Origin of the sequence: Streptomyces sp. NPDC001513, from assembly GCF_042894695.1 — a bacterium.
Classification (GTDB): domain Bacteria; phylum Actinomycetota; class Actinomycetes; order Streptomycetales; family Streptomycetaceae; genus Streptomyces.
Window position 1 is genome coordinate 55,566 of record NZ_JBIAVU010000009.1, and the last position, 224,495, is coordinate 280,060.

At 71.6% G+C, this 224,495-nt stretch carries 207 protein-coding genes, 2 tRNA genes and 1 riboswitch (2 of these 210 cut by a window edge); of the genes, 79 read left to right on the top strand and 130 right to left on the bottom strand.

Features of this window, described 5'->3' with window-relative positions; all coding sequences use genetic code 11:
* On the bottom strand, window positions 1–492 hold the 5' portion of the coding sequence (locus ACFYZ4_RS20890; protein WP_351291639.1) for a TetR/AcrR family transcriptional regulator. 105 nt of this gene lie to the left of the window's left edge; only the first 492 of its 597 coding nucleotides appear in the window; the start codon lies at window positions 490–492; its stop codon lies beyond the left edge, outside the window.
* Between the two features lie 83 nt (window positions 493–575).
* Between ACFYZ4_RS20890 and ACFYZ4_RS20895 the strand changes: the two genes are divergently transcribed.
* Window positions 576–1,337, top strand: a complete 762-nt coding sequence (locus ACFYZ4_RS20895; protein ID WP_390784537.1) for an SDR family oxidoreductase — start codon at window positions 576–578, stop codon at window positions 1,335–1,337.
* 162 nt (window positions 1,338–1,499) lie between these two features.
* On the top strand, window positions 1,500–2,285 hold the full coding sequence (nagB, locus tag ACFYZ4_RS20900; protein ID WP_384345246.1) for a glucosamine-6-phosphate deaminase: 786 nt from the start codon (window positions 1,500–1,502) through the stop codon (window positions 2,283–2,285).
* Between the two features lie 78 nt (window positions 2,286–2,363).
* On the opposite strand, the gene ACFYZ4_RS20905 is transcribed toward nagB, so the two are convergent.
* The 4 genes from ACFYZ4_RS20905 to ACFYZ4_RS20920 form a co-directional block, all read right to left on the bottom strand.
* Entirely contained in the window at window positions 2,364–3,845 is a 1,482-nt protein-coding gene (locus ACFYZ4_RS20905; protein WP_390784538.1) for a glycoside hydrolase family 3 protein, read from the bottom strand.
* An 8-nt stretch (window positions 3,846–3,853) separates the two neighbouring features.
* Window positions 3,854–4,729, bottom strand: coding sequence for a carbohydrate ABC transporter permease (locus ACFYZ4_RS20910; protein WP_351291631.1), 876 nt, complete (start codon window positions 4,727–4,729; stop codon window positions 3,854–3,856).
* Window positions 4,726–5,745 (bottom strand): sugar ABC transporter permease, encoded by a 1,020-nt coding sequence (locus ACFYZ4_RS20915; protein ID WP_351583352.1) that lies wholly within the window; start codon window positions 5,743–5,745, stop codon window positions 4,726–4,728. Before ACFYZ4_RS20915 ends, ACFYZ4_RS20910 begins: the two co-directional genes overlap by 4 nt.
* 125 nt (window positions 5,746–5,870) lie before the next feature.
* Window positions 5,871–7,154, bottom strand: a complete 1,284-nt coding sequence (locus tag ACFYZ4_RS20920; RefSeq protein ID WP_030709886.1) for an extracellular solute-binding protein — start codon at window positions 7,152–7,154, stop codon at window positions 5,871–5,873.
* A gap of 289 nt (window positions 7,155–7,443) precedes the next feature.
* Between ACFYZ4_RS20920 and ACFYZ4_RS20925 the strand changes: the two genes are divergently transcribed.
* The 6 genes from ACFYZ4_RS20925 to ACFYZ4_RS20950 all read left to right on the top strand — a co-directional run bounded on the left by ACFYZ4_RS20925 (window position 7,444) and on the right by ACFYZ4_RS20950 (window position 15,075).
* Window positions 7,444–8,208, top strand: coding sequence for a GntR family transcriptional regulator (locus ACFYZ4_RS20925; RefSeq protein WP_030709888.1), 765 nt, complete (start codon window positions 7,444–7,446; stop codon window positions 8,206–8,208).
* Window positions 8,209–8,372: 164 nt separating this feature from the next.
* The gene (locus ACFYZ4_RS20930) at window positions 8,373–10,592 is read left to right on the top strand and encodes a carbon starvation CstA family protein (protein ID WP_351291626.1); all 2,220 of its coding nucleotides are present in this window, start codon (window positions 8,373–8,375) and stop codon (window positions 10,590–10,592) included.
* Window positions 10,589–10,786: a YbdD/YjiX family protein gene (locus tag ACFYZ4_RS20935; RefSeq protein WP_351291624.1), complete on the top strand. Its 198-nt coding sequence runs from the start codon at window positions 10,589–10,591 to the stop codon at window positions 10,784–10,786. Before ACFYZ4_RS20930 ends, ACFYZ4_RS20935 begins: the two co-directional genes overlap by 4 nt.
* A gap of 66 nt (window positions 10,787–10,852) precedes the next feature.
* A complete protein-coding gene (locus ACFYZ4_RS20940; RefSeq protein ID WP_390784539.1) occupies window positions 10,853–11,350 on the top strand; it encodes a GNAT family N-acetyltransferase in 498 nt (165 codons plus the stop codon).
* Between the two features lie 41 nt (window positions 11,351–11,391).
* Window positions 11,392–11,524, top strand: a riboswitch (cobalamin riboswitch).
* 144 nt (window positions 11,525–11,668) lie between these two features.
* Entirely contained in the window at window positions 11,669–14,062 is a 2,394-nt protein-coding gene (locus ACFYZ4_RS20945) for a ribonucleoside-diphosphate reductase subunit alpha (RefSeq protein WP_351291620.1), read from the top strand.
* A complete protein-coding gene (locus tag ACFYZ4_RS20950; protein ID WP_351291618.1) occupies window positions 14,062–15,075 on the top strand; it encodes a ribonucleotide-diphosphate reductase subunit beta in 1,014 nt (337 codons plus the stop codon). The genes ACFYZ4_RS20945 and ACFYZ4_RS20950 overlap by 1 nt, the downstream gene beginning before the upstream one ends.
* 137 nt (window positions 15,076–15,212) lie before the next feature.
* Here the strand turns inward: ACFYZ4_RS20950 and ACFYZ4_RS20955 are convergent, their stop codons facing one another.
* Window positions 15,213–15,437 carry a hypothetical protein gene (locus tag ACFYZ4_RS20955; RefSeq protein WP_351291616.1) on the bottom strand — a complete coding sequence of 75 codons (225 nt, stop codon included), beginning with the start codon at window positions 15,435–15,437 and terminating at the stop codon, window positions 15,213–15,215.
* Between the two features lie 81 nt (window positions 15,438–15,518).
* Here ACFYZ4_RS20955 and ACFYZ4_RS20960 point away from each other — a divergent pair, with 81 nt between their 5' ends.
* Window positions 15,519–16,484, top strand: coding sequence for a helix-turn-helix domain-containing protein (locus tag ACFYZ4_RS20960; protein ID WP_351291614.1), 966 nt, complete (start codon window positions 15,519–15,521; stop codon window positions 16,482–16,484).
* Window positions 16,485–16,487: 3 nt separating this feature from the next.
* Here ACFYZ4_RS20960 and def read toward each other — a convergent pair whose 3' ends face one another.
* The 8 genes from def to ACFYZ4_RS21000 form a co-directional block, all read right to left on the bottom strand.
* Window positions 16,488–17,129, bottom strand: a complete 642-nt coding sequence (def, locus tag ACFYZ4_RS20965; protein ID WP_351291612.1) for a peptide deformylase — start codon at window positions 17,127–17,129, stop codon at window positions 16,488–16,490.
* 82 nt (window positions 17,130–17,211) lie between these two features.
* On the bottom strand, window positions 17,212–18,213 hold the full coding sequence (locus tag ACFYZ4_RS20970; protein ID WP_351291610.1) for a hypothetical protein: 1,002 nt from the start codon (window positions 18,211–18,213) through the stop codon (window positions 17,212–17,214).
* Window positions 18,214–18,333: 120 nt separating this feature from the next.
* A complete protein-coding gene (locus ACFYZ4_RS20975) occupies window positions 18,334–19,608 on the bottom strand; it encodes an HD-GYP domain-containing protein (protein ID WP_390784540.1) in 1,275 nt (424 codons plus the stop codon).
* The gene (locus tag ACFYZ4_RS20980) at window positions 19,605–21,248 is read right to left on the bottom strand and encodes an HD-GYP domain-containing protein (RefSeq protein WP_390784541.1); all 1,644 of its coding nucleotides are present in this window, start codon (window positions 21,246–21,248) and stop codon (window positions 19,605–19,607) included. The genes ACFYZ4_RS20975 and ACFYZ4_RS20980 overlap by 4 nt, the downstream gene beginning before the upstream one ends.
* Window positions 21,249–21,442: 194 nt before the next feature.
* On the bottom strand, window positions 21,443–21,748 hold the full coding sequence (gene rsrA, locus ACFYZ4_RS20985) for a mycothiol system anti-sigma-R factor (RefSeq protein WP_351291604.1): 306 nt from the start codon (window positions 21,746–21,748) through the stop codon (window positions 21,443–21,445).
* Complete coding sequence (locus ACFYZ4_RS20990; protein WP_030709911.1) at window positions 21,745–22,389, bottom strand: sigma-70 family RNA polymerase sigma factor; 645 nt, start codon at window positions 22,387–22,389, stop codon at window positions 21,745–21,747. The genes rsrA and ACFYZ4_RS20990 overlap by 4 nt, the downstream gene beginning before the upstream one ends.
* 286 nt (window positions 22,390–22,675) lie before the next feature.
* Entirely contained in the window at window positions 22,676–23,320 is a 645-nt protein-coding gene (locus ACFYZ4_RS20995; protein ID WP_351291602.1) for an alpha/beta family hydrolase, read from the bottom strand.
* A gap of 26 nt (window positions 23,321–23,346) precedes the next feature.
* The gene (locus tag ACFYZ4_RS21000) at window positions 23,347–24,165 is read right to left on the bottom strand and encodes an SOS response-associated peptidase (RefSeq protein WP_390784542.1); all 819 of its coding nucleotides are present in this window, start codon (window positions 24,163–24,165) and stop codon (window positions 23,347–23,349) included.
* 79 nt (window positions 24,166–24,244) lie between these two features.
* Here ACFYZ4_RS21000 and ACFYZ4_RS21005 point away from each other — a divergent pair, with 79 nt between their 5' ends.
* From ACFYZ4_RS21005 to ACFYZ4_RS21020, 4 genes are all read left to right on the top strand, one after another.
* Window positions 24,245–24,958 (top strand): M50 family metallopeptidase, encoded by a 714-nt coding sequence (locus ACFYZ4_RS21005; RefSeq protein WP_351291598.1) that lies wholly within the window; start codon window positions 24,245–24,247, stop codon window positions 24,956–24,958.
* A 64-nt stretch (window positions 24,959–25,022) separates the two neighbouring features.
* Window positions 25,023–26,405 carry a 3-phosphoshikimate 1-carboxyvinyltransferase gene (gene aroA / locus ACFYZ4_RS21010; RefSeq protein WP_351291596.1) on the top strand — a complete coding sequence of 461 codons (1,383 nt, stop codon included), beginning with the start codon at window positions 25,023–25,025 and terminating at the stop codon, window positions 26,403–26,405.
* Between the two features lie 8 nt (window positions 26,406–26,413).
* Complete coding sequence (rsgA, locus tag ACFYZ4_RS21015) at window positions 26,414–27,424, top strand: ribosome small subunit-dependent GTPase A (RefSeq protein WP_351153885.1); 1,011 nt, start codon at window positions 26,414–26,416, stop codon at window positions 27,422–27,424.
* Window positions 27,425–27,525: 101 nt separating this feature from the next.
* Window positions 27,526–27,849: a multidrug efflux SMR transporter gene (locus ACFYZ4_RS21020; protein ID WP_030011402.1), complete on the top strand. Its 324-nt coding sequence runs from the start codon at window positions 27,526–27,528 to the stop codon at window positions 27,847–27,849.
* Here the strand turns inward: ACFYZ4_RS21020 and ACFYZ4_RS21025 are convergent.
* Window positions 27,815–28,366 (bottom strand): TetR/AcrR family transcriptional regulator, encoded by a 552-nt coding sequence (locus ACFYZ4_RS21025; protein WP_390784543.1) that lies wholly within the window; start codon window positions 28,364–28,366, stop codon window positions 27,815–27,817. The genes ACFYZ4_RS21020 and ACFYZ4_RS21025 overlap by 35 nt on opposite strands.
* Before the next feature lie 123 nt (window positions 28,367–28,489).
* On the opposite strand from ACFYZ4_RS21025, the gene hisN reads away from it, so the two are divergent.
* Both hisN and ACFYZ4_RS21035 read left to right on the top strand, forming a co-directional pair.
* A complete protein-coding gene (gene hisN, locus ACFYZ4_RS21030) occupies window positions 28,490–29,293 on the top strand; it encodes a histidinol-phosphatase (RefSeq protein WP_390784544.1) in 804 nt (267 codons plus the stop codon).
* Window positions 29,294–29,462: 169 nt separating this feature from the next.
* Window positions 29,463–29,858 (top strand): CBS domain-containing protein, encoded by a 396-nt coding sequence (locus ACFYZ4_RS21035; protein WP_351291590.1) that lies wholly within the window; start codon window positions 29,463–29,465, stop codon window positions 29,856–29,858.
* A gap of 83 nt (window positions 29,859–29,941) precedes the next feature.
* Here ACFYZ4_RS21035 and ACFYZ4_RS21040 read toward each other — a convergent pair whose 3' ends face one another.
* On the bottom strand, window positions 29,942–31,411 hold the full coding sequence (locus ACFYZ4_RS21040) for a catalase (protein ID WP_384347192.1): 1,470 nt from the start codon (window positions 31,409–31,411) through the stop codon (window positions 29,942–29,944).
* A 129-nt stretch (window positions 31,412–31,540) separates the two neighbouring features.
* Between ACFYZ4_RS21040 and ACFYZ4_RS21045 the strand changes: the two genes are divergently transcribed.
* Complete coding sequence (locus ACFYZ4_RS21045) at window positions 31,541–31,957, top strand: Fur family transcriptional regulator (RefSeq protein WP_030709927.1); 417 nt, start codon at window positions 31,541–31,543, stop codon at window positions 31,955–31,957.
* A 117-nt stretch (window positions 31,958–32,074) separates the two neighbouring features.
* Here the strand turns inward: ACFYZ4_RS21045 and ACFYZ4_RS21050 are convergent.
* The 4 genes from ACFYZ4_RS21050 to ACFYZ4_RS21065 all read right to left on the bottom strand — a co-directional run bounded on the left by ACFYZ4_RS21050 (window position 32,075) and on the right by ACFYZ4_RS21065 (window position 37,283).
* Window positions 32,075–32,148 (bottom strand) — tRNA-Met (locus ACFYZ4_RS21050).
* Window positions 32,149–32,228: 80 nt separating this feature from the next.
* Window positions 32,229–34,085 (bottom strand): tetratricopeptide repeat protein, encoded by a 1,857-nt coding sequence (locus ACFYZ4_RS21055; protein ID WP_351295212.1) that lies wholly within the window; start codon window positions 34,083–34,085, stop codon window positions 32,229–32,231.
* Between the two features lie 192 nt (window positions 34,086–34,277).
* A tRNA-Met gene (locus ACFYZ4_RS21060) sits at window positions 34,278–34,351 on the bottom strand.
* A 52-nt stretch (window positions 34,352–34,403) separates the two neighbouring features.
* Window positions 34,404–37,283 carry a UPF0182 family protein gene (locus ACFYZ4_RS21065; RefSeq protein WP_351594272.1) on the bottom strand — a complete coding sequence of 960 codons (2,880 nt, stop codon included), beginning with the start codon at window positions 37,281–37,283 and terminating at the stop codon, window positions 34,404–34,406.
* Window positions 37,284–37,413: 130 nt separating this feature from the next.
* Between ACFYZ4_RS21065 and ACFYZ4_RS21070 the strand changes: the two genes are divergently transcribed.
* A complete protein-coding gene (locus ACFYZ4_RS21070; protein ID WP_351295215.1) occupies window positions 37,414–37,983 on the top strand; it encodes a PPA1309 family protein in 570 nt (189 codons plus the stop codon).
* Window positions 37,984–38,005: 22 nt separating this feature from the next.
* On the opposite strand, the gene ACFYZ4_RS21075 is transcribed toward ACFYZ4_RS21070, so the two are convergent.
* From ACFYZ4_RS21075 to ACFYZ4_RS21090, 4 genes are all read right to left on the bottom strand, one after another.
* A complete protein-coding gene (locus ACFYZ4_RS21075; protein WP_351295217.1) occupies window positions 38,006–39,097 on the bottom strand; it encodes a PDZ domain-containing protein in 1,092 nt (363 codons plus the stop codon).
* Between the two features lie 99 nt (window positions 39,098–39,196).
* The gene (locus tag ACFYZ4_RS21080; protein WP_319723032.1) at window positions 39,197–39,394 is read right to left on the bottom strand and encodes a hypothetical protein; all 198 of its coding nucleotides are present in this window, start codon (window positions 39,392–39,394) and stop codon (window positions 39,197–39,199) included.
* A gap of 144 nt (window positions 39,395–39,538) precedes the next feature.
* Entirely contained in the window at window positions 39,539–40,000 is a 462-nt protein-coding gene (locus ACFYZ4_RS21085; protein ID WP_351295219.1) for a molybdenum cofactor biosynthesis protein MoaE, read from the bottom strand.
* A gap of 159 nt (window positions 40,001–40,159) precedes the next feature.
* Window positions 40,160–41,317: an SDR family oxidoreductase gene (locus tag ACFYZ4_RS21090; RefSeq protein WP_351295222.1), complete on the bottom strand. Its 1,158-nt coding sequence runs from the start codon at window positions 41,315–41,317 to the stop codon at window positions 40,160–40,162.
* A gap of 192 nt (window positions 41,318–41,509) precedes the next feature.
* Between ACFYZ4_RS21090 and ACFYZ4_RS21095 the strand changes: the two genes are divergently transcribed.
* Window positions 41,510–42,934 (top strand): zinc-dependent metalloprotease, encoded by a 1,425-nt coding sequence (locus tag ACFYZ4_RS21095; RefSeq protein ID WP_390784545.1) that lies wholly within the window; start codon window positions 41,510–41,512, stop codon window positions 42,932–42,934.
* Complete coding sequence (locus ACFYZ4_RS21100) at window positions 42,931–43,461, top strand: NUDIX hydrolase (RefSeq protein ID WP_390784546.1); 531 nt, start codon at window positions 42,931–42,933, stop codon at window positions 43,459–43,461. Before ACFYZ4_RS21095 ends, ACFYZ4_RS21100 begins: the two co-directional genes overlap by 4 nt.
* A 76-nt stretch (window positions 43,462–43,537) precedes the next feature.
* Here ACFYZ4_RS21100 and ACFYZ4_RS21105 read toward each other — a convergent pair whose 3' ends face one another.
* From ACFYZ4_RS21105 to ACFYZ4_RS21120, 4 genes are all read right to left on the bottom strand, one after another.
* Window positions 43,538–44,293 (bottom strand): AIM24 family protein, encoded by a 756-nt coding sequence (locus ACFYZ4_RS21105; protein ID WP_351295231.1) that lies wholly within the window; start codon window positions 44,291–44,293, stop codon window positions 43,538–43,540.
* 17 nt (window positions 44,294–44,310) lie between these two features.
* A complete protein-coding gene (locus ACFYZ4_RS21110; protein ID WP_351295279.1) occupies window positions 44,311–44,991 on the bottom strand; it encodes an AIM24 family protein in 681 nt (226 codons plus the stop codon).
* 20 nt (window positions 44,992–45,011) lie between these two features.
* Window positions 45,012–46,658, bottom strand: coding sequence for a TerD family protein (locus ACFYZ4_RS21115; RefSeq protein ID WP_390784547.1), 1,647 nt, complete (start codon window positions 46,656–46,658; stop codon window positions 45,012–45,014).
* Between the two features lie 139 nt (window positions 46,659–46,797).
* On the bottom strand, window positions 46,798–47,436 hold the full coding sequence (locus ACFYZ4_RS21120) for a M48 family metallopeptidase (protein WP_384347174.1): 639 nt from the start codon (window positions 47,434–47,436) through the stop codon (window positions 46,798–46,800).
* A 127-nt stretch (window positions 47,437–47,563) separates the two neighbouring features.
* On the opposite strand from ACFYZ4_RS21120, the gene ACFYZ4_RS21125 reads away from it, so the two are divergent.
* Both ACFYZ4_RS21125 and ACFYZ4_RS21130 read left to right on the top strand, forming a co-directional pair.
* The gene (locus ACFYZ4_RS21125; RefSeq protein WP_384347172.1) at window positions 47,564–48,706 is read left to right on the top strand and encodes a ThiF family adenylyltransferase; all 1,143 of its coding nucleotides are present in this window, start codon (window positions 47,564–47,566) and stop codon (window positions 48,704–48,706) included.
* A 55-nt stretch (window positions 48,707–48,761) separates the two neighbouring features.
* On the top strand, window positions 48,762–50,090 hold the full coding sequence (locus tag ACFYZ4_RS21130) for an ABC1 kinase family protein (RefSeq protein ID WP_390784548.1): 1,329 nt from the start codon (window positions 48,762–48,764) through the stop codon (window positions 50,088–50,090).
* A 25-nt stretch (window positions 50,091–50,115) separates the two neighbouring features.
* On the opposite strand, the gene ACFYZ4_RS21135 is transcribed toward ACFYZ4_RS21130, so the two are convergent.
* The 5 genes from ACFYZ4_RS21135 to ACFYZ4_RS21155 form a co-directional block, all read right to left on the bottom strand.
* Window positions 50,116–50,322: a hypothetical protein gene (locus tag ACFYZ4_RS21135; RefSeq protein WP_351295246.1), complete on the bottom strand. Its 207-nt coding sequence runs from the start codon at window positions 50,320–50,322 to the stop codon at window positions 50,116–50,118.
* 100 nt (window positions 50,323–50,422) lie between these two features.
* Window positions 50,423–50,752 carry a hypothetical protein gene (locus tag ACFYZ4_RS21140; RefSeq protein ID WP_351295249.1) on the bottom strand — a complete coding sequence of 110 codons (330 nt, stop codon included), beginning with the start codon at window positions 50,750–50,752 and terminating at the stop codon, window positions 50,423–50,425.
* Window positions 50,749–51,120: a WhiB family transcriptional regulator gene (locus tag ACFYZ4_RS21145; RefSeq protein WP_351295252.1), complete on the bottom strand. Its 372-nt coding sequence runs from the start codon at window positions 51,118–51,120 to the stop codon at window positions 50,749–50,751. The genes ACFYZ4_RS21140 and ACFYZ4_RS21145 overlap by 4 nt, the downstream gene beginning before the upstream one ends.
* 186 nt (window positions 51,121–51,306) lie before the next feature.
* A complete protein-coding gene (locus ACFYZ4_RS21150; protein ID WP_384347168.1) occupies window positions 51,307–51,633 on the bottom strand; it encodes a hypothetical protein in 327 nt (108 codons plus the stop codon).
* Between the two features lie 167 nt (window positions 51,634–51,800).
* A complete protein-coding gene (locus ACFYZ4_RS21155; protein ID WP_390784549.1) occupies window positions 51,801–53,975 on the bottom strand; it encodes an ATP-dependent DNA helicase UvrD2 in 2,175 nt (724 codons plus the stop codon).
* Between the two features lie 170 nt (window positions 53,976–54,145).
* On the opposite strand from ACFYZ4_RS21155, the gene ACFYZ4_RS21160 reads away from it, so the two are divergent.
* Window positions 54,146–54,406, top strand: coding sequence for a mycoredoxin (locus tag ACFYZ4_RS21160; RefSeq protein ID WP_031151539.1), 261 nt, complete (start codon window positions 54,146–54,148; stop codon window positions 54,404–54,406).
* Between the two features lie 105 nt (window positions 54,407–54,511).
* On the opposite strand, the gene nudC is transcribed toward ACFYZ4_RS21160, so the two are convergent.
* The 5 genes from nudC to ACFYZ4_RS21185 form a co-directional block, all read right to left on the bottom strand.
* Entirely contained in the window at window positions 54,512–55,468 is a 957-nt protein-coding gene (gene nudC / locus ACFYZ4_RS21165) for an NAD(+) diphosphatase (protein ID WP_390784550.1), read from the bottom strand.
* A gap of 43 nt (window positions 55,469–55,511) precedes the next feature.
* A complete protein-coding gene (locus tag ACFYZ4_RS21170) occupies window positions 55,512–56,918 on the bottom strand; it encodes a dipeptidase (protein WP_390784551.1) in 1,407 nt (468 codons plus the stop codon).
* 10 nt (window positions 56,919–56,928) lie between these two features.
* Window positions 56,929–60,792, bottom strand: coding sequence for a UvrD-helicase domain-containing protein (locus tag ACFYZ4_RS21175; RefSeq protein WP_390784552.1), 3,864 nt, complete (start codon window positions 60,790–60,792; stop codon window positions 56,929–56,931).
* 44 nt (window positions 60,793–60,836) lie between these two features.
* The gene (locus tag ACFYZ4_RS21180) at window positions 60,837–64,184 is read right to left on the bottom strand and encodes an ATP-dependent helicase (RefSeq protein ID WP_390784553.1); all 3,348 of its coding nucleotides are present in this window, start codon (window positions 64,182–64,184) and stop codon (window positions 60,837–60,839) included.
* A 171-nt stretch (window positions 64,185–64,355) separates the two neighbouring features.
* On the bottom strand, window positions 64,356–64,715 hold the full coding sequence (locus tag ACFYZ4_RS21185; protein WP_351295270.1) for an MGMT family protein: 360 nt from the start codon (window positions 64,713–64,715) through the stop codon (window positions 64,356–64,358).
* Window positions 64,716–64,882: 167 nt separating this feature from the next.
* On the opposite strand from ACFYZ4_RS21185, the gene ACFYZ4_RS21190 reads away from it, so the two are divergent.
* The gene (locus tag ACFYZ4_RS21190; RefSeq protein WP_390784554.1) at window positions 64,883–67,732 is read left to right on the top strand and encodes a lysylphosphatidylglycerol synthase domain-containing protein; all 2,850 of its coding nucleotides are present in this window, start codon (window positions 64,883–64,885) and stop codon (window positions 67,730–67,732) included.
* Window positions 67,733–67,898: 166 nt separating this feature from the next.
* Window positions 67,899–69,494 (top strand): alpha/beta hydrolase, encoded by a 1,596-nt coding sequence (locus ACFYZ4_RS21195; protein WP_390784555.1) that lies wholly within the window; start codon window positions 67,899–67,901, stop codon window positions 69,492–69,494.
* A 72-nt stretch (window positions 69,495–69,566) separates the two neighbouring features.
* Here ACFYZ4_RS21195 and moeZ read toward each other — a convergent pair whose 3' ends face one another.
* The 12 genes from moeZ to ACFYZ4_RS21255 all read right to left on the bottom strand — a co-directional run bounded on the left by moeZ (window position 69,567) and on the right by ACFYZ4_RS21255 (window position 83,830).
* A complete protein-coding gene (gene moeZ, locus ACFYZ4_RS21200; RefSeq protein WP_030709977.1) occupies window positions 69,567–70,745 on the bottom strand; it encodes an adenylyltransferase/sulfurtransferase MoeZ in 1,179 nt (392 codons plus the stop codon).
* A gap of 63 nt (window positions 70,746–70,808) precedes the next feature.
* Window positions 70,809–71,564 (bottom strand): spherulation-specific family 4 protein, encoded by a 756-nt coding sequence (locus tag ACFYZ4_RS21205; protein ID WP_384347150.1) that lies wholly within the window; start codon window positions 71,562–71,564, stop codon window positions 70,809–70,811.
* Entirely contained in the window at window positions 71,552–72,559 is a 1,008-nt protein-coding gene (locus tag ACFYZ4_RS21210) for an NAD-dependent epimerase/dehydratase family protein (RefSeq protein ID WP_351301205.1), read from the bottom strand. The genes ACFYZ4_RS21205 and ACFYZ4_RS21210 overlap by 13 nt, the downstream gene beginning before the upstream one ends.
* A 132-nt stretch (window positions 72,560–72,691) precedes the next feature.
* Entirely contained in the window at window positions 72,692–73,651 is a 960-nt protein-coding gene (locus tag ACFYZ4_RS21215) for a hypothetical protein (protein WP_390784556.1), read from the bottom strand.
* A 308-nt stretch (window positions 73,652–73,959) separates the two neighbouring features.
* The gene (locus ACFYZ4_RS21220) at window positions 73,960–75,570 is read right to left on the bottom strand and encodes a DUF3492 domain-containing protein (RefSeq protein WP_384352423.1); all 1,611 of its coding nucleotides are present in this window, start codon (window positions 75,568–75,570) and stop codon (window positions 73,960–73,962) included.
* A gap of 185 nt (window positions 75,571–75,755) precedes the next feature.
* Entirely contained in the window at window positions 75,756–77,405 is a 1,650-nt protein-coding gene (locus ACFYZ4_RS21225) for a dipeptide ABC transporter ATP-binding protein (protein ID WP_390784557.1), read from the bottom strand.
* Window positions 77,402–78,394, bottom strand: a complete 993-nt coding sequence (locus ACFYZ4_RS21230; RefSeq protein WP_390784558.1) for an ABC transporter permease — start codon at window positions 78,392–78,394, stop codon at window positions 77,402–77,404. The genes ACFYZ4_RS21225 and ACFYZ4_RS21230 overlap by 4 nt, the downstream gene beginning before the upstream one ends.
* On the bottom strand, window positions 78,391–79,374 hold the full coding sequence (locus tag ACFYZ4_RS21235; protein WP_384352429.1) for an ABC transporter permease: 984 nt from the start codon (window positions 79,372–79,374) through the stop codon (window positions 78,391–78,393). The genes ACFYZ4_RS21230 and ACFYZ4_RS21235 overlap by 4 nt, the downstream gene beginning before the upstream one ends.
* A complete protein-coding gene (locus ACFYZ4_RS21240) occupies window positions 79,371–81,110 on the bottom strand; it encodes an ABC transporter substrate-binding protein (protein ID WP_390784559.1) in 1,740 nt (579 codons plus the stop codon). The genes ACFYZ4_RS21235 and ACFYZ4_RS21240 overlap by 4 nt, the downstream gene beginning before the upstream one ends.
* A gap of 170 nt (window positions 81,111–81,280) precedes the next feature.
* The gene (locus tag ACFYZ4_RS21245) at window positions 81,281–81,376 is read right to left on the bottom strand and encodes an Ms4533A family Cys-rich leader peptide (protein ID WP_351301183.1); all 96 of its coding nucleotides are present in this window, start codon (window positions 81,374–81,376) and stop codon (window positions 81,281–81,283) included.
* A 70-nt stretch (window positions 81,377–81,446) separates the two neighbouring features.
* Window positions 81,447–82,823, bottom strand: a complete 1,377-nt coding sequence (locus ACFYZ4_RS21250) for a DUF3152 domain-containing protein (RefSeq protein WP_390784560.1) — start codon at window positions 82,821–82,823, stop codon at window positions 81,447–81,449.
* 5 nt (window positions 82,824–82,828) lie between these two features.
* Window positions 82,829–83,830: an alpha/beta hydrolase gene (locus ACFYZ4_RS21255; protein WP_351301177.1), complete on the bottom strand. Its 1,002-nt coding sequence runs from the start codon at window positions 83,828–83,830 to the stop codon at window positions 82,829–82,831.
* A gap of 138 nt (window positions 83,831–83,968) precedes the next feature.
* Here ACFYZ4_RS21255 and ACFYZ4_RS21260 point away from each other — a divergent pair, with 138 nt between their 5' ends.
* The 4 genes from ACFYZ4_RS21260 (at window position 83,969) to ACFYZ4_RS21275 (ending at window position 85,771) form a co-directional block, all read left to right on the top strand.
* Window positions 83,969–84,184, top strand: a complete 216-nt coding sequence (locus ACFYZ4_RS21260) for a hypothetical protein (protein ID WP_351301174.1) — start codon at window positions 83,969–83,971, stop codon at window positions 84,182–84,184.
* A 149-nt stretch (window positions 84,185–84,333) separates the two neighbouring features.
* Entirely contained in the window at window positions 84,334–84,987 is a 654-nt protein-coding gene (locus ACFYZ4_RS21265) for a TetR/AcrR family transcriptional regulator (protein ID WP_351301171.1), read from the top strand.
* Window positions 84,988–85,131: 144 nt separating this feature from the next.
* Entirely contained in the window at window positions 85,132–85,359 is a 228-nt protein-coding gene (locus tag ACFYZ4_RS21270) for a DUF3107 domain-containing protein (RefSeq protein ID WP_030709995.1), read from the top strand.
* Between the two features lie 109 nt (window positions 85,360–85,468).
* Entirely contained in the window at window positions 85,469–85,771 is a 303-nt protein-coding gene (locus ACFYZ4_RS21275; RefSeq protein WP_351301168.1) for a hypothetical protein, read from the top strand.
* A 124-nt stretch (window positions 85,772–85,895) separates the two neighbouring features.
* On the opposite strand, the gene ACFYZ4_RS21280 is transcribed toward ACFYZ4_RS21275, so the two are convergent.
* A complete protein-coding gene (locus ACFYZ4_RS21280) occupies window positions 85,896–86,654 on the bottom strand; it encodes a ferritin-like fold-containing protein (RefSeq protein WP_351304838.1) in 759 nt (252 codons plus the stop codon).
* A 448-nt stretch (window positions 86,655–87,102) separates the two neighbouring features.
* On the opposite strand from ACFYZ4_RS21280, the gene ACFYZ4_RS21285 reads away from it, so the two are divergent.
* From ACFYZ4_RS21285 to ACFYZ4_RS21295, 3 genes are all read left to right on the top strand, one after another.
* The gene (locus ACFYZ4_RS21285) at window positions 87,103–89,148 is read left to right on the top strand and encodes a DEAD/DEAH box helicase (protein ID WP_390784561.1); all 2,046 of its coding nucleotides are present in this window, start codon (window positions 87,103–87,105) and stop codon (window positions 89,146–89,148) included.
* A gap of 135 nt (window positions 89,149–89,283) precedes the next feature.
* Window positions 89,284–90,138, top strand: coding sequence for an alpha/beta fold hydrolase (locus ACFYZ4_RS21290; protein WP_390784562.1), 855 nt, complete (start codon window positions 89,284–89,286; stop codon window positions 90,136–90,138).
* Window positions 90,139–90,238: 100 nt separating this feature from the next.
* Window positions 90,239–90,391, top strand: coding sequence for a hypothetical protein (locus ACFYZ4_RS21295; RefSeq protein WP_199808063.1), 153 nt, complete (start codon window positions 90,239–90,241; stop codon window positions 90,389–90,391).
* Between the two features lie 72 nt (window positions 90,392–90,463).
* Here ACFYZ4_RS21295 and ACFYZ4_RS21300 read toward each other — a convergent pair whose 3' ends face one another.
* From ACFYZ4_RS21300 to ACFYZ4_RS21315, 4 genes are all read right to left on the bottom strand, one after another.
* Window positions 90,464–91,069, bottom strand: a complete 606-nt coding sequence (locus tag ACFYZ4_RS21300; protein ID WP_351294222.1) for a MarC family protein — start codon at window positions 91,067–91,069, stop codon at window positions 90,464–90,466.
* A gap of 72 nt (window positions 91,070–91,141) precedes the next feature.
* Complete coding sequence (locus ACFYZ4_RS21305; protein ID WP_390784563.1) at window positions 91,142–92,005, bottom strand: PHP domain-containing protein; 864 nt, start codon at window positions 92,003–92,005, stop codon at window positions 91,142–91,144.
* A gap of 89 nt (window positions 92,006–92,094) precedes the next feature.
* Entirely contained in the window at window positions 92,095–92,739 is a 645-nt protein-coding gene (locus tag ACFYZ4_RS21310) for a DUF6758 family protein (protein ID WP_351294216.1), read from the bottom strand.
* 60 nt (window positions 92,740–92,799) lie between these two features.
* Window positions 92,800–93,384, bottom strand: coding sequence for a suppressor of fused domain protein (locus tag ACFYZ4_RS21315; protein WP_351294213.1), 585 nt, complete (start codon window positions 93,382–93,384; stop codon window positions 92,800–92,802).
* Window positions 93,385–93,757: 373 nt separating this feature from the next.
* Here ACFYZ4_RS21315 and ACFYZ4_RS21320 point away from each other — a divergent pair, with 373 nt between their 5' ends.
* Together ACFYZ4_RS21320 and ACFYZ4_RS21325 are read left to right on the top strand one after the other, a co-directional pair.
* A complete protein-coding gene (locus ACFYZ4_RS21320; RefSeq protein ID WP_351294210.1) occupies window positions 93,758–94,873 on the top strand; it encodes a magnesium and cobalt transport protein CorA in 1,116 nt (371 codons plus the stop codon).
* A 31-nt stretch (window positions 94,874–94,904) separates the two neighbouring features.
* On the top strand, window positions 94,905–95,420 hold the full coding sequence (locus tag ACFYZ4_RS21325; protein WP_351294207.1) for a hypothetical protein: 516 nt from the start codon (window positions 94,905–94,907) through the stop codon (window positions 95,418–95,420).
* A gap of 95 nt (window positions 95,421–95,515) precedes the next feature.
* On the opposite strand, the gene ACFYZ4_RS21330 is transcribed toward ACFYZ4_RS21325, so the two are convergent.
* Window positions 95,516–96,307, bottom strand: coding sequence for a hypothetical protein (locus ACFYZ4_RS21330; RefSeq protein ID WP_351294204.1), 792 nt, complete (start codon window positions 96,305–96,307; stop codon window positions 95,516–95,518).
* A 199-nt stretch (window positions 96,308–96,506) separates the two neighbouring features.
* On the opposite strand from ACFYZ4_RS21330, the gene ACFYZ4_RS21335 reads away from it, so the two are divergent.
* From ACFYZ4_RS21335 to ACFYZ4_RS21345, 3 genes are all read left to right on the top strand, one after another.
* The gene (locus ACFYZ4_RS21335) at window positions 96,507–97,778 is read left to right on the top strand and encodes a magnesium transporter MgtE N-terminal domain-containing protein (RefSeq protein ID WP_351294202.1); all 1,272 of its coding nucleotides are present in this window, start codon (window positions 96,507–96,509) and stop codon (window positions 97,776–97,778) included.
* A 106-nt stretch (window positions 97,779–97,884) separates the two neighbouring features.
* Window positions 97,885–98,457 carry a DUF1003 domain-containing protein gene (locus ACFYZ4_RS21340; RefSeq protein WP_384350362.1) on the top strand — a complete coding sequence of 191 codons (573 nt, stop codon included), beginning with the start codon at window positions 97,885–97,887 and terminating at the stop codon, window positions 98,455–98,457.
* A 43-nt stretch (window positions 98,458–98,500) separates the two neighbouring features.
* Window positions 98,501–99,661 carry an Mrp/NBP35 family ATP-binding protein gene (locus tag ACFYZ4_RS21345; protein WP_351596451.1) on the top strand — a complete coding sequence of 387 codons (1,161 nt, stop codon included), beginning with the start codon at window positions 98,501–98,503 and terminating at the stop codon, window positions 99,659–99,661.
* A gap of 77 nt (window positions 99,662–99,738) precedes the next feature.
* On the opposite strand, the gene ACFYZ4_RS21350 is transcribed toward ACFYZ4_RS21345, so the two are convergent.
* The 5 genes from ACFYZ4_RS21350 to sigE all read right to left on the bottom strand — a co-directional run bounded on the left by ACFYZ4_RS21350 (window position 99,739) and on the right by sigE (window position 104,028).
* Window positions 99,739–100,470 (bottom strand): hypothetical protein, encoded by a 732-nt coding sequence (locus ACFYZ4_RS21350; RefSeq protein WP_351294197.1) that lies wholly within the window; start codon window positions 100,468–100,470, stop codon window positions 99,739–99,741.
* 141 nt (window positions 100,471–100,611) lie between these two features.
* Window positions 100,612–101,058, bottom strand: coding sequence for a sec-independent translocase (locus ACFYZ4_RS21355; RefSeq protein ID WP_351294194.1), 447 nt, complete (start codon window positions 101,056–101,058; stop codon window positions 100,612–100,614).
* 118 nt (window positions 101,059–101,176) lie between these two features.
* A complete protein-coding gene (locus ACFYZ4_RS21360; protein ID WP_390784564.1) occupies window positions 101,177–102,538 on the bottom strand; it encodes a trypsin-like peptidase domain-containing protein in 1,362 nt (453 codons plus the stop codon).
* Between the two features lie 54 nt (window positions 102,539–102,592).
* Entirely contained in the window at window positions 102,593–103,252 is a 660-nt protein-coding gene (locus tag ACFYZ4_RS21365; RefSeq protein ID WP_351294188.1) for a zf-HC2 domain-containing protein, read from the bottom strand.
* Entirely contained in the window at window positions 103,249–104,028 is a 780-nt protein-coding gene (sigE, locus tag ACFYZ4_RS21370; protein WP_351294185.1) for an RNA polymerase sigma factor SigE, read from the bottom strand. Before sigE ends, ACFYZ4_RS21365 begins: the two co-directional genes overlap by 4 nt.
* Window positions 104,029–104,206: 178 nt before the next feature.
* On the opposite strand from sigE, the gene ACFYZ4_RS21375 reads away from it, so the two are divergent.
* Window positions 104,207–104,869, top strand: coding sequence for an O-methyltransferase (locus tag ACFYZ4_RS21375; protein ID WP_030710037.1), 663 nt, complete (start codon window positions 104,207–104,209; stop codon window positions 104,867–104,869).
* 26 nt (window positions 104,870–104,895) lie between these two features.
* Here ACFYZ4_RS21375 and ACFYZ4_RS21380 read toward each other — a convergent pair whose 3' ends face one another.
* Together ACFYZ4_RS21380 and ACFYZ4_RS21385 are read right to left on the bottom strand one after the other, a co-directional pair.
* Entirely contained in the window at window positions 104,896–105,513 is a 618-nt protein-coding gene (locus ACFYZ4_RS21380) for a hypothetical protein (protein ID WP_351294181.1), read from the bottom strand.
* Window positions 105,514–105,633: 120 nt separating this feature from the next.
* Window positions 105,634–105,801 (bottom strand): DUF3117 domain-containing protein, encoded by a 168-nt coding sequence (locus ACFYZ4_RS21385; protein ID WP_003966491.1) that lies wholly within the window; start codon window positions 105,799–105,801, stop codon window positions 105,634–105,636.
* Window positions 105,802–106,134: 333 nt separating this feature from the next.
* On the opposite strand from ACFYZ4_RS21385, the gene ACFYZ4_RS21390 reads away from it, so the two are divergent.
* The gene (locus ACFYZ4_RS21390) at window positions 106,135–106,938 is read left to right on the top strand and encodes an enoyl-CoA hydratase-related protein (protein WP_351294178.1); all 804 of its coding nucleotides are present in this window, start codon (window positions 106,135–106,137) and stop codon (window positions 106,936–106,938) included.
* 399 nt (window positions 106,939–107,337) lie between these two features.
* On the opposite strand, the gene ACFYZ4_RS21395 is transcribed toward ACFYZ4_RS21390, so the two are convergent.
* Window positions 107,338–107,916: a DNA-3-methyladenine glycosylase I gene (locus ACFYZ4_RS21395; RefSeq protein WP_351294175.1), complete on the bottom strand. Its 579-nt coding sequence runs from the start codon at window positions 107,914–107,916 to the stop codon at window positions 107,338–107,340.
* The gene (locus tag ACFYZ4_RS21400) at window positions 107,913–108,269 is read right to left on the bottom strand and encodes a DivIVA domain-containing protein (protein WP_351589923.1); all 357 of its coding nucleotides are present in this window, start codon (window positions 108,267–108,269) and stop codon (window positions 107,913–107,915) included. Before ACFYZ4_RS21400 ends, ACFYZ4_RS21395 begins: the two co-directional genes overlap by 4 nt.
* A 76-nt stretch (window positions 108,270–108,345) precedes the next feature.
* Between ACFYZ4_RS21400 and folP the strand changes: the two genes are divergently transcribed.
* Window positions 108,346–109,206 (top strand): dihydropteroate synthase, encoded by an 861-nt coding sequence (gene folP / locus ACFYZ4_RS21405; protein WP_390784565.1) that lies wholly within the window; start codon window positions 108,346–108,348, stop codon window positions 109,204–109,206.
* Window positions 109,207–109,418: 212 nt separating this feature from the next.
* Here folP and ACFYZ4_RS21410 read toward each other — a convergent pair whose 3' ends face one another.
* The gene (locus tag ACFYZ4_RS21410) at window positions 109,419–110,177 is read right to left on the bottom strand and encodes a TIGR00730 family Rossman fold protein (RefSeq protein WP_351294167.1); all 759 of its coding nucleotides are present in this window, start codon (window positions 110,175–110,177) and stop codon (window positions 109,419–109,421) included.
* Between the two features lie 64 nt (window positions 110,178–110,241).
* Window positions 110,242–111,321 carry a succinyl-diaminopimelate desuccinylase gene (gene dapE / locus ACFYZ4_RS21415; RefSeq protein WP_351589918.1) on the bottom strand — a complete coding sequence of 360 codons (1,080 nt, stop codon included), beginning with the start codon at window positions 111,319–111,321 and terminating at the stop codon, window positions 110,242–110,244.
* Window positions 111,322–111,407: 86 nt separating this feature from the next.
* Here dapE and ACFYZ4_RS21420 point away from each other — a divergent pair, with 86 nt between their 5' ends.
* Window positions 111,408–112,403 carry a hypothetical protein gene (locus tag ACFYZ4_RS21420; RefSeq protein WP_384352379.1) on the top strand — a complete coding sequence of 332 codons (996 nt, stop codon included), beginning with the start codon at window positions 111,408–111,410 and terminating at the stop codon, window positions 112,401–112,403.
* Between the two features lie 248 nt (window positions 112,404–112,651).
* Window positions 112,652–113,056, top strand: coding sequence for an ATP-binding protein (locus tag ACFYZ4_RS21425; protein ID WP_351294158.1), 405 nt, complete (start codon window positions 112,652–112,654; stop codon window positions 113,054–113,056).
* Between the two features lie 75 nt (window positions 113,057–113,131).
* Here the strand turns inward: ACFYZ4_RS21425 and dapC are convergent, their stop codons facing one another.
* Complete coding sequence (gene dapC, locus ACFYZ4_RS21430; protein WP_351294155.1) at window positions 113,132–114,250, bottom strand: succinyldiaminopimelate transaminase; 1,119 nt, start codon at window positions 114,248–114,250, stop codon at window positions 113,132–113,134.
* Between the two features lie 108 nt (window positions 114,251–114,358).
* Complete coding sequence (fdxA, locus tag ACFYZ4_RS21435) at window positions 114,359–114,688, bottom strand: ferredoxin (protein WP_030011906.1); 330 nt, start codon at window positions 114,686–114,688, stop codon at window positions 114,359–114,361.
* Between the two features lie 117 nt (window positions 114,689–114,805).
* Here fdxA and ACFYZ4_RS21440 point away from each other — a divergent pair, with 117 nt between their 5' ends.
* A complete protein-coding gene (locus ACFYZ4_RS21440) occupies window positions 114,806–115,792 on the top strand; it encodes a GNAT family N-acetyltransferase (protein ID WP_390784566.1) in 987 nt (328 codons plus the stop codon).
* The gene (locus ACFYZ4_RS21445) at window positions 115,789–116,583 is read left to right on the top strand and encodes a transglutaminase-like domain-containing protein (protein ID WP_390784567.1); all 795 of its coding nucleotides are present in this window, start codon (window positions 115,789–115,791) and stop codon (window positions 116,581–116,583) included. Before ACFYZ4_RS21440 ends, ACFYZ4_RS21445 begins: the two co-directional genes overlap by 4 nt.
* A 185-nt stretch (window positions 116,584–116,768) precedes the next feature.
* On the opposite strand, the gene ACFYZ4_RS21450 is transcribed toward ACFYZ4_RS21445, so the two are convergent.
* The 21 genes from ACFYZ4_RS21450 to ACFYZ4_RS21550 all read right to left on the bottom strand — a co-directional run bounded on the left by ACFYZ4_RS21450 (window position 116,769) and on the right by ACFYZ4_RS21550 (window position 142,357).
* Window positions 116,769–117,386: a response regulator transcription factor gene (locus ACFYZ4_RS21450; RefSeq protein WP_351294147.1), complete on the bottom strand. Its 618-nt coding sequence runs from the start codon at window positions 117,384–117,386 to the stop codon at window positions 116,769–116,771.
* Window positions 117,383–118,513 (bottom strand): histidine kinase, encoded by a 1,131-nt coding sequence (locus ACFYZ4_RS21455; RefSeq protein ID WP_351294231.1) that lies wholly within the window; start codon window positions 118,511–118,513, stop codon window positions 117,383–117,385. Before ACFYZ4_RS21455 ends, ACFYZ4_RS21450 begins: the two co-directional genes overlap by 4 nt.
* 79 nt (window positions 118,514–118,592) lie before the next feature.
* Entirely contained in the window at window positions 118,593–119,333 is a 741-nt protein-coding gene (locus tag ACFYZ4_RS21460) for an ABC transporter permease (RefSeq protein WP_351294145.1), read from the bottom strand.
* Window positions 119,330–120,274, bottom strand: coding sequence for an ABC transporter ATP-binding protein (locus ACFYZ4_RS21465; RefSeq protein ID WP_351294142.1), 945 nt, complete (start codon window positions 120,272–120,274; stop codon window positions 119,330–119,332). The genes ACFYZ4_RS21460 and ACFYZ4_RS21465 overlap by 4 nt, the downstream gene beginning before the upstream one ends.
* A 143-nt stretch (window positions 120,275–120,417) precedes the next feature.
* Entirely contained in the window at window positions 120,418–122,277 is a 1,860-nt protein-coding gene (locus ACFYZ4_RS21470) for a hypothetical protein (RefSeq protein WP_390784568.1), read from the bottom strand.
* A gap of 358 nt (window positions 122,278–122,635) precedes the next feature.
* Window positions 122,636–123,019 (bottom strand): DUF6113 family protein, encoded by a 384-nt coding sequence (locus ACFYZ4_RS21475; protein ID WP_390784569.1) that lies wholly within the window; start codon window positions 123,017–123,019, stop codon window positions 122,636–122,638.
* On the bottom strand, window positions 123,016–123,912 hold the full coding sequence (gene mshB / locus ACFYZ4_RS21480) for an N-acetyl-1-D-myo-inositol-2-amino-2-deoxy-alpha-D-glucopyranoside deacetylase (RefSeq protein WP_351294134.1): 897 nt from the start codon (window positions 123,910–123,912) through the stop codon (window positions 123,016–123,018). The genes ACFYZ4_RS21475 and mshB overlap by 4 nt, the downstream gene beginning before the upstream one ends.
* A gap of 23 nt (window positions 123,913–123,935) precedes the next feature.
* The gene (locus ACFYZ4_RS21485) at window positions 123,936–124,130 is read right to left on the bottom strand and encodes a hypothetical protein (protein ID WP_030012369.1); all 195 of its coding nucleotides are present in this window, start codon (window positions 124,128–124,130) and stop codon (window positions 123,936–123,938) included.
* A 402-nt stretch (window positions 124,131–124,532) separates the two neighbouring features.
* Window positions 124,533–125,576, bottom strand: a complete 1,044-nt coding sequence (locus tag ACFYZ4_RS21490) for a dipeptide ABC transporter ATP-binding protein (protein ID WP_351294131.1) — start codon at window positions 125,574–125,576, stop codon at window positions 124,533–124,535.
* Window positions 125,569–126,543, bottom strand: a complete 975-nt coding sequence (locus ACFYZ4_RS21495; protein WP_351294128.1) for an ABC transporter ATP-binding protein — start codon at window positions 126,541–126,543, stop codon at window positions 125,569–125,571. The genes ACFYZ4_RS21490 and ACFYZ4_RS21495 overlap by 8 nt, the downstream gene beginning before the upstream one ends.
* Before the next feature lie 12 nt (window positions 126,544–126,555).
* Window positions 126,556–127,587, bottom strand: a complete 1,032-nt coding sequence (locus ACFYZ4_RS21500; RefSeq protein WP_384348714.1) for an ABC transporter permease — start codon at window positions 127,585–127,587, stop codon at window positions 126,556–126,558.
* Window positions 127,580–128,503, bottom strand: a complete 924-nt coding sequence (locus tag ACFYZ4_RS21505) for an ABC transporter permease (protein ID WP_351589878.1) — start codon at window positions 128,501–128,503, stop codon at window positions 127,580–127,582. Before ACFYZ4_RS21505 ends, ACFYZ4_RS21500 begins: the two co-directional genes overlap by 8 nt.
* Before the next feature lie 31 nt (window positions 128,504–128,534).
* Window positions 128,535–130,166: an ABC transporter substrate-binding protein gene (locus ACFYZ4_RS21510; RefSeq protein ID WP_351294122.1), complete on the bottom strand. Its 1,632-nt coding sequence runs from the start codon at window positions 130,164–130,166 to the stop codon at window positions 128,535–128,537.
* Between the two features lie 106 nt (window positions 130,167–130,272).
* Window positions 130,273–131,199, bottom strand: a complete 927-nt coding sequence (locus tag ACFYZ4_RS21515; protein ID WP_390784570.1) for a GNAT family N-acetyltransferase — start codon at window positions 131,197–131,199, stop codon at window positions 130,273–130,275.
* 125 nt (window positions 131,200–131,324) lie between these two features.
* On the bottom strand, window positions 131,325–132,377 hold the full coding sequence (locus ACFYZ4_RS21520; protein WP_351297812.1) for a dipeptide ABC transporter ATP-binding protein: 1,053 nt from the start codon (window positions 132,375–132,377) through the stop codon (window positions 131,325–131,327).
* Entirely contained in the window at window positions 132,370–133,419 is a 1,050-nt protein-coding gene (locus tag ACFYZ4_RS21525) for an ABC transporter ATP-binding protein (protein ID WP_390784571.1), read from the bottom strand. Before ACFYZ4_RS21525 ends, ACFYZ4_RS21520 begins: the two co-directional genes overlap by 8 nt.
* Window positions 133,420–133,470: 51 nt before the next feature.
* Complete coding sequence (locus ACFYZ4_RS21530; protein ID WP_351297817.1) at window positions 133,471–134,394, bottom strand: ABC transporter permease; 924 nt, start codon at window positions 134,392–134,394, stop codon at window positions 133,471–133,473.
* 23 nt (window positions 134,395–134,417) lie between these two features.
* Window positions 134,418–135,284, bottom strand: a complete 867-nt coding sequence (locus ACFYZ4_RS21535; protein WP_384348722.1) for an ABC transporter permease — start codon at window positions 135,282–135,284, stop codon at window positions 134,418–134,420.
* 257 nt (window positions 135,285–135,541) lie between these two features.
* Window positions 135,542–137,197 carry an ABC transporter substrate-binding protein gene (locus tag ACFYZ4_RS21540; protein ID WP_351297823.1) on the bottom strand — a complete coding sequence of 552 codons (1,656 nt, stop codon included), beginning with the start codon at window positions 137,195–137,197 and terminating at the stop codon, window positions 135,542–135,544.
* 491 nt (window positions 137,198–137,688) lie between these two features.
* Entirely contained in the window at window positions 137,689–139,593 is a 1,905-nt protein-coding gene (gene typA / locus ACFYZ4_RS21545) for a translational GTPase TypA (RefSeq protein WP_384348725.1), read from the bottom strand.
* Between the two features lie 346 nt (window positions 139,594–139,939).
* Window positions 139,940–142,357, bottom strand: coding sequence for an ABC transporter family substrate-binding protein (locus ACFYZ4_RS21550; protein WP_390784572.1), 2,418 nt, complete (start codon window positions 142,355–142,357; stop codon window positions 139,940–139,942).
* 348 nt (window positions 142,358–142,705) lie between these two features.
* On the opposite strand from ACFYZ4_RS21550, the gene ACFYZ4_RS21555 reads away from it, so the two are divergent.
* The 4 genes from ACFYZ4_RS21555 to ACFYZ4_RS21570 all read left to right on the top strand — a co-directional run bounded on the left by ACFYZ4_RS21555 (window position 142,706) and on the right by ACFYZ4_RS21570 (window position 146,537).
* On the top strand, window positions 142,706–142,936 hold the full coding sequence (locus ACFYZ4_RS21555) for a hypothetical protein (protein WP_351297831.1): 231 nt from the start codon (window positions 142,706–142,708) through the stop codon (window positions 142,934–142,936).
* 103 nt (window positions 142,937–143,039) lie between these two features.
* A complete protein-coding gene (locus ACFYZ4_RS21560; protein WP_390784573.1) occupies window positions 143,040–143,864 on the top strand; it encodes a hypothetical protein in 825 nt (274 codons plus the stop codon).
* 1 nt (window position 143,865) lies between these two features.
* Window positions 143,866–145,770 (top strand): fumarate reductase/succinate dehydrogenase flavoprotein subunit, encoded by a 1,905-nt coding sequence (locus ACFYZ4_RS21565; protein WP_384348733.1) that lies wholly within the window; start codon window positions 143,866–143,868, stop codon window positions 145,768–145,770.
* Entirely contained in the window at window positions 145,767–146,537 is a 771-nt protein-coding gene (locus ACFYZ4_RS21570; RefSeq protein WP_390784574.1) for a succinate dehydrogenase/fumarate reductase iron-sulfur subunit, read from the top strand. Before ACFYZ4_RS21565 ends, ACFYZ4_RS21570 begins: the two co-directional genes overlap by 4 nt.
* A 55-nt stretch (window positions 146,538–146,592) precedes the next feature.
* Here the strand turns inward: ACFYZ4_RS21570 and ACFYZ4_RS21575 are convergent, their stop codons facing one another.
* Entirely contained in the window at window positions 146,593–146,832 is a 240-nt protein-coding gene (locus tag ACFYZ4_RS21575; RefSeq protein ID WP_351297842.1) for a hypothetical protein, read from the bottom strand.
* Between the two features lie 84 nt (window positions 146,833–146,916).
* Here ACFYZ4_RS21575 and ACFYZ4_RS21580 point away from each other — a divergent pair, with 84 nt between their 5' ends.
* From ACFYZ4_RS21580 to ACFYZ4_RS21590, 3 genes are all read left to right on the top strand, one after another.
* Window positions 146,917–149,052, top strand: coding sequence for a TPM domain-containing protein (locus ACFYZ4_RS21580; protein ID WP_390784575.1), 2,136 nt, complete (start codon window positions 146,917–146,919; stop codon window positions 149,050–149,052).
* 97 nt (window positions 149,053–149,149) lie between these two features.
* On the top strand, window positions 149,150–149,869 hold the full coding sequence (locus tag ACFYZ4_RS21585; protein ID WP_351297844.1) for a PspA/IM30 family protein: 720 nt from the start codon (window positions 149,150–149,152) through the stop codon (window positions 149,867–149,869).
* 132 nt (window positions 149,870–150,001) lie between these two features.
* Entirely contained in the window at window positions 150,002–150,610 is a 609-nt protein-coding gene (locus ACFYZ4_RS21590; protein WP_390784576.1) for a GNAT family N-acetyltransferase, read from the top strand.
* Between the two features lie 72 nt (window positions 150,611–150,682).
* Here ACFYZ4_RS21590 and ACFYZ4_RS21595 read toward each other — a convergent pair whose 3' ends face one another.
* From ACFYZ4_RS21595 to ACFYZ4_RS21630, 8 genes are all read right to left on the bottom strand, one after another.
* On the bottom strand, window positions 150,683–153,301 hold the full coding sequence (locus ACFYZ4_RS21595) for a SpoIIE family protein phosphatase (RefSeq protein WP_390784577.1): 2,619 nt from the start codon (window positions 153,299–153,301) through the stop codon (window positions 150,683–150,685).
* Window positions 153,302–153,500: 199 nt separating this feature from the next.
* Window positions 153,501–153,929 carry an ATP-binding protein gene (locus tag ACFYZ4_RS21600; protein WP_351297850.1) on the bottom strand — a complete coding sequence of 143 codons (429 nt, stop codon included), beginning with the start codon at window positions 153,927–153,929 and terminating at the stop codon, window positions 153,501–153,503.
* Between the two features lie 154 nt (window positions 153,930–154,083).
* The gene (locus tag ACFYZ4_RS21605) at window positions 154,084–154,482 is read right to left on the bottom strand and encodes a (deoxy)nucleoside triphosphate pyrophosphohydrolase (protein WP_351297853.1); all 399 of its coding nucleotides are present in this window, start codon (window positions 154,480–154,482) and stop codon (window positions 154,084–154,086) included.
* A 28-nt stretch (window positions 154,483–154,510) separates the two neighbouring features.
* The gene (locus tag ACFYZ4_RS21610; protein WP_030029543.1) at window positions 154,511–154,696 is read right to left on the bottom strand and encodes an SPOR domain-containing protein; all 186 of its coding nucleotides are present in this window, start codon (window positions 154,694–154,696) and stop codon (window positions 154,511–154,513) included.
* Window positions 154,697–154,856: 160 nt separating this feature from the next.
* A complete protein-coding gene (locus ACFYZ4_RS21615) occupies window positions 154,857–156,530 on the bottom strand; it encodes a hypothetical protein (RefSeq protein ID WP_351297857.1) in 1,674 nt (557 codons plus the stop codon).
* Window positions 156,531–156,842: 312 nt separating this feature from the next.
* Window positions 156,843–157,595, bottom strand: a complete 753-nt coding sequence (locus ACFYZ4_RS21620) for a GntR family transcriptional regulator (protein ID WP_351297175.1) — start codon at window positions 157,593–157,595, stop codon at window positions 156,843–156,845.
* 137 nt (window positions 157,596–157,732) lie between these two features.
* Window positions 157,733–158,938: a DUF4190 domain-containing protein gene (locus ACFYZ4_RS21625; RefSeq protein WP_390784578.1), complete on the bottom strand. Its 1,206-nt coding sequence runs from the start codon at window positions 158,936–158,938 to the stop codon at window positions 157,733–157,735.
* A 157-nt stretch (window positions 158,939–159,095) separates the two neighbouring features.
* Window positions 159,096–160,667, bottom strand: coding sequence for a S8 family peptidase (locus ACFYZ4_RS21630; RefSeq protein WP_351297181.1), 1,572 nt, complete (start codon window positions 160,665–160,667; stop codon window positions 159,096–159,098).
* Window positions 160,668–160,865: 198 nt separating this feature from the next.
* On the opposite strand from ACFYZ4_RS21630, the gene ACFYZ4_RS21635 reads away from it, so the two are divergent.
* From ACFYZ4_RS21635 to ACFYZ4_RS21645, 3 genes are all read left to right on the top strand, one after another.
* A complete protein-coding gene (locus tag ACFYZ4_RS21635; protein WP_390784579.1) occupies window positions 160,866–161,978 on the top strand; it encodes a pyridoxal-phosphate dependent enzyme in 1,113 nt (370 codons plus the stop codon).
* 322 nt (window positions 161,979–162,300) lie between these two features.
* Complete coding sequence (locus ACFYZ4_RS21640; RefSeq protein WP_390784580.1) at window positions 162,301–163,122, top strand: isocitrate lyase/phosphoenolpyruvate mutase family protein; 822 nt, start codon at window positions 162,301–162,303, stop codon at window positions 163,120–163,122.
* A 44-nt stretch (window positions 163,123–163,166) separates the two neighbouring features.
* Window positions 163,167–164,105 carry an EamA family transporter gene (locus ACFYZ4_RS21645; RefSeq protein ID WP_351297190.1) on the top strand — a complete coding sequence of 313 codons (939 nt, stop codon included), beginning with the start codon at window positions 163,167–163,169 and terminating at the stop codon, window positions 164,103–164,105.
* A 23-nt stretch (window positions 164,106–164,128) separates the two neighbouring features.
* Here the strand turns inward: ACFYZ4_RS21645 and ACFYZ4_RS21650 are convergent, their stop codons facing one another.
* From ACFYZ4_RS21650 to ACFYZ4_RS21665, 4 genes are all read right to left on the bottom strand, one after another.
* Window positions 164,129–164,920, bottom strand: coding sequence for a trypsin-like serine peptidase (locus ACFYZ4_RS21650; RefSeq protein ID WP_390784581.1), 792 nt, complete (start codon window positions 164,918–164,920; stop codon window positions 164,129–164,131).
* Window positions 164,917–165,999, bottom strand: a complete 1,083-nt coding sequence (locus ACFYZ4_RS21655) for an alpha/beta hydrolase-fold protein (protein WP_351297196.1) — start codon at window positions 165,997–165,999, stop codon at window positions 164,917–164,919. Before ACFYZ4_RS21655 ends, ACFYZ4_RS21650 begins: the two co-directional genes overlap by 4 nt.
* Before the next feature lie 212 nt (window positions 166,000–166,211).
* On the bottom strand, window positions 166,212–167,366 hold the full coding sequence (locus ACFYZ4_RS21660) for an alpha/beta hydrolase (RefSeq protein WP_390784582.1): 1,155 nt from the start codon (window positions 167,364–167,366) through the stop codon (window positions 166,212–166,214).
* A gap of 148 nt (window positions 167,367–167,514) precedes the next feature.
* Window positions 167,515–167,952 (bottom strand): MarR family transcriptional regulator, encoded by a 438-nt coding sequence (locus tag ACFYZ4_RS21665; RefSeq protein ID WP_351297199.1) that lies wholly within the window; start codon window positions 167,950–167,952, stop codon window positions 167,515–167,517.
* A gap of 80 nt (window positions 167,953–168,032) precedes the next feature.
* Here ACFYZ4_RS21665 and ACFYZ4_RS21670 point away from each other — a divergent pair, with 80 nt between their 5' ends.
* Window positions 168,033–169,028 carry an SMP-30/gluconolactonase/LRE family protein gene (locus ACFYZ4_RS21670; protein ID WP_390784583.1) on the top strand — a complete coding sequence of 332 codons (996 nt, stop codon included), beginning with the start codon at window positions 168,033–168,035 and terminating at the stop codon, window positions 169,026–169,028.
* A gap of 64 nt (window positions 169,029–169,092) precedes the next feature.
* Here the strand turns inward: ACFYZ4_RS21670 and ACFYZ4_RS21675 are convergent, their stop codons facing one another.
* Entirely contained in the window at window positions 169,093–169,680 is a 588-nt protein-coding gene (locus tag ACFYZ4_RS21675) for a hypothetical protein (RefSeq protein WP_390784584.1), read from the bottom strand.
* Window positions 169,677–170,054 (bottom strand): PadR family transcriptional regulator, encoded by a 378-nt coding sequence (locus tag ACFYZ4_RS21680; RefSeq protein WP_390784585.1) that lies wholly within the window; start codon window positions 170,052–170,054, stop codon window positions 169,677–169,679. The genes ACFYZ4_RS21675 and ACFYZ4_RS21680 overlap by 4 nt, the downstream gene beginning before the upstream one ends.
* A gap of 175 nt (window positions 170,055–170,229) precedes the next feature.
* Between ACFYZ4_RS21680 and ACFYZ4_RS21685 the strand changes: the two genes are divergently transcribed.
* Window positions 170,230–170,421, top strand: a complete 192-nt coding sequence (locus ACFYZ4_RS21685) for a hypothetical protein (RefSeq protein ID WP_351297210.1) — start codon at window positions 170,230–170,232, stop codon at window positions 170,419–170,421.
* Window positions 170,418–170,792 carry a HEAT repeat domain-containing protein gene (locus ACFYZ4_RS21690; RefSeq protein ID WP_390784586.1) on the top strand — a complete coding sequence of 125 codons (375 nt, stop codon included), beginning with the start codon at window positions 170,418–170,420 and terminating at the stop codon, window positions 170,790–170,792. The genes ACFYZ4_RS21685 and ACFYZ4_RS21690 overlap by 4 nt, the downstream gene beginning before the upstream one ends.
* 358 nt (window positions 170,793–171,150) lie before the next feature.
* Here ACFYZ4_RS21690 and ACFYZ4_RS21695 read toward each other — a convergent pair whose 3' ends face one another.
* The 5 genes from ACFYZ4_RS21695 to ychF all read right to left on the bottom strand — a co-directional run bounded on the left by ACFYZ4_RS21695 (window position 171,151) and on the right by ychF (window position 180,364).
* The gene (locus ACFYZ4_RS21695) at window positions 171,151–176,487 is read right to left on the bottom strand and encodes a caspase family protein (RefSeq protein WP_390784587.1); all 5,337 of its coding nucleotides are present in this window, start codon (window positions 176,485–176,487) and stop codon (window positions 171,151–171,153) included.
* A complete protein-coding gene (locus tag ACFYZ4_RS21700; protein WP_384347010.1) occupies window positions 176,484–176,843 on the bottom strand; it encodes a hypothetical protein in 360 nt (119 codons plus the stop codon). Before ACFYZ4_RS21700 ends, ACFYZ4_RS21695 begins: the two co-directional genes overlap by 4 nt.
* A gap of 127 nt (window positions 176,844–176,970) precedes the next feature.
* A complete protein-coding gene (locus ACFYZ4_RS21705; RefSeq protein WP_390784588.1) occupies window positions 176,971–177,426 on the bottom strand; it encodes a hypothetical protein in 456 nt (151 codons plus the stop codon).
* A 14-nt stretch (window positions 177,427–177,440) separates the two neighbouring features.
* Entirely contained in the window at window positions 177,441–179,081 is a 1,641-nt protein-coding gene (locus tag ACFYZ4_RS21710; RefSeq protein ID WP_390784589.1) for a restriction endonuclease fold toxin-2 domain-containing protein, read from the bottom strand.
* 194 nt (window positions 179,082–179,275) lie between these two features.
* Window positions 179,276–180,364, bottom strand: coding sequence for a redox-regulated ATPase YchF (gene ychF / locus ACFYZ4_RS21715; protein WP_351297224.1), 1,089 nt, complete (start codon window positions 180,362–180,364; stop codon window positions 179,276–179,278).
* A 135-nt stretch (window positions 180,365–180,499) separates the two neighbouring features.
* Between ychF and ACFYZ4_RS21720 the strand changes: the two genes are divergently transcribed.
* On the top strand, window positions 180,500–181,018 hold the full coding sequence (locus tag ACFYZ4_RS21720; protein WP_390784590.1) for a DUF6542 domain-containing protein: 519 nt from the start codon (window positions 180,500–180,502) through the stop codon (window positions 181,016–181,018).
* Between the two features lie 25 nt (window positions 181,019–181,043).
* On the opposite strand, the gene ppgK is transcribed toward ACFYZ4_RS21720, so the two are convergent.
* Together ppgK and ACFYZ4_RS21730 are read right to left on the bottom strand one after the other, a co-directional pair.
* A complete protein-coding gene (gene ppgK, locus ACFYZ4_RS21725) occupies window positions 181,044–181,784 on the bottom strand; it encodes a polyphosphate--glucose phosphotransferase (RefSeq protein WP_351297227.1) in 741 nt (246 codons plus the stop codon).
* Between the two features lie 21 nt (window positions 181,785–181,805).
* Window positions 181,806–182,798, bottom strand: coding sequence for a 4-hydroxy-3-methylbut-2-enyl diphosphate reductase (locus tag ACFYZ4_RS21730; RefSeq protein WP_351297230.1), 993 nt, complete (start codon window positions 182,796–182,798; stop codon window positions 181,806–181,808).
* 86 nt (window positions 182,799–182,884) lie between these two features.
* Between ACFYZ4_RS21730 and ACFYZ4_RS21735 the strand changes: the two genes are divergently transcribed.
* From ACFYZ4_RS21735 to ACFYZ4_RS21750, 4 genes are all read left to right on the top strand, one after another.
* Window positions 182,885–184,378, top strand: coding sequence for an amino acid permease (locus ACFYZ4_RS21735; RefSeq protein WP_390784591.1), 1,494 nt, complete (start codon window positions 182,885–182,887; stop codon window positions 184,376–184,378).
* A gap of 33 nt (window positions 184,379–184,411) precedes the next feature.
* Window positions 184,412–185,626 (top strand): exodeoxyribonuclease VII large subunit, encoded by a 1,215-nt coding sequence (gene xseA / locus ACFYZ4_RS21740; RefSeq protein ID WP_351297233.1) that lies wholly within the window; start codon window positions 184,412–184,414, stop codon window positions 185,624–185,626.
* Window positions 185,627–185,689: 63 nt separating this feature from the next.
* A complete protein-coding gene (locus ACFYZ4_RS21745) occupies window positions 185,690–185,908 on the top strand; it encodes an exodeoxyribonuclease VII small subunit (RefSeq protein ID WP_319723379.1) in 219 nt (72 codons plus the stop codon).
* Between the two features lie 97 nt (window positions 185,909–186,005).
* Window positions 186,006–186,596: a malonic semialdehyde reductase gene (locus ACFYZ4_RS21750; protein WP_384347025.1), complete on the top strand. Its 591-nt coding sequence runs from the start codon at window positions 186,006–186,008 to the stop codon at window positions 186,594–186,596.
* Window positions 186,597–187,146: 550 nt separating this feature from the next.
* Here ACFYZ4_RS21750 and ACFYZ4_RS21755 read toward each other — a convergent pair.
* The gene (locus ACFYZ4_RS21755) at window positions 187,147–187,665 is read right to left on the bottom strand and encodes a DUF4245 domain-containing protein (protein ID WP_390784649.1); all 519 of its coding nucleotides are present in this window, start codon (window positions 187,663–187,665) and stop codon (window positions 187,147–187,149) included.
* 238 nt (window positions 187,666–187,903) lie between these two features.
* Between ACFYZ4_RS21755 and glpX the strand changes: the two genes are divergently transcribed.
* Window positions 187,904–188,935 carry a class II fructose-bisphosphatase gene (gene glpX / locus ACFYZ4_RS21760; protein ID WP_351299156.1) on the top strand — a complete coding sequence of 344 codons (1,032 nt, stop codon included), beginning with the start codon at window positions 187,904–187,906 and terminating at the stop codon, window positions 188,933–188,935.
* 143 nt (window positions 188,936–189,078) lie between these two features.
* On the opposite strand, the gene ACFYZ4_RS21765 is transcribed toward glpX, so the two are convergent.
* Both ACFYZ4_RS21765 and ACFYZ4_RS21770 read right to left on the bottom strand, forming a co-directional pair.
* Window positions 189,079–189,447 (bottom strand): WhiB family transcriptional regulator, encoded by a 369-nt coding sequence (locus tag ACFYZ4_RS21765; RefSeq protein ID WP_351299153.1) that lies wholly within the window; start codon window positions 189,445–189,447, stop codon window positions 189,079–189,081.
* Between the two features lie 135 nt (window positions 189,448–189,582).
* The gene (locus ACFYZ4_RS21770) at window positions 189,583–190,254 is read right to left on the bottom strand and encodes a DUF1707 domain-containing protein (RefSeq protein ID WP_351583968.1); all 672 of its coding nucleotides are present in this window, start codon (window positions 190,252–190,254) and stop codon (window positions 189,583–189,585) included.
* A 149-nt stretch (window positions 190,255–190,403) separates the two neighbouring features.
* On the opposite strand from ACFYZ4_RS21770, the gene ACFYZ4_RS21775 reads away from it, so the two are divergent.
* On the top strand, window positions 190,404–192,068 hold the full coding sequence (locus ACFYZ4_RS21775) for a fumarate hydratase (RefSeq protein ID WP_384347030.1): 1,665 nt from the start codon (window positions 190,404–190,406) through the stop codon (window positions 192,066–192,068).
* Window positions 192,069–192,206: 138 nt separating this feature from the next.
* A complete protein-coding gene (locus ACFYZ4_RS21780) occupies window positions 192,207–192,836 on the top strand; it encodes a hypothetical protein (RefSeq protein WP_351299144.1) in 630 nt (209 codons plus the stop codon).
* On the opposite strand, the gene ACFYZ4_RS21785 is transcribed toward ACFYZ4_RS21780, so the two are convergent.
* The gene (locus ACFYZ4_RS21785; RefSeq protein ID WP_351299141.1) at window positions 192,837–193,193 is read right to left on the bottom strand and encodes a hypothetical protein; all 357 of its coding nucleotides are present in this window, start codon (window positions 193,191–193,193) and stop codon (window positions 192,837–192,839) included.
* 53 nt (window positions 193,194–193,246) lie between these two features.
* On the opposite strand from ACFYZ4_RS21785, the gene ACFYZ4_RS21790 reads away from it, so the two are divergent.
* Window positions 193,247–194,020 carry a glycerophosphodiester phosphodiesterase family protein gene (locus ACFYZ4_RS21790; protein WP_351299138.1) on the top strand — a complete coding sequence of 258 codons (774 nt, stop codon included), beginning with the start codon at window positions 193,247–193,249 and terminating at the stop codon, window positions 194,018–194,020.
* A gap of 94 nt (window positions 194,021–194,114) precedes the next feature.
* Here the strand turns inward: ACFYZ4_RS21790 and ACFYZ4_RS21795 are convergent, their stop codons facing one another.
* The 3 genes from ACFYZ4_RS21795 to ACFYZ4_RS21805 form a co-directional block, all read right to left on the bottom strand.
* Window positions 194,115–195,083, bottom strand: a complete 969-nt coding sequence (locus ACFYZ4_RS21795) for a hypothetical protein (protein WP_390784592.1) — start codon at window positions 195,081–195,083, stop codon at window positions 194,115–194,117.
* Window positions 195,084–195,106: 23 nt separating this feature from the next.
* A complete protein-coding gene (locus ACFYZ4_RS21800; RefSeq protein ID WP_351299132.1) occupies window positions 195,107–195,523 on the bottom strand; it encodes a hypothetical protein in 417 nt (138 codons plus the stop codon).
* 255 nt (window positions 195,524–195,778) lie between these two features.
* Window positions 195,779–197,305: a ricin-type beta-trefoil lectin domain protein gene (locus ACFYZ4_RS21805; RefSeq protein WP_390784593.1), complete on the bottom strand. Its 1,527-nt coding sequence runs from the start codon at window positions 197,303–197,305 to the stop codon at window positions 195,779–195,781.
* A 108-nt stretch (window positions 197,306–197,413) separates the two neighbouring features.
* Here ACFYZ4_RS21805 and ACFYZ4_RS21810 point away from each other — a divergent pair, with 108 nt between their 5' ends.
* From ACFYZ4_RS21810 to ACFYZ4_RS21820, 3 genes are all read left to right on the top strand, one after another.
* On the top strand, window positions 197,414–198,817 hold the full coding sequence (locus tag ACFYZ4_RS21810) for a class II fumarate hydratase (protein WP_390784594.1): 1,404 nt from the start codon (window positions 197,414–197,416) through the stop codon (window positions 198,815–198,817).
* 112 nt (window positions 198,818–198,929) lie between these two features.
* On the top strand, window positions 198,930–199,649 hold the full coding sequence (locus ACFYZ4_RS21815; RefSeq protein ID WP_351299124.1) for a DUF402 domain-containing protein: 720 nt from the start codon (window positions 198,930–198,932) through the stop codon (window positions 199,647–199,649).
* A gap of 248 nt (window positions 199,650–199,897) precedes the next feature.
* Entirely contained in the window at window positions 199,898–202,252 is a 2,355-nt protein-coding gene (locus tag ACFYZ4_RS21820; protein WP_390784595.1) for a SpoIIE family protein phosphatase, read from the top strand.
* 77 nt (window positions 202,253–202,329) lie between these two features.
* Here ACFYZ4_RS21820 and ACFYZ4_RS21825 read toward each other — a convergent pair whose 3' ends face one another.
* Window positions 202,330–204,612: a transglycosylase domain-containing protein gene (locus tag ACFYZ4_RS21825; RefSeq protein ID WP_351299118.1), complete on the bottom strand. Its 2,283-nt coding sequence runs from the start codon at window positions 204,610–204,612 to the stop codon at window positions 202,330–202,332.
* Between the two features lie 232 nt (window positions 204,613–204,844).
* Here ACFYZ4_RS21825 and ACFYZ4_RS21830 point away from each other — a divergent pair, with 232 nt between their 5' ends.
* From ACFYZ4_RS21830 to ACFYZ4_RS21850, 5 genes are all read left to right on the top strand, one after another.
* Window positions 204,845–205,753 (top strand): SPFH domain-containing protein, encoded by a 909-nt coding sequence (locus ACFYZ4_RS21830; RefSeq protein WP_390784596.1) that lies wholly within the window; start codon window positions 204,845–204,847, stop codon window positions 205,751–205,753.
* Entirely contained in the window at window positions 205,750–205,983 is a 234-nt protein-coding gene (locus tag ACFYZ4_RS21835) for a hypothetical protein (RefSeq protein WP_351299112.1), read from the top strand. Before ACFYZ4_RS21830 ends, ACFYZ4_RS21835 begins: the two co-directional genes overlap by 4 nt.
* A gap of 96 nt (window positions 205,984–206,079) precedes the next feature.
* Window positions 206,080–206,604 carry a PadR family transcriptional regulator gene (locus ACFYZ4_RS21840; RefSeq protein WP_266380636.1) on the top strand — a complete coding sequence of 175 codons (525 nt, stop codon included), beginning with the start codon at window positions 206,080–206,082 and terminating at the stop codon, window positions 206,602–206,604.
* On the top strand, window positions 206,604–207,290 hold the full coding sequence (locus tag ACFYZ4_RS21845; protein WP_384342323.1) for an ABC transporter ATP-binding protein: 687 nt from the start codon (window positions 206,604–206,606) through the stop codon (window positions 207,288–207,290). Before ACFYZ4_RS21840 ends, ACFYZ4_RS21845 begins: the two co-directional genes overlap by 1 nt.
* On the top strand, window positions 207,287–209,641 hold the full coding sequence (locus tag ACFYZ4_RS21850; protein ID WP_390784597.1) for an FtsX-like permease family protein: 2,355 nt from the start codon (window positions 207,287–207,289) through the stop codon (window positions 209,639–209,641). The genes ACFYZ4_RS21845 and ACFYZ4_RS21850 overlap by 4 nt, the downstream gene beginning before the upstream one ends.
* A gap of 218 nt (window positions 209,642–209,859) precedes the next feature.
* On the opposite strand, the gene ACFYZ4_RS21855 is transcribed toward ACFYZ4_RS21850, so the two are convergent.
* Window positions 209,860–210,807 (bottom strand): hydrogen peroxide-inducible genes activator, encoded by a 948-nt coding sequence (locus ACFYZ4_RS21855; RefSeq protein WP_384342226.1) that lies wholly within the window; start codon window positions 210,805–210,807, stop codon window positions 209,860–209,862.
* A 136-nt stretch (window positions 210,808–210,943) separates the two neighbouring features.
* Between ACFYZ4_RS21855 and ACFYZ4_RS21860 the strand changes: the two genes are divergently transcribed.
* Both ACFYZ4_RS21860 and ACFYZ4_RS21865 read left to right on the top strand, forming a co-directional pair.
* Window positions 210,944–211,498, top strand: coding sequence for a peroxiredoxin (locus ACFYZ4_RS21860; RefSeq protein ID WP_351301829.1), 555 nt, complete (start codon window positions 210,944–210,946; stop codon window positions 211,496–211,498).
* A 3-nt stretch (window positions 211,499–211,501) separates the two neighbouring features.
* Window positions 211,502–212,056, top strand: a complete 555-nt coding sequence (locus tag ACFYZ4_RS21865; RefSeq protein WP_351301826.1) for an alkyl hydroperoxide reductase — start codon at window positions 211,502–211,504, stop codon at window positions 212,054–212,056.
* Between the two features lie 59 nt (window positions 212,057–212,115).
* Here ACFYZ4_RS21865 and ACFYZ4_RS21870 read toward each other — a convergent pair whose 3' ends face one another.
* From ACFYZ4_RS21870 to ACFYZ4_RS21895, 6 genes are all read right to left on the bottom strand, one after another.
* Window positions 212,116–212,820, bottom strand: a complete 705-nt coding sequence (locus ACFYZ4_RS21870) for a hypothetical protein (protein ID WP_390784598.1) — start codon at window positions 212,818–212,820, stop codon at window positions 212,116–212,118.
* Between the two features lie 9 nt (window positions 212,821–212,829).
* Entirely contained in the window at window positions 212,830–213,513 is a 684-nt protein-coding gene (locus ACFYZ4_RS21875; RefSeq protein WP_351301820.1) for a hypothetical protein, read from the bottom strand.
* Between the two features lie 84 nt (window positions 213,514–213,597).
* Entirely contained in the window at window positions 213,598–214,986 is a 1,389-nt protein-coding gene (locus ACFYZ4_RS21880; protein ID WP_351301817.1) for an AI-2E family transporter, read from the bottom strand.
* 114 nt (window positions 214,987–215,100) lie between these two features.
* Window positions 215,101–215,796: a transglycosylase SLT domain-containing protein gene (locus ACFYZ4_RS21885; protein WP_351583913.1), complete on the bottom strand. Its 696-nt coding sequence runs from the start codon at window positions 215,794–215,796 to the stop codon at window positions 215,101–215,103.
* A gap of 436 nt (window positions 215,797–216,232) precedes the next feature.
* Complete coding sequence (locus tag ACFYZ4_RS21890; RefSeq protein WP_351301811.1) at window positions 216,233–217,549, bottom strand: PhoH family protein; 1,317 nt, start codon at window positions 217,547–217,549, stop codon at window positions 216,233–216,235.
* Window positions 217,550–217,874: 325 nt separating this feature from the next.
* Window positions 217,875–218,636, bottom strand: a complete 762-nt coding sequence (locus tag ACFYZ4_RS21895; RefSeq protein WP_351301808.1) for an isoprenyl transferase — start codon at window positions 218,634–218,636, stop codon at window positions 217,875–217,877.
* Window positions 218,637–218,763: 127 nt separating this feature from the next.
* Between ACFYZ4_RS21895 and mgrA the strand changes: the two genes are divergently transcribed.
* Entirely contained in the window at window positions 218,764–219,801 is a 1,038-nt protein-coding gene (gene mgrA, locus ACFYZ4_RS21900) for an L-glyceraldehyde 3-phosphate reductase (protein WP_390784599.1), read from the top strand.
* A 142-nt stretch (window positions 219,802–219,943) separates the two neighbouring features.
* Here the strand turns inward: mgrA and ACFYZ4_RS21905 are convergent, their stop codons facing one another.
* Window positions 219,944–220,717: a prepilin peptidase gene (locus ACFYZ4_RS21905; RefSeq protein ID WP_384342235.1), complete on the bottom strand. Its 774-nt coding sequence runs from the start codon at window positions 220,715–220,717 to the stop codon at window positions 219,944–219,946.
* Between the two features lie 157 nt (window positions 220,718–220,874).
* Here ACFYZ4_RS21905 and ACFYZ4_RS21910 point away from each other — a divergent pair, with 157 nt between their 5' ends.
* The 3 genes from ACFYZ4_RS21910 to ACFYZ4_RS21920 all read left to right on the top strand — a co-directional run bounded on the left by ACFYZ4_RS21910 (window position 220,875) and on the right by ACFYZ4_RS21920 (window position 223,520).
* Complete coding sequence (locus tag ACFYZ4_RS21910) at window positions 220,875–221,243, top strand: DUF192 domain-containing protein (RefSeq protein ID WP_390784600.1); 369 nt, start codon at window positions 220,875–220,877, stop codon at window positions 221,241–221,243.
* A 59-nt stretch (window positions 221,244–221,302) separates the two neighbouring features.
* The gene (locus ACFYZ4_RS21915) at window positions 221,303–221,920 is read left to right on the top strand and encodes an SMI1/KNR4 family protein (RefSeq protein WP_351301796.1); all 618 of its coding nucleotides are present in this window, start codon (window positions 221,303–221,305) and stop codon (window positions 221,918–221,920) included.
* A gap of 313 nt (window positions 221,921–222,233) precedes the next feature.
* Window positions 222,234–223,520 (top strand): extracellular solute-binding protein, encoded by a 1,287-nt coding sequence (locus tag ACFYZ4_RS21920; protein WP_384342239.1) that lies wholly within the window; start codon window positions 222,234–222,236, stop codon window positions 223,518–223,520.
* A gap of 142 nt (window positions 223,521–223,662) precedes the next feature.
* Here the strand turns inward: ACFYZ4_RS21920 and ACFYZ4_RS21925 are convergent, their stop codons facing one another.
* Together ACFYZ4_RS21925 and ACFYZ4_RS21930 are read right to left on the bottom strand one after the other, a co-directional pair.
* Complete coding sequence (locus tag ACFYZ4_RS21925; RefSeq protein WP_351301790.1) at window positions 223,663–224,286, bottom strand: hypothetical protein; 624 nt, start codon at window positions 224,284–224,286, stop codon at window positions 223,663–223,665.
* A gap of 107 nt (window positions 224,287–224,393) precedes the next feature.
* Window positions 224,394–224,495: the end of a nuclear transport factor 2 family protein gene (locus tag ACFYZ4_RS21930; protein ID WP_351301787.1), read on the bottom strand. It continues 228 nt past the right edge of the window; the window shows 102 of its 330 coding nt (coding positions 229–330); its start codon lies beyond the right edge, outside the window; it ends in the stop codon at window positions 224,394–224,396.

Below are 224,495 nucleotides of genomic sequence, written 5' to 3' on the forward strand. Positions count from 1 at the left end.
GGCGTACCGGGCCAGCGCCCGCGCGTCCGTGTCCGCGGGCAGCGCACCGGTGGCCATGTCGGCCCGGATCCGGCTCTCGAACATCTCCAGGTTGGCATTGCGCCGCTCGCGCAGGGCCGCCGCCACCTCGTCCGAGGTGGTGTTGATCGCGGCGCTGATCACCAGGCAGCCGCGCGGGTGGGCCGGATCGGTGTACACCTCGGCCGCCTCGCGCAGGATGCGATCGACGGCGGCCCGGGCGGTGGGCTCCTCGGCGAGCGCCACGCTCGCGAAGTCCCCGTACCGGCCCCCGTACACGGTCACGACCTCGTCGAAGAGCCTGCGCTTGTCGCCGAAGGCGGCGTAGAGGCTGGGCGCGCTGATGCCGAGCAGGGCGGTCAGATCGGAGATGGAGGTCGCCTCGTAGCCGCGCTCCCAGAAGGCGGTCATCGCCTTGTCGAGGGCTGCGTCGCGGTCGAAGGAACGGGGCCTGCCGCGCTGTCCGGTCACCATGCCCACATTCTATAGCGGGCGCTAGGGAATCTGGTACGGTCCTTTCTGTAGCGACCACTATCGATTACGGAGGGGGGCGCGTCATGGGCGTGCTCAAGGGAAAGACGGCACTGGTCACGGGCGGCAGCCGGGGCATCGGGCGGGCCGTGGCCGAGCGGCTGGCCAGGGACGGGGCGCTGGTCGCGGTGCACTACGGGCGCAACGAGGCTGCGGCGAAGGAGACGGTGGCGGGCATCGAGGCGGCCGGCGGGCGCGCCTTCGCCATCGGGGCCGAGCTGGGGGTCCCCGGAGACGCACAGTCGCTCTGGGCGGCGTACGAGGCCCATCCCGCGCACACCGCGGGCGTGGACATCCTGGTCAACAACGCGGGCGGGGCGACCTTCGCGGGGATCGAGGGGACGGACGAGGAGACGTACGACCGGGCGCACGCCCTCAACGCCAAGGCGCCGTTCTTCGTGATCAAGCACGGGCTGGCGCGGCTGCGGGACGGGGGCCGGATCGTGAACGTGACCGGCACCCCGGAGATCGCCCTGCCGGCGATCCTGGCGACGGTCATGGCGAAGGGCGCGGCGAACGCGATGACCCGCTCCCTCGCCGCCGAGCTCGCCCCGCGCGGGATCACCGTGAACTCGGTGGGCCCCGGAATCATCGAGACGGACCTGAACGCGGGCCTGCTCGCGGACCCGGCGACCCGGGCCCACCTGGCGGCCCGCTCGGTCTTCCACCGGGTGGGCACGGCGGAGGAGGTCGCGGACGTGGTGGCGTTCCTGGCCTCGGCGGACTCCCGCTGGGTCACGGGCCAGCACCTGGACGCGACGGGCGGGCTCCAGCTCGCGCTGATCTAGCCCATCCGGGGGGTCTCGCCGACGGGCCCGGCGCCCGGATCCGGATCACCATGGAGAACGGCATGGATATCGAAATGGATCACGACGAGACCCCCGCCACGGGCGCCGGCCTCTGCTAGATTGGTCTATACCACACCACCACTCCAGATCGGCAGGCCCCGCGTGGAAGTTGTCATCGTCCCGGACGCCAAGGCAGGCGGCGAGCTCATCGCGGAGGCCATGGCCGCCCTGGTGCGCCGCAAGCCCGACGCCCTGCTCGGCGTGGCGACCGGCTCTACCCCGCTGCCCATCTACGAAGCCCTCGCCGCCAAGGTCCGGGCCGGTCAGGTCGACGCCTCCCGGGCCCGCATCTGCCAGCTCGACGAGTACGTCGGCCTGCCGGCCGGGCACCCCGAGTCCTACCGCGCGGTCGTGCTCCGCGAGGTCGTCGAACCGCTCGGCCTGTCCGAGGCCTCCTTCATGGGGCCCGACGGCTCGGCGCAGGACATAGTCGGCGCGTGCGAGGCGTACGACCGCGCCCTCGCCGAGGCCGGCGGCGTCGACCTCCAGCTGCTCGGCATCGGCACGGACGGCCACATCGGCTTCAACGAGCCGTGCTCCTCGCTCGCCTCCCGCACCCGCATCAAGACGCTGACGGAGCAGACCCGCGTGGACAACGCGCGGTTCTTCGACAACGACCTGGACCAGGTGCCGCACCACGTCATCACCCAGGGCATCGGCACCATCCTCGACGCCCGCCACCTGGTCCTGCTGGCCACGGGCGAGGGCAAGGCCGAGGCGGTCGCGCAGACCGTCGAAGGCCCGCTGTCCGCGCTGGTCCCGGCGTCCGCGCTGCAGCTGCACCGGCACGCGACCGTCGTCGTGGACGAGGCCGCCGCGTCGAAGCTGAAGCTGGCGGACTACTTCCGGCACACGTACGCCAACAAGCCCGCCTGGCAGGGCCTGTAGCCGCACCGCACGACACGAAGGGCCTGGTACCCCCCTGGGGAGCCAGGCCCTTCGACGTGTGCGGTGCGGGGCGCTGGGCTACGCGCCCGCGATGACTTCCGCCGCGGCTCGGCCGCAGACGCGGGACGCGCCGTGCGTGGCGATGTACACCGCACCCCGCGGCGCAGCCATCGGGAGCCCCATCTCGACCACGACCGTGTCCGGCCGCGCAGCGACCAGCGCGTCGAGGGCCTCCGTCATCCACGGGTGCCGGTGCGCGTCGCGGACCACCGCGACGACCGTACGGTCCCCCGCCGCCGCGAGGATGTCCGCGGCGCGGGCCCCCTCCGGGTAGCGGCCCGAGGTGGTCGCGGGTACCAGTGCGGTCAGTTCGTCGGCCACGCCCCACGGGGTCTCGTCGCCCACCGCGATGTTCGCGACCGGGGTCAGCGTCGCCACGTACGGGGCGGCGAGCGGCCGCGGCGAGCCGGTGACGGCGAGGGCGCGGCGGGCCGCCGTCAGCCCGATGCCGGACGCGCGGCTCCCCTCCGGCCGCGCGTCCGGCCGGGCCCGGAGGGTCCACGCGGCGAGCTCGCGGACGCGGGCGGCGGCGTCGGCGAGGCGCTCCTCGGGCAGTGCCCCCTCGCGGACGGCCGCGACCAGCGCGTCGCGCAGCCGCAGGACCGTGGCCTCGTCGGCGAGTCCGCCGCCGACACAGATGGCGTCGGCGCCCGCCGCGATGGCGAGGACCGAGCCGCGCTCGATCCCGTACGTCCCGGCGATGGCGTTCATCTCCATGCCGTCGGTGACGATGAGGCCCTCGTAGCCGAGCTCCTTGCGCAGCAGGGCGGTCAGGATCTGCGGGCTGAGCGTGGCCGGGCGGGTCGGGTCGAGGGCGGGCACCAGGATGTGCGCGCTCATCACGGCCTTGGTGCCGGCTTCGATGGCCGCCTTGAAGGGGATCAGCTCGCGGGCCTGGAGGGTGTCCAGGTCCGCGTCGATGCGCGGCAGGGCGTGGTGCGAGTCGACGCTGGTGTCGCCGTGGCCCGGGAAGTGCTTGGTACAGGCGGCGACGCCGGCGGCCTGGAGGCCCTCGACGTAGGCGGCGGTGTGCCGGGCGGCGAGGTGGGTGTCGGCGCCGAAGGACCGTACGCCGATGACGGGGTTGTCCGGGTTGGAGTTGACGTCCGCGGACGGGGCCCAGTTGAGGTTGACCCCGCACTCGGCGAGGCGGCGGCCCAGCTCGCGGGCGACGTCCCGGGTGAGGCCGGTGTCGTCGACGGCGCCGAGGGCCAGGTTGCCGGGGAAGGACGAGCCGCCGCGGACCTCCAGGCGGGTGACGTCGCCGCCCTCCTCGTCGATGGCGACCAGGACGTCGTCCCGCTCGGCGCGCAGCTGCGCGGTCAGCGCGGCGAGCTGGTCGGGCGAGGTGATGTTGCGGCCGAACAGGCCGACGGCGGTGAGGCCTTCGCCGACCCGGCGGAGCAGCCAGGCGGGGGCGGTGGTGCCCTCGAAGCCGGGCTGGAGGACGGCGAGTGCGTCCCGGGTGAGCGTGTCGGTCTGGTGCGCAAGGACTGTCATGGCGGCCGTTATCCCTTCACGGCGCCGGCGGTCATCCCGCCGACGGCCTTGCGCTGGAGGAAGATGAAGATGAGCAGGACCGGGACCGCGAAGAGCGAGGACGCGGCCATGGTGGCGCCCCAGTCGTTGCCGAAGGCCGACATGAACTCGGTCAGCCACAGCGGCAGGGTCTGCGCGCTCTTGTCCTTGTTGAGGATCAGGACCATGGCGAACTCGTTCCAGGCGGTGATGAAGCCGAAGAGCGAGGTGGACATCAGGCCGGGGGCCAGCAGCGGGAAGATCACCTTGCGGAAGGCCTGGCCGCGGGTGCAGCCGTCGATCTGGGCCGCCTCCTCCAGGGTCACCGGGACGGCGGCGATGAAGCCGCGCAGGGTCCAGATGGTGAAGGGGAGGATCATCACGAAGTAGATCGCGGTGAGCAGCGGGAGGCTGTTCAGCATCTCGCCGTCGCGGGCGATCATGTACATCGCGATGACCATGACCTCCCAGGGGGCCATCTGGGCCATCATCACGGTGAGGACGAGGCCCTTGCGGCCCTTGAACCTCATCCGGGCGATGGCGAAGCTCGCGGCGAGGGCGACGAGCAGGGCCAGCGCGACGGCGCCGACGGTGACCAGGACGCTGTTGGTGACGTACGTCCAGAAGTTGGAGACCCCGGTGGCCTTGCTGAAGTTGTCGAGCGTCGGGGTGAAGACGAAGACCGGGTCCTTCGTGAGCATCTGGCTCGACGGCTTGAGGGCCGAGGAGAACATCCAGTACACGGGGAAGACGAAGACCAGGGCGAGGAGGAGCGCGCCGAGGTTCTTGGCGACGGCGGCGGGGCGGACCGGCCGGCGCTTGCGGAGCTGCTGCGCGGGCTTCGGCGCGGTGGTGGGGCTGCTCACTGCTCCTCCTCCTGCTTCAGGATCAGGCGGAAGTAGAAGGACATGACGACCACGAGGATCAGGATCGTCAGGACGGAGATCGCGGCGGCGAGGCCGTAGTGGGCCTGGCTCTGGCCCTCGACGTAGGCGAAGACCGGGAGGATCTCGGAGCCGCGGTCGGGGCCGCCCTTGTTCATCGCGTAGACCTGGGTGAAGGCCTTGAACACCCAGATCACCTCAAGGAACGTGGTGATGAGGAAGAACGGCTTGAGGTTCGGGAAGACGATCTTCCAGAAGGTCTGCCAGCCGTTGGCGCCGTCCATCCGGGCGGCCTCGTACAGCTCGGCCCCGACCGTGGTCAGTCCGGCGTACATGTTGAGGGCGACGAAGGGGATGGAGCCCCAGACCACCAGGACGGTGACGATCGTCAGGGTCGAGAGGCCCGTCTGCATCCAGTTGTGCTGCTCGTAGCCGGCGAAGCCGGCGGTGCGCATGACCCAGTTCATGACGCCGAACTGCTCGTCGAACAGCCACTTGAAGACCTGCACGGAGGCCACGATGGGCATGGCCCAGGCCATCACCAGCGCCATCGAGAGGACCAGGCGCATCTTCTTGCCGAGCCGGTTCAGCAGGATGCCGATGAGGCTGCCGAGCACCATGATCAGCGCGACGTTGGCGGCGGTGAAGGCGAAGCTGCGGACGACCACGGTCCAGAAGTCCGCGTCACCGATCAGCTCGGTGTAGTTGGAGAATCCCGCGAAGGGGTACTTCCGCTGGATGAACTCGATCTTGTTGATGTCCTGGAAGGACAGGATCACGTTCTTGATCAGCGGGTACAGCAGCAGTGTCGCGAGGGCGAGCACCGCGGGCCCGACCAGCAGGTAGGGCAGCCACCCCGACGGGAGCGACTTTCTGCCCCCGCGAGGAGACGTGGGACCGGAACCGGTCGGGGACGCGGACTTCTCGGGCCGTCCGGCGGACTTCTGTGGTGCGTCCTGTGGAGCGGCGGTCATCGCTCCCTGGGAGTGCACGGTCATGGCGTGGCTTCCTCGCGGTTGACTGTGGAGTCAAATGCGCGACGGGGGGCACGGCGGCGGCCTGGCGCCTGCCGTGCCCCCAGTGCGCTCACACTGCTGGGTGGTGCGGGAACTGCGGGGTGGGACTACTTGTTGATGCGGTTCGCGATTTCCTTGTCCGCGTCCGCGCCCGCCTTGGCGGCGTCCTCACCGTTCAGGACCTTGGTCATGAACTCCTTGATGGGGTTCGGCTCGGTCTCGACGTTCGCCCAGCCCGCGGTGACCGGAGTGATCTTGCCGTTGACGCCGGCCTTGCCCATGGCCTCGGCGAAGGAGCCGGCGGCCGGGGTGAAGTTCGCACCGGCCTGGTTCGGCAGCAGCGCGCCCTTGGTCTCGGCGGCGTACTTGGTCATCTGGTCCTTGCCTGCGGCGAGGGCCAGCCACTCCTTGGCGAGCTCCTTGTTCTTGGAGCGCTCGGCGATCGCGAGGTTCGAGCCGCCGAGGAAGACGGTGCTGGTCTTGTCCGCGGTCTTGCCCGGGATCGGGAAGTAGCCGAAGTCGGCTTCCTTGCCCGCGTCCTTCAGGGCCTTCTCGGCACCGCCGGCCTCCCAGCCGAGACCGATCCAGGAGGCGACGCCACCCTTGGGAACGATGTCGGTGGACTGCTGCGGGTTGGCCTCGTCCTTGTCCTTGGGGGCGGTGGAGAAGGACTGGAGCTTCTTGTAGAACTCCACGGCGGAAGCGGCCTGCGGGGTGCCGAGTCCGCCCTTCCACTTGGCGCCGTCCTTGACGGCGAGGTCGCCGCCCTCGTCCCAGACGAAGCCCGCGAGGACGTACCAGCTCTGGCCGGGCAGGTAGATCGGCTGCGAGGCCGGGTCGGCCGCCTTCAGCTTCTCCAGACCGGCGATCCACTCGTCGCGGGTCTTCGGCGGGGTGACGCCGGCCTTCTCGTAGGCCTTCTTGTCGTAGATGACGACGCGGTTGGCGGCGTACCAGGGGGCGGAGTAGAGCTTGCCGTCGATCTCGGCCGAGGCGAGCATGCTCTTCTGCCAGGCGTCGGCGCCGAGCTTGGCCTTGTCCTTCGTCAGGTCGGCGAGGCCGCCGGTGACCGCGTAGCCAGCGGTCTGGGTGTTGCCGAGCTCCAGGACGTCCGGCGGGTTGTTCTCGGAGAGGGCCGTGGTGACCTTCTCCTGGATGCCGGTCCACTTCTGCTCTTCGACCTTGACCGTGACACCGGGGTGCTTGGCCGAGAACTCCTTGTTGACCTCGTCGATCCAGGCCTTGGGAGCGGAGCCGTCCATCACCCAGACGGTGATCTCCTTGGCGCCACCCGCGTCGGTCTTGGCCTTGTCGTCGCCGCCGTCGCCGCACGCCGCGACTCCGACCATCATGCCCGCGACACTGACCGCCGCGATGAGCTTGCGCTTCACGCCACCCTCCTCAGGGATGCCTGCCTGCACTTCCCTCGCCCGCCGCGGTGACATACGCGAAGTACTGCCGTGGGGCCGGGATCTGATCCATATTGGTTTAGACCAGTAGCTGGAGCTTGGCCTAGACCTTTAGGGGTGTCAAGGGTCTAATGAGCGGGTGCCCGGTCCGTTATCGGACCGACACCTGGGGAGAGAGAAGGCCTGTCCCCCCTTACGTGTCACCATGTGACCGCACATATCGGAGGAGCCGGTGACGGCAGCGAAACTGGAGTCGGGAAGGCGGGCGGCGATGGCCACCGAAGGGGCGACCACGGAGCCGGACGGCGGGGCAGCAACCCGCACGGCACGCGTTCCCAAGTACTACCGACTCAAGCGGCACTTGCTCGACATGACCGAGACACTGCCGCCCGGCACCCCGGTCCCGCCGGAGCGCACGCTCGCGGCCGAATTCGACACCTCGCGGACCACCGTCCGGCAGGCCCTCCAGGAACTGGTCGTAGAGGGACGACTGGAGCGGATCCAGGGCAAAGGCACCTTCGTCGCCAAGCCCAAGGTCTCCCAGGCACTGCAACTGACCTCGTACACCGAGGACATGCGGGCCCAGGGTCTCGAACCGACCTCCCAGCTCCTCGACATCGGCTACGTGACGGCCGACGACACCCTCGCCGGACTGCTCAAGATCACCACCGGCGGACGGGTGCTGCGCATCGAGCGGCTGCGCCTGGCCAGCGGCGAGCCGATGGCCATCGAGACCACGCACCTGTCGGCGAAGCGCTTCCCCGCGCTGCGCCGCTCGCTCGCCAAGTACACCTCCCTCTACACCGCCCTCGCCGAGGTGTACGACGTCCACCTGGCCGAGGCCGAGGAGACGATCGAGACCTCGCTGGCCACGCCGCGCGAGGCCGGCCTGCTCGGCACCGACGTCGGCCTGCCGATGCTGATGCTGTCGCGGCACTCGCTGGACGCCGACGGGGAACCGGTGGAGTGGGTGCGCTCGGTGTACCGCGGGGACCGGTACAAGTTCGTCGCCCGCCTCAAGCGCCCCGCCGTCTGACCTCGTACGTTCGGCCTCCGTCCGAGACCGTCCGGCCCCGCCCGCCGGACCCCGGCCTACCGAATTCCTTCACATACCGGAATGCGGACGGACCCTTACGCTCACCGGGCAATCCCCCGTAGATTCCCTGCCCTTACGCAGATGATCGACGAGGGGACGAGGTCATGCCTGAACCGGAAGCAACAGGGACAGAACGGGACACGGCGGGCCCGGACACCACACCGGGCTCGCCCTCTCCGAAGTCCATCGCCGTGTGGGTGCTCGTCGGACTCGTCGGCGCCCTCGGCTGGGGCGTGCTGGCGCTCTCGCGCGGTGAGGAGATCTCGGCCGCGTGGCTGCTCGCCGCCGCGCTGGGCTCGTACGCCATCGGCTACCGCTTCTACGCGCGCTTCATCTCGGACCGCGTGCTCAAGGTGGACAAGACGCGGGCCACCCCCGCCGAACGCCTCGACAACGGTGTCGACTTCCATCCCACCGACCGCCGGGTGCTCTTCGGCCACCACTTCGCCGCCGTCGCCGGCGCCGGCCCGCTCGTCGGACCGGTGCTCGCCGCGCAGATGGGCTACCTGCCCGGGACCATCTGGATCGTCGCGGGCGTCATCTTCGCCGGCGCCGTGCAGGACATGATCACGCTGTTCTTCTCCACCCGGCGCGACGGCCGCTCGCTCGGCCAGATGGCCCGGGACGAGATCGGCCCCGTCGGCGGAGCCGCCGCCCTGGTCGCCGTGTTCGCCATCATGATCATCCTGCTGGCCGTGCTCGCGCTGGTCATCGTCAACGCCCTGGCGCACTCCCCCTGGGGCGTGTTCTCCATCGGCATGACCATCCCGATCGCCCTCTTCATGGGCTTCTACCTGCGCGTGCTGCGGCCGGGCCGGGTCACCGAGGTCTCCACCATCGGTGTCGCCCTGCTCCTGGTCGCCATCATCGCGGGCGGCTGGGTCGCCGAGTCCTCCTTCGCGGGCACCTTCACGCTGGAGAAGGAGACGCTGGTCATCTGGATGGTCGCGTACGGCTTCATCGCGTCGGTGCTGCCGGTGTGGATGCTGCTCGCGCCCCGCGACTACCTCTCCACCTTCATGAAGATCGGCACGATCGCGCTGCTCGCGCTGGGCGTGGTCATCGCGATGCCGATGCTGAAGATGCCCTCGGTCACGGACTTCGCCGCGCGCGGCGACGGCCCGGTCTTCGCCGGCTCGATGTTCCCCTTCGTCTTCATCACCATCGCCTGCGGCGCCCTGTCCGGCTTCCACTCGCTGGTCGCCTCGGGCACCACCCCGAAGATGATCCAGAAGGAGACCCAGGTCCGGGTCATCGGCTACGGCGCGATGCTGACCGAGTCCTTCGTCGCCGTCATGGCGATCATCGCGGCCTGCATCATCGAGCCCGGCCTGTTCTTCGCGGTCAACTCCCCCGGCGGGGTCATCGGCACCACCGTCGAGTCCGCCTCGCAGGCGGTCACCAACCTCGGCTTCGCCATCTCCCCCGAGGCGCTGACCCAGGCAGCGAAGGACGTGGAGGAGGCCAGCCTGCTGTCCCGTACGGGCGGCGCACCGACCTTCGCACTCGGAATGTCGGAGATCTTCTCGTCGGTGATCGGCGGGGCCGGCATGAAGGCCTTCTGGTACCACTTCGCCATCATGTTCGAGGCACTGTTCATCCTCACCACCCTCGACGCGGGCACCCGCGTCGGCCGGTTCATGCTCCAGGACACCCTCGGCAACCTGCACAAGCCGTTCAAGGACGTCAGCTGGAAGCCCGGAGTCTGGCTGGCGAGCGCCATCGTCGTCGGGGCCTGGGGCTACTTCCTGTGGGTGGGCATCAAGGACCCGCTGGGCGGCATCAACCAGCTGTTCCCGCTGTTCGGCATCGCGAACCAGCTGCTCGCCGCGGTCGCCCTGGCCGTCTGCACCACCCTGCTGGTCAAGTCCGGTCGCCTCAAGTGGGCCTGGGTGACGGCCGTCCCGCTGGTCTGGGACGTGGCCGTGACGCTCACCGCCAGCTACCAGAAGATCTTCTCCGACAACCCGAAGATCGGCTTCTTCGCGCAGCGCAGCACCTACCAGGAGGGCATCGACGCCGGGAAGGTGCTCAAGCCCGCGAAGAACATGGACGAGATGCACACCGTGGTCACCAATGCCACGGTGGACGGCGTGCTGTCGGCCCTCTTCGCGGCGCTGATCGTCATCGTGCTCCTGGACGCGGCCCGGACCTGCCTGAAGGCCGTCCGCAAGCCGGAGTCGGTGACCCTCACCGAGGTCCCGTGGACCGAGTCGAAGATCGTCGCCCCGGCCGGGCTGATCCCGACGCCCGAGGAGCGGGCGGAGCTCGCCGCGGCGGGCCTCGACTCGGGCGGCGGACACGTCAAGGAGCCGGTGGCGTGAGCACCGTACGGAGCGTGCTGGCCCGGGCCCGGTTCTACGTACGGGAGTTCTCGGGGGAGGCGGCGTACGACCGGTACGTCGCCCACGCCCGCTCCCACGACCCGGACGCGGAGGTCCTCACCCGCCGCGCCTTCGAACGCGCCCGCACGGACGCCCGCGAGGCCGACCCCCGCAAGGGCTTCGGCTGCTGCTGAGTCACACCGGAGGGCCCCGCCGAAATCCGGCGGGGCCCTTCGCGCGCCTCCGGCACACTCGAACGCATGGACATCACGATCAGACCGGTACGGCCCGCCGAGTACGCGGAGCTGGGCGGGATCACGGCGCAGGCCTACCTCGCCGACGGGCATCTGGACTTCAACGAGGACGACGCCTACCTGAACGTGCTGCGCGACGTGGCCGGCCGGGCGGCCCTGGCCGAGGTGCTCGTCGCCGAGCGCGACGGGCGGATCCTGGGCGGGGTGACCTTCGCCGCACCCGGGAGTCCGCTCGCCGACATCGCCGGCCCGGACGAGGCCGAGTTCCGGATGCTCGCCGTGGCCCACGAGGGGCGCGGCCAGGGCGCCGGCGAGGCTCTGGTGCGGGCGTGCGTCGAGCGGGCGCGGGCGATCGAGGGCGTGTCGGCCGTGGTGCTCTCCACCCAGCGCAGCATGGCCGGCGCCCACCGGATCTACGCGCGCCTGGGCTTCGTACGCGTCCCGGAGCGGGACTGGGCGCCCATCCCGGGCCTGACACTTCTGGCGTATCGGCTCAAGCTGTAGCCACGCCGACACTACATGTGGGGGTTGCCTCATAGGGGCGCCCCCACATGTATGCTCAAGGCTGCTGTCGCCGCAGGGGAATCCGGTGTGAATCCGGAACTGTCCCGCAACGGTATGAAGTGTCCGGCTACCGGACACCAAGTCCGATGACCTGCCGGCAGCGCGCCCGGCTCGACCGAACCGGGTGCCGACACGTCCGGGCCTCGCGGTTGGGCCGGTGGACGCCATGCGGTGTGAACGCGTTCCTGCCACGCCCGCATGCGCCCGCTCGCGCCCCGCTCCGCCGATGACCGGGCCGAGCGAGGGAGAGCTCCCGCCGTGACCATCGCGCCTTCCGCACCGCGCGCCGAGTCCATTTCTGGCGACAACACCGAGGGCCCGGGGGCCACGCTGCTGCGTACCCTCACCGAACTTACGGCGGACCTCCCCGACACCGACCCCGGCCGCGTCGCCGCCGCCGCGCTCCGCGGCCGCAGCTCCGCCGCCGACGAGGCCGAACTGCGGGGGCTCGCCACCGAGGCCGCCGCCGGTCTGATCTCCGAGGACCCCGCGTACTCGAAGCTCGCGGCCCGGCTGCTGACGCTGGCCGTGCGCGACGAGGCCGCGAGCCAGGGCTCCACCTCCTTCTCGGCCTCGGTCGAGGTCGGCCACCGCGAGGGCCTCATCGCCGACCGCACGGCCGAGTTCGTGCGGACCCACGCGAACCGCCTGGACGCGCTGGTCGAGCACACCCTCGCCGAGGGCGCCGACGACCGCTTCGGTTTCTTCGGCCTGCGCACCCTGCACAGCCGCTACCTGCTGCGCCACCCGATCACCCGTCAGGTCATCGAGACCCCGCAGCACTTCATGCTGCGCGTGGCCTGTGGCCTCGCCGCGGACGAGAGCGTCCAGGCCCTCGAGGAAGTGGCCTCGCTGTACCGGCTGATGAGCCGCCTCGACTACCTGCCCTCCTCCCCCACCCTCTTCAACTCCGGCACCCGGCACCCGCAGATGTCCTCCTGCTACCTGCTGGACTCCCCGCTGGACGAGCTCGACTCGATCTACGACCGCTACCACCAGGTGGCGCGCCTGTCGAAGCACGCGGGCGGCATCGGCCTGTCGTACTCCCGCATCCGCGCCCGCGGTTCCCTGATCCGCGGCACCAACGGCCACTCCAACGGCATCGTGCCGTTCCTGAAGACCCTCGACGCCTCCGTCGCCGCGGTGAACCAGGGCGGCCGCCGCAAGGGCGCCGCCGCCGTCTACCTGGAGACCTGGCACGCGGACATCGAGGAGTTCCTGGAGCTCCGCGACAACACCGGTGAGGACCAGCGCCGTACGCACAACCTGAACCTCGCCCACTGGGTCCCGGACGAGTTCATGCGCCGCGTGAACGCGGACGCCCAGTGGTCGCTGTTCTCCCCGGCCGACGTGCCCGAGCTGGTCGACCTGTGGGGCGACGACTTCGACGCCGCCTACCGCAAGGCCGAGGCGGAGGGCCTGGCCCGCAAGACCATGCCCGCCCGCGACCTGTACGGCCGGATGATGCGCACCCTCGCGCAGACCGGCCAGGGCTGGATGACCTTCAAGGACGCCTCCAACCGCACGGCGAACCAGACCGCCGAGCCGGGCACGGTCGTCCACTCCTCGAACCTCTGCACCGAGATCATCGAGGTCACCAACGACGGCGAGACGGCCGTCTGCAACCTCGGCTCGGTCAACCTCGGCGCGTTCGTGCTGACGGAGACGGGCGAGATCGACTGGGAGCGGCTGGACGAGACCGTCCGCACCGCCGTGACCTTCCTCGACCGCGTGGTGGACATCAACTTCTACCCGACCGAGCAGGCCGGCCGTTCCAACGCCCGCTGGCGCCCGGTGGGCCTGGGCGCGATGGGCCTCCAGGACGTCTTCTTCAAGCTGAAGCTGCCCTTCGACTCCCCCGAGGCGAAGGCCCTCTCCACCAGGCTCTCCGAGCGCATCATGCTCGCGGCGTACGAGGCCTCGTGCGACCTGGCCGAGCGCAGCGGCCCGCTGCCGGCCTGGGAGCAGACCCGCACCGCGCGCGGCGTCCTGCACCCGGACCACTACGAGACCGAGCTGAACTGGCCGGAGCGCTGGGAGGCGCTGCGCGCCCGCGTCGCGACGTCCGGCATGCGCAACTCGCTGCTCCTCGCCATCGCCCCGACGGCCACGATCGCCTCGATCGCGGGCGTGTACGAGTGCATCGAGCCGCAGGTCTCCAACCTCTTCAAGCGCGAGACGCTCAGTGGTGAGTTCCTCCAGGTGAACGGCTACCTGGTGGAGGAGCTGAAGGCGCTCGGCGTGTGGGACGCCCAGTCCCGCGAGGCGCTGCGCGAGGCCTCCGGCTCGGTGCAGGGCTTCGGCTGGATCCCGGCGGAGGTCCGCGAGCTGTACCGCACGGCGTGGGAGATCCCGCAGCGCGGTCTGATCGACATGGCGGCGGCCCGTACGCCGTTCCTGGACCAGTCGCAGTCGCTGAACCTGTTCCTGGAGACGCCCACCATCGGCAAGCTCAGCTCGATGTACGCGTACGCCTGGAAGCAGGGCCTGAAGACCACCTACTACCTGCGCTCGCGCCCGGCCACGAAGATCGCCCGCGCCGCGTCCGCGTCCGCCGTCCCGGCGGCCGCCACTCCGCTCCCGCAGGCCGTCGACGCCGACGCCCTGGCCTGCTCCCTTGAGAACCCCGAGTCCTGCGAGGCCTGCCAGTAATGAGCTCCAACAACAAGAACCTCCTGGACCCGGGCTTCGAGCTCACGCTCCGCCCGATGCGCTACCCGGACTTCTACGAGCGCTACCGGGACGCGATCAAGAACACCTGGACCGTCGAGGAGGTCGACCTCCACTCGGACGTCGCGGACCTCGCGAAGCTGACGCCGGCCGAGCAGCACATGATCGGCCGTCTGGTCGCGTTCTTCGCGACGGGCGACTCGATCGTCTCGAACAACCTGGTGCTGACGCTCTACAAGCACATCAACTCCCCGGAGGCGCGCCTGTACCTGTCGCGCCAGCTGTTCGAGGAGGCCGTGCACGTCCAGTTCTACCTGACGCTGCTCGACACCTACCTGCCCGACCCGGACGACCGGGCGGCCGCGTTCGACGCGGTCGAGGAGATCCCCTCCATCCGCGAGAAGGCGCAGTTCTGCTTCAAGTGGATCAACGAGGTCGAGAAGCTGGACCGGCTGGAGACGCAGGCCGACCGCCGCCGCTTCCTGCTGAACCTGATCTGCTTCGCCGCGTGCATCGAGGGCCTGTTCTTCTACGGCGCCTTCGCGTACGTGTACTGGTTCCGCTCGCGCGGCCTGCTGCACGGCCTGGCCACCGGCACCAACTGGGTGTTCCGTGACGAGACCATGCACATGAACTTCGCGTTCGAGGTCGTGGACACGGTCCGCAAGGAGGAGCCGGAGCTCTTCGACGACGCCCTCCAGCAGGAGGTCACCGACATGCTGAAGGAGGCCGTGGAGGCGGAGCTGCAGTTCGGCCGCGACCTGTGCGGCGACGGCCTGCCGGGCATGAACACCGAGTCGATGCGCGAGTACCTGGAGTGCGTCGCGGACCAGCGTCTGGTCCGCCTCGGCTTCGCGCCGGTGTACGGCTCGCAGAACCCGTTCTCCTTCATGGAGCTGCAGGGTGTCCAGGAGCTGACGAACTTCTTCGAGCGCCGTCCGTCGGCCTACCAGGTCGCGGTCGAGGGCACGGTCGACCTGGACGAGGACTTCTAGGGTCCCCGGTCCTCCAGGGTCCCCCGTCGGGACGCGGTGAACGCCGCGAAGCCGGGATGCGGTTCACCACCGCGTCCCGGCTTCTCGCGTTTCCGGCGCCCGATCGTCCGGCTTCCCGTGTGCACGGTCGCCCCGGCTCAGTGGGCGACGGGGCCCCAGTGCATCCGGGTGTGCCGGGCGCGGTACCCGCGGACGGTGGGGGGCATGCCGCCCGCCTTCTGGCGCGGCAGCCACACGAGCCGGGTCTCGACGGCTCGCAGCTGCCGGTCGATCCGGCGGTCGCGCAGGACCCCGTACAGGCTGGGGGCGAGCACCAGCGTGGCGACGGCAAGGACGGTGAGGTAGCTCAGGAACGTGTTCATGTCTCCACTCTCCTCCCGTGGGGAAAACTCGCACAGTGGCAGGACTGTCATGAAAGAGCGAATTACTGCCACACTGGATCCATGCTGACCAACGTGGCCGTGGCCCTCCTCGACGAGATCGCCCCCTTCGAGTTCGGGATCTTCTGCGAAGTCTTCGGAATCGACCGCAGCGATCACGGACTGCCGGTGTACGACTTCGCCGTCTGCGCGGCGGAGGAAGGCCCCCTGACCATGTCCGGCACCGGTTTCACGGTCACCCCCGAACACGGGCTGGACCGGCTGGAGAGTGCCGACCTGATCTGCGTGCCCGCCTTCCGGGACGCGGGCACCCGCGTGTACCCGGAAGCGCTCCTGGAGGCGCTGCGCCGCGGGGTGGAGCGGGGAGCGCGGGTGCTCAGCGTGTGCAGCGGCGCGTACGCGCTCGGGGCGGCGGGGCTGCTGGACGGCCGGCACTGCACCACGCACTGGATGCACGCCGCGACGCTGGCCCGGCGCTTCCCGCGGGCTCTGGTCGACCCGGACGTGCTGTACGTCGACGCGGGCCCGGTGATCACCTCCGCCGGCACCGCCTCCGGCATCGACGCCTGCCTGCACCTGGTCCGCCAGGAGCACGGGGCCGAGGTGGCCAACACCATCGCGCGGCGGATGGTCGTACCGCCCCACCGGGACGGCGGGCAGGCCCAGTACATCGAGCGGCCGCTGCCGCGCACGTCCTGCGACACCGTGGGCGAGGTGATCGAGTGGATGGCCCGCCACCTGGAGGACGAGATCACCGTCGAGCAGCTCGCGGAGCGCGCGCACATGTCACCGCGCACCTTCGCCCGCCGCTTCCTCCAGGAGACCGGCACCACCCCGTACAAGTGGGTGCTGCGCCAGCGGGTCCTGCTCGCGCAGGAGCTGCTGGAGTCGACCGGCGAGACGGTGGACGCGATCGCCGGCCGCTGCGGCTTCGGCAACGCGGCCGCGCTGCGCCACCACTTCCTGCGGACCCTGGGCACCACGCCGAATTCCTTCCGGCGCGCCTTCCGGGGCCCGCAGGCGGCCTAGGGGTTAGGCGTTCGGGACGGTCTCGTAGCGCGGGGTGCCCTCTTCCATCTGCCGCAGGGCGTCCTTGCGGTCCCGCTTCGAGAGGCGGTCGATGTAGAGGTAGCCGTACAGGTGGTCGGTCTCGTGCTGGAGGCAGCGGGCGAAGTAGCCGGTGCCGCGCACCTTGATCGGGTTGCCCTGGGCGTCCTGGCCCTCGACCTCGGCGTAGTCCGGGCGGGCCAGCGAGGCGTAGGCGGTCGGGACCGACAGGCAGCCCTCGTTCGAGTCGTCCAGCACCCGGGTGCCGGCGGGCAGCTCGACGAGCTTCGGGTTGACCACGACACCGGTGTGCCGCGCGCCGTCGTCGTCCGGGCAGTCGTAGACGAAGACCTTGGCGTCCACGCCGATCTGGTTCGCGGCCAGGCCCACGCCCTCGGCGGCCTTCTGGCTGGCGAACATGTCGTCGATCAGCTGCGCCAGCTCGTCGCCGAACTCGGTGACGTCCTTGCACTCGCTGTGCAGGACCGGGTTGCCGACGACGGTGATCGGGCGGGCGGTGCCGCGCTCACGGTGGGCGAGCTCGCGCTCGGCACAGTCCTCCGTGTCCACGACGTACCCGTCGTTCACGACCTCGACGCCGACTACCTCGTTCTCCTGCTGTGACATGTCCGCCGTACGCCTTCCGTAAGTCCAAGTCACCGGTGGTCGCCAATGGCCACCGATGTGCCCGTACAGCCTACGGCCCTGCTCAGCAGACTTCTTCGAGATCCCGCCACTCACGGGTGCCCGGGCTGTCCGCGACCCAGCCGTCGAGCAGTCCGCGCACCAGACCGGCCGGCGCCGCGATCCCGCATTCCCGCTCGGGCACCCACAGGGAGCCGGAGCCGGCCGTGCGGTGCCCCAGCGGTCCGGGATGCCCCGGCTCGCTGTGGTCGTGCGGATCCAGGTGCTCGCCGTCGCCCTCGTCGCTGGGCATCTCGCTCTCCGAGCAGGTCCGGCACAGCAGCCGCACCGACGAGGACCAGTCCTCGGCGGCGAAGCCCGCGTCCGACGCCAGCTGCTCCAGCGCGTCACGGTCCGCCTCGGTGGCCGCCTCCAGCAGCACCACCCAGGTCGGCACCGGCGACGGCGCCCACAGCTCGATCTCGTCGAAGACCGGGTACGAGGGGCCGGCCGCGGTGATCCGCTCGCCGTGCGGGACCCCGTCGTGGAGGACGACCTCGCCCCAGCGCCGCCCCGAGGAGGGCAGCGGGATCGACAGGACCTCCAGCCGGGCCGGGTCCAGCCGGCGGCCCCAGACCACCTCGGCCTCGCCCTCGGGCGAGAGCCGTACGGCCGCGCTGCCGAGCTCCATGCCGACCGGTTCGCCGCTGCCCTTGCCGCCCGCGCCGTGCGCGTCGCCGGGCACCTTCAGCCCGTACGCCTGCCAGGCCCGCCGGGCCAGTGGCCAGTCCTGGAGCGCGGTCGCGGCGATGCCCACGTTCCACCAGTCCGGGGCGCCCGTCTCGCGGTCCAGCAGGGCCACGGCGCGCAGTCCCGCGGACCGCGCCTGCTCCCAGTCGTGCCGGAACTTGTGCAGCAGGGCCAGATTGAACCAGGACTCGGACAGCCAGGGCTCCAGGTCCGCCGCTCTGGTCAGGAGCGCGCCCGCGTCCTCGTACCGCCCGTCGCCGATCAGCGTGAACGCGCGGTCGGTGGCCTGCCGCCACGAGGCGGAGGGCCGATGCCGTACCTTCCCGAAGATCCTCACGATTCCCGCCTGCCTGGGGGCACCCTCCCGGCGGTAGCCGGGGGACAACGGTGCAGCCTTGCGGACACTCTTACTGGCATCCAACCATGCCCACTCGGACGGCCGCTCATTACCCATGGGTTACCCAGGTCGGACGGGAACAACTCTGTCACGTCCACCCCTGGCCAGAACCCTCGCCAGGCACTCCACGACCTCCGGCTGGTAATCGTGCCCGGTGCCCAGCCGGAGCTGTTCCAGGGCGGCCAGTGAGCCGCCCGGGTGACGGCTCCCGCCGGCGGCGCCGGTGAGGTCCTCGTACGCGTTCACCGTGCGCACGATGCGGGCCAGGACGGGCTGCTCCCGGTACGGGTCCGCCTGCCGCTCCACCACCACGGCGACCTCCGCGGGCACCCCGGTCTGCCGGGCCACCTCCCCGCCCAGCCCAGCGATCCGGCGGGCCTCGGCGGCCGGCAGTTCGGCGGTGGCCCCGTCCGGGACCGGGTCGACGAGGGACAGCTGGCCGATGTCGTGCATCAGGGCGGCGTACTCCAGCACCGTGATCTCCCGCTCCGACAGGCCCAGCTCCCGGCCCACGGCGCAGCTCAGGGCGGCGACCCGGCGGGCGTGGCCGGGCCGGGTGTAGCCGGCGATCTCGGTGGCGCGGGCCAGGGAGGTGATGGTCTGGCGGTAGGTGGTGCGGATCGCGGTGATCCGGTGGAAGGACAGCTGGGTCAGCAGCAGGGGCACGCTGAAGACGGGTATCGCCCACAGGCCCGCCACGGCCGCGCCGAGCGCCATCACGACCCCGGTGGCGCAGATCGCCGCGCCGATGCCGAGCTGGGCGCGCAGCTCGTCGCGCAGCAGCGGACCGTACGGCCAGCCGGTGGCGGCTCCGGCCAGTGCTGCGGCGAGCACGGCGTCGCACAGGGCGGTGAGGCCGAGCAGGCAGAGCAGGAAGAGGACGAGCCACGGGCCCTGGCCCACCCGTTCCTCCAGCCGGCCGGAGTTGTAGAGCGGCTGGAAACACACGGCGGCGAAGGCGACGGTGAGCACCCGGCGGGAGAGGTGGTCGAGGGCGGGGCCGCGGCCCCGGGCGATGTGCGGGACGATCCCGGCGAGGGCCGCCGCGACGACGACGGCGACGATCTGGAGCGCCCCGTGCCGGGTGGGCTGGCCGGCGTTCTCGCCGAGCAGCGCGTAGGCGAGGGCGCCGGCGGAGGCCAGCGGTGCGGGCAGCCGGTCGACGGAGTCGTCCTGCCGCCGGTCCCGGCGGGCGAGCTCGCCGACGGCGATCAGCGCGCCGAAGGCCAGTGCGGTACCGGGCTCGACGACACCGTTCCACAGGGTGTGCCCGAGGGCGACGAGGGTGAGCACGGCCGCGGCCCCCCGCACCGTCCACACGGCCGCGGTCCTCATCCGCCCGCCCCGGCGCCGTCCGCGCCGCGGCCGGGCCGTCCGCCGGTGGCCGGAGCGTCGCTCCCCGGGCGGTCGGCCCCGGCGGGCGGCGCGTCCTGGGCGGGCAGGGCGCGCAGGGCCGTCCGCGCGGCCGATCGGGTCGTGCGGGCACGCTCGGGCAGGGCGCCGCCGTTCCTGTCGGCCGCGCCGGGAGCCGCCCGGACCCGATCGGCAGGCGGAGCCGGCGCGGCCGGTTCCGGGATCTGGCCGGGCGGTACGGACGGCCAGATCCCGGGCACCCCGGTACCCGCCACCCCGGCGGGAGCGTTTCCGCTGATCACCTGGAGGTCCTCGTCGGAGGTGACCACCGGATGCCAGCCGTGCCGGCCGATGGCGCCCGTCAGGGCCCGCACCATCGCCGGGTCGAACTGGGCGCCCGCGCACCGGTCCAGCTCGGCCAGGGCCACCGGCACCGGCCGGGCCCGGCTGTAGGAGCGGGTCGAGGTCATCGCGTCGAAGGCGTCGGCCACCGCCACCACGCGGGCCAGTACCGGGATCTGCTCGCCGGTCAGCCCGTACGGGTAGCCGGAGCCGTCGACCCGCTCGTGGTGGTGCAGGATCGCGGACCGGGCCTCGCCGAGGAAACCGATGCCGCGCACCATCTCGTGCCCGTACTCGGGGTGCAGCTCGATGATCCGGCGTTCCGCCGGGGTGAGCGGCCCGTCCTTGCGCAGCAGCCGGGTGGGGACGCCCAGTTTGCCGACGTCGTGGAGGATCCCGGCGATCCGCACGACTTCCATCCGGTCGTCGGCCATGCCCAGCTCGCGGGCGATCATCGCGGAGGCCTGGCCGACCCGCTCGCTGTGCCCGCGGGTGTAGCGGTCCTTGATGTCGACGGCCTGGACGAGGGCGCGGATGGTGGCCCGGTGGGCGGAGCGCTCGCGGTGGTACTGGGCGAAGACCCAGCAGGAGATGTACATCGGCAGCAGGACGAGGAGTGCGGCCGGGAGCCCGTACGGGCTGCGCCACATGACGGCCATCATCAGTCCGGCGAGGCCGTGGACGCAGTGCGGGACGAGGGAGAGGGTGAGCAGTCCGCGCCAGGCGGTGGCGGCGGGCCGGCGTTCGGCGGTGGCCAGGATGCCGCCGTCGAGGGCGGTGAGCACCAGGCAGAAGACGACGGCCGCGGCGGCCGCGGGGAGCATCGCGTAGGGGAAGTCGGCCACCCACCCGGGAGGCCCGGATCCGGCGGAGGGCCCTCCGCCGAGGGAGTCCGGACCGCGCAGCAGCCCGTACGCCCGGCCGGCGGCCCACGCGGCCATGGCCTGCTGGGCGCCGTGCCACACCCGGCGCACCCGGGCGGGCCGCTCGGCCACGGTTCCCGCGCAGCCGCCGGGCAGTGCCACGAGCGCGGCGGCGGCGGGCGGCAGCAGGAAGACCGCGGCGAGCACCACGGGGAAGAAGGAACCGATGCCCTCGGGCACCCGGCTGCCCAGCAGCGGGCAGACCTTGACGAGTTCGCAGCCGAGGTAGAGCACGGCGAGGAGGGCGACGGCCGCCCAGGGCGTACCGGAATCCGTGAGGGCCGGGGTGACGCACGCCGCGGCGGCGAGGACGGCGCACAGGATGTATCCGCGCGCCGCCGGCGGAAGTACCCGCATGGCGCTCTCCTCCCCTGTGCCGTTCGGGCGGCCGGGTACCGGTGCGGACCGGTACCGAATGGGGAGAATAAGTGGGGCCCGGAGCGACGTGGGCCACATTTTCGTATTGCGCCATGCGGACGCCCCCGGATTAGCACATTCGGGTGAACGAAGTGCCCTTCCGGGGGCGGATGTTCAATGCACTGCCGATCCGGTCAGCCGGGAGTCGGATTGTCGGCGGTGACATCGTGATCGGGCACCGCCTGCCCGGAGCGGATCAGCTCGATCCGGCCCATGACCTTCGACCGCAGGTCGGTCGGCACGTCGTCCGACCCGCAGCAGCGCTTCACCAGCTTCTTCACGGCCTGCTCCAGGCCGTACTTCTCCAGACAGGGATTGCACTCGCCGAAGTGGGTCTCGAACTTCGTGCAGTCGCTGTCGGGCATTTCCTGATCAAGGAACTCGTACAGGTGGTCCAGGACCTCAGAGCACTCTGTCTCGTGCGGCTCTCCGCAACTCATGAGCCCGAGCCTTTCCGGTCGTTCGACTCTCCCGCGCCCGCGGGAACCAGCCCGCGCTCACGGGCATAGTCCTCCAGCATTCCGCGGAGTTGACGGCGGCCACGGTGCAGTCGCGACATGACCGTACCGATGGGTGTACCCATGATGTCCGCGATCTCCTTGTACGCAAAGCCCTCTACGTCGGCAAGGTAGACCGCGATGCGGAACTCTTCCGGAATGGCCTGCAGGGCTTCCTTCACGTCCGAATCGGGCAGGTGGTCGAGCGCCTGCGACTCGGCGGAGCGCAGTCCGGTCGACATGTGCGACTCGGCGCGCGCCAGCTGCCAGTCCTCGATCTCCTCCGCGGCGCTGCGCTGGGGCTCGCGCTGCTTCTTGCGGTAGGAGTTGATGAACGTGTTGGTCAGGATGCGGTACAGCCACGCCTTCAGGTTGGTGCCCTCGCGGAACTGGTGGAAGGACGCGTATGCCTTCGCGTACGTCTCCTGGACCAGGTCCTCAGCGTCGGCCGGGTTGCGCGTCATGCGCAGCGCGGCCGAGTACATCTGGTCGAGGTAGCCGAGGGCGTCCCGCTCGAAGCGCGCGTTGCGCTCCGGGGTCGTCTCCTCCGCGTGGCCTTCGTCGGTCCCAGCGACAGGACCCACCTCCTCCGACTGCGTGGCGGCTCCGAAAGCGGACCCGCTCGAATCGGAGAATAGTCGACCATCCCGGTCCTCCGCCGCCCGAAGCGTGCTGCGCTTGGGGGCAGGAAGAACCGTCCAGTCCAGGTCAGCGGCCTGCCGACGGTTCTGACTGATGACCTGGGTCATGCGCTCCCTCTCCTCCGACAAGTTCCCGTACGTACCGACATCCGAGACAACAGAAGGGCCGGGCGGCGCATTCCCGCGTACCGGAAGGGTTTTCGGGCCTTCCGCTTCCGCCCCGCTCCCGCTACTTCCCGGCCGGGAGCGCCAGGAGCCATCGCCCGACCGCGTCGGTGATCTTCCCGAGGGCCTCGTCCTGGGTGAGGTCCGCCTTCTTCGGCACGGCGAAACCGTGATCGCCGTACGGGATCTCCACCAGCTCGTGCTCTCCCGCAGGGAACTCCTCGGGGCGCCCGAAGGGGTCCCGGCCGCCCTGGACCACGAGCGTGGGCCGGCCGGCCCCGGTGAGCTCCGCGGCGCGGGACTTCTCCGGCCGGCCCGGCGGGTGCAGCGGGAACGCCAGCGCCAGCACCCCGGCGGCGCCCAGCTCGACGGCGGTCCGGCAGGCCACCCGGGCCCCGGCGCTGCGCCCGCCCGCGACCACCGGCAGTCCGGGCTTCGCGAGCGCGGGCCACAGCGCGCGCCATCCCTCGTCCAGCACCTTGGGCGCGGCGGCGACCTTCTTCCCGGCGACCCGCCAGGGCTGTTCGACCAGCGCGACCGTGATCCCGCGGGCGGGCAGGGCGGCGGCCAGGGCCTGGAGGTCGCGGGCCTCGATGCCGCCGCCGGCGCCGTGGCTCACGGCGAGCACGAGCTGCGCCGCGCGGGCGGTGTGCCAGGTGATGCGGGCCTCGCCCGCCGGGGTGTCGACGCTCTCGGTACGCGTGGTCATGCACCCCATCCTGCCCGGGGCCGGGCCTAGAACAGGGTTGCCTCCTCGGGGGCGGCGAGCTCTTCGAGCAGCTCCGGCCCGTTGTTGCGGACGTTGCTGACGGCCGTGGACACCGGGTAGGCCCGCATCAGGCCGCCCGGCGGCGGCGCCAGCAGCTCCCGCAGGGAGCCCTCGGTGTCGGTGTTCGCCGGGTCCAGCCAGGCGTCCCAGCGGTCCGGGGTCAGCATCAGCGGCATCCGCGGGTGGATCTCGGAGAGCGAGCGCGGCCCCTCGGCCGGGGGCACGCCCAGGGGGGTGGTCTCGGCCTCGGTGGTGATCACCGAGCAGGTGACCCACCAGGCGAGCGGGTGCTCGTCGGGCAGGGTCCGGTCGCGCCAGAACTCGTATATCCCGGCCATGGCGAAGACGGAGCCGTCGGAGGGGAGCACGAAGTAGGGCTGCTTGCGGGCCCGTTTCTTCTTCCCCTCCACCTCCAGCTGCCGCTCGTCGTGGGCGGTGACCCACTCGTAGTAGCCGTCGGCGGGGACGATGCAGCGGCGCTGCGCGAAGGGGCGACGGAAGGACGGCTTCTCGTGCAGGGTCTCGGACCGGGCGTTGATCATCCGGGCGGCCCCGTCGGGGTTCTGCGCCCAGGAGGGGACCAGGCCCCACTTCAGGGTGCGCAGCTGGCGAACCGGACGCGGGTGCGAAGCGTCTTTGAGGGGACGGTCGAGGACCACGTGGACCTCCTTCGTCGGCGCCACGTTGAAATCGGGGGCCAGGGCCTCCTCGGGCTCCCACTTCTCGATGCCGAAGGCCTCCACGAGGTCCTCGGGCCTACGACTCGCCGCATACCGTCCGCACATGCCTGTCACACTGCCATGCCGCCCCCAGCTACCGCTGGGTGGTTCCCCCGGAACACCACCGCAAGGAGTCCGCCACCTTATGGACAGCAGCACGACGGCCGGTCTGTGGGACCGGCTCACGGGCATACAGGCCGCGCCCGACCGGTGGCTGGTGATCGCGACGGGGCTGGTCGCGCTGGCCGCGGTGGGGCCCCGTCCGCTCTGGCGGCTGTCGCGCAACGCGATCACCATCGCGCACGAGGGCGGGCACGGTCTGCTGGCGCTGCTGACCGGGCGGCGCCTGAGCGGGATACGTCTGCACTCCGACACCAGCGGGGTCACCGTCAGCCGGGGCAAGCCGACCGGGCTCGGGATGATCCTGACCGCAGCCGGCGGGTACACGGCGCCCTCGCTGCTCGGGCTCGGCGGGGCGGCGCTGCTGTCCGCGCACCGGATCACGCTGCTGCTGTGGGCGGCCACCGCCCTGCTGGTGGCGATGCTGGTGATGATCCGGAACGCGTACGGGGCGCTGACCGTGGTGCTGACCGGCGGGGCCTTCCTGCTGGTGTCCTGGCTGACCCCGGCCGAGGTGCAGGCCGGCTTCGCCTACCTGGTGGTGTGGTTCCTGCTGCTCGGCGGGGTGCGGCCGGTCTTCGAGCTGGGGGCCAAGCGCAGGAACGGCGGAGCCCCGGATTCCGATGCCGATCAGCTGGGCCGGCTCACCCACCTGCATCCGGTGGTGTGGCTGCTGTTCTTCCACATCGTCGCGCTGTGCTCGCTGATCGGCGGCGGGCGCTGGCTGCTCGCCCTGTGACCACCCCCTGAGACCGGACGGCGATCAAGATCTGGGGCCGGAGGAAGCCACTAAAGTGGGGGCCATGACCGAGACCCCCGCGCTCCCTGCCCTCTGGCCCGCTCCGCTCGCCGATGGGACCGTCCACGCCACCGTCACGGTGCCGGGGTCCAAATCGGTCACCAACCGCGCCCTCGTGCTCGCCGCGCTCGCCGCCGAACCCGGCTGGGTGCGCCGGCCGCTGCGCTCGCGCGACTCCCAGCTGATGTCCGACGCGCTGCGCGCGCTGGGCGTCGGCATCGAGGAGACGGTCTCCTCCAGCTCCGCGAGTGCCACCAACGGCGCAGTGGGCGGCGAGGCCTGGCGGATCATCCCGGCGGCCCTGCACGGCCCGACGACCGTGGACGTCGGCAACGCCGGCACCGTCATGCGCTTCCTGCCGCCCGTCGCCACCCTCGCCGACGGGGACATCCGCTTCGACGGCGACCCGCGCTCCTACGAGCGCCCGCTCGGCCAGGTCATCAGCGCCCTGCGCACGCTCGGCGCCCGCATCGACGACGACGGCCGGGGCGCGCTGCCCATGACCGTGCAGGGCGGCGGGGCCCTGGAGGGCGGCACGGTCGAGATCGACGCCAGCAACTCCTCCCAGTTCGTCTCCGCGCTGCTGCTCTCCGCCCCGCGCTTCAACCAGGGCGTCGAGGTCCGGCACGTGGGCACCACCCTGCCGTCGATGCCGCACATCCGGATGACCGTGGAGATGCTGCGCGCGGCGGGCGCCCAGGTCGACACCCCCGAGGCCGGCGGCGAGAAGAACGTGTGGCGGGTCTCCCCCGGCGCGCTGCTCGGCCGCGACATGGTCGTGGAGCCGGACCTGTCCAACGCCCAGCCCTTCCTGGCCGCGGCCCTGATCACCGGCGGCACGGTCACCGTCCCGGACTGGCCGCGCCGCACCACCCAGCCCGGTGACGCGCTGCGCCGGATCTTCACGGAGATGGGCGGCTCCTGCGAGCTGACCGACGCGGGCCTGGTCTTCACCGGCACGGGCAAGATCCACGGCATCGACGTGGACCTGAGCGAGGTCGGCGAGCTCACCCCGGGCATCGCGGCGGTGGCGGCCCTGGCCGACTCCGAGTCCGTGCTGCGCGGGGTCGCGCACCTGCGGCTGCACGAGACGGACCGGCTGGCGGCGCTGACCAAGGAGATCAACGCGCTCGGCGGCGACGTCACCGAGACCGCGGACGGCCTGCGCATCCGGCCGCGCCGGATGCACGGCGGCGTGTTCCACACGTACGACGACCACCGGATGGCCACCGCGGGCGCGGTGATCGGCCTGGCGGTGGAGGGCGTACAGATCGAGAACGTGGCGACGACCGCGAAGACCCTGCCGGACTTCCCGAAGATGTGGACGGACATGCTCGCCGGGGACGCCGGTGGTTCCGGGACGCCCGGAGCGGGTGCGGGAGCGTAGGGCCCGTCATGCGCAGGTACGGCAAGCACACCGACGAGGACGACATCCGCCAGCGCCCGAACCCCAAGGGCAACCGGCCGCGGACGAGCATCCGGCCCAAGCACGAGGACGCGGCCGAGGGCTTCGTCCTGACCGTCGACCGCGGTCGGCTGACCTGCCTGGTCGAGGGCCGCTCCGTGCACGCGATGAAGGCCCGCGAGCTGGGCCGCAAGGCCGCGGTGGTCGGGGACCGGGTCTGGATCGTCGGTGACCTGTCCGGCAAGAAGGACACCCTGGCCCGCATCGTGCGGATCGAGGAGCGCAAGTCCGTCCTGCGGCGCACCGCCGACGACGACGACCCGTACGAGCGGGTGGTCGTCGCCAATGCCGACCAGCTGGCCATCGTCACAGCCCTGGCCGACCCGGAGCCGCGGCCCCGGATGATCGACCGCTGCCTGGTCGCGGCGTACGACGCCGGGCTGGAGCCGCTGCTGGTGCTCACCAAGTCCGATCTGACCTCCGCGGACAAGATCCTGGAGATCTACTCGACCTTCGGGCTGAAGTACGTGGTGACCAACCGCGAGGAGCTGGCGGCGGGCGACGCGGCGGACCGGGTGCGCGAGCACCTCAACGGCCGGATCACCGCCTTCGTCGGCCACTCGGGCGTCGGGAAGACCACGCTGGTGAACTCGCTGGTCGCCGAGGGCCGCCAGCGCGCCACCGGAGTGGTCAACGCGGTGACCGGCCGCGGCCGGCACACCACCACCTCGGCACTCGCGCTGCCCCTGCCGGGCGGCGACGGCTGGGTCATCGACACCCCGGGCGTGCGCTCCTTCGGCCTGCACCACGTGGACCCGTCCCGGGTGATCCTGGCCTTCCCCGAACTGGTGCCGGGGACGGAGGGGTGTCCGCGCGCGTGCAGCCACGACGAGCCGGACTGCGCGCTCGACAAGTGGGTGGAGGACGGCCACGCGGACCCGGCGCGGCTGTATTCGCTGAGGCGGCTGCTGGAGACGCGGGAGCGGCGCGAGGGCGACTGAGTGTTCGGCGGGGCGTGCCGTGTTTGTCGAGGGCCTTGTCTGGATAAATGCATAATCCCACCAAGTGACGTGATGTCATGTGACGCGGGGAGGCATTCGACATGGCGTGGCTGCTGGTCGTGGTCGCGGGACTCCTGGAGACCGGGTTCGCGGTCTGCCTCAAGCTCTCCCACGGATTCACCCGGCTGTGGCCGACCGTCGCCTTCGCGTGCTTCGCGCTCGGCAGCTTCGGTCTGCTGACGCTGGCCCTCAAGAAACTGGACGTGGGACCGGCGTACGCGGTGTGGACGGGCATCGGCGCGGCCGGGACCGCGATCTACGGCATGGTCTTCCTCGGCGACCTGGTCTCCACCCTCAAGCTCGTCTCGATCTCGCTGGTCATCCTGGGGGTCATCGGGCTCCAGCTGTCCGGGTCGGCGCACTGAGCTGCCGGAGCAGCCCGAGCAGCTCGGCCGCCCCCGGCTCCTCCCCCGGGGCGACCACGTAGGAGAGGGCGAGGCGCACGGCGAGCTCGCACCGCTGCGGCTCCTCCCCCGGCGTGAGCGCGGCGGCCGCCCGGTCGCGGACGGCCCGCGCCAGCTCCCCGGGCCCGGGCGTCCGGCGCCCCGCAGCCGGCAGGCCCGCGTCCCAGCTCCCGGTGAGCAGGGCCCGTACGAGGGGATGGGCGCGGGCCGCCCGTACGGTCCACTCGGCGACGGCGGCGAGCCGTTCGGCGGCCTGGGCCGGGGCGGACAGGGCCCGGTCCACGCCGTCGAGGTAGCGGTCGGCCTCGCGCCGGACCAGGGCGCTGCCCAGTCCCGCCTTGCCGCCGAACTCGTTGTAGAGGGTCTGCCGGGACACCCCGGCGGCGGCGGCCACGTCGACCATCCGCACGGCCGGCCAGGGGCGCGCCGAGAGGGCCGCTCCCGCCGCCTCCAGTAAGGACTCCCGGGCTGCCGGCATCCTCGCCTCCCCGATCGGCTCTCCGGCCAGACTTGACGGGTCGACAGATCCTGTCAAGGGTGCGTCGGGGCCGCACCGTGGACGCCGTTCGCCCGGGTCCGGGAGTCTCGATACTGTTCGGGCATGCCCGAGTATGACGATGACCTGCGCCTTGCCCTCGAACTCGCCGACGCGGCGGACGCCGCCACGATGGAGCGGTTCCGCGCCCTCGATCTGAAGGTCGAGACGAAGCCGGACATGACCCCGGTGAGCGAGGCCGACCAGGCCGCCGAGGAGATCATCCGGGCGGGCATCGCGGCCGCGCGGCCCGGCGACGCGATCCTGGGCGAGGAGTACGGCCTGCAGGGCAGCGGCCCGCGCCGCTGGGTCGTGGACCCGATCGACGGCACGAAGAACTACGTGCGCGGGGTGCCCGTCTGGGCGACGCTGATCTCCCTGATGGCCGAGGGCGCCGACGGCGTCTTCCGGCCGGTGGTCGGTGTGGTGTCCGCACCGGCGCTGGGCCGCCGCTGGTGGGCGGCCGAGGGACAGGGGGCGTACGCGGGCGGCGCGCTCGGCGAGACCAGCCCGATCGGCGTGTCGAAGGTGAGCGGGCTGAGTGACGCCTCGTTCGCGTACTCCTCGCTGAGCGGGTGGGAGGAGCAGGGCCGGCTCGCCGGGTTCCTGGACCTGACCCGCGCGTGCTGGCGTACCCGCGGCTACGGCGACTTCTGGCCGTACATGATGGTCGCGGAGGGCTCGCTGGACCTGTGCGCCGAGCCCGAGTTGAACCTCTGGGACATGGCGGCCATCGCGGTCGTGGTCCAGGAGGCGGGCGGCCGCTTCACCAGCCTCGACGGGGTGGACGGCGTGCACGGCGGGAACGCCGCCGCCTCGAACGGGCTGCTGCACGAGGAGATGCTCGGCCTGCTGCGCCCGCGCGCCTGAGGCAGGCGCGCGCTGCCCGTGCTCCGTTGCGCGCCTTCTTGTCGGCCCTCCGGGTCCGTGGGAATCTGATACTCCCCACGCTTGTGCGCTTGTGAAGCCGTTCTCTAAAGGCGGCTTCACCGGCACACCCACCCAAGCGGGGGGCTCACCCCAGGAGGTGGCTCTCTTCATGCTCGTCCGTGACGCAATGAGCACCGTGATCCTCACCCTCGGACCCGCGCACACCCTCCGGCAGGCGGCCTGTCTGATGTCCGGCCGGCGCGTCGGCGCGGCCGTCGTCCTCGACCCCGACCACAGCGGAATCGGCATCCTGACCGAGCGCGACATCCTCAACTCGATCGGCGCGGGCCACGATCCCGACCGGGAGTCCGTGGGTGCGCACACCACGAACAACGTGGTGTTCTGCACCCCCGAGGCCACCGTGCAGGAAGCCGCCGAGGCCATGGCCCACGGCGGCTTCCGGCATCTGATCGTGCTGGAGAACGGCGGTCCGGTGGGCATCGTGTCCGTACGGGACGTCATCCGCTGCTGGGCACCGGCGCGGCGGCGCGCGGTACCGGCGTAGGCCCCTCTCCACGAACGACGCCGGGCCGCAGCCCTCCGAGGAGGGCTGCGGCCCGGCGTCCTGCTACGACAAGCGATCCGGGATCAGGCGCGGAGGGCCTGGACCGCGGCCTCCAGCCGCTTGCCGAAGTCGCCGTCCGCCTGGCGGAAGTTGTCGATCGCGCGCTCGACGATGTCGTCGCGCGAGACCTTGGCGATGAAGCCGGACAGGTTCTCGATCAGACGGGCCTTCTCGTCCTCCGAGTACAGGCGGTAGAGGTTGCCGGCCTGGACGAAGTCGGTGTCCTCGCCGTGCACGGCGGCGGCGTGGTTGCCGGTGCCGCCCGTCACGTCGATGGGCTGCCACAGCGGGCGGTCGGTCTGGTGCGGGCCGCCGAAGCTGTTGGGCTCGTAGTTCTTCGCACCCTTGTGGCGGCCGTCGTACAGGTGGCCGTCGCGGGAGTTGGTGCGCGCCTCGGTGGCGTGCGGACGGTTCACCGGCAGGTGGTCGGCGTTGATGCCGACGCGGTAGCGGTGGGCGTCGCCGTAGCCGAAGAGCCGGCCCTGGAGCATCTTGTCCGGGGAGGGACCGATGCCGGGGACGAAGTGCGCCGGGGAGAAGATCGACTGCTCGACCTCGGCGAAGACGTTCTCCGGGTTGCGGTTGAGCTCCAGCTTGCCGATCTCGATCGGCGGGTAGTCCTCGTGCGGCCACACCTTGGTGAGGTCGAACGGGTTGAAGCGGTACTCGGCCGCCTCGGCCGCCGGCATGATCTGGACCTGCACGGTCCAGGACGGGAACTCGCCGCGCTCGATGGACTCGCGCAGGTCGCGCTGGTGCGAGTCGGGGTCCTCACCGGCGAGCAGGTTGGCCTCGGCCTGGGTGAGGTTCTTGATGCCCTGGTCGGTCTTGAAGTGGTACTTGACCCAGAAGACCTCGCCGGCCTCGTTGTTCCACTGGAACGTGTGCGAGCCGTAGCCGTTCATGTGGCGGTAGGACGCGGGGATGCCGCGGTCGCCGAACAGCCAGGTCACCTGGTGGGTCGACTCGGGCGACAGACCCCAGAAGTCCCAGACGTTGTCCGCCTCCTGCGAGCCCGTGTACGGGTCGCGCTTCTGGGTGTGGATGAAGTCGGGGAACTTGATGGCGTCCTTGATGAAGAACACCGGGGTGTTGTTGCCGACGAGGTCGTAGTTGCCCTCTTCGGTGTAGAACTTCAGCGCCCAGCCGCGGGGGTCGCGCACCGCGTCGGCGCTGCCGAGGTTGCCCGCGACGGTGGAGAAGCGCAGGAAGGTCTCGGTCTCCTTGCCGACCTCGGAGAGGAACTTGGCACGGGTCCACTGGGAGACGTCGCGGGTCAGCGTGAAGGTGCCGTAGGCACCGGCGCCGCGGGCGTGCACCACGCGCTCCGGGATGCGCTCGCGGTTGAAGTGCGCGAGCTTCTCCAGCAGCAGCTGGTCCTGGACCAGGACGGGACCTCCGACGCCGGCGGTCTCGCTGTTCTGGTTGTCGGCGACCGGAGCCCCGGCCTCCGTGGTGAGCGGTCCCTGCGTCACGTGCGCCTCCTGCGTCATTCCTGCGTGTCCTGTCCTTGGCGTCTGCCGTACCCGATCCTACGATGGACTTTGTCTAAGTCAAGTAAGCATCCAAGTCCGCACTGGTTCGGGAGTTACACCGAATCCCTCGCTGTTAGGCTGATGTCCATGAGTGACCTGCTGGAACGACTCCGCGGACGCGGCTGGCGCATGACGGCGCAGCGGCGTGTCGTGGCCGAGGTGCTCGACGGTGACCACGTGCACCTGACGGCCGACGAGGTGCACGCGCGCGCTGTGGCCAAATTGCCCGAGATCTCCCGGGCGACCGTCTACAACACCCTGGGCGAGCTCGTCACCCTCGGCGAGGTCCTGGAGGTTTCCACGGACCGGCGCGCCAAGCGGTACGACCCGAACGCCCACAAGCCCCACCAGCACCTGGTCTGCGCCCAGTGCGGCGCGATCCGCGACGTCCACCCGGCGGGCAACCCGCTGGCCGACCTGCCGGACACGGAACGCTTCGGCTTCGTCGTGTCCGCGGTCGAGGTGACCTACCGCGGCGTCTGCCCGAACTGCGCCGCCGCCTGACCCGGGACACGAGAAGGGCCCGGACCCCACGGAGGTCCGGGCCCTTCTGCCTTCCGGCTTCACTCCCGGAAACGACTCAGGGCCCGGATCCATTGGATCCGGGCCCTGGGCCTTCAGTAGCGGGGACAGGATTTGAACCTGCGACCTCTGGGTTATGAGCCCAGCGAGCTACCGAGCTGCTCCACCCCGCGTCGGTAAACACGACTGTACGTGAAGCCTTCCAACAGATGCAAATCGCTTAACTTCCAGCCTCGCCGGCGTCCGTCCACGCTCAGGCGGACAGCTCCTCCGCGAGCGCGTCGCGCAGCCGCGCCGCCCGCTCCGAGACCTCGGCCGGCCCCAGCTCCATGGCGCGAACGCACCACTTCTGCCCCTCCGCGAGGTCCCCGTGCCGGGCCGCCAGCAGCCCCAGCCGCAGCGCCGCACGGCCGTGGCCCGCCACCGCGGCCCGCGTCCACCACAGCGCGGCCTCCGGCTCGCTCCCCTCGCGGGCGAGCAGCAGCCCCAGGTTGAACGCCCCGTTGCGGGAGCCGGCCTCGGCCGCCTCCCGGTACCAGCGCGCGGCGACGGCCAGGTCGCCGCGGGCGGCGGCCAGCATGCCGACCCGCACCTGGGCGCGGCGGTGCCCCAGCTCGGCGGCCCGCTCGTACCACTCCTCGCTCTCCGTCTTCGGGGCGCCGCCCACCGGCTCGCCCAGGGCGACCGGCTCCGGCGGCGGGGCCAGCGACTCCAGCAGCGCGGCCAGCCGGAAGGCGGCCTCCGCGCTGCCGCCGCCCGCCGCGCACCGCAGGTGGCGCTCGGCGGCGCGCTCCTCCCCGTCGCGGACCAGCGCGATGCCGACCTGGAGCGCCGCGTCGGTGTGTCCGGCCGACGCGGCCCGCTCGTACCACTTCAGCGCCGTACGGTCCTCGTCGCGGCTGGCGAAGAGGATGCCGAGGTTGAACGCGGCGTCGACGCTGCCCGCCTCGGCCGCCTTCGAGAACCACGGCTCCGCGCCCGCCGCGTCCCCGACCTGCAGCAGCATGATGGCCAGCGCGTTGGCCGCCTCGCGGTGCCCGGCGTAGGCCGCGCGCCGGTACCACTGCTCGGCCTGCGCGGTGCGGTCCTGCGCGGCGCACAGCAGGGCGAGGTTGTACGCCCCGTTCTGGTCGCCCGCGTCCATGGCGGTCCGGTACCAGCGCTCCGCGGTCTGGGTCTCCCCGCGCGCGGCGTGCAGGGCGCCCAGCGCGTTCGCGGCGTTGCCGTCGCCGTCCTGCGCGGCCCGGTGCCACCAGGTGGCCGCGCTCTCCTCGTCCCCGGCGTCGCGCAGCAGGAAGCCGAGCGCGCACGCCGCGCGTGCCTCGCCCTGCTTGGCGGAGGTCAGGTACCAGCGCCCGGCCTCCTTGAGCTCCCCGCGCGCCTCCAGCAGCGCGCCCAGGTGCAGGGCCGCGCGCCGGTGCCCGCGCGCGGCGGCCTGCCGGTACCACTGCTCGGCCTCGGTGGGGTCGCCCTTGCGCAGGTGCCGCGCCAGCCGGTACGCGGCTTCGCGGTGCCCCTGTTCGGCGGCAGCGCGGAACCACCGCTCGACACCCTTGTCCCCGCGGTGCTCCAGCAGGTCGGCCAGCCCGTACGCGCCCAGCGCATGGCCGGATTCCGCCGCCTGCCGCATCCAGTACTCGGCCGCCGGCTCGTCCCCGCGCTCGCGGAAGTGGCGGCCCAGGGCGTGCGCGGCCGGCGCCGATCCGGCCACGGCGGCGACCCGCCACCAGCCGGCGGCCTCTTCGGGGTAGCCGCGCTGGTGCAGCAGGACGCCGAGGTTGTTCGCGGCGGCCCGGTCCCCCTCGCCGGTGGCCCCCCGCAGGTACGGCTCGGCCCCGTCGAGGTCACCACGGCGCAGCAGCAGCGCACCGAGCACGCTCATGGCACCGGGGTCGCCCTTGTCGGCGGCCACCCGGTGCCGGGCCTCCAGCTCGGCGTCGCTCGCCGCGTCGGTCTCGGCGAACAGCTCCTGCGCGAAATCCGCATCGGTCAGCGCGGTCTGCGCGTCGGCTACCGGAACCGCCCCCTGGGCCTCTGCGCCCGTTTCGGTCTCCGCCCTCACAAACCGCCCTGTCTCCAGCAGAGTTGACCTGTCCCCCATAAATCCCATCGTCGCATCACCTGCTACCCGCGTACACCTGGTATGTCGCAGTCAGTGAGGTCACTACAGCGTTTTGTCGACATGCCCACAGTGAGGTAAGTCAAACACGCTCCCACCCCAACTCACCCGCCCCAGCTAACGCGTGTCCGCCCCGGACATGACGAAGGCCCGGATCCCATGGATCCGGGCCTTCATCTTCAGTAGCGGGGACAGGATTTGAACCTGCGACCTCTGGGTTATGAGCCCAGCGAGCTACCGAGCTGCTCCACCCCGCGTCGGTGAAACCACAGTATCACGACACGGGACGGAGCCATTACCGATTGATCATCAGCCGCCCGGACTGGGCGCCGCCGGCTTCGCCTCCGCCTCGATCGCACGCTTCAGCGCGGCCTTGATCTCGTCCTGGGCCTTGCCGAAGGCCGCCCAGTCACCGGCCTGACGGGCCTTCTCGGCGTCCTCGACGGCCTTCTGCGCGTCGGCGAGGGCCGCCTTGACCGTCGGGTCCTGGTTGACCGGGGGCGTGACGGTGCCCTCGCCCGGCGGCTGGACCGGGGGCACCGGCGTGGTCGGGGCCTCGGCCCCGAAGACCACGTTCAGCGCCTTCTCCAGCGTGTCCTCGAAGGCCGTCTGGCCGCCGTAGGTCACCAGCACCTTGCGCAGCAGCGGGTACTTCAGCCCGGAGCTGCGGACGTACACCGGCTCCACGTAGAGCATTCCGCCGTCGAGCGGCACCGCGAGCAGGTTGCCGTACTCGATCTCCGAGTCACCACCGCGCAGCAGGCGGATCGACTCGGCGATCTTCGGCTCGGACTGGAACTTGCTCTGCACCTGACCGGGGCCGTCCGGCGGCTTGCTGGTCGGCATCTTCAGGATTCTGATCTTGCCGTAGTCCGGGGTGCCCGGATCGGCGTTGACCGCCATGAAGGCACTCAGGTTGGGCCGCTCGTTCGGCGTGAACGTCGTGGTGAGCGAGAAGACCTGGTCCTTCTCCTTCTGGCCCGGCATCTTCATCGACAGGTAGTACGGCGGAACCGCCGTGCCGGCCTTGGTCGTCGGGTCGTCCGGGACCGCCCAGGCCTCACTGCCGCTGAGGAAGGTCTGCGGGTCCGTGACGTGGTACCGGGTCAGCAGCTCGCGCTGGACCTTGAAGAGGTCCTGCGGGTAGCGGAGGTGGTCCATGAGCGGCTTGGCGATGTCGCTCTTGGGCTTCACCGTGCCGGGGAACGCCTTCATCCAGGTCTTCAGGACCGGGTCCTCGGTGTCCCACTGGTACAGGTTGACCGAGCCGTCGTACGCGTCGACGGTGGCCTTCACCGAGTTGCGGATGTAGTTGACCTGGTTCTCCTGGGCCACCACCGCGCGCTGGCTGTTGGTCAGCGAGTCGGCGGTGCTCTGGCCCAGCGTGGTGCGCGAGGCGTACGGGTACCCGTTGGTCGTCGTGTAGGCGTCGACGATCCACACGACCCGCTTGCCGATCACGGCCGGGTACGGCGCGCCGTCGATGGTCAGCCACGGGGCGACGGCCTCGACGCGCTGCTTGGGCGTGCGGTTGTAGAGGATCCGCGAGCCCTCGCCGATGGCGCCCGAGTAGAGGATCTGCGGCTCGCTGAAGGAGAGCGCGTAGGCGGCGCGGTTGACCGGGTTGTCGAGGTTGACGCCGGAGTCGCCCTTGTAGCTCGTCTCCTTCTCGCCCTTGTCGTCCGAGTAGTCGAGCTCCTTCTGCGGCCCGCCGACGATCGAGTACTGCTTCGTCTGCTCGCCGTAGTAGATGCGCTGCTCGAAGTCCGTGCCGAACATCCCCTTGGAGGGCAGGTCGGACTGGGTGAAGTCCGGGGCCCCCTGGTCACCGACGGTGGTGCCCTTGGCCGCGACCACGCCGTAGCCGTGCGTGTACTTGAAGTGGTCGTTGATCCAGTTGTTCTTCGGGATGCCGCCGATGTTCAGCTCGCGCAGCCCGATGACCGTGTCCTGGCCGCTGTACCGGTCCACGGCGAGCGTGGACGGGAAGGCGTAGTAGCCCTTGACCTGCTGGAGCTGCTGGAAGGCCGGCGAGACGATGTTCGGGTCCAGGATCCGGATGCTGGCCGTGGTGTCGGCCTGCGGCCGCAGCTTGCTCCGGTCCGCCGTCTGCGGGGAGCCCGGGTAGTCCGTGACCTCGGAGCCCGCGATCCCGTAGGCGTCGCGCGTGGCCTTGATGTTCTTCTGGACGTACGGGGATTCCTTGGCCTGCTCGTTCGGCTGGACCTGGAACTTCTGGACGATCGCCGGGTACAGCCCGCCGATCAGGATCGCCGAGAGCACCATCAGGCCGAAGCCGATCACGGGCAGCTGCCAGGTGCGGCGCCACAGCGTCGCGAAGAACAGCACGGCGCAGATCGCGGCGATGGCGACGAGGATCGTCTTCGCCGGCAGGTAGGCGTTGGCGTCGACGTACCGCAGGCCCGTCCAGTTGTCCGCGGCCTTGAAGTCGCTGGACTTCACGGCGAGGCCGTACCGGTCGAGCCAGTACGCGATCGCCTTGAGCGTGACGAAGAGGCCGAGCAGCACCGACAGGTGCCCGGTCGCGGCGGCGGTGGCCCGGGCGCCCGGGCTGGTCACGCGCAGTCCGCCGTACAGGTAGTGCACGACGGCCGCGGCGATCACCGACAGCACGACCGCGGCGAAGCCGAAGCCGAGCAGGAAGCGGTACCAGGGCAGGTCGAAGGTGTAGAAGGAGACATCCATGTGGAACTGCGGGTCCTTCGTACCGAAGGTCACGCCGTTCACGTACATGAGCCAGGTCTTCCACTGGCCGGCCGCCGAGGCGCCCGCGATCAGGCCGACGAGCACCGCGATGCCCAGCAGCAGCCACTTCTTGTAAGGGGCGATGCTCATCCGGTAACGGTCGAGGCTCTGCTGCTCCATCGACATCGCGCTGAGCGGCGGCCGCAGCCGGTGGGCCAGCCAGATGTTGAATCCGACGGCACCGGCCATCAGCAGACCGAAGACGGCGAAGAGCCCGATCTTGGTCCACAGCGTGGTGGTGAAGACGGTGGAGTACTTCACGGAGCGGAACCAGAGCCAGTCCGTCCAGAAGCCCGCGAACATGATGAAGAGCATGGCCAGGACGGCCAGCACGCCCAAGGTCATCAGGAGAGTGCGGGCTCGCCGGGAGGGGCGGCCGACTCTCATCCGTGGCCCGGACGGGCCTCCGCCGCGGTCCGGCATCTGGAAAGCCAAGGTGCGCACCTCGAAAGTCGCTGGGTCTGGTAATCAACGGGCCCCCGATCGTAGAGCCCACTCATGCAACTTACTGAGGCTTTGCTCAGTTCCCGGTATCCGGTGGAAAGGAGGCAGGATGTTGCCCATGTCCAACGTTTCGCCTTCCCCCGGCACCCCCATGGCGGCCTCGCCGCTGACCCGCGCCTGCCTCGAGATCGACGAGTACGCGGCCGGCCTCGGCTGGGACCGGCCGGCCCGGCTGTTCGCCCTCGTCGACACCGCCCGGCTCAAGAAGCAGGAGCCGCGGCTCGCGAGCCAGCTCGGCCTCGACCAGGACGACGCCGGCAAGGCCTCCCTCACCCCGATCGAGCAGGACGAGGTCCCGAAGGGGACCCCCCTCGACAAGTTCCTCGGCACCATCGCCTGGCCCGACGCCGTCGTCGGCTGCGCGCTGACGGTGGAGCGGCTGATGCTGCCGCCGTCCGCGGAGGCCTCCGTACCGGAGGGGCTCAACGACAAGCAGCTGTCGAAGTGGGTCGCCGGTCACCCGGAGCGGCAGGAGGTCCGCCTCACCGTGGCCGTGCTGCGCGACGGCTCCCGCGAGTCGGCCGTACGGCTGCGCGAGAAGGACTCCTCGACCGAGGTGCTCACCGGCGGGGGTCTGGTGCCCGGGCTGGCGGAGGCCCTGGCCGCGACCTTCTCGTAGGACCGCAGGGGGGGAGGACCGGTCAGGGCTTGGCGCTGCACTGCGTCAGCCCGGCCGTGTCCCCCTTGCTGATCTTCTCCAGTGCCTTGGTGGCGTCGCCGATCGTGGAGACCTTCACCAGGGTCAGGCCGTCGGGCACGTTCGTGGCCGCGGAGGCGCAGTTCTCGGCGGGCGTCAGGAAGTACTCGGCGCCGGCCTGGCGGGCGCCGATGGTCTTCATCTGGATACCGCCGATCGGACCGACCTTGCCCGCGTCGTCGATGGTGCCGGTGCCCGCGACGAACTTGCCGCCGGTCAGGTCCTCCGGGGTCAGCTTGTCCACGATGCCGAGCGCGAACATCAGGCCGGCGCTCGGGCCGCCGACGTCCGCGAGCTTGATGTCGATCGTGAACGGGAAGGTGTGGTCGGATCCGGCCCGGATGCCGACGATGGCGTGGCCGTCGCCCTCCGCCTTGCCCGCGGTGATCGTCACCTTCGAGGAACCGGTGGGCTCGTGGTTCGCCTTCGCCGCCTCGGCCGCCTCCGCGGCGGGCACGATGGTGAACTCGACCGGCTCGCCGGGCTTGTGCTTGGTGACGAGCTTGGCCACGTCCTCGGGGGCGGTCACGGGGGCGCCGTCCACGGCCTTGATCACGTCACCGGCGTGCAGCTTGCCCTCGGCGGGGCTGTCCTTGACCACGGACGCGACGATCACGCGGGGGGTGACGGGGATGCCGAGCTGCTTCAGGGCCGCCACCTTGGCGCTCTGCTGCGACTGGCTGAACTCCTCGGCGTTCTCCTGGGTGGATTCCGCGTCCGTCTTGCCGTCCGGGTAGAGGTTCTCGTGCGGCACGACGATGTTGTCGTCGGACAGCCACCCGTACACCGCTTCCACCAGGCTCATGTCGTAGTCCGCGCCGGTGACGCGGACGGTCGTCATGTTGAGGTGGCCGCTGGTCGGGTACGTCTTGCGCCCCGCGATGTTCAGGACGGGCGCACCGTGCGAGTCGCCGAGCGTGTTCACGGTCGGGCCGGGGCTCATCTCGGAGTACGGGACCTTGATGAGCAGCCCTGCGCAGAGCAGCGCGAACAGCACGAGGGTGGAAGCGAGCATCGTCGCAGTGCGGCGTGGCATGGTTCCGACAGTACGGGACGGCCCCGGCGGGCAGCCCTCGGGGCCGGTCCGTACGGGGTCCGCGCGCGAAACTCTCAGGGGATTCTCAGCGGGGTCCCGTCAGACGGCGTCGGAACCCGAGTGGGCCTCTGCCTTCGCCCTGGCCTGATCGGCGTTGCCCATGGCCTCGCGGAACCGCGCGTAGCCGGCGAGCTCGGATATGTCACCTTGCGTGCGGTCGCGTGCCGCCCAGCTGCCCCATATCGCCGCACCTATCGCGGCGAACAGCGGAATCAGCAACCACGCCAAAGACGCCATGGGCCTGCCTCCCTACCCCGAACTACGTTTCGTTGGTGGCTTCAACGCTCGTGCCCGTGGGGGGGTTACGCAAATCGAGGGCGTGTTGCGCGGCCGAACGGGTGCGAGGCTACCCCCCTGCGGGGACCGCTCCGCGCCCGGGGCTCAGCAGGCGCCGACCCACTCCTCGGTGCCGTCGGCGAAGGTCTGGTGCTTCCAGATCGGGACCTCGTGCTTGAGGTCGTCTATGAGCATCCGGCAGGCCTCGAAGGCCTCGCCGCGGTGCGGGCAGGAGACGGCGACGACGACGGCCAGGTCGCCGACGGCGAGGTCGCCCACGCGGTGCACGGCGGCCAGCGCGCGGACGGGGAACTTGGCCACGACGCGCTCGGCGACCCGGCGCATCTCGGCCTCGGCCGTCGGGTGGCAGGAGTAGCCGAGCGAGTCGACGTCCGCGCCGCTGTCGTGGTTGCGCACCGTGCCGACGAAGAGCGTCGTCCCTCCCGTCGCGTCGTCGCCGACGGCCTGGAAGACCTCGTCGATCGAGAGCGGGGTGTCACGGATCTCGAGCAGCCGGATCGGGTCCTGAGCGGCCTGCTCGCCGGGGTGGTCGAAGTGCGGTGCCATGCCTTCATCGTGCCCTAGTGGCTGACGAGGCGAAATAGCAGTTTCGCCCGTGCCGAACCCGCCCCCTTGGGAGCCTCCTACCAATCCGGTCCGGCCACGCCGGCGTTTGGGGCGCGGGGTGCGGGGTGCGGGGCGGAGCCCCGGTCCTTGACCCGCGGGTCAGATCCCGCGCCGCTTGCGCGCCAGGCGGACCGCGGCGGCCGCACCCAGCAGCGCCACCGTCGCACCCGCCGCACCCGCGGCCGTGGCGGCGTCCCTGCGGCCCAGCCGGCGGCCCGCGACCGTGTGGCGCCCCGAGACCTCCTGGAGGAGCTCGGCGAGCACCTCCTCGTTGGTCCAGCGCGGCCGCCACCCCGCCGCGTGCAGCCCGCTGACGCTGACCACCCACGGGTGCATCGTGTACGCGAGGTCACCGGCCGGGGACGGGGTCAGGCCGATCCGGTGCAACCGGGCCGCCGCCCCCAGCGCGACCGCCGAGGGGAGCTCCATGCGGCGGATGCCGCTCAGCTCCTCGACCTCCTCCTGCTCCAGCCACCCCTCGCAGCCCACGGCCAGCTCGCCCTCGACCTTTTCCAGGGCCGCGTACTCCAGGGCGCTGACCAGGTCCTCGACGTGGCAGAACTGCCACGTGGGACGGGATCCCGCCACCACGAGCAGCCGCGGGGACTCGAAGTACCGGGTCAGGGCGGTGTCGGTGCCGCCGACCAGGACCGCCGGGCGGATCACGGTGACGTTCAGGCCCGGGTGCGCGCGCGGGGCCCGGCGGCCGAGGCGCTCGATCTCCAGCAGGTCGCCGACGCCGGTGGCCTCGGCGGTGGCCCGCAGCTCGGAGTCCTCCGAAAGCGGGATGTCGTTGTCCGGGAGGGCCCCGTAGACCATGGCCGAGGTGCAGAGCACGACCCGGTGCACGCCGGCCGCGGCGGCCGCCGTGAGGACGGTCTGGGTCCCGCGCACGTTGTACGCCGTACGGGCCGCCGGGTCCGTCTCCAGGTCCAGGTCGAGGGCGAGGTGGACGACGACGTCCGCGCCGCGCAGCTTCTCGGCGATCGCGGGGTCCCGTACGTCCAGGATGTGCCACTGCGCGGCCGCGCAGTCGCCCCGCCGCTCGTCGATGGCGACGACCTGCTTGACCTCGTCGGAGGCGGCCAGCCGGCTCACCAGGGCCGCCCCGACACCCGACGCGGCGCCGGTCACGGCGATCACGGGGCCGCGCACGGCCGGGTTTCGCGGCTGGCGAACGCCCTGGGCGCTGTCGCCGTGCTCAGGGCGGTTTTCGTCGTCGTTCATCGCGCGAAACTGCGGATCTGGGGAACTCACCGGGCGTCTCCAGCGGTTGTCTTCAGTAGGGACGCGCCGTGACGCGTACCCACCAGGTGATGTCCATCCTGCCGCAGCCCAGGAGTCGGCGGAGCACCGAGCCCGTATGCGGGCCGGGTGTCTACGCTGGGTGGTGTTGTCGGACCATTGCCCGTCGGCACCCGCCGGCGGCCCTACGAGCCGAGGAAACCCGTGAGCGACACCCCATTCGGATTCGGCCTTCCGCCGGAGGAGCCGGACAACGGCGACGAGGGCAAGAAGAAGGGCAATCAGGGCGGTCAGGGCGGCCCGAATCCGTTCGGGTTCCCCGGCATGGGCCTGCCGGGCGGCGCGGGCGGTCCCGGCGGCGCGGACAATCCGTTCGCCGCGATGTTCGGTTCCATGAACCCGAACGACCTCGGTGCGGCCTTCCAGCAGCTCGGCCAGATGCTGAGCTACGAGGGCGGTCCCGTGAACTGGGACATGGCCAAGGACATCGCCCGCCAGACCGTCGCGCAGGGCACGGCGGACGGCGTGAAGGACACGAGCGTCGGCATCGCCGAGAAGTCGGCCGTCGAGGAGGCCGTGCGCCTGGCCGACCACTGGCTGGACGGCGTGACCTCGCTGCCGTCGGGCGCCACCACCTCCGTCGCGTGGAGCCGCGCCGAGTGGGTCGAGGCGACCCTTCCGGTGTGGAAGGAGCTCGTGGACCCGGTCGCCGAGCGCGTGGGCGCGGCCATGGGCAGTGTGCTGCCCGAGGAGATGCAGGCCATGGCGGGCCCGCTGCTCGGGATGATGCGCTCCATGGGCGGGGCCATGTTCGGCCAGCAGATCGGCCAGGCCGTGGGCACGCTCGCGGGCGAGGTCGTCGGCTCGACGGACATCGGGCTGCCGCTCGGCCCGGCCGGCAAGGCCGCGCTGCTGCCGCTGAACATCGAGGCCTTCGGCAAGGACCTGAGCGTCCCCGCGGACGAGGTGCGGCTGTACCTGGCCCTGCGCGAGGCCGCGCACGCCCGGCTCTTCGCGCACGTGCCGTGGCTGCGCTCGCACCTGTTCGGCACGGTCGAGGGCTACGCCCGCGGCATCAAGGTCGACACCTCGAAGCTGGAGGAAGTGGTCGGCCAGCTCGACCCGTCGAACCCGGAGCAGCTGCAGGAAGCGCTGCAGGGCGGCATGTTCCAGCCGCAGGACACCCCCGAGCAGAAGGCCGCCCTGGCCCGCCTGGAGACGGCGCTCGCGCTGGTCGAGGGCTGGGTCGACGCGGTGGTGCACGAGGCCGCCAAGCCCCGGCTGACCTCGGCGGACGCGATGCGCGAGACCATGCGCCGGCGGCGCGCCTCGGGCGGCCCGGCGGAGCAGACCTTCGCGACGCTGATCGGCCTGGAGCTGCGCCCGCGCCGGCTGCGCGACGCCTCCCGGCTGTGGGCCTCGCTCACGGACGCGCGCGGTGTGGACGGCCGCGACGGGCTGTGGGAGCACCCGGACATGCTGCCGACGGCCTCCGACCTGGACGACCCGGACGGCTTCGTGCACCGCGAGCAGCTGGACTTCTCCGAGATCGACAAGATGCTCGGCGAGGCCGCCGAGCAGCGCGAGCAGCGCGACCGGCACGACGAGGACGGCGACGAGAAGAAGTGAGCCTGCACGAAGACGCGGTCCTGGTCCTGAAGGGCTACGAGGGCCAGCCCGAGCTGCGCGATGTCTACCTGGAGCACCTGGCCGCCCATCCGGACGGGGTCTACAAGCCGTGCACGGCCGGGCACATCACCGGCAGCGCGCTGGTGATCGACCCGGCGCGGAGGCGCGTACTGCTGACCCTGCACAAGAAGCTGGGCATGTGGCTGCAGATGGGCGGCCACTGCGAGCCCGGCGACGACACCCTTGAGGCGACGGCGCTGCGCGAGGCCTGCGAGGAGTCGGGCATCGCGTCCGGGCTGAGCCTGCTGCCCGGCGGTCCGGTGCGCCTGGACCGGCATCCGATCCCGGGGCCGTGTCACTGGCACCTGGACGTGCAGTACGCGGCGCTGGCTCCGGCCGGCGCGGAGGCGGAGATCAGCGAGGAGTCGCTGGACCTGCGCTGGTTCCCGTACGAGGAGGTGGCGGCGGTGGCCGATGCCTCGGTGGTGCGGCTGCTGGAGGCGACCTTGGCACGGCTCGGGGGGTGATCCCGGGTACGCACGACGAAGGGGCGGTCCCTCGCGGGACCGCCCCTTTCGCCTGCCTGCGATCAGTCGCCCGGGATCAGTTCCAGGCGTTGTTCTGGTTCTGCGCGTGGGAGCCGTGCTGGCCCATGCCGAACTGGGCGGCGGCGCCCTGGCCGAGCTGGGCGTTCTGCGGCGGCAGCACCTCGCTGGGCTGCACCAGCGCGAAGCCGGTGCCGAGGAAGCTGAGCTCCCAGCCCTCGCCGGTGTTGCCGCGCCGCCGCCAGACTCCGCTGGAGTGCGTCTGGGCCTGCATCTGCACGCGCAGCGAGGTCGACCAGGCGACGATGGCGTCCGCGTCGGCGTTGACGTACTTGTCGGGCGTGACCTGCATCATCAGCGGCTGCCCGGAGGTCATCAGCGCGACCTTGCCGCGGCCGGTGATGTTGAGCTGGTACTTGCCGGAACCGGAGATCCCGTACTGGCTGTCCACCGCGATGACCTCGGTGTGCAGGGTGGAGTCCAGGGCCAGCACGTAGCTGCTGTCGACCGTGAGGCCTTCCTGGTCCACGTCCACGACGTGCACGTACTGGGCCAGGTTGGCCAGGTAGACCGTGCCCTGCCCGGAGCAGCGCATGAGGTCCAGGCCCTCGCCGGTGCGGCTGCGGGCATTGCGCTGGCCGGTGCTCTGGTACTCGCCGTCGAAGTCGATGAGGCCCTGGTAGGCGACCATCGCGCCCTTGCGGGCGAGGACGTCGTCGGAGCCGGTCAGCGAGACCCGCAGCAGCTGCGGGTTCTGGATCGCGTACCGGTCCTGGGACTGGGCCTCGGCGTGGGCGAAAAGTGAGCTCTGCATGATGTGTCCGCTCCCCCTCAGCCCCGGACCCGGAGCCGGTCGGTGCTGTCCTCGCTGGGCTGTACGACGACGATGCCCTGGCCGGAGAAGGCCATCTGGTAGGCCTCCCCGCTGCCCCGGCCGATCATCGACGAGGCCTTGAAGCTGCGCTTGCCCTTGACCTTGAGATTCGGCGACCAGGCGACGAGCGCGTCCGGGTCGACGTACGTCTCGTCCTCGCCGCGGCCGCAGTCGACCACGATCGGGGTGCCGCGGGAGGTCAGGGCGACCCAGCCGGTTCCCGCGACCTGCACGTTGAACAGGCCCTGGCCGGCGAACTTGGCGAGACCCTTGACCCGCTCGACGCCCCACTGGAGGTGCGCGTCGAAGGCGAGCAGGTTGGTGCCGTTGACCGAGAGCGAGTCGTTCTGGAGGTTGATGACGACGACGTCGGCGCCGTAGTCGGCGAGGTAGAGCAGGCCGTCGCCGGTGCACTTCATCAGGGGTGCGCTCTCGCCGGTGATCCACTGCGAGGCCATCTGGCGGACGGCCGGCGGGTTGGGCTCGTACTGCACGAAGCCCTCGTAGGCGACCATCGAGCCGGTGCGGGCGAAGAGGTCCTGGCCGCTCTGCATGGCGACCTTGAGCATGGCCCGGCCGTGGTTCTCCATGCGGGCCGTGACGGGCGTCGGGGCGAAGCCCGCGAGCTGTTGGTTCATTGCGTTCATGTCGGGCTCCCTCAGACCTCGTACGGCTGGACGACGATGAAGTTGCCGGGAGCGCCGCGGAACTGGAGGTTCACGGTCTCCCCGCTGTGGCCGGGGTAGGCGTTGCGCCGCAGCCGGACCTGGCTGGACAGGATCACCTGCGAGGCGGCGGACCACGCCACGATGGCGTTGCTGTCCGCGAAGGTGGTCGGGGTGACGGGCAGGACCACCGGGACGCCGTGCGTCTTGACGATGACCGTGCCCGTGCCCTGGAACTGCATGGTGAACAGGGCGCCGCCGGGGATGCCGTGGCCCTCGATGCGGCGGACCTCGTGCTGGAGCGTCTCGTCGAAGGCGAGGACGGCCTCGGCGGAGACGCAGATCCCGTCGCCCTGGAGCTCGATGGCGTGCAGGTGGGAGCCGTCCTCGGCGAGGAAGACCTGGCCGCGGCCGGTGCAGCGCATGAGCTGCATCTCCTGGCCGGTGGCGTTGCCGACGATGCGGCCGGCGAAGCCCGCGCCCTTGTAGCTGAAGTCCACCTTGCCCTGGTACAGGACCATGCTGCCCTGGCGGGCGAGGACGGCCTGGCCGCCCATCGCCAGGTCGACGCGCATGAGCTGCGCGTTCTGCGGGGTCCAGCGGGCGCCCGTGGGGGCTTCCTTGTACGGCTGGAGCGCGGCGGCGAGCCCGGCGCCGGCGGGGGCGGCCTGGGGGGCGTAGCCCGGCTGCTGCTGGCCCGGAACCTGCCCGGGGACCTGGCCCGGGACCTGGCCGTAGCCCGGCTGCTGCCCGTAGGGCGCGGGGGCCGGGGCGGGCGGCGGGACCTGGCCCGGGTAGCCGGGGACCTGTCCGGGGACCTGGCCGTACGAGGGCTGCTGCGGCTGCGGCTGCCCGTACGGGGCGGGGGCCGGCGGGGCGAGCGGCGCGGCCATGGTGGGCGCGGCGTGCACCGGGGCCGGGGCGGCGGGCTGCTGGTACTGCGGCTGCGGGACCGCGGCGGGCGCGGGCGCGGGGGCGCCGAAGGACGGCGCGGGCCCGGGTGCCTGGGCGGGCGCCGGGGCGCCGAAGGACGGCGCCGGGGCGGCCGCCTGCGGCGGCGGGGCGAACCCGGGCGCGGCCGCGGCGGGTGCCTGCTGCGCCGGCTGCGCCTCCTCGGCGACCTCGCCGCCGAAGTTCCTCAGCAGCGCGTCGAGCCCGCCGTCGAAGCCCTGGCCGACGGCGGCGAAGCGCCACACGTCCTTGAGGTAGAAGTCGCCGAGCATCACGGCCCGCTCGGTCGTGAACTCCGAGCCGGTGAAGGCGTACCGGACGACCTCTTCGCCGCCGGCCACGATCCGGATGTAGCCCGGACCGATCTGCGACATCTGTCCGGCGCCGTCGAGCGTGGCGGTGAAGGACAGCTTGTGGATGGACGCCGGAATGCGGTCCAGGGTCACCCGGAAGGATTCGGTGTCACCGGACTGCGTGCCGAGTTGCTGAATGGACTCTTCCGGCGACTTCGGCTGGTTGAAGAACACGAAGTAGCGGTCGTCCGACAGCTGCTCATTGACGTCGAGCCCGAAACAGCTGATGTCGAAGGTGAGTCCGGGCCCGGCGATCTGGACGCCTACGTACAGATCGGTGCCCGCCGTGAGATCACTGATCTTGGCCTTGTGGCCGCGTTGGAATTCCCTGGCCATACGTAACGACCGTCCCCCATCCCGACTGTGAATACGTGCCGCTCAGGCTAACGGCAACTGCCGACATCCGGCCAAGTCGGTACCGACCCGGTACATATCACGCTGTGTGACATGACGGGTGGGTACAGGACCTTCCGGTTCATTCGTCGCGGGCGCCGGGAACCGTCGGAAGGCGCTCGGCCGCCACCACTCCCTCCAGGTACCCGCGGGCCCGCTCGGTGCGCGGGTACGCCTCCAGCAGCTCCCAGAAACGGGGCCCGTGGCCGGGCACGAGCAGGTGGGCGAGCTCGTGCAGGAGCACGTAGTCGACGACGTACTCCGGCATGCCCTGGATGCGGTGCGAGAGCCTGATGCTGCCTTCGGCCGGGGTGCAGGAGCCCCAGCGGGTGTTCTGGTTGGTGACCCAGCGGACCGATTGGGGGCGTGCGCGTCCGCCGAAGTACTGCTCGGACAGGCGCGCGGCGCGCTCGGTGAGTTCCGCGTCCCCGAGGGTGCGTTTGCTCTCCTGGGCGGCCAGCTTGTCGAGCATGACACCCACCCAGCGCTGCTCCTCCGCCTCGGACATCCGGGCAGGGATGAGGACGACCGTACGGTCACCCTCGCGATAGGCGGATACGGTCCTGCGGCGGCGCGCGCTCCGGCGGACTTCGACGGCTCGCTGCGGTGGATCGGCGGACACGCCACGACGGTACCCGGTGGCGGCGGCCGAAGTCCCGCCCGTCCGGGGTTCGAACGTGAGCGATGCCGAGCCGATATCGGGAACGGCATTTCCCTTCATCTCATATGCCTAATACCCCTCGCCTGTGGACAAATTCGCGCATGGATTCCGGGGGACGGGCAGTGTTGCGGGAGAGCCGTAAAAAGGGGCGGCTCGAGTCCGCAGGGGAAATCGAGGGGGATCGGTCATGTATCCGAAGGTGAAGCCCGCGCTGGCGCGGGCCTGGCGGGACCGGGAGACGGTGCAGTTCGGGGTGACCCCCGCCCATGCGGTGGCGCTCGGCCCGGTGGACACGGCGACGGGTGCGCTCATCGACCGGATCGACGGGACGCGGGGGATGGAGCTGCTGCGGGCCGAGGCCACGGGCATGGGGCTGCCGGACGGCCAGGCCGACGCGCTCGTCAGGCGGCTGGCGGGAGCCGGCCTGCTCGACGACGCGACGGCGGGCGGCCCGCGGGCCCAGGCCGTGCGCGGTCATCCGGAGGCCCTGGAGCGGCTGGGGCCCGATCTGGCCTCCCTCTCCCTGGTCCACCGGGAGCCGGGCGGGGACTTGCGGGGTGTCGCCGCGCGCCGGGCGATACGAGTGCGGGTGCGCGGGAGCGGACGGGTGGGCGCCGTGATCGCCGCGGTCCTGGCGGGTGCCGGCGTGGGCCGGGTCGAGGTGCTCGACGGGGGCCGGGTGGAGCCGGCCGATGTGGCGCCGGGCGGGCTGGATCCCGGGAGCGTGGGCCGGCTGCGGGCCGAGGCCGCGGGGAAGCTGGTGCGCGGGTCCGCCCCCGGGCGCGCCCCGCGGGCCGGGGAGGAGGAGGGGGCGGAGCCGCGGCTGGCCCTGGTGGTGGTCGCGCCCCGGGACGGGCTGCACGCCTGGGCGCCCGATCCGGACACCGCGGCCGACTGGGTCGCCACCGGCATCCCGCACCTGTACGCGGGGGTGTTGGAGGGGACGGGGCTGGTGGGGCCGCTGGTCCTGCCGGGGGTGACGGCCTGCGCGGGGTGCATGGAGCGCGACCGCGTGGACCGGGACGCGGCCTGGCCGCGGATGCTGGTCCAGTGGCGTTCGGCCCACCGCCGCCGTGCGGGCGCCGCCTGCGACCTGGGGCTGTCCACGGCGGTGGCCGGCCTGGCCGCGGCCCACGCGCTCTCCTTCCTCGACGGTGAACTGCCCGCGTCCACCGCCACCCGCTGGGAGGCCGCCCTCCCCTCCCTCCACTGGGAGCCCACCCCGGTCCACCCCCGCCCCGACTGCCCCTGCGGGGCGCACGCGGAGCGCACGGACACCGCGCGGGAACCCGGGGAAGGTGCCCTCCTCCGAGCCGCGAGGTGGCCATGACAGGATGCGGAGAACCGCTGTTCGCGGCCCAGCTGTCTGGGAAATGGAGGGGCGTATGTCTGATCTTCCCCGGAAGGCGGTCACCCGCACCGTCAAGCTGGCCGCGCTGCCGCTCGGCATTGCGGGACGGGCCACCTGGGGGCTGGGCAAGCGGATCGGGGGCAAGTCCGCGGAGATCGTGGCGAGCGAGCTCCAGAAGCGCACCGCCGAGCAGTTGTTCCGCACCCTCGGGGAGCTGAAGGGCGGTGCCATGAAGTTCGGGCAGGCCCTGTCGGTCTTCGAGTCGGCGCTGCCCGAGGAGGTCGCGGGGCCCTACCGGGCGGCGCTGACCAAGCTCCAGGAGGCGGCTCCGCCCCTGCCCGCGGCGACGGTGCACCAGGTGCTGGCGGACCGTCTCGGCGCGGACTGGCGGGAGCTGTTCAAGGAGTTCGAGGACAAGCCGGCCGCGGCGGCCTCGATCGGGCAGGTGCACCGGGCGGTGTGGCACGACGGCCGGCAGGTCGCGGTCAAGGTCCAGTACCCGGGGGCCGGTGAGGCGCTGCTGTCGGACCTGAAGCAGCTGGGCCGGTTCGCGGGGCTGTTGGGGCCGCTGATCCCCGGCATGGAGATCAAGCCGCTGATCAAGGAGTTGCGCAACCGGGTCGCCGAGGAGCTCGACTACGAGCTGGAGGCCGAGGCCCAGCGGACCCACGCGGACGCCTTCGAGGACGATCCGGACGTGGTCGTGCCGGATGTCGTGCACCAGGGCGACCAGGTGCTGGTGACCGAGTGGATGGAGGGGACCCCGCTGTCGGAGGTGATAGCGGACGGCACCGAGGAGGAGCGCGACCGCGCCGGACAGCTGCTGGCCCGGTTCCTCTTCTCCGGTCCCGCGCGCACCGGTCTGCTGCACGCGGATCCGCACCCGGGCAACTTCCGGCTGATACCGGGGGCGGACGGCCGGATGCGGCTGGGCGTGCTGGACTTCGGCACGGTCGACCGGCTGCCGGGTGGCTGGCCCAAGTCCATCGGCAGGTCGCTGCGGATGACCCTGGACGGTGACGCCGAGGGGGTCTACGGGCACCTGCGCGCCGAGGGGTTCGTGAAGGAGTCCATCGAGCTGGACCCCGACGCGGTGCTGGACTACCTCAAGCCGATCATCGAGCCGGCCGAGGCCGATGAGTTCACCTTCACCCGGCCGTGGCTGCGCGGCCAGGCGGCGCGGATCGCCGATCCTCGTTCCCCCGCGCACCAGTTGGGCCGGCAGATCAACCTGCCGCCTTCGTACCTGCTGATCCACCGGGTGACGCTGAGCACGATCGGGGTGCTGTGCCAGCTGGGCGCGACGGTGCGGCTGCGGGACGAACTGGACGCCTGGCTGCCGGGGTTCGCCTCCGCCGAGTGACTCCGTAGGGTCCGGGACCCCGGGGTCACCACCAGGAGGAGTCGAGCCTGCCTTCGATCGCCCGGAGGTTGGCGCGCGCGCAGTCGACGCAGAAGTACTGTCTGGTCCCGTTCTCCACCGAGCAGGTCCAGGTGGGCGGGGCGCCGTCGGGGGACTCTGTGCCACAGCGCGCGCAGACGACGGGCTGGGCCTCGGATTCCGACGGGGTGGGGTGGGGAGTCGGCTGGTCCACCTCCAGACGATATCCCCGTGAGGGGTGGACTGCCGTCCGCAACGCACCGGGGGGACCGGTCCGTTCGGACCGGTCCCCCCGGGGACGCTGTTTTCAGCTCTTAGTGCATGACGGCCATGGCCAGCGCACGGCGGGCGCGCAGCGAGACGCGCTCGGCACGCCGCTGCATGCGGCGGGCGGCGACCAGGCGTACGGCGTGACGTTCGACGTCCACCTCACGCATGAGCTCGTCCATATGGGCACGAGCCAGGGCTTCTGGGATGAGTTGCATTTCGCGGGTCCTGTTCTGACGCGAGGTGTTCGCGCCGGCGGTGATGAAGTCTGCGTGGGCGGCGCCGTGGGGCTGCTCGCTCGTGATGTGGGCGGTCATGAGGGCCTGCTTCAGGGGGTCGTGCGTCAGGGGGCGGTCGATGGTTCCGATGGCGGTCATGCCGCGACAACCGGGTTCTTGCGCGGACGGCCACGGGGCCGCTTGCGGGCGACGACGACACCCTGGACGAAGAGCTCGCCACCCCAGACACCCCAGGGCTCGCGGCGCTCGACCGCTCCGGCGAGGCAGGCCTCGACCAGCGGGCAGGTGCGGCAGAGCGACTTGGCGTACTCGACGTCGGCCGGGGACTCGGCGAAGAAGACCTCGGGGTCGAAGGTGCGGCAGGGAACGGGTACGCCGAGGTTCTCGATGGCGTCGTCGAGCGCGGTCAGCGCGGTGAGCGGGGTCAAGGTGTGGTCCTCCGGGACTGCGGGCGGGGAGATCGTGTGGGTCTGCGTTACGGACGGGGCGTGCGCTTCGAGTTGCACGGTGGTTTCTTCCTCGTCGTCTTGGTCGGCTAGTCGTTCCGGCCGGTCGGCCGGGTTCGGCTGTCACCTGGTTCTGCCAGTCCCGAGGCCCCTTCACTGCGTCGCCCCCTGTTCGGGGACAAACAGAAGGGCCGCGGATCCCGGGTGGGGTTCCGCGGCCCTGAAGGCGCCGGCCTGATCATGCGATCAGACTGGATCACTCCAGGGTTCGAGCCCGCGGAAGGCCCACATCAGGTGGTGCTGCTGCTTCTTCGTCTGCTTCGTCTTGGCTCCGGCACCGGCTGCGGCCGCGAAGCCATAGGCGCCGTGCGCCTGAGCTTCTGCTGCCAGTACTGCCACCGGTGCCAGGGTCGGTCGCTCGTTGCGCTCACTGACCGGAAGGGTCGCCAGCAGGGCGGGGCGGTCGGCGGAAATCGCGGACACACCGGTACCCGGAAGGGAGACGGAACCGAGCAGGCAGGAAGCGTCGACCGAGCGATCGGTCATTTTGGTGAAGGTCATGAAGCTGGTCACTGGTCTCGCCTCCTCTCGGCGTCTCGGGGACGGGGCCCGGGGGCCTGTCCCATGCGTATTCGGATAAGTACAGCACGGATCCAGGGCTTCGGAGAAGCCACCGTTTCCGTTGCTAAGAACCTATGGGTCTTCGCTGGGCATGTGCAAACTATTTTTCCGACGAGTTTCTACGCGTCGGCAGGATCCTCGGGCTCGGGCTCCTGACCTGCACATATGGCCAGGACCTCGGCTCCGTAGCGGTCAAGCTTACGGCCACCCACTCCGGAGATCATGGAGAGCTCGCCCGGCTCGGTGGGCGCGGCCTCCGCGATCGCCATCAGCGTCTTGTCCGTGAAGACGCAGTAGGGGGGCAGCCCCTGCTCCCTCGACTGGCCCGCACGCCACTCCCGCAGCCGCTCGTAGAGCCCTTCGTCCATGTCGGACGGGCAGTCCTCGCAGCGCATCAGTTTGAGCTCGCCGGCCTCGGTCAGGGTCTTGCCGCAGACCCGGCACAGCACCGGGCCGCGGCGGCCCCGCTTGCGCGGCGCGCTCTCGGCCGCGGAGCCCGGCCCGCTGCGAGGCACCGCGGAGCCCGGCCGCAGGCCGTTCAGGAAGCGGCTGGGGCGACGGGAGGCCCGGCCGCCCGGAGCCCGGGAGAGGCCCCAGGAGAGCGTCAGGTGCAGCCTCGCCCGGGTGACGCCGACATAGAGCAGCCGGCGTTCCTCCTCGACCTGCTCGTCGGTCTTCGCGTACGTGATCGGCAGCATGCCGTCGGTGAGCCCGACGAGGAACACGGCGTCCCACTCCAGGCCCTTCGCCGCGTGCAGGGAGGCCAGGGTGACGCCCTGGACGGTCGGGGCGTGCTGGGCGGCCTTGCGCTCGTCCAGCTCGATCGTGAGGTCCGCCAGGGTGGCTCCCGGCCGGTTCCGGGCGAAGTCCTCGGCGAGCCGGACCAGCGCGGCCACGGATTCCCACTGGTCGCGCACGGCGCCGGAGCCGGCGGGCGGTTCGTTCGTCCAGCCGGTGGAGCTGAGCACCGCCCGGACCTGGGAGCCCAGTTCCACGACGTCGTCGAGCAGCGGGTCGTTCCCGCCGGAGCGGGCGGCTCCGCGCAGCGCGAGGATCGCCTTCTGGACCTCGGCGCGCTCGAAGAACCGCTCGGCCCCGCGCAGCTGGTAGGGGACCCCGGCGTCGGCGAGGGCCTGTTCGTAGACCTCGGACTGGGCGTTGATGCGGTAGAGGACGGCGATCTCGCCGGCCGGGACGCCCGCGGCGATCAGGTCCCGGATCCGGTGGGCGACGCCCTCGGCCTCGGCGGGCTCGTCGGCGTACTCGGCGTAGACCGGGTCGGGGCCGGTCTCGCGCTGGGAGATCAGCTCCAGCCGGTGCTCGGCGGCGCGTCCCCTGGCCTGGTTCAGCAGCCCGTTGGCGAGGTGCACCACCTGGGGGGTGGAGCGGTAGTCGCGGACCAGCTTGACCACGGTGGCCTGCGGGTACTTGGTGCGGAAGTTCAGCAGGTGGTCGGGGGTGGCGCCGGTGAAGGAGTAGATCGTCTGGCTGGCGTCGCCGACGACGCAGAGGCTGTCGCGGTCGCCGAGCCAGAGGTCCAGGAGCCGCTGCTGGAGGGGGCTGACGTCCTGGTACTCGTCGACCACGAAGTGCTGGTACTGGGCGCGGATCTGCTCGGCGATGTCGTGGCGGTCCTGGAGGATGCCGACGGTCAGGAGCAGCACGTCCTCGAAGTCGATCATGCCGCGGTCGCGCTTGAGCTGTTCGTACGTCCCGTAGATCTGGGCGATCTCGGCCATGTCCCGGGGTGCCTCGCGGCCCGACTTGAGGGCGGCGGCCGGATAGTCGGCGGGCACCGTCTGCGTGACCTTGGCCCATTCGATCTCGCCGGTGACGTCGCGCAGCTCGCCCCGGTCGAGCCGGATGCGGCAGCGCGCGCCGGCCTCGGCGACGAGCTGGATCTTGCGCTCCAGGAGCCGCGGCACGTCCCCGCCGACCGCCTTGGGCCAGAAGTAGTGGAGCTGGCGCAGGGCGGCGGAGTGGAAGGTCCGGGCCTGCACCCCGCCCGCGCCGAGGGCGCGCAGGCGTCCGCGCATCTCCCCGGCGGCGCGGTTGGTGAAGGTGACGGCCAGCACACTGGCCGGCATGAGCTGGCCGGAGCGGACGCCGTAGGCGATGCGGTGGGTGATCGCGCGGGTCTTGCCGGTGCCGGCGCCCGCCAGCACGCACACCGGCCCGCGCAGGGTCGTCGCGACCTCGCGCTGCTCCGGGTCCAGGCCCAGGAGCACCGCGTCGGCCGAGTCGGCGGAGCCGGGGCCACCCGGGAACGATGGGGAGTGCGTTGCTGATGTCACCCCGCCATGCTGCCAGGTCTCGTGGGGCGGGCGGGAAAACCGTCCACAGGCGGCACGTATCCGTCGTATCAGTCACACCGGCCGCGCGGGGGCGCCCGTACGGGAATGGCGGCGGGGTCCCGTACGTTCGAGTACTCGGACCACCGAGCCCTCACGAAGGAGAGCGCAGCATGCAGGACACGGGCACCGTCACGATGTACAGCACGACCTGGTGCGGCTACTGCCGTCGGCTGAAGACCCAGCTGGACCGGGAAGGCATCGCGTACAACGAGATCAACATCGAGCTCGACCCGGAGTCCGCCGCGTTCGTGGAGAAGGCCAACGGCGGCAACCAGACGGTTCCCACCGTGCTCGTGAAGTCCTCCGCCGGCAACGAGTCCGTCATGACGAACCCGAGCCTGGCCCAGGTCAAGCAGGCCCTCGCCGTCTGAGGCAGCCTCACCCACGAGCACCTGTGAGCATTCGCGGCACCCGCGCGTGCTCGCGCGCACCAGAAAGGCCCCCGCCGAGGCGGGGGCCTTCTGCTGTGACGAACGTTACGCCGCCATCTTCGGCAGCGGCTCGCCGTACCAGAGCTCGACCAGCCGGGCGGCGATGGAGATCCCCGACGGGGGCAGCACCTCGCCCGTCTCGAACGCCGCGCGCAGCTCCTCGCGGGAGAACCAGCGGGCCTCCTGGATCTCCTCGCCGTCCACGGTGATCTCGGAAGTGGTGGCGCGGGCCGTGAAGCCCAGCATCAGGCTGTACGGGAAGGGCCACGGCTGGCTGGCCACGTACTCGACCTCGCCGACCCGGACGCCCGCCTCCTCCCACACCTCGCGCACGACGGACTGCTCGATCGACTCGCCCGGCTCCACGAACCCGGCGAGCGTCGAGAAGCGGCCCTCCGGCCAGTGCACCTGGCGGCCCAGCAGCGCGCGGTCGTGCTCGTCGGTGACCAGCATGATCACGGCCGGGTCGGTGCGCGGGTAGTGCTCGGCGCCGCAGCCCGGGCAGCGGCGGATGTGCCCGGCGGCCGCGACCACCGTGCGCTCGCCGCAGCGGGAGCAGAAGCGGTGCATCCGCTGCCAGTTCTCCAGCGCGACGGCGTGCACCATCAGCCCGGCGTCGCGCGGGGAGAGCAGCAGCCCGGCCTCGCGCAGGCCGGCCGGGCGGGCCGACTGGTCCATGCGGCCGGGCAGCGCGTCCTTCTGCAGCGCGAAGTACCGTACGCCGTCCTCGTCGGTGCCCAGGAAGTACCGGTGGGTCTCGGTGACCGGGGCCTCGAAGGCCGGGGTCATCACGATGCCGGTGCCCCCGTCGGGGGTGTCGTCGATCAGGACCTGGCCGCCGGAGACGACGAAGACGCGGGTCGTGGGGTGGCTCCAGGCGGCGGCGAGCCACGCCTCGTCGAGACGGTGGTGCGCGGCGCGGTCGATTCCGCTGGGCGCCGCGAGCGAGAGAGGGCGCTCGGCGAGAGGGCTCTCGATATGGGTGCTCACAGGTACTTCCAACTCCCCCGGTGGTGGGACAAGGCAGGCGTGCGTGCGTCGGGTGTCAGGCGGTTGCGCGGTGGGTGGCGGCCAGGTCTCCCCAGAGGTAGGCGGTCGTCTCGACGCCCTTGAGGAGCAGATCCAGTTCGACCTTCTCGTTCGGCGAGTGCCAGCCGTCGGACGGCACCGAGATGCCGAGGAAGAGGACGGGCACGTCCAGGACGTCCTGGAGGTCCGCGGCGGGTCCGGAGCCGCCCTCACGGGTGAAGCGGATCTTCTGGCCGAAGGCGCGGCCCATGGCCCGTACGACGGACTGCAGGGCCGGGTGGTCGAGCGGGGTCAGGCACGGCCGGGTCGGGGCGCCGAAGGTGATGGCGTGCCGGATCCCGTCCGGGATCCGGGCCGCGACCCAGTCCCTGACGGCGGCCTCGACCACGTACGGGTCTTGGCCGGAAACCAGGCGGAACGACAGCTTCAGGTGGGCGGAGGCGGGCACGATGGTCTTGCCGCCGGGGCCCTGATAGCCGCCGCCGATGCCGTTGACCTCGGCCGTCGGGCGGGCCCAGACCCGCTCCAGGGTGGAGTAGCCGGCCTCGCCTGAGGCCGCGTGGGACCTGGCCGTACGGAGCCACTCGGGCTCGTCGAAGGGCAGCTCGGCGATGAGCGCGCGCTCCGCCTCGGTGAGCTCGGCGATGCCGTCGTAGAAGCCGGGGATCGTCACGCGCCCGTCGTCGTCGTGCAGGGCGGCGACCAGGCGGGCGGCGACGGCGGCCGGATTGGGCACGGCCCCGCCGAAGGCGCCGGAGTGGATGTCCTGGTCCGGGCCGTGGAAGTCGATCTCGCAGTCGGCGACGCCGCGCATGCCGGTGCAGACGGTGGGCGTGGTCTCGGACCACATGCCGGTGTCGGAGACGATCACGACGTCGGCGGCGAGTTCGGCGGCGCGGGCCTCGACGAGCTCGCGGAAGTGGATGGAGCCGGACTCCTCCTCGCCCTCGACGATCAGCTTGAGGTTCACGGCGGGGGCGGCGGCGCCGGTGGCCGCGAGGTGCGCGCGCACCCCGAGGGTGTGGAAGAACACCTGACCCTTGTCGTCGGCGGCGCCGCGCCCGTACATGCGGCCGTCGCGGACCACCGGCTCGAAGGGGTCGGTGTGCCAGCCGTCGGCGAGGGCGGCGGGCTGCACGTCGTGGTGCCCGTACACCAGGACGGTGGGGGCCTGCGGGTCCTCGCTCGGCCAGTGCGCGAAGACGGCGGGGGCGCCGGGGGTCTCCCAGACCTCGGCCACCGGGAAGCCGGTCTCCTTGAGCTTCGACGCCAGCCATTCGGCGCTGCGGCGTACGTCACCCGCGTGCTCGGGCTGGGCCGAGACGGAGGGAATGCGGAGCCACTCGGCGAGGTCGTCGAGGAAGGCGGCGCGGTGGGTGTCGATGTACGTGCGGACGACGTTGTCCGGCGGGGTGTCGCTCATGCCCACGAGCCTAGCCGTCCGCCTGATGGTCACCGCCGGTGTCCGATTTGCCTTGGAGGATCCGCTCAAGGCGGGCCCGGTCGGGGAGGTTGCGGGGGCGGATCACGCGGCCGCTGCGGACGTGCAGGAAGGCTGCGGTGACCTGGTCGAGCGGGGTGTTCGTGGCTTCGGACCAGGCCAGGCGGTAGACGGCGAGCTGGAGGGGGTCGGCCTCGGTGGTGCGGCCGGTCTTCCAGTCGACGATCTCGTACGAGCCGTCGTCGTTCCGGTAGACGGCGTCGATCCGGCCGCGGATGACGCGGCCGGCGAGGGTGAGCTGGACCGGGGCCTCCATGCGGTGGGGCGGCCGGTCCGCGTACGGGCTGCGCTCGAAGGCGGCCTTGAGGGAGTCGAGGTCGGCCTCGTCGGCGATCTCCTGGTCGGAGCCGGCGCCGGGGAGGTCGGCGACGGGGTCGAGGACGTCGAGGAAGGGCAGCGGGAGCTCGTCGAAGCGGGACTCGACCCAGGCGTGGAAGCGGGTGCCCTGGCGGGCCGCGGGCTGCGGGGGCTTGGGCATGGGGCGGGCGAGGTCGCGTACGAAGCCCTGCTCGTCGGCGGCGAGCCGGAGCAGCTGGCTCGCGGAGAGGGCGGCGGGCAGCTCGACGTCGCGGACGGCGGCGCGGGCGCGGCGGAGCTCGCCCTCAAGGGCGTCGAGGTCGCGGTCCCAGGAGGCGATGGCGCGCGCGTCCTCCGGCGCGAGTCGGGCCGCGCCGCCGCCGGGTCGGGCCGCGCCGGGTCGGGCCGCGCCGGCCCAGGCCTCGCCGGCCCAGGGGTCGTCGCCCTCCGGGGCGGCGGTACCGGTGCGCGGCTCCGCCGTGCGGCGGGCTCCGCCCGGGCCCTCGGCGACGGCCCAGTGGGCCGCCTCCGGCCAAAGGTCGTCGTCGAGCGGGCCGGTGGGCCGGGCCGGGTCCGCGGGCGCGGCTGCGCCGCCGGGCGCGGACCAGGCTTCGGCCTCCGGCCAGAGCTCGTCGTCGAGCGGCGCGGCGGGGGCTTCGGGGGCGGAGTCCTCCCCCATCCCGCCCCTTCCCGAAACCGGGGCGCCGCCCCGGACCCCGCCGGGGGTCGGACCTGCCGCCCGTGGCCCGGGCACGCGGCCTGCGGCCTCCGGCCAGGGGCCGAGGCGGGGCTCCGCCGCACCCGGGCCCCCGTCCGGGGTCGGGACGGCCGCGCCGGGCGCGGGCGCGCCGGCGGGATCCGGCCAGGGGGCGGGCAGGGGCTCGGTCGGCCAGGGGTCTTCGGCGAGGGGGGGTTCCCAGGGGTCTTCGGCCGGCCACGGCTCCTCGCAGTCCGGGGGCCAGAGGTAGGACTCGTCCTCCGGCGGGGGCGGGGTCGCCAGGTAGGACTCCACCAGGGCCGCCGCCGCACGGCGCAGGGTGAGGGAGTGCGGGTCGAGCGGGAGGGGCCAGGAGTGGTCCGGGGTGGAGTCGTCGGCGAGGGACGGGTTCTCGGCGGCCGGCTCCGGCTCGTCCGCCCAGGCATCGATCTCGCCGAAGCCCGCCGCGCAGTGGTCGTAGAGGGCCCGGAGGAAGGCCGAGGGGCCGCGGCGCTTCTTCTGGGTCGGGCCCCACCAGTGGCCCGAGGCCAGCAGGAGGGAGCGGGGGCGGGTGAAGGTGACGTAGCCGAGGCGGAGCTCTTCCGTCTCCTTGTGGGATTTCAGGGCCGCCTTGAAGGACTTCAGGCCGGCCGAGGTCCACTCCGGGTCCCCCGGCAGGGTGGGGGCGTCGCCGCGCAGCGCGTACGGGAGCACCTTCGCGTACGAGGTCCAGGCCTCCGGCGCCTTCTCCTTCGGGAAGGAGCCCGCGCACAGGTCCGGGACGACGACCACGTCCCACTCCAGGCCCTTCGACTTGTGGGCGGTCAGCACCTTGACGGTGTTCTCCCCGCCCGGCAGGGCGTGGTCCAGGCCCTTCTCGTACTGGGCGGCCGTGCGCAGGAACGCCAGGAAGGCCAGCAGCGAGGCCTCGCCGTCGAGCGCGGCGAAACCGGCCGCGACGTCCATGAAGTTCGACAGCGTCTCGCGGCGGCGGGCCGCCAGCGCGTGCGGGGAGGCGGACAGCTCCACCTCCAGGCCGGTCGCGGACAGCACGCGGTGCAGGACGTCCATAAGGGGGTCCGCCAGGGAGCGGCGCAGGTCGCGCAGTTCCTGCGCGAGGTGCGCGAAGCGGACCCGGGCCTCCGCCGAGAAGGGGAGGTCGTCCGGGGCCTGTCCGGCGCCGTCGAGGAAGGTCTCCAACGCGTCGGCCAGCGACACGATCTCCGCCGGGTCCACGCCCTCCACGGCCGCCGCGAGCCGTTCGTCCGGGTCCGCCCCGGCCGGCGCACGGCCCACCATGAGCCGGGCCCGGCGGCCCAGCAGGGCCAGGTCGCGCGCGCCGATCCGCCAGCGCGGGCCGATGAGGAGCCGGACGAGGGAGGCGTTGGCGCCCGGGTCCTGGAGGACCTCGCAGACCGCGACGAGGTCCGCGACCTCGGGGAGGTGCAGCAGTCCGGAGAGGCCGACGACCTCCACCGGGACGTCCCGGTCCACCAGGACGGCCTGGATCCGCGCGAAGTCCCCGGCCGAGCGGCACAGGACGGCGATCTCGCGCGGCTCCGTGCCCGTGCGGACCAGGTGGGCGACGGAGTCGGCGAGCCAGTCGAGCTCCTGGGCGTGGGTCTCCAGCAGGGCGCAGCGGACCTGCCCCGCGCCCTCGGCCCCCGGGCCGGGGCGCAGCGCCTCCACGCCCTCGTGCAGGGCGCGCAGCGGGGCGGCGAGCCCGTTGGCCAGGTCGAGGAGCCGGCCGCCGCTGCGCCGGTTCTCGCTGAGGGAGAGCCGGGCGGCGGGGCTCCCGTCGGCGTGCGGGAAGTGCTCGGGGAAGTCGTCGAGGTTGGCCACGGAGGCACCGCGCCAGCCGTAGATGGCCTGGCAGGGGTCGCCGACGGCGGTCACGGCGTGGCCGGAGCCCGCGCCGAAGAGCCCGGAGAGCAGGAGCCGCTGGGCGACCGAGGTGTCCTGGTACTCGTCCAGCAGCACGACCCTGAACTCCTCGCGCAGCAGCGCGCCGACCTCGGGGCGGGTGGTGGCGAGCTGCGCGGAGAGGGCTATCTGGTCACTGAAGTCGAAGAGGTCGCGGGCGCGCTTGGCGGCGCGGTAGCGGACGACGAGCTCCAGCAGTTCGAGGCGGCCGCGCACGGCCTCGGGGACCTTGCGCAGGTCCTCGTTGGTGAGCTTCGTGCCGGCGAGCACGTCCAGCAGTGCGGTGTCGTGGGCGCGCAGCCGCTCCGGCTCGACCAGGTGCTCGGAGAGCTCGGCGTCGAGCGCGAGGAGGTCGCCGACCAGGTCGGGGACGGACTTGGTGAGCGAGGGGTACGGGCCGGGGGCCTCGCGCAGCACCTTCGCGGCGAGCTGGAAGCGGGTGGCGTCGGCGAGGAGGCGGGAGCTGGGCTCCAGGCCGATGCGCAGGCCGTGGTCCTTCAGGAGCTGGCCGGCGAAGGCGTGGTACGTGGAGATGCGCGGCTCGCCGCCGGCCGCGTCGGCGTCCGCCCCGGCCGGGGAAGGGTCCGGGTCGGTGATGCCGGCCCGCGCGAGGGCCTTCCGTACGCGCTCGGACAGCTCGCCGGCGGCCTTGTTGGTGAAGGTCAGGCCGAGGACCTGCTCGGGTGCGACCGCTCCGGTGCCCACCAGCCAGACCACGCGGGCGGCCATGACGGTGGTCTTGCCGGAGCCGGCGCCGGCGACGATGACCTGTGGGGCGGGCGGGGCGGTGACGCAGGCCATCTGTTCGGGCGTGAAGGGGATCCCGAGGAGCTCTTTGAGCTGCTCGGGATCGGAGAGGACGGACGCACGCGCGGACACGTAAAAAGGCTAGCCGCCCCCACCGACAGCCCCGACCGTCCCGCTCACTCGACGGTCTGGCGGCCCTCGGGGCGGGCGCTGCACGCGTTGCGGAAGGAGCAGTGGTCGCAGTGCTTGCCGGTGGCGGGCGCGAACCGCTCGTCCAGCACCCGGCCGGCGGCGGTCGCCAGCAGGTCGCCGACCCACTCCCCGTCGAGGGGCTGCTGGGCCTGGATCCTGGGGACGGTGTCGCCGCCGTCGCGCTGGGCCGCGCCCTGGCGGAGCTGGACGAGCTCGGCGCCGCCGGGGGCGGGGCGCAGGCCGTCGAAGACCTCGTCGACGGCGCCCTCGCGGACGGCGAGCTGGTAGACGGCGAGCTGGGGGTGGCGGGCGACCTCGTCGCGGGTGGGCGCGGACTTGCCGGTCTTGAAGTCGACGACGTACGCACGCCCCTGCGGGTCCGATTCGACCCGGTCCATGGAACCCCGGATGCGGACGGCGACCTCACCGGCTTCGAGTGTGACGTCGAACTCGTGCTCCGTGGCCACGGCCGCCCGGCCCCCGCGGTCGGTGGTGTGCCAGCGCAGGAAGCGCTCCAGGGCGGCGCGGGCGTTGTCCTTCTCCTGGCGGGACTTCCAGGGCGCGTCGAAGGCGAGGGCGTCCCACACCGAGTCGAGGCGTTCCATGAGGACGGCCAGGTCGGCGGGGGTGCGGCCGGAGGCGACCTCGTCGGCGAGGACGTGGACGACGTTGCCGAAGCCCTGGGCGGCGGTGGAGGGGGTGTCGGCCTTGACCTCGCGGCCCAGGAACCACTGGAGGGAGCAGGTGTTGGCGAGCTGCTCCAGGGCGCTGCCGGACAGGGCGACGGGCCGGTCCCGGTCGCGGAGCGGGACGCTGCTGCGGGTGGGCTCGTACAGCCCCCACCAGCGCTGCGGGTGCGCGGCGGGGACCAGCGGGCGGTCGTCGTCGTCGGTGAGCGCGGCGAGGCGGGCGAGGCGGCGGGCGGCGGCGTCGCGCAGGGCGGGCGAGGCGTCGGGGTCGACGGTGGTGGCGCGCAGCTCGGCGACGAGCGCGGGCACGGCGAGGGGGCGGCGGGGGCGGCCGGTGACGTCCTTGGGGGTGACCCCGAGCTCGGTGAGGAAGCGGGAGGGCTGGTCGCCGTCGTCGGCGGGGGCCTTGACGGCGGTGACGACGAGGCGGTCGCGGGCGCGGGTGGCGGCGACGTAGAAGAGCCGGCGCTCCTCGGCGAGGAGGGCGCCGGGGGTGAGGGGCTCGGCGAGGCCGTCGCGGCCGATGCGGTCGGCCTCCAGGAGGGAGCCGCGGCGGCGGAGGTCGGGCCACAGGCCCTCCTGGACGCCGGCGACGACAACGAGGGACCACTCCAGGCCCTTGGAACGGTGGGCGGTCATCAGGCGGACGGCTTCGGAGCGGGTGGCGCGGGCCGTCAACGTGTCGGCGGCGATGTCCTCTGCCTCCAGTTGTTCGAGGAAGTTGAGCGCGCCGCGGCCGCCGGTGCGTTCCTCGGCGCGGGCGGCGGTGTCGAAGAGGGCGCAGACGGCGTCGAGGTCGCGGTCGGCGTTGCGGCCGGCGGCGCCGCCGCGGCGGGCGTTGCGCTCCAGCCGCTGGGGCCAGGGGGTGCCGTCCCAGAGGATCCACAGGGCCTCTTCGGCGGTGCCGCCGCCCTGGAGCAGCTCGCGGGCCTTGCGCAGGAGCAGGCCGAGGCGCTGCGCTCCGCGGGCGTAGACGGGGTCGTGCGCGGTGAGCCGCTCCGGCTCGGCGAGGGCGCGCGCGAGCAGCACGTCGGAGGGTGCGGGCACCTTGACGCCGGCGGCGCGCTCCTCGTCCCGCAGGGCCCGGCCGAGCCGCCGCAGGTCGGCGGCGTCCATGCCGCCGAGGGGGGAGGTGAGCAGCGCAATGGCCGCCTCCACGCCTCCGGCGGGGTCGGCGGTGTCGGGGCCCGGCCCCGGTTCGGCGGCGCCGGGGGCGGCCATCTCGGGCTCCGGTCCGGCCTCGTCCGCGGCGGCGGCCGTGGCCGCGTCGGTGGGGTCCGCGGCCTCCGGTTCGGCGGCCGTGGCGGTCAGGCGGAGGGCGGTCAGGAGGGGGGTGATGGCGGGTTCGTGGCGGAGGGGGGTGTCCGTGCCGTCGGTCTCGGTGGGGACGCCGGCCGCGATCAGGGCGCGGCGCATCGCCGGGAGGGTGCGGCCGCCGGCGCGGACGAGGACGGCCATGTCCTGCCACGGGACGCCGTCCGCCAGGTGGGCCCGGCGCAGGATGTCCGCGATGTTGTCCAGCTCGGCGCCGGCCGTCGGGTACGTGAAGACCTCCACCCGGCCGCCCTCCCGAACGGGTGCGAGAGCCCGGTGGGCGCGTACCGCCGCGGCCGGCAGCCGCGGGACCGGCATCCGGGTGGTGAGCAGACGGGTCGCCGTCAGCAGGGCCGCGCCGGAGCGGCGGCCGACGGTCAGGGCCTTGACCCGCGCGCCCGGGAAGGCGGACTCGAAGTCGAGGATGTTGTTGATGTCCGCGCCGCGGAAGGCGTAGATCGACTGGTCGGGGTCGCCGAAGGCGACCAGCGTGCCGCCCCGGCCGGTCAGGGCCCGCAGCAGCCGCAGCTGCGAGGCGTCCGTGTCCTGGTACTCGTCCACGAAGATCGCGTCGTAGGCGGAGGCCAGGGCGGGGGTGCCCTCCGCCAGGAGGACCGCGCGGTGGAGGAGTTCCGCGTAGTCCAGCGTGCCCTGGAGGTCGAGGACGTCCAGGTACTCGGAGAGGAAGGCCGCCGCCGCCTTCCAGTCGGGGCGGCCGATGCGGTCGGCGAAGGAGGAGAGGGCCTGCGGGCCGAGGCCCAGTTCGCGGGCGCGGGCGAGCACCGCGCGGACCTCGTCGGCGAAGCCGCGCGTGGTCAGCGCCGCCCGCAGGTCGTCGGGCCAGCGGATGGAGCGGATCCGGCGCTGGCCTTCCAGCAGGGTGCGGACCATCACGTCCTGCTCCGGGCCGGACAGCAGCCGCAGCGGGTCGGCGAAGAGGTCGGTGTCCTGGTGGGCGCGGACCAGCCCGTAGCAGAAGGAGTGGAAGGTGGTGGCCTGCGGAGCCCGCGCACCGCCCAGCCGCAGGGCGGCCCTGTCGCGCAGTTCCACCGCCGCCTTGCGGCTGAAGGTGAGGATGAGGATGCGGGCGGGGTCCGCCCCCGCCTCCGCCCGGGCGGTCACCGCCTCGACCAGCGTGGTCGTCTTCCCGGTGCCCGGCCCGGCGAGGACCAGGAGTGGTCCGCCGGTGTGGTCAACCACCGCCCGTTGCGCTGCGTCCAGCACAGGGGGATCCACCCGTTCCGGCCCGGTGCGCACGAGGCGGTACGCGTCGGGGGTCCGCGTACGCCGCCGCTCGGCGCGGTGGCTTTCGGAGGAAGAGGTGATCACGTGGGGTGCCGGTCCTGGTGGGTCTGCGGGTGGTGCCGTGACGGCTCGCGGAGAAGCCGAAGGGGCAACGCTACGGCAACCGGCCGACGCCGCGCAGTCCCCCCGGGTACCCCGGACGGACGTTCGCACCGTCGCCCGATCGCCCGTCCGGGCCGCGCATGGCCGAAGCTGTCAGGTGTGAGCCTCGTCGCGTGTGCCGTCCCGTCCGGGGTCTCCGGGGACCCCGTCCCAGCGCGCCCGTCGCATGTCCAGCCGCGGCTCGCCACCCGCCGTCAGACGCAGCGGGGTGGCCTCCGCCCGGTAGTGCTCCAGGGCGCGCAGCTCGTGACCGGGCAGGGGTACGCCGTCCGCCCGCACCACGCGCCACCAGGGCACGGCTCCCCCGTACAGGGCCATGACGCGCCCGACTTGGCGCGGACCTCCCTCGCCGAGCCATTCGGCGACGTCCCCGTATGTCATCACCCGGCCGGGCGGAATACGCTCGGCCACCTCAAGCACGTGCTCCGCGTACGCGGGAAGCTCCTCACTCATTCAGCACATGGTGCAGTACGCCGGAGTCCTGCCGGCGGAAGTCGGGGTTCCGGACCGGCGCGCACCCTGATGCCCCGCTGGCCCGTCGGTCCGTGCCACCATCTTCCGGGCGGTGACTGGTGATACGTGATCAAGAAGAGACGGATGTGACGACGAAGGAGCAGGGTGTGAGCCCTCCGAACGGCGCGGCGTCGGACGACGGCGCGCGCCCAGACGACGGCGCCGCCTCCCGCCCCGACCCCGTTCCGGCGACCTTCCCGGAGGCCACACCGGAGACCCCGCCGGAGACCGTGCCGAAGGCCACGCCGGAGATCCCGTCGAAGACCCCGCGCGCCGAGGGTGCCCCCGGCACCGTCGAAGGCGGCGGTACGGACGACGACGGCGACGACGGCGACGCGGAGGGGCCGCACGGCCACGCCCCCACGGCCGCCGACCGCGTCGAGGTCGACGAGCCGCTGCTCGCCGCCCGCGTGCACCGGCCGTCCGACCTCGTACGCCTCCTCGTCGGCGTCCTCGGCATCGCCGTCCTGCTCGCCATCGCCGCCTTCGCCCACGGCACCACGGTCGGTCTCGAGGAGGACATCAACAAGGGCACCGGCCAGGCCCCGGACCTGCTGATCAAGGTCGCGGCGCTGGTGTCCAGCATCGCGGTGCTGCTGCTGCCCGTCGCCTTCGCCATCGAGCGGCTGATCAAACGCGACGGGCTGCGCATCGCCGACGGCGTGCTCGCCGCCGTCCTCGCGCACGGCGTCACCCTCGCCACCGACCTGTGGGTCTCCCAGGCCGCCCCCGACACCATCCAGGACGCCCTGACCCGCTCGGCGGGCGGCGGGGCCCTGACCGACCCGGTGCACGGCTACCTCGCGCCCGTCATCGCGTACATGACCGCCGTCGGCATGACCCGCAGACCCCACTGGCGCGTGGCGCTGTGGGTGGTCCTGCTGCTCAACGCCCTCACGATGCTGGTCAACGGGTACACCACCCCCTTCTCGATCATCCTCACCGTGCTGATCGGCTGGAGCGTCGCCTACGGCACCCTGTACGCCGTCGGCTCGCCCAACGTGCGCCCCACCGGGCAGAACCTCCTCGCCGGACTGCGCAGGGTCGGCTTCCAGCCGGTCAGCGCGATGCGCGCCGAGATGCCCGAGGGCCCCGAGGCGTCCGAGGTGGGCGACCGCGGCCGGCGCTACCACGTCACCCTGGAGGACGGCCCGCCGCTCGACGTGACCGTCGTCGACCGCGAGCAGCAGGCCCAGGGCTTCTTCTACCGGGTCTGGCGCCGGCTCACGCTGCGCGGCATCACCACGGGACGCAGCCTGCTGTCGCTGCGCCAGGCACTGGAGCAGGAGGCGCTCCTCGCGTACGCGGCCATCGCGGCCGGGGCCAACGCGCAGAAGCTGATCGCCACCTCGGAGCTCGGCCCGGACGCCGTGATGCTCGTGTACGAGCACCTGGGCGGCCGGAGCATGGACTCCGTCCCCGACGAGGAGATCACCGACGAGCTGATCACCAACGCGTGGGAGCAGGTACGGGCCCTCCAGTCGCGGCGGATCGCGCACCGGCGCCTGACCGGGGACGCCCTGGTGGTGGATCGTTCCGGCAACGTCATCCTCACCGACCTGCGGGGCGGCGAGATCGCCGCGGGCGATCTGGTGCTCCGGATGGACATCGCCCAGATGCTCACCACGCTCGGCCTGCGGGTCGGCGCGGAGCGGGCGGTGGCCTCGGCGGTGTCGGTGCTCGGCCCGGACGCGGTGGCGGACTGCCTGCCGCTGCTCCAGCCGATCGCGCTGAGCCGTTCCACCCGGGCGACGCTGCGCAAGCTGGCCCGGGAGCGGGCGGAGCGGCAGCGGGAGGCCGTACTGGAGTCCTCGCGGGCGGCGAAGGCGGCGCGCGAGGCGGAGTCCGCGGCCGCGGCCGGCCCGGCCGCCACGCCCGCCTCGACCTCGGCGGCCGCCGAGCGGAAGGCCGAGAAGAAGGCCCTGGACGACGCGCTGGACGGGGCCCGCGAGGAGGATCTGCTGAGCCAGATCCGCCAGCAGGTGCTGCTGATCCGCCCGCAGGCGCCGGTGGAACCGGCCCGGCTGGAGCGGATCCGGCCGCGCACGCTCGTGTCGTTCATCGCGGGCGCGTTCGGTGCGTACTACCTGCTCACGCAGCTCGCCCACGTGGACTTCGCGACCATCGTCGGCGACGCGCAGTGGGGCTGGGTCGGTGCGGCCCTCGCCTTCTCGGCGCTGACGTACTTCGCGGCGGCGATGAGCCTGCTGGGCTTCGTACCGGAGCGGGTGCCCTTCCTGCGGACGGTGATCGCGCAGGTGGCCGGCTCGTTCGTGAAGCTGGTGGCTCCGGCGGCGGTCGGCGGCGTCGCGCTGAACACCCGCTTCCTGCAGCGGGCGGGGGTCCGGCCCGGGCTCGCGGTCGCGAGCGTGGGCGCCTCGCAGCTCTTCGGGCTGGCCAGCCACATCCTGCTGCTGCTGTCCTTCGGCTACCTGACCGGGACCGAGAAGACCCCCGAGATGACCCCGTCCCGGGCGGTCATCGCGGGGCTGCTGACGGTGGCGGTGCTGGTGCTGGTGGTGACGGCGGTCCCGTTCATGCGGAAGTTCGTCGTGACGCGGGTACGGGCGCTGTTCGCGGGTGTGGTGCCGCGCATGCTGGACGTGTTGCAGCGGCCGAAGAAACTGGTGACGGGCATCGGCGGGATGCTGCTGCTGACGGGCTGCTTCGTGATGTGCCTGGACGCGTCGATCCGCGCGTTCGGGGGCGGCGAGGCCATCAGCTACGCGAGCATCGCGGTGGTCTTCCTGGCGGGCAACGCACTGGGTTCGGCGGCGCCGACGCCGGGCGGCATGGGCGCGGTGGAGACCACGCTGACGCTGGGCCTGATCGCGGCGGGGCTGGAGAAGGAGGTCGCGATCTCGGCGGTGCTGTTGTTCCGCCTGATGACCTTCTGGTTGCCCGTGCTGCCGGGCTGGATCTCGTTCAACTTCCTGACCCGCAAAGAGGCCATCTAGCCGGCCGGGCTGAAAGATCGCCTCAAACGCCGGCGGGGCTGGATTTTCCAGCCCCGCCGGCGTTTGGGGCGCGGGGTCTGGGATGGGCGCGGCGCAGCCGAGGGGTGGGGGACCCGTTTGGGTCAGCGCGGGGGCGGGGGTGGCGGAGGGCGCACAGGATGGAGGCATGCCGAGAAACGCCTGGCGGGTCACCGCCGCCGCCGCACTCGCCGCCGCTCTGCTCTCCACGGCGGCGTGCTCCGACGACGGCGAGGGGAGCCAGCCGCAGGCCGACGGCACGAAGCCGGCCAAGCCCCTCAAGTGGGGCGACTGCGACGCCCCCACCCCGGCCCAGGGCGGCGGCCCGGTCCCGCCCAAGGACTGGCAGTGCGCCACCCTCGACGTCCCCCTCGACTACGCCGACCCGGGCGGCGAGACGATCCCGATCGCCCTGATCCGCGCCAAGGCCCGCGACCAGAAGAATCGTCTCGGCTCCCTGGTCTTCAACTTCGGCGGCCCCGGCGGCTCCGGCGTCGCCACCCTCCCCGGCGCCGCCAAGGAGTACGAGGCCCTGCGCGCCCGCTACGACCTGGTCAGCTTCGACCCCCGCGGGGTGGGCGCCAGCGCCCCCGTCCTCTGCGAGAACGACAAGCAGCTGGACGCGTACTACGCCCAGGACTCCTCGCCGGACACCCCGCAGGAGGAGAAGACCTACGTAGACAACATCAAGAAGTACCAGAAGGCCTGCAAGGACAGGTCCGGCAAGCTCCTCCCCCACGTCGGCACCCAGGACGCCGCCCGCGACCTGGACCGCATCCGCCAGGCCCTCGGCGACGAGAAGCTGAACTACTTCGGTGTCTCCTACGGCACCGAGCTCGGCGGGGTCTACGCCCACCTCTTCCCCAAGAACGTCGGTCGGGCCGTCTTCGACGCCGTCGTGGACCCGACCCAGAACTCCGAGCAAGGGTCGATGGGCCAGGCCAAGGGCTTCCAGCTCGCCCTCGACAACTTCGCCCAGGACTGTGTGGACCGCGGCGACGAGTGCCGGCTCCAGGGCAGCACGCCCAAGGAGATCGAGGCCAACATCATCAAGCTCCAGAAGGACCTGGCCGCGAAGCCCATCCCGGGCATCGGGGCCCGGCAGCTCACCGAGACGTCCGCCACCAACGGCATCGCGCAGGCCCTGTACTCCAAGGAGCTGTGGCCGCTGCTGGAGCAGGGTCTCGACGAGGCCGAGGGCGGGCAGGGGCAGCTGCTGATGGCCCTGTCCGACGCGCTCAACGGCCGTGATCAGCAAGGGCGTTACAGCAACCTCGGCGCCGCGAACACCGCCATCAACTGTGTGGATTCCAAGGACCGTTACACCCTGGAGGAGACCAAGGCCGGGCTGCCGGCGTTCCGTTCGGCCTCGCCCGTCTTCGGGGACTTCCTCGGCTGGGCGATGATGAGCTGCACCGACTGGCCCGTGCCCGGCACCTGGGAGACCCCGGACGTGTCCGCCCCCGGCTCCGCCCCGATCGTGGTGATCGGCAACACCGGTGACCCGGCCACCCCGTACGAGGGCGCCCGCAAGATGGTGGAGCGGCTCGGCCCCGGCGTGGGCGTGGAGCTCACGTACAAGGGCGAGGGCCACGGCGCGTACAACAGCGGTGACCCCTGCGTGCAGGAGGCCGTCAACACGTACCTGCTGGACGGGAAGACGCCGGCGGCGGGCACCGTCTGTACCGCGAGCCCGGACGCCACGGGGACGCCCGTCGCGCCGGAGGATCCGGCGGGCGCCTGACCGAACGGAACGCCGGAACGCCGGAGGGGCCGTACCGTGCGACGCGCGCGGTACGGCCCCTCCGGGTGACTGCTAGTAGACCGGCTTCTCGGGCTCGATCTGGTGGACCCAGCCGATGACGCCGCCGCCGACGTGCACCGCGTCCGCGAAGCCCGCGGACTTCAGGACCGCGAGGACTTCCGCACTGCGGACACCCGTCTTGCAGTGCAAGACGATGCGCTTGTCCTGCGGCAGGTCCTGGAGGGCGGTGCCCATCAGGAACTCGCCCTTGGGGATCAGCTTCGCGCCGGGGATCGAGACGATCTCGTACTCGTTGATCTCGCGGACGTCGATGATCTCGATGGGCTCGTCGTTGTCGATCCACTCCTTGAGCTGCTTGGGAGTGATCGTCGAACCGAGCGCGGCCTCCTGGGCCTCCTCCGACACGACGCCGCAGAAGGCCTCGTAGTCGATGAGCTCGGTGACCGTCGCGTTCGGACCGCAGACCGCGCAGTCGGGGTCCTTGCGGACCTTGACCTGGCGGTACTGCATCTCCAGGGCGTCGTAGATCATCAGGCGGCCGACCAGCGGCTCGCCGACACCCGTGAGGACCTTGATGGCCTCGGTGACCTGGATGGACCCGATGGACGCGCAGAGCACGCCCAGCACGCCGCCCTCGGCGCAGCTCGGGACCATGCCCGGCGGCGGCGGCTCCGGGTAGAGGCAGCGGTAGCACGGGCCGTGCTCGGACCAGAAGACCGAGGCCTGGCCGTCGAAGCGGTAGATCGAGCCCCACACGTACGGCTTGTTCAGCAGCACGCAGGCGTCGTTGACCAGGTAGCGCGTGGCGAAGTTGTCCGTGCCGTCGACGATGAGGTCGTACTGGCTGAAGATCTCCATCACGTTCTCGGCTTCGAGCCGCTCTTCGTGCAGGACCACGTTCACGTACGGGTTGATGCCCAGCACGCTGTCGCGGGCCGACTCGGCCTTGGAACGGCCGATGTCCGCCTGGCTGTGGATGATCTGGCGCTGCAGGTTCGACTCGTCGACCTCGTCGAACTCCACGATGCCCAGCGTGCCGACGCCGGCCGCGGCCAGGTACATGAGGGCGGGCGAGCCGAGGCCGCCCGCGCCCACGGCCAGCACCTTGGCGTTCTTCAGGCGCTTCTGGCCGTCCATCCCGACATCGGGGATGATCAGGTGGCGGGAGTACCGACGGACCTCGTCAACGGTGAGCTCAGCAGCTGGCTCGACCAGGGGTGGCAGCGACACGGGGACTCCGTAGATGGTGACGTCTTAACGGTGGTTCTCTCCGTAACACTGCCACGCCCGTCTTCATTCCAAGACACCTGTCCCAATTCTTGAGACGATTTCGTCCCAGTACCCGGGCATCGAGGCCCACGGGTCGCGGTCGCCGACCGCGCGCCGGTCCGTGAACCAGATCGTGCCCGCACCCTGCCAGCGGGCGATCCGCATGGCCTCCTCCAGGTGCGTGCGCGGCACCCCGTGGACCAGGTGGCAGAACCGCTCCGGCGGATGGTCCGCGGTCCACTCCGCCACCTGCGACCACCGGTAGTCGGCCCACGGCCCGGAGAAGGTGACCAGCTGGTCGGCGGCTTCCGCGTAGCCCTCGTACGGGTGCGTGCCGTGCCCGAGCACGATCCGCAGGTCCTCCCCCAGACCGCGCAGGGTCTCGACGACCCGGCACACCGAGGCCAGGTCCTCCTTGTCTGCCGGGGTCTCGGCGAGGTAGAAACCGCCGACCCCGTACCAGTCGCGGAAGCGGTGGGCGTCGGAGACCAGCTCCCCGAACGACCTCGATCCGTCCCGCATCGCGAGATGGCCGAGGACCGTGCCGCCCGCGCCGTGCAGCTTCGCCGCCGCTTCCGTGCAGTGCGGGTCGGGCCGCCCGCCGGGGCCGTCCGTGACGTTCAGTACGGCCCAGTGCAGCGGAGTGCCGGGGCGGGTCAGCTCGGCCCATTCGACCGGGGCGAGCAGGGGGTGCGCGTAGCCGGGGATGCCGAGGCCGAGGCGGCCGGCCTCGGCCGCGGCGGCGGTCACCGATCCCGGCGGCGAGGTCAGATGCGGCACGCCGCCTCCATCCAGATGTCCGCGAGGGATTCCTCCAGGTTGATCCGGGGCCGCCAGCCGAGCCGGTCGCGGGCGGTACGGACGTCCGCCTGCTGCCAGGCCCCGCACCCGTCGGGGTACGGGTACGGCTGGGGGGCCGCGCCGGAGAGCTGCTCCGCGGTGGCCTCGGAACGGGGGGCTCCGATGGAGGCGAGCCCGGCCGGCCGGCCCGGGTGGTGGCCCTGCTGGGATCCGCCGTGCGGGAGGTCCAGCTCGTGCAGGGCGCCTCCGTACCCGGCGACCCGGGCCAGGACGGCGGCCGCGTCGCGCAGCCGGACCGCGCGGCCGGTGCCGATGTTCACGACGCCCTGGGCGGCGGACAGGGAGGCGGCGTGCACGGCCCGCGCCACGTCCCGTACGTCCACGAAGTCGCGCTGCACGCCGAGCCCGCTGAGCTTGAGCTCGCCGTCGCCCGCCTGCATCGCGCGGCGCATGGCCTCGGCGAGCCGGCCGAGCGGGGATCCGGCGGGGGTGCCGGGGCCGACGGGCGAGAAGATCCGCAGGACGACGGCGTCGAGGCCGGAGCCGAGCACCAGCTCGGTGGCGGCCAGTTTGCTGACGCCGTACGGCCCGCCGGGTCTCGGCACGGCGTCCTCGGCCGTGGAGGATCCGGGCTGGCTGGGCCCGTACTCGGCCGCGCAGCCGAGCTGGACGAGCCGCGCCCCGCAGCCGCTGCGGCGCAGCGACTCGCAGATCGTGGCGACGGCGACGGTGTTGTGCCGGGTGAGTTCCCGGGCCCCGCCCCGGGTGGCGCCGGCGCAGTTGATGACGACGCCCGGGTGGACGGCGTCCAGGAAGCGGGTGAGCGCGCCGGGGCTGCCGGTGGCGAGGTCGAAGCGGACGTCGGCGTCGTCGCCGCGGCCGAGCGCGGTGAGCTGGACGGCGGGGTCGGCGAGCAGCCGGTCGGCGACGTAGCGGCCGAGGTATCCGTTGGCTCCGATCAGCAGCACCCTCATCGCGTGACCCCTTGGTTGGTTGGCTGGCCGGTCATGTCTGTTTCTCCTTGCGGACGGGTGGGTGGATGGGGCGGGGGTACGGGTACAGCGCCTCGGCGTCGGCTCCGAAGGTCGGTGGTCGTCCCTGCCCCGTCAGGGCCGCGCATGCGCGGATGCACGGGACAGGGCGAGGACGGCGTGTACGAGGAGTCCGGCCGCGGCGGCGACGGCCGCCGCCGGGACCGGGATCAGGGCCAGGGCGAGGGCGGCGCCGACGGGGCCGCGGTGGGCACCGTGCCGGAGCAGGAGCCGGGTCAGGAACAGCAGCAGGGCGAGCGGCACGGCCACCGGGAACGCGGCGCCGGCGAGCGCGGCCGCCCCCGCGGCGGCCGCGGTGAACACGGCGACGGCCGCGATGAGCAGGGGCCGGGCCCGGTCCGCGAAGTCCTCCAGGGCGCGGCTCCCGCCGAGCCGGGCCCGGGCCCCCGCGGCGAATCCGGCGGCGACCAGGTGCCCAGGGGCGACGGCCAGCGCGAGGCCGACCGCGAGGGCGGCGCCGTGCCGGTGCGCGGCCCAGCCCACGAGGGCCGCGGCCAGCAGGTGCGCGGCGTACGGGAACCGGCCCCGGGCGGCCCGCCCCGGCCACACCAGAGCGGCGACGGTGACGGCCGCGGCGACGGGCCCGGCCCACGCCGGCCCGACGGCGGCCGCGCCGAACGCGACGGCGCCGGGCAGCAGCGCGTAGCCGAAGCCCCGGAAGGCCGGGGCCCCTGCGGGGGCTCGGCCGGGCCGGGCGGCGGGGTGCTCCCCGCGCGGACTCCGGGCGTACAGCTCCTCGGCGAGGGAGAAGACGTCGCGGTGGCGGAAGCGGGCGGCGGTGCGGTCGGTGATGCCATGGGCCTCCAGGCCGGCGGCGATCTCCAGCGGGTCCACGGCCCGCTCGCACAGCTCCCGGTGCCGGTGCAGCAGCGCCTTGACCGGATCCCCACCGGCCCGCCGCCGCACGGGCCTCCCGGCCGCCTCCGCCGCGCGCAGCCCTGCCCCGCCTCCAGCCTGGCCGGCGGCCAACTCGGCCTCGCCCCTTCCAGCCTCGCCGGGGGCAAGTCCAGCCACGCGGACGGCGCCGTCAGCCTCGCCGGCGGCAAATCCAGCCTCGCCGGCGTTTGAGGCGCTGGGGTCCGGGGGCAGCGCCCCCGGCAACGGCGCCGCGCCGGACCGTGCACCAGAGGACGGCATCACACCTGCGGCGCCGCTGCCGGGGCTCCGCCCCAGCCCCCGCGCCTCAAACGCCGGCGAGGCTGGAGTGTGCGGCGGGGCTGGAAGGGGCAGGGGTCCGAGAGGCCAGGCCTCAGGTGCCGCCGGTGGAGCCGGAACCGGCGGAGCCGGATGGGCCGGGGCTGCGATCTCCGGGTCGACGGTGGTCATACGGCGGCCTCCGAGCTCGGGTCCGGGAAGGGCTCGGCCCAGGTGGGGCTGGTCCAGTGGCCCGGGACATGCGCCTCCGGGGGCCGGGCGAAGGGGACCTCCCCGGCCGGCCGGGCGGAGCCCTTCGCCAGCAGCCGCAGGTAGATCTCCTGGAAGGCCGCCACGTTCTGCTCGACGGTGAAGAGCTCCACGGCCCGCGCCCGCGCGGCGGCGCCGAGCCGCTGCGCCCGCTCGGGATCCCGCAGCAGCGACAGGCAGGCGTCGGCCAGCGCCCGCGGATTGCGCGGCGGCACGACGAGCCCGGTGCCGCCGATGACCTCGAACACCGCGCCCACGTCGGTGGAGACGGTGGCCCGGCCGCAGAACATCGCCTCGGCCAGGGTCACCGGGAAGCCCTCGATCACGGAGGACAGCACGACAACGCGCCCGGCGCCGTACGCCTCGGCCGGCGACGGCGCGTCGGGCCCGCCGATCTCCTCGAAGGTGACGGGGTTCTCCCCGGCCGTGACCGCGTCGGCGGCCTCGTCGGGGAAGAGCTGCGCGGCCAGCGAGCGGCAGTCGGCGAGGTAGCCGGGGGCCGCGGCCGTGGCGAAGATCCGCAGCCGGGTGTCGGGCGCGGCCCGGCGGACCTCGGCGAAGGCGTGCAGCAGCGCGATGAGGTCCTTGGCGGGCTCTATCCGGCCGACCCACACGAGCGTGTCGGGGTCACCGCAGTCCGCGGCCTCCCCGACGGAGGCGAATCGGTCCGCCTCCATCCCCGGGTAGACGGTGCGCAGCCGCTCGCGGGTGGCCCCGCACTTCTCCTGCCAGCGCCGGGCGTGCGCGTTGCCGGGGGTCAGGAAGTCGGCCCGGGCGTAGATCTCGACGGCCAGCCGCAGGTGGAAGGCGGCGAGCAGGGCCCGTACGGCCGGGCGGTCGGCCGGCTCGCGCCGTGCGTCGAGCTGGGCGAGGTAGTGGGCCCGGAGCTGGACCCCGTACTCGGTCACCAGCAGCGGGACTCCGCAGAAGCGTTTGGCCAGCAGGCCCGGGAGGGCCGCGACCCCGCCCGCCGCCGCGTGGCAGATGTCGGCCGCGCCGAGACCGCCCGGGTCCTCGTACCAGTCGAGGGACAACGGCCGCAGCAGCCGCTCCAGTTCGTCCACGAACTCCAGCAGGTCGGTCACCTGCGCCGCCCGTACGGTGCCGCTCGCGCCCGGCGCCCGGCAGGCGGACTCCAGCGCGCGCACCGCGGACTCGGAGCGCAGGGCTGCGTACAGCCCGCCCTGTTCGCGGGCGAGTTCGGCGAGTCCGTACAGCCCGGAGGCGAAGGGGTCGGGTGCGCCGGCGCAGATCCCCTGGACCAGCTCCCGGAAGCACTCGCCGAACCGCCGGCGCTCGCGCCGGGAGTAGCTCCGCCCGTCGTCGGCGGGGGCCCACAGGGGGGCCGTCCGGACGCTGATGACGTGCTCGGGCAGCGGCACCCGTGCGCGTTCCTGCTCGGCGGTGCGGCTCAGTGCGTAGAGCTCGAACTCGTGCTGCGGGAGCCCGCGCACGAGCCGGTCGCACCACAGCCTGGCCTCTCCCGTCGCATACGGATAACCACCTTCCGTGACCAGTCCGATCCGCACGAGTGGCACCCCCGATCTCCCGTTCAGGCGGTCGCCGTCGGTCAGGCGACCCGCCGCGGGAGAACTCAAGCGGATATGCCGAAGGCGCGACGGACGGTTGTCCGTCGCGCCACCGGAAGGGGTGAAGAGTCGTAACTTTCCCGTACGGTTCGCGTTCGAGCACGCTAGAAGTAACGACCTGACTGCTAGGCGAAGGCCTCCTGCCGGGAGGTGCGGCGCTCGGCGGCCAGTACGGGGTCCAGTGCCGGGACGGCGGCCAGCAGGCGGCGCGTGTACGCGTGGGCCGGACGGTCGTAGACCTCGTCCACGGGGCCCTCCTCCACGATCTCGCCGGCCCGCATGACGGCCACCCGGTCGCTGACCTGCCGGACCACCGCCAGGTCGTGCGCGATGAAGACGAGGGCGATGCCGAGCTCCCGCTGGAGCTCCGCCAGCAGGGCGGTGACCTGCGCCTGCGTGGTCACGTCGAGGGCGGAGACCGGCTCGTCGCAGACGATCAGCCGGGGGCGGGGCGCCAGGGCCCGGGCGATGCCGACCCGCTGGCGCTGGCCGCCGCTGAACTCGTGCGGGTAGCGGTCGTAGTGCCCCGGCTCCAGCCCGACGCGCAGCAGCAGCTCCCCGACCCGGGCCCGCACGGCCGCCTCGTCCCGCTCCCCGGCCGCGCGCAGCGGGTCGGCGATGGACTCGCCGACGGAACGGCGCGGGTTGAGGGAGGACACCGGGTCCTGGAAGACCATCTGCACGCCGTCCGTGATCCCGACGGCCTCGGCGCCGTCCCGGCGCACCTGCCCGGAACTGGGTTCCAGCAGCCCGACGAGCATCCGCCCGAGCGTGCTCTTGCCGCTGCCGCTCTCCCCCACGATCCCCAGCGTCTCCCCGGCCCGGACGGCGAGCGACACCCCGTCCACGGCCACGACCCGCCGCTTCCCCCGCCCGAACTCCCGCCGCAACCCGAACACTTCGACGACGGGCTCATCGAGCCCCGCCGGCGATTGAGGCGCGGGGTCCGGGGCGGAGCCCCGATCGTGAACGCGCGGCCCGTCCAGCCTCGGCACCGCCGCCAGCAAGGCCTTGGTGTACGGGTCGGCGGGCGCGGAGAGCACCGCCGCCACCGCCCCCCGCTCCACGGCGTGACCACCCCGCATGACCAGCAGCTCGTCCACGCTCTCCGCCGCCACCCCCACGTCGTGGGTGACCAGCAGCAGCCCGAGCCCCCGCTCCTCCCGCAGCCCGTGCAGCAGGTCCAGGATCTGCGCCTGGACGGTGACGTCGAGCGCGGTGGTCGGCTCGTCGGCGATCAGCAGCCGCGGCTCGCACGCCAGCGCCATCGCGATGAGGGCCCGCTGCCGCATGCCGCCGCTGAACTCGTGCGGCCGCGCGCGGGAGCGGCGTACCGCGTCCGGGATGCCGACCCGGTCCAGCACCTCGACGGCGCGCGCCCGCGCGGCCCGCCGGGAGACGTCCGCGTGGACCCGGTACACCTCGGCGATCTGGTCGCCGACGGCGTAGTACGGGTCGAGGGAGCTCAGCGGGTCCTGGAAGACCATGGCGGCGGTCCCGCCCCGCAGCCGGCGCAGCTCGGCGGGCGGGGCCGCGGCCACGTCGGTGCCGCCCACCCGGACGGTGCCGACCAGCCGTGCGCCCGTGCCGCGGTGCAGTCCCAGCAGGGCCGCGGCCACGGTGGACTTGCCGCTGCCGGATTCGCCGACGATGCCCAGGGCGCGTCCCGCGTCCAGGGTGAAGGAGAGCGCGTCCACGGCCCGTACGTACTCCCCCGCGCCGCCGACCGGGAAGTCGACCACGAGGCCGTCGACCTCCACCAGTGGTTCCGTCATGCGAGGGTCACCCTTCGGTCCGCGGCGGCGTACAGCAGGTCGGCGATCGCGCCGGCGAGGACCACGGCCGTGCCGATGGCCAGGACGACGCCGACGACGACGGGCAGGTCCACGACCCGCACCCCGTCGATGAGGGTCTTGCCGAGTCCGGGGATCCCGAACAGCGACTCGGTCAGCACGGCGCCGCCGATCATCGTGCCGAAGTCCACGGCGCTGAGCGCGATCACGGGGGCCACGGCGCCGCGCACCGCGTGCCGGGTGACGACGGCCCGCTCGCCCACCCCGTAGGCGCGGAAGGTACGGATGTGGTCCTCGGCGAGTGTCTCCAGGGTCGAACTGCGCGTGAGTCGGGCGTACTTGGCGCTTTCGAAGAGGCCGAGCGTCACCCACGGCAGGAGCAGGTTCCAGGCCCACTGCTCGGGGTCCTCGGTCAGCGGCACGTACGTCGGGAAGGGCAGCCACTGGAGGTAGGCGCAGACGGTCATGAGCAGGAGCAGGCCCAGGATGAAGACGGGGGTGCCGGTTCCGGCGAGGGTGAGGACGGTCAGGGCCCGTTCGGTGATGCCGCCGCGGCGCAGCGCGGACAGCAGTCCGGTGCCGACGCCGACCACCAGCCAGATCACCAGCGCGCCCAGCGCGAGGGAGAGGGTGGCGGGCAGCCGCTCCAGGATGAGCTCGGTGACCTGCTGGTCGTTCTGGTACGAGAATCCCAGGCAGGGTGCGTCGCAGTGCAGGACGAGCCCGGCGCCGCCGGAGTAGTCCCGGCCCACCAGCAGCCCCTGGAGGAAGTGCAGGTACTGCGTGAGCGCCGACTCGTTCAGTCCGAGCTGTTCGCGCACCTGGGCGATCTGCGCCGGGTTGCAGCGCTCCCCGCAGGCGAGCCGGGCGGGGTCGCCGGGGGCGAGGTAGAAGAGGGCGTAGATGAGGACGGACAGGGCGAGCAGCACGAGCAGTGCGCCGCCGGTCCGTTTGAGGACGAAGCGTGTCACTGCTTGCGCTCCTTTCTGGTGCCGACCCGCAGGCGGGAGCCTTCGCGCGGGTCGAGGGCCGTGCGGACGGCGTCGCCGAGCACGGTGAAGGCGAGCACGGTGACGAAGAGCAGCCCGGCGGGGAGCAGGACGTAGGTGGGGTCGGCGCGGAACCAGGTCTGGGCGCTGGACAGCATCTGCCCCCAGGAGGGGGTGGGCGGTTTCACGCCGACGCCGAGGAAGGACAGGGAGGCCTCGGCCACCATGGCGGTGGGGACCTTGATCGCGGCGTAGGTGATGACGGGTGCGGCCAGCGAGGGCAGCAGTTCGCGGCGGGCGATCCGCAGCGTGCTGTTGCCGGAGAGCCGGGCGGCGTCCACGAAGTCCAGGCCGCGCAGGGCGAGGGTCTGGGCGCGCACCATCCGGGCGATGCCGCCCCAGTCGAGCAGTCCGATGATCAGGATCAGCAGCAGCGGCCGCGGGAAGTCGGGCGGGACCACGGCGGTGAGGGCGATGCCGAGCACCAGCATGGGCAGGGCGATCATCACGTCGGTGAACCGGCCGATGAGCTGTCCCACGAAACGGTTGCCGAGGGCGGCGGCGAGCCCGGCGGCCACCCCGACGGCGGTCTGTACGGCGGTGGCGCCGAGGGCGACGAGCAGGGAGACCCGGGCGCCGTAGGCGAGCCGGGTGAACAGGTCGCGGCCGGTGCCCGGTTCGACGCCGAGCCAGTGGTCGGCGGAGATCCCGCCGAAGGAGCCGTACGGGACGCCGCCGCGCGCGGAGTCGACGAGGTCGTCGTGGTACGCGTTCGGGTCCTGGCCGGTGAGCTGGGCGAGCAGGGGCGCGGTGAGGGCGACCACGACGAGCAGGGCGAGGACGCCGGCGGCCGCGAGGGCCGCGGGGCGGCGGCGCAGGCGCCGCCCGATCTGGCGGGCGGTGCCCGCGCCCGGGGTGACGACCCCGGGTGCGGGCACCGATCGTTCGGCGGTGACGGTCACTTGACGGAGACCTGCGAGATGTCGAGGACGCCCGTCCAGTCGCTGATCACGACGTTCTTGACGTCCTTGCCGACGAGGCGCTTGTAGACCGGGTGGAAGAGCGGCACGTCGAGGGCCTGCTCGCCGATCTTCTTGTCGAGGGCGCCCCAGCGCTTGCCGGCCGCGGCGAGGTCGGTCAGCTTGGCGATCTCGTCGATCTCGGTGTTGACGGCCGGGTCGTCGAGCTGCGCGTGGTTGTAGTTGGAGCCGTTGGTCACGATCTGCCGGCCGTCGAAGATCGGGGCGAGGAAGGGGCCGCCGGACGGCCAGTCGGCGCCCCAGCGGGAGAGGAAGAAGCCGGGGGTGTTCTTGGCGTCCCAGCGCTTCTCGTTGAAGGCGTTGTTCTCCAGTCCCTCCAGCTTGACGGTGATGCCGGCGGCGGCGAGCGACTGCTGGACGGCGGTGGCGACCTCGGGGCTGGTCTGGCGGTTCTGCGCGGTGGAGTGGGTCAGGGTGACGGTGACGCCGTCGGGGAAGCCCGCCTCCGCCAGCAGCTGCTTGGCCTTGGCCGGGTCGCCGGTCTTGCCCGCCGGGAAGTGGTCGTACGGGGTGAAGCCGAAGGCCTCGCGCTCGGGCAGGAAGGTGGTGGCGGGCTCGGCCAGCGCGGAGCCGCCGGCCGCGTTGACGACGCTGGTGCGGTTGATGGCGTAGGAGACGGCCTGGCGGACCTTCGGGTTGTCGAAGGGGGCGACCTTCGGGTTGAAGGCCAGGTAGTTGACGTAGCCGAAGTGGCCGGTGCCGACGCGCCCCTCCAGCTCCTTGTTGCTGCCGATCTGCGCGAGTTCGGCGGGCCCGAGGTTGGTGTCGGTGGTGATGGCCGCCGCGTCGGGGCCGGAGCTGGTGGACAGGCGCTGGTTGATGACGGCGGAGTCCAGCCCGGAGCGGACGTCGATCTTGTCCGGGTAGGCCTTGCGCTCCTCGTCGGTCTTCTCGTCCCAGTGCTCGTTGCGCTCCAGGGTGAGGTGCTCGCCGTCGTTGTCGTTCTTGACGACCTTGTACGGGCCGGAGGAGACGGGGTGCTCCTCGTACTTGACCCCGGTGTCCTTGGCCTTGGGAACGGGCGCGAACTGGGTCTGGGTGGCGACGAAGGGGAACTCGCCCTCGGGCTTGCGCAGTTTGAAGACGATCGTCTTCGCGTCGGGCACGACGATCGAGTCGAGGCCCTTGCCGCCGTCCTTGTAGGGGCCCTCGTACGTCTCGCCGCCGATCAGCCAGTCGCGCAGGTAGGGGGCGCCGCCCGAGAGCTCGCCGGCGAAGGACCGCTCGATGCCGTACTTGATGTCGGCGGTGGTGATCGGGGTGCCGTCCTCGTACTTCAGCCCGTCCTTGAGCGTGTACGTCCACTCGGTGGCGTCGGCGTTGGGCTTGCCGGTGTCGGTGGCCAGGTCGGGCACGACCTTGGTGCCGGCCGCCCCGGCTTCGCGGTTGCGGGTGGTCAGCGTGCGGAAGACCAGCGAGGGAACGTTTCCGCCGCCCGAGGTGTAGAGGCGGGCCGGGTCGAAGTCGCTCTGCGGCTCGGAGTTGAGGACGGTCAGGGTGCCGCCCTTCTGCGGCGCACCCCCGGCGGCGCCCGGCTTGTCGCCCGAACCGGCCTTGTCCGCGCCGCCCTTGGGCCCGCAGGCGGCGGCGCCCCCGGCCAGTACGAGGCTGACGGCGACCGCGGCCACGCGGCGCGATATGTGGGACTGACGCAACATCGGAGAAGGACCTCTCGGCGTGAAGGAGGAAAAGCAGGAGAAGGCCACGCCAGGGGCAGCGATCAGCGCCGGAAAAGGGGTCACCGATGACGAAAGAGCCGCGCCTGCGGGCATGCGTACACCCGGGCGCGGCGAAATGTGGAAAAGGGTCGCGGCGCTTCAGGCAGGCGTCAGCGACAGAGGATGTCGGCCACGCTGTGCGCGGTCACACCAAGCAGCGCCAGCTCAATGGCGGCGCTCGCGGTCATGGTGTGGTGCTGCGACATGCGGAGAACCATCGCCGATGATCGGACGGATTGTCAACGCGGGTTTCCGCCCCGATACCGCCTTCTGGCATCAACTTCCGGGGAACACCCAGGGGTTGGCCTTGCACTGGATTCCGCCGATGTCGAGGGACTTCGTCTGCTGCTGCATGATCGGCGCGAGCGAGCCCGGGGTCTGGCAGTTCACGTGCCCGTGTCCGAGCCGGTGGCCGACCTCGTGGTTGATGAGCATCTGGCGGTAGGCGAACATCTGGTCCGGACCGTAGGTCGTGGAGCCCTGCGCCCAGCGGAACGCGTTGATCATGACCCGGGAGGTCGACGCGGAGTCGCAGGAGACGTTCTCGACGGTGGTGTCGAGGTCGGACTTGGCGCACCAGACCCCGGTGGTCCCGGGGCTGGCCAGCGTGATCACGAAGTCGGCCTCGCCGCCCGGTACCCGTTCGAAGGTCATCGCTCCCCCGTGGGCCCAGCTGCGCGGGTCGTTGAGGGTGCGCTGGACCGCCTCGGCGAACAGCTGCGGGTCCAGGCCCAGCCCCTGCTCGATGTCGACGCGGTAGCGCACGAGCCTGCCCTTGCCGGGCGCCTTGGCCACACCGGGCACGGTGTCGAAGGTCCCGGGGCCGGCGAGCTTCGCGTCCAGCGGCAGCTGCTGCGCCATCTGCTGCTCGTACGTCAGCTCCGGCGCGGGCGCGGCGGAGGGCGCCGCGGGTACGGGCGCGGCCACCGCCGCGTCCGGGGTGGGGCGGCCGTCCGAGCGGGAGGCGGCCGGGTCGGACCGGCCCTCGCCGGGGGCGGCCGCGGTACCGGTCTTGGCGCCGTCGCCGTCCGCGATCACCTGGCCCGCGACGACGACGGCGAGGACGGTGGTGACGGCCGCGGCGGCCATGCCGGTGTACGTACGGACCTTGTGGCCGCGGCCGGAGCCGGGCGGCTCCTCGACGGGATCGACGGGTTTTCGCGGCCCGGGCACGCGGCGGTGCGAGCCCGTGGAGGTGAAGGGGTCGGGCTCGGCAGTCGGCACGGGGGCCGGGAACGCGGCCGGAGCCGGGGCCGGCTGCTCCAGGACCACCTGCGGGAAGCCCACGGCGGGCGTGCCGAAGGCCGGGGTGTCGGAGTCCAGGAGGGCCGCACCCGCGGCGGGAGCCGCCGGGGCGGCGCCGGTGGCGCGGCGCGGGCGCGGGACGCCGTGCCAGTCCCCGTACACGGAGTCGGGGCGGGCGCCCCAGGCGCCGCCGGGCTCGTACTGCTGGGGGTGACCCCCGGCCCGCGCGCCGGCGAACGGCGGGTCCTGGGCGACGTAGCCCTGGTGGTTCACGGTGGGTTCGGGCCACTGTGCGGCGGGCGGTTCCTCGTGCGGCCACGGCTCGTACTCCGCCTGCGGCGGGACGGGAGCGGGGGCCGGGGCAGGAACCGGGGCCGGGCTCGGGGCCTTGCGACTGTGTCGTCCCACGGTCCTCAGCCTCTGCCGTCTTCGGTATCCCGGTCGGTCTCGCACTCGCCCGTGCCGGTGTCGCGGAGCAGCTCCCGGAAGGCGGCGGCGACCACCTCGGGGTACTCCATCATCGCCACGTGCCCGGCCTCGGGCAGGCTCAGCAGCCGCGAACCCCGGAAGGCGGCGGCGGCCTTGTGCGCCATACGGTACGAGACCAGTTGGTCCCGGCCACCGTAGACCAGCAGGGACGGCGCGAGAACCCGCTGCGCCTGGCGCCACAGTCCGTGCTGGCCGCCGAGGGTATACGCGTCGACGATGCCGCGCGAGGAGCGGGTCATCGCCTCCCAGAAGTACGGCAGGGCCATCCGCCGCTCCATCTCCTCCACGGCGTGGCGGAATCCCTCGGGTGTCACGCGCGAGGAGTCTCCGTAACAGAGGTCCGTCACCCCGCGGGTGCGCTGTTCGGCGCTGAGGCCGCGCGTCAACCGGCTGAAGAGCCCCGCCACCCCCGGTACGGCGAGGAGCGCGGTCGGCACGGCCGACTTCTGCACGCGCAGTTCGGGCAGGGCGGGCGAGACCAGCGTGAGGGTGCGCACGAGGTCGGGCCGGACGGCCGCGACGCGGGTGGAGACGGCGCCGCCCAGGGAGTTCCCGAACAGGTGGACCGGACCGCGCCCGGCGGCGTCGAGGTGGCGGATGACGGCGCGGGCGAAGGCGGTGACGGAGTAGTCGCGGTCGGCGGGCGGCGGGGACCAGCCGAAGCCGGGCAGGTCCAGGGCCTCGCCGTCGACGGTGTCGGCCAGCTGCGCCATGAGGTCCGACCAGTTCTGCGAGGAACCGCCCAGTCCGTGCACGAACAGCGCGGGCGGCAGTCCCGTGCGCAGGGGCGGGCGCACCCGCACGGCCAGTTCCAGCCCGGGCAGCGCGGCGGTGCGCAGCTGCTCTCCTTCGGCCACCCGGACGGCTCCCACCAGGGAGGACAGCTCGGCGGTGGACCGTACGCCCGGCAGCTCGGTCGAAGACATGCGGGCAATGTTACGAGACGATCACGCTCCACTTCCTGTGTTCGCGGTCACAGACACAAGCGGATCGCGATCCGCATAGCGGTGCATCCGCGATCCTCCTAGGCTCGTAGGTGAGAGCAAGGAAGCGAGGGGAGCGGCATGACTGTCGACCCTGCGGAGCCGGACACCTTCCGGGAGCCGTTTCCGGAAACCCTCGATCCTGAGGCGCCCGAGGCGGATGTGGCGGAGCAGCTGGCCGACCTCCGGCCGGACGAGGACGACCCGATGACCGGGGCGGAGGTGGGCGAGGTCGCGGACGGGGATGCGGCCGAGCAGGCGCGGGTGGTGCCGCTGGACGAGGACGACTACCGCTGACCGCCCTCCGACCGACCGCTGACCAGCGCCTCCGGCTCGTCCGTACCGCGAGAAAACTCGGCTTGAACCCTCCAGATTCGGTTACCGAAAAGTACGATGGCGGGCGCGGCGCAGAGCGCACTGTGTTCTTAGAGAAAGTGGGAGGCGGCGTGACAGCCATCGAGCAGACCGAGGCAGCGCGTCCGCGGGGCACACGACTGCCGCGCCGAGCCCGACGCAACCAGCTCCTGGGCGCGGCTCAGGAGGTTTTCGTCGCGCAGGGTTACCACGCTGCGGCGATGGACGACATCGCCGAGCGTGCCGGAGTGAGCAAGCCGGTGCTGTACCAGCACTTCCCCGGCAAGCTCGACCTGTACCTGGCGCTGCTGGACCAGCACTGCGAGGCCCTGCTGCTGGCGGTGCGCACCGCGCTCGCGTCGACGACCGACAACAAGCTGCGCGTGGCCGCGACGATGGACGCGTACTTCGCGTACGTGGAGGAGGAGGGCGGCGCCTTCCGGCTGGTCTTCGAGTCCGACCTGACGAACGAGCCGGCGGTGCGCGAGCGCGTGGACCGCGTCTCGCTCCAGTGCGCCGAGGCCATCTGCGAGGTCATCGCCGAGGACACCGGCCTGTCCCAGGACGAGTCGATGCTGCTGGCCGTGGGCCTGGGCGGGGTCTCGCAGGTCGTGGCCCGCTACTGGCTGTCCAGCGAGAGCCCGGTCGCCCGAGACACGGCGGTCGGCCTGCTGACCTCGCTCGCCTGGCGCGGTATCGCCGGCTTCCCGCTGCACGGCGCCGAGCCGAGTCCCGAACTGGGCTGAGCAGGCCGGCCCGCGGCGGCCCGTACCTGCCGTTGTTCGCTGCCAGCGTGTCCGTTCCGCGCGGTCCCCTCCCCTCACCGGGCTAATGTGGACCGCGTACGGCGCGGCTGATCGCGCGAACCGGATCGTCGGAGGGACAAAGCCGTGGAGGTCAAGATCGGCGTGCAGCACGCACCCCGGGAGATCGTGCTGGAGAGCGACCTGAGCGCCGAGGAGCTGGAGAGCATCGTCACCGCGGCGCTGTCCGGCAACGAGCCGCTGCTGAGCCTCACCGACAACAAGGGCCGCAAGGTCCTGGTGCCGTCCGACCGCCTGTCGTACGTCGACCTGGGTGAGCCGAGCGTGCGCAAGGTCGGCTTCGGCGCGCTCTGAGAACTGTCGCAAACGGCCCGGTGGTTGCTTCCACCGGGCCGTTTCCCTTTCTTCCGCTTCGGGTAGGACGGCAGTGACCCGGTTTGCCCTGACGTATGGGAGAGACCTCATGCTGCTGATGGAAGTGCTCGGCTCCGCTCTGTTGGGCCTCGCCCTGTCCGCAACAGCCGCCCGAGTGCTCGCACGCCGGCTGCCGTCCCCGAGGGTGGTGCTGGTCAGCGGTGTGCTGGGGGCGCTGTTCGGGGCGTATCTGACCCACTTCGCACTGGGCCCCGGCCACAACACCCTGACCGCGACCTTCGTCGGCGGGGTGCTCGTGTCGGCGGTGGTCCTGTCCCTGCTGCTCCGTCCGGCCGCCGGGCCCCGCAGGCCCGCCCGCAGGACTCCGTTTTCACTCCCGTCGCAAGGCTGACCCCTGAGGATCTCCTGACGGACGTACGTCGGCCCCGGCGCGCACGATGCGCGCCGGGGCCGACGTGTGGAGCCCGGGGAGCCGCGTGGAGCCCCGCGGGGCCCGTGGCGGCGTCCGCGTCCGGTCAGGCGGCGAGGCCGAGGGCCGCCATCCGCTTGGTGTGCGCCTTGGTGATCCGGGTGAACATCTCGCCGACGGCCGCCAGGTCGAAGCCCGCCGCCATTCCGTCGACGCCGCCGACCAGCATGGTCGAGAGGGCGTCACGCTCGGCGACCACGCGCTGCGCCTGCGAGAGGGCCTCGCCCATCAGCCGGCGGGCCCACAGCGCGAGCCGGCCGCCGCAGCGCGGGTCCGCCTCGATCGCGGCGCGCACCTTCTCGACGGCGAAGTTGCCGTGGCCGGTGTCGTCGAGCACGCCGAGCACGAGCGCGCGGGTGTCGGTGTCCAGGTGGGAGGCGACCTCGCGGTAGAAGTCGCTGGCGATGGAGTCGCCGACGTAGGCCTTGACCAGGCCCTCCAGCCAGTCCGAGGGAGCGGTCTGGCGGTGGAAGTCGTCGACGCCCTTGGCGAAGGGCTGCATGGCGGCGGTGGGCTCGACCTCGATGGCCGTGAGCCGGTCCCGCAGCCGCTCGAAGTGGTGGAACTCGGCGGACGCCATCGCGGCGAGCTCGGCCTTGTCGTCCAGGGTGGGCGCGAGCTTCGCGTCCTCCGCGAGGCGCTCGAAGGCCGCGAGCTCTCCGTAAGCGAGTGCGCCGAGCAGGTCCACGACGGCGGCCCGGTACTGCGGCGAGGCAGAGGCGGTCGCCCAGTCCTGGGAAGCGATACCGACGGCTTCGGCGGGTGCGCTGTCGTCGGCGGGCGAGGCGTTTTCTACGGTCGACATGCTCCGCACAATAGCCCGCCGAATGGCCCTCCAAGGCACCATGCCGGTTGACCGCCTGTCCAGCTAAACGCGTCTACCCGGTGAATTCACCCGACACAGCTGCGCGATTCCGGGGTACAGTGGTAATGCGCCTGCCGAATACTCGGCGGGCCGTCCGAATGAGGATGCCCGGTCGGTGGCCCGATCGGCTCCAACCGACCGCCCTCGGTGTGGTGCGTACGTTCATGCGTACCGCCTCCCACGAGGGGCCCCCTCAGCGGCATAAAGCGCCTGAGCGATGGCTCGTGGTCCCGCGCAGCTTCGTACGCAGCAGTACTGCAAGCACAGCACGGTACGACCCCCCTCGCCGCCTCGCGCCGCGTCTCACAGAAGAGGCAGCACCCTGACTACGTTCCGAGACCTCGGGATCCTTCCCGAGACGGCCGAGGCCCTTGAGGCCGTCGGCATCGTGTCCCCCTTCCCCATCCAGGAGATGACCCTTCCCGTCGCCCTTTCCGGCACGGACGTCATCGGCCAGGCGAAGACCGGTACCGGCAAGACGCTGGGCTTCGGCCTTCCCCTGCTGGAGCGGGTCACCGTCCCCGCGGACGTCGAGGCCGGCCGGGCCAGGCCCGACCAGCTCACCGACGCCCCGCAGGCCCTCGTGGTGGTTCCCACCCGCGAGCTCTGCACCCAGGTCACCAACGACCTCCTGACCGCGGGCAAGGTCCGCAACGTCCGCGTCCTCGCCATATACGGCGGCCGCGCGTACGAGCCCCAGGTCGAGGCGCTCAAGAAGGGCGTCGACATCATCGTCGGCACCCCGGGCCGCCTGCTCGACCTGGCCGGTCAGAAGAAGCTCGACCTGTCGCACGTCCGGGCCCTGGTCCTGGACGAGGCCGACGAGATGCTCGACCTGGGCTTCCTGCCCGACGTCGAGCGGATCATGAGCTACCTGCCGCCCAAGCGTCAGACGATGCTGTTCTCGGCGACCATGCCGGGCGCGGTCATCGGACTGGCCCGCCGGTACATGACCCAGCCGACGCACATCCGCGCCGTGTCCGAGGACGGCGAGGGCGCGACCGTCGCCAACACCACGCAGCACGTCTTCCGCGCGCACAACATGGACAAGCCGGAGCTCGTCTCCCGCATCCTGCAGGCCGAAGGCCGCGGGCTCGCCATGATCTTCTGCCGCACCAAGCGCACGGCGGCCGACATCGCCGAGCAGCTGGAGAAGCGCGGCTTCGCCTCCGGCGCCGTTCACGGCGACCTCGGCCAGGGCGCCCGCGAGCAGGCGCTGCGCGCCTTCCGCAACGGCAAGGTCGACGTGTTGGTCTGCACCGACGTCGCCGCCCGCGGCATCGACGTCGAGGGCGTGACCCACGTCATCAACTACCAGACGCCCGAGGACGAGAAGACCTTCCTGCACCGCGTGGGCCGCACCGGCCGCGCGGGCAAGAAGGGCATCGCCGTCACCCTGGTCGACTGGGACGACATCCCGCGCTGGCAGCTGATCAACAAGGCGCTGGAGCTGGACTTCCACGACCCGGTGGAGACGTACTCCACGTCCCCGCACCTGTACGAGCAGATGAACATCCCGGCCGGCACCAAGGGCACCCTGCCGCGCGCCGAGCGCACGCGGGCCGGCCTGAAGGCCGAGAACCTTGAGGACCTGGGCGAGACCGGCGGCCGCGGTGGCCGTGGCGGGCGCTCCGGTCCGGCCGCTGCCGCCGTGGCGACCGAGGAGCGCCCCGCGCGCACCCGTACGCCGCGTCAGCGCCGTCGCACCCGTGGTGGTGCGGAGTTCGCCGAGGGCGCCGAGGCCGCCGCCGTCACCCCCGTGGTGGACGCGCCGGCCGCTCCGGCCGCCGACGAGCCGCGCCGGCCGCGCCGCCGCCGCACCCGCGTGGGTGCGGTTCCGGCCCAGGCCGTGGAGACCCCCCAGGCCGTGGAGGCCGCTCCGGCCGCCGTGGTCGAGGCCCCCGTGGTCGAGGCTCCCGTGGCCGCGGTGACCCCGGTCGCCGAGGAGGCCCCGGCCAGGCCGCGGCGCGCCCGCGTCCGCAAGGTCGTGGAGAGCGCCCCGGAGCCGGACTTCCAGATGGCGGCTCCCGTCGAGCCCGCGCCCGTCCGGGCGCGCCGCCCGCGCAAGATCGTGGCGAGCGCCCCCGAGCCGGACTTCCAGATGGCCCCGCCGGTCGAGCCGGTCAAGGCGCGGCGCACCCGCAAGGTCGCGGCCGCCCCGGTGACCCCGGTCGCCGAGGTCGCCGTCGTGGCCGAGGAGGCGCCGGTCAAGCCGAAGCGCACCCGGACCCGCAAGGTCGCGGAGGCGGCTCCGGTCGCCGAGGCCGTCGCGGTGGCCGTGGCGGAGGAGGCTCCGGCCAAGCCGAAGCGGACCCGTACGCGCAAGGTCGCCGAGGCCGCTCCGGTCGCCGAGGCCGCCGCCGTGGCCGAGGAGGCACCGGTCAAGCCGAAGCGCACCCGCACCCGCAAGGTCGCGGCCGCCCCGGAGGCGTAGGCACCCCGGCACCGCACCGACGGCCCCGTCCCCCTTCCGAGGGGGCCGGGGCCGTCGGCGTACCCGGGGAGGGTCTCCCGGGGGTCGTCCGGGGGAGGCTGCGCCCGGAATCTACGGGCCGGTAACCTCGGGCCCATGAGCAAGCCGCCGCGCCTGACCCTGCCCTCCGCCGCCCGCGCGTACCTCCTCACCACCGAGCGCGGCGGGTTCGCCGTGCACGAGGCCGGTGAGCCCGTCCGCGGCACCGCCCTGCTGGTCCCCGGTTTCACGGGCAGCAAGGAGGACTTCATCGGCCTCCTGGAGCCGCTGGCCGCCGCCGGGTACCGGGTGGTCGCCGTCGACGGGCGCGGCCAGTACGAGAGCCCGGGCCCGCGCGAGGAGGCTCCGTACGCCCTGGAAGAGCTGGCGCAGGACGTGCTCGCGCAGGTCCGCGCCCTGGGATCGGACCGCGTGCACCTGGTCGGGCACTCGCTCGGCGGGCTGATCTCGCGCGCCGCGGTGCTCCGCGACCCCTCGCCCTTCGCCTCGCTCACCCTGCTGAGCAGCGGGCCCGCCGCGATCGCCGAGGAGCAGCAGGCGCGTACGAAGCTGCTGGTGGCGGCGCTGGAGGCGATGGGCGGGGACATGCCCGCCATCTGGGCGGCGATGCGCGCCTACGACCCGCAGGACGCGGCCGCGGACTCCGCCGAGCTGGCGGAGTTCCTGCGGGGGCGGTGGGTGGCGACCGTTCCCGAGCAGTTGATCGTGACGGGCCGGGTGCTGATCTCCGAGCCCGACCGGGTGGAGGAGCTGGGCCGCACCGGGCTGCCGAAGCTGGTCCTGTCGGGCGCCGTCGACGACGCGTGGCCGGTACCGCTGCTGGACGAGATGGCCCGGCGCCTCGGCGCCGAGCGGGTGGTCGTCCCCGGGACGGGGCACTCCCCGAACGCCGAGGATCCGGCCGTCACGGCCGCCGCGCTGGCCGCCTTCTGGGACGTCTGCACCGGCTAGTACTTAGCCAGTGAAAAAATTTCCTTAGCGTAGGGAATGATTGCGGCCTACACTTCGTTGAACCCTGTGCAAGGAGAACACTGACGAAGGGAGAAGCCCCATGCGCTTCGAGATTCTGCGCCTGGACGATGTCGACGGATCCGCCGTGGACAGCACCGTCGTGGACGCGGCCTCCGTCAACCGGATCGTGCAGCAGGCCGCAGCCGTCGGCCAGCGCATTCTGATCCGACCGGCCGAGAGTGCGTCCATCTGACGCTCGCACGAGAACGTATCCGCCCCCGCACCGATCCGGTGCGGGGGCGTTCGCATGCGCGGGGCCGCCGGGTCAGGCGCCGTGTACGACCTGGAGCACGCCGTTGATGATCTGCTGGACGGCGATCGCCGAGAGCATCATGCCGGCGAGCCGCGTCACGAGGACGACGCCGCCGTCCTTGATGACCCGGATGATCACCAGCGAGTAGCGCATGGTGATCCACAGCACGACGTGCATCGCGATGATGGCGGCCCAGACGGAGACCTGGCCGACGGCCCCGTCCGCCTTCTGCACGGCCAGGATCACCGAGACGATCGCACCGGGCCCGGCGAGCAGCGGCATGCCCAGCGGCACCAGGGCCACGTTCACGTCCTTGGTCTGCTTCGGCTCGTCGGTCTTGCCGGTGAGCAGGTCCAGCGCGATGAGCAGGAGCAGCAGACCACCGGCGATCATCAGCGCCGGGACGGAGACGTGCAGGTAGTCCAGGATCTGCTGACCGCAGATGCCGAAGACGGCGATGACACCGAAGGCCACGCACACGGCCTGCCAGGCCATGCGGCGCTGCACCTTGACGGGGCGGCCGGAGGTGAGGGCGAGGAAGATCGGCGTGATCCCCGGGGGGTCCATAATCACAAAAAGCGTGAGAAAAAGGGATCCGAAGACGGCGAAATCAAACACAGTGATGCCTTGCAGGAGAGAGGGGTGTCGCGAAAAAAGGTGGGACGGGTGGAGCGGGCCGCGAGGGGCCGGTCAGCGCTCGCGTCCGCCGGCGCCGGGCACGGGGAAGGCTCCGGTCGCACGGCGCGTGATCTCGCCGTAGATCTCGGGGTCGGTCGTGTACTCCCCGAGGCGGCAGGTCTTGCGGCTGCCGTGGTAGTCGCTGGACCCGGTGGTCAGCAGTCCGAGGTCGCCCGCCAGGCCGCGCAGTCGCGCGCGGGTGCCGGCGTCGTGGTCCATGTGGTCCACCTCGATGCCGTCCAGGCCCGCGGCCGCCAGCTCGGCTATCGCGGACTCGGGCACGCACCGGCCGCGCTTGACGGCGGCGGGGTGCGCGAAGACGGTGACGCCGCCGGCCGCCTTGACCAGGCGGATGGCGTCGAAGGGGTCGAGCTCGTGCTTCTCGGCGTACGCGCGGCCGCCGTCGGCGAGCCAGTCGGGCGTGAACGCGTCCGAGACGGTGGGTACGACGCCCAGCTCGACCAGGGCGGTGGCGACGTGCGGCCGTCCGACCGAGCCGTCACCGGCGATCCGCGCCACCTGCTCCCAGGTGACGTCGACGCCGAGCGCCCGCAGCTTGTCGACCATGGTCCGGGCCCGGGGGGTGCGGTCGTCGCGGACGAGTTCCCGCTCGCGGGCCAGCTCGGGCTCCTCGGGATCGAAGAGGTACGCGAGCATGTGCACGCCGATCCCGTCGAGCCGGCAGGACAGCTCCGCCCCGGTCACGAGGGTCAGTCCGGTGGGAAGGGCCGCGAGGGCCTCCCCGTATCCGCCCACGGTGTCGTGGTCGGTCAGCGCGACCACGTCCAGTCCCGCGGCGGCTGCATGGCGCACCAGCTCGGCGGGGGTGTCCGTACCGTCGGATGCCGTGGAGTGGGCGTGCAGGTCGATGCGCACAGCCGAGCTCCAGGGGTCGTACGGGTGGGGGCACTCCAGGATAACCGGGCCGGAGGTCCCGATTCGCCCCGTAAGGATCCGGGGACGGCCTACGCCGGGCCCAGGATGCGGGGACTCAGGGCCCCACAAGGAAGGAGCTCGACCTCCGCTCCCGCGTCGCGGAGGTCGGTGAGGACGAGCTCGTCGTACATGAGGAGGCCGGACTGCTCCGGCCAGACGATGGCCCAGAGCCACAGGCCCCTCGCCTCCCCCGCGAAGACGGCCCGGTCGTCGGGGGCTCCGTTCAGGTGCCACAGCGGGGTCGGGCGGCCCGCGGCGACGACCTTGGTGTGGGGCGGTGACGAGACGTTGATGTAGGGGCCGGGGTCGGGCCCGTCGATGCCCGCGTACCGCGAGCCGAGTCCCACGCCCAGTTCCTCGGCGACGAGCACCAGCTCGCCGATGCCGCCCAGCGGGCCGGGGCCCGAACAGGCCACGGCCGTCGCCCGGCCGCCGCTGCGGTCGTCACCGGCGGACGCGATCCCGGTGAACAGCCACCCCACCGGCAGCGGCCACGGCATCCACGCCGGCACCCGGGACCGGTGCACCACCACGCCCAGGCCTTCGACACTGGGCGGGATGACGGGCTGGAGGGGGTGGACGGCGCCGTGCAGCGCACACTGCCAGGAGTCGGAGAAGAGTCCGGGCGCCCTGACCCGGCCACCGCACTTCGGGCAACTTGGTTCACCCCTCATAGGAAGCCACGCTCCTCCCCGCCCGGCCGCCAGTCAAGGCACGGTCACCCGTCCGGGCCGTCAGTCCAGCGCGACGGCGCTACGCAAAGGGTCCCGCAGGTCCGTCCCGCGCGCGAGCCAGCGTTCCTGGAGCGCGGCCGCCCCGTGCACCCGCTTCCACGCGGCCTCGTTCGCCGTCATGGGCAGCAGCGGCAGGAACTGCACCGGATCCATGGGCTCGTCGAGCTCCAGGTCCTCCACCAGACCGCCCGGTTCCGCCACGAGGACGGAGCTGAAGGGGGCCCCGTCCCAGAGCGGATCACCCACGTCCAGCGAGGCCCCAGGAGCCACGACGAGCCCCTCGACCTGCGGGGACGCGGCCAGTACCGCGAGCGGCCTGAGCAGTCTGTCGGTGGGCGCCAGCCCTCCCCGTACGGTCAGCACCAGCTCGGCGCGCGGGCCCCGTACGGGGTCGGCGACCACGGCGGTCGGATCGGTCATCGGGTGCGCGGACATCCCGAGGGTCGCGTACCGCACGAGGTCGCCCTCGGCGAAACGGAGTACCTCGATGCGGTCGGTGCCCAGGAAGGTGACGGCGGCGCGGGCGTCGGGTTCACCGAGCGCGCTGCGCAGCCGGGCCTCGACGAGAGCCAGAATTTCTGCCATGGAGCGAGCATAGAACTCGTATCAGGCGGGTAAAGGGCGGGCCTTGACCATCCGTCGGCTGATAGTGTTGACAGCTGTTCGGGGCCGCATGCCGAAGCATGCCTGGCACCCCGGAGACAGGACCTCCCCCACGGGGGACCGGCCGGAGGAGGTGGGGCTGCAATGGATCGAAGTCGATCGTGCAGTACCAATCGCTCTTCCGCTTCTGTGACGGACGCTTCCCGCCCCGTTTGATCTTCCGATCAGTAGAAGAGCGACGGCAGAACTTTGTCCTCCCGTCCTGTTCCCTCCCCCGAGCCCCGGGCCCGCCGCCCGCGGTCGTGGAGGGTCTCCCACCCGTACGGTCCGCAGCCGTGCGTCGAAGGAGCCTGCCATGTCGATGCTGCCCTACCTGCGTGCGGCCGTCCGCCCGTCGCTGCGCAAGTCCACCCCCGCCCAGCCCGGCTACGACACCACGCGTGACCCGTCGGCGAGCAGCGCGGTGGTCGACTGCGCCGTGTACCGCGACGGCCGGCGCATGCTGGGGCCGGCGTGCCTGACGCCACGTGAGGCGATCCGCCGCGTCCGCGAGGACGGCGGCTTCGCCTGGATCGGCCTGCACGAGCCGACCGAGGCCGAGTTCGCGGGGATCGCCGCCACCTTCGGACTGCACCCGCTGGCCGTGGAGGACGCGGTCCACGCCCACCAGCGGCCGAAGCTGGAGCGCTACGACGACACGCTCTTCACCGTCTTCAAGACGATCCACTACGTCGAGCACGCGGAACTGACCGCCACCAGCGAGGTCGTGGAGACCGGCGAGGTGATGTGCTTCACGGGCCCCGACTTCGTCATCACCGTGCGGCACGGCGGCCAGGGTTCCCTCAAGGGGCTTCGGCACCGGCTCCAGGACGACCCCGACCTCCTCGCCAAGGGCCCCTCGTCGGTCCTGCACTCCATCGCCGACCACGTCGTCGACGGGTACATCGCGGTCGCGGCGGCGGTACAGGACGACATCGACGAGGTGGAGAGCGACGTCTTCGCCGCCCCCGCCAAGGGCAGTACGCGCGGCGGCGACGCGGGCCGCATCTACCAGCTCAAGCGCGAGGTGCTGGAGTTCAAGCGGGCGGTCTCGCCGCTGCTGCGCCCGATGGAGCTGCTGAGCGAGCGGCCGATGCGGCTGGTGGACCCGGACATCCAGAAGTACTTCCGGGACGTGGCCGACCACTTGGCGCGGGTGCACGAGCAGGTGGTGGGCTTCGACGAGCTGCTGAACTCGATCCTGCAGGCCAACCTCGCGCAGGCGACGGTCGCCCAGAACGAGGACATGCGCAAGATCACATCGTGGGCGGCGATCATCGCCGTGCCGACGATGATCTGCGGGGTGTACGGGATGAACTTCGAGCACATGCCCGAGCTCCAGTGGAAGTACGGCTACCCGATGGTGATGGTCACGATCGTCGGGATCTGCTTCACCATCCACCGCGCGCTGCGCCGCCACGGCTGGCTGTAGGGCGGGCGGGGGCACCCCCTACCCTGTCCGCATGACTCTCAGCACGCTCGACCTGGCCCTCGTCGAGGAGGCCACGAAGAAGTCCGGCCTGATCTGGGTCCGCGGCGCCGGGGCGGACCGCGCCCTGTGGCACGCCTGGGTGGACGGCGCGGCCCACGTCGTGGGCGACGGGCCCGGTGAGCAGCCGTTCCCGGGGCTGGCGGACGGCGCGTCCGCCGAGGTGACCGTGCGGAGCAAGGACAAGGGCGGCCGGCTGGTGGCCTGGACGGCGACCGTGCGCGAGCTCCCGCCGCGCGGCGAGGAGTGGGCGGCGGCGGTGGCCGAGCTCAAGGGCAAGCGGCTGAACGCGCCCGACTCCGAGGACATGACGGAGCGGTGGGCCCGGGAGTGCCGGCTGCTGCGGCTGGAGCCGGAGTCGGTACGGGCGGAGCTGCCGGCCGGGTCGCTGGCCGCGGCCCCGCTGGGCTCCCCGGCGACCACGCGCAAGCCGATCCCGGCGGGCCTCCCGAAGCTCCTGCTGAAGCGCAAGAAGGCCGCCCGCGGCTAGGCCATCTCTTCCGCCCCGTCACTCTCCGCCGGAGGGGTCCGCCGGCTCCTCAGGGCTCGGCGGGGTCACCGGGATCGTTTCCTCCCGAGGGCGGGTCAAGGTTTGGTCGGATTGGCGCCCTGCCCGGAGCCCTTGGAGGGGGCCGGGGCGGGCTCGCCGCTCTGGTCCTTCGTCGTCGGCAGCTGCGTGCCGTAGTCGACCGTCTGGTCCTGCGCGGGCGGGTCCAGCTGGAACGGCTTGCCCCACTCCGCCAGTTCCACCCGGCCGGCGCCGCCGGCGCGCTCCATGAGCAGCGGGTACGGGGTCCCCTCCAGCGATACCGAGAGCTTGCCGCCCTTGCCCGCGTCCGCGGTGACCTGGACCGCGCGGGTGTGCCCGACCTTCGTGTAGGAGCCCTTGGCGAGCTTGCCCTCCAGGCCGAGCAGCCCGTCCAGCAGGACGTCCATGTCGGTGAACCCGCGGAACTGCTTGTACGAGGGGTCGCCCTCGGGCACCTTCACGTACTTGTCGCCGAGCTTGCCGGCCGAGTCGGACTGCCCCCAGAACGCCGCGCTCGCCTTCAGGTACAGCTGCTCGCCCACGCGCAGCAGCTGGAAGGTGTCGTCCTTGGACTTCACCTCGCCGGAGCCGCCGTCGGACTTCAGCTTCATGTCGAGGGTGAAGGACTTGCCGCCGCTCACCAGCGTGCCGGACAGGTGGACCGAGTCGGCCCCCGTGGCGGCCTCCTTCGCCTTCTCCTCGATCTTGTCGGCGGAGAGCTTGCCCACACCGTTCGTGCCCTCGTCGGGGTCCTCCCCACAGCCCGTACCGGTGACGGCGAGGCCCGCGCACAGCACACCGATGAAGGCGGCCCGGCGCAGCCGCGCGGCAGGGAAGTAGGCGGTCACGTGCGGGTGCCTCTCGTCGGTCGTCTGCGAGCAGCAGGCAGCGTACCCGCCCGTACGCCGCCGTCCGCGACCGCGCCCCGCGTGACGGGGGCGGACCCCGCCGGGCCCCGGGCGGAGCGCCCACCAGGACGCTTGCCCGCGGCACGGGCTAGCCTGAGGGCCGATAGGACTGTTGGTGGACGCTCTAGGAGGCGCTCGGATGGTTGCAGGCGCCCCGCGGATCTTCGTCTCGCATCTGTCGGGTGTGCCCGTCTTCGACCCCAACGGCGACCAGGTCGGGCGCGTCCGCGATCTGGTCGCGATGCTGCGCGTCGGGGGCCGCCCGCCCCGGCTGCTGGGTCTGGTGGTCGAGGTGGTCAGCCGGCGCCGGATCTTCCTGCCGATGACGCGCGTCACGGGCGTGGAGTCCGGCCAGGTCATCACCACCGGTGTCGTCAACATGCGGCGCTTCGAGCAGCGCCCCACCGAGCGGCTGGTCCTGGGCGAGCTGCTGGACCGCCGGGTGACGGTGGTCGGCAGCGGCGAGGAGGTCACCGTCCTGGACGTGGCCATCCAGCAGTTGCCGGCCCGGCGGGACTGGGAGATCGACCGGATCTTCGTGCGGAAGGGCAAGTCGGGGGCGTTGCGCCGGCGCGGCGAGACGCTGACGGTGGAGTGGTCGGCGGTGACGGGCTTCTCGCTGGAGGAGCACGGGCAGGGCGCCGAGAACCTGGTCGCCACCTTCGAGCAGATGCGCCCGGCCGACGTGGCGAACGTCCTGCACCACCTGACGCCGAAGCGGCGCGCCGAGGTGGCGAACGCCCTCGACGACGACCGGCTCGCGGACGTGCTGGAGGAGCTGCCGGAGGACGAGCAGGTGGAGATCCTCGGCAAGCTGAAGGAGGAGCGCGCCGCCGACGTCCTGGAGGCGATGGACCCGGACGACGCGGCCGACCTGCTGTCCGAGCTGCCGGAGGACGACAAGGAGCGGCTGCTGACGCTGATGCAGCCGGACGACGCGGCCGACGTGCGCCGCCTGCTGTCGTACGAGGAGAACACCGCGGGCGGTCTGATGACCACCGAGCCGATCGTGCTGCGGCCGGACGCGACGGTCGCGGACGCGCTGGCCCGCGTACGGCAGGCGGACCTGTCGCCGGCGCTGGCGGCGCAGGTGTACGTGTGCCGGCCGCCGGACGAGACGCCCACGGGCAAGTACCTGGGCACGGTGCACTTCCAGCGGCTGCTGCGGGACCCGCCGTTCACGCTGGTCAGTTCGATCGTGGACACGGACCTGCCGCCGCTGCGGCCGGACGCCTCGCTGCCCGCGGTGACCACGCACCTGGCCGCCTACAACATGGTGGCGGTGCCGGTGGTCGACGAGAGCGGCTCGCTGCTGGGCGCGGTGACGGTCGACGACGTGCTGGACCACCTGCTGCCGGACGACTGGCGGGAGACGGAATTCCATTCCGAGGAGGCCGTGGGTGGCCAGTGAGAAGGGGCGCTTCGACCGGGGTCGCGGCGAGCAGGCCCGTGAGCGGCGCCGCGAGCAGATCCGGGAGCGGCGCGAACAGGCACGGCTGCAGGCCCGCGAGTACGGGCTGTCGGTGGAGGCCGGCGACCGGGCGGAGCGGGCCAAGGCCGCCACGTCGACCGGGTCGAGCGCGCTGACCCGGTCGCGGGTGCGCCTGGACCTGCCGCGCGCCCCGCGCCGCTCGCTGCTGCCCGAATACGACCCGGAGGCCTTCGGGCGGCTGTCGGAGCGGGTGGCGCGGTTCCTCGGCACGGGCCGGTTCATCGTCTGGATGACCCTGGTCATCATCGTGTGGGTGCTGTGGAACATCTTCGCGCCGGACGACCTGCGGTTCGACGAGTACCCGTTCATCTTCCTGACGCTGATGCTGTCGCTCCAGGCCTCCTACGCCGCTCCGCTGATCCTGCTCGCGCAGAACCGGCAGGACGACCGCGACCGGGTCAACCTGGAGCAGGACCGCAAGCAGAACGAGCGGTCCATCGCGGACACGGAGTACCTGACCCGCGAGATCGCGGCCCTGCGGATGGGTCTGGGCGAGGTCGCCACGCGCGACTGGATCAGATCCGAGTTCCAGGACCTGATCAAGGAGATGGACGAGCGGCGTCTATTCCCCTCCGAACGTGATGAAGGCGACCGCTGACAGGCTTACCTGCGGCCTGCTACCGAGCCGTACCATCGGGTACATGGCTACCGACACAAGCTCCGCCGCCGTACCTGAGCAGGACGCGATCCTGGACGCTCTGGCGACGGTGAACGACCCCGAGATCCACCGGCCGATCACCGAGCTCGGCATGGTCAAATCGGTGGAGATCGGTGACGGTGGCGCGGTCGCCGTCACGGTCTACCTCACGGTGTCGGGCTGCCCCATGCGCGAGACCATCACGAAGAACGTCACCGAGGCCGTCGAGAAGGTCGCGGGCGTCACCTCCGTCGCCGTCTCCCTCGACGTGATGAGCGACGAGCAGCGCAAGGACCTGGCGGCCACCCTGCGCGGCGGCACCGCCGAGCGCGAGGTGCCCTTCGCCAAGCCGGGCTCGCTGACCCGCGTGTACGCGGTCGCGTCCGGCAAGGGCGGCGTCGGCAAGTCCTCGGTCACCGTCAACCTGGCCGCGGCGATGGCGGCGGACGGCCTGAAGGTCGGCGTGGTCGACGCGGACATCTACGGCCACAGCGTGCCGCGCATGCTCGGTGTCGAGGGCCGCCCGACCCAGGTCGAGAACATGATCATGCCGCCGTCGGCGCACGGCGTGAAGGTCATCTCCATCGGCATGTTCACCCCGGGCAACGCCCCGGTGGTGTGGCGCGGACCGATGCTGCACCGCGCGCTTCAGCAGTTCCTGGCGGACGTGTTCTGGGGCGACCTGGACGTCCTGCTGCTGGACCTGCCGCCGGGCACCGGCGACATCGCGATCTCGGTGGCCCAGCTCGTGCCGAACGCCGAGATCCTCGTCGTCACCACCCCGCAGCAGGCCGCGGCCGAGGTCGCGGAGCGGGCCGGCTCGATCGCCGTACAGACCCACCAGAAGATCGTCGGCGTCGTCGAGAACATGTCGGGCCTGCCGTGCCCGCACTGCGACGAGATGGTGGACGTCTTCGGCTCGGGCGGTGGCCAGAGGGTCGCCGACGGGCTGACCAAGACGGTCGGCGCCTCGGTGCCGGTGCTGGGCTCGATCCCGATCGACGTGCGCCTGCGCGAGGGCGGCGACGAGGGCAGGCCCGTCGTCCTGTCCGACCCGGACTCCCCGGCCGGCGCGGCCCTGCGCGCGATCGCCGGCAAGCTCGGCGGCCGCTCCCGCGGCCTCTCGGGCATGTCCCTGGGCATCACCCCGCGGAACAAGTTCTAGCAGGCACGGCCCGCGCACCGGGCCGCACAGCACGAAGGGCACCGCCGGCCGGCGGTGCCCTTTCCGTACCCGCCTGCCTACTCGTACGTACCGAGGTCCGCGATCGCCGAGAAGCCGAGCCCGTACGCGCTCATCCCGCGCCCGTAGGCACCCAGGTGGACGCCGCTCCCTGTGGACCCGGCCAGCACCCACCCGAACTCGGACTCGCGGTAGTGGAACGGCGTCGGCTCCCCGTCCACCGGCAGCGACAGCGTCGACCAGTCACCGCCGGCGAGGTCGTCCGCGAGCTCCCACGCGGCCTCGGTCTGCTGGTCGAGCCAGTCGTCGCGCAGGGAGTGGTCCATCTGTCCGGGCCAGCTGTAGGCCAGCAGCCCGGAGCCGGCCAGCCAGGCCGCCGAGGAGACCGAGGTGGCCTCCAGGACGCCGGTGCCGTCGCCGCTGCGGCGCAGCGGGTTGCTCGCCACGGTGATGACCACCGCGAAGCGTTCCTTCTCGCCGGTGGCGATCTCGCCCCGGGCGGAGGGCTCGTCGCCGTGACCGGTGGAGCCGTGCTCCACGGTCCCGTCGGCGGCGGTGCCGACCTGCATCAGCCGGCGGGGGCCGGTGAAGGCCCCGTCCAGCCCGTACCAGGGGAAGTCTGCGGCCAGGAAGCCCTCGGCCGTCCGCCGGGCGGCCGGCACCGGTGCGGCGGCCTCCTGCGGCTGTGTGTCGGTCTGCGCGTCGGTCTGCGGTTCCTGCGCGGGTGCGGCGGCGGTGGCGGGTGCCTCGGCGGTCTGCGCCCCGACCCGGCTACTGCTCGTCGTCTCCATCTGAGCGGCCTCTCGTTCCGTGGGGTCCGGAACGGCCCTCCCCCTCGCTGGGCTGGGGGGACCCCCTCCCTCGGGCGTCCTGGGTCCGGACAACAGATGGAGGATAGCCACCCGACCGCGAAACGCCGGGCAGGCCGCGTGTCACGTGGCGTCGGCGTCGAAGCGCGAACGCTGTTCCGGGGCCGGGGAGACGGGCTTCTTGAGCAGATCGGGGCCCGTGCCGATGGGCGTGGCGGCAGCCGACGAGGAGGCCGCCGCGGGGGTGGCCTCGTCGCCGTTCACGGCGTCGGCGACGTCGTTCAGCTCCTTGCGGAGGTCGAAGCTGCTGCGGAGGTCCTTGAGGTCCTCGTTCTCGGTCAGCTGCTTGCGGATGAACGTCTTCGGATTCAGGTCCTCGAACTCGAAGTCCTTGAATTCCGGGCCGAGTTCGGAGCGGATGTCCTGCTTCGCACTGTCCGAGAACGCACGGATCTTCCGGATGAAGCCCGTCACGTCCTGAATGACCTTGGGCAGCTTCTCCGGGCCGAAGACGAGGATGCCGAGCACCACGATCGTGACAAGTTCGAGTGCGCCTATGTCGTTGAACACCTTGCCGCTCCTCGGCTCTCTATCACTTCGGGCCCGAACACACGGTACCCGGCCTTGTCCACACACCCATACCTGTGTGCGGCCTCCGTGACGCTTTCACCCGCCCGTCACCCCCCGCTCATGATCCGTTCGCCGATCCGAGGACCACCTGCAGCGTGCGTTCGCGGCCCTCGCGCAGCACGGTGAGGGTGAGCGGATCGCCCGGGCGGTGCGCCCGGATCTTGATGATCAGCTCGTCACCGCCCCGGACCCGCTGGCCGTCCACCTTGGTGATCACGTCGCCGGCCTTGATCCCGGCGCGTGCGCCCGGCCCGTCGGCGACCACGGACGGCTTGCCGTCCTCGCCCTTGTCCCCGACCCGGGCTCCGTCGCCCGTGTAGTCCATGTCGAGGGTGACCCCGATGACGGGGTGCGTGGCGCGGCCGGTGCGGATGAGTTCCTCGGCGACGCGCTTGCCCTGGTTGATGGGGATGGCGAAGCCGAGCCCGATGGAGCCGCCCTGGCGGCTGGGGTCGTCCTTGTCGGCGCCGCGGATGGCGCTGTTGATGCCGACCACGTGGGCCCTGGCGTCGAGGAGGGGGCCGCCGGAGTTGCCGGGGTTGATCGGGGCGTCGGTCTGCAGCGCGTCGACGTAGCTGATGTCGCTTCCGTCGCCCTTGTCGCCGCCCGCGGTGACGGGCCGGCCGGTGGCGCTGATGATGCCGGCGGTGACGGTGTTGGAGAGGTCGAAGGGCGCGCCGATGGCCACCACCGGGTCGCCGACCTTCACGTTCTCGGAGTTCCCCAGGCTCAGCGGCCGCAGGCCCCGTACGCCGCTGACCTTGACCACGGCCAGGTCGTACCCGGAGTCGCGGCCGACCAGCTCGGCGGTGACGCTCTCGCCGGTGCTGAAGGTGACCGCTATCTCCTTGGAGTCGGCGACCACGTGGTTGTTGGTCAGGATGTGGCCCTGCTCGTCGAGGACGAAGCCGGTGCCCGTGCCGCTGCCCTTCTCGCCCCGCACGTGCAGGGTGACCACTCCGGGGAGCGCGGTGGCCGCGATCCCGGCCACGCTCTCGGGCGCCCGGCCCTTGTCGGCGACGGCGGCCTGGGGGAGCTCCAGCCGGGTGCTGCTCTGCCGTTCGGCGAGGACGCCGACGTAGCCGCCGATCCCGCCGGCGAGGAGGGCGGTTCCGGCGCTGAGGGCCGCCACCTGCCACAGCCGGAAGCCGCGCCGGTCCAGGCCGCGGTCCACGACCTGGAGCGGCTGCTCGCCCCAGGGGTCGTAGCGCACCTCGCGGGCCGGCGGCGCGCCGTCCTGGCCGGCCTCACGGGCGGCCGGGACGCGGTCCTCGGGGCCGGGCTCCTGCCACGCCCCCTGCGCCGCCTCGTCCCCGGCTCCGGGCCGCGGGGCGGGCACTGCGTCGGGGCGGCCGTCAGCCGTGCCCTCGGGCCGGCTCCACCACTGTGGAGCCGGATCGGTCTGCTGCCTGTCGGCCATCGGCGCTCCCCGCGTACCTATGCGCATGTGGAGCTGATTCAACCAGCTCCGAGGTCAGCGCAGCAGGGAGACCGGACGCGCGGGGATCGCAGGGGTGGGGTGCACGGGCGGCAGGGGGGTCGCGGCGGTCGACAGGAGGGTCGGTACGGCCGCGGGCGTGGGCATGCGCTCACGGACCGACGCGTCGGCCACCGGGAGGGCGGGGCCCGTCCTGGAGGCGGGCGCGGGGGAATCCCCCCGGACGTTCGGGTCCAGGCCCTCCTGCGGCAGCGCACCGCCCAGGGCGAGCGCGGCCAGTGACACGGCTCCGGCGGCGACGAAGGCGAACCGGCGGCGCGGCCGGCCCACCTCGTGTATGCGGAAGCCCTGCTGCTGCGGGCGGGCGGCCGGGGGCAGCCCGTACGCGAACGCGTCGAAGGGGCCGGCCGCCGTCGGACCCTGCGGACCGCCGGGCGGGCCGGTGGGGCCGTCGGGGCCGCTGCCGGGGAGCCCCTGCAGCCGCGCCAGCAGTCCCGCGGACAGCGGCGGGGGCGCGCTCTCCACGAACATGGTCTTCAGGCGGCGCTGGGCATCGGCCTCGGCCTTGCACTTGGCGCACGTCGCCAGGTGGGCCAGGACCCGCTCCCGTGCGTCGTGCTTCAGCTCCCCGTCCACCAGGGCGGCAAGCCGGTCGCCCAGGTGCTGTTCGGCAGGAGACGGACTGACTTCGCTCACTCGGCTCCGCCCTCTCCCCCGGCACCGGGGGCGCCCATCGCCACGCCCGCCAGGGCGCGCTGCTCGGCACGGGCCTCGGGAGACCGGTGCTTGAGCGCCTTGCGCAGGTGCGAACGGCCCCGGTGGATACGGCTGCGCACGGTGCCGAGCTTCACGCCGAGCGTGGCGGCGATCTCCTCGTACGACAGGCCCTCGATGTCGCACAGCACCACGGCCGCGCGGAACTCGGGCGCGAGGGTGTCCAGCGCCTGCTGGACGTCCGCGTCGAAGTGGGTGTCGTGCAGCACCTGCTGCGGGGACGGCTCACGGCTCGGCAGCCGCTCGGCGGCGTCGTCGCCGAGCGCGTCGAAGCGGATCCGCTGCTTGCGGCGCACCATGTCCAGGAACAGGTTCGTCGTGATGCGGTGGAGCCAGCCCTCGAAGGTGCCGGGCGTGTACGTGGAGAGCGAGCGGAAGACGCGAACGAAGACCTCTTGGGTCAGGTCCTCGGCGTCGTGCTGGTTACCCGTCAGACGGTAGGCAAGGCGGTAGACCCGCGCGCTGTGCGTGCTGACGATCTCCTCCCACGAAGGAGGGGTCCACGCCTGGGAGCCCGCATCGGCGGCAAAGGTCGCGGTGGTCGCGGCGTCGGCGGTGTGGAAGCGGTCAGCAATGTAGGTCACGGATTTCGGCTCACCCGCCGACCAGAAGAGGCGTCTCAGTACGCCCCTACGATCCACAGGCGCAGCCGCACCTCCCCTGTCGGCTCTGGTGGTGTCCAGTGGAGTCCCTACCATAGCCACCCCCTCTGTCAGCTCCGGATAAGCGTTTTTGCAGTATCTTTACGTGGGATTTAGGTCCCGGAGCGGCCCCGGCCGTCGATCTGCCCGGCACCGTCCCTTCTGATCCCGCATCCACCCTGCACAACGCCCGGTCCCATCTGCGGGTTCCCGACGTCAGCGGATACAGTCACCGTTGCGCCAACTATGGGGACAGGAGAGGGTCATTACCGGCAACCGGCAGACGAGCTGGGCGTTCGCCGACGCGTTTGTCGCCGAGGACGACGCTCTGCGATGGGCCCGCGACCGGTCCAGGGAAGCGGGCCTGCGCTCCGTCTCCCCCGGCACCGGGGCCGCGCTGCGCCTGCTGGCCGCCACCGCGGACGCCAAAGCGGTCGCCGAGATCGGCACCGGAACGGGCGTCTCCGGCATCCACCTCCTGCACGGCATGCGCCCCGACGGGGTGCTGACCACGGTGGATCCCGAGCCGGACCGGCAGGCCTTCGCACGCCAGGCCTTCCGCGCCGCCGGCTTCGCGGGCAACCGCGCCCGCTTCATCCCCGGCCGCGCCCTCGACGTCCTGCCCCGGCTCGCCGACGGCGGGTACGACCTCGTCTTCTGCGACGGGGACCCCACCGAGTCCCTCGACTACCTCGCCGAATCGTTGCGGCTGCTGCGCCCCGGCGGGCTGGTGTGCTTCGAAGGGGTCTTCTCCGACGGCCGTACGGTCGACTCCGCGGCCCAGCCGGTGGAGGTGCTGCGCGTCCGCGAGCTGCTGCGCAGCGTCCGGGAGAGCCCGGCCCTGGAGGCCGCGCTGCTGCCGGTGGGCGACGGGCTGCTCTGCGCCGTGCGGCGCTGAGCCCCGGGCGCCCGGCCCCCGTACGGTCAGCTCAGCAGGGCGAAGGTGAGCGCGGCCGTGCCGCCCAGGGCGGTGCCGGCGAGCAGCTGGGCGAGGGTGTGCGCCCTCAGCACCAGCCGGGACCAGCCGACGGCGGCGGCGATCAGGGCCGCGGGGAGCACCGGCGGGCCGAAGACGAGCGCCAGGATCATCACCGTGCCGCCGGCCACCGACATGTGGACGGATATCTGCCAGCCGACCGTGACCAGCAGGGACGAGACCAGCCCCACGAGCATCGCGACGACGAGCGCGAAGACCTCCCGGGGTGCGCCGAGGACGTGCAGCAGGGTGATCCCGGCGACGACGGAGAGCAGGCTCAGGCCCATCGGGACGATCCGCTGCCGCCGCACCCGTATGTGCTGGTCGGTCAGCGCCCCGCGGCGCACGCCGAGGACGATGATGCCGATCGGGACCACGCCGCAGAACAGGGCGCCGAGCAGGCCCCAGCCGAGCCCGGTCCACGAGGTGGTGCTGTGCCAGCCGATCAGCAGGAGCAGGGCCACCACCAGGTTCGCCGGCGCCAGCACGTCGGAGAGGACCCGGGCCGCCTTCTGGCGGGGGCTGCAGTCGGCGAAGGCGGGCGGCGCGGGCGGCGAGAAGGTCACGGCGGGGCTCCGGAGGGGATCTGTCCTCGAACACGACACAACGCTGCCCCGGCCGCTGATCGCGGTCGGGGCAGCGCAGAGAATGCAGAAGGCGGAAGTGCTGTCAGCGTCCTTGGGGGGTCAGCCGACGACCTTCTTCAGGGCGTCACCCAGGGCGTCCGCCTCATCGGGGGTCAGCTCGACGACAAGCCGACCGCCGCCCTCGAGCGGTACGCGCATGACGATGCCCCGCCCCTCCTTGGTGACCTCGAGCGGGCCGTCGCCCGTCCGCGGCTTCATGGCCGCCATGCTCGTTCCCCTTCCTGAAACCAGCTCATCGTCAGCCGACGGCCCCATTCAGGCGCCTAATACCCGGCATCGAACACATTGCTTCCCAGCCATTATCCCGCATGTCAGGACCCGATGACCAACATCGCCCGGGAACGCTTGTGCAACGCGCTCGGCCAAAACCACTCATTTCGGGGACCCGCCTGCGATACTTCGCCGCCGCACCGCGGGAACGGCTCCGGCTTTCTTTGACGCACATCACATGTGCGCGCCGCGTCCGGTCCGCCATGCTGGCCCTTGCACCGGCCGGTACCGGCCGGTAGCCAAGCCCGCGACGAAGGGGGACCCCCTGCCATGGCCGACAGCGTGCTCTACGAAGTGACCGACGGACTCGCGACCATCACGATCAACCGTCCGGACGCGATGAACGCGATGAACACCGAGGCCAAGGTCGCCCTGCGCGACGCGGTCGAGGCCGCGGCCGGGGACACGGCGGTACGGGCCGTCCTGCTGACCGCGGCCGGCGACCGGGCCTTCTGCGTGGGCCAGGACCTCAAGGAACACGTCGGGAACCTCGCCTCGGACCGCGAGAGCGGCACCTCGCTGACCATGTCCACGGTCAAGGAGCACTACAACCCGATCGTGCGGGCGCTCACCGGGATGCCGAAGCCGGTCGTGGCCGGGGTGAACGGCGTCGCGGCCGGGGCGGGCTTCGGCTTCGCGCTGGCGGCGGACTTCCGGGTGGTCGCCGACACCGCCTCCTTCAACACCTCGTTCGCCGGGGTGGCGCTGACGGCCGACTCCGGGGTCTCGTGGACCCTCCCCCGCCTGATCGGCGGCTCCCGCGCCTCGGACCTGCTGCTCTTCCCGCGGTCGGTCAAGGCCCAGGAGGCGTACGAGCTCGGCATCGCGAACCGGCTGGTGCCGGCGGAGTCGCTGCACGCCGAGGCCGAGGCCGTGGCCCGCACCCTCGCCGCGGGCCCCACGGTCGCGTACGCCGCGCTGAAGGAGTCCCTGGCCTACGGGGCCTCCCACTCCCTCGCGGACGCCCTGGCCCACGAGGACGTCCTCCAGACCCGTGCGGGGGCCTCCGAGGACCACGGCATCGCCGTCCAGTCCTTCCTGGCGAAGCAGCCGCCGCAGTACCTGGGCCGCTAGCCTCCCGCCCGGGCCGCCGCCCCGCGCCTCAAACGCCGGCGAGGCTGGAGTAGCGCGGCGGGGTCGGAGTGGTGCGGCACGGCTCGCTGGTGCGCCTCAAAGACCGGGGCTCCGCCCCGCACCCCGCCGGGCGCCGCCCGAACCCGCGCCTCAAACGCCGGCGAGGCTGAATTTGCGCGGCCAAGCTGGATGGTGCGGCGGGGGGCAAGGCCGCAGGGGCTGGAGTAGCAGCCGGGCCGGTTGGGCCGGGGTCGGGTGTGTGCCGGGGTGATCCCCGCAGGGCGCCGAACGCCTCGGGGCCGAGCTCTCCGACCCCTCGCCACGTTCGGCGTCCGAGGAGACGCCCCGGCGCGCGCCCGGCCCCGGCACAACCGGACCCCACACGAAGCCCGGCCAGGGCTACGCCAAGTCGCGGGAGGCGCAGTCCGCCAAGTGGTCGTTGACGAGCCCGCAGGCCTGCATCAGGGCGTAGGCCGTGGTGGGGCCGACGAAGCGGATGCCGGCCTTCTTCAGGGCCTTGGAGAGGGCCGTGGACTCCGGGGTGATGGCCGGCACCTCGGTGACCGTCCGCGGCGCGGGGCCGGGCTCCTCCGGGACGTGGGACCAGATCAGGGTGTCCAGCTCGCCCGGCTCCCACCCGGCCAGGACCTTCGCGTTGGCGAGGGTCGCCTCGATCTTGGCCCGGTTGCGGATGATCCCCTCGTCGGCCAGCAGCCGCTCCGCGTCCCGCTCGTCGAACTCCGCGACCGCCGCGATCTTGAAGTCGGAGAAGGCCGTACGGAAGCCCTCGCGGCGCCGCAGGATCGTGATCCAGGACAGCCCCGACTGGAAGGCCTCCAGGCACAGCCGTTCGTACAGGGCGTCGTCGCCGTGGACCGAACGCCCCCACTCGGTGTCGTGGTAGGCGACGTAGTCCTCCGTGGACAGCGCCCACGGGCAGCGCAGCAGCCCGTCCGCTCCGGCCAGCACGCCGCTCACCGCTCACCGCCCTTGCCGAGGTCCACCCGGTCGGTCACGTCCGCCGGGGCGGCGGCGGGGCCGGCCGCCGCCGCGGTCAGCTGCGCGATCCGCGCGTCCCGCTCGGCCAGTTCCGCCGCGAGCCGTTCCAGTACGTCGTCCACCTCGGCCATCCGGTAGCCGCGCGGCGCGACGGGCAGCCGGAGCGCGTCGATGTCCGCCCGTACGACGGGCCGGGTCTCCGGCAGCCCGTCCGCCACCCGGTCCGGCTCCGCTTCCGGCAGGACGGCCTCCGAGCCGCCCCCGATCACGGCCAGGGTGACCGCCGCCACGACCACGACCAGCGCGATCATCAAGAAGAAGAACACGATCAACTCCCCTGAGAGACTCCGGCCACCAGGTTAAGGTCGCAGGCGAGGCGCGAGGGCCGCCGAAGGAGGAAAGAGCAGGATGCTGCGACTGGGCAGGCGCGAGTTCGACACCCACGAGCCGGTGATCATGGCCATCGTGAACCGGACGCCGGACTCCTTCTACGACCAGGGCGCGACGTTCCGCGACGAGCCGGCGCTGGACCGGGTCGAGCAGGCGGTCGCCGAGGGCGCCGCGATCATCGACATCGGCGGGGTCAAGGCGGGCCCGGGCGAGCACGTGGACGCGGCCGAGGAGGCGCGGCGCACGGTCGGCTTCGTGGCCGAGGTCCGGCGCCGTTTCCCGGACGTGGTGATCAGCGTGGACACCTGGCGGCACGAGGTCGGCGAGGCCGTGTGCGAGGCCGGGGCGGACCTGCTGAACGACGCGTGGGGCGGGGTGGACCCCAAGCTGGCGAAGGTCGCGGCGCGCTACGACGTCGGCCTCGTCTGCACCCACGCGGGCGGGGTCGAGCCGCGCACCCGGCCGCACCGGATCGCGTACGAGGACGTGATGGAGGACATCCTGCGGGTCACGGTCGGCCTCGCCGAACGGGCCGCCGCGCTCGGCGTCCGCCGGGACGCGATCATGATCGACCCGGGCCACGACTTCGGGAAGAACACCCGCCACTCGCTGGAGGCCACGCGCCGGCTGGACGAGATGACGGCGACGGGCTGGCCGGTCCTCGTCTCGCTGTCCAACAAGGACTTCGTCGGCGAGACCCTCGACAAGCCGGTCAAGGAACGCCTGCTGGGCACCCTGGCCACGACGGCCGTCTCGGCCTGGCTGGGCGCCCAGGTCTACCGCGTCCACGAGGTCGCCGAGACCCGCCAGATCCTCGAAATGGTCCGCTCGATCCAGGGCCACCGCCCCCCGGCCGTCGCCCGCCGCGGCCTGGCCTGAGGGCCGGCCCCGCAGCCGGGGTCGGGTGTGCGGCGGGGTGCCCCCGCAGGGCGCCGAACACAACCCCGCCGCGCTCTCCGACCCCTGGAAACGTTCGGTGCCCGAGGAGGTACCCCGGCGCGCGCCCGGACCCGGCGGCCCGTGCCCACGCGGGGCGGGGGCAGCCGGGCGGGCCCGGCCGCAGCCCCGCAGCCGGCCGGGCGAGCCGCAGGCTACTTGCCGACTTCCTTCGTCACGAGCGCGATCGCCTCGTCCACGTCGTCCGTGACGTGGAACAGGTAGAGGTCCTTCTCCGAGGCCTTGCCCTGGGCGATCACCGTGTTCTTCAGCCAGTCGATGAGGCCGCTCCAGTACTCCGTGCCGAACAGCACGATCGGGAAGCGGGTGATCTTCTGGGTCTGGACCAGGGTCAGCGCCTCGAACAGCTCGTCCAGCGTGCCCAGGCCGCCCGGCAGGACGACGAAGCCCTGGCTGTACTTCACGAACATCGTCTTGCGGACGAAGAAGTACCGGAAGTTCAGCCCGAGATCGACGTGCTGGTTGAGCCCCTGCTCGAACGGGAGCTCGATGCCGAGGCCGACCGAGATGCCGTTGGCCTCGCGGGCGCCCTTGTTGGCCGCCTCCATCGCTCCCGGACCGCCTCCGGTGATCACCGCGAAGCCGGCGTCGACCAGCGCGCTGCCGATCCGTACGCCCGCCTCGTACTCGGGCGTGCCCGCCGCGGTGCGGGCCGATCCGAACACGCTGATCGCGGGCGGCAGCTCGGCGAGCGTGCCGAAGCCCTCGATGAACTCCGACTGGATGCGCAGGACCCGCCAGGGATCGGTGTGCACCCACTCGGAGGGCCCGGCGGAGTCCAGCAGCCGCTGGTCCGTCGTACTGCCCGCCTGCACCTGGCTCCGCCTCCTCAGCACCGGCCCGAGCTGCTGCTCCTCGGGCCGACGACGAGCGGAACTTTCGGGGTTGCCCATGATGTGCTCCCTCCTGCTGATCGTTGGATCAGGGTAGGCGCACAAAGGTGACGGGAAGCGGAATTCAGGCGGTCAGCCAGGCGCGGAGTCGTTCCTCGCAGTGCAGGATCGCCTTCGTCTCGACCCGCTCGTCGACCTTGTGGGCCAGCAGGGCGTCTCCCGGGCCGTAGTTGACCGCCGGGACGCCCAGCGCGCTGAAGCGGGAGACGTCCGTCCAGCCGAACTTCGGCATGGCGCGGCCGCCGACCGCCTCCATGAAGGCCGCGGCCGCCGGGTGCGAGAGCCCGGGGAGGGCGCCGCCCGAGGAGTCGTCGACGACGAACTCGGCGATGTCGCAGTCCGCGAACACCTCCCGTACGTGGGCCAGTGCCTCGGCCTCGGTGCGGTCGGGGGCATAGCGGAAGTTGACCGTCACGGTGCACGCGTCGGGGATGACGTTGTTGGCGACGCCGCCCTCGATGCGCACCGCGTTGAGGCCCTCGTGGTACTCCAGGCCGTCGATGACCGGCCTGCGCGGTTCGTACGCCGCGAGCCGGCTCAGGATCGGGCCCGCCGAGTGGATGGCGTTGGAGCCCATCCAGCTGCGGGCGGAGTGGGCGCGCTCGCCGGAGGTGCGCAGCAGGACGCGCAGGGTGCCCTGACAGCCGCCCTCGACCTCGGCGTTCGAGGGTTCCAGCAGCACCGCGAAGTCGCCCGTCAGCCAGTCGGGGTGGGCCTCGGCGACCTTGCCCAGGCCGTTGAGGTCCGCGGCGACCTCCTCCTGGTCGTAGAAGACGAAGGTGAGGTCCCGGTTCGGCTCGGGCACGGTCGCGGCGATGCGCAGCTGTACGGCGACACCGGACTTCATGTCGGTGGTGCCGCAGCCCCACAGGACGTCGTTCTCGTCGAGGCGGGACGGGACGTTGTCGGCGATCGGCACGGTGTCGAGGTGGCCGGCGAGCACGACGCGTTCGGCGCGGCCGAGGTGCGTGCGGGCGACGACGTTGTTGCCGAAGCGGTCCACCGTGAGGTGCGGCAGGCCGCGCAGCGCGTCTTCCACGAGGTCGGCGAGTACCTTCTCGTCGCCGCTCACGGACGGAATGTCGACCAGCCGGGCGGTCAGCTCGGCGGCGTCCAGGGTGAGGTCCAGCTCGGATTCGGACATGGAACTGACCCTAACGCCCCGGACTGGGGCAGGGCCTCGCCGTCCGGCCGGTGGACGCGTCATATGCCTCAAGTACGGTGGGCCGCGTGTCCGAGAACCGTGTTCCCCGTCCTCGCCGCCGCCGGCCGCTGCGCGCGGCCGTCGGTCTGCTCGTTCTCCTCGCGGTGGTCGGCTACTTCGCCGTGCAGCGCGCCTCGAACGGCGGTGGCGGCGCCCCGTACTGCACGGCCAGGGTGTACTCGGGGAACTACGACGGAACCTCTGAATCGTACGAAATGTCCCCGGAGCAGGCGGCGAACGCGGCGACGATAGCCGCGGTCGGCGTGGCGAAGGGCCTGCCGGACCGGGCGGTGACCATCGCCCTGGCGACGGCCATGCAGGAGTCCGCGCTGCGCAACCTCGACCACGGCGACCGTGACTCGCTGGGCCTCTTCCAGCAGCGGCCCTCGATGGGCTGGGGCACGCCGGAGCAGATCAGGGACCCGGTCTACTCGGCCGGCATCTTCTACGACCACCTCGTCGACGTGCCGGGGTACTCGCGGCTGCCGCTGACGGTGGCCGCGCAGAAGGTGCAGCGCAGCGGGTTCCCGCAGGCGTACGCGAAGCACGAGCCGGACGCGACCGTGCTGACGGCCGCCTTCGGCGGCGACGGCATCCTGGAGTGCGGCGGCCCCAAGCCCGCCGGGCCGGGCGACCCGGAGAAGGTACGGAGCGAGATGATCCGGATCTTCGGCGAGGACGGCCTGCACACCATTCCCCCCCGGATCGGCGACGCGGGCCGGTCCGGCCAGGCCGGCCGGATCAGCGTCGAGGGCAAGGACGGCCCGGAGGTCGAGGTCACCCTGACGGAGAAGAAGGACGGCGGTGAGGCCGCCGTGCGCCGCAGCCGGGCGATGGCCTACTGGGCCGTGGCCAACGCGAAGGACATGGGCATCTCCCGGGTGTCCTACGGCCTGAGCGCCTGGATCGGGGGCCAGGCCCGGGGGCAGTGGCAGCACAAGGGTGGCACGGGAGCGAAGGACGGCGACGGGGATCCCCGCAACTCGAACCTGGGCGAGGTACGCATCTTCATGGCCCGCTGACCCGGCCCGACACGCCGGGTCGGACTCTCGGCCGCGCGTACGAGTGATCACTCCTGCGAGGGTGATCCGTTCGGCGGGCCCCGGCCCCCGGGGCGGACGGAAGCCCTGGTCGGCCCGCGTCCGATGCGCTTGTCGCGGAAGCCGATTAAACGATGCGTTACCGATCCTTTACCCACCGGCACCGCAACTCCACCCGCCCCGCGAGCGGTTAGTCACGGCGTACTCAGCCGCTACCGCTTAGGAGCAACATGTCTCTCCCCCTGACCCGTCGGATCGCCCGTGCCGCGCTGCTCCTCGCAGCCGGGGCAGCGCCCGTGGTCGGTGCGGCCGGCGCGGCAAGCGCCGCCGGTCTGGAGTCCGTGCCGCTGGGCGCACTCACCGCGCAGGACGCGCCCGAAGCCACCACCGACGCGACCGCCGGTGCGGCCACGGGCGCGGCCACCGACGCCGTGGGCTCCACCGCCAAGACCCTGCCGGCCCCGGCCGCCGATGTGGCCGGCAAGGCGGGGGGCCTGCTCGGCGGGCTGCCCACGACGAAGGAGCTGCCGGTCTCCCAGCTGCCCGTGTCCGAGCTCCCCGTGTCCGAGCTGCCCGTGGGCGGTGTCGGCGGTGTCCTGCCGGCGGGACTGCCCGGCGCGCCGCTGGGCGGCTGACGCCCGCGGGAAACACCGAGGGGGCCGGGAGTGCGAACTCCCGGCCCCCTCGGGCCGTTCCGGACCGTCCGGCGCTCAGCCGAGGCGCTTGACCGCCGCCTCGACGCGCTCGTCGGTGGCGGTGAAGGCGACGCGCACGAACTGTGCGCCCGCCTCGCCGTAGAAGTCGCCCGGCGCCACCAGGATGCCCAGGTCCGCGAGGTGGGCGACGGTCTCCCAGCAGGGCTCGTCCCGGGTCACCCACAGGTAGAGGCTCGCCTCGCTGTGCTCGACCCGGAAGCCGTGCGCCTCCAGGGCCGCGCGCAGCGCCGCTCGGCGGGCCGCGTAGCGCTCGCGCTGCTCCTCGACGTGCTGGTCGTCGCCGAGCGCCGCCACCGTGGCCGCCTGCACCGGGGCCGGGGTCATCATGCCGCCGTGCTTGCGGATCTCCAGGAGTTCGCCGAGCACGTCCGCGTCACCGGCGATGAACGCCGCCCGGTAGCCGGCCAGGTTGGAGCGCTTGGACAGGGAGTGGACGGCGACGATCCCCTCGTACGAGCCCCCGCACACCTCGTCGTGCAGGACGGAGACGGGCTCGGCCTCCCAGCCCAGCTCCAGGTAGCACTCGTCGCTGAAGACCAGGATCCCGTGCTCGCGCGCCCAGGCCACGATCCGGACGAGGTCCTCCTTGGCGAGGACCTTCCCGGTGGGGTTGGACGGGGAGTTGAGCCACAGCAGCTTCACGCCGGCCGGGTCGAGCTCGGTGCCCGCGGGGTCACTCGCAAATGTCTCAGCGTCGTAGACGACGGCCTCGGCTCCGCACAACCGCGCGCCGACCTCGTACGTCGGGTAGGCGAGCCGGGGGTAGGCCACCTTGTCCCCGGCGCCCAGGCCCAGCTGGGTCGGCAGCCAGGCCACCAGTTCCTTGGAGCCGACGACCGGCAGGACGTTGCGGTGCTCGGCGGCGCTCGCGCCGAGGCGCCCGCGCACCCAGCCCGTGATCGCGTCGCGCAGGGCGGCCGTGCCCCACACCGTGGGGTAGCCCGGGGAGTCGGCGGCCTCGATCAGAGCGCGCTGGATCAGCTGCGGGACCGGGTCCACCGGCGTGCCGACGGACAGGTCGACGATGCCGTCCGCGTGGGCCGCCGCCGTCTTCTTGTACGGCTCCAGCTTGTCCCAGGGGAAGGCGGGAAGACGGTCGGATACTGCGGCCACGATGGTCTCTGCTCTCTCTGAGTACTGGCTGGTAACGGGTCCGCAAACGCCTCGGCCCCGTGCGGCGACGAGGCCGTACGGGACCGAGGGGCGCGCCTGCCTGAAGGGTCAGTGCTCGCCGTTGATACCGGCAGGCAGCGCGGCGACGAAGGGGTGGTCGCGCTCGATCAGGCCCAGCTTGGAGGCACCACCGGGCGAACCGAGCTCGTCGAAGAACTCGACGTTCGCCTTGTAGTAGTCCTTCCACTCTTCCGGAGTGTCGTCCTCGTAGAAGATGGCCTCGACCGGGCAGACCGGCTCACACGCACCACAGTCGACGCACTCGTCCGGGTGGATGTACAAGGACCGCTGGCCCTCGTAGATGCAGTCGACGGGGCACTCTTCGATGCATGCCTTGTCCTTGACGTCGACACAAGGCTCCGCGATGACGTAGGTCACGCTCTCGTTCCTCCTCGGTAGGGCTTTCCATATCGCGCGGGAGCGCGGCGTCGTCGATGCCCGCACCTAGTATCTCCGTTCCCGGGCACGATCCGAACAGGAGGGGCGGACAGAGCTGTGGAAATCAACGCCGGAGGACTGCTGGAGGTCCGAATTACCCCGGCTGACGTGGGTAAACGTGTCTCTGTACGACGGGTGGAGGCCCGGCTGAGCGGATCACCCGAGTTCACGGACACGGTCGGTGTTCTCACATCCTGGGACCAGGGTGTGCTGCTGATCACAAAGAAGAACGGGCAGTCCGTCCGCATCGCGGAATCCGCCCTGGTGGCGGGCAAGATCGTGCCTCCGGCGCCGGCCCGGCGGCGGGGTCCGGCGGCCTCCTTCGAGGAGCTGTCGCGGATCACGGCGCGGTCCTGGCAGCCGCTGGAGAGCGAGCCGCTGGGCGAGTGGACGCTGCGGGCCGCCGCCGGTTTCACCCGGCGGGCCAATTCGGTACTGGCGGTGGGCGACCCGGGGATACCGCTGGACGATGCACTCGCGCGAGTGACCTCCTGGTACGCGGAACGAGGGCTTCCGGCCTATGTGCAGGCCGCGACCGGGGCCGTCGGCACGCAGGAGCTGCTCTGCGCGGAGCTGGAACGGCGGGGCTGGGCGTCCGAGGTGTCGGCGGAGGTACGGATCGGCGCGCTGGCGCCGGTGGGCGACGTGGCGGCGCCCGCCGCCGGATCCGTACGGCTGACCCGCGTCCCGGACGAGGAGTGGCTCGGCCGCTACGGGAAGGTCGACGACCCGGACGTGGCGCGGCGGCTGCTGGTGGAAGGGCCGTCGGTGTGGTTCGCGGCGCTGCCCGGGGGCCGGGCGGTCGGACGGTGCGTGGTGGACGGGCGGTGGGCCGGCTTCTCGGCGGTGACGGTCGATCCCGTCGAGCGGCGGCAGGGCCTGGCGACGGCGGTGATGGCCGCGCTGGCCCGCAAGGCCCTGGAGGAGGGCGCGTCGGCGGCGTGGCTGCAGGTCGAGACGGACAATGCGGGGGCGCGGGCGCTGTACGACGGGCTCGGCTTCGCCACGCACCACGCGTACCACCACTACCGGGTGGCGGCGTGAGTCCGGCGGACCGGCGGGAGCAGTTCGCGGCGGAGGCCCGGTCGGAGCGGCCCGATCTGGCGCTGCTGTGCCTGCTGGTGGCGGCGGAGGCGGACCCGGAGCTGGACGAACGCGTCATGGACTGGGCGCAGATCGAGCTGGACCGGCTCGCCGGGATGCTGCCGTACGGGCTGCGGGGCGCGCGGGCGTGGGCGTCGGCCGTGACGGAACTGCTGGGCGGACGGCTCGGCTTCCACGGCACCCCCGCGGACTACGGCCGGCTGTCGTCCTCGCTGCTGCACGAGGTCCTGCGGCGGCGCCGCGGCCTCCCGATCCTCCTGTCCGTCGTCTGGATGGAGGTCGCCCGGCGGGCGGGGGCGCCGGTGTACGGGCTGGGGCTGCCGGGGCACTTCGTGGTGGGCTTCGGGGACCCGGAGGAGGGCGTGGTCGTGGACCCCTTCGCGGGCGGCGCGTCCCTGGGCGCCGGGCCCGCGGAGCTGGCGTCGGGTCCGCGCACGCCGGCCGGCACCCTGGCCATCGTGCTGCGGATCCTGGGCAACATCCGGGCCTGGGCGTCGACCCGCCCGGAGCAGTCGGGCGTGGCCCTGTGGTCGCTCGACCTGTCGCTGCTGCTGCCGTCGCACCCGGCGGCGCTGCGGTACGAGCGGGCGCGGCTGCTGGTGGAACGGGGCTCGTTCCGGGAGGGCGCGGTGGCGCTCGACGCGTACGCCGACGTCGTGGCCGCCATCGACGCCGACGCGGCGTCCCGCATCCACGCGGAGGCCGCCTCCGCCCGCGCCCTGCTGAACTGACCCCGGGGCTCCGCCCTGGCCCCCGCGCCTCAATCGCCGGCGCGGCTTGATTGCGGGGCTCCGCCCCGGACCCCGCTCCTCAAACGCCGGAGGGGCTGAAAGATCCAGCCTCGCCGGCGTTTGAGGCGCGGGGTCCGGGGCTGGTCCCGGCGGGGGTTCGGGGCGGAGTCCCGGCCGTGGTGCGGCTAGAGCCAGCCCTTTTCGCGGGCCACGCGCACGGCTTCGGCGCGGTTGCGTGCCGCCAGTTTCTGGATCGCCGTCGATAGGTAGTTGCGGACCGTGCCCGCCGACAGGTGCAGCCGCGCTGCGAGTTCCGCGTTGGTCGCGCCCGACTCCGCCTCCCGCAGGACCTCCCGTTCGCGGTCCGTCAGCGGGTTCGCGCCCTCCGCGAGGGCCGCCGCCGCGAGCGTGGGGTCGATGACGCGCTCCCCGAGGAGGACCTTGCGCACCGCCTGCGCCAGCTGCGCGGCCGGGGCGTCCTTAACCAGGAAGGCCGAGGCGCCCGCCTCCATCGCGCCGCGGAGGTAGCCGGGGCGGCCGAAGGTGGTCAGGATGACGATGCGCAGGTCGGGCCGGGCCGTCCGCAGGGCCGCGGCCGCCTCGATGCCCGTCATGCCCGGCATCTCGATGTCCAGCAGGGCGACGTTCACGTCGTGCGCGCGGGCCGCGTCCACCACCTCGTCGCCACGGGCCACCTGCACCAGTACCTCGATGTCGGGTTCCAGGCCGAGCAGGGCGGCGAGGGCCTCGCGGACCATCGACTGGTCCTCCGCCAGCAGGATGCGGATCGGGCGTGAGGTCATGATCCCGATCCTAGGGCCAGCGGGACGCGGGCCGTGAGGGCGAAGCCGGTCCGGCCGGCGGGGCCCGCCGACAGGCTGCCGCCGACCGCCGCCAGACGTTCCGTCAGACCCGTCAGGCCGTTGCCGGGGGCGGCCGGGCCACCGGGGCCGCCCGGGCCGTCGTCCGTCACCGTCAGCTCCAGCACCGGACCGTCCAGCGTCTGGCGCGTCTCCAGGGTGACCCGGCAGCGCTTGGCCCCGCTGTGCCGGACCACGTTCGTCACGGCCTCGCGCAGGGACCAGGCCAGGGCGGATTCCGCTTCCTCCGGGAGCTCCCCGGACGGCTCCGCCGGGAGGTCAGCCGGGAAGTCCACCGGGAGGTCCGCCACCACGCCCGCCGCGGCGAGCGCCGTCCGCGCGCCGGCGAGTTCGCCGGGCAGGGTGGGCCGCCGGTAGCCGCTCACCGCCTCGCGTACGTCGACCAGCGCCTGCCGGCTGACCCGTTCGATGTCCGCGACCTGCTGGGCGGCCGCCTCGGGCTGTCCGGGCAGCATCCGGCCCGCCAGCTCGCTCTTCAGCGTGATCAGCGACAGCGAGTGCCCCAGCAGGTCGTGCAGGTCGCGGGCCATCCGCAGGCGTTCCTCGTTGGCGGCGAGCTGCGCCACCGTGGCCCGTGCCTCGCGGAGTTCCATCGTCGTCCGGATCATGGCGCGGATGCCGACCATGGCGAACCCGCCCATCAGCGCCGGGATCAGCAGGCCCGCCAGGTAGGCGGTGCCGCCGGGGACGGCGTTCGCCGTGACCGCCAGCAGGGCGGTCGTGCCGAGGACGGTCCAGCGGGAGTACTCGGCCGGCAGCGCGGCTCCGGAGGAGATGGCCACGTAGACGAAGAGCACGAGCCATTCGCGGCCCAGGGTCAGCGACAGGATCGTGGCCTGGGCGGCGAGCACCGCCAGGGAGATCAGCACCCGGCGGACCGGCATCCGGCGGGCGGTGCGGAAGACCAGCACCAGGTACCAGGCGACGAAGGCCGCGAGGCCCAGGCCGCCGAGCAGCCTGACCCCGAGGCTGTGGCCGCCGCTGATCAGGTCGGTGACGGGGGCGCTCAGGTAGAACAGCCAGATGCTGATCCAGAGCGCCTTCACCATCCTCTGGCGGCGGTTCTCCGGCACTTTGCCGATCGCGGGGAAATCCCGGTCCTCGTGTTCCCTCGTCAGCGCCACGGGTTCATGCCTTCAGTGAGTCCTTGCGGTACAGCCAGGCGGCGGCACCGGTGAACAGTACGAAGTACACGGCGAGGATCGCCACGTCCTTGGCGTGCGGTGCGCCGCCCAGCTCGATGGCCTGGCCGAGGCCCGCGTAGGCGTGGGTGGGGAGCCAGTCCGCGATGCTCTGGAGCCACTGCGGGAAGTTCGCGGTGGGCATCCACAGGCCGCCGAGGATCGACAGGCCGAAGTAGAAGAGCATCGAGACGGGCCGGACGCTGTCGCCGCTCGCCAGGTATCCGATGGCGACGCCGAGCGCGGCGAAGACCAGGCTGCCGGCCCAGATCGCGCCGGTGAGGGCGAGCCACTGCCAGGCGTCGAACCGTACGTCCTTGGTGACGGCCGCCACCGCGAAGACGATCAGGATGGAGGGGAGCGAGAGGACGCCGGCGCCGGCGGTCTTGGCGAGGACGTAGCCGTGGCCGGGGAGGGCGGTCAGCCGGAGCTGGCGGACCCAGCCCTGCTCGCGCTCCTTGGCGATGCGCTCGCTGTTGCCCATGAGGACGGCGGTCAGGGCTCCGAAGGAGGCCATCGCGACCATGTAGAAGGCGGGCATGGTCAGCTCGGTGCCCATGACCTTGGTGGTGCCGTCGAGGGTGCCGCCGAGCATCAGGAAGAGGGCGGCCGGGTAGAGGACGGTGAAGAAGAGGTACTTCTTGTTCCGCAGGGCGCGGACGATCTCCAGCTTGATCAGGGCGTTCACAGGGCGGCCTCCTCGGCCTCGGTGAGGGCGATGAAGGCCTGTTCCAGGCCGAGGCCCGCGACCTCCAGATTGCGGGGGTAGAGCCCGAGCGCGTACACGGCGTGGACGGTCGCGTCGGGGTCGGCGGACTGGAGCCGCACGGTCGCGCCGTGCCGCTCGAAGGCGGTGAGGGCGGGCAGGGCGCGGAGCACCTGCTCGTCCACGGCCTCCCGGCCGTCCAGCTCGAAGGAGACCTTCCGGGCGCCGGCCCTGGCCTTGATCTCGGCGGCGGTGCCGTCGGCGAGCAGCCGGCCCCTGCTGAGCACCAGCACCCGGTCGGCGATCGCGTCCGCCTCCTCCAGGTAGTGGGTGGCGAAGAGCACGGTGCGGCCCTGGTCGGCCTGTTCGCGCATGGTGGCCCAGAAGGACTGGCGGGCGGTGACGTCCATGCCGGTGGTCGGCTCGTCGAGCACGATGAGGTCGTTGTCGCCGGCCGTGGCGAGGGCGAAGCGCACCCGCTGTTCCTGGCCGCCGGAGAGCTTGTCGACCTTGCGGTCGGCGATCTTGTCGATGCCGGCGCGGGAGAGCACCTCGTCGACCGGGTGCGGCCGCGGGTGCAGGGCGCAGCCGAGCGCGACGATCTCCCGTACGGTCACCTCCGCCATCAGGCCGCCGCTCTGCAGCATGGCGCCGACCCGGCCGGCGGCGACGGCCTCGCGCGGGCTGGTGCCGAAGAGCCGGACGGAGCCGGAGTCGGCGGGGCGCAGGCCGAGGAGGAGGTCGAGGGTGGAGGACTTCCCGGCGCCGTTGGGGCCGAGGAGCGCGACGGTCTCGCCCGGGTGGAGTGCGAGGGTGAGGCCGTCGACCGCCCGGACCGGGCCGTAGCTCTTCGTCACGTTCTCGAAGCTGACCACGGTGTCGGTGGTGGTCTTCGCGGTGCGTGCCGCGGTCGTCGTCGTCATGAACAGAGATTCGCCCGTACGGGGTGCCGCGCGGCAGTGCCGGGCGTCGTGTGTGCCGGATGACGGATGTCATGCGGCGGACATGACAGTGCCCCCGCCCGGGGTCCGGGCGGGGGCACTGGTCCGTCGTGACGCGGCGCGGGTCAGTTCGCGTTGGTCTCGATGACGACGGTCCGTTCGGCGGTGGTCTTGCCGCGCAGGGCCTGGCCGAGGGCGCCGGCGACGTCCTGCGGGGTGACCGCCGTCTTGGCGCCGGTACCGCGGGTGATCAGGACCCCGTCGAAGGTGTTCCCGTAGACCGCCTTGAGCGCCTCCAGGTCGAACTTCTCCGTGAGGCGGCCGTCCACGGCCTGCATGCTGAGGAACTTCGGCAGGGACTTGGAACCGAAGGGGAGGGACTTGCCGCCCGCCTTGACCGTGGCGATGGCGGACATCGCCGGCTCCGCGAACTCCTTCATCGCCCGGTCCAGTTCGGCCTGGTTGACGGCCGGTTCCTTGGTGGTGGTCGGCAGTTCGGCCACGGCCGCCGTGCCGGTGGCGACCTGGTCGCGGAAGGCCTTGGTGACCAGGTCGACGGAGCCGTCCACGTCCAGGGTGGTGCCGGGCTTGCCGGGGACGGCCACGGCCTTGCCGGTGTCGAAGGTGATCGTGCCCTCGGTGACCGAGCCGGCCGTGCCCGCGAGTTCCTGGAGCGCGCCCTGGAGCTTCTCCTCGTCGACCGGCATCACGGGGTCGGCGACGCGCTCGTTGCCGAGGAGGGAGCCGATGACGGTGACGGGGTTGTAGTCGCTGCCGGCCGCGTTGCGGACGGTGGTCTGGCCGTCGAGGGTCAGCCCGGCCTTGTCGGGCTTCAGCTCGACCTGCTTGCCGCCGATGTTGAGCTGGATCGGGGTGGAGGCGCGGGTGCCGAAGGCCGTCTGGAGCTTGGCCACGGCCTCGTCGCGGGTGCCGCCGATGTCGACGCCGAGGACGGTGGTGCCCTTGGGGACGTCGGAGTGGTTCAGGAGCAGCCCGGCGCCGTAGGCCACGCCGATCAGGGCGACGATCCCGCCGCCGAGCAGGACCAGCTTGGAGCGGCCCTTCTTGGCGGGCTTGGCGGTGCCCTTCTGCTGTGCGGGCGCGGGGCGCGGGGCCACCGGTGCCGGTACGGGCACGGGCACCGGGGTCGGCGTCGGCATCGGCGTGTCCAGCACGGGGCCGGGCCAGCCCGCCGCGTCCTCGACGCGGGGTCCGCCGCCGGGGCCGCCGACCGGGCCGGAGCCGTAGCCGGGACCGCCGGTGGGTCCGGCGGGCTGGCTGCCGTAGACCGGGAAGGCCTCGGTGACGGGGCCGCCGTCGCCCTGGTCGCTCCCGTACACCGGGAAGCCCTGGGTGGAGCCGACGCCGGGGCCACCGGGCATCGGCGCGGCGGGCGCGGGCGGCTGGGCGTAGCCGGTGCCGTAGTCCGCCACGGGCGGCGGCGGGGTGCGCGGCGGCGCGTAGGCGCTGTCCGGCGCGGGCGGGGTCTGGGTGCGCGGCGGGGGCGCGTAGCCGCCGCCCGGCACGGGCGGAGGCGCCATCGGGGTGGGCATGGGCGTGCGCGCGGCGCCGGGCACGGGCCGCTGCGCGAGCGGCGGCGGGGCGGACGCGGCCGGCGGCATCTGCGCGGCGGCGGGCGGCGGGGTCGCGGGGGCGGCGCCCCCCGACTTGCGGGGGGCGAACCAGTTGCTGGCGGCCGGCTCCCCGGCTTCGGCCGGGCCCTGGCCGCGGGCCGGCTCCGGCTCCCGCTCGGCCTCGATCCGCGTCGGCTGCGGCCGCTGCGCGGGCGTGGGCTTCGGCTCGGGCGTCGGCGCCGGCCCCTGCTCCGGCGCGGCGGCGGCCGGGCCGGAGTTGGTGCCCATCGACTTGCGCACGACCACCGGCGGGATCGGCCGGGAGCCGGGGATGTTGATCCGGATCCGGGTCGTCAGGGTGGTCTCGGTCTTGGGCCCGTCGGATTCGGGCGTGGACGGCTTCGAGGTCACAGGGTTCTCCTCCGGAGCGGTCGACGCGCCAGGTCCGGGCGGCACGCTCGTGGACGGGTGCTGGCCGGTTCCGTACGGCGGCGTCCCCGAGGGGTATGCGGCTCCACCGTGCCCCTTGGGCCCGGAGGACGAACTGTCGGTTTCACGACTCAAGGCAGGTTCTCCCGGTTGGCTCCGCCGCCCGTCATACCGTGCGCGGGCAGCTCGGCGGCCCGTCCACCATACTGGCCGCCGCCCGCACGCAACTGACGGCCGGGATTCAGGGGTTCCTCACAGCGCCCGTCAAACCCCCCTGAACCGGCCCGAGAGACCCCGTGCCCGGTCCTGCGCCGATCTCCCTACGAGGTCCGACACCACGTCACTTGGCAGAGCGCGCGGCCGAAACCGGCCGGTCCAGCGGACCGCGCATCGTGGCACACATCACAGCGAGCACCGTTCCACCCAAAAGGTAGGCGTACATACCGATTCCGGACGAACTGAGGAGGAAGTCCCCCTCGGGGCGCGGAACGCTGAGCATCACGTACGCGAGGAACCAGCCGGCCGCCGCCCCGCCCACGCCGAGGGCGGTGCCGAGGGCGATCCGGCCCCCGAGGAACAGCCCGAAGAGGGCCAGCAGGGCGAGCAGCAGGCCGCCGGGGAACCACAGGTCCACCACCAGCCAGCCGGCCGCGCCGGTCAGCGCGCCCGCGACCAGCAGGCCCAGGCCGCCGGCGACCCGGCCCACCGTCAGGCTGCTGGTCATGCCCCCACCCCCGCGAAGAGGTCGTGCTCGCGCGTCCCCGCCGGTACGCCCGGCCGGCCCTCGACCAGTTCGTAGTACTCGCGGGTGAACAGCGGCTGTGCCAGGTCGTTGGAGAGGGCGAAGACGGGCCCGTCCACGGCGATCTGGGTGGCGTGGGCCCGCATGGCGGCCGCCTTCGCCGCGGCGAAGGCCTCCTCGGCCCCGATCTCGGCGGTGATCCGCTCGTCGGCGACGACCCCCGGCACGTCCCCGGGCGAGCCGAGCCCCGGGAAGGGGTTCCCGGTTCCGGCGGCGCGCAGCCGGGCGAAGCCCTCCTCGACCACGGAGAGCGGGACGCGGTTCCAGTAGATCTTCCCGACCGTGTGCGGGGTGCCGAGGTCGCGCCGGTACGCGGTCTCCGCGGCCAGTTCGGCGGCGCGCATGGCGACCCGGTGGGCCTGGATGTGGTCGGGGTGCCCGTAGCCGCCGTCCGGGTCGTACGTGACGAGCACCTGCGGGCGCAGCTCGCGGATCACCTCCACGAGGTACGCGGCCGCCTCGTCCACGTCGGCGGACCAGAAGGCCCCCGGGCGGTGGTTCTGCGGGGCGCCCATCATCCCGGAGTCCCGGAAGCGGCCGGGGCCGCCGAGGAACCGGTGGTCGTGGACGCCCAGCTCGGCCATGGCGGCGGCGAGTTCGCCGACGCGGTGGGCGCCGAGGGTGTCGTCGCGGTCGGCCGCCAGGTGGGCGAGGGCGGGCGGGATGACCTCGCCCTCCTCGCCGAGGGTGCACGTCACCAACGCGACGTGGGCGCCCTCGGCCGCGTACTTGGCCATGGTGACGCCGTTGTTGATCGACTCGTCGTCCGGGTGCGCGTGCACGAGGAGCAGACGACGGGCGGGAAGACCGTTCATGGGCCTAGCCTACGAGGCACGGCTCAGAACTTGAGGCCACTGATCATGCTCGCCACGTTCGAGGTGAGCTGGCTGAGGGTCGGGGCGATGGTGGAGCTCGCCAGGTAGAAGCCGAGCAGTACGCAGACGACCGCGTGTCCCGCCTTCAGGCCGGCCCTCCGGACCAGCAGGAAGACGATGATCGCCAGCAGCACCACGGCGGAGATCGAGAGTGCCACGGCGTTTCACCTCCACGTCGAGCGGACATCGGTACGCGCATTCGTGCTCGGCGAGAGTCATACCCACCGTGCGCTACGGATCATAACTATCCGTGCCAGCGCATCGATCGAAATCCGGCAGCACGAGGGGCGCATGGCGCGCACGGGCGGGGTCACGGGGAGGTCGGCCGGGGCGGCTGTACGCCTCCCCGGCCGACTGTCGGCACCCGCACGGCCGCACGCCACACAGGCTGCATGCCCCAGATCTCGGGGCAGAAACGGTCAAGTTGCCCCCGTGTAAACCGCGTTGAGGGGCACTGGCCACACCCGCACCTCACACCCCGTGGGTGGCCGGAAATCATCGGTCTGCGGGGAGTCCGTCCCACGGACAGGACAGGCCGGAACAGGACCGGCGGGCCGGTACTAGTCCTCCGCGCCCGGCGGGGGTGTCTGCGGGACCACCTGTTTCTCCGCCGCGAAGTGACACGCCGAGGGGTGGGCCGCCGGGCCCGAGGGGAAGGCCTGCGGCACCGCCAGCAGCGGTACCTCCGCCGTGCAGCGGGGCTCGGCCTTCCAGCAGCGGGTGCGGAAGGGGCAGCCCGACGGCGGGTTGGCCGGGGAGGGCACGTCACCGGAGAGGATGATCCGCTCGCGGTGGGCGCGGGCCTCCGGGTCCGGCACGGGAACGGCCGAAAGCAGGGCCTGGGTGTACGGGTGGGTCGGGTGGTCGTAGATCTGGCTGTCGGTGCCGATCTCCACGATCCGGCCCAGGTACATGACGCCCACCCGGTCCGAGATGTGCCGCACGATCGACAGGTCGTGCGCGATGAAGACGTAGGACAGGCTGAAGTCCTTCTGGAGGCGGTCCAGGAGGTTGATCACCTGCGCCTGCACGGAGACGTCGAGGGCCGAGACCGGCTCGTCGGCCACGATGATCTCGGGCTGCAGCGCGAGGCCGCGGGCGATGCCGATGCGCTGGCGCTGACCGCCGGAGAACTGGTGCGGGTAGCGGTTGATGTACTCCGGGTTCAGGCCGACCACGTCGAGGAGGTCCTGGACCTTCTGCCGGCGCGAGCCCTTCGGAGCCACCTCGGGGTGGATCTCGTAGGGCTCGCCGATGATGTCGCCGACCGTCATCCGCGGGTTCAGCGAGGTGTACGGGTCCTGGAAGACCATCTGGATGTTGCGGCGCACCGCCTTCAGGGCGCGGCCGGACAGCCTGGTGAGGTCCTCCCCCTTGTAGAGGATCGAACCCGCCGTCGGCCGCTCCAGGTTGACCAGCATCTTGGCCACGGTCGACTTCCCGCAGCCGGACTCGCCGACGATGCCCAGCGTCTCGCCGGCCCGCAGGTCGAAGGAGACCCCGTCGACGGCCTTGACCGCGCCGACCTGTTTGCGGAAGACGATGCCCTGGGTCAGCGGGTAGTGCTTGACCAGGTCCTTCACTTCCAGAAGGGACTCAGCCACGGAGGCACTCCTTCCAGAAGAAGCACGCGCTGGTCCGCTCCTCGGCGACCTGCGCGAGCGGCGGGACCTCGGCGCGGCAGACGGCCTGCGCCATCGGACAGCGCGGGTTGAAGGCACAGCCGGGCGGGATGGCCAGCAGGTTCGGCGGCAGGCCCTTGATGGCGTACAGCTCCTGCCCCTTCTGGTCCAGGCGCGGGATGGAGTCCAGCAGGCCGCGCGTGTACGGGTGCGCGGGCGCCTTGTAGATCTCGTGGACGGGGGCCGCCTCGACGATCCGGCCGGCGTACATGACGGCGATCTTGTCGGCCACGTCCGCGACCACGCCCAGGTCGTGGGTGATCAGGATGAGGCCCATGTTCAGCTCGCGCTGCAGCTCGGCCAGCAGGTCCATCACCTGCGCCTGGACGGTCACGTCCAGGGCCGTCGTCGGCTCGTCCGCGATGATCAGCGAGGGCTCCAGGGCCAGCGCCATGGCGATCATGATGCGCTGGCGCATGCCGCCCGAGAACTGGTGCGGGAAGTCCCCCACCCGCTGTTTCGCCGCCGGGATCCGCACCCGGTCCATCAGCTCGACGGCCTTGGCCTTGGCGTCCTTGCGGGACATCCCGCGGTGGACCTCGTACATCTCGCCGAGTTGCTTGCCCACGCTCAGGACCGGGTTCAGCGAGGAGAGCGCGTCCTGGAAGATCATCGCCATGTCGGCGCCGCGGATCCTGCGCCGCTCCTCCTCCTTCATCCTGAGGAGGTCCTTGCCCTTGAAGAGGATCTCGCCGCCGGCGATCCGGCCCGGCGGCATGTCGAGGATCCCCATCACGGCCTGGGCGGTCACCGACTTGCCGGAGCCCGACTCGCCGAGCACGGCGAGCGTCTCGCCCTCGTCCACCGAGTAGTCGACGCCGTTGACCGCCTTCGCGACTCCGTCGCGCGTCTTGAATTCCACGTGCAGATCGCGGACTTCGAGCAGCATGTGCGGGGCTCCTCAGCGCAGCTTGGGGTCGAGGGCGTCGCGCACCGCGTCGCCGAGCATGATGAAGGCGAGCACCGTGAGGCTCAGCGCGCCCGCCGGCCAGAGCAGCATGTGCGGGGCGTTGCGGATCTGCGAGGCCGCGTTGGAGATGTCGATGCCCCACGAGACGGTGGGCGGGCGCAGGCCGACGCCGAGGAAGGACAGGGTGGCCTCCAGCGCGATGTACGTGCCGAGCGCGATGGTGGCGACGACGATGACGGGGGCGACGGCGTTGGGCGCCACGTGCCGCAGCAGCATCCGGCCGTTGCCGGCGCCCAGGGCCCGGGCGGCCTGGACGTAGTCGTTCTGTTTGGCGGTGATCACCGAGCCGCGGGCGATGCGGGCGATCTGCGGCCAGCCGAGGAGCACGATGAAGCCGACCACGGGCCACACGGTGGTGCTGGTGACGACCGACAGGAAGACCAGACCGCCGAGGACCACCGGGATGCCGAAGAAGATGTCGGCGACCCGGGAGAGCAGCGCGTCGCCCCAGCCGCCGAAGAAACCGGCGAGCCCGCCGAGCGCGGAGCCGAGCAGGGCGGCGCCGAGGGTGGCGCAGACGCCGACGGTGATGGAGGCGCGCGCCCCGTAGACCGTGCGGGTGTAGACGTCGCAGCCCTGGGTGTCGTAGCCGAAGGGGTGGCCCGGGGAGGAGCCCTGCTGCGATTTGGACAGGTCGCACTGGAGCGGGTCGCCGCTCGCGATGAGCTGCGGCCAGATCGAGATGATCACGAGGAAGAGGATCAGCAGCGAGGAGAGGATGAAGACGGGGTTGCGGCGCAGCTGGTGCCAGGCGTCGGACCACAGCGAGCGGGCCTTCTCGGTGGGTCCGGGGCCGGTCGGCCCGGCGGTCTTCTCGATGCCCTCGACGCTCTCGGCTTCCTCCAGCGCGAGATCCATGGGCCCTCCCTGGCCGGTGGGGGAGACCGCCTCGTGCCGGCGGGGGCCGACGGGGTCGTATCCGCCGGGGCCTTCGGCGCGCTCGGGGGGCTCGGGCTCAGGCATAACGGATCCTCGGGTCCAGGACCGCGTAGAGCAGGTCGACGAGCAGGTTCGCCAGCAGGAAGACGATGACGAGGATGGTCACGAAGCCGACGACGGTGGGCGAGTTGTTGCGCAGGATGCCCTGGTAGAGCTGGTAGCCGACGCCGTGGATGTTGAAGATCCGCTCGGTGACGATGGCGCCGCCCATCAGCGCACCGATGTCGGTGCCGATGAAGGTGACCACCGGGATCAGGGAGTTGCGCAGCAGGTGGCGGGTGACGACCCGGCTCCGGGGCAGGCCCTTGGCGGTGGCCGTGCGCACGTAGTCGGCCTTGACGTTCTCGGCGATGGAGGTGCGCGACAGCCGGGTGACGTAGGCGAGGGAGACCAGCGCGAGGACGATGCCGGGCAGGATCAGCTCGTTGAGGGGGGCCTCCGGGGAGACGGTGGGCCGCACCCAGCCCCATTTGACGCCGAAGAGGTACTGGAGCAGGTAGCCCGTCACGAAGGTGGGCACGGAGATGACCACGAGGGTGGCCACGAGCACGGAGGTGTCGACGGTCTTGCCGCGGCGCAGCCCGCTGAGCACGCCCAGGGTGATGCCGATGACGACCTCGAAGAAGATCGCGACCAGGGTCAGGCGCAGGGTGACGGGGAAGGCGCTGGCCATCAGCTCGGTGACGGACTGGCCGTTGAAGGCCGTGCCGAAGTCGCCCTGGAAGATCTGGCCCATGTAGTGGAGGTACTGCTTCCACAGCGGCTGGTCGAGGTAGAGGTCCTTGCGGATGCGGGCGGCGGTCGCGGGGTCGGGGGCCTTGTCGCCGAAGAGGGCCGCGACCGGGTCGCCGAGCGCGTACACCATGACGAAGATCAGGAACGTGCTGCCGATGAACACCGGGATCATCTGGAGCAGCCGCCGGATCACATAACGTCCCATGGACTGCTCCAGGATCGATCCGAAACGTGGGTCAGCTGACCTTGATCTGGTCGTACACGGGCACGCTGAACTGGTTGAGCGCCACGTCCGAGAGGCGCTCGGCGTAGCCCGCGCTGCCGTTCTGGTACCAGAGCGGGATGGCCGGCATCTGCTCGGCGAGGATCTTCTCGGAGTCCTGGAACTTCGCGATGGCCTTGGCCGGGTCGCTCTCCTGGTTGGCCTCGTCGACGAGCTTGTCGAAGTCCGGGTTGCTGAACTTCCCGTAGTTGGAGGAGGCGCCGGTGTAGTAGAGCGGCTGGAGGAAGTTCTGGATCAGCGGGTAGTCGGCCTGCCAGCCGGAACGGAAGGGGCCGGTCAGCTTGAAGGAGCTCTGCTGGTTGCGGAAGTCGGCGAAGGTGCCGATCGGGTTGACCGTGCACACCGGGCCCTCGCCCAGCGCGTTGTTGACGCTGTTGCAGACGGCGTCCATCCAGTCGCGGTGCGAGCCGGTGTCCACGTTGGACGTCAGAGTGACCTTGCCGCCGGGGAGCCCGCCGCCCTCCTGGATGAGCTTCTTGGCCTCGGCCGGGTCGTAGACGCAGGCGTCGCCGCAGACCGTGGAGGAGAAGCCGCCCTTCTCGCCGAGCGCCGGCGAGGTCCAGTCCTTGGCGGGGGTGCGGGTCTCGCGGAAGATCTGCTTGGTGATCTCGTCGCGGTTGATCGCCCGGGAGATGCCCTGGCGGACCTTCTCCATGCCCGGCTTGCTCCACTGCGCGTCGTACAGCGGGAAGGTGAGGGTCTGGATGATGAGGGCCGGCTGGTTGATGTAGCGGTCGCCGAGGTCGTTCTTGACGTTCTTCAGCTGCTGCGCCGGGATGTCGTCGACGAGGTCGAGGTTGCCGGAGATCAGGTCGGTGTAGGCGGTGTTGTTGTCGGTGTAGACCTTCAGGTCCACGCCGCCGTTCTGCGCCTTGTCCGTACCGGGGTACGCGTCCCACTTGCGCAGCTTCATGCCGGTGCCCTTGGTGTACGAGTCCACCGTGTACGGGCCGTTGCCGATCGGCTTGTCCAGCCAGCCGGTGTGGTCGGTGAAGAAGGCCTGGGGCAGCGGCGAGAACGCCTGGTAGCCGAGGGTCTCGGGCCAGGTCGAGAACTTGTTCTTGAGGGCGACGGTGAAGGTTTTGGGGTCCTTCACCACCAGCCCGGACATCGTCTTCGCCTTCGGTTCCCCGGAGGCCGGGTGCACGTCCTGGTAGCCGACGATGTCGGAGAAGAACGGCGAGTTGTTCTGCTTGTTGCGCACGTCCGCGCCGTAGTTCCAGGCGTCCACGAAGGACTGTGAGGTGACCGGCTCGTCGTTGCTGAACTTCCAGCCGTCCTTCAGCGTGATCGTGAAGTTCTGACTGTCCGTCGTCTCGATCTTCTCGGCGAGCATGTTGTTCGCCTCGCCGGTCTTCGGGTCGTAGCGCTTGAGACCCCGGAACAGCATGTCGAGGACCTTGCCGCCCTGCACCTCGTTGGTATTGGCAGGCTCCAACGGGTTCTGCGGGTCACCCCACGAAGAGCTGACGATCCCCGCGTCGCCCCCGCCCCCACCGCTGTCGCTTCCACCGCCGCAGGCCGTCGCCGCGAGGGCGACGGCCACCGCACATGCGGCCCACTTGGCGTGGGTGGCTCCGCGCATGGAGTGCCTCCTATGGGTCCCAGACTCACTTAGGGGCCAATGTCACCCTATGTGGGGGCCCGCACACGCCCCGTTGGACCGATTGCACCCGCGCGTCACGCCCCTGTCACCCCTGCGAGTGCAACGGCAGCTCCCAGGAGTCGACCGCGTAGTGCAGGCCCATGCCGTGCGCCTCGTAGAGACCGAGTGCGCCCGTTTCGTTGTGGGTGTCCACGCCGAGGCCGATGGTGTCGCGGCCGCGGGCGGCGTAGGCCGCGAAGCAGTGGCGCAGGAGGAAGCCGCCGAGGCCGCGGCCGCGGAGTTCCTTGCGTACGCCGATGTGGCCGACCCAGCCCATGCTGGTGCGGTCGTCGCGGGTGAGCAGGACGGCCGCGTCGCCGTGGCCGGGCAGGCTCGCGATCCAGACCAGGGACCAGTCGAGGCGGCGGCCGTCGATGTGGTCCAGCCAGGCCTCGTACGGGCGGTCCACATGGCCGAAGTGCGCCGCGAAGGTCTCCTCGATCAGGGCGTGGGCCCGGCGGCGGTCGGCCTCGTCGTCGGCGCAGTGGCGCAGGGTGAGCCCGGCCGGAGCGGCCGGCGGGAGGTCGGCCGCCGGCGACAGGGAGCGGGTCATGACCTGGTAGCGGCGGATGGTGCGGTAGCCGCGCCCGGTGAGGTGGGAGAGGTCGAGCGTGGGCTCCACGTTGAGCTGGAGCCGCAGGACGCCGGAACCGGCGGTCAGCTCCCGGGCCCTGGCCTCCATGCGCTCCAGCAGCAGGACGGCGGCCTCGTCGTGGCCGGGCAGTACGTAGTGGTCGCCGTCGACGCGGCCCGGTCCGGAGTCCGCCCAGACGAGGGCGTAGGCCACGAGCCGGCCGTCCTCGAAGGCGAGCCAGGAGTCGGTGGCCAGGTCGACGTCGGGGGCGTTGAGGTCGGATTCGACGGTGCCCAGGTCGGTTTCCGGGCGGCCGATCTCGATCATGTCGACGGCGTTGAGGAGGGCGCAGATGTCGGCCGCGTCCCCGGGCCCGGCGGGCCGTACGGTGAGGATCATTGCCTCACTCTCCGGCCCGCGCTCCCGGGGCCGCAACCGGGTTTCCGGGACCCGTACGGAAACGGCCGGTCCCCGGTGCTCGAAGCACCGGGGACCGGCCATGGCCCTGCGGGGTCCGTCGGAGGTCAGACGGCCAGGATGGCCTTCTCCTCCGCGAAGTGGCAGGCCGACTCGTGCGCGGCCGGGCCGGTCTGGCCCTTGAAGCGCTCCGGGATCGCCAGCAGCGGCTCCTCGACGGAGCACTTGTCCTCGGCCTTCCAGCAGCGGGTGCGGAAGCGGCAGCCCGACGGCGGGTTGGCCGGCGACGGGACGTCACCGGTGAGGATGATGCGCTCGCGGCCCTCGCGGGCGTCCGGGTCGGGGACCGGGACGGCGGAGAGCAGCGCCTGGGTGTACGGGTGCGTCGGGTGCTCGTAGATCTGGGCGTCGGAGCCGATCTCGGCCATCTTGCCCAGGTACATGACGCCGACGCGGTCCGAGATGTGCCGGACGATCGACAGGTCGTGCGCGATGAAGAGGTAGGAGAGGTTGAACTCGTCCTGGAGCTTCTCCATCAGGTTGATGACCTGCGCCTGCACCGACACGTCGAGCGCGGAGACCGGCTCGTCGCAGATGATGATCTCGGGCTGCAGGGCCAGGCCGCGGGCGATGCCGATGCGCTGGCGCTGACCGCCGGAGAACTGGTGCGGGTACCGGTTGATGTACTCCGGGTTCAGGCCCACGACGTCCAGGAGCTCCTGGACCTTGCGGCGCCGGTCGCCCTTGGGAGCCACCTCGGGGTGGATCTCGAAGGGCTCCCCGATGATGTCGCCGACCGTCATGCGCGGGTTCAGCGACGTGTACGGGTCCTGGAACACCATCTGGATGTTGCGGCGGACGGCCTTGAGGGCCTTGCCGGACAGCCGGCTGATGTCCTCGCCCTTGTAGAGCACCTGGCCGGAGGTGGCCCGCTCCAGGTTCATCAGGAGCTTGGCGACCGTGGACTTGCCACAGCCGGACTCGCCGACGATGCCGAGGGTCTCGCCCTGGTACAGGTCGAAGGAGATCCCGTCGACCGCCTTGACCGCGCCGACCTGCTTCTTGAACAGGATGCCCTGGGTCAGCGGGAAGTGCTTGACCAGGTTGCGGACCTGGAGGATCGGCTCGCGCTCGGTGGCGTTCTTGGTGAGCTCAGCCATGGATCTGCTCCTTCCAGAAGTGGCACGCGCTGCCGCGGCCCGGCAGTTCGGTGCCGTCCTGCTCGGTGACGGGGTGCAGTACGGGGATCTCCGTACGGCAGATGTCCTGCGCCTTGGGACAGCGGGGGCTGAAGGCGCAGCCCGTCGGGATGCGGAGCAGGTTGGGCGGCAGACCCTTGATCGCGTAGAGCTCCTGGCCCTTCTGGTCCAGGCGCGGGATCGAGTCGAGCAGGCCGCGGGTGTACGGGTGGGACGGGCGCTTGTAGATCTCGTGGACCGGAGCGGTCTCGACGATCCGGCCCGCGTACATGACGGCGATCTTGTCCGCGACGTCGGCGACGACGCCGAGGTCGTGGGTGATCAGGATCAGGCCCATGTTCATCTCGCGCTGGAGCTCCGCGAGCAGGTCCATGACCTGGGCCTGGACCGTCACGTCGAGGGCCGTGGTGGGCTCGTCGGCGATGATCAGGTCCGGCTCCAGGGCCAGCGCCATGGCGATCATGATGCGCTGGCGCATACCGCCGGAGAACTGGTGCGGGTAGTCGCCGACGCGCGCCTTGGCGGCGGGGATCTTCACCCGGTCCATGAGCTCGATGGCCTTGATCTCCGCGTCCCTCTTGGAGGCGCCGCGGTGGACCCGGAACATCTCGCCGAGCTGGTCGCCCACCGAGTAGACCGGGTTCAGGGACGACAGGGCGTCCTGGAAGATCATCGCCATCTTGTTGCCGCGGAGCTTGCGCCGCTCCTCGTCGGACATCTTGAGGATGTCCTTGCCGTGGAAGCGCACCTCGCCGCCGGCGATCCGTCCGGGCGGGCTGTCGAGAATGCCCATGATCGCCTGTGCGGTGACGGACTTGCCGGAGCCGGACTCGCCGAGCACGGCGAGGGTCTCGCCGGCGTTGACGCTGTAGCTCACGCCGTTGACGGCCTTGGCGACCCCGTCACGGGTCTTGAACTCGACCTGGAGGTTGTCCACCTCCAGCAGCGGCACGGCGGACCCGCCACCGGTCTCCGCAACGCTGAGAATCTCCGACGTCGTCACGCCGCCACCTTCGTCCTGCTTGCTGATGTTGTCTCGGGGCATCGGGCGGCCCTACCGGAGCTTCGGGTCGAGCGCGTCACGCAGGCCGTCGCCGACGAAGGCGAAGCCGAGCACGGTGACGACGACGAACAGGCTGGGGAAGTACCACAGGTAGTCATTGACGCCGATGAAGCCCTGACCGGCCGCCAGCATGTTGCCCCACTCGGGGACGTCGACGGGGACACCGGCTCCGAGGAAGGAGAGCGCTGCCACACCGACGATCGTGGTGCCGACGTTGAACGTCGCGTAGACCAGAACGGCGGTCAGCGAGTTCGGCAGGATGTGCGTGCGGACGACCCGCCAGCCGCTGGCGCCGAGCGCCTTGGCCGCGTGGACGTAGTCCATCTCGCGCACCGACAGGATCGAGCTGCGCAGGAGCCTGGACACGGTGGCCCAGGAGAAGATGGCCAGCGAGATGACCACCGGGGTGATGCCGCGCCCGGTGACCAGGATGATGACGACGGCACCGATCATCAGCGGGAACGCGAGGAACACGTCCGCGACGCGCATGACCAGGGTGTCGGCGAAGCCGGCGAAGTAACCGGCGATGGCGCCGAGGGCGACACCGATCAGCACCGCGAAGAAGATCGAGGCGAGGCCGACGAACATGGCGACGCGGGTGCCGGCGATGAGGCGCGAGAACATGTCGCGGCCCAGGGCGTCGGTGCCCATCCAGTGCGTGCCGTTGGGCGAGGCGAGGGTGTTCTCGAGGTCCTGGGCGGCGGGGTCGAACGGGGCGAGCATGTCGCCGAAGATCGCCGTCAGGAACAGCACGGAGATGATCACGAGACCGACTACGGCCAGCTTGTTCTGGACGTAGCGGTGCCGGATCTCGCCCCACTGGCTCAGTTGCTTGGGTGCGGGTTCGGCGGCTGCCGAAGCGGACGACACGGGGTTCTCGTCCCCGATCGCCGGGCTCGTTGCGAGCTCAGACATGAGGAAATCCTCCTTGGGGGCGGTCAGCTGAGGCGGATACGCGGGTCGAGGGCCGCGTACAGCAGGTCCACGATGAGGCTGAGGACGACGAAGATCGCGACGCTGTAGGTCACGACACCGATGACGATCGGGTTGTTCTGCTGCTGAATCGCCTGAACCAGTGCCAGACCGACACCGTCCCAGTTGAAGATCGCCTCAGTGATGAGCGCGCCACCGAGGAGTCCGCCGAACGAAATACCCAGGTACGTGACCACGGGAATGGACGAGTTGCGCAGCACGTGCTTGAACAGCACGCGGCGTCGCGGAAGTCCCTTGGCCACGGCCGTCTTCACGTAGTCCGCGCGCAGCACCTCGAGCATCGTGCCGCGGGTCAGGCGGGCGACGAACGCGATGTCGGTGATGGCGAGGGTGATCGCGGGAAGGACCATGCCTTCGAGCTTGTCTCCGCCGAGCTGTGGGAACCACTGCAGTTCCACGGCGAAGTACTTCATGAGCAGCATGCCGATCACGAAGGTGGGGAATCCGACGGCCATCGTCGTAAAAAATGTCGTGGCCATGTCGAGAATGCTGTATCTGTAGAGCGCGGCGATGATGCCCACGCCCATACCGAACACGGTGACGAGCACGATGGCCAGGATGGCCAGCTTCGCCGTGTTCTGAAGCTTGGGGCCGAGGATCTCGGAAACCTCGCGGCGCTGCACGAAGTCCTCGCCGAGGTCGCCGGTGGCAACCTTCGCGACGTAGTTGACGTACTGCTCGGGCAGCGACTTGTCGAGCCCGTAACGCGCCTTCAGTTCCGCGACCACTGCGGGGTCACGTGCCTTGTCGCTGCCCGCGATCGAACCCACGGGATCGCCGGGGAGTACGAACAGACACGCGAACAGAACCATGGTCGCGCCTATGAGGACTATGACCATCTGCCCGAGGCGACGGGCGACGTACCTTCCCATGTTTTGCCTCTCTACCTGGCCGCTTCTGGGAGCAGCGACCTCCAGCCCAAGGAACGGGCCGGCTCTCGGCGTGCGGGGGTTGCCCGCGGATGTGAGGGGTGCCGAAGTGAAAACGGCCTGCCGAGCGGGGCCGCGGCCCACCGGTCACCCGGGGGCCGCGGCACGTTCGCTCCTGACGGATATACCGTCCGAACCGATTACTTCTTGATCGAGATCTTCTCGAGGATCGGGTCCTCGTTGAAGTTGATGTCGTCCAGACCGTTGAACTTGTCGGTCGCCATCAGGCGGAACTGGGAACGGTTGAAGGTCGGGATGAGCGCCATGTCGTCCATGGCCATCTTCTCGGCCTGCTTGTACATCGTGATGCGAGCGGCCTCGTCCTTGGTGGCGCGGGCCGTGTCGATCAGCTTGTCGAACTCGGGGTTGTTGTAACGGACGCGGTTGTCACCGGTCACGTTGCCCTCGGCGTCCTTGTTCATCGAGGCCGAGTGCAGCAGCGGGAACAGGAAGTTCTCCGGGGTCGGGTAGTCCGCGCCCCACGCGAAGCGGTAGAGGCCGGAGGCCGCGGAGCTCTGCTGCTCCTTGAGCATGCCCGGGAAGTCCTTGCCGTCGAGCTTGACCTTGACGCCCAGGACGTCCTCAAGCTGCTTGGCGATGGCCTGGACCCACTCTTCGTGGCCCGCACCGGTGTTGAAGCTGAAGCGGATCTCGGTACCCGGCTTCAGGCCGCCCTTCTCGGCGTACTCCTTCGCCTTGGCGACGTCCTGCTTGACGCAGGAGGTGCAGAGGTCCTTCTGGTAGGCCTTCGGGAAGGCCGGCGGCACGATGGTGGTCGACGGGGTCTGGTAGCCCTGGAAGACACCCTTGGCGATGGCCTGACGGTCGATCGCGTAGGAGATCGCCAGACGGGCGTCCTTGTTGTTCGTCGGACCGTTGTCACCGATCGGCAGAACGAAGTTCATGCCGTTCGTGTCCTTGGCGAACCACTTGTTCTGCGGCTTGTACTTCGCCTCGGCCGTCTTGAGCATCGGCGTCGGGATGTGCGCGTAGTCGAAGGTGCCGGCCTGGAAGCCGTCGTACTCGAGCTGCTGCGCGGTCTTGTCGTTGAGGAGCGTGACCTGGACCTTCTCGAGGGAGGCCTTCTGCAGACCGTACCCGTCGTTGCGGATCAGGTTGATCGCCTTGTTGTGCTCCCAGGTGCCGTCCATCTTGAACGGACCGTTACCGACGGGGGCCTCGCCGAACGCCTTGTCCTCTTCGCCGACCTTGGCGACCTTCGGAACCGGGCTGTAGGCAGCGTGCGCCGTCTTCAGGACGAACTCGCAGTCCGCCTTCGACAGGTCCACCTTGATGGTGTTCGGGTCCGGCGTGGTGACACCGGAGAAGGTCTTGGCGGAGCCGTCCTGCAGCTCGGCGTAACCCTTGATGCCGGCGAAGTGGTACGCCACGTCGGACGCGGCGGCCTTGTGCGCGGCACGGGCCCAACCGCGGGCGAACGCCTCGGCGTCCACGACCTCGCCGTTGGAGAACTTGGTGTCGGGCTTGACCTTGAAGGTCCACGAGGTGCAACCCTCGTCCGACGCCGCCGACTCGGCGAGCGCGGGCTCGGCCAGGCCGTCCGGCGTGTTGCCGTACAGGCCGGTGAACAGGGCGTTGGCCAGCAGGATGCCGGTGGACTCGTGGGCACGCCCCGGGTCGATGGTGTCCGGCTCCGTGCTGCCGAGCCGGAACACGCCACCGTTGGCAGCGCTTCCCTTGTCCTTGCTGTCACCGTCACCGCCGCCACAGGCGGTAGCGGCCAGGGCGACGACAACCGCGCCCACGACCCACTTGGCGCTCTTGGCACCGCGCATGGGTTTCCTCCTCATGAGTCCACTGATCGACTTGAGGGGCAAAAAAACCTCGCCGACACCCCTGACGGCGAGCATTTTCCTGCCCATAGTGTGCTCGTGAGTCGGCGCGCTCCCCACAGCGCGTGACCCATTGACCCGAGCTCAATGGAGCCATCCTCAGGGACTGCCAGGCCGTAAACCACACTTGGGTGGTCTCGTTTTCACAACATCGATCCGCGGCAGAAACCCGAAATCCGGACAAACGGATAGGAGACAGACACGTGCGAAACGGACGGTTAGCTCATCTTCCGGAGTGTCACGGTCGGTATGCGGACACCAGAACGCAAAAATCCGGTTGACAAAAGCGAACAGCCCCTCGCGTCACGGAGTCCGTGACGGGAGGGGCTGCTGCATTTCAGAGTGCTGCGGCCGACAGCGTCCGCCGCGGCCGCCCGCCCGAGCAAACCACGGGACGAGCGGCGCAACGACCCTGCTGCGTAAGGTCTTTACTCCTACTTGGCCGACTTGGCGCGCGACGCGGTGCGCGAGCGGTCCTTCTGGTCCAGCACGACCTTGCGGATGCGGACGGCCTCCGGGGTCACCTCGACGCACTCGTCGTCGCGGCAGAACTCCAGGGACTGCTCCAGGGAGAGCTTGCGGGGCGGAATCACGTTCTCCGTGTTGTCCGCGGAAGCCGCACGCATGTTGGTGAGCTTCTTCTCCTTGGTGATGTTCACGTCCATGTCGTCGGAGCGCGAGTTCTCGCCGACGATCATGCCCTCGTACACCTCGGTGCCGGGGTCGGTGAACAGGACGCCGCGCTCCTGCAGGTTGATCATCGCGAACGGCGTGACGGAGCCGGCGCGGTCGGCGACCAGCGAACCGTTGTTACGGGTCACCAGCGGGCCGAACCACGGCTCGTGGCCCTCGTGGATCGAGTGGGCGATGCCGGTGCCGCGCGTACCGGTCAGGAACTCGGTACGGAAGCCGATGAGACCGCGCGACGGGACGACGAACTCCATGCGGACCCAGCCGGAACCGTGGTTCGACATGTTGTCCATACGGCCCTTGCGGACGCCCATGAGCTGCGTGACCGCGCCCATGTGCTCCTCGGGGACGTCGATCGTCATGCGCTCGACCGGCTCGTGGACCTTGCCGTCGACCTCCTGCGTGACCACCTGCGGCTTGCCGATGGTCAGCTCGAAGCCCTCGCGGCGCATCTGCTCGACCAGGATGGCGAGCGCGAGCTCACCACGGCCCTGGACCTCCCAGGCGTCCGGACGCTCGGTGTCGAGGACGCGGAGCGAGACGTTGCCGACCAGCTCGCGGTCCAGACGGTCCTTGACCTGACGGGCGGTGACCTTGCGGTCCTTGACCGCGGACTTGGCGTCCGCGCCCTTGCCGCTGCCGCCACGGCCGACCATCGGGGAGGTGTTCGTACCGATGGTCATGGAGATCGCCGGCTCGTCGACCGAGATCAGCGGGAGCGCGATCGGGTTCTCCGGGTCGGCCAGGGTCTCGCCGATCATGATCTCGGGGAAACCGGCGACCGCGCAGATGTCACCCGGGCCCGCCACCTCGGCCGGCTTGCGGGTGAGCGCCTCGGTCATCATCAGCTCGGTGATGCGGACGTTGGAGATGGAGCCGTCACGCTTGATCCACGCGACGGTCTGACCCTTGCGCAGCTCACCCTGCTCGACGCGGACGAGCGCGATGCGGCCGAGGAAGTTGTCGGCGTCCAGGTTGGTGACGTGCGCCTGGAGGGGGGCCTCCTCGTCGTACACCGGGGCCGGGACGTGCTCCAGGATGGTGGAGAAGAACGGCTCCAGGCTGTCGCTGTCCGCGGGGACGGTGCCGTCCTCCGGCTTGGTCAGCGAGGCGACGCCGTCACGGCCGCAGGCGTAGACGATCGGGAACTCGATCTGGTCCTCGTCCGCGTCCAGGTCGAGGAAGAGGTCGTACGTCTCGTTGACGACCTCGTCGATCCGGGAGTCCGGACGGTCGGTCTTGTTGATGCAGAGGATGACCGGCATCTTCGCCTGCAGGGCCTTGCGCAGGACGAAGCGGGTCTGGGGCAGCGGACCCTCCGAGGCGTCCACCAGCAGGACGACCGCGTCCACCATCGACAGACCGCGCTCGACCTCGCCACCGAAGTCGGCGTGGCCGGGGGTGTCGATGATGTTGATCGTGATCGGGGCCCCGCCGTCCTTGGGGTGATACTTCACCGCCGTGTTCTTGGCGAGGATCGTGATGCCCTTCTCACGCTCCAGGTCGTTCGAGTCCATCATGCGGTCGTCGAGGTGCTGGTGGGCGGCGAAGGCACCGGCCTGCTTGAGCATGGCATCGACGATGGTCGTCTTGCCATGGTCGACGTGGGCGACGATGGCGACGTTACGGATGTCGTGGCGCGTGGGCACTTCGGCGCTTCTCCCGGGATCGTGGATGGCGTCGCGTACGGCCTGGCACGCGCGCCTCGGCCGGGCGAAAACCTGCCACGGCCTTACCCCATGGTACGTCGCGTGGCGGGAACCGCCTGCCGGGGGGCTGTCAAGGGGCCGGACGAATGAGCGCGGCCGAGTGCTGCGTGGGGTGCCCGGGCCGCCCATCGTGCCGGTAATCATGCGGGTCAACGGCCGGGTCAATGGGTACGGCACGACCTTGCCCGCCGGGGATCCGGCGAGCAAGGGACTTGAGTCACATCTGAGCTTGCCCCTCGGGGGTCAACCTGACAGGCACCCCTTTGTCATCACTTCTTCGCCCACGCTACTTCTTCTTGTCCTTGGCGGTCGGGGGCTTCTTCCAGCCGATGTCCTGGTAGCGGGGGCTGCCGAGGCCGAAGGCGCCGGCGTTGGCCAGGCCCGGCTTGACGGCCACCAGCTCCGGGCGCTGGTAGAGCGGGATGGAGCCGGCGGCGGCCCAGATCCGGGCGTCCGCCTTGCGGATCAGCTCGCGGGACTGGTCCTCGTCCAGCTCGCCGACCGCCTGGTCGAAGAGCTGGTCGATGTGGTCGGTGCCGACCCGGGTGTAGTTCTGTTCGACGAGGAGCGAGCCGTCCGCGGCCGGCTCCGGCTTGGCGAAGATGGGCCGGGCGTCGGTGGCCGGGTAGGCGGTCGCGGGCCAGGAGTAGAGCGCCAGGTCGTACTGGCCCGAGGCGATGTGGTCCTTGAAGAAGCTCTCGTCGGCCACCTTGGTCGTCTCGGTGTTCACCCCGACCTTCCGCAGCATCTGCGCGATCCGGTCGCCGACCGCGCGCAGGGACTCCGAGCCGGGGCCGGCCGGGAGGACGAAGCGCAGGGTCAGAGCCTTGCCGTCCTTGGCGAGCATGGCGCCGGAGGTGCGGGTGGCCTGCTTGGCCGGGGCCGGAGTGCCCTCGGCGGGATCGGCCGCGTCACCGTCGCGGGCCGCGCTGCGCTTGCCGTCGTCGACGGCGCCGGCGGTGCCTGCGGCGTCGGCGGCGTCGGCGGTGCCCGCGGCCGCCACCCGGGCGGCCTGGGCCAGGAGGGAGACCTCCTGCTGGGCGCCGAAGGGGGCGGGGGCCAGCACCGGGGAGGGCCGGTCCTGCGCATCGTCCGGGGCCGCGGCGGCGGGGCGCTCGCCGGGGCCCGCCGGGCGGGCCTGGGGGCGCTGCCCGGCGGCCGAGCGCGGGTCGCCGTTGGCCTCGTCGTCCTGGCCCACGATGTAGAGGCCGTCGTTTCCGGTGCCCGGGCCCGAGGGGGTCTTCCCATCGTCCTGCGGCGCGCTCTCCGGGCCGGCCTTGGCTCCCGCCGGCTCGGTGATCTTGCCGCCCCGGCGCCAGCCCGCGTCCGCGAGGAGGGCCTGGGCCGCCTGCATGTCCTGACCGCCGAGGGCGTCGCTGTTGTCGGCGTACGCCCGCTGCCCGGCCAGCGCCACGTGGCTGCCGACGGGCTTCGCGGGCAGGCCGAGCGGCTTCAGCACGAGCTCGGCCAGTGCCTTGCGGTCCAGCGCCCGGGCCACCGCCCGGCGCACCCGCTCGTCCGCCAGCGGGCCCGTGGACCCGTTCATGGCGAGCTGGGTGTAGGCCGGCTCCAGGGACTTGCGGACGGTGAAGTTCCGCAGGGCCGTCTGCTCGTCGGCGTACCGTTTCACCGCCGCCACGTGCTTGTCGCGGCTCTCCTTCTCCGCCGTGGCCTTGTCCTCGTCCGTGCCGAAGGCGACCGCCCACGACAGCGTGGCCTGCGCCGGGCTCATCGCGGCTCCCGGACCGTGGGCCGGGGCGCCGCCCGAGCCCGCGCCGCCCTTGTCGGCGTCGCCCTTGCCGGCGCCGCCCTTGCCCGCGGCGTCCTTGCCGGCCGCGTCCCGGCGGGCCAGAGCGATCCGGTCGGCGCCGGTGCGGTCGATCTCGGCCAGATCCAGCTTCCCGGCCGCCAGCGCCGCGGCGCGCTCGGCCCGCGGCACCGCCGTCAGGACCAGCGTGTCGAGCTTGGCCTGCCGGCCCCACCAGCGCGGATTGCGGGTGAGGGCCGCCGTACCCGTCTTCTTGTCGATCGCCCCCAGGGCGAAGGGCCCCGCGGTGACCTTCAGCGCGCCGCGGGCGCCCTCGTTGAAGGCGTCCGGGGTGCCCGTGACCTGCTTGGGGTAGAGCGGGCTGAAGAGCGAGCGCCAGTCGGCGTACGGCTTGGCGAAGGTGACCCTGACCTCCAGGTCGGTCTTGCCCTTCTCGATCTTCTCGATCCGCTCGTAGCCGGCGTTGCGCGCCGTCCAGTACGCCGAGTCCTTGCCGTTCAGGGCCCGCCACTGCGCCACGAAGTCGGCGGCGCCGATCTCGCGTCCGTCGCTCCACACCGCCTGCTGGTTCAGCTTGTAAAGGACGACCTGCTTGGGCTCCCGCTCGACGACTTCGGCCTTCTCCAGGTAGTCGGGATTGGCCACGGGCCGCCCCTTGGCGTCCAGCACGAACAGCTGCGGCAGCACCGCCCCGGCGATCCGGGCGGTGGTGGCGTCCGCGTCGGCCTGGAAGGTGTTCAGGGTGTCCGGCAGGGTGTCCACGGCCCAGCGCAGCACACCCCCGTCCGCGACCTTCTCGCGGGCGGTCGTGGCGATGTCCTGCCCGGCGGCGACAGGGCCGCCCTCGTCTTCACCCGCGCCGCAGCCCGTGAGGAGCGGCAGTGCGAGGACTCCCGAGGTCAGGAGCGCCAAGGACCTGCGCCTTCGCTGGGACATGGGTGATACCTCCGGGGCGGGGCGTGGGGGAAGCATGATCACGTTCGGCGGTATATGGAGCTGATCACACCGGTTGCCGGATCCCACTGAAATCGACGGTCCGCCGCACCCTTCGCACCCGCCTCTCGCCACGCCGCGAACCCCACCCGTGCGGACCAATCCGGCTTGCGCACCGAGAGGCCGTTCCCCCGGAAGAGGGATGAGAATGGGGGACAGGGAGGGGCGCACAGTTCACGCCTGCGCGCCCGCAATCGCTGCACGTCCCTTCACAACGGGGGACGGGAGGCGCGACACTCGCAGGCGCACATGAGCGTTGCCACCGCACCTCGGCGGAAGTGAGGGCAAATCATGTCCCTGCAAGACGATCTGAGTGCCGTACGCCGAAACCTCGACGCGCTCACGCGCAAGGTCGAGCAGCTGGAGCAGCAGGCCGGGCGGCGCAAGCCCGGGAGCTCGACGCCGGCGTCCCCGCCGGAGCCGTCCCGGATGGTGACGGTCCCGGACACGCCGTACGACAGCTCGCTGTGGACCGACTCGGACGACGAGGGCCTCGGCGCCCGCGACCGTCGCGCGCCCTGAGCGGCGTACGCGACCCCACGACCTCCCGCACACCCCATCCGGCCCGGCCGCTCGCGGCCGGGCCCCCTGGGGCCACCCCTCATCACTCCTCCCGGAGTCCTCTTTGGCCACAGGAACACAACCACCCCGGCAGCGGCCCGGCGGCGTCCACGACGCCTCGCGGGCCGCGATCACTGCCCGGCACCTGCGGACCGACCGGTGGTGGGTCTCCCCCGCGGTCACCGCGGCCGGGCTGCTCGCCTTCATCGCCTACTCGACCTGGCGGGCCTTCGCGAACGCCGACTACTACGCGGCCCCGTACGTCTCGCCCTTCTACTCCCCGTGCCTCGCGGAGAACTGCGTCCCGATGAAGGGCGGCCCCAACTGGGAGGTCTTCGGCAGCTGGTGGGGCCTCTCCCCCGCCCTGCTGATCCTGATCTTCCCGCTCGGGTTCCGGCTGACCTGCTACTACTACCGCAAGGCCTACTACCGCGGCTTCTGGGCCTCGCCGCCCGCCTGCGCCGTCGCCGAACCGCACACGAAGTACACCGGCGAGACCCGCTTCCCGCTGATCCTCCAGAACGCCCACCGGTACTTCTTCTACGCGGCGGTCCCGGTCGCGGGCATCCTCACGTACGACACCGTGCTGACCTTCCGCGACGAGCACTACGCGTGGGGCCACATGGGCCTCGGGACCCTGCTGTTCCTGGTCAACATCACGCTGATCTGGGCCTACACCCTGTCCTGCCACTCCTGCCGCCACATCATGGGCGGCCGGCTCAAGCACTTCTCGAAGCACCCGGTCCGCTACCGGCTCTGGGGCTGGATCAGCCGGCTCAACACCCGTCACATGCAGCTGGCGTGGGCCTCCCTGATCAGCGTGGCCCTGTCCGACTTCTACGTCTACCTGCTGGCCAGCGGCGCCTTCACCGACCCGAGGATCTTCTGACATGGCCCAAGTGGAACGGCAGCAGTGGGACGTGGTCGTGGTCGGCGCGGGCGGCGCCGGGTTGCGGGCCGCGATCGAGGCGCGCGAGCGCGGCGCGCGTACGGCCGTGATCTGCAAGTCCCTCTTCGGCAAGGCCCACACGGTGATGGCGGAGGGCGGGATCGCCGCCTCCATGGGCAACGTCAACGAGGGCGACAACTGGCAGGTGCACTTCCGCGACACCATGCGCGGGGGCAAGTTCCTCAATCAGTGGCGGATGGCGGAACTGCACGCGAAGGAGGCCCCGGACCGCGTCTGGGAGCTGGAGACCTGGGGCGCGCTCTTCGACCGGACGCCCGACGGGAAGATATCCCAGCGCAACTTCGGCGGCCACGAGTACCCGCGCCTCGCGCACGTGGGCGACCGCACCGGCCTGGAGCTGATCCGCACCCTCCAGCAGAAGATCGTCGCGCTCCAGCAGGAGGACTTCAAGGAGTACGGGGACTACGAGGCCCGGCTCAAGGTCTTCCAGGAGTGCACGGTCACCAGGGTCCTGAAGGACGGGCGGCAGAGGGTCTCGGGGACCTTCTGCTACGAGCGCGAGTCCGGCCGCTTCTTCGTCCTGGAGGCCCCGGCCGTGGTGCTGGCCACCGGCGGGATCGGCAAGTCCTTCAAGACCACGTCGAATTCGTGGGAGTACACCGGCGACGGCCACGCGCTGGCCCTGCTCGCGGGCGCGCCCCTGCTGAACATGGAGTTCGTGCAGTTCCACCCGACCGGCATGGTCTGGCCCCCGTCGGTGAAGGGCATCCTCGTCACCGAGTCGGTGCGCGGCGACGGCGGGGTACTGCGCAACTCCGAGGGCAAGCGGTTCATGTTCGACTACGTCCCCGACGTGTTCAAGGAGAAGTACGCCGAGTCGGAGGCGGAGGGCGACCGCTGGTACGAGGACCCGGACCACAACCGGCGCCCGCCCGAGCTGCTCCCCCGCGACGAGGTGGCCCGGGCCATCAACTCGGAGGTGAAGGCCGGCCGCGGCTCCCCGCACGGCGGGGTCTTCCTCGACGTGTCCACCCGGATGCCCGCCGAGAAGATCAAGCGGCGACTCCCGTCGATGTACCACCAGTTCAAGGAACTGGCGGACGTCGACATCACCGCGGAGCCGATGGAGGTGGGCCCGACCTGCCACTACGTGATGGGCGGCATCGCGGTCGACTCCGAGACCGCGGCCACCGTCGGGGTGCCGGGGCTGTTCGCCGCGGGCGAGGTCGCGGGCGGGATGCACGGCTCGAACCGGCTCGGCGGGAACTCCCTGTCCGACCTGCTGGTCTTCGGCCGGCGGGCCGGACTGCACGCGGCGGAGCACGCCACGGCCTCCGGTGAGCGCCCCGCGGTCTCCCAGGCGGAGATCGACGCGGCGGCCGAAGAGGCGCTGGCCCCGTTCCACGCGGCCGAGGGCGCGGAGAACCCGTACACCCTCCACCAGGAGCTCCAGACGACCATGAACGACCTCGTCGGCATCATCCGGCGCGAGGGCGAGATGGCCGAGGCCCTGGAGAGGCTCGCGACCCTGCGCGTACGGGCCGCCCGGGCCGGGGTCGAGGGGCACCGGCAGTTCAACCCGGGCTGGCACCTGTCCCTGGACCTGCGGAACATGCTGCTGGTCAGCGAGTGCGTGGCGCGCGCCGCCCTGGAGCGCACCGAGAGCCGCGGCGGGCACACCCGTGAGGACTGTCCGTCGATGGATCGCGGCTGGCGTCCGGTGAACCTGCTGTGCCGCCCCGTCGACCCGCCCCCGGCGGACCCGGCGGCCGACCGGATCGTCCTCGAACGCACGCGCACCGAGCCCATCCGTCCCGACCTGCTCGCGCTCTTCGAGAAGGAAGAGCTGGTCAAGTACCTCGCCGAAGAGGAGCTGTACGAATGAGTACGTACGACGCGAGCTTCCGGATCTGGCGGGGCGACGCGGAGGGCGGGGAACTGCGGGACTTCACGGTCGAGGTGCACGACGGGGAGGTGGTCCTGGACATCGTCCACCGGCTCCAGGCCACCCAGGCCTCGGACCTCGCGGTGCGCTGGAACTGCAAGGCGGGCAAGTGCGGCTCGTGCAGTGCGGAGGTCAACGGCCGGCCGCGGCTGATGTGCATGACGCGCATGTCGACCTTCGAGCGGTCCGAGACGATCACGGTCACTCCGCTGCGGGCCTTCCCCGTCGTGCGCGACCTGGTGACGGACGTGTCCTTCAACTACGCGAAGGCGCGGGAGGTGCCGGCCTTCGTGCCGCCGGAGGGGGTGGCGCCGGGCGCGTACCGGATGCAGCAGATGGACGTGGAGCGTTCGCAGGAGTTCCGCAAGTGCATCGAGTGCTTCCTGTGCCAGGACACCTGCCACGTGGTGCGTGACCACGAGGAGAACAAGGGCGCCTTCGCCGGTCCGCGTTTCCTGATGCGGGTCGCGGAGCTGGACATGCACCCCCTGGACGCGGCGTCGGAGGCGGGCCTGGACCGCAAGCGCACCGCGCAGGAGGAGCACGGGCTGGGCTACTGCAACATCACCAAGTGCTGTTCGGAGGTCTGCCCCGAGGGCATCAGGATCACCGACAACGCGCTGATCCCGCTGAAGGAGCGGGCGGTGGACCGCAAGTACGACCCGCTGGTGTGGCTGGGCAACAAGATCGGCCGCCGCCAGGGCTGAGACCGCGGCCGCGGGGCCGGGACCCCCTCCGGGAGGGCCCCGGCCCGGGGGCGGGTCAGCGCCCGGAGTGGTCGATGACGTTGCCGTTGGAGCAGTTGTTGGCGTGGTCGCCCACCCAGTCGCCCATGACGGGGACCACGGCGACCTCCTGGAGGCAGACGGCGGCCGCGGTGAAGTTCCAGTTGTTGGCCGCGTTCACCCCGCCGCCGAAGTTGCTGTCGTTGTCGGCGTGGGCGGGGGCGGCGAGGCTGAGGGCGGCCAGGGTGAGGGCGGCCGCAGTCATGATCTTCTTCATGGCCTGCCAACGACCGGGGCCCGGGCGCGTCACTGCGCATTGCTCCGGATGCGGGCACGGGGAACCGCTCATACCCTCCCAAATGTGACCCCGCCGAGAAGCGAGCCGACGAGCCAGGTACGCGCACGGGCCGGGCTCGTCCTGGCCGCCGGACTGCTGGCGCTCGGCGGCTGGGGTGTGGCCGAGGCGCCGCCCGCACGGGCCGAGGACCCCGTCACGCTGTCCCGGCAGGGTCAGATCACCGACCGGGTCGGGGCGCTGGAGGGCCGGCAGGCCGCCGTCAAGGACGCGCTCGACAAGCTCTACGCCGACCGGCGGATCCAGCTCTTCGTGGCGTACGTGGACGATTTCTCCGGGCGCTCCGCCCAGAGCTGGGCCGACGCCACCGCCGAGAAGAACGGGCTCGGCCAGAACGACGTCCTGCTGGCGGTGGCGACAGGGGCCCGCCAGTACGCCTATTCGGCCGCCGTCGACTCCGGTTTCACCGAAGACAAGCTCGCGGCCGTGGCCCGGGACGCCATCGAGCCGGCCCTGCGGCAGAACGACTGGGCGGGCGCCGCGATCGGGGCGGCGAACGGCTACAACGCGGTGCTCGGCGGGCAGCCCGTGCCCGTGCCCACCATCACCCCCGGCCCGGCCGATCCCGGCGGCGGGACCAGCGGGGAGAACGGGGCCGGGGACTACGTGCTCCCGGTGGTCGCGGTCGGCGCGGCCGGGGCGCTCGGGGCGTACGCGTACACCCGCCGCAAGCGGAAGACGGCCGGCGGCGGACGCGGTACGACCACCGGGCCGGGCTGGCCCGAAGGCGCACCGGACCGGCTTCCGCTGCCGGAACTGGACGGCAGGGCCAAGACCCTGCTGGTGCAGACCGACGACGCCGTCCGCACCAGCGCGGAGGAACTGGGCTTCGCCTCCGCGCAGTTCGGCGAGGAGGCGGTGGGCCCCTTCACCGAGGCCGTGGAGTACGCCAAGGGCGAGCTGACCCAGGCCTTCCGGCTGCGCCAGCAGCTGGACGACGCCTACCCGGAGGACGATGCGACCCGGCGCCGGATGCTGGACGAGATCGTCGCCCGCTGCACCGAGGCGAACCGGCGGCTCGACGCCGAGTCGGCGGACTTCGACCGGCTGCGGGACCTGGAGAAGAACGCCCCGCAGGCGCTGGCGGCCGTGGAGGAGCGCTATCTGGAGCTGACCGGGCGCGCCGGCACCGCCGAGGCGACCCTGATCGCGCTGACGCGGCGGTACGCGGACTCCGCTTCGGCGCCGGTCGCCTCCAACCCCGAACAGGCCAAGGACCGGCTGCTGTTCGCGGCGACCCACCTGGGTCTGGCCCACGCGGCCCTCGACGGCGGCGACAAGGGCGCGGCGGCCGTGCACGTACGGGCGGCCGAGGGCGCCGTGGACCAGGCGGCGACCCTGCTGGACGCGGTCGAGCGGCGGGCGCAGGAGCTGGCGGAGGCGGCCGGGAAGCTGACGGGCTCGCTGAACGAGACGGAGACCGACCTGGCGGACGCCCGCGGGCTGCTGACCGGGACCACGGAGGGCACCTCGACGGCGGATCTGCGCGGGCGGATCGGCCGGGCAGAGGCCGTACTGGCCGACGTACGGCAGGAGGAGGCGGCCGGCCGGTACGACCCGATCGACGCCCTGCGCCGGATCGAGGAGGCCGACGCGGCCCTCGACGAGGCCCTCTCCGGGGCGCGGGAGCGGGAGTCGGGCCGGCAGCGGGCGGCGGCCCTGCTCGACCAGGCCATGCTCTCCGCGCGCAGTGCGATCGGCGCGGCGACGGACTACGTGACCACCAGCCGGGGCGCGGTCGGCAGCCAGGCCCGTACCCGGCTGGCGGAGGCGGGACGGCACCTGGAGCGGGCGGGGGCACTGGCGGCGGGCGACCCGTCGGGCGCGCTGGCGGAGGCGCAGCGGGCGGACGCGCTGGCGCGGGAGGCGCAGCGGCTGGCGGAGCAGGACGTACGGGCGTACCAGGACCCGTACGGGGGCCGGCGCGGCGGCGGTCAGGGCGGCGCCGTGCTCGGCGGGATCATCCTCGGCGAGATCCTGCGGGGCGGGCTGGGCGGCGGGGGCTTCGGCGGAGGCGGAGGCGGCGGCCGGGGTGGCGGCGGGGGCTTCGGCGGCGGTTTCGGCGGGGGCGGCGGCAGCGGCCCCGGCTCCTTCGGCGGAGGCGGAACCCGCGGGCGCATGGGCGGTGGCGGCCGCTTCTGAACGCGCAACGGCAAGGGCAACGCAACGGCAAGGGCCTCGTCAACGGCAACGGCAACGGACAGCCCATCCCTCCATCCCTCATCAGGAGAGACGAGTCATGAGCAAGCAGACCATCCTCGGCCGCGTCACCCAGCTCGCCAAGGCCAACATCAACGCGCTGCTGGACCAGGCGGAGGACCCGCAGAAGATGCTGGACCAGCTGATCCGCGACTACACGAACAACATCTCGGAGGCGGAGCAGGCCGTCGCGACGACGATCGGGAACCTGCGGATGCTGGAGGCGGACCACAAGGAGGACGTGGAGGCGGCCTCCGAGTGGGGTGCCAAGGCCCTCGCGGCGAGCAGGAAGGGGGACGAGCTGCGGGCGGCGGGGTCGATGGCGGAAGCCGACCGGTTCGACAACCTCGCGAAGGTGGCGCTGGGCCGGCAGATGCAGTCGGAGAAGGAGGCGAGCACGGCGGAGCCGACGATCGCCGCCCAGACGGAGGTCGTCGACAAGCTCAAGTCGGGTCTGGACTCGATGAGGAGCAAGCTGGTCGAGCTCCAGTCCAAGCGGGACGAGCTGGTGGCCCGCGCGAAGACCGCGCAGGCGCAGAACACGATGATGGACGCGGTGAAGAACATCGACGTCCTGGACCCGACGAGCGATCTGCACCGCTTCGAGGAGAAGGTGCGGCGGGAGGAGGCCCTGGCGATGGGCAGGCAGGAGCTGGCCGCGTCCTCGCTGGACGCCCAGTTCGAGTACCTGGAGGACCTCGGGAAGTCCTCGGAGATCGAGGCCAGGCTCGCCGCGCTCAAGCAGGGGCGCGCCGCCTAGCCCTGATGTAATAATCCCTCCACGAGTTCGTCTATTACCTACTCGGGGGGAACCTTGCCTTTCGCGCACATGGCCGAGGCCGCACGAGCATGGGTCCACGGTTGGACCCTTTCGCGCGGCGCGGCCGAACCCGTGCCCCATGACTGGGGTTTCACCATCGACGTCGGCCTGCACGGACACGTCATGCGCCACGTCCTGCACTCCGCGGACGAGGCGACCGTCCGCAAGCTCACCGAGCACGCCACCGCGCCCGGTGTCTGGTTGAAGGCGTTCGTCCCACCGGAGACGCTCGAACCCTGGCTCGCTCCCGGCTGGCACCTCGCCGGCGGACCCGGCTATCTGATGTCCGCCCCGCTCCCCACCGCCCGCGCGGGCCGAGCCCTGACCGAAGCGCCCGACGGCTACCGGCTGGACACCTGGACCCGGGCCGGCGTCACCCGCGCCCTGGTGCGCACCGCGAACGGCGCTTTCGCCGCGCGCGGCCAGATCGCCGTCACCGGCTCCGGCCCCGGCCCCGTCGTCGCCGTCGTGGACCAGGTGGAGACCGATCCGGCCCACCAGCGCCGCGGTCTGGGCCGCCTGGTGATGGGCAGGCTCACCTCCGCCGCGGCGGGGCAGGGCGCCACGGCCGGTGTGCTGGGCGCGACGCCGGAAGGCCGGGCCCTGTACGAGACGATGGGATGGCGCACGGTGGCCCCGCTGACCGGCGCCCTGCGGGGGCCGGACCCGTCCGAGACCTGATCGGGACCTGATCGGGAATCAACTGCCGTGCCCCGGACCCGGCGGGTCCGGGGCACGGCAGTGCGGTCCCGCTCAGCCGTACATGCTCAGCAGCTGCTCCGCCGACAGCTCGGCGACGGCCTCGGCCGCCGCGCCGGGCAGCGGGAGCTCGAACCAGACCGTCTTGCCGCGGTGGGTCCGGCGCGTGCCCCACCCGGCGGACAGCAGGCCCACGAGCTGGAGGCCCCGGCCGCCCTCGTCGGTGTCGCGGGCCCGCCGCCGGCGCGGCTGCACCAGGTTGGCGTCCCACACCTCGCAGACCAGGGTCCGGTCCAGCAGCAGCCGCAGCCGGATCTCGCCCTCCCCGTACCGCAGCGCGTTGGTGACGAGTTCGCTGACCAGCAGTTCGGTGGTGTCCAGTAGCCCCTCCAGGCCCCACGACGGGAGCTTGGCGCGGGCCAGTTCCCGTGCCCGGCCCACCGAGCGGGCCTCGCGCGGCAACTGCCAGTCCCCCACCGCGTCCACCGGCAGCCCCTGCACCCGTGCCATCAGCAGGGCGATGTCGTCCTCGCCGTGCCGGGTGTCCAGCGTGTTCAGCACGTGGTCGCAGACGTCCTCCAGCGGGCGGACCGGATCCGCGAGGGCGGCCCGCAGGCCGCGCAGGCCCTCCTCCAGCGGATGGTCGCGGGACTCCACGAGCCCGTCGGTGTAGAGGGCCAGCAGGGCGCCCTCGGGGAGTTCGACCTCGACCTCCTCGAACGGCTCCCCGCCCACGCCCAGCGGCATTCCGGGCGGCACCTCCAGGAGCAGTGCGGGCCTCGGCTTCCCGCGCTCGTCCGGCGGCTCCACCAGCACGGGCGGCATGTGGCCCGCGTTGGCGATCGTGCAGCGCCGCGTCACCGGGTCGTAGACGGCGTAGACGCAGGTGGCGAGGTAGACCTCGGAGCGGTCGGCGTCCCGCGAGTGCAGGGCCGCCCGCGAGGCCTGCTGGGAGCCGCCGGGGGCGCCGAGGCCCCGGGCGATCTCGTCGAGCGCGGTCAGCACCTCCGCCGGTTCGAGGTCCAGGAGCGCGAGGGTCCGTACGGCGGTGCGCAGTTCGCCCATCGCGACGGCGGCCCGCAGTCCCCGGCCCATGACGTCGCCGACGACCAGCGCCGTGCGGTGGCCGGGCAGTTCGATCACGTCGAACCAGTCGCCGCCGACCTCCGTCGCCGCGTTCCCCGGCAGGTACCGGCAGGCGATGTCCAGGCCGGCGGCCTCCGGGTCGCCGGGGGGCAGCAGGCTGCGCTGCAGTATCAACGCCCGCTCGTGCTCGCGCCGGTAGAGCCGTGCGTTGTCGATGCACACGGCGGCCCGGGCGGCGAGTTCCACGGCCACCGCCCGGTCGCGTTCGCCGAAGGGTTCGCTGCCCTTCGTACGGGAGAACTGCGCGAGCCCGACCACGGTGTCGTGGGCGACCATCGGCACGACCAGGGTGGACTGTACGAGGTCCTCCGGTCCGCCGCCCTCGATCAGCCGGGGCCGCGCCGTGCGCAGGGCGAGCGCGCCCGGCGAAGCCGCCGGGTACCGGTGGACGTCGCCTACGGAGACCAGCGCGCCCGGACCGGACAGCGGCGCGTCCGAGACGGCGGAGGCGAAGGCCACCCGGCGCAGCGCGGCGGACGGGGTCCGGGCCGGGCCCTGGCCGGGCAGGCTGGGCACGCCCGGCCCCTGCGGCCGTGCGGGCCGGTCGTCGTCGCCGAGCAGCAGCCCCTGGTAGAGGTCGACGGCGGCCAGGTCGCAGAAGCCCGGGACGGTGACGTCGAGGAGTTCCCGGGCGGTGGTCTCCAGGTCGAGGGAGTTCCCGATGCGGTGCCCGGCCTCGTTGAGCAGGGCGAGATTGCGCCGTACCCCGGCGGCCTCGCGGGCGGCGAGGTGGCGGCGGGTGACGTCGGTGCCGATGCCGGCGACGCCGATGGGGCGGCCGGAGCCGCCGTGGACGCGGTAGAGGTTGATGGACCAGTGGCGGTTCTCCCGGCTGCCGGGGGCGGCGCCGGTGATCCGCAGGTCGGTGACCGATTCCCCGGTGTCCAGCACCCGGCGCAGGGCCTCGGCCATCCGGTCGGCCTCGTGCGGCGGCAGGTAGTCGTGCACGGTCCGGCCGCGGTGTTCCTCGGCGGCGCCTCCGAAGACGGTGGCGAAGCGGCGGTTGGCCCGCTGCACGGTGAGGTCCGTGCCGAAGAGCAGGAAGCCGAAAGGAGATTGGCCGAATATGGCTTGTGAGGCCGCCAGGTCGGATTCGATGCGCCGCAGCGCGCGGACGTCGACGACGACGCACAGCGCGGCCCGCTCGGCGGTCTCGGTCAGGGTGGGCATCACATAGATCTCGGCCACTCCGTGCGCGCCGTCCCCGCCCGGGATCCGGAAGGGGATCAGGCCGGTCCACTCCTTGCCGTCGAGGATCTCGGCGACCTTTCGGTGCGCGTCGGGGCGCAACTCGGGCGGCATGAAGGCGTCGACCGGGTCGCGGCCGACGGCCTGCGCGGCGGTCAGACCGAACAGTTCCTCCGCGCGCAGACTCCACTGGTCGATGTACCCGTCGGGTCCGATCGAGAAGGATGCGACCTTTATGTAGTCATATATCGAGCCAGGCGGACTGCTGTGCCACAGGGCGTCGTGCCATGTCTCCCGAGGCACGTCGGCCTGATGTGCCTGCGCAGGTATTTCGCTCACGCGACCGTCCCCTCCAGCTCACCGCAACCGGACCGGCCATGACCGCAGTATTCAGCACCACGGCCCCGGACGGCACGGCGTTCACGATCACAGCACGGTCTCGATGATTTCGAGCCATCTCGTGTGATCTCCCCCGGACTCCTGCCCACGTTGCCGCCGGGAGATTCCGCCGGGGGATCACCCGCCACCGTTCTCCTTGTTACTCACCAGGAAGAGCCAATTCGAACCACACTGTCTTGCCCGACTTCCCGTGGCGGGTTCCCCAGCGCTGCGAGGAGGTGGCGACGAGATGCAGGCCGCGGCCCCCTTCGTCGTCCGGCTCGGCCACCCGTTCGCGGGGCGGATCCGGAAGCGGATCCGAAACCTCCACGAGCAGCGCGGGGCCGCCCGCCGGGCCGTCGGCGGCTGGATTGCGCCGCTCCAGACGGACTCCGATGGGGCCGGAGGCGTACCGCAGGGAATTGGTGACGAGCTCGCTGACCAGCAGGACGGTCACATCGCCGACGGCTTCCAGGCCCCAGGCGTGCAGGGTGCCGCGTACGGCGTGGCGGGCGGTGCGGACGGCACCGGGCTCGGCGGGAAAGGCCCACTCGGCGCATTCACCGTCTGTGTCGATCACGCCGATCACTTCCCGGGCCAGCAGCGACCCCAGTCCGGTTCGTCGGGGACGAAAGAGGGACGAGATAGGGATTAATAGCGACATACCCGATATTCGGGGCGTCGTACCACTCGATCCCCCGCCCACCGGCGCACTGTGGCACAGACGGCCTACGGCGCGAGCGTCACGCGCCCCCGCGCAGCCGGCGCCCTGCCTCGGCGACCGCGGGCCGGTCCTGGTCGAGCCAGTCCACCGACTCCAGCTCCTCCGGTCCGAGCCAGCGCAGCTCGTCGTGGTCCTCCAGCGGCGCCGGCACCCCGGAGAGCAGCCGCGCGGTCCACACGTGCAGGACGAGGCCGGGTTTCAGCGGCCACTCCCCCGGGATCCGCTCCAGCGGCTCGGTCTCCACGCCGAGCTCCTCGCGCAGTTCGCGCACCAGCGCCTCGGGGACGGACTCACCCGGTTCGGCCTTCCCGCCCGGCAGCTCCCAGCGTCCGGCGAGCTCCGGCGGTGCGCTGCGGCGGGCCGCCAGCAGGCGCCCCTCATGACAAAGGGCTCCGCCCACGACCACTCGTACCGTCATGGGCGGAGCCTATGTCAACACTGGATGCTCAGTTCATCGTGGCGGTCTGACCGATCCGCTCGACCCAGTAGAGCTGCTTGTGTCCTCGGTCGTCGAGGCTGTCGACGACCTTCTGGGCCTCGGCCCGGGTGGCGTACCGGCCCACCCGGTAGCGGTTGCCGTTGTCGTCCTGACGTATGACCAGCCACGGGAGCAGGGCACCGCTGTCGTTCATCGCGTTTCACCCTCCGCCGACGTACCTGCCCGGGAAACCGCATTGCGCATATGCCCGAGCTTACGCCCGACCTTTACGGAGCGGATACGGTTTTTCACGAAGAGGTACCTCGCAGGCGTACGCATCCGGCCATGCGTACGAGTGGGCCGTGCGCGCCGGTTCAGACGGCGCGCACCGAAGGCATCGGCAGGATCACCGCGCCGCCCGGCTCCTCCTTGCGGCAGACGTCCCCGCAGGTCGCGTCGAGGGAGCAGCACAGGGAACAGATCGGGCCTGATCGGACAGGGCAGTCGGCGATGTCGGGGAGTTCGTACGCCGCCTCGCAGACCGCGCACTCGTGGGTGGCGGTGACGTCCTCCACGGCGGCGCCCGGGCCGGTCACCGTGTTGGGCCGCGCCAGGTAGTACTTCCCCCTGGTCACCCAGGCGATCAACGGGCACAGCAGCAGGGCGAGTCCGGCGGCGATGAAGGTGGAGAACGCCTCGGCGTAGGTGCCGAACAGCCCGAAGAAGGCGAGGATCGAGACGGTCGAGGCGATCACCATCGAGCCGAAACCCGCCGGATTCACGGCGTAGAGGTAGGCACGCTTGAACTCGATGTAGGGCGGGCTGAGTCCGAGCCGCTTGTTGATCACGAGGTCGGCGGCGACCGCTGCGATCCAGGCGATGCCGACGTTGGAGTAGAAGCCCAGCAGCTTGCCGAGCATCGCGAACATGTTCAGCTCCATCAGCGTCAGCGCGATGCCGAGGTTGAGGAAGATGTACCAGACCCGGCCGGGGTGACGGTGGGTGACGCGGGAGAAGAAGTTCGACCAGGACAGCGATCCGCTGTACGCGTTGGTGACGTTGATCTTGATCTGGGAGACGATCACGAAGAGCGCGGCGGCGGGCAGCGCGAAGCCGCCGAGCCACGGGCGCAGGGCCTCGATCTGCGGGGCGATCGGCTCCAGGGCGTGGGTCTTGCCCACCGCCTCCAGGGCGACGAAGGCGAGGAAGGCGCCGCCGAGCTGCTTGGCCGCGCCGATGATCACCCAGCCGGGGCCGGCGGCGAGCACGGCGAGGTTCCACTTCCGGCTGTTGGCCGGGGTCTTGGCGGGCATGAACCGCAGGTAGTCGGCCTGCTCCCCGATCTGCGCGATCAGCGAGAGCGCGATGCCGGTCCCGAACCCGAAGCCGATCCACGAGAATCCGGACCCGGCGCCCTCGGTCCCGCCGAAGTCGGCGAAGGCGCCCCACGCGTCGGGGGCGTGGAAGGCGAGCACCACGAAGGGCAGCACCAGCCCGATCAGCCAGACCGGCTGGGTCCAGGCCTGCACCTTGGCGAGGGCGCCCATGCCGCGGAAGACGATGGGGATCACGATGAGGGTCGTGACCAGGTAGCCGATCTCGACGGGCAGTCCGAAGGCCTGGTGCATGGCCTGGGCCATGATCGAGCCTTCGAGCGCGAAGAAGATGAAGGTGAAGGAGGCGTAGATGAGGGAGGTCAGGGTGGAGCCGAAGTACCCGAAGCCCGCGCCGCGCGTCACCAGGTCCATGTCCAGGCCGTACGTGGCGCAGGCGCGCGCGATCGGGATGCCGGTCAGGAAGATGACCACGGCGGCGGCCAGGATCGCGGCGGCCCCGCTGGTGAATCCGTAGGCGAAGACGATGGAGGCGCCGATGGCGAAGTCGGCGAGGTAGGCGATGCCGCCGAGGGCGGTCCCGGCGACGGTGCCGGGGCCCCAGCGGCGGAACGAGTGGGGCGCGTACCTGAGCGAGTAGTCCTCGCGGCTCTCGTCGGCGGCGAGTTTCGCGTACGTCCGGGTCGGCGGTGCCGCGGTGGCAGTGTCGGTCATACCGCCGGACGGTAGGGCCGCGACGTGACGCCCCGTCACCCTCGGGCATTACCCGTGGGTTACACCCCCGCGCCCCTCGTCACGACGTGGTTACACCCCCCGCGACCCCCTGTCCGCTCACCGGTGCGGACCGCTGTCGGGGGCCAGCCCCCGAACCCCCGCTCCTCAAACGCCGGAGGGGCTGTTCTTCAGCCCCTCCGGCGTTTGAGGAGCGGGGTACGGGGCGGAGCCCCGGGCTTTCGGCTCCGTCGGCGATTGAGGCGCGGGCGCGGAGTGCCGTAGGAGGTTCGGGCAGGGCTGCGCCGCAGGCGGCTACCGCACCGGGAGGTGGTACGACAGGCGGTAGCGGTCCGCGGGGACCACCACGTCGGCCGTTTCCACCGCGCGCCCGGAGGCGAAGTACGTGCGGCCGATCACCAGCACCACGTGCCCCGGCACCCCGCCCAGCTGCACGAGCTCCTCCGCCAGGCCCGGCCGCGCGCCGACCTCCTCCACCACGTTGTCCACGACGACGTCGATCGCGGCCATCCGGTCCACCACCCCGGACCCGCCCAGCGGCCCCTCCTCCGGCAGCATCACCGGCGTCCGGCCGGTCACGGCGAGCGGCTCCCAAGAGGTCGACAGCATCATCGCCTCCCCCGCGTCACGGAAGACGTACCGCGTCCGCATCACCCGCTCGCCCGGCTCGATGCCGAGCCGCTTCGCGATCTCGGCGGGCGCGCCCGCCTGTTCGCTGCTCGACTCCCACGTGCCGCGCGCCCCCGCGTCCGCCTGCTCCTGCCGGAACGGCGTCGACGCGCCGCCCGTGCGGTAGCCGGAGCGGGCCACCCGCCGCGGGACCGGCTGTTCCCGTACGTACGTACCGGAGCCGGACCGGCCCTCGACCAGCCCCTCCGCCATGAGGACCTTGCGCGCCTCCAGGGCCACGGTGTCGGAGACCCCGTACTCCTCGCGGATACGGGCTTGGGAGGGGAGCCGGGCGTGCGGGGGCAGAGAACCGTCGACGATCTTCCGTCGAAGATCCCCGGCCACGCGCAGATAGGCCGGCTGCTCACCGAAAGTCACTGGCCACTCCCATCAGGTTGACAGACAGCTACACCCTGGCAACCGACGGTTGAAGACCGCAAGCAAGGGCCAGAGTTTCACCCGAAGTGATGAAGCCAGGTCACTCAAACCCGTTACCGCGCGTTACGCGGACGACGTCACACCGACTCGGTCGAGGGCTCCCGGCCGGACCCGCCGTCGGGGTCCTCCGGGTCCCCCTGGCCGTCCTCCAGCCACTGCGGGATCGCCATCGAAAGCCCGTACGCACCCCGCAGCGCCTGCTCCGTCTCCACGGACATCGAGGCCAGCGCCCGGTCCCACTGCTTGTCGAACTCCCCCGGCGTCCTCGCCTGCGAGGCGCGCAGCCACGCCGCGCGGGCCGCCTCGATCTCCTTGAGCTGCGCCGGGACCGCCTTCTCCAATCCCGGCCGGCCCGCGTGACCCTGGAGCACCTTCGCCTCTTCGCCCAGTGCCGCGTGGATCCGGCGCGCCCACGCCTGGTGCTCGTCCAGCGCCTCGTCGACCTCCTCCTCGGGGGACCGGCTCAGGGCGAACTCGACGGCGTTGGCGGCCCGCAGGAAGGCCGCCTGCTCGGGCTTCAGCTTTCCGGAGTCCTGGCGCAGGCTGCCCCGCCCCTCCGGCTCGGTCGTGCCGATCACGCAGAGCAGCAGCCGGTCCCCCTGGTGCCAGGACTGGCGGGAGGGCGCGTAGTAGAACATCTCCGCGTGGTCGGGAAGCGCCCACGTGTCCATCGCGTACTCGTCCTGGGCCTGCCAGCACGTCTCCTCGGAGGCGCGGTCGGCCGCGGCCGAGCCGGGGGCGTCCGTCCCGTCGAGCCGCTTCCTCGCGGTGACCTCGCCGTGGTGCTTCTCCGCGCAGTCGATCCGGTACATCAGGGGGTGCTCGTCGAGCAGTTCGCCGTCCTCGACGTTGAAGCAGTCGCCCTCCCGCAGTGCGTCGACGTCCGTGAGCTCACCCTCGACCTCGCTGTAGTCGCTCAGGCCATCGAAGCGTTCCTCGACCGCCGTGGCGACCCGGTCGGCGGCGAAGACCAGTACTCCGGTCATCACCACCGACAGCGCGAGGCCCGCGATCGCCAGGACCTTCCCGCGCTCCCGCCGCTTCGAGATCTGTACGAGGGCCGCGATGCCGAAGGCGATGCCGAGCGGCGCGAAGCACAGCAGACCGGACAGGAAGGAGGCGAGCGCGAAACCGTTGAGCGGCGGCGGTTGCTGCGGCTGCCCGTATCCGGGCGGTGGCCCCCAGCCCGGCTGCGGGGACGGCGGGGGCCAGGAGTGGCCCGGTCCGGGAGGAGGACTCGGCGGGGTGCTCACGGGGTCGGACTCCATCGCATGGGGCGTCACGCGCGAACGATGCGCGCGAACGAATGCGCGAATAGTACGCAGCGGGGGCGACCGTCATGTCGGTCGCCCCCGCTGTTGCTCACGGCGCGGTCGGTGCCCGCCGCCCTTGATGCTCAGGTACGGCTCGGGTACTGCCCGCGTATTGCTCGGTTACGGCTCAGAACTGGAGCGCCCAGGAGTCGATCTTCCCGGTGTCGGCCGTCGCGTTGTCGTTCACGCGCAGCTTCCAGACGCCGTTCGCCGTCTCCGCCGAGGCGTTCACGGTGAAGGTCCGGACGATGTTGTCGGTCCCGCCGTTGGCCCGGTTGTGCAGGGTGTAGACGGTGCCGTCGGGCGCGACCAGGTCCACCTTGAGGTCACCGATGTAGGTGTGCTTGATGTCGACCGGGACCTTCAGCGTCGCCGGGGCGTTGCCGGTGACTCCGCTGACGGTGATCGGGGACTCGACGGTCGCGTGGTCGTTGATCGCGAAGTCCGCGGTGTTCTCGAAGCGCTTGCCCGGCGGGACGGGGCCCTGGGCGCCGACGTACAGCAGGCGGTTCGGGGAACCGGTGCCCGGGCCGGTCACCACGTCCGGGGTGGCCGAGTTGACCAGGGCCGTGGCCACCTGGGCCGGGGTGCTGGCCGGGTTCTGCGAGAGGTAGACGGCGGCCGCGCCCGCGACGTGCGGGGTGGCCATCGACGTGCCGTTGATGGTGTTGGTGGCGGTGTCGCCCGTGCCCCACGCGGAGGTGATGGAGGAGCCCGGCGCGAAGATGTCCAGGACGGAGCCGTAGTTGGAGTAGCTCGCCTTGGCGTCGGTGCTGGTGGTGGCGCCGACCGTGATGGCCTCGGTGACGCGCGCCGGGGACTTGGTGGAGGCGTTGCTCGACTCGTTGCCCGCGGCCACGGCGTAGGTGATGCCGGAGGCTATGGAGTTGCGGACGGCCGCGTCGAGCGCGGAGTCCGCGCCGCCGCCGAGGGACATGTTGGCGACGGCCGGCTTGACGGCGTTCTGGGTCACCCAGTCGATGCCCGCGACGACCTGGGCCGTCGTACCGGAGCCGCTGTTGTCGAGCACGCGCACGCCGACGATCTTGGCCTTCTTGGCCACGCCGTACGTGCCGCCCGCGACGGTGCCGGCGACGTGCGTGCCGTGGCCGTTGCCGTCCTGGGCGGTGTTGTCGTTGTCGATGGCGTCGTAGCCGTAGGAGGCGCGGCCGCCGAAGTCCTGGTGCGTGATGCGGACACCGGTGTCGATGACGTACGCGGTGACGCCCTCGCCCGCCTGGTCCGGGTAGGTGTAGCTCTGGTTGAGCGGGAGCGCGCGCTGGTCGACGCGGTCCAGACCCCAGGACGGCGGGTTGGGCTGGGTGGCGCTGACCGTGAAGGTACGGTTCTGCACGACCGACTTGACCGCCGGGTCGGCGGCGAGCTTCTTGGCCTGCGCCTCGGAGACCTCGACGGAGTAGCCGTTGAGGGCCGCGCTGTAGGTTTTGTCGATCTTCGCGCCGTAGCGCTTCGCGACGGCCTTGCCGCTGGCGGCGGTCGAGCGGGCGGCGGTGTCGTTCAGGGTCACGATGTAGCTGCCGGGGACGGATCCGGGGGCTCCGGCGTTCTGGATCACGCCCCGCACGCCGATGTCGGCGGCCGAGGCGGGCAGCGCGGCGGCCGAGCCGAGCGCGAGGGCCACGACGGCGGTCGCGCTGATGCCGGCGATTTTCCGGCTCGTGTGACGCATCACGGGCATGTGACGGGTCCTCCTCATAGGTGGTGCACTGCGGGGGGTGGAGCGGCGCCGCGCAAGCGTGGCCATGACAACGCAGATGGCCCAACGGGCTGCCGCCTTCGAAAGGTTGACCCAGCCCCGGCGCGACCCACAAGAGGACAACGGATGCGTAACATCCGTGCCATACAGCGGCCATGATCGAGCGAAGGCGATCCGCACATGACGCACGCAACCCCCGGTTACGTCTGCTCCGAGGACGGTACACGCGCGGACGTCCGGACTGCGCCTTGGGGGTGCCCGGTTTGTGGCGGACCCTGGGACCTCGATTTCACGCCGGATCCGGCCGCGCCCCTGGAGCCGGCCGCCGGGCCGAATTCGCTGTGGCGGTACGGGTCCGCGCTGCCCCTGCCGGGGGCGTTCTCGCTGTCACTGGCGGAGGGTCACACTCCGATGGTTCCGCTGGGGGAGCGGGTTCACGCCAAGCTCGACTTCCTGATGCCGACGCTGTCGTTCAAGGACCGGGGCGCGGTGATGCTCGTGGAACTGGCCCGGCGGCTGGCTCCGGAGGGCGTCGTGGCCGACAGCAGCGGCAACGCGGGGACCTCGATCGCGGCGTACTGCGCACGGGCCGGGCTCGATTGTGAAATCCATGTGCCCGAGGGCACATCGGAGAAGAAAACGGAACAGATGCGGGCGCACGGGGCATCCGTGCGCGTGATCCCCGGCGGGCGCGAGGCCGCCGCGCAGTCCGCGCGCAAGGAGGCGGACTCGCCCGGGGTGTTCTACGCGAGCCACGTCTTCAACCCGTACTTCCTGCACGGGACCAAGACGTACGTGTACGAGGTGTGGGAGGAACTGGGCGGGCGGCTGCCGGAGGTGCTGGTCGTGCCGGTGGGCAACGGGACCCTGCTGCTGGGGGCCGCGCTGGCCGTGGAGGAACTGGCCCGGCGCGGGGTGCGCCCGCCGGCGCTGATCGCGGTGCAGGCGGCGGCGGTGGCCCCGCTGGCCGCGGCCTTCGCGGCCGGCGCCGAGGACGCGGATCCGGTTCCGCAGCTGCCGACCCTGGCCGAGGGGATCGCGATCCCCGCGCCGCCGCGCGCCCGGCAGATCCTGGCCGCGGTCCGCAAGTCCGGCGGCACCTTCCTGACGGTCCCGGACGACCGACTCCGCGCGGCCCAGCGGGACCTGGCCCGGCGCGGGCTCTTCGTCGAACCGACGGCGGCGGCGTGCTGGGCGGCGGTGGGCCCGGGCGCCCCCTCCGACCCCTTGCAGGGCCGCACCGCGGTCATCCCCCTGTGCGGCGCGGGCGCGAAGACGGGCCTGGCCCGGTAGCACGCCCCCCTGAGCTCCGCCCGAACCCAGCACCGGTAAGCCCCTGCGGGCCGCCTCCTGGGCTCCGCCCAGACCCACGCCTCAAACGCCGGCGGGGCTGTATTTTGCCGCTGCCGTCCGTTGGGTGCAGCTGGACTGCTTGTAGGGCAAGCTCCGCCTTGCACAGTCCGGCCTCGGCCGACACCATCCAGCCCCGCCGGCGATTGAGGCGCGGGCGCGGAGCGCCGTGCGGGGGCCGGGGCGGAGGCCCAGTGAAGTCGGCGGCGGCCTTGATGTCGGAAAACCGCGAGCCCGGGCCCGCCCGGTCTGGTGGAGTGGGCCCATGACCACGAATCCCGCCCTCACCGCCAAGGCCACCGCGTTCGCGGAACTGCACACCCCCGCGCACCCCCTCGCCCTCGCCAACGCCTGGGACGTCGCCAGCGCCCGCATCGTCGAGGCGACCGGCGCCCCCGCCGTCGCCACCACCAGCGCCGGTGTCGCCTGGTCCCTCGGCTCGCCCGACGGCGACGCGCTCGCCCGCGACCGGGCCCTCGACCTCGTCGCCCGCGTGGTCTGCGCCGTCTCCGTCCCCGTCACCGCCGACATCGAGGGCGGCTTCGGCGCCGACGCCGCCGCCGTGGGCGAGACCGTCGCCGGGGTGCTCGCCGCCGGCGCGGTCGGCATCAACATCGAGGACGGCGCCCACCGCTCCCCCGCGGAGATGGCCGAGCGCCTGGCCGCCGCCCGGGCCGCGGCCGATGCCGCCGGGGTCCCGCTCTACATCAACGCCCGCGTCGACACGTACCTGAGGGGACTCGGCGACCCGGCCGCCCGCCTCGACGAGACCCTGGCCCGCGCCGCCGCCTACCTCCGCGCCGGAGCCACCGGCATCTTCGTGCCCGGCGTGCTCGACCCCGCCACCGTCGCCGAGCTCGCCAAGGGCATCGACGCCCCCCTCAACATCCTCCTCGGCCCCGACGCCCCGGCCGTCGCCGCCCTCGGCGCCCTCGGCGTGTCCCGCGTCAGCCTCGGCTCCTGGGTCGCCGAAGCCGCGTACGCCGTGGTGCGCCGCGCCGCCGAGGGGCTGCTCGCCGACGGGACCTACGGAGCCCTCGCGCACTCCCTCCCGTACGGCGATCTGAACGCCCTGCTCAAGGGCTGAGAAATCCGGAAGCCTGCAGGGGGCAACGACCATAGGATCCCGCCATGGGCAGATCGACTCCGGTGGACGGCACGACGGCGGCCGCCACGGCACGCGGCAAGACGAGCGGCGCGGTCTGGTTCGCCCTCACCCTCGTCTACGTCGTCTGGGGCTCGACCTACCTCGGCATCCGGATCGTCGTCGAGACCATGCCGCCCTTCCTCTCCGCAGGAGCCCGGTTCATCACGGCCGGTCTGCTGCTGACCGGCGCCGTCGCCTGGCGGTACGGTCCGGGCGCGCTCAGGGTCACCCGTGCGCAGCTCGGCTCCGCGGTCCTGGTCGGCCTGCTGCTGGTCCTCGGCGGCAACGGCCTGGTCGTGCTCGCCGAGACCTCCGTGCCGTCCGGCCTGGCCGCACTGCTGATCGCGGCGGTGCCGATGTGGCTGGTGGTGCTGCGGGCGAGCACCGGTGACCGGCCTCCGCTGCGCACCCTGGGCGGGGTGCTCGTCGGCCTGGCCGGGCTGGCGGTGCTGACCAGTCCGGGCCTCAGCGGGACGGTGCGGCTGTCGGGGGTGCTGCTGGTGCTGACGGCGTCCGTCCTGTGGTCGCTGGGCTCGTTCTCGGCGTCGAAGCTGACGCTGCCGGACAACCCCTTCACCGGCAGCGCGTACCAGATGCTCGCCGGCGGGGTGGGCGGGGTGGTCGTCGGCCTGGCGCGCGGCGAGCAGCGCGGTCTGGATCCGGCGGCCTTCTCCACCGCCTCCTGGCTGGGCCTGGGCTACCTGGTGCTCTTCGGCTCGCTCGTCGGCTTCACCTCGTACGTGTGGCTGCTCCGGGCCGCGCCGCTGTCGCTGGTGGCCACGTACGCGTACGTCAATCCGGTCGTGGCCGTCGCGCTCGGCGCGCTGATCCTCGACGAGGCCCTGACCTGGCCGATCGTGGTCGGCGGTGCGATCGTCGTGGCGGCGGTGGGCGTGATCGTCAGCACGGAGCGCACGAAGTAGCAGCCCGGGCCGAGGGCACCGGCTCAGCCCCGCGCGGCCTTCTCGTACAGGGCCTTCGCGTGCTCGTCGAACAGCGCGGCCGTGGAGTCCACGTCCGTGTCCCCGCCGCTCAGCACCCCGATCAGCCGCCCGGCGGGGTCCGCCCCGCCCCGGTCGGCGATCCAGGGGCTGCCGCTGGTCCCCGTCCAGAACCCGGCGCAGCTCATGTAGAGCATGTCGGGATCGTCGTCGTCGTGGCGGGTCTGCGTCGTGCAGGAGACGGGCTTGTTCTGCGGGTTGTGCTCGGACTCCGGATAGCCGACGACGGTCACGTCCCGCTCGTACACGGAGGTCCATTCGGGGCTCGGTGCCTCGGCGCGGCCGCCGACGGCGTCCTGGACGCTGCGCCCGTCCCCGTCCGGCGCGATGGTGAGGAAGGCGAAGTCGGCGGTGTCCTCGCCCCACTTCGTCCAGCGGTCGTCCACGTGGATCGAGCGGACCTTCCACATCCCCAGCGGCTGGGTGCCGGCGCCCTCGCCGGAGAAGGCGGGGGCGAAGGAGAGCTCGCCGATGGCGAGGCCGTCGTGGGCCACCTCGCCCGGCCGGCCGTCCTCGCCCGCGGGGGCCACGCAGTGGGCGGCGGTGGCGACGACGTTGCCCTTCGGGCTGTCGACGACGCTCGCCGTGCACCAGTGCTCGCCGCCCGCCATGAGGACGCCGACGGTGGGGAAGGGCAGCACGGGCCGGTCCCCGGGCGCCTTGAGGAACGCGACGACGCACGCCGCCGCGATGCCCGCGGCGGCTGCCGCGGAGGCGCCCTTCACCACCGTGCTCACGGCACGGCGGGCTCGGGTGTCGGTCCCTTCATCACCTTGCTGATCCACTCCAGAGCGCCCTCCCTCATACCGCGCACGTACGACTTCCCGTTGTGCTCACCATCCTGGATCACCTGGAGCTGAGTGTGCACGGGGCCCCTCCCGTAGTCGCTCATGAACTTCTCGGCCTTGTCGCGGCCGCTCTCCGCGGTGCCGATCTGGAAGTTGACGTAGACGTCCGGACCGCCCGCCTTGATCAGTTTCTCGGCGAGCTTCTCGGGGTTGTTCTCGTCCATGGCCTGCGTGTTCCCCTTCCACAGCGGGGAATCGGGGACGATGTCGACCCCGCTCGCGATGGCGGCCTTGAACCGGTCGGGGTACTTCAGGACGTGCTTGAAGGCGCCGAACCCGCCGGCGGAGGAGCCCATGAAGGCCCAGCCGTCGCGGGAGGTGAAGGTCCGGAAATTGGCCCTCGTGAAATCGGGGACGTCTTCGACCATCCAGGTGCCCATCTTGGGCTCTCCGGGGATGTCCGAGGCGTCGAAGTGGTGCTTGGTGTCGGCGTTGTGCACCGGCATGACGAGGATGAACGGCAGGCTCTTGCCGGCCTTGGCCCCGTCGCTGACGGCCTTCTGCAGGCCGAGGCCGGGACCGGTCCCCCAGTAGTTCGTGGGATAGCCGCGGCCGCCGGGCAGGGAGATCAGGACCGGGAAGCCGCTCTTGGCGTACCTCGGGTCGTCGTACTCCTTGGGCACCCACACCCACACGTCGCCGGTGAAGCCGGACTTCTTGCCGGTGAGGGTGGTCCGGCCGATCTGCGTGCCGTCGGGCAGCCGGTGGGTGCGGACGAAGTGGGCCGCCGGCCCGGTGGGCATGCGTACCTCCGGCGGGACGTCGGAGGCGGCGGCGGCCTTCTCCTGGACCTTCCCGAAGGAGACCGGATCCCCTATGTCGGAGAAGACGCCGAGCTTGTACGCGGCCGCGCCCCCGGCGAGGGTGAGCGCGAGTCCGCTGCTGATCAGAATCAGGCGCAGGCGGTGGGGGCGACGGCTGCTGCCCTTGGTCATGGGGCTGCCGTCGCCTTGCTGGTCATGCTGCACGGTTGTTGTCCCGTTCCTTCTCCGGCGCTCGCCTCGGAGCGCGGGTCGGACCGATCGGTCCCCCTTACACCCTTTACAGAGGTATGAACGACAGGATGGGTTGCCTGGGACGGGCGGGACGTGGTGAGCACCACGTGGCGGCCGAACGGCGGCCACGCGGTGCACGCGGAGGGGTCGGGGAAGGGGGCAGGGAAGGGGTCAGGGAAGGGGCGTCAGCCGGCTTCGGGCTTCGGGCCCTTCAGCACCTTGCTGACCCATTCCAGGGAGCCTTCCTTCATGCCCCGGACGTAGTGCCAGCCGTTGTGCTCGCCGTTCTGGATGTCGCGGATGGTGATCTTGACGGGTCCCTTGCCGTACTGCTGCTGGAACTTCGTCATCCGCTCCTTCCCGCTCTCCTTCGTACCGATCTGGAAGTTGATGTAGACCTCGGGTCCGTTGCCGTCGATCAGCTTCTGCGCGAGCTTCTCCGGGTTGTTCGCGTCCATCTCCGCCTGGTGGCCCTTCCACAGCGGGGAATCGGGAACGATCTCGCCGCCGCTGGCGATCACGGCCTTGAACCGGTCCGGGTGCTGCAGGACCGTCTTCATGCCGACGAAGGCGCCGGAGGAGGAGCCCATGAAGGCCCAGCCGTCGCGGGACTTGTACGTACGGAAGTTGGCCTTGGCGAAGTCCGGGACGTCCTCGGCCATCCACGTGCCCATCTTGGCCTGGCCGGGGATGTCGGAGCCGTCGTAGTAGTACTTGGCGTCCGGGTTGAGCACCGGCATGATCACGATGAACGGCAGGCTGGTACCGGCCTGAACGCCCTCGCCGATGGCCTTCTGGAGGCCGAGGCTGCGGTCGGACCAGTAGTTGGCCGGGAAGCCGTTGCCGCCGGGGAGCGCGATGAGCACCGGGAAGCCGCTCTTGGCGTACTTGGGGTCGTCGTACTCCTTGGGCGCCCACACCCATACGTCGCCCTCGAAACCGGACTTCGCGCCCGCGAGGCGGGTCTTGGCGATGATCGTGCCGTCGTCGAGCCTGGTCGTCTGCTTGAAGTCGGACTTCGGGCCGGCCGGCATGAGCACGTCCGGGTCGCCGGAGGGCTTGGCCGGGGTGGCCGGCGCTCCCGGCTCAGACGTCTCCGGGGCCGGGGCCGGGGCCTGGGGCGGGTTCTTTCCGAAGCTCACCGCCTCGCCGTTGCCGGAGAGCCAGTCGAGCTTCCAGGCGGCGAAACCGCCGCCGCCGAGCAGGAGCGCGAGGGCGACCACCGCGCTGATCCATATTCGGCGCCGGGAGCGCTTGGGCTGCGCGTGCGCCTGCTGCTCGTGATCCTCCTGATGCGCCTGCTGCTCCTGGTAGCCCTGCTGCTGCGGGTACTGGTGCACGAACTTCGCTCCGAACGGTCTTGACTGCCCCCGAGGGCAGAACGGGTGGTCATCCCCTGGTGCTGATGCGCGAGACGACAGCACAGTTCCGAATCCGAGCAAATCACGGCTGGGACCGTGGCGGGGATCTCGGCGGAACGAGCGGGTCTCAGCGCTGGGCGTCGAGCACTTCCGCGCACCGTCCGAGCAGCCCGACGAGCAATTCCCGCTCCTCCGCGCTGAACGCGGCCGCGAGCGCCCGCTCCACCCGTACGGCGCCGGTGTCCGCCAGCTCCATCACCGCCCGCCCCTCGTCGGTGAGCCGGGTCTCCAGCACGTTGCGGTGCCATTCGTGCGGGGTCCGCTCGATGAGGCCGCGCTCCTGGAGGTTCTTCAGGACGGTGTTCATGGTCGGCGGCGTCACCCCGCACAGCCGGGCGAGCGCGGCCGCGGAGATGCCGGGCTTCTCGGCCAGCCAGAGCAGCGCGGCGTACTGCGGAACCGTTACTGCGGCCGGCTTGCACGCAACGTTCTTCGCCGCGAGAAGTGCCTGCTCGGCGCGCTTGATGTGCGCACCGATGCGCTCCTCGGGGGGCATGGAGGTCATTCCCGCATCCTACGACCCTTGCATGCATTAGAGCTCTAACTTATCTTCGTCCTCACACATCGAGAAGAGGACACCTGACCATGCGCGCACCGCAGAAGAAGTTCCTGCCCACCACGGTCCTGGCCCTCACCACGGCCCTGGCCGCGGCCCTCACCGTGGGCGCGGCACCCGCGCAGGCGACCGACGGGCGGATATCCACGGCCTTCGTCCTGCCCGGCGCGAAGGTCTACCCCGAGGGCATCGCCACGGACCCGCGCACCCGCACGGTCTACGTCGGCTCGTACGCGGACGGCACCGTCTACCGGGCCCGTCCCGGCCGGCCCCATGCGGAGGTGTTCCTGGCGTCCGGCACCGACGGCCGGCACACGGCGAACGGCCTGCGCGTCGACGCCCGCGGCCGCCTCTGGGTGACGGACTCCACCGCGGGCGTATCGGTCTACGACACCGCCACCGGGGCGCGCCTCGCCCACTTCGAGGTGGCCGCGGGGGCTCCCGCCCGCTTCGTCAACGACCTGACCCTCACCCCGGACGGCACCGCGTACCTGACCGACAGCGTGCGCGGGGTGGTCTACCGCGTGACCCCGGACCAGCTGGCGGCCGGCAGCGGCGTCCTGACCGAGGCCTACGACCTCACCCCGGTCCTGCGCCCCCGGCCGGCGGGCGGCTTCAGCCTCAACGGCATCGTCTCCGACCGCGCGGGCCGCTACCTCCTCACCGTCGACATGGTCGAGGGCGAGCTCTTCCGCATCGACCTGCGCACCGGCGCCGTCAGCCGGGTCGCCCTCGACGGCGGCGACCTGAAGGCCGCCGACGGCCTGGACCTCTCCCCCGACGGCACGCTGCGGGTGGCGCACAACACCACCAACACGCTGAGCCGCTGGCAGCTCTCGGCGAACGGCACGCGCGCCCGGCTGACCCGTACGATCACGGACCCGTCGCTGGAGATCCCCACCACGCTCGCCCACACCCCGGGCCGCACCCTGGTGGTCCGCTCGCAGTTCGACAAGGGCGGCCCCCTGAACCCCGGCGAGGGCACCCCCACCACGTTCACGGTGGCCTCGGTCCGCGGCTTCTAGACCTGGCGGCGGCCACCTTGGGATCGGCTCGACGGCATCGCCCACGAGCCGATCCGCACTCTGCTCAGCTCAACTCGGGGGCTCCGTCCTCGCTCTTGCGGCGGACGCGCCTCGCGGCGCGCGCGTCGGCGACGGCGTACGGCAGTCCGGGCAGCAGCAGGAGCGGCGCGGCCCACAGCGGCAGCGTGAACAGCACCCCGTCGCCGACCAGCCACATGGTGAGCACCGCCGCGGGCAGGCCGACGGCGAGACCGACCAGCCAGCTCTTGCGCAGGCCGATGTTTCCCCGCCGCAGCTCCCAGGCGACGGTGGCGGTGCCGGTGGCCAGCCAGAAGGCGAGGAAAGCGGCGGTCACGTCCACCTCGGTGGTCCACCGGGTCAGGTACGCGCCCAGCAGGAGCCAGCCGGCCATGAAGCAGGCGATGGCCACCGCGCGCGGCGCCCGCCGGGAGAGCGGGGCGCGCGCCCGCGCCCAGGAGGCGGCGAAGGCCCGGACGTCCCGGCCGACGACGTCCTGCGCGCTGCGGCCGGCGGCCTCCGCGTCTTCGAGGTGCGCGGAGAGCTCGTCGAGCATCTCGCGCAGGGAGGCCCCGTCGACCCCCCGGTACTCCCAGTTGCTGCGGCAGGCGGCGAGTATCTGCGCATTGGTCATGGTGTGCTGTCCCCCGTGGACTCCGTGCCGGTCAGGATCCGGCCCACCGCCCCGGCGAAGGCCTGCCAGTCGGCCCGGCCCCCGCCCAGTTCGGTACGCCCCGCCTCGGTCAGGCGGTAGTACTTGCGCGGGGCGCCACCGCTGGGCGACGGCGCCCGGTACGAGGAGACGAGCCCCGCCCGCTCCATCCGCGCGAGCAGCGGATAGATGCTGCCGTCACTGACCAGCTCCATCCCGCTGCCGGCGAGCGCCTCGGCGAACTCGAAGCCGTACCTGGGCCGTTCGGCGATCAACGAGAGCAGACACAGATCGAGCACCCCGCGCAGGAGCTGACTGCGCCGCTGGTCACCGGCGCCGGACAGTCCCTTTGTCATGCACCACAAGATAATCCCAACTACCTTGCACCGCAAGAAACCCACGCGGCCCCGCCGTGCGCGCGAACCCGCCGCCGGACTCGTCGTCGTTTACGGGTGTCCCGCCGACTGGCCGGGTACGCCGAGGCAGAGAAATCCATGGCACAAAGCCGGGACCTGCAACGAGACTGCGCAGGTGAGCGACCCCTACCCCTGTCCCTGCTGCGGGCACCGCGTGCTCGACCCCGCCTGGCGCCCCGTCGACCTGACGCGCGACTCCTTCGAGGACTGGCACGCGGACACACCCGCCCCGTGGCCCGACGACCGCTCGGTGCTCGGCCGGCGGCTCCCCACCCTCTTGCCCCGCGACCACCCGGCAGCGTCATGACGTCCCCGGTCCAGGCCCTCGTCCAGCAGCTCGACGGCAAGGCGGACGAGTCCTGCGACGCCCGCGCGGAACTGATCTGGATCGGCGCCGACGCCATCCCCGCCGTCATCGACGGGCTGCCGTCCCTCGGCGGCTTCGGTCAGCTGACCGCCATCGAGGTATTCCAGGAGGTGGGCGACCCCCGCTGCGGCCCCGCCCTCATCGGGCTGCTGGAGAGCGACAACCCGACCGTCCGCGAATGGGCGGCCGTGGCCCTGGCGAGCCTGGAGATCGACGCCGCGGTCGAGCCCCTGCGCCGCGCCTACCGCACCTGCCTGGAACGGGCCACCCCGCCGGACTGGACCGAGCCCGACGCATCCGCTGGGCCCTGACGGAACTCGGCGCCCGCAGCCCCGTCGTCCCCTCCCTGACCGCCCGCCTGCGCACCGATACCGCAGCGGACAGCCCCGGCTGGCCCACTGCCCACTTCACGGCGATCATCAACGACTGGTGGAAGAGGCCCGCGCCTGGTCCCTCCTGGAAGCCACCGAAGCGCCGTTCGGCGAGGACGTCTTCGTAGCCCCCACCTGGATCGACCGCACCGACCTGCACCCGCAGAGGTGACCCCATGCCGTTCCACCAACCAGGGAACGGTGAGACCGGACGCCCCGCCACAAGGGCCGCACGGCAACCCGACGTGGGCGACGTCCCTGTTCAGGGTCCAGTGCGCCACCGGGTTGGGGACCTGAGTCAGTTGCCTTCGCCCGTGCCGGAAACCACACCGGAGGGACTCTCCGCCTCCCCCGAGGTCCGCAACGTGGGAATCGCCGGCACCGGCGAAACCGCCGGAAGCACCTCACCCGACGGTCTCCCGCCCAGCGCCTCCCACTGCGGGAGGCAGACCTCGAGCCGCCGCACATGCGCCCCGTCGAGATCCAGCGAAAGAAGCGGGCCGAGGACCCTTTCGGCGCCCTGGACGGTGAACATCTCGGCGGTGCCGTCGGAGTGGTGCTCCAGCCACTCGAGTGACCAGTCCACGACCCGGCCCATCTCGGTCGCCGAGAGCTCCTTCAGCGCGAGCAGGGATCCGAGGAGCAAGTGGGACTGCCAGTCCGGCATGTGACGCTCCAGCCACGCGAACGACCATGAGATCGCCTTCGTGCGTTGCGCCAGTGTGATGTCGGTACGCGCCAGGCGCGGCTCAAGCACGAAGCTCACGTCGAGCGCGGTGGGGTCCGCCGACACTCGGGTGGTCACCAGAGATTCAACCGTTGCGGCCTGGTCGGCCGGCAGGTCCGAGCGCTCGGCGAGGACGCCCAGCATTTGCCAGGCGTCTGCCGGCTTCTGCCGGGATATCCACCTCAGCCCACAGCCGACCAGCCTCCTGGTCTGGGCCTCGCTCGGGTTCGTCGGACCGAACAACGACCGCAGCGTTTGGGGTGCCTGTGGTGAGTGGCCATGGCTTTCCAGCCAGGCGATACCCGTGTTCACCAATTCGTCGCGGTCGGCCGCCCCGATCCGGTGGTGCTCGGCGAGCGCGATCATGACGCGCCGCGCCGCACGGCTGTTCCTGTGCTCCCTCAGCCAGCCCATCGCCTCCGAAAGCGCCCACTCCCACTCATCGTCCGTCAGATCGTTCCTGACGAGCAAGGGCTTGAGGACGAACCCCGCCTCCGCCTTCGAGCGGTGACGGGTGAGCCACGTCCGGGCGAACGCGACCGTGTCACGCACCCGCTCCTCCACGAGCCCGGAGTACTCCAGCAGTCTCTCCAGAAGGAAATACGCTTTGGGCTCTGTTCCCCGGTCCCGCAGCCAGCCGATGGCCAGAAGGGCTCCGTCATCGAACTGGTCGTCATCCAAACCGGCGTGGGAAAGGAGCAATTGCAGCAGATACCGACTACGGGCATGACCCTCATGCCTCACGAGCCACTGCAGGCCGTAGGCCACCACGTCGCCGAGGTGCCCGTCCGCCATCTCGGGCGCCTTGAGCAGCGACTGGATCAAGCGCGTGGCGGCGACATCCGCCCAGTGCGCCTCCAGCCAGGAAAGGGCCGAGGCGACGGCTCTACCGGTGAGTTCCCCCACCGGCTCGGAATGCTGCAGCATGGGGTGGTCGAGCACGTCGATCAGCAAAGGGAGCGCCTCCGCCTGAGTGGCGTTTTCCTCAAGCCATTCCACCCCGGAGACCAGCTGCCGGGCCTCTTCCTCGTCCGTGCGCGCCGTGCGCTCCTGGAGCAACCTCCGGATCTTCTGGGCTCCCCTCCAGGTACCGGCGTTCCGCTGCTCCAGCATCTCGGAGAAGCTCGTGGCCCGGGCACGCTGCTCGGAGGAGAGTTCGGGCCGCCCCAGCAGCTTCGGCAGGAGGCGATGGGTCGGAGCCGCGGGGCACTTCAGCTCAAGCCACCTCAGGGCCTCCCGCACGCCGGCCGCGGCCTCCTGCGCCGTGAGGTCGTCGCGCGCGAGCAGCGCACCGAGGAGGTAGCCTGCGCTCTTCTCCTCCCGGTGGCTTCCGAGCCATCGGGCCGCCAGGAAGACAGTGGACCGCACCCGGACGGACGGGAGATCGCCACGGAGAAGAAGTGCCTGCAGGACGTGATCCGCCGTGTCCAGGGAACCGTGTACGCGCAGCCAGGACATCGCCGAGACAACCGCTTGGTCCGCCTGCTCGTCGGTGAGTTCCGGCCGGGCCAGCAGGGCGGGTAGGACGAAGCTGGCGTCCGTGGACTCGCCATACCGCGACAACCAGTCGTTGGCGAAGGTGATGACGCGGCGGATCTCGTAGGCGGGCATGACTTCGCGCTTGAGCAGGTGCTGCAGTACGAACCCCGCTGTCTTCTCGTACTTGTGGAGTTCCAGCCAGGACATCGCCTGTCCTACGGCCAGTCGAGCCCGCTCGTCGGTGAGACCACGACGGGTGAGCATCTTGGACAAGGTGAAGCTGGCGGCAACCTGGGTCGCGTGGGCATCCAGCCACAGGTCGGCATATCCCATCGCGAGCTCTCGTTCCTCGGGAGCGAGTCCGCCGCACTCGAGCAATCGGCCGATCAGGAAGTCGGCGTCCTTCTCCGAGGCATGGGCCTCCAGCCACAGTCCTGCGGACCTGACCACGAGCTCTCGTTCCTCGGGGGTGAGGTCGTCGCGGTCGAGCAGCCGGCCGATCAGGAAGTCGGCATCGCTCTCCGAGGCATGAGTCCTCAACCACCCGACCGCGTAGGAGAGAGCCTGCTGGATCTGCAGCCTGCCCGCTCTCTGCATGTCCAGCACCGGCCGCAGGATCCAGTTGGCTCGCCGGGTGTCCCCGTGGTGTTCCAGCCATCTGAGCGCCAGCAGGGCGGCGTAACGGAATTCCTCGCGTGGAAGGTTGGCGTAGTTCAGGAGCGCGATCAAGACCTTCGACGAGCGCTCAAGGGTGATGTTGTGGCCCACCCAGATGTAGGCCCCCGCGATCGCGCGGCGCACTTCGGCCTCGGTCAGGTCTGCCCGGCCCAGGAGGGATTGGAGAACCGCTCCGGTCTGCCGTGCGGCCATTGAGGCTTCACACCACCGCAAGGCCGCCGAGACGGCTTTCCTCAACTGGTTGGGCGTGAGGTCACCGCGGGCGAGCAGGGCGCTCAGGACGAAGTGGGCTCCTGGGGACTCGCTGTGGAGATTCAGCCAGCCGACCGCGATCTCGAGGGACGGTCTCAGCTCGGCCGGGAGTTCCGTCCTGCTGAGAAGCGGCCCCAGGACGTAACTGGCGTCCTGCCGCCAGCCGTACTTCTCGAGCCAGAGCAGTGCCGCCGGAACGAGCTGGGCCGCGCTGTCGGCAGGAAGCCGCGACAGGCCGCTGTGGAGCAGGTGACGGGCAACGACCTGGTCGCCGTGCTCCTCCAGCCAGGGACCGGCGATGTGCTGCCAGTCCCGTACGGCGGCCTGCGACCAGGGTGGCCCGTAGACAAGTGCCCCGAGGGCATAGCTGCCCGCGTCCGCGTCGCGACGCATGACGTCGCCAATGGTGGAGGAGTTGTCCGCAAACCAGCGGTCGAGCAGCTCCGCCACGGAGTCCCGTGGCTGAACCGCCAGGTCATTCATCAACCGGGCGAGGTTCGTCGCGTAACGCCCGAGCGTTCGGGGGCCGATGAGAGAGCCGCTCAACAGCGACAAGGCCCGCTGCCGGTCCGGACGTCGGGAACCGGGTGGGAGGATCACGGACTCCATGAGGTGGTCACAGACGATGTCGTGGGCGGTGGCCAGCATGTCTCCCGGACCTTTGCGCTGCAGCCAGCCCAGGTCGAGCAGGGTTTCCACCACCTCCTCCGCCTCCGGCGTGTCCTCGGACTGCCGAGGCAGCGCCGCCTTGGCGGTCGCGACCACCTCGGCGTACCCCTGCGGACAGGCGGCCGTTGCGGCCGCGGCGGCCACCAGCAGCTCGGAGGCCGAGACCCGGTGGAAGGCAGTCCCCCCATGGCGGCTCTCCTCGCGCCGCATGACGGCGAGATCGTCCTCCTCCAGTCGGCTCCTGAGCCAGGAGGACAGCTCGCCACTCGCCCTCAGACCGGACAGGTCCCGCAGGCTGCCGGCCGCTACGCGCCGCTCCACCTCACGGGCGACCAGCAGCGCGATGATGGGCCGGTGGCCGCAGATCTCCCACATCCGGTCCATGCCGAACCGGTCGATGGCCATGGGCGCCATCCTGGCCAACGCCTGCTCCGCCACCTGCCTCTGGAATTCCTCGTCCTGCCGCAGATCGACCTCGTCGAACAGCTCGTACAGGTGGATCTCGTTCGTTTTGCGCAACCACCCGGGACGTGCCGTGGCGAGGAAGGCGACCTTGATCTCCTTGTGACGTGCCTCCGGCAGGAGCTGGTGGCGGAGTGTGGTCAGGTCGAGCCGCGGATTGTCGTCGTTCTTCCTGAAGTAGTGGTTGAGGTAGTCCAAGACCACCAGGACAGGAGTGTCCCCCGCCAACACCTGGTGGACGATCTCCGTGGTGACGTCCTCCTTCCCGCTGGGACGCAGATGCAGCACACGCCACCCCTCGTCCAGCGCCAGCCGCCCCACCTCAAGGACCGTACGGGTCTTACCGGTGCCGGCCGCACCGATCAGTAGCACGCCCCGGTCATCGGCCTCGCGAAGGCGGCGGAACAATTGGTACCGCTCGGTCTCGTGCTCCTGCCCCGGGGACACGTAGGGAAGGCATTCGGGGGTGAGGTTCCGCTCGAATCCACCGAGTCCCCTGACGAAACGCTCCTGGGATATCACCGAGGGCAGCGGGTCAGGACCCGGTGGCGGCGGCTCATGAACCCCGCCCGCCGACGCGGCGGCAGACTTCTCGCCGGTATAGGCCCGGTTGCGGGCGAGCGGGATCTGATCGCCCTCGCCACGGCAGGCGATACGGGGCTCCGGTACCGCTCTACCGGCCTCCAGCCGACCTTTGAGCTGCTTCTTGACGGCCCTCAGGACATCACCGGTCAGGAGGTACTTCTGTTCCTCGCCCCTGCGCCCCTTGTTGTCCAGAGGCCCCGTGATGCCCTCCTGGAGCACGGACACCAGTGCGAGGGTGAACACGCTGCCGTTCGGGAGGCAGATCGACTCCTCGGTCTCGGCGGCCGAGGTGAGAACGCAAGCACCGTCGATGGCGAACGTCTCGTCCTCCTGCGCAGGAGCCGCATCGCCCATCCGTACGGCGAGCCCGCTGTGGCAGCAGTCGATGATGACGACCTTGTGCCGTGCCTGAGAGGCCTCGACGATCGCCTTGAGCTCTCTGTACTCGATCGAGTGGTAGACATGCCGATGGCTGGACTTCTTCGTGGCAAGAAGCAGGTCCTGCCCGTCCCGGGAGTAGTGACCGTGCCCGGCGAAGTAGACGAGAAGCAGGTCGGATGCCTCATCGGCGGCGGCACAGACGGCCTCGAAAAAATCGTTCCGCGTGCTGCCGGCAGAGAGGACGTCACAGTCCCCCCTGCCGAGCGCTTCCACCTCGGGGTCGGTCAGCTGGTCGAGCAGCGCAGGAATGTTCTTGACGACGCCTTCGAGCTTGGGAAGCGTCTCGTAGTCGTGGATGCCCAAGAAGACTGCCCGGGACCGCGAGACCGACCTGTCGGTCATGACTGGGCGGCGTCTTCGTTCGCGTCCCCGGCCTCCAGGCGGCGCAGCAGATCCGCCAACTGCTCCGGGCCGAGATGGCTGATGTCGACCGTTGTGCCCCCGAAGGTCAGCGTGCGTGCGCCCCGGGTCCGGCCGCCGGCGCGTGCGAGCCGCCAGCCGGCGTAGCCCACCGCGAAGTTCGCGATGTCGCCGGCGGATCCCAGAACGATCTCCAGAGCGTCGAGCGCGCCCATGGTGGGGCCTGGCATGGAAACGGGTGCGACGGGCAGCGTCCGCGCCTTCGGATCACGAGCCAGCCAGCCCTGAAGCTCCGTCAACGCCAGCTTCTCGCCATCACTTTCGATGCGTACGCGCATCCCGGCCCCCCTCGTCCTTGTGTGAACAGACGCCGATATTAGGGGACCGACCGCTCCCCCCGCCGGACCGTTCCCGTGCCCTGCCCCCTCGCTCCCCAGGTGTCCTGCGGACTGGCTGCGGACTGGCCTACGGGGTCTCGACGGAGTCGAGGTGCCTGCGCAGCTCCGCGGCGATGCCTTCGTCTCCACCCTCGGCCGGCAGCGGCCACGGGTCCTGCTCGCCGTTCGCCACAGCGAGGCTGCTCGCGAACCAGACGAGGTGCGGTGCGGGCACGAAGGAGTCGCGGAGCCACCGCGCAAAGACAGCCGCTTCACCGGCGGTCACATCGGTCAGAGTGATGAAGGCATAGTCGGGCTTGGGCATCGACGCCGTCCCGTCGATCCATACGCCAGGCGCCAGCTCGATCTCAAAATCGAGGACGGGCACGCTGTGGATCCCCGAGATCCGATAGTCCACTGTGGGCTCGGGGAATGCCTCCCTGAGAGCCCTCTCCAGGGACTCGGCCGTGGCGCGCCAAGCTCCGCCGTCTCCCTGCGGCGGGTAGAAGGCGAAATTGGTGCGAACATTGCGTTCAGTGGGCACGGTCTTCCTCTGTCTCACGGCACGTATCGCGTCGAGCCCGGCGTACCCGACATCGCCATCATGGACTGCCAGTAGGCAGCGTTGTCCTTGCCGTTCGTGACGATCTCCAGCCCCCGGATCTCGCTGTTCGCGGGGTTCTCCATTGCTTGCTTGTACCGGACGAGCTCCTTCTCGTCACCGGCGTACATGGAGTCGATGACAGGATCCCAAGCGATCTTTCCCTGCGAGTCCACCTTGACGGGTTTGGTCAAAGTCTCTTCCAAGCGGTCAAGAGATCGGAAGCTCTTCTTCTTACAGTCGGGATCGCGAACGTGCTTCGCCTCGACGAGGTATCCATCAACGGGCCGTATGCCGTCCACCATCAGTCCACGGTTCTTCCCGGCCAGCGGCACCTCCCGTTCCGGGTACCCAGAAGTGCGCAGCTGGTAGGCGTTGTCCGGATCGGTCGGGCCGCCGCCGCCGGCGAAGCCACCAGGCGTGAGCGAGTTCATCCACGTACGGAATTGCTGCTGCTCAGGGGCCGTGAGCAGCTTCGTAGTACCAGGGACTGGGGCAATGGGATCAGCGAACGGGATGCCGGGGTCGACAGAGTTGACCATCGGCAGGAGCGCAGGGGTGCCCGCGTACGACGCGAGCCTGATCGGCAAGGGAACGGGCAGGCGGATGAGCGGGGGCAGGAACGGCATCCCGGGGAGCCCGGGGGCCGCAGGGCCTCCTGCATCGGGGAGCGTGACTCGCGCTGCGGAAGAGTCGAGCGCGTGGGCGACGTCTCCCAGGTCGTGTATCCAGGAGTCGGCGAGAACGGCGTCGTGCAGCCCGCCGTCGTAGCCGTTGGCTCCGAACAGAGGCGTATCCCAGGGCATGTCCACTTCGAACAGGTCGTTCTTGTGGTCCCGGATCTTCGCCTTGGCGGCCTCCACGTGATCGGCGTACCGAGCACATGCCTTCGCGAGCTGAGAGCAGGCGGCAACCAGGTTCATCACCAACGGCTCGTCCTGCTGCGCCTTTGCTGGAGGGCAGGTAAGACCCACACAGTGCTTGAAGTACGACTGGAAGGCATCCGCTGCCTCCCCTGAGTGCGCTTTGCCGGCGGTCGAGGCGTAGGTCTGCGCATCCTCAAGGAACCTCTGCAAGAGGGAGCCGGCATGCTGCCAGGACTTGGCGACGTCGCGGATCTTCTCGGGTGAACCCCGGAATCGGTCACTACGTCCCGCCGGCGCGTACTGGTCGTACCAAGCGGTTTCCCCCACCACTCCCGGGAGCTCCTGCCCGAGGCCGAGATAACTCTCCGCGCAGTCGGCACCCGGGTCACCCATGCCCACAGTCAGGTCGACCTGTTTCCCCAGGAACGCCGATGCCGTGCGGCTCTCCTGCGCCATGAATTCGCGGGCATTGTGCATGAGACCACGGCTCGTGGCCCCGAGGATGTAGGAGCTGAACCCCATCTTGTCCAGAGTTGTGGACGCCGCTGGCGCGTAGACCTTGGCAAACGAGCGGCCTGCTTCGTCGTCACCGGCCATCCCCTGCTGTCGCCCCAGCTCGTGGCCCAACGCGATGGCGGTGTCCCGAGCCCCGCGCATCGACTCGATCAGCCCCATGGATCCGCGGATCATGCCCTCCGCGATGAACTCCAAGTCAGGCGCAAGCCCGCTCACGGCGCTCCCCCCACTGCAGACGTGAACGATCAAGCTAACGCACGAATACGGCGACGTCTGCGCGAGATTGCGCCTACAGTTCGAATGATCGTCGGGGAGGTCCCCCTTGGGGTCAAACCGTTCTGCGGACAGCTGCGGACAGCACAACGGCCTGACCTACGTTCTCGCAGGTCAGGCCGTCTGTGGGTATGCGATTACACGTTGAAGCGGAATTCGACCACGTCGCCGTCCTGCATGACGTAGTCCTTGCCCTCCATGCGGGCCTTGCCCTTGGAGCGGGCTTCGGCGACCGAGCCGCAGGCGACCAGGTCCGCGAACGAGATGACCTCGGCCTTGATGAAGCCGCGCTGGAAGTCGGTGTGGATCACGCCGGCGGCCTCGGGGGCGGTGGCGCCCTGCTTGATGGTCCAGGCGCGGGTTTCCTTCGGGCCGGCCGTCAGGTAGGTCTGCAGGCCCAGGGTGGCGAAGCCGACGCGGCCGAGGGTGGCCATGCCGGGCTCGTCCTGGCCGACCGACTGGAGGAGTTCGAGGGCTTCCTCGTCGTCCAGCTCGACCAGGTCCGCCTCCAGCTTGGCGTTCAGGAAGATCGCCTCCGCCGGGGCGACCAGGGCGGACTGCTCCGCCTTGAACGCGTCGTCCGTCAGCTCGTCCTCGTCCACGTTGAAGACGTAGAGGAAGGGCTTGGTGGTGAGGAGGTGGAGCTCGTGGAGGAGGTCGCCCTGCTCCGTGCCCTTGGTGATGCCGCGGGAGAAGAGGGTGTGGCCCTCCTCCAGGATCTTCTGGGCCTTCTCGACGGCGGCCAGGACCGCGACCTTCTCCTTCTGGAGGCGGGACTCCTTCGTCAGGCGCGGCACCGCCTTCTCGATGGACTGGAGGTCGGCGAGGATCAGCTCGGTGTTGATCGTCTCGATGTCGTCCTTCGGCGAGACCTTGCCGTCGACGTGGACGACGTTCTCGTCCTTGAAGGCGCGGATGACCTGGCAGATGGCGTCCGACTCGCGGATGTTCGCGAGGAACTTGTTGCCCAGGCCCTCGCCCTCCGAGGCGCCGCGGACGATGCCCGCGATGTCGACGAAGTCGACCGTCGCCGGGAGGACCCGCTGCGAGCCGAAGATGCCGGCCAGCACGCCGAGGCGCTGGTCCGGGACGCCGACGACGCCGACGTTCGGCTCGATCGTGGCGAACGGGTAGTTGGCCGCCAGCACGTCGTTCTTGGTCAGGGCGTTGAACAGGGTCGACTTGCCGACATTCGGCAGGCCGACGATTCCGATCGTGAGCGACACGTTGGCGACTTCCCGTAGCTGGAGGGGGCGGCGGCCCGGAGGTGGGCCACCGGACAGTTTACTTTCCGATGAGTGGCGGTCGATGTACGCGTGTCCGGGAGCCGATCCGGCGCCCTCCCCGCCTAGTTTGGTGGGGTGGAGCAATACAGGACGCGACCGGCCCCTCACCCGCAGCGACCCCCGGCCCAGCGTCGGCGGCCGCCGGCGGGCGTGCCCGCCCAGGCCGGCGACCCGCGGCCCGCGGCCGTACGGCGGATGCCCCGGCCCCGGCTGACCGGGCTCGGCGGCGGGCTGTTCGCGTGCGCCGCCATGGTGCTCGTCGCCGGGATCTGCCGGCTGCTCTTCGGCTCCTCGCTCTTCGTCTTCGGACTGCTCTTCGTGCCCGTCGCGGCCGCCGCCGCGCTCTGGGTACGGCCCGCCGACCTGATCACCGCGCCGATCAGCGCCCCCATCGCCTTCGCCGCCGGGGTGTGGCCCATTTCCGGCGGCTCCGGCGGCTTCGGCGGGCAGCTGATGGGGCTGGTGTCCGCCCTGTCGCTGCACGCCGGCTGGCTGTACGCGGGCACGCTGGTCGCCGCGCTGATCGTCATCGTGCGCAAGGCCGTGCTGATCGGGAAGAGGCGGCTCCCGCGCCGGACCGCCTCCACCTCCTGACCCCAACCGTTCCCTGCCGGTTCTGCTACCGGCCCTTCGCCGCCATCGCCGCGCCCACGATCCCCGCGTTGTTCTGCAGCTTCGCCGGCACGATCTCGGCCCGTACGTCCTCGATCAGCGGAAGGAACTTCTCCGGCTTGCGGCTGACGCCGCCGCCGATGATGAACAGGTCGGGGGAGAAGAGCATCTCCACGTGCTCCAGGTACTTCTGCACCCGGTGCGCCCAGCGCTCCCAGGTGAGCTCGTGGTCCTCCTTGGCCTTCACCGACGCCCGCGTCTCCGCGTCGTGGCCCTTCAGCTCCAGGTGGCCGAGCTCCGTGTTCGGCACCAGCCGCCCGTCCCGGAACAGCGCGCTACCGATACCGGTGCCCAGCGTGAGCAGGATGACCGTGCCGTCCCGCCCCTTCCCGGCCCCGTACGCCATCTCCGCGATCCCCGCCGCGTCCGCGTCGTTGAGGACCGTGACCGGCCTGCCGTCCAGACGCCGCGAGAGCAGGTCCGCCGCCTCGACGCCGACCCACCCCTTGTCCATGTTGGCCGCCGTGCGGATGAGGCCGCCCGTGACCACCCCCGGGAAGGTGACGCCCACCGGGCCGTCCCAGTCGAAGTGGCGCACCACCTCGACGACGCAGCCGGCCACCCCGTCGGGGGTGGCCGGCTGCGGTGTCAGTACTTTGTGGCGCTCGTGCGCCAGGTCGCCACGGTCCAGGTCCACGGGAGCGCCCTTGATCCCGGATCCGCCGATGTCCACGCCGAAGATCTGCATGGACATACCGTACGAAAGGAGTTACTTGTCGGCGACCAGTTCGGCAGCCTCGGCGCGCAGGTCGCGGCGCAGTTCCTTCGGCAGCGAGAAGACGATCGACTCCTCGGCGGTCTTGACGATCTCCACGTCCTCGTAACCGCGCGCCGCCAGCCACTCCAGGACCTCCTCGACCAGGACCTCCGGCACCGAGGCGCCCGAGGTGAGGCCGACGGTGGTGACGCCCTCCAGCCAGGCCTCGTCGATCTCGCTCGCGAAGTCGACGAGGTACGCGGCGCCCGCGCCCGCGTCGAGGGCGACCTCGACCAGCCGGATGGAGTTCGAGGAGTTCTTCGAGCCGACCACGATGACCAGGTCGGAGTCGGCGCCCATCACCTTGACGGCGGCCTGCCGGTTCGAGGTGGCGTAGCAGATGTCGTCGCTGGGCGGCGAGACGAGCAGCGGGAACTTGGTCTTCAGCGCGTCGACCGTCTCCATCGTCTCGTCGACCGAGAGGGTGGTCTGCGACAGCCAGACGACCTTCGACTCGTCGCGCACCTCGACGTTGGCCACGTCGTCCGGGCCGTCGACGATCGTGATGTGGTCCGGGGCCTCGCCGGAGGTGCCGATGACCTCCTCGTGGCCCTCGTGGCCGATGAGGAGGATGTCGAAGTCCTCGTTCGCGTACCGGATGGCTTCCTTGTGCACCTTGGTGACCAGCGGGCAGGTGGCGTCGATCGTCGCGAGCTTGCCGCGCGCCGCCTCCTCGTGCACCACCGGGGCCACGCCGTGCGCGGAGAACATCACGATGGAGCCCTCGGGCACCTCCTCCGTCCGCTCGACGAAGATGGCGCCCTTCTTCTCCAGCGTCTGGACGACGTACTTGTTGTGCACGATCTCGTGGCGGACGTAGACCGGCGCGCCGTACTGCTCGAGAGCCTTCTCGACAGCGATCACGGCTCGGTCGACGCCCGCGCAGTAGCCGCGCGGGGCGGCGAGCAGGACACGGCGGGAAGCGGCAGCAGTCATGCCCTCCATCGTACGGGGGTCCCCAGCAGGCCGTTCGTCCCCCGTCCGCCCCACACTTGATCGCAAGCGTGTTCACGGCGTCCCCCGGAGGGCCGATGGTGTCGGGTACGGATCCCAGTACGGCGGCACCGGTACCGGAGCGGGCCCCCGGCGGCCCGCTGCGGCGGAGCCTCGGCTTCCGGGACCTGGTCGTCTACGGGCTGCTCTTCATCGCCCCGATGGCCCCCGTCGGGGTGTTCGGCACCCTGGACGCCAAGTCGCACGGCGCCGTCGCCCTCGTCTACCTCGCCGCGACCGTCGCGATGGCCTTCACGGCCTTCTCGTACGCCCAGATGGTGCGGGTGGCCCCGCAGGCCGGCTCGGTCTTCACCTACGCCCGCAAGGGCCTGGGCGAGGGGCCGGGGCTGATCGCCGGGTGGATGGCGATGCTCGACTACCTGCTGATCCCGGCGGTCGCGTACCTCTTCTCGGGGATCGCGATGAACGCGCTGGTGCCGGAGGTCTCCCGGTGGGTGTGGACGGCCCTGGCCGTCGTGGTCACCACCCTGCTCAACCTGTGGGGCGTACGGGCGGCCGCGCGCGTGGGCTTCGCCGTGCTGGCCCTGGAGATCCTCGTCCTGCTCGTCTTCCTGGTCGCCGCGGTGACCGTACTGGCGCAGGGCGCGGCGCGGCGCGGCTGGCTGTCCCCGCTGACCGGTGACGGCTCGCTCGGCTTCAGCACGGCCGCGGTGCTGGGCGCGGTGTCGGTGGCGGTCCTGTCCTACCTCGGCTTCGACGCGATCGTCTCCTTCGCCGAGGAGGTGACGGGGGGCTCGGAGCGCGTGGCGCGGGCGGTGCTCTTCTGCCTGGCGCTGGCCGGGCTGCTGTTCCTCGCGCAGAGCTATCTGGCGGCGCTGCTCATGCCCGTCTCCGCGGCGGAGCTCGCGGCCGATCCCGGACAGCAGGGCCCGGCCTTCTACAACGCGGTGGAGTCCTCGGTCGGCACCTGGCTGCACGACCTGGTGGCGGCCAGCAAGGCGATCGGGGCGGCCTTCGCGGCGCTGGCGGGGCAGGCGGCGGCCGGGCGGCTGGTGTTCGCGATGGCCCGGGAGCGGCGGCTGCCCCGGGTGCTCGCGCGGACCTCGGACGGCACCCCGCGGCTCGCCCTGCTGGTGGCGGCCACCGTCACGCTGGTCGCCGCCGTGTGGGCGGCCCGGCGCGACGACGGGCTGGACCACCTGGTGTCCGTCGTGGACGTCGGGGCGCTGGTGGCCTTCACCCTGCTGCACGCGTCGGTGGTGGGGTGGTTCGTGGTGAAGCGGCGGGAGGGCCCGCCGGTGTGGTGGAAGCACCTGGTGATGCCGGTGCTCGGCGCGGCGGTGACCGTAGCGGTGATCGTGGAGGCCTCCTGGACGGCGCAGGTGGTGGGCGCGGTGTGGCTGGCGGTGGGCCTGTGCGTACTCCTCGCCCAGCGCGGCCGACGCGGCGGCCCGGCCGGACCTGACGCACCCGACGGACCGGTCGGGCCCGGCGCACCGGACGGCTCGCGCGCAGCGGGCGGACCCGCGGATTCCGGGGCGCCGGGCCCCGACACCCGCCCCGGAGCCTGAGACGCTGTCAGCGGAGCCCGTTAGCCTGCGTGCATGGGTCTGAATACGTCGGCCGAGGCGCCGCTGCCGGTAGGCCAGGTGTCCCGGCTCATCGGGGGCTGGATCGAGCGGCTCGGTCAGGTGTGGGTGGAGGGGCAGATCACGCAGCTCTCGCGGCGGCCGGGGGCGGGGGTGGTCTTCCTGACGCTGCGCGACCCCTCGCACGACATCTCCGTCAGCGTGACCTGCTTCCGCCAGGTCTTCGACGAGGTCGCGGACGTGGTCTCGGAGGGCGCGCGGGTCGTCCTGCTGGCCAAGCCCGAGTGGTACGCCCCGCGCGGGCAGCTGTCCCTGCGGGCCACGGAAATACGGCCCGTCGGCATCGGCGAACTGCTCGCCCGGCTGGAGAAGCTCAAGCGGTCCCTCGCCGCCGAGGGGCTCTTCGCACTGGAGCGCAAGAAACCGCTGCCGTTCCTGCCGCAGCTGATCGGGCTGGTGGTCGGGCGGGCCTCGGCCGCCGAGCGCGACGTACTGGAGAACGCCCGCCGCCGGTGGCCGGCGGTCCGCTTCGAGGTGCGCAACGTGGCCGTCCAGGGCGTGCACGCGGTGCCGCAGGTGGTCCAGGCGGTCAAGGAGCTCGACGCCCTGGACGAGGTCGACGTGATCATCGTGGCGCGCGGCGGCGGCAGCGTGGAGGACCTGCTGCCCTTCTCCGACGAGGAGGTCGTGCGCGCGGTCGCGGCGGCCCGCACGCCCGTGGTCTCGGCGATCGGCCACGAGCCGGACTCCCCGCTGCTGGACCTGGTCGCGGACGTACGGGCCTCCACGCCCACGGACGCGGCGAAGAAGGTGGTCCCGGACGTGGGCGAGGAGCTGGAGCGCGTACGCCAGCTGCAGGGCCGGGGGCTGCGCGCGGTGACCGGGCTGCTGGACCGGGAGGAGCGGGGGCTCGCGCACGCCCTCGCCCGGCCGGTCTTCGTCCACCCGCAGCGGATGGTGGAGATCCGGGAGGACGAGCTGGACGCACTGCTGGCACGCGGCCGGCGCACGCTCGGGCACCTGCTGGACCGGGCCGACTCGGAGCTCGCCCACACCCTCGCCCGGGTGGTGGCGCTTTCCCCGGCCGCGACCCTGGAGCGCGGGTACGCCGTACTGCAGCGGGCCGACGGCCATGTGGTGCGCTCGCCGCAGGACCTCGCGGCGGACGAGGTGCTGCGCGCGCGGGTGGCGGAGGGCACCTTCTCCGTACGGGTCGCCCCGCCCGAGTAGCGGGAAACACGACACACGGCCGCAATCAACTGGTTGCACTACACACATAGGGTGGAAAAGGGAATGGCAGAGGCCGAGACGGCGCTGGGATACGAGCAGGCCCGCGACGAGCTCATCGAGGTCGTCCGCAAGCTGGAGGCGGGCGGGACCTCGCTGGAGGACTCGCTGGCGCTCTGGGAGCGCGGCGAGGAGCTGGCGAAGGTCTGCCGGCACTGGCTGGAGGGCGCCCGGGCCCGGCTGGACTCGGCGCTGGCGGCGCGCGAGCCGGCCGAGGAGGAGTGATCCCGATCACCATCGGGGCCATTTAGTTGAAAGTTCATCTACTTCGACCGTAGAGTCGGGGACATCGCTTCACCTCCGTATGGAAGAAGGCTTTCCGATGTCTCTCGTTCTTGACTCCGCCGCGCAGGACCTGCTGTTCCGCGAGGCCCGCACGGCCAACTCGTTCTCGGACGAGCCGGTCACCGAGGAGCAGGTCCAGGCGATCTACGACCTGGTGAAGTTCGGCCCCACCGCGTTCAACCAGACGCCGCTGCGCATCACCCTGGTCCGCTCCCCCGAGGCCCGCGAGCGCCTCGTGAAGCACATGGCCGAGGGCAACGCGGCGAAGACCGCCACCGCGCCGCTGGTCGCGATCCTCTCCGCGGACAACGAGTTCCACGAGGAGCTCCCGCAGCTGCTGCCGCACTTCCCGCAGGCCAAGGACCTCTTCTTCGCCGAGCGCCCGGTGCGCGAGCAGTCCGCGCTGCTGAACGCCGCCCTGCAGGCCGCGTACTTCATCGTCGGCGTGCGCGCCGCCGGTCTGGCCGCGGGCCCGATGACCGGCGCGGACTTCGGTGGCATCCAGAAGGAGTTCCTGGATGCCGACCACACCCCGCTGATGGTCGTCAACATCGGCAAGCCGGGCGAGGACGCGGCGTTCGCGCGCTCTCCGCGGCTGGCGTTCGACGAGGTCGTCACGACCGTCTGAGGCCGCCCGTGGCACGCACGAAGGGCCGTACCCCCCGGGGTACGGCCCTTCGGCTGTGCCGCCTCGGCCGGGGCCGGTTCGCGCGGCGCAGGCCGTGTGACCGGCGCGGCTCAAAGACCGGGGCTCCGCCCCGCACCCCGCTCCTCAAACGCCGGAGGGGCTGAATTTGTGCGGCACAGCTCGCTGGTGCGACTCAAAGATCGGGGCTCCGCCCCGGACCCCGCGCCTCAAACGCCGGCGAGGCTGAATTTGTGCGGCCGAGGCTGAATGTGTGCGGCGAAGCCGAATGGTGCAGCCCGGCGGGAGTCGGTGCGGCAGGGCTGAAGGATCGGCGCAGCCGGGCCGGTTGGGCCGGGGTCGGGTGTGTGTCGGGGTGATCCCCGCAGGGCGCCGAACGCACTACTGCCGCAGGCTCCGACCCCTCGCCACGTTCGACGCCCGAGGAGACGCCCCGGCGCGCGCCCGGCCCCGGCACAACCGGCCCCCACCTCGGCCCGACTCCGACACAGCCAGCGCCCCGAAGCCCCGCCCGAGCGGCGCAGCCAAGGGGCTACGCGCCCTGCTTGAACTCCAAGGTCGCCGCCATCGCGCCCAGCTGTTCGAACGAGGCCGTGCCCGTCACCACCGTGACATGGCCCTGCTCCCGCCGGACCAGCGCGTCGTACTTCTCGCCGTCCCACCGCTCCCAGGCCGTGTCGCCGACCTGCTGCGTCTGGCCCGTGGCCGTCGCCTGCTGGGTCACCCGGGCGAGGTACTTCGGCGAGGTGTCCGAGGACTGCTCCACCGCCACGTACTGCCGCTCCGGGTCGAGGAAGCCCAGGTGCCAGGCGTTGGAGTTCTTGCGCTCGTACGTCACCGAGGTCGCCCGCCACTGCTCCGGGAGCCCGACGGGAGCCGCCACCGGATACGGGGCCGCGCGCCGGGCCGTGATCGTCTCCACCCGGTAGTCGACCGCGTGCGTCGGGTCGGCCTCGTCGTCATGCGGGACGAAGAGGTAGATCCCGGCGACGACGATGCCGATCACGCTCAGCGACCGGACCATGTCCCAGACCGTCTGCTTGCCTTTCATACCTGCCACGGCACCATCGTCCCGCATCGCGAGGGGGCGATCACCGCCGGGGTCGCGCGGGCGCGCCGGGCGACGGACGCTTGAGATTCCACCGGGGAACCGCAAGATGTCCGCTCAGGCCAAACGACTGACCGATATTCCGCTCATACGTGACCCGCCCTGCTCAATATGTCGACGTACCGATAGAGTTCCAGCACCCTCACTTCCCGGCCGTCGCCGTACAGAAAGGTGCGCTCCGATGACCGAGCACAACCTGCCGCCCCAGCTCGAAGTCTCTCCGGAGGCCCCCGACCGCAACCTCGCCCTGGAACTCGTCCGGGTCACCGAGGCCGCCGCCATGGCCGCGGGCCGTTGGGTCGGGCGCGGCGACAAGCTCGGCGCCGACGGCGCCGCGGTCAACGCGATGCGGACCCTGATCTCCACCGTCTCGATGAACGGCGTCGTCGTCATCGGCGAGGGCGAGAAGGACGAAGCGCCGATGCTCTTCAACGGCGAGCGCGTCGGCGACGGCACCGGTGCCGAGGTCGACATCGCCGTGGACCCGATCGACGGCACCACCCTGAACGCCAAGGGCATGCCGAACGCCATCGCCGTGCTGGCCGCCGCCGACCGCGGCACCATGTTCGACCCGTCCGCGGTCTTCTACATGGAGAAGCTGGTCGTCGGCCCCGAGGCCGCCGACTTCGTCGACATCAACGCCCCGGTCTCCGTCAACATCCGCCGCGTCGCCAAGGCCAAGAACATGGCCGTGGAGGACGTCACCGTGATCATCCTCGACCGCCCCCGCCACGAGGGCATGGTCAAGGAGATCCGCGAGACCGGCGCCCGCATCAAGTTCATCTCCGACGGCGATGTCGCCGGCTCGGTCCTGGCCGTCACGGAGGACAGCGGCATCGACCTGCTCGTCGGCATCGGCGGCACCCCCGAGGGCATCATCTCGGCCTGCGCGATCAAGTGCATGGGCGGCACCATCCAGGGCAAGCTGTGGCCGAAGGACGAGGCCGAGCGCCAGAAGGCCATCGACGCGGGCCACGACCTGGACCGGGTCCTGCACACCAACGACCTGGTGTCCGGCGAGAACGTCTTCTTCGTCGCCACCGGCATCACGGACGGCGAGCTGCTGCGCGGCGTCCACTACCGCTCGGAGACCGCGACGACGTCCTCGCTGGTCATGCGCTCGAAGTCGGGCACGATCCGGCAGATCGACTCCACGCACCGCCTGTCGAAGCTGCGCGCCTACAGCGCGATCGACTTCGACCGCGCCCAGTAGGACGGCGCAGCAGGACGGCGCAGCGGAACGGCAGCGCGCGTCCACAGCGAGAGGGGCGGTCACCGTGTGCGGCGGTGACCGCCCCTCTCGCTGTGCGCGAGCGGCCCGTACGGGGCTGCGCGCGCCCGGGACTGCCAGACGACCTAGCCCGCGGCCGCGACGGGTCCGGCTGCCGGGGCCTGGCGCAGCTCGGCCGACCTGCGGCGCATGCGGGCCAGGACGACCCGGCGTTCGGCGGCGGTGAGGCCGCCCCAGACCCCGTACGGCTCGGGCTGGAGGAGTGCGTGCTCCCGGCAGGCGACCATGACCGGGCAGCGGGCGCAGACGCGCTTGGCGGCCTCCTCGCGGGAGAGCCGGGCGGCCGTGGGTTCCTTGGAGGGCGCGAAGAACAGTCCCGCCTCGTCCCGGCGGCACACCGCCTCCGCGTGCCATGGGCCGTCCTCAGCCCTCGCCGGCACCCGCGGGTTCGGCACGGCGGCAACCTTCAGGGACTGATGCGGCGGATGCGGCACGGTCTACTCCTGACGACGGGTACGCGAGCGAGAGACGATGCACCTGTCCCTACCCGCTGCACGCGCCCCTATGCACCGGGTGCCACCGGGCGCCGGGGGTTCGTCCGAAACGCGACCCTCCGCCGTGAGCGGCTTTCAGCCGTCCAGGCGCTGACGCAGTTTGCGGGCCAGATCGATCAGGCGGGCACCCAGTTTGGGCCGCGCCTCGATGTTGCCGAGCAGGGCGAATCCGCGGACGATCACCACCGGTGCCTGCGGGTCGCTCTCCCCGCGGCCCTCGCCGCGCACCTCGAAGTTGCCGAGGACCCCGCTGCCGTAGCCGCGCAGGGTGACGTTCTCCGGGACCAGGACCTCGACGTTGCCGAGGACGCACGTCACGTTGATCTCGGTGACCTGCTGTTCGAAGACGGCTTCGGTGAGGTCGAGGGTGATGTCGCCCATCACCGAGACCGCGCGGGTGTGCGCGCCCGGCCGCCAGCGGCCCTTGCGGGCGGAGCTGCTGCACACGGCGACGATCGTCTCGGCGGGCCCGGCGGCGCCGGCCGGCGGCGTGGGGGCCGCCTGCGCGAACGGGGCATGGGAGCCGCCGGGTGCGGGCAGATCCCGTACGAGGGCTTCCAGCTCGCCGACCGTCTTGAGGGCGTACAGCGAGTCCAGGCGCTCGGAGTGCTCGTCGGAGGTCAGCCGGCCTTCGGCGACGGCATCGCCGAGGATCTGCGCGATCCGGTCCCGGTCGGCGTCGGAGGCGCGCAGCTCGGCGGGAGAGGCTGCGGCTGCGGGGGCGGCGGGGTGCTTTTCCAGGTCCACGGACCCAGCATAGCGAGACACGATAGATCGCGATACTGCTGGGTGAGCCTTACCTCACAGACACACCTCCCCCGAGAGGTCCTACGCTGGTTAACCGCGCTGCCAATTGGTCGCCAGCGCCGTCTGCCGAGTGAGGAATGACTGCCGTCATGCCAGAGTTTGCGTACACCGACCTGCTGCCCCTGGGTGAGGACACCACCCCGTACCGGCTGGTGACCGCCGAGGGCGTGTCCACCTTCGAGGCGGACGGCCGTACGTTCCTCAAGGTCGAGCCCGAGGCGCTGCGCAAGCTCGCCGAAGAGGCCATCCACGACATCCAGCACTTCCTGCGCCCCGCGCACCTCGCGCAGCTGCGCCGGATCATCGACGACCCGGAGGCCTCGTCGAACGACAAGTTCGTCGCGCTCGACCTCCTCAAGAACGCGAACATCGCGGCGGCCGGCGTCCTGCCGATGTGCCAGGACACGGGCACGGCGATCGTGATGGGCAAGCGCGGCCAGAACGTGCTGACCGAGGGCGGCGACGAGGCGGCGCTGTCGCGCGGCATCTACGACGCGTACACCCGCCTGAACCTGCGCTACTCGCAGATGGCCCCGCTCACCATGTGGGAGGAGAAGAACACCGGCTCGAACCTGCCCGCGCAGATCGAGCTGTACGCGACGGACGGCGGCGCGTACAAGTTCCTCTTCATGGCGAAGGGCGGCGGCTCGGCCAACAAGTCCTTCCTCTACCAGGAGACCAAGGCGGTCCTCAACGAGGCCTCCATGATGAAGTTCCTGGAGGAGAAGATCCGCTCGCTCGGTACGGCGGCCTGCCCGCCCTACCACCTGGCGATCGTGGTCGGCGGCACCTCCGCCGAGCACGCGCTGAAGACCGCGAAGTACGCCTCCGCGCACTACCTGGACGAGCTGCCCACCGAGGGCTCCGCCACCGGCCACGGCTTCCGTGATCTCGGCCTGGAGGAGAAGGTCTTCGAGCTCACCCAGAAGATCGGCATCGGCGCGCAGTTCGGCGGCAAGTACTTCTGCCACGACGTCCGCGTGGTCCGCCTCCCGCGCCACGGCGCCTCGCTGCCCGTCGCGATCGCCGTGTCCTGCTCGGCCGACCGCCAGGCGACCGCGAAGATCACCGCCGAGGGCGTCTTCCTGGAGCAGCTGGAGACGGACCCGGCGCGCTTCCTGCCGGACACGACCGACGCGCACCTGGCCGAGTCCGCGGACGTGGTCTCCATCGACCTGAACCAGCCGATGGACGACATCCTGGCGACGCTGACCAAGCACCCGGTGAAGACCCGGCTGTCCCTGACCGGCCCGCTGGTCGTGGCGCGCGACATCGCGCACGCCAAGATCAAGGAGCTGCTGGACTCGGGCGCGCCGATGCCGCAGTACCTGAAGGACCACCCGGTCTACTACGCCGGCCCCGCGAAGACCCCCGAGGGCTACGCCTCCGGCTCCTTCGGCCCGACCACGGCCGGCCGCATGGACTCCTACGTGGAGCAGTTCCAGGCGGCGGGCGGCTCCAAGGTCATGCTGGCCAAGGGCAACCGCTCGCAGCAGGTGACGGACGCGTGCGGTGCGCACGGCGGCTTCTACCTGGGCTCGATCGGCGGCCCGGCGGCGCGGCTGGCCCAGGACTGCATCAAGAAGGTCGAGGTCCTGGAGTACGAGGAGCTCGGCATGGAGGCGGTCTGGAAGATCGAGGTGGAGAACTTCCCGGCCTTCATCGTGGTCGACGACAAGGGCAACGACTTCTTCCAGAACCCGGCGCCGGAGCCGACGTTCACCCACATCCCGGTGCGCGGACCGGGTCTGTAGCGCGACGGTCCGAGGGCCTCTCCCCCGTTCGGGGGAGAGGCCCTCGGTCATATCCGCCCATCGGCAGATGGCGGGCCCACGGGCTCCCGGCGAGGCTGTTCCCGTACCCAAACAGCCCTTGGAACACGGGAGTTCGCCATGAAGAACCGCAAGCGCGCCCTCATCCTCGCCGGAACCGCCGCCGCACTCGCGGCCACCCTGATCGCGGCGGCCCCGGCCCCGGCCGCCCCCGCCCAGGCCGCGCCGGCCGCGGCGGCCGCCGCGAAGCTCGCCTCCGTGCACGGGGGCGGAACGATCCTGTACCCCTACTCCGCCAAGGACGACATCCGCTTCACCGTCGACGCCGAGTCGACCCCGTGGACCAGGCCGTTCCCGGCGCCGGGCGGCGAGAAGGGCCTGCCGACGGACGCGCGGGGCCGGGTGACCATCTCCCACCACTACACGGAGACCGGCTTCACCGCCACGGCCGAGGCGGAGGTGGACTGCCTGGTCACGGGCGGCAAGACCGCCACCCTCACCGCCGTGGTCACGACCTCGAACGTCGGCTGGGACGGCAAGCGGATCGGCATCAGCGTCCAGGAGGGCCGGCGCGGCGAGCCGGACCGCGTCGGGTTCTCCTGGGGCGTCGCCAACGTCGACGTGAAGCCGGACGGCACGGTCGCCGAGGGCACGGTGGGCACCTGCATGGCCCCGGCCCCCTTCACGGAGGTCACCAAGGGCGGCTTCCGGGTCACCCCCGCCCCGCTGTCCCCGCAACCGAAGCCGTAGTCACGGCGTCGGACCCGACAGGTACCGGGCCTCGACGGGGGTGGCCCGGTACCCCGTCTTCCGCGCGGCGGCCACCTCGGCGATGCTCAGCCCGTACACCCGGCGCAGCAGCGCGATCGGCACCCCGTCGGGCCCGCCGACCGGCAGGTGGACCGTGCCCTCCCGGGCCACGATGCGCTCCCGGATCCGCGGCGGAGGCACGCCCCGGCCGTCGTCGCAGGCGTAGGCCCCGTACCGCGGACAGTGCTCGTACCCCTCCCAGCGCAGCTCGCCGTCCCGGATGAGCTGCCATTCCTCCTGGACGCAGTCCTCGCACGGCTCGCAGTGCAAGGTCAGGTACATCTGCTGTTCGGCCATCCGGGCAGGATGCGGTACCGGGGCGTTCCACGCATCCGGATAACGTCTGTTCCATGAACCGGCAGTCCATGCTCCCCGCCACCGATCGCGCCGTCCGCGTGGTCGCCCATCGCGGGGCCTCCCACGAGCACCCCGAGCACACGCTCGCCGCGTACCGGCAGGCCATCGCCGACGGGGCCGACGCGCTGGAGTGCGATGTGCGGCTCACCGCGGACCAGCGGCTGGTGTGCGTGCACGACCGCCGCGTCGAGCGGACCTCCGACGGGCGGGGGGTCGTCTCCGAGATGACGTACGAGGAGCTGCGCGCCCTCGACTTCGGCGGGTGGAAGGGCGAGGAGCACCGCGGGGCCCGGGTGCTGCTCTTCGAGGACCTGCTCCGGGAGGCGCTGGCCGCGCCGCGGCCCGTCGGGCTGGCCGTCGAGACCAAGCACCCGACCCGCGCGGGCGGCCGGCTGGAGGCCGAGCTGGTGCGGATGCTCCGGGAGTACGGGCTGGCCGACGGGTCCGCCGGGCTGGTCGAGGTGATGAGCTTCTCCCGCAACGCGCTGACCCGGTTGCACCGGCTCGCGCCCGGCCTGCCCGCGGTCTACCTGATCGAGCGGCGGCTGCGCCCGATGCGCCCCCCGTACGCGACGCACGCGGGCCCGGGCATCGACCTCGTACGCCGGGATCCGGGGCTGGTGGCCCGGCTGAAGGCCAAGGGGCTGTCGGTGCGGGTGTGGACCGTGGACGAGCCCGAGGACGTGGAGCTGTGCCTGCGGCTCGGCGTGGACACGCTGATCACCAACCGGCCGCGCGAGGTGCGCGCACAGCTGGACGCGATCTAGCGGGGTAGCGGTAGCGGGGCGGCCCGGCTCCGTGGTGCGGAGCCGGGCCGGGTCGGGTCGGGTCGGGTCGGCGCAGGTCCCGGCGGGCGGCCTCCTACCGGACGTTGGCCAGGGCGGTCTGCTTCGCCTTCTTGATCGGGCCCATCTCGTTCGCCTTGGCGTCGATCATCTTCTGCTGGATCTGCGCCTCGGCCGAGTGCCAGACGTCGACCAGCTTCGTCTTGTTCTTGCAGGCCACGTCCGCGCCGGCGACGGCGATCTCCTCGGCGGAGACCGTCGGCACGGCGAACTTCGGGTCGTCGTTGGCCTGCATCGGGTCCTTGTAGGAGTACCCCTTGCCCTTCATGCAGGCGGACCAGGCCGCGAAGACCTTGGTGACGCGGGGGTCCTTGAGGGACTCCTTGTAGGACTGGCCGTTGATGTCCTGGGCGAGGTCCGCGTACAGCTTCTCGCCGCCGCCCGTGAGGGTGCGCGCGGACTCGGCGATGCAGCCGCCCGGCGGGAGGTCCTTGCCCTGGACCTGGCTCGGCGCCGCCTGCCTGGCCTTGGCGGTGTCGCCGACGTCCTTGGTGGTGCCGGTCATCGCGAGCCACTCCGCGTCGCTCAGCACGGGCTCGACCGCCCCGGACGGGGCCGGGCCGTCGGCTGCGGCCGCGGACGCGCCGCCGGCCTTGGCCGTGCGCGCGGAGGCCGCGAACTCCGGCTTGTAACCGGACCGGGCCGCCTGGGCGGCGTCCACGGTGCCGTAGCGCAGGTCGGTGAAGGTCTCGCGCGGGTCGGCCGGGGCCTGCTCGGGCGCCTGGAAGGAGGCGAAGCCGAGGCCCTGCATGCACTTCTGCTGGAGCTGCCCGCCGGCCTGGCTCAGCTTCGCGAACTCGGCCGGCGTCGGCAGGTACTGCTCGATGGGCAGGGTGCGGACCTGGGCGGAACCGGCGATCGCCGTCGCGTCGGCGCCGGCGGTGGCGCCGGCGTCCGTACCGGCGGAGGCGGCGTAGCCCGCCATCACGGCTCCGGAAGCCACGGCCAACGCGAGGAGGGAAACACGGGTGCGCTTCTTGTTCATTTCGCTCGTCATTCCCATCGCTCTCAGACGCCGTTCGGGTGGTAGTTCCAGGACGCGTTGTTGTTGTACGTCGCGTTGAGATTCCGCCTCGTCTGGGGCTCGACCACGTCGTAGGGGCCCTTGTACCAGCTGTTGAAATGAACGCGAACCGCCTGGTTCGTGTAGCGGCTGTCCGCCGAGGCGGCATTGTTCTTGAGCAGCTCCGTATCCCCGTTCCCGGTGCCGCGGTTGAACGTCCCCGTGAACAGGTACGCCGGGTAGTTCTCGATGTGGTACATCTGCGCCAGAGCGCCCGCCTGGTTCGAGTTGTAGTACAGGCAGGCCATGTCCGGGTAGCACCGGGTGGTGGGCCCCGCCTGGGCTGCGGACGGCAGCGCGAGAACCAGCGCCCCGGATGCCGCGAGCACCGCGACGGCGGCACGCATGGACTTCGTCTTCATGAAAGCGATCCCCCCTTGAATGGCACGCCTCGGGGACGGTCGGACCCCCGAAAGCGCAACAACCGCAGGATCGTATGCACGGAATGCGGGATGGGCACGCCGATAAGTTACCGACGAGTCCGTTTTCGGCCATGGCTAAAGCCGCGCATAAGCCGACGCTAAAGCCGCACATGAATACACCCGGCCGGGGTGCGCCGGCCGGGCGTGGGGGTCGGAGGGTGCGGGGCGGTCGTGAGGTTCCGTTTATCCGGGGCGTTACACGAAACGCTGGTTGGCGGAACCGTTGCAGTTCTGCAGGCGCAGCGGCTCGTGCGCGGCGGCCACCGTCAGGCACATGCCCGGGGCGGCGGCGGGGCGGAGGGTGGCGCCGTCACGGACGAACTGCTGGTTCGCGCCGCCGTGGCAGTTCCAGATGATCAGGCCGGTGCCGGAGCCGTAGTTGGCGCCGGGGGCGTCGAGGCAGCGGTCCTGGGTCAGTTCGATGTGGACGGACTTGCGGGCGGCGTCGTACCACCAGCCCTGGTTGCGGCCGCCGTGGCAGTCCCAGCCCACGATCTTCGTCTCGTTGGCGCTGGAGCCGCCGAAGGAGTCGAGGCAGTTTCCGGTGGCCTCGTTCTTCAGGGGCTTGAACTTGTCGTCCCAGGCCCCGGCCTGCAGGACGGGCGTCCCGGTGCTCGCCGGGTCGGCGCAGGAGGCCTCGCGCAGGCCCGAGTTGTAGAGCTGGGTCAGACAGGACGCGAAGGCGCCGTGGCCCCGGTAGTTGGGGTGGAAGGACTGGCGGGCGGTGTTCTCGTCCCACGGGAAGTGGTCCCCGAGGTCCAGGTAGAGCCCGCGGGCCCAGGTGTCCTCCATGCACACCTCGTGCCCGTGGAAGAGCCGCGAGTTGTCCAGGTAGGTGGCGCCGGAGGCGAGGGCCGCCGCGCGCATGCCCTTCTCGAAGGTGGGCACCGCGTGGTTGCGGCCCCAGGTGGCGTCGGAGTCGTAGCCGGCGCAGCCGCCGGGCAGCTTGCCGGGGAAGTTCGGGTTGTCGTGGAAGTCGGGCCCGATGGGGCTGGGGTAGCCCATCACGACGAGCTTGTAGTCGGAGTCGGCGTAACCGGCGTCGCGCATGACCGTCTTGAGGTCCGCGACGGTGGCCTCCACCTTGGGCTTGAGGCCGTCGACGCGCGCCTGCCAGCCGGGAGCGTACTTGGGCTCGCAGGTGCCCTGGCTGAGCACCCAGCGGGTCACGCAGTCGGTCATGACCGGGCCGAACTGCAGGTCGTCGTTGGCGCCGGCGACCAGCAGCACCATCTTGATCTTCGTGTTGCGGGCCTTGACGGCCAGGTTGTCGCTCTGCACCAGCTCGTCGGCGTACTGCTTGCTGCCGCCGATCCGGATGTTGCCGGTGTAGCCGCCGGAGCAGGCGACGTTGAAGGTGAGGTCGGCCGGGATGCCGGTGCGGTGGATCGCCGAGTCGGGCGAGCGGTGGCACTGGTTGTTCGGCGTGTTGGTCGCCGGGTCGTAGTTGCCCACGCCCTCGCCCGATATCTCGCTGTCGCCCAGTGAGATCAGGCCGGTCTTGCGCTCGTTGAGCGGGCGGATGGCCGCGTCGCCGTAGATCCTGGTGGCCTCCGCGGCGCGGATCGCCTCCAGCTCGGGCGAGAGGGGGGTGACGGCCCCGGCGGCGGTCGCCGCCTGGGCCATGGGGGTGATGGCGGTGACGCCCCCCAGGGCGGCCGCGATCGCCGCGACGGCGGCGAAGGTAGATCTGAGCATGGGTTTCGTACGTGCACGTGCCATGAACGCCTCCCCGGATGTCAGTGTTACCCACGGTATTTACTGGCCGGTAAGTGAGTTGGGAACACTTCGAACAAGACAATTGCTCAAGTTTTTGAGGAGGCCAGGAAAATGACCGAAGATCAGCAGGCCGATGCGTTCCGGATCGAGCACGACTCCATGGGCGACGTACGGGTGCCCCGGCACGCCAAGTGGCGCGCGCAGACCCAGCGCGCGGTGGAGAACTTCCCCGTGTCCGGGCAGCGGCTGGAACGCGCCCACATCGAGGCGCTCGCGCGCATCAAGGCCGCCGCCGCCGAGGTGAACGCGAAGCTCGGCGTGGTGGACCGGGACGTCGCCGACGCGATCCGGACCGCCGCCGCCGAGGTCGCGGACGGCCGCTGGGACGACCACTTCCCCGTGGACGTCTTCCAGACCGGCTCCGGGACCTCGTCCAACATGAACACCAACGAGGTGATCGCCACCCTCGCCACCGAGCGCCTCGGCCGGGAGGTGCACCCCAACGACCACGTCAACGCCTCGCAGAGCTCCAACGACGTCTTCCCGTCGTCCATCCACATCGCCGCCACCGCCGCCGTCACCGGCGAGCTGATCCCCGCCCTGGAGCACCTCGCCGCCGCGCTGGAGCGCAAGGCCGCCGAGTTCGCGCAGGTGGTCAAGGCCGGGCGGACCCACCTGATGGACGCCACCCCGGTCACCCTGGGCCAGGAGTTCGGCGGGTACGCGGCCCAGATCCGCTACGGCGTCGAGCGGCTGCGCGCCTGCCTGCCCCGCCTCGCCGAGCTGCCGCTGGGCGGCACCGCGGTGGGCACCGGCATCAACACCCCGCCCGGGTTCTCCGCCGCCGTGATCGCCGAGGTGGCCGCCGCCACCGGGCTGCCGCTGACCGAGGCCCGCGACCACTTCGAGGCCCAGGGGGCGCGGGACGCGCTGGTGGAGACCTCCGGGATGCTCCGTACGGTCGCCGTCTCGCTCACCAAGATCTGCAACGACCTGCGCTGGATGGCGTCCGGACCGCGCACCGGTTTGGCCGAAATCAATCTGCCCGATCTCCAGCCGGGCTCCTCGATCATGCCCGGGAAGGTCAATCCGGTGGTCCCGGAGGCCGTCCTGATGGTCGCCGCACAGGTGATGGGGAACGACGCCACCGTCGCGGTGGCGGGCGCGGCCGGCAACTTCGAGCTGAATGTGATGCTCCCGGTGATGGCCAGGAACCTCCTCGAGTCGATCAGGCTGCTCGGCAGTGCGAGCCGCCTGCTGGCCGACCGCACCGTCGACGGGATCACCGCCAACGAGGCGCGGGCCAGGGAATACGCCGAGTCCTCGCCCTCCGTGGTGACCCCGCTCAACCGCTACATCGGCTACGAGGAGGCCGCCAAGGTGGCCAAGAGGTCCCTTGCCGAGCGGAAGACGATCAGGGAGGTCGTCCTGGAGTCCGGCTACGTGGAGCGCGGCGCCCTCACCCTGGAGCAGCTCGACGAGGCCCTCGACGTCCTGCGCATGACGCATCCGTGAGGGGCCGGATCCGGCCCCCGGGCAGGGGCCGGATCCGGTCGATTCCCGTCCGCGAACCCCCCAGTGACCTGCACCGCAGCGGGGGCGCGGGCCTCCGCCCTAAGATCTGCGCATGACAGGTACCTTCAAGCCGGGGAGCGGTTCCGCGCAGGAAGCGCCGCAGGATCCCGCGCAGGGCACGCGCTGGGCGCCCGGGGAACAGATCCTCTGGCGCTACCGCGACCACGCCCCGGGCCTGAAGGGTTCGGTGCACATCTGCCGCCCGGTGACGGTGGTTCAGGACACCGACGAGCTGCTGGCCGTCTGGATGGCCCCGGGCACCGAGTGCGTCAAGCCGGTGCTGGCCGACGGCACCCCCGTCCACGAGGAACCGCTCGCCACCCGCTACACCGCCCCGCGGACGACCGTACGGTCGCGCTGGTTCGGCGGCGGGGTGCTGAAGCTGGCCCGGCCCGGGGACCCGTGGTCGGTGTGGCTGTTCTGGGGACACGGCTGGCGGTTCAAGAACTGGTACGTGAACCTGGAGGAGCCGCGGTCGCGGTGGGCCGGAGGGGTGGATTCCGTGGACCACTTCCTCGACATCGCCGTCTACCCGGACCGCAGCTGGAAGTGGCTGGACGAGGACGAGTTCGCGCAGGCGCAGCGGTCCGGTCTGATGGACCGGGAGCAGGCGCTGCGGGTCCGGCACGCCGGGCGCGCGGCGGTCGGGGTGATCAAGGAATGGGGAACTCCGTTCTCCGCCGGCTGGCAGGACTGGCGGCCGGATCCCGCCTGGAGAATTCCGGCCCTTCCGGAGGACTGGGACCGCACCCCGGCGCATATGACCTCATGAGACCCTTGATGCGCCCCCGGGGTTCAAACGTAGGATCGTGCTCCGCGAGGTCGCGCGCGCGGGCCGGTGCGTTCGGACCGCGCATCCACAAGTGTCGTACCGCACGCGGAAGCTGACGGGAGGTCGGCGCGGGGCGAGAGGCAAAGAGGAACCTCGGGGCGATGGTGCCCGGGCCGCTGAGCGGGTATACCGCGACTGACCGAGTTGAGTGCAGCGCACATCGAGCGCAAACGGACGGAATTCCACGCGTGACGGAGTACCCCACCTCCCAGGAGGGCCCGCAGCCCGTCGCCTCCGGCGGAGGAACGGACGAGGCCGGCCACGGCAAGGCGCCCATCGCCGCCGCCGAGGCCGTACGCACGCATGCGCCGAGCGCCGGCGCCGGGCATGTCGCGGAGCCGGGCGGCGGCGCGGCCGCGGCGGCTTCCGAGGCGCGCTCGGCCCGCTCCGCGGCGGGCGGGGCCGCAGGCCTCCCCCGGCCCCGGCGCAAGGCTGCCGCGCCGGGCGAGTCCGGTGGTCCCACCGCCTCGGACCCGGTCCAGGGCCAGGACGGCGTCCGGCCGCGGGACGGCGCGGCCGCCCGCAACGCCGCGGGCACCACCCCCGGCCTCGGCGATCCCGCCGAGCCGCCCCGCCCGCGCGGTGACGGCCTCGAACCCGCCGCCGCGGGCGTCGAGAGCGCCCGGCAGCCGGCCTCGACGGGGGCCGACGCCGCGCCCGGTGGGGACGGGAGCGCCGGGCAGAACAGCGGATACCGCGCCGGGGGCGAGCGCCACGGCGGCGGGACCGGCATACCGGGCGCAGGCACCGGAGAGGCCACCGCCGCGCGCCGCGAGGGGGACCGGCTGCGTTTCGTGGGCGCCGCCACCCGGCGGATCGCCCGCGGCATCGACCTCGACGAGATCGTGCTCGGCCTGTGCCGGGCCACCGTGCCCACCTTCTCCGACGCCATCCTCGTCTACCTGCGCGATCCGCTGCCCGTCGGCGACGAGCGGCCCGTCGGCCCGGTCGTTTTAAGGCTCCGGCGCACCGACCGGCTCCGGCCGATCGACGACCTGACCGACATCAGCAGCACCATCGGCGCGGGGATGGACCTCGCCGGGGCCGCGGGGGCCACCGGCGAGCTCGACTTCAGCCAGTTGCCGCTGGTCGGCCCGCAGGGTGACCTGCCCGCGGCCGAGCTGTGCGAGATCCGGCCCGGCGGCGCGCTCGCCGAGGTGCTGCGCGGCGTACGGCCCGTCTTCGGGTCCTCCGCAGCCGCCCGGGCCGCGCTGCCCGAGCTGCTCGGCGTGGACCATCCGCTGCCGCGCGGCAACCGGGCCGTCCTCGCGCCGCTGCGCGGCCGCCGCAGGGTGATCGGCGCCGCCGTCTTCCTGCGCAGCCCGGAGCGTCCCGCCTTCGAGCAGAACGACCTCCTGGTCGCCGCCCAACTGGCCACCCACACCGCGCTCGGCATCGACAAGGCGGTCCTGTACGGCCGTGAGGCGTACATCGCCGACGAGCTGCAGCGCACCATGCTGCCCGACAGCCTCCCGCAGCCCACCGGCGTGCGGCTGGCCTCGCGCTACCTGCCCGCCGCCGAGACGGCGCGGGTCGGCGGCGACTGGTACGACGCCATACCGCTGCCCGGCAGCCGGGTCGCGCTCGTCGTCGGCGACGTCATGGGCCACTCCATGACCTCCGCCGCGATCATGGGCCAGCTCCGCACCACGGCGCAGACCCTCGCGCAGCTGGACCTGCCGCCCGCCGAGGTCCTGCACCACCTGGACGAGCAGGCGCAGCGCCTGGGTTCCGACCGCATGGCCACCTGCCTGTACGCGGTCTACGACCCGGTCGCGCACCGGATCACCATCGCCAACGCCGGCCACCCGCCGCCGGTGCTGCTGCACCTGGGCGGCCGCGCCGAGGTGCTGCGCGTACCGCCCGGCGCGCCCATCGGCGTCGGCGGCGTGGACTTCGAGGCCGTGGAGCTGGACGCGCCCGCCGGGGCCACCCTGCTGCTCTACACGGACGGTCTGGTGGAGTCGCGCCTGCGGGACGTGTGGACCGGCATCGAGCAGCTGCGCGAGCGCCTCGCCACCACCGCGCAGCTGACCGGCCTGGACCACCCGCCGCCGCTGGAGGCCCTGTGCGACGACGTGCTGGACATGCTCGGCCCGGGTGACCGGGACGACGACATCGCGCTGCTCGCGGCCCGGTTCGACGGGATCGCGCCCAGTGACGTCGCGTACTGGTTCCTGGACCCGGAGGAGACCGCTCCGGGCCGGGCCCGGCGGTTCGCCCGCCGCGCCCTGACCCGTTGGGGCCTGGAGGAGCTGAGCGACTCGCTGGAGCTGCTGGTGAGCGAGGTGGTCACCAATGCCGTCCGGTACGCGGAGCGGCCCGTGACCCTGCGCCTGCTGCGTACGGACGTCCTGCGCTGCGAGGTCGGCGACGACTCCCCGCAGCTGCCCCGCCAGCGCCGGGCGCGGGACACCGACGAGGGCGGCCGCGGCCTGTTCCTGGTCAACCGGATGGCCCGCCGCTGGGGTGCGACCCGCCTGAGCAGTGGAAAGGTGGTCTGGTTCGAGCTCCCGTTGCCGGGGGCGAACGACCGGCAGTGACGGTCGGCGAACCGGCCGCCTTCTCGCCCACGAAAAACCGCCGCCCCGCAGCCCGAAGGCTGCGGGGCGGCGGTGTGTCAGCGTCCCTCGTTCCCGCCGAGCAGCGGCGGGTCCGGCGGCTTGGGGCCGCCGGTCTTGGTCGGCGTCGTCGTGGGCGTCGTGGTCGGCGTGGGGCCGCTCTTCGTCGGCGTGGGCTGCGTGCTGGGGGTCACCGGCGTCGTCGGGGACTGCGCCGGGCTGCTGGGGGAGGCCGGCGGGCTGGAGGACGGGCTCGTCGTGGGCGTCGGCGAGGTGCTGCGGGACGGCGCCTGCGTGGGACCCATGTCCGCGTCCGACACGTCGAACTCGCCGGTGTCCGCGTCCTTGAGCGCGGCGGTCGTGTACGCCTTCCAGATCGAGGCGGGGAAGCTGGAACCGCCCGCGCGTCCCAGGCCGGCGGTGCCGGTCAGGGTGACCTGGGTGTGGGTGCCCGGCTCCTCGCCGAACATCGCGACGACGGTCACCAGCTCCGGCGTGTACCCGGTGAACCAGGCGGAGAAGTTCGACTCACTGGTACCGGTCTTGCCGGCCGCCTCGTAGGAGCGGCTCCTGACCTTGTTGCCCGAGCCGCCCTCGTTGTTGACCACGCCCTGGAGCACCTTGGTGACGGTGTCGGCGGTCTTGCGGCTGATGGCCTGGCTGCCGATGGCCTGCTGGGGCGTGAACTCGCGCTCCTTGTGCTCGGCGCTCTTGACGATCGTCGGCGTGACCTTCTTGCCGTGGTTGTCGAAGCCGGCGTAGACGCCGGCCATCTCCACGGTGCTCGCGGTCATCGTGCCGAGCGCCATGGCCGGCCTGTCATCGGGCCAGCCGTCGCGGTCGACCATGCCGAGGGCGAGGGCCGTCTTCTTCGCGTTCTGCGGCTTCACGTCCACGATCATCTGCGCGTAGACGGAGTTCACCGAGTGGTCGGTCGCCTCCTGGATCGTCATCAGGGGGGTTCCGTAGTTCAGGTTGTCCTGGTTCTGCGGGTTGAACGGGATCTTGCTGCCGACGACCGGGCGCTTGCTGGTGCCGTCGTAGAGCGAGTTCGGCGTGATCGGCTTGCCGTCCTGCGTCTTCGACCCGTTCTCCAGGGCGGAGGCGAGCACGACCGGCTTGAAGGTCGAGCCCGGCTGGTAGTCCTTGCGCAGGGCGTTGCTCTCGGACTTCTCCGTCAGGCCCTGGCCGCCGTACATGGCGACGATCGCACCGGTCTTCGCGTCCACGGAGGTCGCACCGGCCTGGACGCTCTGGTCCTGGGGGCGGCCCTTGGTGTCCTTGCGGTCGAGCTTGGACTCCAGCTCGTCGTCGACGGCCTTCTCCAGCGCCGCCTGCTTCGCCTTGTCGACGTTGAGCGTGATGCTCCAGCCGCCGGCCGCGATCTGGGCGTCGGTGATGTTCTGCTTGTTCAGCTCGTCGTTGGCGGCCTGGACCAGGTAGCCCTTCTGGCCGTCCATGCCCGGGCGGGGCTTGGGCTTGATCGGCGGCGGGAGGGTCATGGTCTTGCGCTTGACCGGGTCCAGCTTGCCCATCTCGACCATGTTGTCGAGGACGGCGTTGAAGCGGATGTTGACCAGCCGCGTGCCGTTCGGTCCGGCCGTCGCCAGGTCGTACTGGCTGGGGGCCTGGATGACGGCGGCGAGGTAGGCGCCCTGCTCCAGCGTGAGTTTGTCGACGTCGACCCCGTAGAAGGCCTGGGCCGCGGCCTGGATCCCGTACGCGTTGCGGCCGTAGAAGTTCGTGTTCAGGTAGCCGACGAGGACGTCGTCCTTCTCCATGCGCTGGTCGACCTTGAGGGAGATCACCAGCTCGCGGAGCTTGCGGGTCGCCGACTGGTCCTGCGTCAGGTAGTAGTTCTTGACGTACTGCTGGGTGATCGTCGAGCCACCGGCCTTGCCCTTGCCGGTGGCCGTGTTGAACAGGCCCCGGGCGACGCCCATCACGTCGATGCCGCGGTCGCTGTAGAACGACTTGTTCTCGATGGCGATGAAGGCGGTGCGGACGTCTTCGGGGATCTTGTCGATCGGCACGATCTCGCGGTTGGTGTCACCGGTGCGGGCCATGATCGAGCCGTCGGAGTACCGGTAGGTGTTGCTCTGGAGCGTGGCCTGCTTGTTGGGGTCGGTGGGTTCGTCCACCGAGAAGTACAGGATGATCGCCGCGGCCATGAGGAGGAGGATCCCGCCGAGGATCGTCCCGAGGATCTTCTTCCACGTGAAGAAGCGACGTATGCCGCTGCGCTTGCCGGCGCCGCCCTTGCCCTTCGCGCCGTTGGCGCGTCTGCTCGGCGCACGCCCCGCACCGCGCTGCTGCGCCTTCCGCACTTCTGCTCGGCCCATCGCTCCCGCTCCGCTCGATTACCCCCCCGACGTCAGCTCAGAAAGCTAACACCGCAGGCTGTGACAAAGGATGGTCAACCGTGACCAATACCGGTCAATTCGGACGTGAGAATCAGCACCCACATCACTGGAACCGACGCTCACCTAAGCCGAAGGGTTGCCGCAACGCAAAAAAGTGATATCAATTTGCTAGGCGGTCCGAGCGACCGCGACCAGAGAAACGGGGCAAAAGATGACGAACCACATCGCCAATCCGGACGGGGTACGGGAGTTCACCGCGCGCAGCGTGGGCGGCGGTCTGGCTCTACTCCTCGGCCTGGCAGGCCTGTTGGCGGGCGGCGGCCTCATCGCGGTGGGGGCGGTGGCGACGGCCGCCGCGGCCAAGGCGGCGCTCATCGCCGGCGGCGTGCTCACGATCATCGGCTCCGTGATATCGATGAGCGGCCTGAACACGGTGGCGCCGGGCGAGGCCCGCGTCGTGCAGCTGTTCGGCCGCTACCGGGGCACGATCCGCACCGACGGACTGCGCTGGGTCAACCCGTTCACCTCGCGCGAGAAGATCTCCACCCGGGTGCGCAACCACGAGACGGCCGTCCTGAAGGTCAACGACGCCTACGGCAACCCGATCGAGCTCGCCGCGGTCGTCGTGTGGCGGGTCGAGGACACCTCGCGGGCCACCTTCGAGGTGGAGGACTTCACGGAGTTCGTCGAGACCCAGACCGAGGCGGCGGTCCGGCACATCGCGATCGAGTACCCCTACGACGCGCACGACGAGGGCGGCCTGTCGCTGCGCGGGAACGCCGAGGAGATCACCGAGAAGCTGGCGGTCGAACTCCACGCCCGGGTCGAGGCGGCCGGCGTGCACATCATCGAGTCCCGCTTCACGCATCTCGCGTACGCTCCGGAGATCGCCTCCGCGATGCTTCAGCGCCAGCAGGCGGGCGCCGTCGTGGCGGCCCGCAAGCAGATCGTGGAGGGCGCGGTGGGCATGGTGGAGATGGCACTGACCCGGCTGGCGGAGCAGGACGTCGTGGACCTGGATCCGGAGCGCAAGGCGGCCATGGTCTCGAACCTGATGGTCGTCCTCTGCGGTGACCGCGCGGCCCAGCCGGTGGTCAACACGGGGACCCTCTACCAGTGACCCCCGGCGGCGAGCAGAGCCCGGCGGGCCGGCAGGCGCGCAAGCAGGTGCTGCTGCGGCTCGATCCGCAGGTGTACGAGGCGCTGGCCCGCTGGGCCGGCGAGGAACTGCGCAGCGCGAACGCCCAGATCGAGTTCCTGCTCCGCCGCGCCCTCGCCGAGGCCGGCCGCCTCCCCTCCAGCCCCGGCCCCCTCCCCCGCCGCGGGCGCCCCCCGAAGTCCACGGACTGACCACGTCCGGGGGCCGGACCGCGCTCCACACGGTCCGGCCCCCGCCTTTCGACCCTCTATACACTGCGCGTATACACACGGTGTAGAGTCGCGGGCATGTCCATCGGTCACACGCTCCTGGGCCTCCTCGAGGCCGGTCCGCGCCACGGCTACGACCTCAAGCGCACCTTCGACGAGAAGTTCGGCCACGATCGCCCCCTCGCCTACGGGCAGGTCTACTCGACCATGTCCCGCCTCCTGAAGAACGGCCTCGTCGAGGTCGACGGCGTGGAGAGCGGCGGCGGTCCCGAACGCAAGCGGTACGCCATCACCGACGCCGGCATCACCGACGTCGAGGCCTGGCTCTCCCAGCCCGAGAAGCCCGAGCCCTACCTCCACTCGACCCTCTACACCAAGGTCGTCCTGGCCCTGCTCACCGGCCGCCGCGCCGACGAGCTGCTGGACACCCAGCGCGCCGAGCACCTGCGCCTCATGCGCATCCTCACCCAGCGCAAGCGCAAGGGCGACATAGCCGACCAGCTCGTCTGCGACCACGCCCTCTTCCACCTGGAGGCGGACCTGCGGTGGCTGGAGCTCACGGCGGCCCGCCTCGACCAGCTCGCGCGGGAGGTCCGCCGATGATGACCCCGGCCGGTTCCCTCCTCGCCGCGACGGACCTGCGCAAGGCGTTCGGCACCACCAAGGCCCTCGACGGCGCCGAGTTCTCCATCCACCCCGGCGAGGTCGTCGCCGTCATGGGCCCCTCCGGCTCCGGCAAGTCGACGCTGCTGCACTGCCTCGCGGGCATCGTCCCTCCCGACTCCGGCTCCATCACCTACGCCGGCCGCGAGCTCATCTCCATGAGCGACGCCGAGCGCAGCGAGCTGCGCCGCACCGAGTTCGGCTTCGTCTTCCAGTTCGGCCAGCTCGTACCGGAGTTGACCTGTGTGGAGAACGTCGCGCTCCCGCTGCGCCTGACCGGCGTCAAGCGCAAGGAGGCCGAACGCACCGCCCTGCACTGGATGGAGCAGCTCCAGGTGGAGGACCTCGGGGGCAAGCGGCCCGGCGAGATTTCCGGCGGTCAGGGGCAGCGCGTGGCCGTCGCCCGCGCCCTCGTCACCCGCCCCCGGGTGATCTTCGCCGACGAGCCCACCGGAGCCCTCGACTCCCTCAACGGCGAACTCGTCATGCAGTTGCTCACGGAGGCCGCCCGGTCCGCCAACGCCGCCGTCGTGCTCGTCACGCACGAGACGCGCGTGGCCGCGTACTCCGACCGCGAGATCGTCGTGCGCGACGGGAAGTCCCGCGACATGGAGCGGATCGTATGAGCCGGCTCCGGGTCTGGGCCCGCGATCTCGGCATGGGCATCCGCTTCGCCTTCGGCGGCGGCCGCGAGGGATGGATCCGCACCCTGCTCACCGGCGTGGGTGTCGGTCTCGGCGTCGCGCTGCTGCTGATCAGCACCGCGATCCCCGGCGCCCTCTCCGCGCGGTACGAGCGCGGCGACGCGCGGTCGACGATGAGCTCCGAGCGGGCCGACGCCCCCGGGCCCGACACCCTGCTGATCGCCCGCGTCGGCCAGACGTACCGCCACAAGGACATCGAGGGGCACGTGCTGCGGGCCGAAGGCCCGGACGCGCCGCTGCCGCCCGGTCTGAAGCGGATCCCCGGCCCGGGCGAGATGGCCCTCTCCCCCGCCCTCGACGCGTTGCTGAAGTCCTCCGACGGCGCCCTGCTGCGCGAGCGGCTCGACGCGCGGGTCAGTGAGATCGTCGGCGACCCGGGGCTGGTCGGCCCCGGCGAACTCCTCTTCTACCTGGGCAGCGACACCCTCCGGAAGAACGGCGCCGAGGACTACCGCGTCGAGCGCGTCACCGGCTTCGGCTACGACGCGGACCGCGAGGGCCTCGACCCCGTGCTCATGCTGATGGTCGTGCTGACGTTCGTCGCCCTGCTGATGCCCGTCGCCGTGTTCATCGCCACCGCCGTCCGCTTCGGCGGGGAGCGGCGCGACCGGAGGCTCGCCGCGCTGCGGCTGGTCGGCGCCGACAGCCGGATGGTCCGCCGGATCGCGGCCGGCGAGGCACTGGCCGGCTCGCTGGTCGGACTGGTGCTGGGCACCGGCTTCTTCGCCGTCGGCCGCTCCCTGGTCGGCAGCCTCAGCCTCCGGCAGCGCAGCGTCTTCCCCGCCGACCTCGACCCGGCGCCCTGGCTCGCCGTCCTGGTCGCCCTCGCGGTGCCCGCGGCGGCGGTGGCCGTGACCCTGTTCGCGCTGCGCGGTGTGGTCATCGAGCCGCTGGGCGTCGTCCGTACGGCCAAGCCCTCGCGGCGCCGCATCTGGTGGCGGCTGCTGCTCCCGCTGATCGGGCTCGGCCTGCTGGTGCCCATGGGCGGCCGCGGCAACGACCACGGCAGGTTCAACCAGTGGCAGGTCTCGGGAGGGGTGGTGCTGCTGCTGGTCGGGATCACCGTGCTGCTCCCCTGGCTGCTGGAACGCTTCGTCGCGAAGATGTCCGCCGGACCGGTCTCCTGGCAGCTGGCCGTGCGCCGGCTCCAGGTCAACAGCGGCGCCGCCGCCCGCCTCGTCAACGGCATCGCCGTGGCCGTCGCGGGCGCCATCGCCCTCCAGATGCTCTTCGCAGGCGTCGAGGGCGACTACACCAAGCCGACCGGACAGGATCCCGGCAGGGCCGCCGTCGCCGTCATGGTGAACCGCGAAGCGGAGACGCGCATGGACGACCTCGCACAGCGGATCTCCGCCGTGCAGGGCGTCACCCGCGCCGTCCCGCTGACCTCCACGCAGGCCGCCCGCCAGGTGCCCGCGGAGGACACCGTCCGGGTCACCATCGGCACCTGCGACGCGCTCGGCGAGGTCGCGACGCTCGACTCCTGCAAGGAGGGCGATGCCTTCATCCTGACCGGCTCCCGCTCGCAGGCCGTCTACGGGGCCACGGCGAAGCCCGGCGACGAGCTGTTCGTCGGCAACGTCAGTGGCTACGGGGCCGGGTCCGGGACGGCGGATCGGCCCGGTCCGCAGAAGTGGAAGGTCCCGGCGGACGCCCGCACGGTCCCCAGCCGGGAGGACCCCACAGGGCAGCTGCGCAGCGGCCTGCTGGTGACCCCGTCGGCCGCGCCGAAGGAGATCGGCGATTTCCCGGACGCGCGGATCTTCGTCCAGGTCGACGAGTCCGGTCCGGACGCCCTGGACCGGGCGCGCAACGCCGTCTTCAAGGCGGACCCGTTCGTCACGGCGATGACGCTGCGGCACACCACCGAGGCCGCCGGCTACTCCTCGATCCGCACGGGGCTGTTCTTCGGTGCCATCGCCGTACTGGTCCTGATCGGCGGAAGCCTGCTCGTCTCCCAGCTGGAGCAGTTGCGCGAGCGCCGGCGGCTGCTCTCCTCCCTGGTCGCCTTCGGCACCAAGCGCTCCACGCTGAGCCTGTCGGTGCTGTGGCAGACGGCCGTGCCGATCGTGCTGGGCCTGGTGCTGGCGGCCGGGGCGGGCGTGGGGCTGGGCGCCGTTCTGATGAACATGGCCGCCACGCCGGTTCGGATCGACTGGGCCTCGGTGCTCGGGATGACGGCCGCCGGCGCGGGTGTCGTCGTCGTGGTGACCCTGCTCAGCCTGCCGCCGCTGCTGCGCCTGATGCGCCCGGACGGCCTGCGCACGGAGTGACCTCCGCGCGCCCCTGACCCGTACGCCCGTTCCCGGTGACGCCTGCGGCTCCCCCTAGGCCGTCTCTTCCGGATCTTGCCTGGCCCGCGTCGTCTGGCACCGCACCTCGCCGCGTTGTCGGGGCGCCCAAGTACGTCCAGTACTCGGGCGCCCCTCCGCCTTGCGATGCACGGCGCCAGACGACGCGGGCTTAACCGGCAAGATCCAAAAGAGACGACCTAGTCGGTGGGCCACACCGGGAGCGGGCGTACGGCTTCGCGCAGTGCGGCGGCGATCGTCCGGAACTCCTCCTGGCGGGCCGTCCCGGTGCGCATGGCGAGGGCGATCCGCCGCGAGGGGGCGGGCTCGGCGAAGTACCCGGTGGACAGGTACTCGTTGCGGGCCGTCTCCAGCCGCAGCGCGCTGCGCGGCAGCAGCGTCACCCCCAGCCCGCCGGCGACCAGCTGGACGAGGGTGGAGAGCCCCGCGGCGGTCGTCGTCACGTCCGCCCCGGTGGTGCGGCCCGCCTCCCGGCAGATGTCGAGGGCCTGGTCGCGCAGACAGTGCCCTTCGTCGAGCAACAGCAGCTGCAGTCCCCGCAGTTCCTCCAGCGGGATGTCCCGGCGCCCGGCCAGCGCGTGCTCCCGGGGGGCGAGCAGGACGAAGTCCTCGTCGAACACGGGCAGTTCGGTGACCCCGGGGACCCCGAGCGGCACCGCCAGCAGGAGCAGGTCCAGCCGTCCGGTGGCCAGCCCCTCCAACAGGGTGGCGGTCTGCTCCTCGTGCACCTGGAGGTCCATCCGGGGGTAGCGCCGGTGGAAGAGCCCGAGCACGGTCGGCAGCAGGTACGGGGCCACCGTGGGGATCACCCCGAACCGCAGGATCCCGGTGAAGGGGGCCCGTACCGCCTCGGCCTCCTCCAGCAGCCCGCCCATCGCGTCGAGCACCAGCTGCGCCCGGGCCGCGATCCGTTCGCCGGCCGGGGAGAGCAGCACCTTGCGGGTGGTGCGCTCCAGCAGCTGCACGCCGAGGGCCTCCTCCAGCGCGGAGACGGCTCCGGAGAGCGCCGGCTGGCTCATCCCGATGGCCGCGGCGGCGTCCCGGAAGTGCAGGTGTTCGGCGACCGCCGCGAAGGCGCGCAACTGTGCGAGGGTCGGCTGCTTCGCTCCCCTGTTACCCACGGCCACTGATAGGTACCTCCGATCACCCACCACAAGACTAGCTATTTCTACAATCAATGCAGGTGTGTCAGCATGTGAGATACGTCCAACCCCATCGGAAAACCCCCAAAAAGGGCTATTTTCCTCTTCTCAAGGAGAGCGCGTGCTCACTGTTGGTGACAAGTTCCCCGCCTTCGACCTGACCGCCTGTGTCTCGCTCGAGGCCGGTGCCGAGTTCGCGCAGATCGACCACAAGACCTACGAGGGCAAGTGGAAGGTCGTCTTCGCCTGGCCGCTGGACTTCACCTTCGTGTGCCCGACCGAGATCGCCGCCTTCGGCAAGCTGAACGACGAGTTCGCCGACCGCGACGCGCAGGTCCTCGGCTTCTCCCTCGACTCCGAGTACGTGCACCACGCCTGGCGCAAGGACCACGCCGACCTGCGTGACCTGCCCTTCCCGATGATGTCCGACATCAAGCGCGAGCTGTCGGCCGAGCTCGGCATCCTCGGCGAGGACGGCCTCCCGATGCGCGCCGTCTTCATCGTGGACCCGAACAACGAGATCCAGTTCTCGATGGTGACCGCCGGTTCCGTGGGCCGTAACCCCAAGGAGGTCCTGCGGGTCCTCGACGCCCTGCAGACCGACGAGCTGTGCCCCTGCAACTGGACCAAGGGCGAGGCCACCATCGACGCCGGCGCCCTGCTGGCCGGTGAGTGACGGATGTCCCTGGACTCCCTGAAGTCGGCCGTACCGGACTTCGCCAAGGACCTGAAGCTGAACCTCGGTTCGGTCATCGGCAACAGCGACCTCCCGCAGCAGCAGCTGTGGGGCACCGTCCTGTCCTGCGCGATCGCCGCCCGCTCCCCGCGCGTCCTGCGTGAGCTGGAGCCCGAGGCGAAGGCGAACCTCTCGCCCGAGGCGTACACCGCCGCCAAGTCCGCCGCGGCGATCATGGCGATGAACAACGTCTTCTACCGCACGCGGCACCTGCTCTCCGACCCGGAGTACGGCACGCTGCGCGCGGGCCTGCGGATGAACGTCATCGGCAACCCGGGCGTGGAGAAGGTCGACTTCGAGCTGTGGTCGCTCGCCGTCTCCGCGATCAACGGCTGCGGCCAGTGCCTGGACTCGCACGAGCAGGTCCTGCGCAAGGCCGGCGTCGACCGCGAGACGATCCAGGAGGCCTTCAAGATCGCCTCGGTGATCCAGGCCGTCGCGGTCACCCTCGACGCCGAGGCCGCCCTCGACGTCGAGGCCGCGCTCGTCGCCGAGTAACCACGCGTACGACCGTCAGGGCCCCCGCAGCCGTCTCCGGCCGCGGGGGCCCTGCGCGTTCACTTCCGCAGCGCGGCCATCAGTGCCCGCGCGTCCTCGACCGCGGCGGCTGCCAGCACGTCCCGGTCGGGCCGTACCGAGGGCCTCGCCTGCGCATCCGGACCGTCCTCGAGTTGGTCGAAGAACATCACTTCGACGAGGAACACCGCGCCGCCGTCACGGACCCGCAACTGGAGGCCCTCGTCTTCCCCGGGGGTGCTGAGAAGAGCCTGCTCTCCCAGACCGGGGACCGCCTCCCACTGTTCGGCGCCGGTGCCGTCGATGGTCCGGTCGTACCGGGAGCCGAGCTCGAACTCGGGCGCCGGATCCGTCTTCTTGTGCAGCTCGACCACGGCGACGACGAAGAACCCGCCTGGGGCCGAACGGTCACTGTCGTGGTTGCAGGAGGCCCAGTCCATGGCCGGATGCCGGCCGCCCTTCCGCGGGTCGGAGTTCGCGAACCCGCCCAGCGCCCCGGCCAGGGCCGGCGCCTTGAACTGGTCGCACACGTTCTCCGTGACCCGGTGGCGGATCTCCGGCCCGTTCAGCCGGTCCCCGTAGGCGTACAGCCCGCCCGCCCACAGCGCGGAAGTGGCCACCACGGCCACCGGCACCCACCACCACGGCCGGCGCGGCCCCCGCGCCTCGCGCACCACCGTGTCCTGCGCGATCTCGGCCGGCCGCCCCGACTCCCACGCCCCGTCCAACTCCGGCTCCGTGATCATCTCCGCCCCCTACTCCTTCAGCGCCGCCATGAGCTCGCGCATGTCCGCGATCAGCGCGGCCTGGACCGCGTTGGAGTCCGTGGCGGGCCGGCCGTCCTTCTCCGCGAAGGTGGCGGCGAACACGCGGAGGTTGAACACCGCGCCGCCGTCCAGCACCTTGAGGTTCATGCCCTGCTCACCGGCCCACGACGTCATCACGGCACGCTCACCGAGGTCCGGTACCTCTTCCGTCCGCAGGCCGCCGACATTGACGAGGTCGTCGACCGATGGCACGTCGAACTCCGCCGAGGGGTCGACCTTCTTGTGCAGCGCGGTGTTGACGTACACGGAGAAGTCCCGCGAGTCGGCGTTGTTGTTCAGGACGCACGCCGCCCCGTCCAGGGCCGGGTGGCCGACCTCCTGGTTCACCGGCCTCTTGTGCAGGTCCCCGGTGATGCCGGTCAGCGCCTGCGCCCTGAAGTCCTCGCACAGGTTCTTCGTCGCCCGGTACGAGAGCGTGGGCGCCGCCATCCGGTCCCCGAGGGCGTACAGCCCGCCGGCCCACACCGCCGACGCCGCCACCACCCCGCCCAGCGCCCACAGCCACGGGCGTGCGGTCGCGGCCGCCGCCCGCTCGCGCGGCGCGAGCGGCTCGGCCGGCTCCGCCGCCTGCGCCGTGTCCCACTCCCCGTCCAGCTCCGGATCGGTGATCATGTCCGCCCCCCGCAGTCCCAAGTCCCGGGCGCCGCCATCGGCCTGCGCCCGTCTTTGATCATCGCAGTCGGCGAGCGGTCCGGGCTAGGACCTGGGGTCGTCCTTGTCGGGTACGACGCCCAGGGCGGTCGAGCCGTGCGGGGCCGGACCGACCATGCCGGCTCCGTGGTGGCGCTGCTCGCGCGAGTACGCCCTCAGGTATCCCACCACCGTGTTGGTGACCGCCACCAGCGGAACGGCGACCACCGCACCGCCGATGCCCGCGATCATGCCGCCGGCGGCCACCGACAGCACCACCGCGAGCGGGTGCACCCGTACCGCGCGGCCGAGGATGAAGGGCTGCAGCACGTGCCCCTCGATCTGCTGCACCGCCAGTACCACCAGCAGCACCATCAGGGCGGTCCACACGCCCTGGGTCACGAGCGCCACGACCACCGCGAGGGCACCGGAGACCACCGCGCCGACCAGCGGGATGAAGGCGAAGAGGAAGATGAAGACGGCCAGCGGCACCGCCATCGGCACGTCCAGGAAGTAGATGCCGAGGCCGATGAAGATGGCGTCGATGAGCGCGACGATGACCGTGCCGCGCACGTACGCGGTCAGTGTGCGCCAGGCCCGCGGACCGGCCCCGGCGACTCCGGCCCGGGCGGCGTTCGGGACGAGGCCCAGGGCCCAGTTCCAGATGCGCTTGCCGTCGTAGAGCAGGAAGAGCGTCGAGAACATCGCGAGCAGTATGCCGGTGAGGACCTCGACGAGGACCGTCACGCCCTGCAGGCCGGCGGAGGTGATCTGCTCGGTGTTCGTGCCGATGGTCTCGCTGAGGTTCTTCGCGATGTCGTTGATCTGCTTCTCGGTCACGTGGAACGGACTGTCCAGTGCCCAGAGCTTGAGTTCGTTGATGCCGTCGCGGACCCGGTCGGACAGGTCGTCGAGGTTCTCCATGACCTGCCAGACCACGAACCAGCCGACGAGCCCGATGACGACGAAGCCGAGGATCGCGGTGACCGCCGTGGCCAGGCCGCGCGGCAGGCCCAGCCGGCGCAGCCGGACGACGAAGGGCTGGAGCATCGCGGTGACGAGCATGGCGGCGGCGAAGGCGAGGACGACCAGGCGGACTTCGCTGATCACCTTCATCAGCACCCAGAGCATCCCGGCGAGGAGCAGCAGCCGCCAGCTGGCCTCGGCGGCGACGCGCATCCCCCACGGGACCACGCTCGCCGGGTCGGGGCGCTCGGGGACGGCCGGCGCGGCCGGCGGATGTGCGGGGGCCGGCGGATGTGCGGGAACCGGCGGGACGGCAACGGGCGCGGCGGCGGGCGGCTCGGGGGCCTTCGGTGCGGACGCGGCCGAGGCGGGAGCCCGTAGGTCCCCACCGGTCTCGGCCTCGACCTCGGCGCGCCGCTCGTTGAGCCGCGCCTCCATCCGGTTCAGCCTGTTCCCGAGCCGGCCGAGCCAGCCTTCCCGCTTCGCCATGTCGCTTCCTTCCCCCGCCCCGTGTTCGGGCACGCCTCGAAGACCGTACACGCGAGGAGCCCCGCACCGTAGGACGGTGCGGGGCTCCTCGGGGTTGAGCGCGCTCTGGTCGCTCTAGTACCAGCCGTTGGCCTGGTGGTACGTCCACGCGGCGCAGGGGCTGCCGTAGCGGACGTTCATGTAGTTCAGGCCCCACTTGATCTGCGTGGCGGGGTTGGTGCGCCAGTCCGCGCCGGCCGAGGCCATCTTCGAACCGGGCAGCGCCTGGACCAGACCGTACGCGCCCGAGGACTTGTTCACGGCCAGGTAGTTCCAGGTGGATTCCTGGTTGATGATGTTCGAGAAGCACTGGAACTGGCCGGCCGGGACCATCTGCTGGGCGATGGCCTTGACCTGAGCGACCGTGTAGGAGCTCTGGGGGGCGAAGTCGCCGGCGTCGCGGGCGGCGGAGCGGCTGGCGACCTCTTCCTTCGCCTCGCGCTCCTTCTTCGCCTTCTCGTCCGCGGCCTTCTGCGCTTCGGCCTTCTTGGCCTTGGCGTCCTCGGCGGCCTGGAGGCGGGCGCTCTCCTCGGCCGAGCGCTTGGCATCGGCGTCGGCCGCGTGGGCGATGGTGTCGGCCTGCTGCGTCAGGGACGCGCTCTGGACCTCCGCCTGGTCGCCGACCGGGATGTCGGCAAGGAGAGTCGCGCCGGAAGCGGTCGTCTCGAGATCGTTCGTGGGGTCGCCGGTGGCAACGCCCACGACTGCGCCGACGGTGGTGACCGCGGTGGCCGAAGCCACGGCGAACCCCCGGACCGAGATCCGGCTCACACGGTGTCCTTCCAGCAGCGTCCGCAGTGACCGCGCGGGCGCAAAAGTGCCCCTCGACTCTGGCCTCCGTGGTTCTACGGTCACTGGAGGCGCGGGCCCGTGGGCAACTCCCTCGCGGGGGCTGCTCCGTGTAGCTCCGGGCGGCATACGGCATTCGACTGTGGAGTTGTGGTGCTGCTTGTACCTCACGGGAGATACAGAAGTGCCGTATGCGGGGCCTGACGGAAACCAGACTCTGCCGGAACGCGACACCGCAAGGCAATTCTCCGTTGCGTGGGAAAGGTCACACCTGGCATGTCGTCGTCTGTTTCACCAAAGGGCTGTGCAGCACGACGCCGCCCGGCTAGGCTCTCGGGCCTTTGCCGGGCGGCGCCAACTCACCTTCCCGCTATGAGGTTTTTGACCGTTTCGGCCGCCCGAAAGGCGGCCGTCGGGGTCAGAGGGTTTCGAGCATCTCGGTGACCAGTGCGGCGATCGGGGAGCGCTCGGACCGCGTGAGCGTGATGTGCGCGAAGAGCGGATGTCCCTTCAACTTCTCGACCACGGCGACGACTCCGTCGTACCGGCCGACCCGCAGGTTGTCCCGCTGGGCCACGTCGTGGGTCAGAACGACCCGCGAATTCGCGCCGATTCGGGACAGAACAGTCAGCAGGACGTTCCGCTCCAGCGACTGTGCCTCGTCCACAATCACGAAGGCGTCGTGCAGCGAACGGCCGCGGATGTGCGTGAGCGGCAGGACCTCCAGCATCCCGCGGTTCAGCACCTCCTCGATGACCTCCCGCCCGGCGACCGCCGAGAGGGTGTCGAAGACCGCCTGCGCCCAGGGGCTCATCTTCTCGGCGGCGTCCCCGGGCAGGTAGCCGAGGTCCTGGCCGCCCACCGCGTACAGCGGCCGGAAGACCATCACCTTCTGGTGCTGCCTCCGCTCCAGCACCGCTTCCAGGCCGGCGCACAGCGCCAGCGCGGACTTTCCGGTGCCGGCCCGGCCGCCCATCGAGATGATCCCGATCTCGGGGTCGAGGAGGAGGTCCAGGGCGATGCGCTGCTCGGCGCTGCGGCCGTGCAGCCCGAAGGCCTCGCGGTCGCCCCGCACGAGCTTCACGTTGCCGTCCGCGGTGACCCGGCCGAGCGCCTTTCCGCGCTCGGACTGCAGGACCAGCCCGGTGTGGACGGGCAGCTCGGCGGCCTCCGGCACGTAGAGCCGCTCCTCGGAGTAGAGGAGGTCCACCTGCTCCCCGGAGAGGGCGACTTCGCTCATCCCCGTCCAGCCGGCATCGGTGATCGCGAGCTCCGCCCGGTACTCCTCCGCGATCAGCCCCACGGAGGAGGCCTTGATGCGCAGGGGAAGATCCTTCGAGACCACCGTCACGTCGTAGCCCTCGGCCTGCAGATTGCGGGCGACGGCGAGGATCCGCGAGTCGTTGTCCCCCAGTCGGAAGCCGGCGGGCAGGACACCCGGATCGGAGTGGTTGAGCTCGACACGCAGGGTGCCACCCAGATCGCCCAGCGGGATGGGGGCGTCGAGGCGTCCGTACCGGACCCGGAAGTCGTCGAGCAGGCGCAGGGCCTGGCGCGCGAAGTAGCCGAGTTCGGGATGGTGCCTCTTTGCCTCCAGCTCGGTGATCACCACGATCGGGAGCACGACCTCGTGCTCGTCGAAGCGGGAGATCGCGTTGGGGTCTGCCAGCAGGACGCTGGTGTCGAGGACATAGGTCCGCCTGTCGGGCAGGCGGCGCTTCGTGCTGGTCACCACGGAAGGACGTACCCCCTCGGAAGAGGTCGGGCCATGAAGACCGGACCGGTCATCGGCACCCATGCCAGGGCCGATTTCCGGCCCTCCCACTCCGTCCGTGCGCATCGCACGTGCGTCCTGGTGCAAAGGGCCTCCCGGGCGGACGACCCCATGCCGTCCGCTGAGACTCGACACCCGTGGATCGGGCATCGACCTGAAAGGGATATTCCCCGATCAGGCCAGGCCATGCCATGGCATATGACGGACGCTCGGTGAATCCCTGGTGAAGGGTTCGAGGGGAGGTGTCGAGGGGGCCCGCGGAGCCCTGCCGGGCCCCCGCGCGGGATCAGCTGCCGTAGCGCCGGTGGCGGGCCGCGTAGTCGCGCAGGGCCCGCAGGAAGTCGACCTTGCGGAAGGCCGGCCAGAAGACTTCGCAGAAGTAGTACTCGGAGTGCGCGCTCTGCCACAGCATGAATCCGGACAGTCGCTGCTCGCCGCTGGTGCGGATCACGAGGTCCGGGTCGGGCTGGCCGCGCGTGTAGAGGTGCTCGGCGATGTGGTCGATGTCGAGGATCTCGGCGAGCTCCTCGAAGGAGGTGCCCTTCCGGGCGTGCTCCAGGAGCAGCGAGCGCACCGCGTCGGCGATCTCCTGCCGGCCGCCGTAGCCGACGGCGACGTTGACGAGTATCCCGTCGACGCCGTGGGTGGCCTCCTCGGCCTCCTTCAGGACGCTCTGGGTCCCGGCGGGCAGGATGTCGAGGTTGCCGACGTGGTGGACGCGCCAGCGGCCGTCCGCGGCGAGGCCCCGGACGGTGTTCTCGATGATGTTGAGCAGCGGTCGGAGCTCGACCTCGGGCCGGTCCAGGTTGTCCGTGGACAGCATCCACAGGGTGACGACCTCGACGTCCGTCTCGGTGCACCAGCCGAGCATCTCGGAGATCTTGTCGGCTCCGGCCTGGTGGCCCTGTTCCGTCGTACCTCCGGACGCCTTCGCCCAGCGACGGTTCCCGTCCAGGATGACGCCGATGTGCTTGGGTGCCGCGTCATGGTCGAGGCGGCCTTCCACCCGGCGTGCGTAAAGCCTGTACACCAGGTCGCGCAGCTTCACGATCTTCCAGCCCCTCCGTGCAATGCCCCCGTGCCATGTGCGGTCTCCCCCGAGGCGGCCACATTACTGCGCGGTGGGACGGGGTACCCAACTCGGTCTGTCACAAGTCCGTGATAGGGAGGACAACGTGACTGATACCAATCCCTATCGGGCAGAGCCCTCGCGCTACGACTCCATGGAGTACCGGCGCACCGGCCACAGCGGCCTCAAGCTCCCCGCGATCTCCCTCGGCCTCTGGCACAACTTCGGCGACGACAGGTCCCTGGAGTCCCAGCGGGCGATCCTGCGCCGGGCCTTCGACCTCGGCATCACCCACTTCGACCTGGCGAACAACTACGGACCGCCGCCCGGCTCGGCCGAGCTGAACTTCGGGAAGATCTTCGCGCAGGACTTCGCGTCCTACCGCGACCAGCTGATCCTCTCCACCAAGGCCGGCTACTTCATGCACGAGGGGCCGTACGGCGAGTGGGGCAGCCGGAAGTACCTGCTCGGCTCGCTCGACGCCTCGCTGAAGCGGATGGGCGTGGACTACGTCGACATCTTCTACTCGCACCGCTTCGACCCGGAGACCCCGCTGGAGGAGACCATGGGCGCCCTCGCGTCCGCGGTCCAGCAGGGCAAGGCGCTGTACGTGGGCGTCTCCTCCTACACGGCCGAGCAGACGGCCGAGGCGGCGCGGATCCTGCGCGAGATGGGCATCCGCCCGCTCATCCACCAGCCCTCGTACTCCATGATCAACCGCTGGACGGAGGAGGACGGACTGCTGGACACCCTGGAGGACGCCGGCATGGGCTGCATCTCCTTCGCGCCGCTCGCGCAGGGGATGCTGACCGCCAAGTACCTGAAGGGCATCCCGGCGGACTCGCGCGCCGCGCAGGGCAAGTCCCTCAACCCGGACCTGCTGTCGGACGAGGTGCTCCGCCGGCTCGTCGGCCTGAACGAGATCGCGTCCCGCCGCGGCCAGTCCCTGGCCCAGCTGGCGCTCAAGTGGGTGCTGCGCGACGACCGCATGACGTCGGCTCTGATCGGCGCTTCCAGCGTGAAGCAGCTGGAGGAAAACGTGGCCGCTCTGGCGTCCGCGCCGCTCTCCGAGGCCGAGTTGAAGGAGATCGACTCCTTCGCGGTGTCCACCCCCGGAACCAACATCTGGGCCCAGCGCGGCTGACCTGCGCATTCGTCTCACGGGCCGGTTGAAGGGCGGTGAAACGAAAAACGGGCCGGTCCGTGGGGGGGATACGGACCGGCCCGAGGGGGGGGTTCCACCATAACCCTTCGTAAAGCATGCTGCGTGCATTGGCGCGCCACGATTACGCTCCGAAACCACCCAGCAGCACTCCGGTGAGTGCTCCGGCCGCCATGAAGGGGCCGAAGGCGAAGCCCTGCTCGCGGGTCCCGGAGCCGCGCAGCAGCAGGGTGAGGCCGTACAGGGCCCCGTAGAGGAGCCCCAGGAAGGCCCCCGCCGCCCATACCCCCCACCCGTACCACCCAAGAGCGACCCCCATCGAGAGCGCCAGCTTGACGTCGCCGAAGCCCATCCCGGCGGGGTTGATCAGGTGGAGCAACAGGTACGCCGCTCCGAGCGCGCCGCCGCCGAGCAGGGCGAGCCGCCAGTCGCCTCCGGCGCGGGGCAGGAGGGCGGCCGCCCCGAGCAGGGCCGCCGCCCCGGCCGCGAGCGGCAGGGTCAGTACGTCGGGCAGCCGGTGCACGGCACGGTCGACGAGGGCGAGCAGCACGACCACCGGGGCGAGCCCCACGTAGACCAGGGCCTCGGGCCGCACCCCGACGGCCGCCCCGAGCCCGGCGCAGAGCGCCCCGACGAGCACGGCGAGGGGGGCGGCGCGCCTCCCGTAGACGTGCGGGGCCGCGGCCGCGGGCGGCGGGGTGTCCGAGCCGCGCACGAGGACCCCCGCGGCAACCCGGCAGCGCGCCGGGCCGAGCCAGCCGCGCACCCGGTGCCTCTCCGGGCAGCGGTCACGCCAGGGCTCCCCCGGCTCGACGGAGAGCCGGTACGCGGCGCGCGGCAGCAGCCAGCCGGCGGTGGCGCCGAAGCCGGCGGCGAGAACGATCAGGGCGACTCCCATCCGGCGACGGTAGCGCCGCCGGCTCCCGCTGCGCAGGGCTGCACTTCAGCCCGTCCGGCGTTTGAGGACCGGGTCCGGGCAGAGCCCGGGAAACGGCGAAAGGGCGGGGCGGGGAGACGGCTCCGCGCAGCGGCACCCCGCCCCTAGGCTGGCCGGCATGGCGAACTGGCAGGACGGCCCCGGCACACTGCATGTCGACGCGGACCCCATCCCCCTGGAGGTCGCCGCCTCCTACCGGGCCCGCACGAGGGGCCTGCTCGGCCGGGACGGGATCGACGGCGCCATGCTCCTGACCCCGGCGGCCGGCGTGCACACCTTCCGGATGCGGTTCGCGATCGACGTGGCGTACCTCGACCGGAACCTCCGCGTGCTCGCCGTGGTCACCATGCCCCCGGGCCGGCTCGGGCTGCCCCGCCTCCGCTCCCGGCACGTCCTGGAGGCGGCGGCCGGAGCCATGGCCGGCTGGGGGCTGCGGCCGGGGACCTCCGTCAAGGTGGACGTACCGGGGCGTCTCACTCCCGGCTAGGCGGCACCCCTTCGCGGCAGTAGGTTGGGGCGGTTGAGCTGGGGCATCAGGGGAGCGGCATGACGGAGAACGCGCGGATCAAGGCGCTGGAGCAGATCATGCCGGCGACGCACGGCGCCGACGAGGACATCGACTGGCCGGCGGCCGAGGCCGCCTGGGGGACCCGGTTCCCGGCCGATTTCATCGCGTTCATGGGCCGCTTCGGCGCGGGCTCCATCAACGGCGAGGCGAGCATCCTGCTGCCGCTGCCCAAGCCCGGACTCCAGTGGGATCCGGCGGAGATGGCCGAGGAGACCGAGAACGCCCGGCAGGCCTGGGAGGCGGAGGGCGGTCGCGCCGCCTTCGACGTGGACCCGGAGGCGATCATCGCCTGGGGGGTCACCGGCGGCTCGGACATCCTGTGCTGGCTCACTTCCGACCCCGATCCGGACCGGTGGCCGGTCCTGGTCTGCGGGCGGCACACCGCCGACTCCTTCGCGGTGTATCCGTACGGCATGGCCGAGTTCCTCTACCGGCTCTGCTCCGACGAGTTCGACGTGAGCCCCGTCAGCATCACCTTCTGGGACGGCGGCCACCTCAGCTTCGTGCACTGGCGCAAGGCCCAGCGGCGCTGGCAGGAGGGCCGCAACCCGGAGACGGGCGAGCCCGACCCGTACGCCGGCGAGTTCGCCGACTGAGCCGCGGGCCGCGAGCCGCAGGCCACGAGCCCCTCAAGGCCCTCACCCACTCCCCCACTCCCCCAGCCCGTTTCCGTGACCGGAAACGGGCTTTTCGGCATGTCTACGCGCGTCCGTTTTGTTGATCACATATCGGAAAACACCAGCCGGAAAAGCCGCACTTGGAGCATTGACCACAACTACGCCCCCAATGCAATCAACCACCCCTTCGTCGGGAGAGAATTCCGGCCAACGGGCACATCCAGATACACCTCAGCCCGGAGCAACTCATAAGTAACAACGGGATTCAAAAGAAAATCAGGGGAATACACCCGTGCGACGAAGAATCTTCGGCACGACCTCCACCACGGTCGTGCTCGGCCTGTTGATACCTCTGGCCGGATGTGGTGGCTCCGGAGACAGTGCAGGTGACGGCGGTACGCTGCACCTGATCGCCGCCGAATACGGCGACGGCCCGGCCACCAGTTCCAAGCCCTACTGGGACAAGATGACGGCCGATTTCACCGAGGCCAACCCCGGAATCAAGGTCGACGTCAAGCTCCTGCCGTGGGCCGACATCGACCGCGAGGTCTCCCGTCTGGTCAAGGCCGGCAAGGCGCCGGATGTCGCGCTCATGGGCTCTTACTCGGACTTCGCGGCCCAGGGCCAGCTGTATCCCGCGAACGAACTCCTCTCGGTCACCGCAGAGGCGAATTTCCTGCAGCCGCTCGCCGACGCCGGCTCCGTCGGCAACACCCTCTACGGCCTGCCCTTCGTGGCGAGCAGCCGCCTCCTCTTCTACAACCAGGCGCTCTTCACCAAGGCCGGCATCAAGGAGCCCCCGAAGACCTGGTCCGAGCTCAAGGCCGCCGCGAAGGCGCTCAAGGACAAGGGCGTGCCGTACCCGTACGCGCTGCCCCTCGGCCCGGAAGAGGCGCACGCCGAGGCGATGATCTGGGAGCTGAGCAACGGCGGCGGCTACGCCGACAGCGCCGGCAACTACGCCCTGGCCTCCGATCAGAACATCAAGACGTGGAGCTGGGTCAAGGATCAGCTGGTCGCCCCCGGTCTCACCGGACCGACCCCGCCCGCCAAGCTCAACCGCGCCGACGCCTTCGCCGCCTTCCTGCGCGGCGAGGTCGGCATGCTCAACGGCTACCCGTCGCTCGCCCACGAGGCGCGCGGCAAGGGCATCGGCGTCGGCACCACCGCCATGCCCGTCTCGGACGACCTCGGCGTCGGGGAGAACCCGCCGGCCGTCGGCGTGGCCGACTGGATGATGGCCTTCAAGCAGAACGGGAAGCGCGAGGAGATCGCCAAGTTCCTGGACTTCCTCTACCAGGACAAGAACCTGACGGAATTCGCCGACCGCTACCACCTGCTGCCCTCCACCATCACCGCGTCGCGCACCCCGGCCGGCGGCGGCCTGGACAAGAACGACCAGCAGTTCCTGGACGCGCTGCGCGGCGCCCAGCTCTACCCGGTGAACGACCCGTCCTGGCTGACGGTCAGCGACACCATCAAGCGCAACATCGGCCGCGCCGTGGAACCGAACGGCGACCCGAAGGGCGTCCTCGAGGACATCGCCGCCCAGGCGAACCAAGCCGCCAAGAAGAACTGAAAGACCCTCGACACGGGACCTTCGCCCCCTGCCGCAGAGCACCCCGTGCGGCACCATGGCCACTACGGCACTTGATCCAAGGCCGCGGCCCAGTCGCCCGCCGAGCACCCACAAGGTGCGCGGGGCGGCCGGCCCCCACTCGTCAGCGCTGCTGCCCGTGGTTCGCGGCGAACGCCGTCCGGTACTGCTCACAGCTGGAGTTCCAGCGCAGCGTGCCCGTGAGCGTCCCGTAACCCGAGCGCGTCACCGACCACTCCACCGCGTACTCACCGGTGTCACAGGCGATCCGCTTGCCGCCCGCGACCTTCTCGCGCCCGGTCGCGGGCTTCCCCGTCAGCTCCTTGCGCACCTGCGCCACTTCGGCCCCGTCGGCCGTCCGCAGCACGGCGCGCACGACGATCGGGTGCGTGCCCTTCTTGACCGTCACCGCCTTCTTCACCACCGCCGACTCCGACACCGACCAGGCGAACTCGTACGAGGGCAGCCACGCCAGCGTCTTCGGGTCGGCGACCTGGCGCTCGAAGTCCGGCCCGTCGGGGTGTCCGGGGCGGGTCACCGTCTTGTACTGGACCCCCGGGTAGAGCCGGAACTGCCCCTCCACCTTGTGCATCTCGTCCTTGGTCCACATCGACTTCATGTCCTTCTCGCCGCCTGCCGGGTCCTGGAGGTACGGCGTCTCCGCGGCGGTGGCCGGCTGGCCGAGGACGGGGGCGAGGGCCGCCGCGGCGGTGGCGAGGGCGAGAGCTGCGATGCGGGTGCGCTTCATGCCCGGCCCAACGGGACCCTCCGGCGGGCCGGAACGACGCCGGGCGCGCTTTCACCCGTACGGGAGCCCCGGCCTCCGAGATGACGCGAGCGACCTCCGACCCGGCCTCAGGCCTGACCGGTCTCGAAGCGGCTGATCCTGCCGCCGCCGGGGGCGATGACGAAGCGCCAGGTGGTGCGCATCTCGCCCCAGGTGTCGTTGCGGTAGTT

What these genes read in the sequence shown, in the direction of transcription:
- ACFYZ4_RS20905 (WP_390784538.1), bottom strand. Translation starts at nt 3,845, where the DNA reads ATGACAGTCCTTGCGCACCAGACCGACACGCTCACCCGGGACGCACTC.
- ACFYZ4_RS21130 (WP_390784548.1), top strand. Translation starts at nt 48,762, where the DNA reads ATGTCTGATCTTCCCCGGAAGGCGGTCACCCGCACCGTCAAGCTGGCC.
- ACFYZ4_RS21125 (WP_384347172.1), top strand. Translation starts at nt 47,564, where the DNA reads ATGTATCCGAAGGTGAAGCCCGCGCTGGCGCGGGCCTGGCGGGACCGG.
- ACFYZ4_RS20950 (WP_351291618.1), top strand. Translation starts at nt 14,062, where the DNA reads ATGAGCTCCAACAACAAGAACCTCCTGGACCCGGGCTTCGAGCTCACG.
- ACFYZ4_RS21500 (WP_384348714.1), bottom strand. Translation starts at nt 127,587, where the DNA reads ATGCCTGAGCCCGAGCCCCCCGAGCGCGCCGAAGGCCCCGGCGGATAC.
- ACFYZ4_RS21320 (WP_351294210.1), top strand. Translation starts at nt 93,758, where the DNA reads ATGTCGATGCTGCCCTACCTGCGTGCGGCCGTCCGCCCGTCGCTGCGC.
- ACFYZ4_RS21260 (WP_351301174.1), top strand. Translation starts at nt 83,969, where the DNA reads ATGACTGTCGACCCTGCGGAGCCGGACACCTTCCGGGAGCCGTTTCCG.
- ACFYZ4_RS21845 (WP_384342323.1), top strand. Translation starts at nt 206,604, where the DNA reads ATGACCCCGGCCGGTTCCCTCCTCGCCGCGACGGACCTGCGCAAGGCG.
- rsgA (WP_351153885.1), top strand. Translation starts at nt 26,414, where the DNA reads ATGCGCAGGTACGGCAAGCACACCGACGAGGACGACATCCGCCAGCGC.
- aroA (WP_351291596.1), top strand. Translation starts at nt 25,023, where the DNA reads ATGACCGAGACCCCCGCGCTCCCTGCCCTCTGGCCCGCTCCGCTCGCC.
- ACFYZ4_RS21825 (WP_351299118.1), bottom strand. Translation starts at nt 204,612, where the DNA reads ATGGGCCGAGCAGAAGTGCGGAAGGCGCAGCAGCGCGGTGCGGGGCGT.
- ACFYZ4_RS20975 (WP_390784540.1), bottom strand. Translation starts at nt 19,608, where the DNA reads ATGAGGACCGCGGCCGTGTGGACGGTGCGGGGGGCCGCGGCCGTGCTC.
- ACFYZ4_RS21045 (WP_030709927.1), top strand. Translation starts at nt 31,541, where the DNA reads ATGAGTGACCTGCTGGAACGACTCCGCGGACGCGGCTGGCGCATGACG.
- ACFYZ4_RS21210 (WP_351301205.1), bottom strand. Translation starts at nt 72,559, where the DNA reads ATGAGGGTGCTGCTGATCGGAGCCAACGGATACCTCGGCCGCTACGTC.
- ACFYZ4_RS21555 (WP_351297831.1), top strand. Translation starts at nt 142,706, where the DNA reads ATGTCCCTGCAAGACGATCTGAGTGCCGTACGCCGAAACCTCGACGCG.
- ACFYZ4_RS21690 (WP_390784586.1), top strand. Translation starts at nt 170,418, where the DNA reads ATGACGTCCCCGGTCCAGGCCCTCGTCCAGCAGCTCGACGGCAAGGCG.
- ACFYZ4_RS21315 (WP_351294213.1), bottom strand. Translation starts at nt 93,384, where the DNA reads ATGGCAGAAATTCTGGCTCTCGTCGAGGCCCGGCTGCGCAGCGCGCTC.
- ACFYZ4_RS21170 (WP_390784551.1), bottom strand. Translation starts at nt 56,918, where the DNA reads ATGAGCGACACCCCGCCGGACAACGTCGTCCGCACGTACATCGACACC.
- ACFYZ4_RS21275 (WP_351301168.1), top strand. Translation starts at nt 85,469, where the DNA reads ATGCTGCTGATGGAAGTGCTCGGCTCCGCTCTGTTGGGCCTCGCCCTG.
- ACFYZ4_RS21195 (WP_390784555.1), top strand. Translation starts at nt 67,899, where the DNA reads ATGCCGAGAAACGCCTGGCGGGTCACCGCCGCCGCCGCACTCGCCGCC.
- ACFYZ4_RS21255 (WP_351301177.1), bottom strand. Translation starts at nt 83,830, where the DNA reads ATGTCTTCGACCGAGCTGCCGGGCGTACGGTCCACCGCCGAGCTGTCC.
- ACFYZ4_RS21035 (WP_351291590.1), top strand. Translation starts at nt 29,463, where the DNA reads ATGCTCGTCCGTGACGCAATGAGCACCGTGATCCTCACCCTCGGACCC.
- ACFYZ4_RS21785 (WP_351299141.1), bottom strand. Translation starts at nt 193,193, where the DNA reads ATGGCCGAACAGCAGATGTACCTGACCTTGCACTGCGAGCCGTGCGAG.
- def (WP_351291612.1), bottom strand. Translation starts at nt 17,129, where the DNA reads ATGTCACAGCAGGAGAACGAGGTAGTCGGCGTCGAGGTCGTGAACGAC.
- rsrA (WP_351291604.1), bottom strand. Translation starts at nt 21,748, where the DNA reads ATGAGTTGCGGAGAGCCGCACGAGACAGAGTGCTCTGAGGTCCTGGAC.
- ACFYZ4_RS21815 (WP_351299124.1), top strand. Translation starts at nt 198,930, where the DNA reads ATGACAGGTACCTTCAAGCCGGGGAGCGGTTCCGCGCAGGAAGCGCCG.
- ACFYZ4_RS21240 (WP_390784559.1), bottom strand. Translation starts at nt 81,110, where the DNA reads ATGTTGCGTCAGTCCCACATATCGCGCCGCGTGGCCGCGGTCGCCGTC.
- glpX (WP_351299156.1), top strand. Translation starts at nt 187,904, where the DNA reads ATGACCGAGCACAACCTGCCGCCCCAGCTCGAAGTCTCTCCGGAGGCC.
- ACFYZ4_RS21670 (WP_390784583.1), top strand. Translation starts at nt 168,033, where the DNA reads ATGCGCGCACCGCAGAAGAAGTTCCTGCCCACCACGGTCCTGGCCCTC.
- ACFYZ4_RS21185 (WP_351295270.1), bottom strand. Translation starts at nt 64,715, where the DNA reads ATGAGTGAGGAGCTTCCCGCGTACGCGGAGCACGTGCTTGAGGTGGCC.
- ACFYZ4_RS21745 (WP_319723379.1), top strand. Translation starts at nt 185,690, where the DNA reads ATGGCAGAGGCCGAGACGGCGCTGGGATACGAGCAGGCCCGCGACGAG.
- ACFYZ4_RS21295 (WP_199808063.1), top strand. Translation starts at nt 90,239, where the DNA reads ATGCGCTTCGAGATTCTGCGCCTGGACGATGTCGACGGATCCGCCGTG.
- ACFYZ4_RS21070 (WP_351295215.1), top strand. Translation starts at nt 37,414, where the DNA reads ATGTTGCCCATGTCCAACGTTTCGCCTTCCCCCGGCACCCCCATGGCG.
- ACFYZ4_RS21695 (WP_390784587.1), bottom strand. Translation starts at nt 176,487, where the DNA reads ATGACCGACAGGTCGGTCTCGCGGTCCCGGGCAGTCTTCTTGGGCATC.
- ACFYZ4_RS21905 (WP_384342235.1), bottom strand. Translation starts at nt 220,717, where the DNA reads ATGGGAGTCGCCCTGATCGTTCTCGCCGCCGGCTTCGGCGCCACCGCC.
- ACFYZ4_RS21880 (WP_351301817.1), bottom strand. Translation starts at nt 214,986, where the DNA reads ATGGCGAAGCGGGAAGGCTGGCTCGGCCGGCTCGGGAACAGGCTGAAC.
- ACFYZ4_RS21805 (WP_390784593.1), bottom strand. Translation starts at nt 197,305, where the DNA reads ATGGCACGTGCACGTACGAAACCCATGCTCAGATCTACCTTCGCCGCC.
- ACFYZ4_RS20960 (WP_351291614.1), top strand. Translation starts at nt 15,519, where the DNA reads ATGCTGACCAACGTGGCCGTGGCCCTCCTCGACGAGATCGCCCCCTTC.
- ACFYZ4_RS21570 (WP_390784574.1), top strand. Translation starts at nt 145,767, where the DNA reads ATGAGTACGTACGACGCGAGCTTCCGGATCTGGCGGGGCGACGCGGAG.
- ACFYZ4_RS21065 (WP_351594272.1), bottom strand. Translation starts at nt 37,283, where the DNA reads ATGCCGGACCGCGGCGGAGGCCCGTCCGGGCCACGGATGAGAGTCGGC.
- ACFYZ4_RS21055 (WP_351295212.1), bottom strand. Translation starts at nt 34,085, where the DNA reads ATGGGATTTATGGGGGACAGGTCAACTCTGCTGGAGACAGGGCGGTTT.
- xseA (WP_351297233.1), top strand. Translation starts at nt 184,412, where the DNA reads ATGGGTCTGAATACGTCGGCCGAGGCGCCGCTGCCGGTAGGCCAGGTG.
- ACFYZ4_RS20915 (WP_351583352.1), bottom strand. Translation starts at nt 5,745, where the DNA reads ATGACCGTGCACTCCCAGGGAGCGATGACCGCCGCTCCACAGGACGCA.
- ACFYZ4_RS21645 (WP_351297190.1), top strand. Translation starts at nt 163,167, where the DNA reads ATGGGCAGATCGACTCCGGTGGACGGCACGACGGCGGCCGCCACGGCA.
- ACFYZ4_RS20980 (WP_390784541.1), bottom strand. Translation starts at nt 21,248, where the DNA reads ATGCGGGTACTTCCGCCGGCGGCGCGCGGATACATCCTGTGCGCCGTC.
- ACFYZ4_RS21585 (WP_351297844.1), top strand. Translation starts at nt 149,150, where the DNA reads ATGAGCAAGCAGACCATCCTCGGCCGCGTCACCCAGCTCGCCAAGGCC.
- ACFYZ4_RS21515 (WP_390784570.1), bottom strand. Translation starts at nt 131,199, where the DNA reads ATGATCCTCACCGTACGGCCCGCCGGGCCCGGGGACGCGGCCGACATC.
- ACFYZ4_RS21850 (WP_390784597.1), top strand. Translation starts at nt 207,287, where the DNA reads ATGAGCCGGCTCCGGGTCTGGGCCCGCGATCTCGGCATGGGCATCCGC.
- ACFYZ4_RS21735 (WP_390784591.1), top strand. Translation starts at nt 182,885, where the DNA reads ATGGTGTCGGGTACGGATCCCAGTACGGCGGCACCGGTACCGGAGCGG.
- ACFYZ4_RS21630 (WP_351297181.1), bottom strand. Translation starts at nt 160,667, where the DNA reads ATGCCCGTGATGCGTCACACGAGCCGGAAAATCGCCGGCATCAGCGCG.
- ACFYZ4_RS20940 (WP_390784539.1), top strand. Translation starts at nt 10,853, where the DNA reads ATGGACATCACGATCAGACCGGTACGGCCCGCCGAGTACGCGGAGCTG.
- ACFYZ4_RS21795 (WP_390784592.1), bottom strand. Translation starts at nt 195,083, where the DNA reads ATGAACAAGAAGCGCACCCGTGTTTCCCTCCTCGCGTTGGCCGTGGCT.
- ACFYZ4_RS21325 (WP_351294207.1), top strand. Translation starts at nt 94,905, where the DNA reads ATGACTCTCAGCACGCTCGACCTGGCCCTCGTCGAGGAGGCCACGAAG.
- ACFYZ4_RS21410 (WP_351294167.1), bottom strand. Translation starts at nt 110,177, where the DNA reads ATGGGCAACCCCGAAAGTTCCGCTCGTCGTCGGCCCGAGGAGCAGCAG.
- ACFYZ4_RS21160 (WP_031151539.1), top strand. Translation starts at nt 54,146, where the DNA reads ATGCAGGACACGGGCACCGTCACGATGTACAGCACGACCTGGTGCGGC.
- ACFYZ4_RS21475 (WP_390784569.1), bottom strand. Translation starts at nt 123,019, where the DNA reads ATGACCAGCAGCCTGACGGTGGGCCGGGTCGCCGGCGGCCTGGGCCTG.
- ACFYZ4_RS21450 (WP_351294147.1), bottom strand. Translation starts at nt 117,386, where the DNA reads ATGACCTCACGCCCGATCCGCATCCTGCTGGCGGAGGACCAGTCGATG.
- ACFYZ4_RS21310 (WP_351294216.1), bottom strand. Translation starts at nt 92,739, where the DNA reads ATGAGGGGTGAACCAAGTTGCCCGAAGTGCGGTGGCCGGGTCAGGGCG.
- ACFYZ4_RS21425 (WP_351294158.1), top strand. Translation starts at nt 112,652, where the DNA reads ATGTCTCTCCCCCTGACCCGTCGGATCGCCCGTGCCGCGCTGCTCCTC.
- ACFYZ4_RS21680 (WP_390784585.1), bottom strand. Translation starts at nt 170,054, where the DNA reads ATGACAAAGGGACTGTCCGGCGCCGGTGACCAGCGGCGCAGTCAGCTC.
- ACFYZ4_RS21605 (WP_351297853.1), bottom strand. Translation starts at nt 154,482, where the DNA reads ATGACGGTACGAGTGGTCGTGGGCGGAGCCCTTTGTCATGAGGGGCGC.
- ACFYZ4_RS21115 (WP_390784547.1), bottom strand. Translation starts at nt 46,658, where the DNA reads ATGGCCAGGGAATTCCAACGCGGCCACAAGGCCAAGATCAGTGATCTC.
- dapE (WP_351589918.1), bottom strand. Translation starts at nt 111,321, where the DNA reads ATGTCCGAATCCGAGCTGGACCTCACCCTGGACGCCGCCGAGCTGACC.
- ACFYZ4_RS21540 (WP_351297823.1), bottom strand. Translation starts at nt 137,197, where the DNA reads ATGCGCGGTGCCAAGAGCGCCAAGTGGGTCGTGGGCGCGGTTGTCGTC.
- ACFYZ4_RS21800 (WP_351299132.1), bottom strand. Translation starts at nt 195,523, where the DNA reads ATGAAGACGAAGTCCATGCGTGCCGCCGTCGCGGTGCTCGCGGCATCC.
- ACFYZ4_RS21550 (WP_390784572.1), bottom strand. Translation starts at nt 142,357, where the DNA reads ATGTCCCAGCGAAGGCGCAGGTCCTTGGCGCTCCTGACCTCGGGAGTC.
- ACFYZ4_RS21495 (WP_351294128.1), bottom strand. Translation starts at nt 126,543, where the DNA reads ATGCTGCTCGAAGTCCGCGATCTGCACGTGGAATTCAAGACGCGCGAC.
- ACFYZ4_RS21005 (WP_351291598.1), top strand. Translation starts at nt 24,245, where the DNA reads ATGGACAGCAGCACGACGGCCGGTCTGTGGGACCGGCTCACGGGCATA.
- hisN (WP_390784544.1), top strand. Translation starts at nt 28,490, where the DNA reads ATGCCCGAGTATGACGATGACCTGCGCCTTGCCCTCGAACTCGCCGAC.
- ACFYZ4_RS21755 (WP_390784649.1), bottom strand. Translation starts at nt 187,665, where the DNA reads ATGAAAGGCAAGCAGACGGTCTGGGACATGGTCCGGTCGCTGAGCGTG.
- ACFYZ4_RS21925 (WP_351301790.1), bottom strand. Translation starts at nt 224,286, where the DNA reads ATGAAGCGCACCCGCATCGCAGCTCTCGCCCTCGCCACCGCCGCGGCG.
- folP (WP_390784565.1), top strand. Translation starts at nt 108,346, where the DNA reads ATGCTGCGACTGGGCAGGCGCGAGTTCGACACCCACGAGCCGGTGATC.
- ACFYZ4_RS21085 (WP_351295219.1), bottom strand. Translation starts at nt 40,000, where the DNA reads ATGGCACCGCACTTCGACCACCCCGGCGAGCAGGCCGCTCAGGACCCG.
- ACFYZ4_RS21575 (WP_351297842.1), bottom strand. Translation starts at nt 146,832, where the DNA reads ATGAAGAAGATCATGACTGCGGCCGCCCTCACCCTGGCCGCCCTCAGC.
- ACFYZ4_RS21640 (WP_390784580.1), top strand. Translation starts at nt 162,301, where the DNA reads ATGACCACGAATCCCGCCCTCACCGCCAAGGCCACCGCGTTCGCGGAA.
- ACFYZ4_RS21830 (WP_390784596.1), top strand. Translation starts at nt 204,845, where the DNA reads ATGACGAACCACATCGCCAATCCGGACGGGGTACGGGAGTTCACCGCG.
- ACFYZ4_RS21700 (WP_384347010.1), bottom strand. Translation starts at nt 176,843, where the DNA reads ATGCGCGTACGCATCGAAAGTGATGGCGAGAAGCTGGCGTTGACGGAG.
- ACFYZ4_RS21810 (WP_390784594.1), top strand. Translation starts at nt 197,414, where the DNA reads ATGACCGAAGATCAGCAGGCCGATGCGTTCCGGATCGAGCACGACTCC.
- ACFYZ4_RS21870 (WP_390784598.1), bottom strand. Translation starts at nt 212,820, where the DNA reads ATGATCACGGAGCCGGAGTTGGACGGGGCGTGGGAGTCGGGGCGGCCG.
- ACFYZ4_RS21110 (WP_351295279.1), bottom strand. Translation starts at nt 44,991, where the DNA reads ATGAACCAACAGCTCGCGGGCTTCGCCCCGACGCCCGTCACGGCCCGC.
- ACFYZ4_RS21290 (WP_390784562.1), top strand. Translation starts at nt 89,284, where the DNA reads ATGAGCAAGCCGCCGCGCCTGACCCTGCCCTCCGCCGCCCGCGCGTAC.
- ACFYZ4_RS21020 (WP_030011402.1), top strand. Translation starts at nt 27,526, where the DNA reads ATGGCGTGGCTGCTGGTCGTGGTCGCGGGACTCCTGGAGACCGGGTTC.
- ACFYZ4_RS21350 (WP_351294197.1), bottom strand. Translation starts at nt 100,470, where the DNA reads ATGGAGACGACGAGCAGTAGCCGGGTCGGGGCGCAGACCGCCGAGGCA.
- ACFYZ4_RS21665 (WP_351297199.1), bottom strand. Translation starts at nt 167,952, where the DNA reads ATGACCTCCATGCCCCCCGAGGAGCGCATCGGTGCGCACATCAAGCGC.
- ACFYZ4_RS21465 (WP_351294142.1), bottom strand. Translation starts at nt 120,274, where the DNA reads ATGACGACGACGACCGCGGCACGCACCGCGAAGACCACCACCGACACC.
- ACFYZ4_RS21390 (WP_351294178.1), top strand. Translation starts at nt 106,135, where the DNA reads ATGGCCGACAGCGTGCTCTACGAAGTGACCGACGGACTCGCGACCATC.
- ACFYZ4_RS21775 (WP_384347030.1), top strand. Translation starts at nt 190,404, where the DNA reads ATGCCAGAGTTTGCGTACACCGACCTGCTGCCCCTGGGTGAGGACACC.
- ACFYZ4_RS21780 (WP_351299144.1), top strand. Translation starts at nt 192,207, where the DNA reads ATGAAGAACCGCAAGCGCGCCCTCATCCTCGCCGGAACCGCCGCCGCA.
- ACFYZ4_RS21790 (WP_351299138.1), top strand. Translation starts at nt 193,247, where the DNA reads ATGAACCGGCAGTCCATGCTCCCCGCCACCGATCGCGCCGTCCGCGTG.
- ACFYZ4_RS21245 (WP_351301183.1), bottom strand. Translation starts at nt 81,376, where the DNA reads ATGTCGCAGCACCACACCATGACCGCGAGCGCCGCCATTGAGCTGGCG.
- ACFYZ4_RS21565 (WP_384348733.1), top strand. Translation starts at nt 143,866, where the DNA reads ATGGCCCAAGTGGAACGGCAGCAGTGGGACGTGGTCGTGGTCGGCGCG.
- ACFYZ4_RS21530 (WP_351297817.1), bottom strand. Translation starts at nt 134,394, where the DNA reads ATGTCTGAGCTCGCAACGAGCCCGGCGATCGGGGACGAGAACCCCGTG.
- ACFYZ4_RS21105 (WP_351295231.1), bottom strand. Translation starts at nt 44,293, where the DNA reads ATGCAGAGCTCACTTTTCGCCCACGCCGAGGCCCAGTCCCAGGACCGG.
- ACFYZ4_RS21505 (WP_351589878.1), bottom strand. Translation starts at nt 128,503, where the DNA reads ATGGGACGTTATGTGATCCGGCGGCTGCTCCAGATGATCCCGGTGTTC.
- ACFYZ4_RS21865 (WP_351301826.1), top strand. Translation starts at nt 211,502, where the DNA reads ATGTCCCTGGACTCCCTGAAGTCGGCCGTACCGGACTTCGCCAAGGAC.
- ACFYZ4_RS21080 (WP_319723032.1), bottom strand. Translation starts at nt 39,394, where the DNA reads ATGGCGTCTTTGGCGTGGTTGCTGATTCCGCTGTTCGCCGCGATAGGT.
- ACFYZ4_RS21520 (WP_351297812.1), bottom strand. Translation starts at nt 132,377, where the DNA reads ATGGCTGAGCTCACCAAGAACGCCACCGAGCGCGAGCCGATCCTCCAG.
- ACFYZ4_RS21280 (WP_351304838.1), bottom strand. Translation starts at nt 86,654, where the DNA reads ATGTCGACCGTAGAAAACGCCTCGCCCGCCGACGACAGCGCACCCGCC.
- mshB (WP_351294134.1), bottom strand. Translation starts at nt 123,912, where the DNA reads ATGAACGGTCTTCCCGCCCGTCGTCTGCTCCTCGTGCACGCGCACCCG.
- ACFYZ4_RS21000 (WP_390784542.1), bottom strand. Translation starts at nt 24,165, where the DNA reads ATGTGCGGACGGTATGCGGCGAGTCGTAGGCCCGAGGACCTCGTGGAG.
- ACFYZ4_RS21615 (WP_351297857.1), bottom strand. Translation starts at nt 156,530, where the DNA reads ATGACCGACACTGCCACCGCGGCACCGCCGACCCGGACGTACGCGAAA.
- ACFYZ4_RS21075 (WP_351295217.1), bottom strand. Translation starts at nt 39,097, where the DNA reads ATGCCACGCCGCACTGCGACGATGCTCGCTTCCACCCTCGTGCTGTTC.
- ACFYZ4_RS20955 (WP_351291616.1), bottom strand. Translation starts at nt 15,437, where the DNA reads ATGAACACGTTCCTGAGCTACCTCACCGTCCTTGCCGTCGCCACGCTG.
- ACFYZ4_RS21040 (WP_384347192.1), bottom strand. Translation starts at nt 31,411, where the DNA reads ATGACGCAGGAGGCGCACGTGACGCAGGGACCGCTCACCACGGAGGCC.
- ACFYZ4_RS20925 (WP_030709888.1), top strand. Translation starts at nt 7,444, where the DNA reads ATGGCCACCGAAGGGGCGACCACGGAGCCGGACGGCGGGGCAGCAACC.
- ACFYZ4_RS21335 (WP_351294202.1), top strand. Translation starts at nt 96,507, where the DNA reads ATGGTTGCAGGCGCCCCGCGGATCTTCGTCTCGCATCTGTCGGGTGTG.
- ACFYZ4_RS21025 (WP_390784543.1), bottom strand. Translation starts at nt 28,366, where the DNA reads ATGCCGGCAGCCCGGGAGTCCTTACTGGAGGCGGCGGGAGCGGCCCTC.
- sigE (WP_351294185.1), bottom strand. Translation starts at nt 104,028, where the DNA reads ATGGTAGGGACTCCACTGGACACCACCAGAGCCGACAGGGGAGGTGCG.
- ACFYZ4_RS21120 (WP_384347174.1), bottom strand. Translation starts at nt 47,436, where the DNA reads ATGAAGGGAAATGCCGTTCCCGATATCGGCTCGGCATCGCTCACGTTC.
- ACFYZ4_RS21675 (WP_390784584.1), bottom strand. Translation starts at nt 169,680, where the DNA reads ATGACCAATGCGCAGATACTCGCCGCCTGCCGCAGCAACTGGGAGTAC.
- ACFYZ4_RS21535 (WP_384348722.1), bottom strand. Translation starts at nt 135,284, where the DNA reads ATGGTTCTGTTCGCGTGTCTGTTCGTACTCCCCGGCGATCCCGTGGGT.
- ACFYZ4_RS21910 (WP_390784600.1), top strand. Translation starts at nt 220,875, where the DNA reads ATGGCGAACTGGCAGGACGGCCCCGGCACACTGCATGTCGACGCGGAC.
- ACFYZ4_RS21225 (WP_390784557.1), bottom strand. Translation starts at nt 77,405, where the DNA reads ATGACGGAACCACTGGTGGAGGTCGACGGCCTCGTGGTCGACTTCCCG.
- ACFYZ4_RS21140 (WP_351295249.1), bottom strand. Translation starts at nt 50,752, where the DNA reads ATGACCGCCATCGGAACCATCGACCGCCCCCTGACGCACGACCCCCTG.
- ppgK (WP_351297227.1), bottom strand. Translation starts at nt 181,784, where the DNA reads ATGCAGATCTTCGGCGTGGACATCGGCGGATCCGGGATCAAGGGCGCT.
- ACFYZ4_RS21610 (WP_030029543.1), bottom strand. Translation starts at nt 154,696, where the DNA reads ATGAACGACAGCGGTGCCCTGCTCCCGTGGCTGGTCATACGTCAGGAC.
- ACFYZ4_RS21750 (WP_384347025.1), top strand. Translation starts at nt 186,006, where the DNA reads ATGTCTCTCGTTCTTGACTCCGCCGCGCAGGACCTGCTGTTCCGCGAG.
- ACFYZ4_RS21840 (WP_266380636.1), top strand. Translation starts at nt 206,080, where the DNA reads ATGTCCATCGGTCACACGCTCCTGGGCCTCCTCGAGGCCGGTCCGCGC.
- ACFYZ4_RS20995 (WP_351291602.1), bottom strand. Translation starts at nt 23,320, where the DNA reads ATGACCACGCGTACCGAGAGCGTCGACACCCCGGCGGGCGAGGCCCGC.
- ACFYZ4_RS21455 (WP_351294231.1), bottom strand. Translation starts at nt 118,513, where the DNA reads ATGGTGAAGGCGCTCTGGATCAGCATCTGGCTGTTCTACCTGAGCGCC.
- ACFYZ4_RS21510 (WP_351294122.1), bottom strand. Translation starts at nt 130,166, where the DNA reads ATGCGCGGAGCCACCCACGCCAAGTGGGCCGCATGTGCGGTGGCCGTC.
- ACFYZ4_RS20930 (WP_351291626.1), top strand. Translation starts at nt 8,373, where the DNA reads ATGCCTGAACCGGAAGCAACAGGGACAGAACGGGACACGGCGGGCCCG.
- ACFYZ4_RS20895 (WP_390784537.1), top strand. Translation starts at nt 576, where the DNA reads ATGGGCGTGCTCAAGGGAAAGACGGCACTGGTCACGGGCGGCAGCCGG.
- ACFYZ4_RS21345 (WP_351596451.1), top strand. Translation starts at nt 98,501, where the DNA reads ATGGCTACCGACACAAGCTCCGCCGCCGTACCTGAGCAGGACGCGATC.
- ACFYZ4_RS21915 (WP_351301796.1), top strand. Translation starts at nt 221,303, where the DNA reads ATGACGGAGAACGCGCGGATCAAGGCGCTGGAGCAGATCATGCCGGCG.
- ACFYZ4_RS21385 (WP_003966491.1), bottom strand. Translation starts at nt 105,801, where the DNA reads ATGGCGGCCATGAAGCCGCGGACGGGCGACGGCCCGCTCGAGGTCACC.
- ACFYZ4_RS21730 (WP_351297230.1), bottom strand. Translation starts at nt 182,798, where the DNA reads ATGGAGGGCATGACTGCTGCCGCTTCCCGCCGTGTCCTGCTCGCCGCC.
- ACFYZ4_RS21360 (WP_390784564.1), bottom strand. Translation starts at nt 102,538, where the DNA reads ATGGCCGACAGGCAGCAGACCGATCCGGCTCCACAGTGGTGGAGCCGG.
- ACFYZ4_RS21635 (WP_390784579.1), top strand. Translation starts at nt 160,866, where the DNA reads ATGACGCACGCAACCCCCGGTTACGTCTGCTCCGAGGACGGTACACGC.
- ACFYZ4_RS21875 (WP_351301820.1), bottom strand. Translation starts at nt 213,513, where the DNA reads ATGATCACCGATCCGGAGCTGGACGGGGAGTGGGACACGGCGCAGGCG.